This window comes from Escherichia sp. Marseille-Q3837, assembly GCF_916618735.1.
In the GTDB taxonomy this organism is placed as follows: Bacteria; Pseudomonadota; Gammaproteobacteria; order Enterobacterales; family Enterobacteriaceae; genus Escherichia; species Escherichia ruysiae.
The window spans coordinates 3,392,347-3,619,705 of the sequence record NZ_CAKAKC010000001.1 but is presented as its reverse complement, the minus strand read 5'-3'; the positions used below and the strand labels follow the sequence as shown (position 1 = coordinate 3,619,705).

Here is a 227,359-nt window from a genome sequence, read left to right as displayed (position 1 = left end):
AGAATTGCTGAAAGTACGTTGTTCGCAAAGCGGGCAGGTTCTCGACTGGACTGGTGATGTTACGCCAGAAGATAAATGTCATTGCTGCCAGTTTCCGGCTCCGCTGCGCCCGCACGTGGTGTGGTTTGGCGAAATGCCGCTTGGTATGGATGAAATTTATATGGCACTGGCGATGGCGGATATTTTCATTGCCATTGGCACATCCGGGCATGTTTATCCGGCGGCCGGTTTTGTTCATGAAGCAAAATTGCATGGCGCGCACACCGTGGAACTCAATCTTGAGCCGAGCCAGGTTGGTAACGAATTTGCCGAGAAATATTACGGCCCGGCAAGCCAGGTGGTGCCAGAGTTTGTTGAAAAGTTGCTGAAGGGATTATAAATCAGGAGTAATTGCCTGATGCGCTACGCTTATCAGGCCTACGATAGGGCGCAATTAATTGAATTTGCGGGTTTTGTAGGCCGGATAAGGCGTTAACGCCGCATCCGGCATAATACACGCGCACTTTATTGGCCTCTTTTAACTTTTACTCGTATGAATTTTTTCATGGGCGGGACTTCCTGTTCCTGCGTGATTTTTTAGAGGAGGGGACCATGATTATCAGACCGATACCACCGAAAATAATGCCTGCTATGCCAACAAAGCCCCATTCAAAAAAATTAACCCAGGGATTGTTTATTTCGGCTTCTTCTGGATGCCCTGGCGGATAATAGACATTGACTTTGTCACCTTCGCTATCTTCATAAAAATCACTACCAATATTTGAATTAAAAATTAGCGTGTAATCTGGTGTAGGGCGAAAGGCAACCACTGGATACCAGGAACCATTATCACCGACGTCGTTTGAATGATTGTTGTACCAGACGGCATCAACAATGACCCCTTCGGTATGCATCGCATTTTTGGTATAGGTGAACTGGTTGTAAAATATAACAACAGAAATAACGAGCAGTACCAAACCAATACCGACGAAAGAGCGGGATAAAACGTTACTGTCCTGACTCATATGTCACTTCCTTGCTAAATAAAAAACGGGCGGTAATACCACCGCCCGTTTGCTGAATTAACGTCCTGCTTTCAGCTTCTGATAATACTCTTCATAAATGCTGCTGGCTGCGCCAACGTCATTCTGCCATTCACCATTTTTAATGGTTTCAGCATCCGGGTAGAGCGTTTTATCGTTCGCTACTTCCGGGCTTAACAGCTTACGCGCCGCAAGGTTTGGCGTTGGATAACCGATAGTTTCGGCAACCTGTTTTGCCACATCCGGGCGCAGCAGGAAGTTGATCAATTTCAGCGCGCCTTCTTTGTTTTTGGCATTTGCCGGGATCGCCAGGCTGTCCATCCAGAAAATGCCGCCTTCTTTCGGCCACACCACGTCAATTGGCGTACCCGCCTGGCGCGCAACGAAAGCAGAACCGTTCCAGATCATGCCGAGGTTAACTTCGCCTTCCATGTACGGGTTAGCCGGGTTATCGGAGTTAAACGCTGCGACGTTTGGCATCAGTTTTTTCAGCTCGTTATATGCAGCTTCAATCTCTTTCGGATCGGTGGTGTTACCGGAATAGCCCAGCTTACGCAGCGCCATCTGGAACACTTCACGGGCATCGTCGGTCAGCAGCAGGCTGCCTTTGTACTCAGGCTTCCACAGATCGGCCCAGCTGGTAACGGATTTCGGATCCACCGCATCACCGTTAACGCCAATCGCCGTCGCACCCCAGATATACGGAATGGAGTAGTCGTTATTCGGGTCAAAAGGCTTGTTGAGCATGTCTGGATCGAGATTGCTGAAGTTCGTTAACTTCGACTTGTCGATCTTCTGGATCATCCCTTCTTTACGCATTTTATCGACGTAATAGGTTGAAGGAACCACCAGGTCATAGGCACCGTCTTTGTACGTTTTCAGCTTGGCATACATGGTTTCGTTCGACTCGTAAGTCGAATAGATAACCTTAATACCGGTTTCTTTGGTGAACTGTTCAAGCAGTCCTGGCGGCACGTACTCGGTCCAGTTGTAGAAATACAGCGTGTTGTTGTCATCGGCGTGAGCGGCGCTCATGCCCAGTGCCAGAGCACCCGCCGCGAGCAGGTGGCGTGACCATTTTTTCATTTAACGTCCCCTGTGTTACCTTTCGTTTTATCACGAGCAATAAGCTGGCTGGCAATTACCATTACCAGCGACAGCACCAGTAATATGGTTGCCAGCGCGTTAACTTCCGGCGATACGCCGACTTTGACCATCGAATAAATTTTTAACGGCAGAATTTCATAACTTGGTCCGGTGACGAACGAAGAAACTACCACATCGTCCATCGACAGGGTAAAGCTTAACACCCAGCCCGCCGCTACCGCTGGCATTGCCAGTGGCAGAATGATTTTTCGCAGAATGGTAAATTCGCTGGCACCGAGATCTTTCGCCGCTTCCAGCATTCGCACGTCAAAACCTTTCAGGCGCGAATACACTGTCACCACCACAAATGGCAGGCAGAAGGTGATATGCGAGAACAGCAGCGACCAGAAGCCAAGCTGAATACCCAGCAGCATAAACAGCACCAGCAGCGAAATCGCCATCACGATATCTGGTGACATCATCACCACAAACAGCATTCCGCTAACGAACGGCTTACCACGAAAGCGATAACGGTACAGCGCAACTGCCGTCAGTGAACCGATAAGCGTAGCAAACGTCGCCGAAAACACCGCCATTGTTAGTGAATGCTGCGCTGCCTGTAACAGGCTGTCGTTGTTCATCAGCAGGCTATACCATTTGGTAGTAAAACCCTGCCAGTTAATGCCAAAGCGCGAGCTGTTAAAGGAGTTCACAATCAAAATAATGATTGGGATATACAGGTACGCGTAGATAGCGGTCATAAAACCGCCGCGAAGCAGTCGACCGATCATTCGAGTTCCACCTTCTTGTTCAGCAGACGAGAAGCGCGCCAGTAAACCAGTAACATCAGGCCCATTACGATAGTCAGCGTAATGCTGGTGGCTGCACCAAATGGCCAGTCACGAATATTGAGGAACTGTACCTTGATGACGTTACCGATCAGCAGGTTTTTCGCACCTCCCATCAGGTCGGATACATAGAACAAGCCCATAGCTGGCAGCATCACCAGCAGACATCCGGCAATAATTCCCGGCATCGTCAGCGGAATAATAATACGGATAAAAGTCTGCAATTTGCTGGCACCGAGATCGCGCGCCGCTTCCAGTAAAGGTTTATCCAGTTTTTCAATACTGGAATAGAGTGGCATCACCATAAACGGCAGCAGAATGTAAACCAGACCGATAATCACCGCGCCGGGGGTGAACATGATGCGAATTGGGGTATCAATAACGCCCAGCCACAGCAGGAACTCGTTGAGATAGCCTTTGGTGCTGAGGAAAATTTTTAGCCCGTAGATACGAATCAGCGAGTTTGTCCAGAACGGAACAATCAGCAGAAACAGCAGCAGCGGTCGCACTTTATGCGGCAGTTTTGCCAGAAACCAGGCAAACGGGTAGCCCAGCACCAGGCAGGCGAGAGTGGCGATCAGCGCCATATTCAGTGAGTGCACGAGCACTTCAAAATAGAGCGGATCGAGCAGACGTGTGTAGTTATCCAGCGTAAAGACCATTTTGACGAAACTTGCGTCGTCGCGGGTCAAAAAGCTGGTGCCAATGATCATCAGGTTGGGCAGAAAGACAAACAACACAAGCCAACCGACGATAGTGACAATCACTACATTCTGGAACTTACTTGTGTTCTTCATCAGCCAGTACGACCTCCCAGCTTTCTACCCAATTAATGGCCATTTTCTGGTCGAGTGAGTGGTCAAAGTCAGGATCGTCTTCGTTGAAGAATTCGCTGACCATCACCATCTTGCCATTTTCCAGTTCGACAACCGACTCCAGCGTCATGCCTTTGTAGTTACGCTCGCGAACGTAACCAATCAGCCCTTCGACGTGGTTGTCGTCGTTAATCTCTTCAACACGTAAGTCTTCCGGGCGCAGCAGAACATGCAGTTTTTGCCCCGGTTCAACGGCGAAGTTAACGTAGATATTACACTCGCGGCCTTCAACGTTGGCGCGTACGCGTTGCTCGTCGAGACGTTCGATCACCGTGGCGTTAAACATATTGATTTCGCCAATGAATCCGGCAACAAACAGGTTTTTGGGTTCTTCGTAGATTTCACGTGGTGTGCCGTCTTGTTCAATGCGACCATCGCGCATCACCACAATCCGGTCAGACATAGTGAGTGCCTCTTCCTGGTCGTGGGTAACGAAGACGAAAGTAATGCCAAGTTTTCGCTGTAACGCTTTTAACTCGTTCTGCATCTGTTTGCGCAGTTTGTAATCCAGCGCGGAAAGCGATTCATCAAGCAACAACAGACGAGGCTTGTTAACCACTGCGCGGGCAATGGCCACGCGTTGCTGCTGACCGCCAGAGAGTTGATGCGGTTTGCGTTGAGCGAAGGTTTCCAGTTGTACCATCCGCAGGGCTTCCATCACGCGAGGCGTAATTTCAGCAGCGGGGGTTTTTTGCATACGCAAGCCAAAGGCCACATTTTCGAATACGGTCATGTGGGGGAATAACGCGTAGCTTTGGAAAACGGTGTTCACATAGCGGTTTTCCGCCGGAACGTGGGTGATGTCCTCGTTATCCAGCATGATGCGCCCGGAATCAACAGTTTCCAGACCCGCAATCAGGCGAAGAACGGTTGTTTTACCGCAGCCAGAAGGGCCAAGCAGCGTGAGGAACTCGCCATTGTTGATAGTCAGATCAAGCTGGGGAATGACTTCTTTACCATCAAAGCATTTGCGAATTCCCGCCAATTGCACCAGCGGTGAAAGCGAACTCGGTTGTTTATTCAATTTTTTACTCTGTCCCATGTAAACGCAACGGATGGCTTACCGATGCGGGGTTTGTGGTTAACCACCTTGGTGACTCTTAATGAGGGCGGTAATTCTACGGCAAACCATCGGAATCGCCAATCCTTGTTGTGAATTACTGGCTTAGCTTTATATTGATTAAGGTAATGTTGATAAATATTCCCGCTTGCAGGGGTAAAAGTGACCTGACGCAATATTTGTCTTTTCTTGCTTCTTAATAATGTTGTCACGAAAAGTGAGGGTGACTACATGGATAAACTACTTGAGCGTTTTTTGAACTACGTGTCTCTGGATACCCAATCAAAAGCGGGAGTGAGACAGGTTCCCAGCACGGAAGGTCAGTGGAAGTTATTGCATTTGTTGAAAGATCAGCTCGAAGAGATGGGGCTTATCAATGTGACCTTAAGCGAGAAAGGAACGCTAATGGCGACGTTACCGGCTAACGTTCTTGGCGATATCCCGGCGATTGGTTTTATTTCTCATGTGGATACCTCTCCGGATTGCAGCGGTAAAAATGTAAATCCGCAAATTGTTGAAAACTATCGTGGTGGCGACATCGCGCTGGGTATTGGCGACGAAGTCTTGTCACCAGTGATGTTCCCGGTTCTGCATCAATTGCTGGGGCAGACGCTGATCACCACCGATGGCAAAACGCTATTGGGCGCTGACGATAAAGCCGGTATTGCGGAAATTATGACCGCGCTGGCGGTATTGCAGCAGAAAAACATTCCGCATGGCGATATTCGCGTCGCCTTTACGCCAGATGAAGAAGTGGGGAAAGGGGCGAAACACTTTGATGTTGACGCCTTTGATGCTCGTTGGGCTTACACCGTCGATGGTGGTGGCGTAGGCGAACTGGAGTTTGAAAACTTCAACGCCGCATCGGTGAATATCAAAATTGTCGGTAACAACGTTCACCCAGGCTCGGCAAAAGGCGTGATGGTTAACGCGCTATCGCTGGCCGCACGCATTCATGCAGAAGTTCCGGCGGATGAAAGCCCAGAAACTACCGAAGGTTATGAAGGTTTTTATCACCTGACGAGCATGAAAGGCACCGTTGAGCGCGCCGATATGCACTACATCATTCGTGATTTCGATCGTAAACAGTTTGAAGCGCGTAAACGTAAGATGATGGAGATTGCCAAGAAAGTGGGCAAAGGGCTGCACCCTGATTGCTACATTGAACTGGTGATTGAAGACAGTTACTACAACATGCGCGAGAAAATTGTGGATCATCCGCATATTCTCGATATCGCCCAGCAGGCGATGCGCGATTGTGATATTGAACCGGATCTGAAGCCGATCCGTGGCGGCACCGACGGCGCGCAGTTGTCGTTTATGGGATTACCGTGCCCGAACCTGTTCACTGGCGGTTACAACTATCATGGTAAACATGAGTTTGTGACCCTGGAAGGAATGGAAAAAGCGGTGCAGGTGATCGTGCGTATTGCCGAGTTAACGGCGCAACGGAAGTAAGCGAAAAGGGATGCGGCATGTGATGCCGCATCCGGCTTACATCCAAACTTACCCTTCGAAGAACCAATACCCGCTATTGACCAGCGCCGCGAGCATCGCGAGGAATGATGGATCTTCCAGCGCATCGCCAAAATTCTCGGCAGTCAGCACAATATTACTGGCGAGCGCATCCAGTGCCGGACGGTGCGGAGAATCGATCTTTTCACCATTGGCGTATACATCATCACCAATGCGCAATACGCGCAGACCACCCAGGCGCACCAGCACATCACCTTGTTTCAGCGCATCGTAGATTTCATCCGGCTGATAAGGCGGCTCTGGCGGCGCGATATCCAGTTCATGACGTGACTGGGAAATAAACTCGCCAAACCATTGCTTAAAGTGCTCCGGCTGGTTGATCAGTTCAAGCATCATCTCACGCAATTTATCCATCTCTTGCGGCAGAACATCAGCCGGATGGGCGCGAGGAGGGATATCCGGATCGCTGTAATAATTACCGCCCAGCTCACGTTGCAGAACATAATCGGCAAAACCGCTGATCAGCTCCCGCGTATTGGGCGCACGAAAACCGACAGAGTAGTTCATCGCATTTTCCAGCGCGTAGCCTTCGTGCGGGAATCCCGGCGGAATATAAAGAATATCGCCAGGCTCCAGCTCTTCATCGATGATGGCTTCGAACGGATCGACCTGTAACAGATCCGGGTGCGGGCAGTGCTGTTTCATTTGCAGCTTTTCGCCCACTCGCCAGCGACGACGACCGGTTCCCTGGATAATAAACACATCGTATTGATCGAGATGCGGGCCGACGCCGCCGCCGGGTACGGAAAATGAGATCATCAGGTCGTCAATGCGCCAGTCCGGCAGTTCACGAAACGGACGCATCAGCGCGGCGGTTGGTTCATGCCAGTGATTTACTGCCTGCACCAGCAATGACCAGTTGGTCTCACCGAGATGATCGTAGCTTTCGAATGGACCGTGGCTGACCTGCCATTTACCATCCTGGTGACTGACCAGCCGACTGTCGACTTCGCTTTCCATCGCCAGACCCGCTAACTCGTCTGGAGAGATTGGGTCAATAAAATTATTAAAGCCGCGTTTTAACACTACCGGACGTTTCTGCCAGTGGCGTTCAAGAAAATCGGGCCAGTTAAGGGTAAGTTGGTATTCCATGTTAAGCATCCACAGGCTGGTATCTGCAACCGATTATAACGGATGCTTAACGTAATGCGTGAAGAAAGGGCATATTTATTCACTCTTTGGCGAAGAATGCTGGCGACCAAAAATCACTTCCATTCGTGCACCGCCGAGCATACTCTCTCCGGCGATGATTTTTCCGTCGTATTGCTCGGTAATTTCACGTGCGACTGCCAGACCGACACCTTGTCCTGGGCGCAAAGTGTCAACACGTTGACCACGGTCGAAAATGACCTCTCGCTTGCTTAATGGAATACCGGGGCCATCATCCTCGACAACAATATAGAGATGATCATCGGTTTGTCTGGCTGAAATTTCGACAAACTCAAGACAGTATTTACAGGCGTTATCCAGTACGTTGCCCATCACTTCGACAAAATCATTCTGCTCACCCACAAAGCTGATTTCTGGCGAGATATCGAGGGAAATATTAACCCCTTTACGCTGATAAACTTTGTTCAGCGCCGAGGTGAGATTGTCCAGCAGTGGGGCGACAGGATGCAATTCGCGGCTAAGTAATGTTCCACCGCGCATACTGGCGCGATGCAGGTAGTAGCCAATTTGTTGCGAGATGCGGCTGATTTGTTCCAGCATTACTGGCTCTGCTTCGCTGACGCTCATCTTCTCACTACGCATGGAACGTAGCGTACTTTGCAGCACCGCCAGCGGTGTTTTCAGACTGTGCGTCAGGTCGGTGAGCGTAGTGCGGTATTTGTCATAACGTTCACGCTCACTTTTTAACAGTCGGTTCAGGTTACGTACCAGGCTGGTAAGTTCCCTCGTGGTGGTAGGGTTGAGTAGTTCCCGGTTGTGCTCTTCCAGTTCGCGGACTTCTTTTGCCAGGGCTTCGATAGGGCGTAAACTCCACCAGGCGGCGACCCATAACAGAGGGATCACTAACAGCAGGTTGGCTGAGAGCACATAGACAAACCAGCTCCACACCATATAGGAACTTTTAAGCTCTACAGGGATGGTATCAACCACCACAATGGTTAACTTTGGCATCTGCGACGTTGCCGGATAGATGTTTACTGCCACCGAGTGAGTCATCTCAGCGTCGTCGTCATCCTCCCGTACTTCCTGCAACTGTTGCTGTATAGAATGATCTTCACTCAGCAAGATGCTGGTATCGTTAACATCCGCTTCTATTTCATGGAAGCCATTAGATTTCAGCCAGTCAGGCTGGATCATTTTCATCAACCAGGGAACGTCACGCTGCGCCCATAAAAGTTGCCCGTTCTCATCATAGATCAGTGTCATAGTAGGGCTTTGCTTGTCGATATTTTCTGGCAATTCGACATGCAATTTGTTGTTTTCCCACTTCGCGAGGGTATAGAACAGGTTGCTCTCGCCACGTAACAGCCGAAACGTGGTTTTATCGAAACTGACGCTATAACCGATCAGCGCGACCATCCCGTAGGCAAGCGAAAGCACCAGCACTACCGCTGCCGTTGCCAACAGAAAACGAACCCGTAGCGAGAGTGGGGAAAAAATACGCAGTAATTTTTTCATCAGCGCAATTCGAACAGATAGCCCTGGCCGCGAACGGTGGTAATCACTTCTTGCGGATATTGCGTCTGAATTTTCTTACGCAGTCGGCCCATTAATACATCAATGGTATGGCTTTCCCGCAGTTCGGCATCCGGATAGAGCTGTAACATCAGCGAATCTTTGCTGACCACTTTGCCGTTATTACGGATTAGCGTTTCCATAATGGTGTATTCAAACGCGGTCAGTTTGATCACTTCGTCGTTAATGGATAATTCACGGCGGGAGAGATCAACCTGAAACGGTGGCAGCGAAATAACCTGTGAAGCCAGACCGCTATTACGCCGCATCAACGCCTGCATACGCGCCATCACCTCTTCAATATGAAACGGTTTGGTCACGTAATCATCAGCACCGGCACTTAAGACTTCGACTTTGTCCTGCCAGCTTTCACGGGCGGTTAATACCAGAATCGGTAGTGAAACATCATTGCTACGCCAGCGGCGGATCAGCGACAGACCATCTTCATCAGGCAAGCCAAGATCGACAATGGCAATATCCGGTAAATGTTCATTGAGATAATAATCTGCTTCTTTGGCATCTTCTGCGTCATCGACCTGATGACCAGCGTCCTGAATCTGAACTTTAAGATGGTGACGTAACAACGCATTGTCTTCGACAACCAGTACGCGCATTTTTATTTCTCCCTGTCTTAATTATTAAAATAGTGTAACGCGATTATGTATTTATGGGAGTAAACATTAATTAAACCAGCGGGTAGGGGAGGTAACACAGGAAAAGATTCGCTTAAGAAGCAGGCCGGACAGCATCGCCATCCGGCCTTGACAGGGGATTATTTCAGCTCATCAACCATCGTGATGGCACGACCAATATAATTAGCCGGCGTCATCGCTTTCAGGCGCGCTTTCTCTTCTTCTGGCAGCGCCAGACCGTCGATAAATTGCTTCATGCCTTCGGCGTCAACGCGCTTACCGCGAGTCAGCTCTTTCAGCTTTTCATACGGTTTTTCAATGCCATAGCGACGCATGACTGTCTGGATCGGCTCAGCCAGCACTTCCCAGTTGTGATCCAGTTCATCCAGCAGATGGTCACGGTTCACTTCCAGTTTGCTCACGCCTTTCAGGGTAGACTGGTAAGCAATCAGTGCATAACCAATACCCACGCCGAGGTTACGCAGCACGGTGGAGTCGGTCAGGTCACGCTGCCAGCGGGAAACCGGCAGTTTGCTGGCCAGGTGCTGCAACACTGCGTTGGAAAGCCCCAGGTTCCCTTCGGAGTTTTCGAAGTCGATCGGGTTAACCTTATGCGGCATGGTGGAAGAACCAATCTCACCAGCAATGGTTTTCTGTTTGAAGTGGTTAAGAGCGATATAACCCCAGACGTCACGGTCAAAGTCGATCAGAATAGTGTTAAAGCGCGCAACGCAATCAAACAGCTCGGCAATGTAGTCGTGCGGTTCAATCTGCGTGGTGTACGGGTTCCACTGAATACCCAGCGAGGTGACGAACTCTTCGCTAAACTGATGCCAGTCAACTTCCGGGTAAGCGGCGATGTGGGCGTTATAGTTACCGACGGCGCCGTTGATTTTGCCGAGGATCTCCACCTGGTTAAGTTGGCGGTACTGGCGTTCCATACGGTAGGCAACGTTAGCCATCTCTTTCCCGATGGTTGACGGCGTGGCTGGCTGACCGTGGGTACGGGACAGCAGCGGAATATCGCGGTACTGAATAGCGAGATCTTTAATACCGTCAATCAGTTGACGCCAGTATGGCAGGATCACTTCATCACGCGCGGTTTTCAGCATCAACGCGTGGGAGAGGTTATTGATATCTTCCGAAGTACAGGCAAAGTGAATGAATTCAGATACCGCGTGCAGTTCCGGGATATCTGCCACTTTTTCTTTCAGGAAATACTCAACCGCTTTAACGTCGTGGTTAGTGGTACGCTCGATGGTTTTGATGCGTGCAGCATCTTCTTCGCTGAAATTAGCGACGATTGCATCAAGGTAACCGATTGCGTCGGCAGCAAAAGCAGGAACTTCCTTGATCGCTGCGTGCGCGGCTAGTTTTTGCAGCCAACGTACTTCAACTTGTACACGGAATTTCAGCAAACCATATTCGCTGAAAATCCCGCGCAGCGCGCTGACTTTATCGCCGTAGCGTCCATCGACAGGGGAAACGGCGGTCAGTGAGGATAATTCCATAGATCACAACTCCGGGGTTAAATGAGCAAGAATTTGTTTTGCCTGAGTGGTCAGGCGATTACGAGAAAACATCAGTTGCAGACGTCCACCGCCGACCTGGTGCCAGAGCACGGCGGCGCGAATGCCTGCCAGCAGGGTTGCGCGAACTTTCGCCTGCACCTGCGGGCTTTGCAGTACAGCAGGGGAACCGGTGACCTGAATGCGCGGGCCAAGCGGGCTGATAACATCAACATAGATAGCAGCCATCGCGCTCATCAGCGTTTCGGACTGTAAATCGAAGTGTTCGAGCTGGCGTTGCAGGCCGTTGATCCGGTTGCCCAGAGTGTCGAGCGCACCTTTGGCAGATGAAAGTTTACGCTCAAGCACCATCAGGCTAAGGGTGTAGCGGGTTAACTCAGCGTTCAAACCCTGACGGCTGCTGGCATTGAGCACGCCGAGCAGGGTTTCCAGCCCGACGCGTAGGTTGGCTTCGCTACCGCCAAAAACCGCCAGCGTGGAGCTGGGGTTCATATCAATAATACTGTTGAGTGAAACGTGTAGCGCATCGGCATCACAATGCCCCTGGTGAGCGAGTTGTTGCACCAGGCGAGCCGACTGACAAATACCGGCCAGGGCGAGGGTGATGTCATAGTAATTCTTTGCCACGTTCACTGCTTCCTTGTTTTAAGTAAAGATAATAATCAGACCGGCAGCGGCAGACGCTGCTCAATAATACCGCCACCGAGGCACACTTCACCGTTGTAGAAGACGGCAGACTGGCCCGGCGTCACGGCGGCAACCGGCTCATCGAAAATCACTTCAATGCGATCATCGCCCAGCGCCTTGACGGTGCATGGGATGTCGGTCTGGCGATAGCGGGTTTTCACCGTGCAACGCATAGTGCCGGTGAACGGTTCACGATCGACCCAGTGCAACTGCTGGGCAATCAACCCAACAGACATCAGACGTGGATGCTCATGACCCTGCGCGACAACCAGAATGTTATTCTCGACGTCTTTATCGACGACGTACCACGGTTCTTCGGTGCCATCTTTAGTGCCACCGATACCCAGACCTTTACGCTGACCGAGGGTGTGATACATCAGCCCCTGGTGTTCGCCAATTTCATCGCCATCAACGGTAATTATTTTGCCCGGTTGCGCCGGGAGATAACGCCCCAGGAACTCGCGGAATTTACGTTCGCCAATAAAGCAAATGCCGGTAGAGTCTTTTTTCTTCGCGGTAACCAGACCGAGATCTTCAGCAATCTTACGCACCTGCGGTTTTTCCAGTTCGCCGACCGGGAACAGGCTTTGCGCAATCTGCTCATGGCTAAGCGTGTAAAGGAAGTAGCTCTGGTCTTTATTGCTGTCCAGACCACGCAGCAGGCGGCTCTTGCCATCGACATCTGCCCGACGTACGTAATGACCGGTAGCGATATAATCGGCACCTAAATCTTCGGCGGCAAATTCGAGGAAAGCTTTAAATTTGATCTCTTTGTTGCACAGAATATCCGGATTCGGCGTGCGACCGGCTTTATATTCGGCAAGGAACAGTTCGAAGACGTTGTCCCAGTACTCGGCAGCAAAGTTAACGGTGTGCAGTTCAATGCCGAGCTTGTCGCAGACAGCCTGGGCATCAGCCAGATCCGCTGCCGCCGTGCAATATTCCTCACCGTCGTCTTCTTCCCAGTTCTTCATAAACAGGCCTTCGACCTGATATCCCTGTTGTTGCAACAGCCAGGCAGAAACGGAGGAATCGACACCGCCGGACATGCCGACGATTACTTTTTTTGCGGTTTCAGACATTGGATCACTCACGACATTGAACTTCAAGGCGGCGTATTCTATCACGCAGCCTTTTAGATGACACCCTTTGTAAAAGGCCAGTTAAAATCGCCAATCATCTCCAGCGGATAGCGTTGCCCGCTTTGATAACAACGAATACTTTCCGCCACCAGCGGCGAACGCAGATTTGACGCCTGTAAAATTTCTTCGGCGCTGACCCAACGGCAGCAGTCGATATCGCTGTCATGAGGCTGGGTCGGGCATATTTGCTCAAGCTCAATGGCAAACAGGAAGCGCAAAAACGGCGTCTTATCCGGCGCAATCCACTGATGCATACGAATAAAGTGTTGCGGTTGCGCGCTGATGCCCGTCTCTTCCCACAGCTCACGCGCGGCGGCTTCCACTAAGGTTTCATCTGCTTCCAGATGCCCGGCAGGTTGGTTCCATAACGCTTTACCATTAATCGTCTCTTCAACGACTAAAAATTTGCCTTCTGCGTGCACCACGCAGGCAACGGTAACGTGCGGTTTAAACATTGTGCTTCCTTATTCTGTGGTTTCTCGCCATTCGCCATTAGCAAGATTATCCAGCGTGTAACTCCCCATCGCATAGCGAATCAGTCGCAGTGTGGGGAAACCAACATGGGCGGTCATGCGGCGTACCTGGCGATTACGTCCTTCATATAAGGTGATCTTCAGCCAGCTGGTGGGAATACTTTTTCGTTCACGAATTGGCGGATTACGCGGCCATAACCACTCCGGTTCTTCAGCCAATTCCACGCCAGCGGGCAGGGTAGGGCCATCATTTAAGGTTACGCCATTGCGCAAGGCTTCAAGAGCGTCTTCCGTAGGAATGCCTTCCACCTGCACATAATAGATTTTCCCGGTGCGTTTGCCCGGCTGGGTTAAACGCGCCTGTAACGCGCCATTATTAGTCAGCACCAGTAACCCTTCGCTATCTCTGTCGAGACGACCAGCCGCATAAACGCCCTGAACCGGGATGAATTCTTTTAATGTTTTACGCCCTGCTTCATCGGTGAACTGCGGAAGAACATCGTAGGGTTTATTGAACAGGATCACGCGCGTGGGCTGGTTTTCAGGTTTTCGCCTGGTAGAACGTTGCGAGCTGAATCGCTTAACCTGGTGATTTCTAAAAGAAGTTTTTTGCATGGTATTTTCAGAGATTATGAATTGCCGCATTATAGCCTAATAACGCGCATCTTTCATGACGGCAAACAATAGGGTAGTATTGACAAGCCAATTACAAATCATTAACAAAAAATTGCTCTAAAGCATCCGTATCGCAGGACGCAAACGCATATGCAACGTGGTGGCAGACGAGCAAACCAGTAGCGCTCGAAGGAGAGGTGAATGGAAAGTAAAGTAGTTGTTCCGGCACAAGGCAAGAAGATCACCCTGCAAAACGGCAAACTCAACGTTCCTGAAAATCCGATTATCCCTTACATCGAAGGTGATGGAATCGGTGTAGATGTAACCCCAGCCATGCTGAAAGTGGTCGACGCTGCGGTCGAGAAAGCCTATAAAGGCGAGCGTAAAATCTCCTGGATGGAAATTTACACCGGTGAAAAATCCACACAGGTTTATGGTCAGGACGTCTGGCTGCCTGCTGAAACCCTTGATCTGATTCGTGAATATCGCGTTGCCATTAAAGGTCCGCTGACCACCCCGGTTGGTGGCGGTATTCGTTCTCTGAACGTAGCCCTGCGCCAGGAACTGGATCTCTACATCTGCCTGCGTCCGGTACGTTACTATCAGGGCACTCCAAGCCCGGTTAAACACCCTGAACTGACCGATATGGTTATCTTCCGTGAAAACTCGGAAGACATTTATGCGGGTATCGAATGGAAAGCTGACTCTGCCGACGCTGAGAAAGTGATTAAATTCCTGCGTGAAGAGATGGGCGTGAAGAAAATCCGCTTCCCGGAACATTGCGGTATCGGCATTAAGCCGTGTTCTGAAGAAGGCACCAAACGTCTGGTTCGTGCCGCGATCGAATACGCAATTGCTAACGATCGTGACTCTGTGACCCTGGTGCACAAAGGCAACATCATGAAGTTCACCGAAGGCGCGTTTAAAGACTGGGGCTACCAGCTGGCGCGTGAAGAGTTTGGCGGTGAACTGATCGACGGCGGCCCGTGGCTGAAAGTTAAAAACCCGAATACCGGCAAAGAGATCGTTATTAAAGATGTGATCGCTGATGCGTTCCTGCAACAGATCCTGTTGCGTCCGGCTGAATACGACGTTATCGCCTGTATGAACCTGAACGGTGACTATATATCTGACGCCCTGGCAGCGCAGGTTGGCGGTATTGGTATCGCCCCTGGCGCAAACATCGGTGACGAATGCGCGCTGTTTGAAGCCACCCACGGTACTGCACCGAAATATGCCGGTCAGGATAAAGTTAACCCAGGCTCTATCATCCTCTCCGCTGAGATGATGCTGCGCCATATGGGCTGGACTGAAGCCGCAGATCTGATTGTTAAAGGTATGGAAGGCGCGATTAACGCGAAGACCGTAACCTATGACTTCGAACGTCTGATGGAAGACGCTAAACTGCTGAAATGTTCAGAGTTTGGTGATGCGATCATCAAGAACATGTAATCTCTATATGTGTTAAATATTGAAACGGGCGTGTTATACGCCCGTTGTTTTATGATGATGTAAAATCTTCCCCAAAACTTTCCCCAAAACCCTTCCCCAAAACTGGCTATTTTCTATGCTGTTTTGATATCTACGATAATCCAGTCTTTACCACGATCATCATTGTATCGGTCGGTCATTTTTCTGGATTTATGGCCTAACAACTTTTGCGTATCCAGACCCTGTTCCCGATATAACCGTTCTGACAGAGATCGCTGCTCATGAAATGTGGGCGCAGTTCCTTGCTCCCATTTTATGCCACATTTTTCCCTGGCCTTTTTAAAAGCCGTTGTCAGAGTATTTGCAGAAACCTGGTCTCCTCTGTTTGCTTGAGAGGTAGTGTGACGGTAATGGACCAGATATTTACTAACAACAGCATCCCTGCACTGAGATATAACTTCACGAAGGGTAATATTCAGAGCATCGCATTTCAGGTTAAGTGGAATAGCAAGTTTTGAACCGGTTTTTTCCTGAGTAATGTGCAACATGTCGTCCCAGATATCAGAGAATTTCAAATTGCAGATATCGCCTAAACGTTGTCCAGTAACAAGAGCAAGTAGCATCCCGCATTTTAAATAGGGCTGCCGTTTGCTTACGCTGTCAAATATTGCCTGCCATTCTGGCAGTGACAATCTTTGGCGGTTTACTCGATTTCGCGGTTGTTTTGTTGCCTGCGCTGGGTTAAATCCTGGCGGAACATGTCCTGCGTGTTGTGCTTCTTTGAAGACGTCGATCAACACCATTCTAACGACTTGCGCCATCCTGTTATGGCCTTCAGCCTTTATAGCATCAATTATTTCGGCAATATCAAGTGCGGTAATATCCTTGAGGTGTTGCATTCCACAATGCTCACGGAAAAGACGAATGGGTTTGCCTTTTTGCCGATAGGAGTTGGGTCTTAGTTCATTATGTTGCAACCTGTCCTCCTGGATAGAAATATATTTATCAAGCCATTCTGTCACCGTAATGTCTGAGCGCCTGCCTTTCATTCTTTCCAGACGCTCATTGACGCTTAATATTTGTCGGGTACGTTGTTCAGCAATAATGGTATTTGCTTCAGTAGCAACTTGTTTTGCTTCATTCTCATCAGTTCCTAAGCTATGAAAACGACCGGATAGTGGATGTTTGTATTGCCAATATACCTTTCCGGTTCGCTTATCTAATTTGCAATATAAATTGGGTATAGAGATTTTGTGAGATCGGGGTCTAGCAGCCATCAGCGATTATCCGTTGGAGTTTTGGGTTTGCGTTTATTGGGAGTTGCGGTTCTGCAAGCGTTCCTACAAAACGGGAATTTCGGTCAATCATCCAGTAGCGACCAACTTTTATAGCGGGTGGGACCATCATTTTCCCTTGCGCGTATTTTTTCAGAACTCGCTCACTTGGTGCTAAGTCCCCAAATTCTTCTTTAGCCCAGTCCTGTAAAGTGATTAGTCGAGACATTTGTCCTCCTCTTAGCTGCTGAGGGAGTTTGTGACCGATATATCTGACATGATATTAAGCTCATGGCAGGTACATCTCTTGACTGATCATAGAGATAAATTTAATGCTGAGAAATGCAGTATTGAATTTATCAATTTTTCTATTTCCTGCGTATGGCACGTAACTTCTTAATGTGTTCTGCTGTATCGATCTCTTCGGCTATCCGCTCTGATTCCACTTTACTGACAGGTTCAAAGTCATGATTAAAGCGGAACATGCTGGCGATACATGTTCTGCCTTTTCGGATGTAGTGAACTTTGTTGTGGGTAGAACGCAGGATTTTGCAGGGAGTGCCGTGGTGGTCGACGTACCAGGTGTTAGGGTAAATCACTCTGAACATTCTTGACCTTGTGTTGTGCGGATTGATATTCAGTGCTGATATTCACCTTTATAGCGAACACCTTTACCGGTTTATCGCCAAAGTGCGGATGTGTGATTGTCTTCACTTCATATCCATCATACGGAACATCAATTCTGCGACTGAAATCGTCGCGCTTCGGATATCCCTTCGTGATGATCAGACAGCCATACTCGCGGTTAACGAGGCGCTTTTTCCAGTAGTCATTACACAGGCGATACTCTTCCGTTTTCTCTCCGCGAATCATGGCATCGAAGTATTCACTTTTAACAGCAAGTTGCAGGTTAGCCATCACTTAATCCCCCTTTGCTTGCGGATAAGCTCCAGATCTTGCTGGCAGCTGGCGCAAGTCCGACAACCCTGAATGGCCAGTCGTCTTCGTTCATCTATCGGATCGCCACACTCACAACAATGAGTGGCAGATATAGCCTGGTGGTTCAGACGACGCATTTTTATTGCTGTGTTGCGCTGTAATTCTTCAATTTCTGATGCTGAATCAATGATGTCTGCCATCTTCCATTAATCCCTGAATTGTTGGTTAATACGCTTGAGGGTGAATGCGAATAATAAAAAAGGAGCCTGTAGCTCCCTGATGATTTTGCTTTTCATGTTCATCGTTCCTTAAAGACGCCGTTTAACATGCCGATTGCCAGGCTTAAATGAGTCGGTGTGAATCCCATCAGCGTTACCGTTTCGCGGTGCTTCTTCAGTACGCTACGGCAAATGTCATCGACGTTTTTATCCGGAAACTGCTGTCTGGCTTTTTTGATTTCAGAATTAGCCTGACGGGCAATGCTGCGAAGGGCGTTTTCCTGCTGAGGTGTCATTGAACAAGTCCCATGTCGGCAAGCATAAGCACACAGAATATGAAGCCCGCTGCCAGAAAAATGCATTCAGTGGTTGTCATACCTGGTCTCTCTCATCTGCTTCTGCTTTCGCCACCATCATTTCCAGCTTTTGTGAAAGGGATGCGGCTAACGTGTGAAATTCTTCGTCTGTTTCTACTGGTATTGGCACAAACCTGACTCCAATTTGAGCGAGGCTATGTGCCATCTCGATACTCGTTCTTAACTCAACGGGAGATGCTTTGTGCATACAGCCCCCCCCGTTTATTATTTATCTCCTCAGCCAGCCGCTGTGCTTTCAGGGGATTTCGGATTACAGAAAGGCCGGGAAATACCCAGCCTCGCTTTGTAACGGAGTAGACGAAAGTGATTGCGCCTACCCGGATATTATCGTGAGGATGCGTCATCGCCATTGCTCCCCAAATACAAAACCAATTTCAGCCAGTGCCTCGTCCATTTTTTCGATGAACTCCGGCACCATCTCGTCAAAACTCGCCATGTACTTTTCATCCTGCTCAATCACGACATAATGCAGGCCTTCACGCTTCATGCGCGGGTCATAGTTGGCAAAGTACCAGGCATCTTTTCGCGTCACCCACATGCTGTACTGCACCTGGGCCATGTAAGCCGACTTTATGGCCTCGAAACCACCGAGCCGGAATTTCATGAAATCCCGGGAGGTAAACGGGCATTTCAGTTCAAGGCCGTTGCCGTCACTGCATAAACCATCGGGAGAGCAGGCGGTGCGCATACTTTCGTCGCGATAGATGATCGGGGATTCAGTAACATTCACGCCGGAAGTAAACTCAAACAGGGCTCTGGCGTCGTTCTCGTACTGTTTTCCCCAGGCCAGCGCCTTAGCATTAACTTCCGGAGCCACACCGGTGCAAACCTCAGCCAGCAGGGTGTGGAAGTAGGACATTTTCATGTCAGGCCACTTCTTTCCTGAGCGGGGCTTTGCTATCACGTTGTGAACTTCTGAAGCGGTGATGACGCCGAGCCGTAATTTGTGCCACGCATCATCCCCCTGTTCGACAGCTCTCACGTCGATCCCGGTACGCTGCAGGATAATGTCCGGTGTCATGCTGCCACCTTCTGCTCTGCGGCTTTCTGTTTCAGGAATCCAAGAGCTTTTACTGCTTCGGCCTGTGTCAGTTCTGACGATGCACGAATGTTGCGGCGAAATATCTGGGAACAGAGCGGCAATAAGTCGTCATCCCATGTTTTATCCAGGGTGATCAGCAGAGTGTTAATCTCCTGCATGGTTTCATCGTTAACCGGAGTGATGTCGCGTTCCGGCTGACGTTCTGCAGTGTATGCGGTATTTTCGACAATGCGCTCGGCTTCATCCTTGTCATAGATACCAGCAAATCCGAAGGCCAGACGGGCACACTGAATCATGGCTTTATGACGTAACATCCGTTTGGGATGCGACTGCCACGGCCCCGTGATTTCTCTGCCTTCGCGGGTTTTGAATGGTTCGCGGCGGCATTCATCCATCCACTCGGTAACGCAGATCGGATGATTACGGTCCTTGCGGTAAATCCGGCATGTGCAGGATTCATTGTCCTGCTCAAAGTCCATACCATCAAACTGCTGGTTTTCATTGATGATGCGGGACCAGCCATCAACGCCCACCACCGGAACGATGCCGTTCTGCTTATCAGGGAAGGCGTAAATTTCTTTCGTCCACGGATTAAGGCCGTACTGGTTGGCAACTATCAGCAATGCGATGAACTGCGCATCGCTGGCATCACCTTTAAATGCCGTCTGGCGAAGAGTGGTGATCAGTTCCTGTGGGTCGACAGAATCCATGCCAACACGTTCAGCCAGCTTCCCTGCCAGCGTTGCGAGTGCAGTACTCATTCGTTTTATACCTCTGAATCAATATCAACCTGGTGGTGAGCAATGGTTTCAACCATGTACCGGATGTGTTCTGCCATGCGCTCCTGAAACTCAACATCGTCATCAAACGCACGGGTAATGGCTTTTTTGCTGGCCCCGTGGCGTTGCAAATGATCGATGCAGAGTGATTCAAACAGGTGCTGGGACAGACCCTTTTCCATGTCGTCTGCCAGTTCTGCCTCTTTCTCTTCACGGGCGATCTGCTGGTAGTGACGTGCCCAGCTCTGAGCCTCAAGACGATCCTGAATGTAATAAGCGTTCATGGCTGAACTCCTGAAAATGGCTGTGAAAATATCGCCCGCGAAATGCCAGGCTGATTAGGAAAACAGGAAAGGGGATTAGTGATTCAGTCCGTTGCCTCGTCCGTCGAGAAAAACTTCCACGAGCAAATCACGGGTATAAGTGCGCTCGATGCCGCGATGCAGATATAGCCGTCCGCGTAAATTAGCTGATGCAGTCCAGGTACCATCTTTGTGTTTGACCAGCATTCCTGGCATGACCGCACCGCGATTAACGGTCTGCGTTCCGTAATGTTGATGAACCATAAAAACTCCTGCCCGTAAGCTGGGCTGCTGAACATATAGAGACTTCTGCGCGTATTCAGGCGGTGGATGGCCGCCGGTTGTCATAACTAAGTCGCCTCGTTGAAGCGACTGAGGTATGAAGTGTTGAGTTGATTTCAGCTGGTCACACCGACGTTCACGCGTCCGCTTCACCCCTCGCACTCCCCGGAGCCTGCTGAAATTCAAGCTGCGGATCTAAGCGGTCATCGCAACGGTGAATCAGGTGATTGCCGTATCGTTGTGTTGTTGCGATGAATTCATTTAAAACTATAGTTGTTTTATCGTCAACAACAAAAGTTGTTTTGTTGGTTGTTTTAGATATAACTGGTTGTATTTAAGATGGATTTATTTTGTGACTTGCATCGCATAGCGATAACTGAAGCGAGGTCGTGGTGGTTTTTTGAACGGTTTGTGTGATGAGGGGAGGCAAAAGAAAACCCGGCAAGGCCGGGTTACTTATGCTTTGACAGATTAAGTAATTGCATCAGGAGCATGCCAATATGGATTAGTGACGTACCTGATAAACCAATAGCGATTGATGGTAGCATTAGTATAGGATTTTTACTTGTTGCAAGTAAAAACAAGCCATTAAAGAAAAGTACTCCTAGCTCGCAAAAAGTTAATCCATACATGATTATGATTGATGTCATATAGCCATATGTTTTCAATTTGCGAATATTCCTGCCTCCCAGCCCCATCAGAAATGTTAAAGCGGCTATAAGTATCGCAATTGTAGTACCAGAATAAGCGGCAATAGCGCCCCCCAGCGCATCTCTGTGCTCGCTAAAAGCCATACCCGGAAACATGTGGCGGATTAGATAATACGCACTTATAATAATTGGGAATGGCAAAAGAAAAAGTATTATTGCTGGCGCTATCCTGTGCCGTGACTTCATATAGCCCCCCAATATTATAGTGGTAACTCATCTCCAAATGTTCTATTATAACTTTCCATTATAATCAATTTCATCCTGAGATAGCAAGTTGACATTTCGGATGCTATGTCTTCATTCGATGATTTATAGATATTTGCTCCAATGTGGCCTTTGTCAGAAAGATAATATTCTGTAAGAATATCTGCAGCTTGTTCTTTACCCTTCAGGTGAATGCTCTCATGTTGTTCATCCACATTGCTAATAATCCCTTTGGCAACAGATTTTATATTTCGTAAACGTTTAGGCTTCACGGTTATTTCCAGTCCTTCTAAGAGCTCTTCGTCAACTGCTTGTGCACCAAGCACTCTAAGTAGGGGGCTGAGAAGTTTTGACCCATTTTCAACCCTTACCGTTGTTCTTCCTATAAACTGCATGCTTAAAGCATCATCCTTTGTTATATCTCTCATCAAAGGTTCTATGAATAGTGAGTATCCATCAGGTATTGCTCCCTTTCCTTTTAGGTAAGCCGCAAGATCACGAGTTTTTGGGCCGAATAATGTATTTGCATATCCGATAATATTTTTTCTTATTAATAAAAATGATGGGAATCCTAATGACTCATCTGAACTAAGCGCATTTCTTATTTCATCAACCGAAAGTGTTTTTCTATTGATTTTTTTAACTAGTTCTGAATCAAATGTTTTTGTCAGGATAAAACTATCATTAATTATATGATGTGCAAAAACATAGTAGTCTTCAATCTGCTGAGCATGATTCTTAGCGTTTATTACCTGCTCTGTCAGAAATGACAATAAATCTATAGGTTGTTTTTTCAGAGAGCTAGTATTTTGAATGTATACGGCATAAAAGTTAAGCTTCATTGCTATTCCATCTATGTATCAAAGAAAAAATGTTGATATGTATAGTCTTTTTACGTAGTTATAGTATTCGATTCGGTAGTTACCCATGCTTCCTGTATGTCTGCGGCATGCTCCCAATAACCTTACCGAAGATGAATACCCGGTTCATCTCGTCTTTCTCAATTGGGTCCCACGGCGAGTAGCTCTTGTTATCAGAGATAACAAGTAGCTTATCCTTCATCATTTGCAGGCGCTTTACATGGGCTGTGTCGTCGTACAGAAACGCATAGATACCATCACCGTCGAAAGATTTAACCGTGATATCAACGAACAGAAGATCACCTGGTTCGATCGTTCCTGACATGCTGTCACCGCGTACGTTAATGATGCGGATATTTTCTGCCTTCCTACCATCGAACATGTGACGAGCATCGTCAAACGAGTACTCAACCGAGCGTAGAACTTCTACAAACTCACGGTTGATGACTCCCGGCCCGGCACTCACTTCTATATCAAGAACGTCAATCTTAAAGTATTTGGAATGGCTGACAGTTGATTGTATTGGTTGCACTGTACTGTCTGACATATTTCCAACGCCAGAAGATAACCATTCTGCGCGCACACCCAAAGCGTTCGCGATCTCCACGATTTTAGTTGTTTGGTTAGCTTTCCCTGTTTCGATTTTCTGAATAGCAGCTTGGCTAACCCCGACCAAATCCCCAAGCGCCTTTTGTGTAAGGCCTCGCGCTAATCTAGCTTCTTTAAGTCTTTCTGAGAGTGTTGTTTTCATAGTCCAAATGTACAACCAAGGTTTTATTCCATCAAACGAAAATGGTTGTTGACTAAAAACAACCATAGTTTTAATCTTGATTCAAATTAACCACGGAGGTTGTTATGAACCCAGCTATCAAAACAGCGATCAATATCGTTGGCTCACAAAAGAAACTGGGCGCTGCCTGCGAAGTTTCACAGCAGGCCGTCTATAAGTGGCTTCACAACAAAGCAAAGGTATCCCCTGAACATGTCGGCAGCATTGTTACGGCTACTGGTGGAGTAGTGAAGGCATACCAGATTCGCCCGGATCTTCCGAAGTTGTTTCCACACACCGAAAAGAACGCAGCTTAAATTTCCATTTCACGCTCTTTAACAATAAGCAATCAACTTAACAGTCAATTCAAACTAAAGGAGTCAATTATGCAACCACTTACATACCAACAGACTAGCGGATTTAGCCCGACTGCGGTGATAAATCGTTCTCAAACAAAACAGGTGCCAGGCCACGAAAAAATCCGTGATGCCGTCCGCGCCTGGTCGGCTGTAGATAATCAGGATGTCGTTGCCACACTCATTGTGAATGAGTATCGGGAGCAGGGCGGCGGCACCATCGATTTCCCTGATGATGTCAGCCGTGCACGCCAGAAGCTGTTCCGCTTCCTCGATAACAAATTCGATTCTGAAAAATACCGAAATAACGTGCGTGAACTGACCCCGGCAATTCTGGCGGTACTACCGCTGGAATATCGCGGTTACCTGGTTGAGCAGGATAGCTTCATGGCTAGGTTGGCTGAAATGGAAAAGGAACTCAGTGAGGCAAAACAGGCTGTCATTCTCAACGCACCACGCCACCAGAAACTGAAGGAAATTAGTGAAGGTATTGTATCGATGTTTCGTGTGGACCCAGATCTGGCTGGTCCATTGATGGCGATGGTTACTACCATGCTGGGGGCGATATGACAGGTTCAGAAATGGCGAAAGCCGGTCTGCTGGAACAGAACCGACTTTCAGGTGCAAATCGTAACACACTCATTGCGGGAGGAATTATGGCAAACACTGCTGAGATATTCAATTTTCCAGTGCCGGATGCGGCACAAAAGGAGCCGCGCGTGGCAGATCTCGATGATGGTTATACGCGCATTGCAAATGAGTTGCTGGAAGCTGTGATGCTGGCCGGATTAACACAGCACCAGCTTCTGGTCTTCCTGGCTGTCATGCGCAAAACATATGGCTTTAATAAAAAACTGGATTGGGTGAGCAACGAGCAACTGTCCGGATTGACCGGGATATTGCCGCACAAGTGTTCTGCTGCAAAAAGTGTTCTGGTAAAGCGTGGGATTTTGATTCAGAGCGGGCGGAATATCGGTATTAATAATGTGGTCAGTGAATGGTCAACATTACCCGAATCAGGTAAGAAAAATAAAGTTTACCTGAAAGAGGTAAATTTACCTGAATCAGGTAAGAAAAGTTTACCCAAATCAGGTAAAGGCGTTTACCCGAATCAGGTAAACACAAAAGACAAACTAACAAAAGACAATATAAAACCTTTTTCGTCCGAGAATTCTGGCGAATCCTCTGACCAACCAGAAAACGATCTTCCTGTGGTGAAACCAGATGCTGCAATTCAGAGCGGCAGCAAGTGGGGGACAGCAGAAGACCTGACCGCCGCAGAGTGGATGTTTGACATGGTGAAGACCATCGCACCATCAGCCAGAAAACCGAATTTTGCAGGGTGGGCTAACGATATCCGCCTGATGCGTGAACGTGACGGACGTAACCACCGCGACATGTGCGTGCTGTTCCGCTGGGCATGCCAGGACAACTTCTGGTCCGGTAACGTGCTAAGTCCGGCCAAACTCCGCGACAAGTGGACCCAACTCGAAATCAACCGTAACAAGCAACAGGCAGGCATGATAGCCAGCAAACCAAAACTCGACCTGACAAACACTGACTGGATTTACGGGGTGGATTTATGAAAAACATCGCCGCACAGATGGTTAACTTTGACCGTGAGCAGATGCGTCGGATCGCCAACAACATGCCGGAACAGTACGACGAAAAGCCGCAGGTACAGCAGGTAGCGCAAATCATCAACGGTGTGTTCAGCCAGTTACTGGCAACTTTCCCGGCGAGCCTGGCTAACCGTGACCAGAATGAACTGAACGAAATCCGCCGCCAGTGGGTGCTGGCTTTTCGGGAAAACGGGATCACCACAATGGAACAGGTTAACGCTGGAATGCGCGTAGCCCGTCGGCAGAATCGACCATTCCTGCCATCACCCGGGCAGTTTGTCGCCTGGTGCCGGGAAGAAGCATCCGTTACCGCCGGGCTGCCAAACGCCAGCGAGCTGGTTGATATGGTTTACGAGTATTGCCGGAAGCGTGGCCTGTATCCGGACGCAGAGTCTTATCCATGGAAATCAAACGCGCACTACTGGTTGGTTACCAACCTGTACCAGAACATGCGGGCCAATGCGCTGACTGACGCGGAATTACGGCGTAAAGCTGCCGATGAGCTGACCTGTATGACCGCGCGAATTAACCGTGGTGAGGCGATACCTGAACCAGTAAAACAACTTCCTGTCATGGGCGGTAGACCTCTAAACCGTGCACAGGCTTTGGCGAAGATCGCAGAAATCAAAGCTAAGTTCGGACTGAAAGGAGCAAGTGTATGACGGGCAAAGAGGCAATTATTCATTACCTGGGGATGTATAAGAGCTTCTGTGCGCCGGACGTTGCTGCGGTAACAGGCGCAACAGTAACCAGCATAAATCAGGCTGCGGCTAAAATGGCGCGGGCAGGAATCTTAGTCATTGATGGTAAGGTCTGGCGAACGGTGTATTACCGGTTCGCTACCAGGGAAGAACGGGAAGGGAAGGTGGGCACGAACCTGATTTTTAAGGAGTGTCGCCAGAGTGCCGCGATGAAGCGGGTGTTGGCGGTGTATGGAGATATGAACTTAAACTTGCTGTGACGGTTTTCATCGGTAACACACCATGTAATCAGCAGTCAGCTTAGAAATAGGAGCGGCAGTTAAAGATTTTTCAGTTAGTAGAAAATTACTGTTATTGCAGGGATCTAATCACCGGAGAGTCGTTCCATTTGTCTTATGATTACCTGAAGTCCGTTAGTTCGTTGGTAATCACCGTTTTTGTTAGAGAAGTAAGCATCGCTGACAAAATATTCTCAACGATGCCTGCTTTATTGCTACTACAAATTAATTAAATTGCATCTGCAAACTCTGGGGTTTTTCGCTCAGGTATAATTGATGAGTTGCTGTTGTCACTTTTTTTATTTTCATGATTACGAATAGCCAATGACTCATTAAAGTCTTTTGCGACTGCTGTCTCAATAAATTCAATTTCTGAATCAGAGTGTTTTTTAACAGCTTCTTTGATCTCATCCAGAGTAACATAGAAAAACTCTTTTCTACGATTTACAAGATTGACTCTCTTTTTATCGAAGACATCATGTAGTTTTTTTTCTAATGATGGAGCGTCCTCCGAATAAATCATGGCATGTACATCAAAAATAAAAGGAACAGATGCATCACCGAGCTCATTTACACGGTCTTGCGGATCAAGACGTCGTGTCATGCCTATTTTATAAACATTCTCCCCAAAAGAACCTATGTTCGAAATAATATAAACATGACCTTGTTTGGTTTGTTGTGCCATGGATAATGCTCTTTGATGCTTTGATTCAGCCTGCGACAAACTCTGTTCTAGTTCGGCAATGCGATTTTCGAGGCGCTGCTTCATGTCACCAGTAACTTTTTCCATTTCCTTTCTTGCAGCTTCAATTGCTTTTTTATAACGGCGCTCTTCTGCCTCTGCGTCTTGCATGGCCTTTTCTATTTCTCGTTGTGCACGCTCCTCCTCTCTCATTTGTGCCCTTATTTCTGCCTGTTCTTCTTTTTCTTTCTGTTTTTGCTCACGATATTCATGGGTAAGCCACAATTCCTCAAGTTTTTTATTGAGGTATTTAGTGTTTATATATATGTGATTTTGCTCGTTTAGTTTATTTATGGCCTCAAATGCCTTTGTGATGCGTTCTTCCATTTTAGTGATGTTTTTCCACGTGCAATTGCTAATTGCAGCATCACATTCATTATTAAATGCTCTAGTAGTTAGCCTGATATTTCTGTCTGTCATTTTTTTACCCTCTGCTCGAGAGCCTTCAACAGTCCATTGGGTTGTACAATATACTGCGCCAGAGTGGGTTTTATCCCGCAGCATTAATTTCTGTTCATCCCTGATGGATTTTATTTTGTTTTTAAATTGCTCTGAATCTTCAAAATTAAAATGAGGTTCGTAAAATCCTAGTTCGGCTAGCTCAACATCTTCTGAATAAATAGAAATTTGCCTTACTAGTTTATCATATATTTCTTTCTTCTCTTTATAAGTTCTTCTTAGCTCTTGGATTTGTTTATTGATACCATCCATTTTTTCAATGGTGTTTGTTAGTTCATTATTGGCATTTTCTTTTACTTTTAGGGATTCTTCTTTTATTATGGAGCATTCTTGCTCTGTTTTCTCAATAAGCTTCTTACATTCTTCTTCTACATTAAAATAATCTGCAAAGCGAGATTTGTATTCTTCATTTTTTTGATTGCTATCACTTAATTCTAATTGTATTTTTTTGATGCGTTTGATTGCAGCTATATAAAGAACAAGAACAACCAATAAAAATATGATTGCAAGTAATAGAGGAGTTTGAGTCATTCGTGCTATTCCTTACGGACAATTTAAGACGTTTTGTATTAAATCCTGTTCAATGTGTATGCGGGTGATTGCTACCGCTTACAATCTTCATAATTATCAGTTAGATAGACTCGCTAGTAAATAATTTCATTTTTTGCAATATTCTTATTGAATATTTCAATTTATGAAATGAACTCTTTATCCTTTCAAGGCGAAAGGTTTCTTCTTCGGAAATATTTGCTCTCGTGTGACGTATAAAGACCTTTGATTTTCAAAAATCAGTAGGGAATAATATAGTTACTGTCGGCCTGAACACCCGGTGGTGGGGTTGCGCTAAACGGGGACGTTTATGCGCACACACAATCCAAACTCTCATCTCCATTCACAGATGCAGAAATGCACCTACGATTTTTTACATTCGGTGTTTTACTTCGACAGCCAGAATTGGGAGTCTCTATTCGTCTGGCGGCTAAAGGTGATATGGAAATCGTTATGTTTTGGCCTGAGGTAGTTGTAACTGTTGTAGCAGCTATGGCTGTGATCATCATGGTGTCCATTTACTGGGGTTGACGACATGATTTATCCGGCGCTATATTCTGTGCGTTGCCGCAAAATCGGCACACGGGATTGGCGTCCCGGGATACTACTCAACGCATACCGCGTTAAGCGGTTTTTTTGTGCGCTAAGCACGGCTATGCCCAAATTATGGTGGGCTGTGTGAGGGCTTCTTCGGAAGCGCCGGGTTTGAGTAGCCGGTTACGCCAACCTTACACAGTTCACCACCAGTCGATTGGCGTCGTTGGTGGTGATGGTTAACCTGATGAGGTGATACTATGACTACTCAATTAGCATTCCACAAAACGACGTTTACCCCGATTTGCCACAATAACAGAATTTGGCTTACTGCCACTGAAGTTGGTTTAGCACTGGAATATGCGGACGATAAAGCAGTTCAGCGCATTTACTCTCGGCACTCAGATGAATTCACAGATATGATGACAAGGGTGGTCAAAGTGACCACCCCTCGTGGAATGCAGGAGTCTCGAGTATTTAGCCTTCGCGGAGCCCATTTGATCGCCATGTTTGCTCGTACTCCTGTGGCCAAAGAATTCCGCCGCTGGGTTCTGGATATTCTCGATCGAGAAGTTCAACAATCCCCAATCACAAAACAATTCACTGATAACGAACTTTGCACACTCGCCTGGTTATGGCGAGCAAGTGATACGATGTTAACCGCCTGCCAGAACGTTACGCCCCTTCTTCAGGTCGCAGAGCATCGCGAAGCAGGTAGATTCACTTCAATCGAACAAGAATATCCTCGGATACTCAACAGGGCGCGAGAAATCCTTGCCAGAGAAACGGCGCATGTAAAATTCCAACCGTGGCAGGATGATAAGTGGAGTCGTGTGTTACCATATTTCCGTCAGAATCTGTTGCAATAAAGTCACTAGTTAGAAATACTGCCAGCATTCTGCGATGACGGAAGTGCTGGCATTTTTTTTGGTAATGTGCGAGTCCATTTCATAAAATACGGGTACTGGAACTGGACGATATAATCTAAAAGATACCATTATCAGTAGCATTAAAATCGCTATGTGCCGATACGGATATAAATTATATTGATTGTTCACATACCTTATTGGATATTACTGAGGGGTGTTTATATAAGGTGTAACGATGATGTGGAACTTTGACAGTGCCGACTTAAGTGCAATAGCAGCAGGCATTTCTGCGTTTGGCACATTAGCCGCAGCGGGGTCGGCGCTTGCAAGTTGGTGCACGTCAAAAAAAGCGCTGCAGCTACAAAATAGAGTTTACCTTTATGAGTCTTTAAAGGCTTGCGCTGAGAGAGCCAATTCATCAGCTAAAGATAAGCGCGGATCTGAATGGAGCGTTAATGATGCAGCGGATATCATCAGGTGCCTAGTACGGGCGATGGAGCTCATCAAGCAGGATAGCCAGCAGAAAGAAGGTAATCAGGCATTAATGTTGAAACAGTACTTTGTTAATCTGCTAATAATGGAACTGTACGAGGAAGTTCATAACGGTGATGCGGCTGATTCTGTTTTTAAAAGTACGGAACCTACACAAGTACTTGATAACTTATGGAGCAAATGGCAGGAGGCTATAGCTTTTTTTGATATTTGGAATTACCCAGTTGCGACTGAGGAAGACTTGGCAGACTAATTTTCAGCACATTTGATTTCCAATAATCAACCAGCCATAATCATGCCATTGGAGCTTGAACAACTCCGGTGACTTCTGCGCTAAACGGGGACGTTTATGCGCACATACAATCCAAACTCTCTTCTCCCTTCACAGATGCAGAAATGCACCTGCGATATTTTGCATCCAGCGTTTGATCTCTGCGGAGGTGAAGCGTGAACCTCCCACAAGATGGTATCAAATTGCATCGCGGTAACTTCACCGCTATCGGTCGGCAGATCCAGCCTTATCTGGAGGACGGCAAATGCTTTCGCATGGTGCTTAAACCGTGGCGCGAGAGACGCAGTCTTTCCCAGAATGCACTCAGCCACATGTGGTACAGCGAAATCAGTGAATACCTCATCAGCAAGGGTAAAACGTTCGCCACTCCAGCTTGGGTAAAAGATGCTCTCAAACACACATATCTCGGTTATGAAACCAAAGACCTGGTTGATGTCGTAACCGGTGATATCACCACTATCCAGTCGTTACGCCATACCTCCGATCTTGATACCGGAGAGATGTATGTCTTCCTCTGTAAGGTTGAAGCCTGGGCGATGAATATTGGCTGCCACCTGACTATTCCGCAGAGCTGCGAGTTCCAGCAGCTCCGCGACAAGCAGGAGGCGTAATGGCTACACCGCTTATTCGTGTCATGAACGGACACATCTACAGAGTACCAAATCGTCGTAAGCGTAAGCCTGAGCTGAAGCCATCCGAAATACCAACACTGCTAGGGTATACCGCCAGCCTGGTTGATAAAAAATGGTTGCGACTGGCAGCAAGGAGGAATCATGGCTGATTTGAGAAAAGCAGCGCGTGGTCGGGAATGCCAGGTAAGAATCCCTGGCATATGTAATGGCAACCCTGAAACGTCTGTACTGGCACATATCCGGCTGGCTGGATTGTGTGGCACCGGTACCAAACCGCCAGACCTGATTGCCACCATTGCATGTTCTGCCTGTCACGATGAGATCGACCGTCGCACGCATTTTGTTGACGCTGGATATGCAAAAGAATGCGCGCTGGACGGTATGGCGAGAACACAGGTTATCTGGCTGAAAGAGGGGGTTATTAACGCGTGAATACCTACAGCATCACATTACCCTGGCCTCCGAGCAATAATCGCTATTACCGCCATAATCGCGGGCGCACGCACGTCAGCGCAGAGGGACAGGCATACCGCGATAACGTCGCTCAAATCATTAAAAACGCAATGCTGGATATCGGCCTGGCTATGCCAGTGAAAATCCGCATTGAGTGTCACATGCCGGATCGCCGTCGCCGTGACCTGGATAATCTGCAAAAAGCCGCTTTTGACGCACTCACTAAAGCAGGTTTCTGGCTGGATGATGAGCTGGTCGTTGATTACCGCGTTGTGAAGATGCCTGTTACCAAAGGTGGGAGGCTGGAACTGACCATCACCGAAATGGGGAATGAATGATGTTTGAGTTTAATATGGCAGAATTTCTTCGCCACCGCTGGGGGCGTCTGCGCTTATATCGTTTCCCCGGTTCTGTTTTGACCGATTACCGAATACTGAAGAATTACGCCAAAACCCTGACAGGAGCAGGAGTATGAAGTCAGAGATAACAATCAACTAATACTGTTTTGTTGATTTTTGCTTGTAATTGGCGTTCTGGTCTGATTTTTGTGGAGTAAGTTGATGCGTGATATTCAGATGGTTCTTGAGCGTTGGGGAGCGTGGGCGGCTAATAATCATGAAGATGTGACCTGGTCGTCCATTGCCGCCGGTTTTAAGGGATTAATTCCTTCAAAAGTAAAATCTCGCCCGCAATGTTGTGACGATGACGCGATGATCATTTGCGGGTGCATGGCCCGTCTGAAAAAGAACAACAGCGATTTGCATGATTTATTGGTGGACTATTATGTCGGCGGCATGACTTTTATGGCGCTTGCACGTAAGCATGGGCGATCTGATTGTTGGGTTGGCAGGATGCTCCAGAAAGCTGAGGGCGTAGTGGAGGGTATGCTGATGGTGTTGGATCTCCGATTGGAGATGGATGCTGATTGTTCGAAATAATTAAAGGAAAAGTTGCTGTCTGATTGTCATTAGTCTAACATTTTAAATGTTGGAATCGCAACGTAGTTATTATCATATAACAGCTTGTTTCCTGATTTAGCCAGCCTCCCCAAAGGCTGGTTTTTTTCTAATAAGTATCATTTCGGGTAGGGATTTTATTGTTTAACCCATAATAATTCATTGACATTGAATCCCAACTTTTGAGCGGTTCGCACATAGTCTGCTTTTACTTTATCTGGAATAGTTGAGGTCCTTGCCAGAATCCATAGGTATTCTCTGTTCGGACCACTGACAAGAGCATACTTATACTCATCATCCAGTTTGATTACATTATAGCCACCATAGAAGGGGCCAAAAAACGAAACCTTCAACGCTGCAGTTTTAGTATCTCCAGTAAAGTATGCTTTACCTTCGCTCTCGCTCCATTTATTTTTCGTTGGATCGTATCCACGGTTAAGTACACGAATCCCTCCGTCGTTCCGTTTTCCATAAGTAGCGCTGACCTGTTCCAGACCACGTTCGAACCGGTTCTCGAGGCGAGCTATTTCATACCATTTTCCGAGGTAGCGGTTGGCGTCAAAATTTGTAATCGGCTGCACACCTTTAGGTGGTGTCGGGGCCTTACATGCTATAAGAGTGAAAGAGAGCGCAATGCCAGTCAACACAGGCCATAACTTCATAATAAATCCTGTACTTTTGATAGTTGAGAGTAAGTATGAAAGATAGATGATTACGACCGATCACTTAAAGAACTTTCATACTATATTAGGAATAGTCCATAACAGAAAAATTGTCAGTGATGACGCCAGAAAGGCAATTTATTCCGTGCACTACACAGTTTATGTGTTAATGAATTAGTCAAGGGGGAGGATATGATAAAAAAACCTGTGATTGGAATCAGCGGTTGTTTGGCCGGTTCTGCTGTTCGTTTTGATGGTGGTCACAAAAGAGCTGACTTTTTAATGGACAAATTAGTGGAATGGGTAACATTCAGACCAGTATGTCCGGAAATGGCTATAGGGCTGCCAGTTCCGCGTCCTGCTCTACGTCTTGTGCGCTCGACGCAAGGAAATATACGGATGTGTTTCAGCCACGACCAGAATGAGGATGTGACAGAGAGAATGACAGAGTTTAGTCGTTCTTATATGGACAAATTAAAGGATGTATCGGGGTTTGTGGTTTGTGCTAAATCTCCCAGCTGTGGCATGGAGCGCGTGCGTGTCTATGATGAAAATGGTAATCGAGGTCGTAAAGATGGAGTGGGACTATTTACGAGCACTTTGATGGAAAAGTTTTCCTGGCTACCGGTTGAAGAGGATGGGCGATTACATGATCCAGTGCTTCGTGAGAATTTTGTTGAAAGAGTTTTTGCTTTGCATGTGGATTTGCCCCTATATTTCCAGACACCTGTTATCACTTAACCCATTACTGGCTTGCTGCCGTAGATATTCCCGTGGCGAGCGATAACCCAGTGCACTATGCGGATGCCATTCGTTATAATGCTCGAATGCCTCTGCAAGGTTCTTTGCTGCCGTTAACCCGTCTGGTTTGGGCATGACACTGATGTAGTCACGCTTTATCGTTTTCACGAAGCTCTCTGCTATGCCGTTACTCTCCGGACTCCGCACCGCCGTGTTCTTCGGTTCAAGCCCCAACATCCGGGCAAACTGCCGTGTTTCATTAGCCCGGTAGCATGAACCATTATCCGTCAGCCACTCTACTGGAGACGCCGGAAGCTCGTTGCCGAAACGGCGTTCCACCGCTCCCAGCATGACGTCCTGTACTGTTTCACTGTTGAAGCCGCCCGTAGTGACCGCCCAGTGCAGTGCCTCACGGTTACAGCAGTCCAGCGCGATCGTGACTCGCAGTTTTTCTCCGTTATCACAGCGCAACTCGAACCCGTCAGAGCACCATCGCTGATTACTTTCTTTCACAGCCACTCTGCCGGTATGTGCCCGTTTCGATGGCGTTACAGCGGGTTTTCGCTCAAGCAACAGAGCATTCTGGCGCATGATCCGGTAAATACGTTTGGCATTGATCGCAGGCATACCATCAAGTTCGGCCTGTCTGCGAAGCAGCGCCCATACCCGACGATAACCATATGTGGGCAGCTCTCCGATAACATGGTGTATACGGAGAAGCACATCCGTATCATCTGAGTGACGGCTGCGGCGACCATCTTTCCAGTCATCGGTTCGTCTGAGAATGACGTGCAACTGCGCACGCGACACCCGGAGACAACGGCTGACTAAGCTTACTCCCCATCCCCGGGCAATAAGGGCGCGTGCGCTATCCACTTTTTTGCACGCCCGTATTCAACGGCTTCTTTAAGGAGTTCATTTTCCATCGTTTTTTTGCCGAGCAGGCGCTGGAGTTCTTTAATCTGCTTCATGGCGGCAGCAAGTTCAGAGGCAGGAACGACCTGTTCTCCTGCGGCCACAGCAGTAAGACTTCCCTCCTGGTATTGCTTGCGCCAGAGAAATAACTGGCTGGCTGCCACACCGTGTTGCCGGGCAACAAGGGAGACTGTCATTCCCGGTTCAAAACTCTGCTGAACAATAGCGATCTTTTCCTGTGTAGTACGCCGTCTGCGTTTCTCCGGTCCTAAGACATCAATCATCTGCTCTCCAATGACTAGTCTAAAAACTAGTATTAAGACTATCACTTAAATAAGTGATATTGGTTGTCTGGAGATTCAGGGGGCCAGTCTAACATGAGCTCAATCACCTTTACAAGGAGAAATTATCAAGAAGAGAGTTATTAGCTTTTCATAGTCGTTATAAGCTTCAGTTGTTGGCGCATAGTCAGGCAGGCTATAAAGATATGGGACCATTTGTGGCTGCAATACACGAGTGGGCGGACCTTGAATCATACTTTGAGGTGTATCGTGATAAGCTGATGGCGATTCTCAGAAAACCTGCATCACGTAAAAATCACACGAATGTGCTGATGCATATACAGGGGTATTTTAGTAACTACTTAAGTACACGCCAGCGTAAAGAGTTGAGCGAGGTTATACTTAACTATCGTTCTGGCACATTACCTCTTCTTGCGCCGTTGACTCTGCTGAAGCATTATCTGGGTGAGTATCCTAATGATTACTTGCTTACACAGAATTACTTCGATCCCTATCCGGACGAACTGGCTCTAAGACTGATGGTAAATTAATTGTATGCGATATCATCCAAAAGGATGAGTTCCTGCATGCAGGATATTTACAATCGTAAAAACTACACTATGATACCCAGAGTGTCAGTTTGTATAAAAACTCTGTTTACGCTGAAGAAACCATTGAGATGCAACTTAAAGTTGGTAAACATGCCAGTCAAAATATATAATATTATGATTCCACGCAGCTATATATAATATAACAGATTGGTTTAATAATTTGTCTTTGTGAGTTAAATACATAATTTTATACTTGTGATGCAATGAGATTTTCCTTATTGTTGAACTGGCGAATATTGATTTTCCACCTATACTTACCTGGTGTAACCCCAATGATATCAGGTGGATAATATGCCATACATATGTTCTATCATTTTGGTGTTGAACTCGTTTGATGTCCGAATTGGTAAAGAAGATATTTTGTTTAAAAAAGGAAGTGCTGTTCTCATTGATTACAATTTAAAAGATTTTTTTTCATCAAATATAGATCATGTAATGATCGTAGATGTTGAAGAGAAAACAGTTAATGATTTCTTTAAAAGCAACACACTCTCACCTTTTTCTGTAAGAAGGTTTTATCCGGCATACTTGATGGTGGAATGTGAAGATTTTTCATTGTTAAAGAACTTGATTGCATGCTTGAATTGTGATGGCAGAACTGTGGATTTTGTTAGAAATCAAATATCACTTGCATGTCTTGCTATCTTATCTTCAGAGAAAATAGTGCAAAGTTTTTTATTTGGATGTCTTAATAGTTTAGGAAGTAAAGTTAAGGCTATTATTCACACGGATATATCTGCAGCATGGAGACTTTGTGATATATCTTCAAGACTGTATCTGAGTGAAAGTCTGTTAAAAAGAAAATTAAAGCACGAAGGCTTATCATTTAGTAAATTAATTCTTGAAGAGCGAATGGTGATGGCGGAAAGGTTATTAAGCTACAATTTATATTCTGTTGGAAAAGTTGCTGAGATATGCGGTTATGAAAATACGTCATATTTTGTAAGTGTTTTCAGAAGATATTTTGGTGTTCCTCCCCATCAATATTCATCAAGATTTTTTTTAGAAAAAGACATGATGTAACGTGATGCGTTTTAATGATTTTGTAATTTTCGTATTTGATAATTGTATGATGCTTTCAGCTACGCCAGAATAATCGCTGGCGTTTTTCTTTTTGAATAGATGTTCAAGCCTTACGCTAATGTAACTTCTATACCTTTCCTCTTCGTTCCGAACCGTGTACACCATCCGTTATTTGCGGAGGTGAGGCTATGAAATCCATGGATAAGTTAACAACGGGCATTGCCTACGGCACCTCCGCAGGCAGTGCTGGCTACTGGTTTTTACAGCTGCTCGATAAAGTCACGCCCTCACAGTGGGCAGCAATAGGTGTGCTGGGTAGCTTGGTATTTGGCTTGCTGACGTACCTGACAAACCTTTATTTCAAGATTAAAGAAGATAAGCGCAAGGCTGCGAGAGGTGAATAATGCCTCCATCATTACGAAAAGCCGTTGCTGCTGCTATTGGTGGCGGAGCAATTGCTATAGCATCAGTGTTAATCACTGGCTCAAGTGGTAACGATGGTCTGGAGGGTGTCAGCTACATACCATACAAAGATATTGTTGGTGTATGGACTGTATGTCACGGGCATACAGGAAAAGACATCATGCTCGGTAAAACGTATACCAAAGCAGAATGCAAAGCACTCTTGAATAAAGACCTTGCCACTGTCGCCAGACAAATTAACCCGTACATCAAAGTCGATATACCGGAAACAACGCGCGGCGCTCTTTACTCATTCGTTTACAACGTGGGTGCTGGCAATTTCAGAACATCGACGCTTCTTCGCAAAATAAACCAGGGCGATATCAAAGGCGCATGTGATCAGCTACGTCGCTGGACATATGCTGGCGGTAAGCAATGGAAAGGTCTCATGACTCGTCGTGAGATTGAGCGTGAAATCTGTTTGTGGGGTCAGCAATGAACAGAGTAACCGCGATTATCTCCGCTCTGGTTATCTGCATCATCGTCTGCCTGTCATGGGCTGTTAATCATTACCGTGATAACGCCATTACCTACAAAGCCCAGCGCGACAAAAATGCCAGAGAACTGAAGCTGGCGAACGCGGCAATTACTGACATGCAGATGCGTCAGCGTGATGTTGCTGCGCTCGATGCAAAATACACGAAGGAGTTAGCTGATGCGAAAGCTGAAAATGATGCTCTGCGTGATGATGTTGCCGCTGGTCGTCGTCGGTTGCACATCAAAGCAGTCTGTCAGTCAGTGCGTGAAGCCACCACCGCCTCCGGCGTGGATAATGCAGCCTCCCCCCGACTGGCAGACACCGCTGAACGGGATTATTTCACCCTCAGAGAGAGGCTGATCACTATGCAAAAACAACTGGAAGGAACCCAGAAGTATATTAATGAGCAGTGCAGATAGAGCTGCCCATATCGATGGGCAACTCATGCAATTATTGTGAGCAATACACACGCGCTTCCAGCGGAGTATAAATGCCTAAAGTAATAAAACCGAGAAATCCATTTACGAATGTTTGCTGGGTTTCTGTTTTAACAACATTTTCTGCGCCGCCACAAATTTTGGCTGCATCAACAGTTTTCTCCTGTCCAATTCCCGAAACGAAGAAATGATGGGTGATGGTTTCCTTTGGTGTTACTGCTGTCGGTTTGTTTCCAACAGTAAACGTCTGTTGAGCACATCCTGTAATAAGCATTGCCAGAGCGGCAGAAAACAACATTTTTTTCATCTTATTATCCTGCATTGTTAAAAACGGCAGAATCCTATGTGACAACAATTAAACGATAGTTAAATGGATTGATGAAAATTAAAACTATATAGGTGGATGCTCAGCCTATTGGAGGAGGGGGGGGCACTCAGAATCCTGTGGAATGAAATAAACCGCTCTATCTGTCCATTACCCTTTTAGCTGCGCTGTATCGTCGCCGTATTCCCGCATTAACCATGACCGTAGCCCGACGGGGAATTCCTTCTGCGTGAGTGTGCGGGAATAATCAAAAACGATGCACACCGGGTTTTTACCGCGTTTATGGTTCGCGGGGGTGTCCCTCATGCTCGCCAGTCCTGTGCGGGGGTGGAAGAAACAGGACGTGTATTCAGGTCTGTGTGACTGTGGTCGCAAGACTTTTGTCGTTCAGCTATTAAATCCCATTACGAAGTAGACCAGAACGGCCAACGGGTCCTTTCCGGCGATCCGACAGGTTACGGGGCGGCGACCTCGCGGGTTTTCGCTATTTATGAAAATTTTCCGGTTTAAGGCGTTTCCGTTCTTCTTCGTCATAACTTAATGTTTTTATTTAAAATACCCTCTGAAAAGAAAGGAAACGACAGGTGCTGAAAGCGAGCTTTTTGGCCTCTGTCGTTTCCTTTTTCTGTTTTTGTCCGTGGAATGAACAATGGAAGTCAACAAAAAGCAGCTGGCTGACATTTTCGGTGCGAGTATCCGTACCATTCAGAACTGGCAGGAACAGGGAATGCCCGTTCTGCGAGGCGGTGGCAAGGGTAATGAGGTGCTTTATGACTCTGCCGCCGTCATAAAATGGTATGCCGAAAGGGATGCTGAAATTGAGAACGAAAAGCTGCGCCGGGAAGTTGAAGAACTGCGGCAGGCCAGCGAGACAGATCTCCAGCCAGGGACTATTGAGTACGAACGCCATCGACTTACGCGTGCGCAGGCCGACGCACAGGAGCTGAAAAATGCCAGAGACTCCGCTGAAGTGGTGGAAACCGCATTCTGTACTTTCGTGCTGTCGCGGATCGCAGGTGAAATTGCCAGTATTCTCGACGGGATCCCCCTGTCGGTGCAGCGGCGTTTTCCGGAACTGGAAAACCGACATGTTGATTTCCTGAAACGGGATATCATCAAAGCCATGAACAAAGCAGCCGCGCTGGATGAACTGATACCGGGGTTGCTGAGTGAATATATCGAACAGTCAGGTTAACAGGCTGCGGCATTTTGTCCGCGCCGGGCTTCGCTCACTGTTCAGGCCGGAGCCACAGACCGCCGTTGAATGGGCGGATGCCAATTACTATCTCCCAAAAGAATCCGCATACCAGGAAGGGCGCTGGGAAACACTGCCCTTTCAGCGGGCCATCATGAATGCGATGGGCAGCGACTACATCCGTGAGGTGAATGTGGTGAAGTCTGCCCGTGTCGGTTATTCCAAAATGCTGCTGGGTGTTTATGCCTACTTTATAGAGCATAAGCAGCGCAACACCCTTATCTGGTTGCCGACGGATGGTGATGCCGAGAACTTTATGAAAACCCACGTTGAGCCGACCATCCGCGATATTCCGTCGCTGCTGGCGCTGGCTCCGTGGTATGGCAAAAAGCACCGGGATAACACGCTCACTATGAAGCGTTTTTCCAATGGTCGTGGCTTCTGGTGCCTGGGCGGTAAAGCGGCAAAAAACTACCGTGAAAAGTCGGTGGATGTGGCGGGTTATGATGAACTTGCTGCCTTTGATGAGGATATTGAACAGGAAGGCTCTCCGACGTTCCTTGGCGACAAACGTATTGAAGGCTCGGTCTGGCCAAAGTCCATCCGTGGCTCCACGCCCAAAGTGAGAGGCACCTGCCAGATTGAGCGTGCAGCCAGTGAATCCCCGCATTTTATGCGTTTTCATGTTGCCTGCCCGCACTGCGGGGAGGAGCAGTATCTTAAATTTGGCGACAAAGAGACGCCGTTTGGCCTCAAATGGACGCCGGATGACCCCTCCAGCGTGTTTTATCTCTGCGAGCATAATGCCTGCGTCATCCGCCAGCAGGAGCTGGACTTTACTGATGCCCGTTATATCTGCGAAAAGACCGGGATCTGGACCCGTGATGGCATTCTCTGGTTTTCGTCATCCGGTGAAGAGATTGAGCCGCCGGACAGTGTGACCTTTCACATCTGGACGGCGTACAGCCCGTTCACCACCTGGGTGCAGATTGTCAAAGACTGGATGAAGACGAAAGGGGATACGGGAAAACGTAAAACCTTCGTGAACACCACGCTCGGTGAGACATGGGAAGCGAAAATTGGCGAACGTCCGGATGCTGAGGTGATGGCGGAGCGGAAAGAGCATTATTCAGCGCCCGTTCCTGACCGTGTGGCTTACCTGACCGCCGGTATCGACTCCCAGCTGGACCGCTACGAAATGCGCGTATGGGGATGGGGGCCGGGTGAGGAAAGCTGGCTGATTGACCGGCAGATTATTATGGGCCGCCACGATGATGAACAGACGCTGCTGCGTGTGGATGAGGCCATCAATAAAACCTATACCCGCCGGAATGGTGCAGAAATGTCGGTATCCCGTATCTGCTGGGATATTGGCGGGATTGACCCGACCATTGTGTATGAACGCTCGAAAAAGCATGGGCTGTTCCGGGTGATCCCCATTAAAGGGGCATCCGTCTACGGAAAGCCAGTGGCCAGCATGCCACGTAAGCGAAACAAAAACGGGGTTTACCTTACCGAAATCGGTACGGATACCGCGAAAGAGCAGATTTATAACCGCTTCACACTGACGCCGGAAGGGGATGAACCGCTTCCCGGTGCCGTTCACTTCCCGAATAACCCGGATATTTTTGATCTGACCGAAGCGCAGCAGCTGACTGCTGAAGAGCAGGTCGAAAAATGGGTGGATGGCAGGAAAAAAATACTGTGGGACAGCAAAAAGCGACGCAATGAGGCGCTCGACTGCTTCGTTTATGCGCTGGCGGCGCTGCGCATCAGTATTTCCCGCTGGCAGCTGGATCTCAGTGCACTGCTGGCGAGCCTGCAGGAAGAGGATGGTGCAGCAACCAACAAGAAAACACTGGCAGATTACGCCCGTGCCTTATCCGGAGAGGATGAATGACGCGACAGGAAGAACTTGCCGCTGCCCGTGCGGCACTGCATGACCTGATGACAGGTAAACGGGTGGCAACAGTACAGAAAGACGGACGAAGGGTGGAGTTTACGGCCACTTCCGTGTCTGACCTGAAAAAATATATTGCAGAGCTGGAAGTGCAGGCCGGCATGACACAGCGACGCAGGGGACCTGCAGGATTTTATGTATGAAAACGCCCACCATTCCCACCCTTCTGGGGCCGGACGGCATGACATCGCTGCGCGAATATGCCGGTTATCACGGCGGTGGCAGCGGATTTGGAGGGCAGTTGCGGGCGTGGAACCCACCGAGTGAAAGTGTGGATGCAGCCCTGCTGCCCAACTTTACCCGTGGCAATGCCCGCGCAGACGATCTGGTACGCAATAACGGCTATGCTGCCAACGCCATCCAGCTGCATCAGGATCATATCGTCGGGTCCTTTTTCCGGCTCAGTCATCGCCCAAGCTGGCGTTATCTGGGCATCGGGGAGGAAGAAGCCCGTGCCTTTTCCCGCGAGGTTGAAGCGGCATGGAAAGAGTTTGCCGAGGATGACTGCTGCTGCATTGACGTTGAGCGAAAACGCACGTTTACCATGATGATTCGGGAAGGTGTGGCCATGCACGCCTTTAACGGTGAACTGTTCGTTCAGGCCACCTGGGATACCAGTTCGTCGCGGCTTTTCCGGACACAGTTCCGGATGGTCAGCCCGAAGCGCATCAGCAATCCGAACAATACCGGCGACAGCCGGAACTGCCGTGCCGGTGTGCAGATTAATGACAGCGGCGCGGCGCTGGGATATTACGTCAGCGAGGACGGGTATCCTGGCTGGATGCCGCAGAAATGGACATGGATACCCCGTGAGTTACCCGGCGGGCGCGCCTCGTTCATTCACGTTTTTGAACCCGTGGAGGACGGGCAGACTCGCGGTGCAAATGTGTTTTACAGCGTGATGGAGCAGATGAAGATGCTCGACACGCTGCAGAACACGCAGCTGCAGAGCGCCATTGTGAAGGCGATGTATGCCGCCACCATCGAGAGTGAGCTGGATACGCAGTCAGCGATGGATTTTATTCTGGGCGCGAACAGTCAGGAGCAGCGGGAAAGGCTGACCGGCTGGATTGGTGAAATTGCCGCGTATTACGCCGCAGCACCGGTCCGGCTTGGAGGCGCAAAAGTGCCGCACCTGATGCCGGGTGACTCACTGAACCTGCAGACGGCTCAGGACACGGATAACGGCTACTCCGTGTTTGAGCAGTCACTGCTGCGCTATATCGCAGCCGGGCTGGGTGTCTCGTATGAGCAGCTTTCCCGGAATTACGCCCAGATGAGCTACTCCACGGCACGGGCCAGCGCGAACGAGTCGTGGGCGCACTTTATGGGACGGCGAAAATTCGTCGCATCCCGTCAGGCGAGCCAGATGTTTCTGTGCTGGCTGGAAGAGGCCATCGTTCGCCGCGTGGTGACGTTACCTTCAAAAGCGCGCTTCAGCTTTCAGGAAGCCCGCAGTGCCTGGGGGAACTGCGACTGGATAGGCTCCGGTCGTATGGCCATCGATGGTCTGAAAGAAGTACAGGAAGCGGTGATGCTGATAGAAGCCGGACTGAGCACCTACGAGAAAGAGTGCGCAAAACGCGGCGACGACTATCAGGAAATTTTTGCCCAGCAGGTCCGTGAAACGATGGAGCGCCGCGCGGCTGGTCTTAAACCGCCCGCCTGGGCGGCTGCGGCATTTGAATCCGGGCTGCGACAATCAACAGAGGAGGAGAAGAGTGACAGCAGTGCTGCGTAATCTCCCGCATATTGCCAGCATGGCCTTTAATGAGCCGCTGATGCTTGAACCCGCCTATTCGCGGGTTTTCTTTTGTGCGCTTGCAGGCCAGCTTGGGATCAGCCGCCTGACGGATGCGGTGTCCGGCGACAGCCTGACTGCCGGAGAGGCACCCGCGACGCTGGCGTTAGCCGGTGATGGTGACGGACCACGACAGGCCCGCAGTTATCAGGTCATGAACGGCATCGCCGTGCTGCCGGTGTCCGGTACGCTGGTCAGCCGGACGCGGGCGCTGCAGCCTTATTCGGGGATGACCGGTTACAACGGCATTATCGCCCGTCTGCAACAGGCTGCCAGTGACCCGATGGTGGACGGCATTCTGCTCGATATGGACACGCCCGGCGGAATGGTGGCAGGGGCATTTGACTGCGCTGACATCATCGCCCGTGTGCGTGACATAAAACCTGTATGGGCGCTGGCCAACGACATGAACTGCAGTGCAGGTCAGCTGCTTGCCAGCGCCGCCTCCCGGCGTCTGGTCACGCAGACCGCCCGGACAGGCTCCATCGGCGTCATGATGGCTCACAGTAATTACGGTGCTGCGCTGGAGAAACAGGGCGTGGAAATCACGCTGATTTACAGCGGCAGCCATAAGGTGGATGGCAACCCCTACAGCCATCTTCCGGATGACGTCCGGGAGACACTGCAGTCCCGGATGGACGCAACCCGCCAGATGTTTGCGCAGAAGGTGTCGGCATATACCGGCCTGTCCGTGCAGGCTGTGCTGGATACAGAGGCTGCAGTGTACAGCGGTCAGGAGGCCATTGATGCCGGACTGGCTGATGAACTTGTTAACAGCACCGATGCGATCACCGTCATGCGTGATGCACTGGATGCACGTAAATCCCGTCTCTCAGGAGGGCGAATGACCAAAGAGACTCAATCAACAACTGTTTCAGCCACTGCTTCGCAGGCTGACGTTACTGACGTGGTGCCAGCGACGGAGGGCGAAAACGCCAGCGCGGCGCAACCGGACGTGAACGCGCAGATCACCGCAGCGGTTGCGGCAGAAAACAGCCGCATTATGGGGATCCTCAACTGTGAGGAGGCTCACGGACGCGAAGAACAGGCGCGCGTTCTGGCAGAAACCCCCGGAATGACCGTGGACACGGCCCGCCGCATTCTGGCCGCAGCACCACAGAGTGCACAGGCGCGCAGTGATACTGCGCTGGATCGTCTGATGCAGGGGGCACCGGCACCGCTGGCTGCAGGTAACCCGGCATCTGATGCCGTTAACGATTTGCTGAACACACCAGTGTAAGGGATGTTTATGACGAGCAAAGAAACCTTTACCCATTACCAGCCGCTGGGCAACAGTGACCCGGCTCATACCGCAACCGCGCCCGGCGGATTGAGTGCGACAGCGCCTGCAATGACCCCGCTGATGCTGGACACCTCCACCCGTAAGCTGGTTGCATGGGATGGCACCACCGACGGTGCTGCCGTTGGCATTCTGGCGGTTGCTGCTGACCAGACCAGCAACACGCTGACGTTCTACAAGTCCGGCACGTTCCGTTATGAGGATGTGCTCTGGCCGGAGGCTGCCAGCGACGAGACGAAAAAACGAACCGCGTTTGCCGGAACGGCAATCAGCATCGTTTAACTTTACCCTTCATCACTAAAGGCCGCCTGTGCGGCTTTTTTTACGGGATTTTTTTATGTCGATGTACACAACCGCCCAGCTGCTGGCGGCAAATGAGCAGAAATTTAAGTTTGATCCGCTGTTTCTGCGTCTCTTTTTCCGTGAGAGCTATCCCTTCACCACGGAGAAGGTCTATCTCTCACAAATTCCTGGACTGGTAAACATGGCGCTGTACGTTTCGCCGATTGTTTCCGGTGAGGTTATCCGCTCCCGTGGCGGCTCCACCTCTGAATTTACGCCGGGATATGTCAAACCCAAGCATGAAGTGAATCCGCAGATGACCCTGCGTCGCCTGCCGGATGAAGATCCGCAGAATCTGGCGGACCCGGCTTACCGTCGCCGTCGCATCATCATGCAGAACATGCGTGATGAAGAGCTGGCCATTGCCCAGGTCGAAGAGATGCAGGCAGTTTCTGCCGTGCTTAAAGGCAAATACACCATGACCGGTGAAGCCTTCGATCCGGTTGAGGTGGATATGGGCCGCAGTGCGGCGAATAACATCACGCAGTCCGGCGGCACGGAGTGGAGCAAGCGTGACAAGTCCACGTATGACCCGACCGACGATATCGAAGCCTACGCGCTGAACGCCAGCGGTGTGGTGAATATCATCGTGTTTGATCCGAAAGGCTGGGCGCTGTTCCGTTCCTTCAAAGCCGTCAAGGAGAAGCTGGATACCCGTCGTGGCTCTCATTCCGAGCTGGAGACAGCGGTGAAAGACCTGGGTAAAGCGGTGTCCTATAAGGGGATGTATGGCGATGTGGCCATCGTCGTGTATTCCGGACAGTACGTGGAAAACGGCGTCAAAAAGAACTTCCTGCCGGACAACACGATGGTGCTGGGGAACACTCAGGCACGCGGTCTGCGCACCTATGGCTGCATTCAGGATGCGGACGCACAGCGCGAAGGCATTAACGCCTCTGCCCGTTACCCGAAAAACTGGGTGACCACCGGCGATCCGGCGCGTGAGTTCACCATGATTCAGTCAGCACCGCTGATGCTGCTGGCTGACCCTGATGAGTTCGTGTCCGTACAACTGGCGTAATCATGGCCCTTCGGGGCCATTGTCTCTCTGTGGAGAAGTCCATGACGAAAGATGAACTGATTGCCCGTCTCCGCTCGCTGGGTGAACAACTGAACCGTGATGTCAGCCTGACGGGGACGAAAGAAGAACTGGTGCTCCGTGTGGCAGAGCTGGAAGAGGAGCTTGATGACACGGATGACACTGCCGGTCAGGACACCCCTCTCAGCCAGGAAAATGCGCTGACCGGGCATGAAAATGAGGTGGTATCAGCGCAGCCGGACACCATGATTCAGGATGCGGCTGAACTGGTCACGGTCATGGCAATGGTGACGCTGCATACTGATGCACTTCACGCCACGCGGGATGAACCTGTGGCATTTGTGCTGCCGGGAACGGCGTTTCGTGTCTCTGCCGGTGTGGCAGCCGAAATGACAGAACGTGGCCTGACCAGAATGCAATAACGGGAGGCGCTGTGGCTGATTTCGATAACCTGTTCGATGCTGCCATTGCCCGCGCCGATGAAACGATACGCGGGTACATGGGAACGTCAGCCACCATTACATCCGGTGAGCAGTCAGGTGCGGTGATACGTGGTGTTTTTGATGACCCTGAAAATATCAGCTATGCCGGACAGGGCGTGCGCGTTGAAGGCTCCAGCCCGTCCCTGTTTGTCCGGACTGATGAGGTGCGGCAGCTGCGGCGTGGAGACACGCTGACCATCGGTGAGGAAAATTTCTGGGTAGATCGGGTTTCGCCGGATGATGGCGGAAGCTGTCATCTCTGGCTTGGACGGGGCGTACCGCCTGCCGTTAACCGTCGCCGCTGAAAGGGGGATGTATGGCCATAAAAGGTCTTGAGCAGGCCGTTGAAAACCTCAGTTGTATCAGCAAAACGGCGGTGCCTGGTGCGTCAGCAATGGCCATTAACCGCGTTGCTTCATCCGCGATATCGCAGTCTGCGTCACAGGTTGCCCGTGAGACAAAGGTACGCCGGAAACTGGTAAAGGAAAGGGCCAGGCTGAAAAGGGCCACGGTTAAAAATCCGCAGGCCAGAATCAAGGTTAACCGGGGGGATTTGCCCGTAATCAAGCTGGGGAATGCGCGGGTTGTCCTGTCCCGCCGCAGGCGTCGTAAAAAGGGGCAGCGTTCATCCCTGAAAGGTGGCGGCAGCGTGCTTGTGGTGGGTAACCGTCGTATTCCCGGCGCGTTTATTCAGCAACTGAAAAATGGCCGGTGGCATGTTATGCAGCGTGTGGCCGGGAAAAACCGTTACCCCATTGATGTGGTGAAAATCCCGATGGCGGTGCCACTGACCACGGCGTTTAAACAGAATATTGAGCGGATACGGCGTGAGCGTCTTCCGAAAGAGCTGGGCTATGCGCTGCAGCATCAACTGAGAATGGTAATAAAGCGATGAAACATACTGAACTCCGTGCAGCCGTACTGGATGCACTGGAGAAGCATGATACAGGGGCGACGCTTTTTGATGGTCGCCCCGCTGTTTTTGATGAGGAAGATTTTCCGGCAATTGCCGTTTATCTCACCGGCGCTGAATACACGGGCGAAGAGCTGGACAGCGATACCTGGCAGGCGGAGCTGCATATTGAAGTTTTCCTGCCTGCTCAGGTGCCGGATTCAGAGCTGGATTCGTGGATGGAGTCCCGGATTTATCCGGTGATAAGCGATATCCCGGCACTGTCAGATTTGATCACCAGTATGGTGGCCAGTGGCTATGACTACCGGCGCGACGATGATGCGGGCCTGTGGAGTTCAGCCGATCTGACTTATGTCATTACCTATGAAATGTGAGGACGCTATGCCTGTACCAAATCCAACAATGCCGGTGAAAGGGGCCGGGACCACACTGTGGGTTTATAAGGGGAACGGTGACCCTTATGCGAACCCGCTTTCAGACGTTGACTGGTCGCGTCTGGCTAAAGTTAAAGACCTGACGCCCGGCGAACTGACCGCTGAGTCCTATGACGACAGCTATCTCGATGATGAAGATGCGGACTGGACTGCGACCGGGCAGGGGCAGAAATCAGCCGGAGATACCAGCTTCACGCTGGCGTGGATGCCCGGAGAGCAGGGGCAGCAGGCGCTGCTGGCGTGGTTTAATGAAGGGGATACCCGAGCCTATAAAATCCGCTTCCCGAACGGCACGGTCGATGTGTTCCGTGGCTGGGTCAGCAGTATCGGTAAGGCGGTGACGGCGAAGGAAGTGATTACCCGCACGGTGAAGGTCACCAATGTGGGACGCCCGTCGATGGCAGAAGATCGCAGCACGGTGACGGCGGCCACCGGCATGACGGTAACGCCAGCCAGTGCTTCCGTAGTGAAAGGGCAGAGCACCACGCTGACCGTGGCCTTCCAGCCGGAAGGGGCAACCGACAAGAGCTTCCGTGCGGTGTCTTCGGATAAAACAAAAGCCACCGTGTCGGTCAGTGGTATGACCATCACCGTGAACGGCGTTGCTGCAGGCAAGGTCAACATTCCGGTTGTATCCGGTAATGGTGAGTTTGCTGCGGTTGCAGAAATCACCGTCACCGCCAGTTAATCCGGAGAGTCAGCGATGTTCCTGAAAACAGAATCATTTGAACATAACGGCGTGACCGTCACGCTTTCTGAACTGTCAGCCCTGCAGCGTATTGAGCATCTTGCCTGGTTGAAAGAGCAGGAAAAAAAGGCTGAATCCAGTGGCAACCTGCAGGTGTCTGTAGAGGATCTTATCAGAGGCGGGGCGTTTCTGGTGGCGATGTCTCTGTGGCATAACCATCCGCAGAAGACAAAGCTGCCGTCCATGAATGAAGCCGTTAAACAGATTGAGCAGGAAGTGCTTACCACCTGGCCCACGGAGGCAATTGCTCAGGCTGAAAACGTGGTGTTACGTCTGTCCGGAATGTCTGAGTTTGTGGTGAATAATGCCCCTGAACAGGCAGATGACGCCGGGCCTGCAGAGCCTGTTTCTGCGGGAAAGTGTTCGACGGTGAGCTGAGTTTTGCCCTGAAACTGGCGCGTGAGATGGGGCGACCCGACTGGCGCGCCATGCTTGCCGGGATGTCATCCACGGAGTATGCCGACTGGCACCGCTTTTACAGTACCCATTATTTTCATGATGTTCTGCTGGATATGCACTTTTCCGGGCTGACGTACACCGTACTCAGCCTGTTTTTCAGCGATCCGGATATGCATCCGCTGGATTTCAGTTTGCTGAACCGGCGTGAGGCTGACGAAGAGCCTGAAGATGATGTGCTGATGCAGAAAGCGGCAGGGCTTGCCGGAGGTGTCCGCTTTGGCCCGGACGGGAATGAAGTTATCCCTACTTCCCCGGATGTGGCGGACATGACGGAGGATGACGTAATGCTGATAACAGTATCAGAAGGGATCGCAGGAGGAGTCCGGTATGGCTGAACCGGTAGGCGATCTGGTCGTTGATTTGAGTCTGGATGCGGCCAGATTTGACGAGCAGATGGCCAGAGTCAGGCGTCATTTTTCCGGTACGGAAAGTGATGCGAAAAAAACAGCGGCAGTCGTTGAACAGTCGATGAACCGGCAGGCGCTGGCTGCACAGAAAGCGGGAATTTCCGTCGGGCAGTATAAAGCCGCCATGCGTATGCTGCCTGCGCAGTTCACTGACGTGGCCACGCAGCTTGCAGGCGGGCAAAGTCCGTGGCTGATCCTGCTGCAACAGGGGGGTCAGGTGAAGGACTCCTTCGGCGGGATGATCCCCATGTTCCGGGGGCTTGCCGGTGCGATCACCCTGCCGATGGTGGGGGTCACCTCGCTGGCGGTGGCGACCGGTGCGCTGGCGTATGCCTGGTATCAGGGCAACTCAACCCTGTCCGATTTCAACAAAACGCTGGTCCTTTCCGGCAATCAGGCCGGGCTGACGGCAGATCGTATGCTGGTCCTGTCCAGAGCCGGGCAGGCGGCAGGGCTGACGTTTAACCAGACCAGCGAGTCACTCAGCGCACTGGTTAAGGCGGGGGTAAGCGGTGAGGCTCAGATTGCGTCCATCAGCCAGAGTGTGGCGCGTTTCTCCTCTGCATCCGGCGTGGAGGTGGACAAGGTCGCTGAAGCCTTCGGGAAGCTGACCACTGACCCGACGTCGGGGCTGACAGCGATGGCGCGCCAGTTCCATAACGTGACGGCGGAGCAGATTGCGTATGTTGCTCAGTTGCAGCGTTCCGGCGAAGAAGCCGGGGCATTGCAGGCGGCGAACGAGGCCGCGACGAAAGGGTTTGATGACCAGACCCGCCGCCTGAAAGAGAACATGGGCACGCTGGAAACCTGGGCAGACAGGACAGCACGGGCATTCAAATCCATGTGGGATGCGGTGCTGGATATTGGTCGTCCTGATACCGCGCAGGAGATGCTGATTAAGGCAGAGGCCGCGTTTAAGAAAGCGGACGATATCTGGAATCTGCGCAAGGATGATTATTTTGTTAACGATGAAGCGCGGGCGCGTTACTGGGATGATCGTGAAAAGGCCCGTCTTGCGCTTGAAGCCGCCCGAAAGAAGGCTGAGCAGCAGAGTCAACAGGACAAAAATGCGCAGCAGCAGAGCGATACCGAAGCGTCACGGCTGAAATATACCGAAGAGGCGCAGAAGGCTTACGAACGCCTGCAGACGCCGCTGGAGAAATATACCGCCCGTCAGGAAGAACTGAATAAGGCACTGAAAGACGGGAAAATCCTGCAGGCAGATTACAACACGCTGATGGCGGCGGCGAAAAAGGATTATGAAGCGACGCTGAAAAAGCCGAAGCAGTCCGGCGTGAAGGTGTCTGCGGGCGATCGTCAGGAAGACAGTGCTCATGCTGCCCTGCTGACGCTTCAGGCAGAACTCCGGACACTGGAGAAGCATGCCGGAGCGAATGAGAAAATCAGCCAGCAGCGCCGGGATTTATGGAAGGCAGAAAGTCAGTTCGCGGTACTGGAGGAGGCAGCGCAACGTCGCCAGCTGTCTGCACAGGAGAAATCCCTGCTGGCGCATAAAGACGAGACGCTGGAGTACAAACGCCAGCTGGCTGCACTTGGTGACAAGGTTACGTATCAGGAGCGCCTGAACGCGCTGGCGCAGCAGGCGGATAAATTCGCACAGCAGCAACGGGCAAAACGGGCAGCCATTGAGGCGAAAAACCGGGGGCTGACTGACCGGCAGGCAGCGCGGGAAGCCACAGAACAGCGCCTGAAGGAACAGTATGGCGATAATCCTCTGGCGCTGAATAATGTCATGTCAGAGCAGAAAAAGACCTGGGCAGCTGAAGACCAGCTTCGCGGGAGCTGGATGGCAGCCCTGAAGTCCGGCTGGAGTGAGTGGGAAGAGAGCGCCACGGACAGTATGTCGCAGGTAAAAAGTGCAGCCACGCAGACCTTTGATGGTATTGCGCAAAATATGGCGGCGATGCTGACCGGCAGTGAACAGAACTGGCGTAGCTTCACCCGATCCGTGCTGTCCATGATGACAGAAATTCTGCTTAAGCAGGCAATGGTGGGGATTGTCGGGAGTATCGGCAGCGCCATTGGCGGTGCTACCGGTGGCGGGGCATCAGCGTCAGGTGGTACAGCCATTCAGGCCGCTGCTGCGAAACTCCATTTTGCGACCGGGGGATTTACGGGAACCGGTGGCAAATATGAACCTGCCGGGATTGTTCACCGTGGTGAATTTGTCTTCACGAAGGAGGCAACCAGCCGGATTGGCGTGGGGAATCTCTACCGGCTGATGCGCGGCTATGCCACCGGCGGTTATGTCGGTACACCGGGCAGCATGGCGGACAGTCGGTCGCAGGCGTCCGGGAAGTTTGAGCAGAATAACCATGTGGTGATTAACAACGACGGCACGAACGGTCAGATAGGGCCACAGGCGCTGAAGGCGGTTTATGACGTAGCCCGTAAGGCGGCAATGGATGTTGTGACCGGGCAGATGCGTGATGGTGGTCTGTTCTCTGGAGGTGGACGATGAAAACCTTCCGCTGGAAAGTGAAACCGGGTATGGATGTGGCTTCGACTCCTTCCGTCAGGGAGGTGCGCTTTGGTGATGGTTACTCCCAGCGCGCGCCTGCCGGGCTGAATGCCAACCTGAAAACGTACAGCGTGACGATTTCTGTCCCCCGTTGGGAGGCCACGGCGCTGGAATCGTTTCTGGCAGAGCACGGAGGCTGGAAAGCCTTTCTGTGGACGCCGCCTTATGACTGGCGGCAGATAAAGGTGATCTGCGCAAAATGGACGTCGCGGGTCAGTATGCTGCGTGTTGAGTTCAGCGCAGAGTTTAAACAGGTGGTGAACTGATGCAGGATATCCGGCAGGAAACACTGAATGAATGCACCCGTGCGGAGCAGTCGGCCAGCGTGGTGCTCTGGGAAATCGATCTGACAGAGGTCGGTGGTGAACGTTATTTTTTCTGTAATGAGCAGAACGAAAAAGGTGAGCCGGTTACCTGGCAGGGGCGGCAGTATCTGGCGTATCCCATTCAGGGGAGTGGTTTTGAACTGAATGGCAAAGGCACCAGTACGCGCCCCACGCTGGCAGTCTCTAACCTGTACGGCATGGTCACCGGGATGGCGGAAGATCTGCAGAGTCTGGTCGGCGGAACGGTGGTCAGGCGTAAGGTTTACGCCCGTTTTCTGGATGCGGTGAACTTCGTCAACGGAAACAGTGATGCCGATCCGGAGCAGGAGGTGATCAGCCGCTGGCGCATCGAGCAGTGCAGCGAACTGAGCGCGGTCAGTGCCTCCTTTGTGTTGTCCACACCAACGGAAACGGATGGTGCTGTTTTTCCGGAGCGCATCATGCTGGCCAACACCTGCACCTGGACCTATCGCGGTGATGAGTGCGGTTATAACGGTCCGGCTGTCGCTGATGAATATGACCAGCCGACGTCCGATATCACGAAGGATAAATGCAGCAAATGCCTGAGTGGCTGTAAGTTTCGCAATAACGTCGGCAACTTTGGCGGCTTCCTTTCCATTAACAAACTTTCGCAGTAAATCCCATGACAGAGACAGAATCAGCGATTCTGGCGCACGCCCGGCGATGTGCGCCAGCGGAGTCGTGCGGCTTCGTGGTGAGAACGCCGGAGGGAGACAGATATCTTCCCTGCGTAAATATCTCTGGTGAGCCGGAGGAGTATTTCCGGATGTCGCCGGAGGACTGGTTGCGGGCAGAAATGCAGGGTGAGATTGTGGCGCTGGTGCACAGCCATCCCGGTGGTCTGCTCTGGCTGAGTGAGGCCGACCGGCGACTGCAGGTGCAGAGTGATTTGCCGTGGTGGCTGGTCTGCCGGGGGGCGATTCATAAGTTCCGCTGTGTGCCGCATCTCACCGGGCGGCGCTTTGAGCACGGGGTGACGGACTGTTACACGCTGTTCCGGGATGCTTATCATCTGGCGGGGATTGAGATGCCGGATTTTCATCGCGAGGATGACTGGTGGCGTAACGGTCAGAATCTCTATCTGGATAATCTGGAGGCCACAGGGCTGTATCAGGTGCCGTTGTCATCAGCACAACCGGGCGATGTGCTGCTGTGCTGTTTTGGTTCATCGGTGCCGAATCATGCCGCCATTTACTGTGGTGATGGCGAGCTGCTGCACCATATTCCTGAACAACTGAGCAAACGAGAGAGGTATACCGACAAATGGCAGCGACGCACACACTCCCTCTGGCGTCACCGGGCATGGCGCGCATCTGCCTTTACGGGGATTTACAACGATTTGGCCGCCGCATCGACCTTCGTGTGAAAACGGGGGCTGAAGCCATCCGGGCACTGGCCACACAGCTCCCGGCGTTTCGTCAGAAACTGAGCGACGGCTGGTATCAGGTACGGATTGCCGGGCGGGATGTCAGCACGTCCGGGTTAACGGCGCAGTTACATGAGACTCTGCCTGATGGCGCTGTGATTCATATTGTTCCCAGAGTCGCCGGGGCCAAGTCAGGTGGTGTATTCCAGATTGTCCTGGGAGCAGCCGCCATTGCCGGATCATTCTTTACCGCCGGAGCCACCCTTGCAGCATGGGGGGCTGCCATTGGTGCCGGTGGTATGACCGGCATTCTGTTTTCTCTCGGTGCCAGTATGGTGCTCGGCGGTGTGGCTCAGATGCTGGCACCGAAAGCCAGAACTCCCCGCACACAGACAACGGATAACGGTAAGCAGAACACCTATTTCTCCTCACTGGATAACATGGTTGCCCAGGGCAATGTCCTGCCTGTTCTGTACGGTGAAATGCGCGTGGGGTCACGTGTGGCATCTCAGGAGATCAGCACGGCAGATGAAGGGGACGGTGGTCAGGTTGTGGTGATTGGTCGATGATGCAAAATATTTTATGTGAAACCGCCTGCGGGCGGTTTTGTCGTTTATGGAGCATGACGAATGGGTAAAGGCAGCAGTAAGGGGCATACCCCGCGCGAAGCGAAGGACAACCTGAAATCCACGCAATTACTGAGTGTGATCGATGCCATCAGCGAAGGGCCGGTTGAAGGTCCGGTGGATGGATTAAAAAGCGTGCTGCTGAACAGTACACCGGTGCTGGACAGTGAGGGGAATACCAACATCTCCGGTGTTACGGTGGTGTTCCGGGCAGGTGAGCAGGAGCAGACACCGCCGGAGGGATTTGAATCCTCCGGTTCCGAGACGGTGCTGGGTACGGAAGTGAAATACGACACGCCGATCACCCGGACCATCACGTCTGCAAACATCGACCGTCTGCGCTTTACCTTCGGTGTGCAGGCACTGGTGGAAACCACCTCAAAGGGTGACAGGAATCCGTCGGAAGTCCGCCTGCTGGTTCAGATACAACGTAACGGTGGCTGGGTGACGGAAAAAGACATCACCATTAAGGGCAAAACCACCTCGCAGTATCTGGCCTCGGTGGTGGTGGGTAACCTGCCGCCGCGCCCGTTTAATATCCGGATGCGCAGGATGACGCCGGACAGCACCACAGACCAGCTGCAGAACAAAACGCTCTGGTCGTCATACACTGAAATCATCGATGTGAAACAGTGCTACCCGAACACGGCACTGGTCGGCGTGCAGGTGGACTCGGAACAGTTCGGCAGCCAGCAGGTGAGCCGTAATTATCATCTTCGCGGGCGCATTCTGCAGGTGCCGTCGAACTATAACCCGCAGACGCGGCAATACAGCGGTATCTGGGACGGGACGTTTAAACCGGCATACAGCAACAACATGGCCTGGTGTCTGTGGGATATGCTGACCCACCCGCGCTACGGCATGGGGAAACGTCTTGGTGCGGCGGATGTGGACAAATGGGCGCTGTATGTCATCGGCCAGTATTGCGATCAGTCAGTGCCGGATGGCTTTGGTGGTACGGAGCCGCGCATCACCTGTAACGCTTACCTGACCACACAGCGTAAGGCGTGGGATGTGCTCAGTGATTTCTGTTCGGCGATGCGCTGTATGCCGGTATGGAACGGGCAGACGCTGACGTTCGTGCAGGACCGACCGTCGGATAAGGTGTGGACCTATAACCACAGTAATGTGGTGATGCCGGATGATGGCGCGCCGTTCCGCTACAGCTTCAGCGCCCTGAAGGACCGCCATAATGCCGTTGAGGTGAACTGGATTGACCCGGATAACGGCTGGGAGACGGCGACAGAGCTTGTTGAAGATACGCAGGCCATTCTCCGTTACGGTCGTAACGTCACGAAGATGGATGCCTTTGGCTGTACCAGCCGGGGGCAGGCGCACCGCGCCGGGCTGTGGCTGATTAAAACGGAACTGCTGGAAACGCAGACCGTGGACTTCAGCGTGGGTGCCGAAGGGCTTCGCCATGTACCGGGCGATGTCATTGAAATCTGTGATGATGACTATGCCGGTATCAGCATCGGTGGTCGCGTGCTGGCGGTGAACAGCCAGACCCGGACGCTGACGCTCGACCGTGAAATCACGCTGCCATCCTCCGGTACCACGCTGATAAGCCTGGTTGACGGAAGTGGCAATCCGGTCAGCGTGGAGGTTCAGTCCGTCACCGACGGCGTGAAGGTAAAAGTGAGCCGTGTTCCTGACGGTGTTGCCGGATACAGCGTATGGGGGCTGAAGCTGCCGACGCTGCGCCAGCGCCTGTTCCGCTGTGTGAGTATCCGTGAGAACGATGACGGCACGTATGCCATCACTGCCGTGCAGCATGTGCCGGAAAAAGAAGCCATCGTGGATAACGGGGCGCACTTTGACGGCGACCAGAGCGGAACGGTGAACGGTGTCACGCCGCCAGCAGTGCAGCACCTGACCGCAGAAGTCACCGCAGACAGCGGGGAATACCAGGTGCTGGCGCGCTGGGATACGCCGAAGGTGGTGAAGGGGGTGAGCTTTATGCTTCGCCTGACCGTGGCAGCGGATGACGGCAGTGAGCGGCTGGTCAGCACGGCCCGGACGACGGAAACCACATACCGCTTCAGGCAACTGGCGCTGGGAAACTACAGACTGACGGTCCGGGCGGCAAATGCCCGGGGGCAGCAGGGCGATCCGGCGTCGGTATCGTTCCGGATTGCCGCACCGGCAGCACCGTCGCAGATTGAGCTGACGCCGGGCTATTTTCAGATAACCGCCACGCCGCATCTTGCCGTTTATGATCCGACGGTACAGTTTGAGTTCTGGTTCTCGGAAAAGCGGATTGCGGATATCAGGCAGGTTGAAACCACAGCCAGCTATCTTGGCACGGCGCTGTACTGGATAGCTGCCAGTATCAATATTAAGCCGGGTCATGATTATTATTTTTACGTTCGCAGTGTGAACACCGTTGGCAAATCGGCATTCGTGGAGGCTGTCGGCCGGGCGAGCGATGATGCGGAAGGTTACCTGGATTTTTTCAAAGGCCAGATAACCGAATCCCATCTCGGCAAGGAGCTGCTGGAAAAAGTCGAGCTGACGGAGGATAACGCCAGCAAACTGGAGGAGTTTTCGAAAGAGTGGAAAGACGCCAACGATAAATGGAATGCCATGTGGGGCGTCAAAATTGAGCAGACCGAAGACGGCAGGCATTATGTCGCGGGGCTTGGCCTCAGCATGGAGGATACAGAGGAAGGCAAACTGAGCCAGTTCCTGGTTGCCGCTAACCGTATCGCGTTTATTGACCCGGCAAACGGGAATGAAACGCCGATGTTTGTGGCGCAGGGCAACCAGATATTCATGAACGACGTGTTCCTGAAGTATCTGACGGCTCCCACCATTACCAGCGGCGGCAATCCTCCGGTATTTTCCCTGACACCGGACGGGCGGCTGACGGCGAAAAATGCCGATATCAGCGGTAACGTGAATGCAAATTCAGGGACGCTCAACAACGTCACGGTAAATGAAAACTGTACGATTAAGGGCATGCTGGAGGCGAACCAGGTCAGAGGTGACTTCGTTAAAACTGTATCCAAACCATTTCCGAAAAAGGCTGGTACGTGGGGTAACACGGAAACACCAAACGGGACGGTTACAGTCACCATTTACGATGATCATAACTTTGACCGCCAGATTATTATTCCGCCCATTATTTTTAACGGTGTGGCGTATGACGATCCGGGGAGCGGTAATAACCCGGGAGGTACGCGATACACGGGTTATGGTTTTGAAGTTCGCAAAAATGGCGTATTAATCGCATCCAGAGAAACTAAAGGAGCCATTCCCGGTAGTTACAGTGCGGTTATTGATATGCCGAGTGGTGGTGGTAGCGTCACTCTGGAGTTTAAGATTTTCCAGAAAGGCAATCAGGGCGCAGGTAACATCACAGACTGTACGGTGATTGTGACCAAAAAAGCTGCTTCCGGTATCAGTATCCGTTGAAATATTTATAACCCCAATACGGGCGCCAGAAATGGCGCCTTTTTTATTGCAGAAAAGCGAGAGGTAATTATGCGTAAATTATGTGCTGTTATTCTGTCTGCAGTAGTCTGGCTGGCCGCCGCTGGTACGCCAGCGAGTGCAGCAGAGCATCAGTCCACACTAAGCGGCGGCTATCTTCAGTCCCATACTGATATGCCCGGCAACGATGACCTGAAGGGCATTAACGTAAAATACCGTTATGAATTTACGGACACGCTGGGGCTGGTGACGTCATTCAGCTATGCAGGAGACAAGTATCGCCAGATTACCCGTTACAGCGATACCCGCTGGCATGAAGATTCAGTGCGTAACCGCTGGTTCAGCGTGATGGCGGGGCCGTCTGTACGCGTGAATGAATGGTTCAGTGCTTATGCGATGGCGGGTGTGGCTTACAGCCGTGTTTCGACGTTCTCCGGGGATTATCTCCGCGTAACTGACAACAAGGGGAAAACGCACGATGTGCTGACCGGAAGTGATGATGGTCGCCACAGCGACACGTCTCTGGCGTGGGGAGCTGGCGTGCAGTTTAACCCGACCGAATCCGTGGCCATTGATATTGCTTATGAAGGTTCCGGCAGTGGCGACTGGCGTACTGACGGTTTCATCGTGGGTGTCGGTTATAAATTCTGATTAGCCAGGTAACACAGTGTTATTACAGCCCGCCGGTTCAGGCGGGCTTTTTTGTGGAGTGGATATGGCAGCAGTAAAAATCTCAGGTGTGCTGAAAGATGGTGCGGGAAAACCAATACAGAACTGCACTATTCAACTGAAGGCAAAGCGTAACAGCACCACGGTACTGGTGAACACGGTGGCCTCTGAAAATCCGGATGAAGCCGGGCGTTACAGCATGGATGTTGAGTATGGCCAGTACAGCGTCACCCTGCTGGTTGAAGGTTTTCCGCCTTCACATGTCGGGATCATTACCGTCTATGAAGGTTCCAGACCCGGTACGCTGAATGATTTTCTCGGTGCCATGACGGAAGATGACGTCATGCCGGAGGCATTGCGTCGTTTTGAGGCAATGGTGGAAGAAGCGGCACGCAACGCCGAAGCCGCCTCTCAGAGCGCAGCGGCGGCAAAGAAATCCGAAACGGCTGCGGCATCATCGAAGAACGCGGCGAAAACCTCAGAAACGAATGCAGCTAACAGCGCACAGGCGGCAGCGGCCTCGCAGACTGCATCGGCAAACTCCGCGACAGCAGCCAAAAAATCAGAAACCAACGCGAAAAATAGCGAGACAGCCGCAAAGACGAGCGAAACCAACGCAAAGTCCAGCCAGACGGCAGCGAAAACCAGCGAAACGAATGCCAAAGCCAGTGAAACTGCGGCGAAAAATAGCCAGAATGCAGCAGCCGAAAGCGAGAGTGCGGCAGCTGGTTCTGCGACTTCAGCAGCTGGATCAGCAACTGCTGCGGCTAACAGCCAGACGGCAGCGAAGACCAGCGAAACGAATGCCAAAGCCAGCGAAACTGCGGCGAAAAGCAGTCAGGATGCAGCAGCTGAAAGCGAGAGTGCCGCAGCTGGTTCTGCAAGTGCGGCGGCTGCTTCTGCCACTGCATCAGCAAACAGTCAAAAAGCTGCAAAAACCAGTGAAACCAATGCAAAGACAAGCGAGACTGCAGCGGCGAACTCGGCGCAAGCATCGGCAGCAAGCCAGACAGCAGCTAAAGCAAGTGAGGATGCAGCCAGAGAGTATGCAAGCCAGGCTGCGGAGCCGTATAAACAAGTATTGCAGCCGCTTCCTGATGTGTGGATACCATTTAACGATTCGCTGGATATGATTACGGGTTTTTCGCCATCATATAAAAAGATTGTTATTGGTGATGATGAAATAACGATGCCTGGCGACAAGGTTGTTAAGTTTAAACGCGCATCGAAAGCAACCTATATTAATAAATCTGGTGTGCTGACAGAGGCTGCCATTGACGAGCCACGGTTTGAACGTGATGGCCTGCTTATTGAGGGGCAAAGAACGAACTACATGCTCAATTCGGAAAGCCCTGCCAGTTGGGGGCGATCGTCAAATATGGATGTTCCCGAAACCGGGACGGATAGTTTTGGTTTTACCTATGGAAAGTTTGTCTGTAACGATTCTCTGATTGGGCAAACCTCAGCCATTAATATTGCATCAATTGCTGCAACAAAGTCAGTTGATGTCTCAGGCGATAATAAATACGTGACAACCTCATGTCGTTTTAAAACAGAACTGCAGGTAAGGTTGCGTATCCGATTTGATAAATATGACGGTAGCGCAACAACTTTTCTTGGTGATGCGTATATTGATACACAAACGCTTGAAATTAATATGACAGGTGGTGCTTCCGGTAGAATTACGGCACGAGTCAGGAAGGAGGAAACTACAGGATGGATTTTTGCTGAGGCAACAATTCAGGCAATTGATGGTGAGTTAAAAATAGGCTCTCAGATACAGTATTCACCTAAGCAGGGAGGGGCAACCGTATCAGGTGACTATATTTATCTGGCTACCCCACAAGTAGAGAATGGGGCTTGTGTATCATCTTTTATTATATCAGGAACGACGGCGGCGACTCGTGCGAGTGATATGGTTACGATCCCGACCGAAAACAACATTTATAACAGACCGCTTACTTGTTTGGTCGAGGTTAACAGGAATTGGGGCGATATTCCTCCTAATGTAGCACCGCGTATTTTTGATTTTTCTGGTGTGCCGCCTATTGAGTCAATCACATACGCTTTTAACACAACCGAGAAATATTACGGTCAGCTTTATATGCAAACTTATAAAGCGTCGACAAGTAGTTACGTTTCTAGTTTGTTTACTGGTCGAACGGATGTTCGAAAATTCATTGGTGGTTTTAATATTTATTCTGATGGTACTAAACGAGTAGTTTCTAACGGTGAGGCTACTAAAACCATGAAAACGGAATGGACGGGAGTAAAAACGCGGACCTTTATTCGAATAGGAGGTCAAGCCACATCAGGGACACGTCATCTATTCGGCCATTTGAGAAATCTTCGTCTCTGGCATAAAGAATTAACTGATGCGCAAATGGGGGAGAGTATTAAATGAAAGATTTAACACTTAAATTTGCCGACAGGGCCGATTTTTCGGCCTTTATGGATAGCACTGGCTATTATGATGATGAGTCGATGCAGGATGATATTCTTATTGACGTGATAGGTAACGTGTACAAAGAAACCGGAGAACTGACTGAAGATGGCGAACCGGTATGTGTTAAGGAAGACGAATATTTTGTAAACGTGCGCATCATTAATGATGTGAAAACACCGTCAATATTCGATGAATACGTGGTTGCTGTTGAGCATCAACTTCGTGGCTGGATGTGAGGAAGAAAAATGGCTACATCGACAGTAATTCCTGATGACATCAAAACGCTAAAATCCGACGTTAGCAAATTAAAAAACGATCAAGGAAGCTACGCAACAAAATCATATGTAGACAGCAAAGATGAAACCGTTGGTGACTGGTCTGCTTCATGGTATCAGCAAGTATTGCCAACTAGCGGAGCTATATTTGGGAGAAAACTCCGCTCAACTCACAGGACGGCAGGTGTTGAGGATGCGTATTGCGAACTATACCTCAAAAAATGGATAGACAGTCCAGGTAACGCAATGGCGCGCCTTAACCTGAACGATAACGGGACAAACATTTGCTGGGACTTTACCAACCTTTATGGCGGTACGATGATTTTTCCCGGTGACAGCGGATACCTCAAAATGGGTAACTGCCTTATGTCATACAGCAAGCGTGGAAGTAACGCGCTTATTAAATTTGATTACACCGACACATTACAGATCAAATATGCTAATCATGGGTCAACCATGACATTAAACACACAGGGAACCGCTCACGCTGGCGTAACAACTAGACTATGGGGTAATTCTAGCCGTCCGGTTGTTTATGAAGTTGGCGTAGATGAGGCTCTGTATATGTTCTACGCACAGAAAACTACCAGCAATACCTACGAATTAACGGTTAACGGCGCGTGCAATGCAAGTGCATTTAATCAAGGCTCTGACCGGGATCTGAAAGACAATATTCAGGTGATCGATAATGCAACCGACCGCATTCGTAAAATGAACGGCTATACATACACGCTTAAAGAAAACGGTATGCCTTACGCTGGTGTTATTGCACAAGAAACCCTGGAAGCCATCCCCGAAGCCGTAGGGGCTATGATGAAATATCCAGACGGCGGGAGTGGATTAGATGGAGAAGAAGGTGAACGGTATTACACTGTAGATTATTCTGGTGTTACTGGCTTGCTTGTTCAGGTAGCCAGAGAGTCAGACGACAGGATAACAGCACTGGAAGAAGAAAACGCAGAATTAAGACAAAGATTATCTGCAATTGAGGCGGCGCTTGCGTCTAAATAATATTAAGGGGCCGAGCGCCCCATTTTATTGGGTAGGATGAAAATGGATATAACACCTTTCCTTCATGCACTTTGTGCTGTGGCTGCGCAGCTACTGATTGGTCTTTTTACCGGGAACTGGGCTTACGGAGCGATAGCCGGTTGTACGTTCTTCATTGCGCGTGAACACACCCAGGCAGAATATCGCTGGATCGAAATGTTCGGGCATGGCAAGCGAATGAATATGCCGTGGTGGGGCGGTTTTGATACACGTGCATGGGATGTGGCAAGCCTGATGGATTTTGCTGTGCCGGTGGTGGCGTGTCTGCTGGTCTGGCTGTTGGTTAATCGTGGGTGAAAAAAGGTGAGCTGTATATGCAACGGAGGAAGAAACCCCGTTGCTGGAAGCCTGGAAAAAGTATCGGATGCTGCTAAACCGTGTGGACACTTCCGTAGCACCAGATATCGAGTGGCTTATTCAACCATAATAAACAGTATGTATATCATAGGTTATTAATTGTGAGTTTTTTCGGTGTGTTATTTGTTTGTTTGATGTTATGCTTTTGCGCCCCAAAAGGTTGTTTAGATGTATTTTATCAATTGATTTTCAATATCGTTTAATAAAGAAAAATTAAGCAAGCTGGATGTTGGTTTTTTGTTAATTGAATGGTTCTAATAATGTTTTTTTACTGTTGTTGAATGTGACTTGATAAGAAATGCAAGTAAAAATGATACTCTTTTTATTTTAAATTCAAACGGTTGACATATATATAGCAAGAGGTTTCAGGTGCGTTGTAGTGAGTTTATGTTAATAAAAAGCATAGTAATCGTTGAAAAAAATGTAACTTTGAAATACGTTAGAATAAAAAACAATATACATATAATAATTTAATCTTAAATGAAATTTATTAAAATTTGCAAACTATAATTTTGTGTATAAAAATATAAATGCACATCATCCTGATTATGATTGTGTATTTAATTGGTTGTTATTTGACTACTATCAACTTGTTTTAATTTTATGATAGGTGCAAGATGGATTATGTTTGCTCCGTAGTTTTCATCTGTCAATCATTTGATTTAATTATAAACAGGAGAGTTATCTCGTTCAAAAAAAATTCATTGTTTATTGTAAGCGACAAAATTAGAAGAGAGTTACCAGTATGCCCCTCTAAACTAAGAATTGTTGATATAGATAAGAAAACATGTTTATCCTTTTTTATCGACGTGAATAATGAGTTGCCTGGCAAATTTACTCTTGATAAGAATGGCTATATTGCTGAAGAGGAACCTCCATTATCGCTTGTTTTTTCTCTGTTTGAAGGGATTAAAATAGCAGACTCACACTCCCTTTGGTTAAAAGAAAGACTATGTATATCCTTACTTGCCATGTTCAAAAAACGCGAAAGTGTAAATTCATTTATACTAACAAATATAAATGCATTTACCTGTAAAATTACTGGAATAATCAGTTTTAATATTGAGCGGCAATGGCATTTAAAAGATATTGCGGAATTGATTTATACGAGTGAAAGTTTAATAAAAAAAAGATTAAGGGATGAAGGAACGTCATTTACTGAAATATTGAGAGATACTAGGATGAGGTATGCAAAAAAACTCATAACTTCAAACTCTTATTCTATCAATGTCGTAGCCCAGAAATGTGGCTATAACAGTACTTCATATTTCATATGTGCATTTAAAGATTATTATGGTGTCACGCCATCTCATTATTTTGAGAAAATAATCGGCGTCACAGATGGAATAAACAAAACAATTGACTGATAATATTTATTACAAGTTGTCTACATGTTAATTATAATATTATACAGCGTGTTTTTTGATGTGATATTCTGGAACCATTAATTTGTAATTGGGTTGCTGTCGCCTATTTTATACACACTATAATTGATGGTTTTCTATGTGATTTAGTTAATAACCTTCTGGGTTTATTTTAAGGGTTAATTGTTACATTGAAATGGCTAGTTATTCCCCGGGGCGATTTTCACCTCGGGGAAATTTTAGTTGGCGTTCTTAAAATGTGTACTTAAGACCAGCAGTAGTGATGAAGTTATAGTTTTCTATGCCTGCTCCATTTTTGCTGTAGTCTGAAGTGTTATTATTGTGATCATAAAGTGAAGTATTACCTTTTTTATTCGTAACCCGATTCCATGCGCCTTCAACATAAACTTTTGCGTTAGGTGTGACGTAATAACCTGCATTGACTGCAACAGAATAGTAATTTTGGTCTTTGACCTTACTGCGATAAGTGATTCTTTTTCCCGGGTCATAGTGTTCATCGTTATCAGATGATTCCACCCAGCCGCTGTATTTAAATGTGCCACCTAGCTCAAAATCTTCATAACGATAACTTCCAGTCAAGCCAATGTAGGGCATTTTAAAACGTTGTTTGTAGCCGATTGCTCTTTCTCCATTCGGGAAGGAGCCGATATCATCTCTGAATCCCTCCTCAGAACTGTAGATATAGGAACCACCTCTGGCTGTAAAGCTATAACGGCTTTCCTGATATCCGGCCATGAGTCCCAGGCGGTAATTGGGTTCGTTGAGGAGCCAGCCTTTGATATTCAGATCAAATTCGTTGGCATAATTGAGTTGTGTATCAGGATGTCTACTTTCATCCGTCCAGGTTCCGGGGTTACTGGAATCCATCCAGTCCTGATCGACCATATTGCCACCTCGGCTGCCGAGTGTTGTCCAGCCAGCAGCCCCGATAGATATCTGAGGCATCAAATCCCAATTAATTGCACCTTTAATAATTGCAGCGTTATTGAATTTCCAGTCAAGTTGACTGACTTTTCGGCTTCCTTCTTCGGCTAGATAAACACGCTCTTTTGTTTTTCCGCTCAGAGTTCCAAGACTAATGTCCGCATTTATGTTGTCAGGAGTAAACGATAAAGTCTCGGTAGAAGCAAAAGAGTTGATCGCAATAGGGGTTGTCAGGACTATTCCCAGAAGTTTTGCCCGCATAAAAGTTCTCCATTCAATCGTTTTAATGATTGAATATGTATTTTTTATATCTAACTTAATGAGTCAATTACATATTGCTCCACTGTTTATATTTTGTTTAGTATTGAATGATTATCACAATGCGCTATCTGTTTTTGGTTTAATTATCTGTTATTGTTTCATATTGCGGTTTTACTGTGTGGTTTTTTTATGATTTTGTGGTGCTTTTATCTATTTAAGTGCCATGCCTTTAGAGGCATATAAGCGAAAATAGCATGAGGTTTATCCTCAATTACTATGTTTTTTAGTACAAAAAAGAGGGACAAAACTGAGACACATAAGGCCTCACAAAGGTCTGCAAGGCCTCACATGTATTGAGATGTTAATAAAATGTAGGCTTGTAATTTTGATATAAATGGTAGATAAAACCTTTCCCCAAAATAAAAACGAACGTCAATGAAATCAAACGGTTGAATAAAGTTGATTTTGGCTAATAAAAAGACAATAAAATAATTTTTATCATTAAATATCAATGAATTGAACTTAATGTTTTTATATACTGCTGCGCCATATGGGTTGGACTGAAGCCGCAGACCTGATTGTTAAAGGTATGGAAGGCGCAATCAACGCGAAGACCGTAACCTATGACTTCGAACGTCTGATGGAAGGCGCTAAACTGCTGAAATGTTCAGAGTTTGGTGATGCGATCATCAAGAACATGTAATTTCTGCATGTGTTAAAAACTGTAACGGGCGTATAACACGCCCGTTGTTTTTTGTTAGCTTGCTAAGGGTTATCAAAACCCCCTGATAGTTTGGTGGGGCAGATAGCAGTTCTACTCATTGTAGCGATGCTTTTTTCTCCGGCTGAACCGTGGCTGATGCCATGTAGCTCCAGTACCTGACTGCGTAATACAGCACATCTGCCGTCTGGTTTTCCTCCAGTATTTGTAGCTACTGCGATGAACCCCGAACACGTGGCAGAGAGCGCCCTGAGTTTCCCGATTATCGAGAACTGTTCAAGGGAGCCGCATCAAGAGCACTGTAGCCTTTTTAAATATTTCGTTTTCCATTTCAATTCGTTGTCGCTTTTTCTTTAGCTCACTTTTTCCCGTATCTGTGATAAGTTAAGCGCAATGATAGACTTTTTATGTCTGTGTTAGGATTTTAATACAAACCCGCAGATATACAGTTTTTTGCATCGTTAATTCACAGATAAACCCGAAAAAGATCTTTGCCAGCGGACTGTCGGAGATGAAATGTTCAGCCTTGATTTATGTTCAACAATTTCGGAAAACTGATTTGTTGATAAATATATATGTGGTCTGTAAATACATTGATTGTGAACGTCAATATCTTGTCAGGGTCTCACTACATAGTCGCAATGCATCATTCAGAACCTTATAACTCTCCTGTGTTGCATCTTTTATACCAGCCTCCCTTATTGGTCTTCCTTCTGTTGAATATTCGATCCAGAATGAACCGGAGAAGTTTGACATTTTATATGTTGCGAATTCTTTTGCATTAATAGGCAGCCTGGTGCCGTTTAGATCCATTATATAACCACTTTCCTGGATGGAGCGGGAAAGACAATTGATTATTTCGTTTGTTGGTATCCTACTGTCTAAGTGAGGATGATCCACAACGGCTCCTGTACAGAGAATACTTAAAAATATTATAAAAACATTTTTTTTCATAGTTAAGATTTTTTGTAATATTTTTGATACGTGGTCTATCCTAGTGATAGATATACTTGTTGAATCCTTTTGTTGCAAGATGTGATGAAGTCTTTGTTTTGATAATGGCTAAAGCTTTATTTTTTTACAGGGTGATATAAATCATCAAAATATACAATGCGATCAATATCTGTAATAGATAAGAAAATATCAATTTTTTGTTTTTTATTAATAATGCGATAATGTAGACTGTATATATGTACTTTTAACGAAGCAAATTTGTTTTTCTGACTCTTTAGCTCAGTGGTGAGTGTGAGCGGCCCATAATCGCCAGGTCGCTGGTTCAAATCCAGCAAGCGCCACCAACCATACAGCCATTAGCTCATTGGGGGAGAGAGCGCCAACCTTCGAACTTGGCTGCGCGGGGATATCAACAGGTCACTATTACTCCTTTTGCTTTATTTGAGCAAATTTTGATATTGTGCCGAAATAGTATAAACCTGCCGTTGAGTGGATTTTGTTGTTTCGGATGCAGGAAAATCCGTAATTAACATATTCCGATAACAAATTAATTGTATTTGATAAAATTATGTGTTTTCGAGATTATGGTATTGATGCCATTTTTCTTATTTGTTAAAAAATCACCTGCATGGTGAATCCCCCTGTGCGGAGGGGCATATCAGCAAGGTTGCAAATATCCTTCGGCTTTAGCGGCAATATTGCGGGTTCGGATGCTGATGCCGGACTCACCGGGAGGCACCCGGCACCATGCAAATGATGGAACATTGCGCATACAAAAACCTGCCCTTCATCTCCGGAAGGGCTTTTTTATGGGCAAGTATCATGATTTATATATCGGATATTTTTATTGCCTTTCGATATTAATTACATGGTACAGGACTGTGCAATACCTGAACCCATATGTAATGTGTTGAATTCATAAGATTGCCAGTAGGCGCCCTTTTTATTTTCTGACGTTAGCCTGATTGCTCACTACAATCTGATTTATTGAACAGTCCCTCTTCGGGGGTAATATCGATAATCAGACGGTACAAGAAGCTGAGGACGTTTCCTTTACTGATATGCAGTTGCGCCAGTGCGATGTTGCTGCACTCGATGCGAAATACACGAAGGAGTTAGCCGATGCGAAAGCAGAATGCTGTGTGAATATATCCACATACTTGTGGAGATCCCATCGAAAATGAGCGTATCGAGGTTTATGGGCTATCTGAAGGGTAAATGCAGTCTGAGGCCCTATGAGCAATTTAGAGAACTAAAATTCAAATACAGGAACAGGGAATTTTGGTGTAGAAGTTATTATGTAGATACGCTGGGTAAGAACACAGCAAAGATACAAGAATATATAAAGCACCCGCTCGAAGAAGATAAAATTGGCGAACAATTATTGAACCCATATCCAGGCAGCTCGTTTACGGGGCGTAAGTAACGAAGTTGAATGCAAATGTTAGATCATATGCACCAGTTAGGGCGCAGTTGGAAACAGTGCCTTATAGGTGCATCTGAAAAACCTCCGGCATAGCCGGAGGATATTTATAATTAGAGATTAGCAACGTTATGATATACTTTTTGGACATCATCGTCATCTTCAAGGGCATCAACAAGCCCTTCAAAGATTTCTAAATCTTCTGGTGAAAGTTCTACTTCTGATTGAGCAATCAATTCTAATTCTGTTGTTGAAAAATCAGTAATTCCAGCGGCTTTTAGAGCTGCAATTCCTTTGTGAAGATCTGTAGGTTCAGTATAAATAACGATGCTTCCTTCTTCTTCAGTCACATCACGAACATCTACTTCAGCATCAAGCAAAATTTCAAAAATATGGTCAGGATTTGTTCCTTTAAATACAATCACACCAGTATTGTCAAACATATAGCTGACAGAACCTGCTGCTCCAATATTCCCGCCTTTTTTATTGAAAATTGTGCGAATATTAGCAATTGTACGATTAACATTTGAAGTCAACGTTTCAGCGATAATCATTGAACCATTTGGTCCAAAGCCTTCATAACGCCCTTGTACGAACGTTTCATCTCCGCCACCTTTGGCTTTATCAATGGCTTTATCAATAACGTGTTTTGGAACTTGTGCCTGCTTCGCACGTTCAATAACGAATTTTAAAGATGTGTTTAATTCTGGGTCTGGTTCACCTTGTTTAGCGGCAGCATAGATTTCCACACCGAATTTTGCATATACTTTAGACGTTGCACCGTCTTTAGCCGTTTTTTTAGCAACAATATTGGCCCATTTACGTCCCACTGGAATGATCTCCTCGAAATTTATTTACATTACTGACAAGTTGATAACCTGTGTTTATTCGCCATATTATAACATAACACGAAAAAACTCGTCTATGAAAAATAAAATATGATAATGCTACAGACGTGCTTTAATTTTATCAATGGTCTTAATTATTGATGGGGTGTTATATGATTTATTTTGGTTTTTTCTGTATTTATTATTAATGGATTAACCGCGACAGTAATGTCGCGGCATAGTTAGTTTCGCTACCTGGATATATTGTTGAGGATGGCGATCGTAAGGAGCTAATTAAACTCGAAAAAGTTTTTAAATTGGAGGTAGTCCATATTTAGCTCGAGCGCGATTACATGCCTCATTAATTTCTCCATGCTCGCCTGACATGGCGAACTCTCTACATGTGGAAGAGCGGTTTTTATATATTGTGCAGCAGGCGTTTTTTCCAGGCGTTCCTGCCAGGGCAATACAGCGTGGGTTCTTCTGGTTAGTTCCGCACATACATCGGTGGTAAGGGGATATCTGCTCAGTAAGATGAGCCGGTATGGTTCCGCCTGCATCATCAGCTTCGGCCCAGTAAAAAGAGACGCGGAAAAATGCACAACAGGCACCACACGCCATGCATGGATTCAGATTGCTCATAATTCACCAGTACTTCTATATAAATATCACAACAAAACCGCAGACACGTCGTATAAAGGCGCGTGCCTGCGGCAGGCTGGCGAACTTTCTATAGTGCGAGTATTGAATGATTACCAGCCATTATCAATTTTACATATCTATTTAGATATGACCAGACAAGTTGAATACAAATAGGAAGAGTTAATCTTTACAATTTGTAACATGGGGTTTTGTGAAAAGAAAATGTCTTACGCACCAGAGTTCGCATTATATGGTTTCTATAGCCTGACTTGCTAAATAAGAATATATCGCTCTCTTTCTTATTCTAACTGGTTTCTGATGTTATCAGAAAAAGTTATTTCTCTGGTTTTTAAGAGTATAAAAAATCCACGTTTGACTTGTGCAACTTATATTACTGCTATCGATTCTTCACATTCCTTCCAGTGATATTGCTGTATATAATGGAGCTGATTTTGGATGCCGCTATTGATGGATACCGTTTGTTATGAGCAGGTGTCGTGTGCTGTTGAAGAAAAAGCTGGGTCGCGTAGAGTAACAATTTGCACTGCCTTACCTCGGTATAACCTTTACTGTCCCCATCGACGTTGTACCAGTTCAGCATATCCTTACTCATTGATACAGTTAAGTATTAAAGGATGAGTACACAGAGAACGTTGCCTACCCAATATTCTTGTTCTGGTTTGTTGCTCAATCGTCTTCTCTGTCCTGGGGGCAGTCAATTAACGCTCACTTGAGATTTTTATCCAACATTGAAGGTATTACGGCATAGCGGGGTGAAATTTCATCAAGAACGTGGATATTTCTGATTCTCTCTACCATGCTCTCTGTAGACGCCAGATTGAGCGAATGAACAGAGAAAAATGGTCCTGGGACACGCGAATGCGCAATACACTTATCCCCATCCTCGTTGCGGTGTGCCTGTTTATTACTGGCGTCTCTATTTTGAATGTTCAGCTCTGGTATTCCGCAAAAGCAGAGAGCCTGGCGGGGGCGAAGTACGCCGCCAACAACATTAATCATATTCTTGAGGAAGCGTCACAGGCGACTCAAACGGCGATGGAAATTGCAGGGAAAAGGTGCGATCTGGATGAACAATATCAGCTAGGTACAGAGGCCGCGCTGAAACCCCATCTGCGGACGATCATCATTCTCAAACAAGGTGCTGTCTGGTGTACATCGCTGCCGGGTAATCGGGTACTGCTATCCCGTATTCCTGAGATACCAGACAGTAATTTGCTGTTGGCTCCGGCGCTCGACACTGTAAATAGATTACCCATTCTGCTCTATCAGATTCAGTTCGCTGATACGCGTATCCTGGTGACTATTAGCGACCAGCATATCCGTGGGGCGCTCCATGTGCCGTTGAAGGGGGTGAAATATAGTTTGCGCGTGGGGGATAATATTATTGGGCCGTCGGGAGATGTGACAACTCTCAATGGCAGACATCAACTTTCTGGACGGGTTAACTCCACTGAATATCATTTCAGTATTATCTATAACCAGCCGCCGCTATTTAGCTTTACCAGAATGATCGACAAAGGCTTGGGTATTTTGATATTCAGCCTTTTAATATCCTGTTCCGCTGCCTTTTTACTTGATAAATATTTCAATAAGACAGACACACCTGAAGAGATTCTGCGTAGGGCGATAAGTAATGGTGAGATTGTGCCTTTTTACCAACCGGTAGTTAATGGTCGGGAAGGGACGTTACGCGGCGTAGAAGTTCTTGCCCGATGGAAACATCCTCGTGGAGGATATATTTCACCTGTAGCGTTTATTCCACTTGCTGAAAAATCAGGGTTGATAGTTCCGCTCACCCAAAGTTTGATGAGTCAGGTCGCCACACAAATGAACGCGATCGCCAGTAAACTGCCGGAAGGATTTCATGTTGGGATCAATTTTAGCGCCTCGCATATTATTTCGCCGACATTTGTTGAAGAATGTCTGAAATACCGCGACAGCTTCACTCGCCATGATTTGAATCTCGTTCTTGAAGTTACTGAGCGTGAAGCGTTACATGTTGATGAAAATTTGGTTCAGCGATTGAACATTCTGCATGAAAATGGTTTTGTTATCGCGCTGGATGATTTTGGTACGGGCTACTCAGGGCTTTCTTATCTCCATGATCTGCACATCGATTATATTAAGATTGATCACAGTTTCGTCGGTCGGGTCAATGCAGATCCTGATTCCACCCGAATTCTGGACTGTGTGCTGGATCTGGCGCGCAAACTTTCTATCAGTATTGTCGCCGAAGGCGTCGAGACGAAGGAGCAGCTCGACTATTTGAACCAGAATAATATTACGTTCCAGCAAGGGTACTATTTCTATAAACCGGTGACGTATATTGAACTCGTCAAAATTATTCTCTCAAAACCGAAGGTGAAAGTGGTTGTTGAGTGAATATTGCACTAATTGATATAGCATGATGATATTTGGCTGAAAATTGATCAGCAAGGCGATGAAATGGTGCAATTGTAGACAGGTAATTAGCTCGTTGCTTCTTGTTACTATTGTTCATTATTTTGTTTGCTATAATTGTCTGAAGATTTTGTCAGGATCACCGTAAGTAGCATGAACAAAAGTAATAGCCTGGATTATTTCACTTTGTATATCATCTTTTCCATTGCGTTTATGCTGATCTCCATCCTGATTATCCTGATCGCCAAACCCAGCATCTGGCTAGGAGAAGTGCTTGTTACCATAAATTTAATCAATGCACTGGTTTGGCTGGTAATCAATTTGCTTAACCGGTTAAGAGAGAAGCTGGTAAGCCAAAGGGATCAGCATTAACCCTTCTTTTAAATACGTTTTGACAATTTGGGCTGACAGGATATTTGATCAGAAATGCTTATAAATCCAATCAGTAGATGATTAATCTTTGAAACTGGAAAAACTGGTCAGGTTTAGTTTTGGGAAAATTACTCTGCGGTGAGGCGGGGGTATACGGATATGATTGCAGTAAAATAGTTTTTGATACAGTGAAAACTGACGGAATAAACCAAAGCCAAATACTAACACTTCATTTTTGTTTATAAGCACATCCATCCGCTAAAAATATACCGCGTCGAATAAATCGACGCGGTACTACATTAACTATTATTTTTTGCCGATGGCACGCATGGTGTCATCAATTGCGGTAATTAACAGCATTTGCGGATCTTTAGCACAAACCTGATTCAGTTTTTCTACCACTTTGGCACTCAGTTCTGGAGATTGCTCAATTTTTAAATCACGGCTAGTAACGCTGGCATTACCCATTACAGCGACGATATCTGCAACCTGTGCGCTGTCAGTTTTTGCCATTTCGTTGGCTTCTGCGCAAGTAATGTAGGTTTCTGCCGGCAGGCCGTTCTTAATATTATAATCCTGCGCCCAGGTCATTGGTGCGAAAACAAACAGTCCAGCCAGTAAAGCAAATTTTTTCATCATCATACCTTATTTCATTTTACCCAGAATGGCACCACCTGTACCACCAATCACAGCACCTTTAATCGCGCCTTCCAGACCATTGCCGGTCAGGACGCCAGTGACTGCGCCAACGGCCGCACCTACTTTTGCGCCTTTACGGGCATTTTTACCATCGCGACCTTTTTCAGTGACTGCGCCAACACCTGCACCTACAGCAGCACCTTTCAGTACGCCATTTACGCCATTGCCAGTCAGTAAGCCTACGCCTGCGCCTAACAATGCGCCTTTAGTGGTGCGATTCATATCCGCCATGGCTGGCGTGGAGCAGAGTAATATTGAGATGAGCCCGAAGGCGAGTGTTTTTTTCTTCAACTTAGATGTCCGGTATTAAGTAAGTTGCACACACAATAATTTCGTCTTCAATTAAGAGCAGCTTAACTAAAGAACGCTCGATATTATTCAGATCATTCAAAATGAGCGCGGTTTGTATAATAAGAGTTATGTTTTTCGCTTGAATGGGAATAATCTTAAATAATAATTAACTCATTGATTTTGAATATTTTATTCAAGAAATGTCATCAAGTGTTAACATTGCATTGCAAAGGTAAGGCAATCTGAAATATCAATGTTATTGTGTAATTTATATGTGAACAATATTTATCAGAAAACGTAATGTCAGTGATTTTATTCTGGTGGCGATAATGTGAATTAGTTGCGACTTAATTTGACGCTGGAGCTTGAATGGGGAGTGTTACCGTTTATACAAAACATGAGGTAATTCCCATTTCCTGTACTAACAACGCAGCAACCAAATGAGCGAACTCAACGGAGGGAAGGGGGTTGTGCCTGGACGCCGATGACAACATTACTTAATAGCGAACCGGGGAAGAGAAAAATTTAACCAGAGTGTAATCTGACAGATACCTGTATAAATAACCGGTAACTGTCAGATCGGACCTGAGCTAATACAGCTTATTTCAGCTCTTCTGCTTCCGGCAGGGTCACGTTCAACTCAAGAATGGAAATATCACCATCTTTTTGCTCAAGCTGTACGGTCACCATCTCGGGATCGATTTGTACGTATTTACAAATGACCTCAAGAATATCTTTACGCAACTGGGGCAGATAGTGTGGTTCTGCATCGCTGCGACGGCGTTCAGCAACAATAATTTGCAACCGCTCTTTTGCAATGTTGGCCGTGTTTTTCTTCCGTGAGAGAAAGAAATCGAGTAATGCCATAACTTATCCTCCGAACAAGCGTTTGAGGAAGCCTTTCTTCTCTTCTTCAATGAAGCGGAAAGGACGTTCTTCTCCCAACAGACGTTCTACGGTATCAGCGTAGGCTTTACCCGCATCGGCGTTGATATCGAGAATAACCGGTTCCCCCTGGTTAGAGGCGCGCAATACTGATTGATCCTCTGGGATCACGCCGACGAGCTTGATGCGCAGGATCTCCAGCACGTCTTCCATGCTCAACATGTCTCCTTTGTGCACGCGACCAGGGTTATAGCGCGTTAACAGCAGGTGCTCTTTTATGGGTTCTTCGCCGTTTTCTGCGCGACGTGATTTCGACGCCAGAATACCTAAAATACGGTCAGAGTCACGCACTGAGGAGACTTCCGGGTTGGTGGTAATAATGGCCTCATCAGCGAAATAAAGAGCCATTAATGCACCGGTTTCAATACCCGCCGGTGAGTCACAAACGATAAACTCAAAGTCCATCGCTTTCAGGTCATCAAGAACTTTGGCCACCCCTTCGCGGGTGAGGGCATCTTTATCGCGAGTTTGCGAAGCTGGGAGAATATAGAGGTTATCAGTACGCTTATCCTTAATTAACGCCTGATTTAGCGTTGCATCGCCCTGAATGACGTTGACGAAATCGTAAACGACCCGGCGCTCGCAACCCATAATCAGGTCGAGATTACGCAAGCCGATATCAAAATCGATCACGACAGTTTTCTTTCCCTTCTGGGCCAAACCAGTGGCGATGGCCGCGCTGGAGGTTGTCTTTCCAACGCCCCCTTTCCCCGAAGTAACAACAATAATGCGTGCCATAAAAATTCCTTGTTAAAAAGGGATCAATTTAACGATTGAACGGTCAAAGCGTTTTCGACTAATTGCAGTCGTGCTGCTTTGCCATAAAATTCTGCTGGGATTTTATCACTCAGCCAGTATTCACCGGCGATAGAGACCAGTTCTGCCATCAGACTCGTACAAAATATTTGTGCTTCCCGGTCACCACTTGCCCCGGCTAGCGCACGACCGCGCATCATGCCATAGACATGAATGTTACCATCTGCGATCAATTCAGCCCCTGCACTAACATGGCTTGTAACAATCAGATCACATTGTGGCGCATAAATGCGCTGACCGGAACGTACAGGGGTATCTATTAAGCGCGTTTTTGTGTCCGGTGTTGTATTTTTCGCAGGAACCTGGGGAGTCGGTGCTGGACGTGGCGCTTTTTCCTTTCCTTCAGTCAGGATCGGCAACCCCATCTTTTCGATTTCAGCTTTCAGCTTCGCATTTTTGCAGCCACTGACACCAATGATCCGCAAGCCTGTTGCTGAGATAGCTTTGTGCATTGCTGGCCAGTTGACCTGTTCTTCGAGGCCACTGACATTGAGTACGATGGGAGCATGATTTAAAAATGCCGGAGCCTGAGCGATTTTGTCTTCCAGCGCCTGATGAATAACCTTAGGTTCTGCCTCATGCAGATGAACCACAGATAAGGTGAAGCTGCTACCTTTAAGCTCGATTGGCGTGTTTGACATCCTGGCCTTACTCAATTAGCTAATTACCATCATCATCAGCGTGCGATGATATTACGAAGACTATAAGGCATGTTATAGTCTGGATTATATTGAGGCAAGTCACCCCCCCATTTATTCAGAGTAAAATTATGTTTTGTGTGATCTATCGAAGTAGTAAACGTGACCAGACCTATTTATATGTTGAAAAAAAAGACGACTTTTCACGTGTTCCAGAGGAGCTGATGAAAGGTTTTGGTCAACCGCAACTTGCGATGATTCTTCCATTGGACGGGAGAAAAAAACTGGTAAATGCCGATATTGAGAAAGTTAAACAGGCCTTAGCTGAGCATGGCTATTATCTTCAATTGCCACCTCCTCCTGAGGATTTGCTGAAGCAACATCTTTCTGTGATGGCGAAAAATACAGACAGCACTAAAAAATAACCAATATCCGGCGGTGGCATCATATTTGTCGGAGCGGGTTTTAAGATCCACGATGAAGTGAGAGGAACGTTATGTATCAACATCACAACTGGCAAGGTGCACTGCTGGATTATCCGGTGAGTAAAGTAGTTTGTGTTGGCAGTAATTATGCCAGACATATTAAAGAGATGGGGAGTGAAGTACCTGAAGAGCCCGTGTTGTTCATTAAACCTGAAACGGCACTGTGCGATCTGCGCCAGCCATTGGCTATTCCCTCAGATTTCGGCGCGGTTCATCATGAAGTAGAACTGGCTGTGTTGATTGGCGCGACGCTACGTCAGGCTACGGAAGAGCATGTGCGCAAAGCCATTGCAGGTTACGGCGTGGCGCTCGATCTGACATTACGTGATATTCAGGCAAAAATGAAGAAAGCCGGGCAGCCGTGGGAAAAGGCCAAAGCGTTTGATAACTCTTGTCCTCTTTCCGGGTTTATTCCTGCCGCAGAGTTCACTGGCGATCCGCAAAATACATCGCTGGGTCTGAGCGTTAACGGCGAACAACGCCAACAAGGTACGACTGCGGACATGATCCATAAAATCGTTCCGCTGATTGCTTATATGAGCAAGTTTTTTACCCTCAAGGCCGGTGACGTTGTGTTAACAGGCACGCCTGATGGTGTCGGCCCGCTATACAGTGGCGATGAATTGACTGTTACTTTCGATGGTCATTCTTTGACAACTCGCGTTTTGTAATACTTTTTTGCCGCCTGAATGAGGCGGCAAAACTTGCATCGCTATGCCAGACTGGTTATAAGGTGCGTTTTAACGTAATGGCGGAACACCTGATGAGCGATATACCTTTCTGGCAAAGTAAAACCCTTGATGAAATGAGCGATGCAGAATGGGAGTCGTTGTGTGATGGTTGTGGTCAGTGCTGCCTGCATAAACTGATGGATGAAGACACCGACGAAATCTACTTCACTAACGTCGCTTGCCGTCAGCTTAATATTAAAACCTGTCAATGTCGGAACTACGAACGCCGCTTCGAGTTTGAACCTGACTGCATCAAATTAACCCGCGAAAACCTGCCAACATTCGAATGGCTACCGATAACCTGTGCATATCGATTGCTGGCGGAAGGGAAGGCATTGCCAGAGTGGCATCCGCTGATGACTGGTTCGAAAGCGGCAATGCACGGTGAGCGAATCTCTGTACGTCATATTGCGGTGAAAGAATCAGAAGTGATCGACTGGCAGGATCATATACTCAATAAACCGGACTGGGCGCAGTGAGCATTTGAAACAGAAGGGATTACTTTCTCGTTTTGAACGGGGCACTGTTGGTGCATCAGAACTGAAATTTACATTCAGAATTGCCAGGGGATTGTCATTATTATCTGCCTCCAATGCGAACAGAAAAATGCCCCTCTGTGCAGTAATGAAGATTGGATTTACTCCTGCACTTAATGCCCTGCGAGCAAATGTGCTGCGATTCATACGCTGTACGAACTTATACTGATACTCCTATTTCTCGGTGCTACATTCCTGTATTTATTGCCAGTTTCCAGAGACTGCTTATCTGCTCACTCACGTTTTTTCGAGAGAACGATAATATTTTTCGTGGGGAAATAACTGCAAAGGAGAATTCTTAATATCGTCGTTTAATTTGTCGAATGCGGACATGGATTTTATGCAGACCATATAAACATTCTCTGGTCGCTTGTTCTTAACAGAATGTTTTTTGCTGATACTCGCAATGTGGTGACCTGGTCGATGAAACTGGCACTGTATAGTGCCAGTCGCAACTTAGTTGGCTTGCTTTTTCATCATACTGATAATAAACAACAGCGCCGCACACAGCACCACCGACGGGCCTGCTGGCGTATCGTAAAACGCGGAAAAGGTTAAACCACCAGTTACGGCAATCATCCCCACCAAAACAGCGACACCAGCCATCTGCTCCGGCGTGCGGGCAAAACGACGTGCAGTAGCCGCAGGAATAATCAGCAGCGAGGTAATAATCAACGCGCCGACAAATTTCATTGCCACGCCAATCGTCAATGCCGTCACCAGCATCAACAATAATTTTACGCGCTGTAATTTCACGCCATCGACAAACGCCAGATCCGGGCTAATCGTCATCGACAGCAAATTGCGCCATTGCCAGAACAGAATTGCCACCACGATGACCACGCCAATCGCAATGGAGATAAGATCTTCCGGCGTCACTGCCAGCAAATCACCAAACAGGTATGCCATCAAGTCAACGCGAATGTTAGACATCAGGCTGACGACGACCAGACCCAGCGACAAAGCACTGTGCGCCATAATTCCCAATAATGTATCGATCGCCAGTTGTGGGCGCTTTTCCAGCCATACCAGACCGCCCGCCAGCAGCAGCGTAACCGCAATCACTGCATAGAAAGGATTCACATCCAGTAGCAGGCCAAACGCGACGCCAAGTAAAGATGCATGTGCCAGCGTGTCGCCGAAATAAGACATACGGCGCCAGACAACAAACGAACCCAGCGGACCTGCGGCACAGGCCAGCATGATCCCGGCTAACCAACCAGGAAATAATAATTCAATCATGAGCGATCATTTCCCCGACGCAGAATAATCCGCCCCTGTAAATCATGGCGGTGATTATGATGATGGCGATAGATACCCAGTTGCTCAGCACCGCGAGGTCCAAACATCGAAATAAATTCTGGATGCAGGGAAACGACTTCCGGTGTGCCGGAACAACAGATGTGGTGATTGAGGCAAAGTACTTCATCGGTTTTTGCCATCACCAGATGCAGATCGTGAGAAACCATTAATACGCCACAATCCAGTTCGCGGCGCAGTTGATCAATCAGGTCGTACAACGCAACCTGACCATTTACATCCACGCCTTGAGTGGGTTCATCCAGCACTAATAATTGCGGTTGATTTAACAACGCGCGCGCCAGCAGTACACGCTGCGTTTCGCCGCCAGAGAGCTTTTGCATTGGCGCGTCAATCAGATGCCCGGCCTGAACGCGTTTCAGTGCGGGCAGAATGTCTTCTTTATATGTACCGGGGCGTAAGCGTAAAAAACGGTTTACGGTCAGTGGCAACGTGGTGTCGAGATAGAGCTTTTGCGGCACGTAGCCGATACGCAGTTTTCCGTGGCGCTTGATAACACCTTCATCTGGTGTTACCAGCCCGAGCACAACCCGCACCAGCGTCGACTTACCTGCGCCGTTCGGCCCAAGTAAGGTCAAAATTTTTCCAGGTTTAAGTTCCAGCGACACATCAGAGAGGACGCGGCGTTGGCCAAAAGAAACCGAGACATTTTCCAGGGAAACCAGACTTGTCATGTTAATTTTAGTCTTGCAGTAGTCATGAAATGTTATAATATCACACTTCTTGTATTCATTACGATGATTGGTCGCATTATGTTACATAAAAAAACGCTTCTTTTCGCAGCATTATCCGCCGCTCTCTGGGGTGGTGCAACACAGGCGGCAGATGCCGCCGTTGTTGCTTCGCTTAAACCTGTTGGATTCATCGCTTCCGCCATTGCTGATGGGGTAACAGAGACTGAAGTATTACTGCCTGATGGTGCTTCAGAACACGATTATTCACTGCGTCCATCGGATGTAAAACGCTTACAGAACGCGGACTTAGTCGTCTGGGTTGGCCCGGAGATGGAAGCGTTTATGCAAAAGCCGGTGAGCAAATTACCTGAGGCGAAACAGGTAACGATTGCGCAGCTTGAGAATGTAAAACCGATGCTGATGAAAAGTATTCACGGCGATGATGATGATCATAACCACGCGGAAAAAAGTGACGAAGATCACCATCACGGCGATTTCAACATGCATCTTTGGCTCTCCCCAGAGATAGCGCGGGCTACAGCGGTTGCAATCCATGGAAAATTAGTGGAACTTATGCCGCAAAGTCGAGCCAAACTTGACGCCAACCTGAAGGATTTTGAGGCACAATTAGTTGCAACCGATAAACAGGTTGGTAATGAGCTCGCGCCGCTCAAGGGAAAAGGTTATTTCGTTTTTCATGATGCTTACGGCTACTTCGAAAAACAATTCGGACTGACACCGCTTGGTCATTTTACCGTTAACCCAGAGATTCAACCGGGCGCGCAGCGTTTACATGAAATAAGAACACAGTTGGTTGAGCAAAAAGCAACCTGCGTTTTTGCTGAACCACAGTTCAGGCCAGCGGTCGTTGAAAGCGTCGCACGAGGGACATCCGTTCGTATGGGAACGTTGGATCCCCTTGGGACGAATATCAAACTGGGTAAAACAAGCTATTCAGAATTTCTGAATCAATTAGCCAACCAGTACGCGAGCTGCCTGAAAGGAGATTAATGAGGAAGTGATTACGTGCAACAGATAGCCCGCTCTGTCGCCCTGGCGTTTAATAATTTACCGCGACCACACCGCGTTATGTTGGGGTCGCTCACCGTTCTTACTCTGGCCGTCGCTGTCTGGCGGCCCTATGTTTACCACCGCGACGCCACGCCAATTGTTAAAACCATTGAGCTGGAACAAAACGAAATCCGTTCACTCTTACCTGAAGCCAGTGAACCGATTGATCAAGCCGCACAAGAAGATGAAGCCATTCCGCAAGATGAACTGGACGACAAGATCGCCGGAGAAGCGGGTGTGCATGAATATGTTGTTTCTACAGGCGATACGCTAAGTAGCATCCTCAATCAATATGGTATTGATATGGGTGATATCACCCAACTGGCTGCTGCGGATAAAGATCTGCGTAACCTGAAAATTGGTCAACAACTCACCTGGACATTAACCGCAGAGGGCGATTTACAACGTCTGACCTGGGAGGTTTCTCGTCGGGAAACGCGTACCTATGACCGCACTGCAGCAAACGGTTTTAAAATGACCAGCGAAATGCAGCAAGGGGAGTGGGTTAATAATCTACTGAAAGGCACTGTAGGGTCGAGCTTTGTTGCCAGCGCCAGAAGTGCTGGTTTAACCAGTGCTGAAGTGAGCGCAGTGATTAAAGCGTTACAGTGGCAGATGGACTTTCGGAAGGTTAAAAAAGGCGATGAATTTGCGGTATTAATGTCACGTGAAATGCTTGATGGCAAACGTGAGCAAAGCCAGTTACTGGGCGTACGTTTGCGTTCTGAAGGTAAAGATTACTACGCTATCCGTGCCGAAGATGGCAAGTTCTATGATCGTAACGGTACTGGTCTGGCGAAAGGATTCTTGCGATTCCCGACGGCGAAGCAGTTCCGTATCTCGTCTAACTTTAACCCGCGTCGTCTGAACCCGGTAACAGGCCGCGTTGCGCCGCACAGGGGCGTTGATTTCGCGATGCCACAGGGTACGCCGGTACTTTCGGTGGGTGACGGTGAAGTGGTTGTAGCCAAACGCAGTGGCGCCGCAGGTTATTATGTTGCGATCCGTCATGGCCGCACCTATACCACGCGTTATATGCACCTGCGCAAGATTCTGGTGAAACCGGGGCAGAAGGTAAAACGAGGCGATCGTATCGCGCTTTCCGGTAACACCGGGCGTTCAACCGGGCCGCATTTGCACTATGAAGTATGGATCAACCAGCAGGCCGTAAACCCGCTGACGGCGAAACTGCCGCGTACCGAAGGGCTGACTGGCTCCGATCGCAGTGAGTTCCTGGCGCAGGCCAAAGAGATTGTGCCGCAGCTACAGTTTGATTAATTAACACCCATTCGCAGCCGGTACGCAGTCAGTACCGGCTTTTTTATTTGGTGCGGGGCAAGTTGCGCCGCTACACTATCAGCAGATTGATATTTGCCTTATCCGAAACTGGAAAAGCATGGAAACGAAAAAAAATAATAGTGAATACATTCCTGAGTTTGATAAATCCTTTCGCCATCCGCGTTACTGGGGAGCCTGGTTGGGTGTGGCGGCGATGGCCGGCATTGCCTTAACGCCTCCGAAATTCCGCGATCCCATTCTGGCGCGGCTGGGACGTTTTGCCGGACGATTGGGTAAAAGCTCACGTCGTCGTGCGTTAATCAATCTGTCTCTTTGCTTTCCAGAACGTAGCGAAGCTGAACGCGAAGCGATTGTGGATGAGATGTTTGCCACAGCGCCGCAGGCGATGGCGATGATGGCAGAACTGGCGATACGCGGGCCGGAAAAAATTCAGCCGCGCGTAGACTGGCAGGGACTGGAAATCATCGAAGAGATGCGGCGTAACGACGAGAAAGTGATCTTTCTGGTGCCGCACGGCTGGGCGGTAGATATCCCCGCTATGCTGATGGCCTCGCAAGGGCAGAAAATGGCGGCGATGTTCCATAATCAGGGCAACCCGGTTTTTGATTATGTCTGGAACACCGTGCGTCGTCGTTTTGGTGGTCGTCTACATGCGAGGAATGACGGCATAAAACCGTTCATCCAGTCGGTTCGTCAGGGGTACTGGGGCTATTATTTGCCCGATCAGGATCATGGCCCGGAGCACAGTGAATTTGTTGATTTCTTTGCAACTTATAAAGCGACGCTGCCCGCGATTGGTCGTCTGATGAAAGTGTGTCGTGCGCGTGTCGTACCGTTGTTTCCGATTTATGATGGTAAGACGCACCGCCTGACAATTCAGGTTCGTCCGCCGATGGATGACTTGTCAGAGGCAGATGACCATACCATTGCGCGGCGGATGAATGAAGAAGTCGAGATTTTTGTTGGTCCGCGACCAGAGCAATACACCTGGATTTTAAAATTGCTCAAGACTCGCAAACCGGGCGAAATTCAGCCTTATAAACGCAAAGATCTTTATCCCATCAAATAGAAAAAGCCTCTCACAAAGAGAGGCTTTCGTCTGATGATAAATTCAAGTTTGCTTCAGAAGATTTGAAATCTGTCGAATTATCATTGAATTGCAGGCCGGATAAGGCGTTTTCACCGCATCCGGCAACGTACTTACTCTACGGTTAAAATACGCGTGGTGTTGGTAGAACCCACGGTACTCATCACATCGCCCTGGGTGACAATTACCAGGTCACCAGACATCAGGTAACCTTTATCGCGCAGCAGATTTACCGCTTCGTTGGCTGCAACCACGCCATCATTCGCGCTGTCAAAATAGACCGGCGTTACACCACGATAAAGCGCAGTCAGGTTCAGGGTACGCTCATGGCGAGACATTGCGAAAATCGGCAGTCCGGAGCTGATACGGGAAGTCATCAGTGCGGTACGACCTGACTCGGTCATGGTGATGATAGCGGTAACACCTTTCAGGTGGTTAGCCGCATACATCGCGGACATGGCGATGGCTTCTTCCACATTGTCGAACTGAACGTCCAGACGATGTTTAGACACGTTGATGCTTGGGATTTTTTCCGCACCCAGGCAAACACGCGCCATGGCTGCAACGGTTTCTGACGGATACTGACCCGCAGCGGTTTCTGCAGACAACATTACTGCGTCAGTACCATCCAGCACGGCGTTTGCCACGTCCATAACTTCTGCACGAGTCGGCATTGGGTTGGTAATCATTGACTCCATCATCTGGGTCGCAGTGATTACCGCACGGTTCAGCTGACGCGCGCGACGAATCAATGCTTTCTGAATGCCGACCAGTTCAGGATCGCCAATTTCTACGCCGAGGTCACCACGTGCAACCATCACCACGTCAGAGGCGAGAATAATGTCGTCCATCGCATCCTGGCTGCAAACGGCTTCTGCGCGTTCAACCTTGGCGACAATTTTCGCATCACAACCAGCGTCGCGCGCCAGACGGCGTGCATAGTTCAGGTCTTCGCCGCAGCGTGGGAAGGAGACCGCCAGGTAATCCACGCCAATCAGCGCCGCAGTCTGGATATCTGCTTTATCTTTCTCGGTCAGGGCTTCAGCCGACAGGCCGCCGCCGAGTTTGTTGATCCCTTTATTGTTGGAGAGCGGGCCGCCGACGGTCACTTCGGTGAACACTTTCATGCCCTGAACTTCCAGCACTTTTAACTGAACGCGACCGTCGTCCAGCAGCAAGATGTCGCCAGGCACGACGTCAGCAGGCAATCCTTTATAGTCGATGCCGACTTTTTCTTTATCGCCTTCACCTTTCCCCAGGTTGGCGTCCAGCAGGAATTTATCCCCAATATTGAGGAATACCTTACCTTCTTTAAAGGTAGATACACGAATCTTTGGCCCCTGAAGGTCACCCAGAATAGCCACATGACGCCCCAGTTTTGCGGCAATTTCACGAACTTTATCCGCGCGCATTTTGTGATCTTCAGGCGAGCCATGAGAAAAGTTCATACGTACAACGTTCGCGCCGGCAGCGATAACTTTTTCAAGGTTATTATCGCGATCAGTAGCAGGGCCTAACGTGGTAACGATTTTGGTTCTGCGAAGCCTTCTGGACATGTAATACTCCGTTGACTGAAACAACAAGGTGTTGCTTGAACATGAAATCCGAATGAAATAAAGCCATTGTGGCGATAAATTAATCTCATTCGGATGTCGTATAAGATTAGAACAATGGCAATCGTTTTAACGATCGTCACTTAAATTAAGTAACTGCTTATCAAAACGCGATTCCTTAAGAGCTTCCTTGACCCGCTTCAAGTTATCTCTGAATTTTGCGCCGCGTCGCAAAGTAAATCCTGTTGCCAGCACATCTATCACGGTCAACTGGGCAAGTCGAGAGACCATGGGCATATAAATGTCAGTATCTTCCGGTACGTCGAGGGTAATTGCCAGCGTCGCTTCTTGGGCGAGTGGTGTACCAGCAGAGGTGAGGGCGATCACCATTGCGTCGTTTTCCCGCGCCAGTTGCGCCAGTTCAACCAGATTTTTGGTTCTGCCGGTATGGGAAATCAACACAACGACGTCTCCATCGCTACAGTTCATACAACTCATTCGCTGCAGTACGATATCGTCCGAGTAGATCACCGGAACATTGAAGCGAAAAAACTTATTCATTGCATCGTGGGCAACAGCGGCAGAAGAACCTAACCCGAAAAAGGCAATTTTTTTCGCCTGGGTGAGGAGATCAACAGCGCGATTGACGGCGGACTTATCCAGCGAGTGGCGGACGTGATCGAGAGTAGCCATTGCCGACTCAAATATTTTCCCTGTGTATGATTCAACGCTGTCATCTTCACTGACGTTGCGATTAACATAGGGTGTGCCATTAGCCAGACTTTGCGCCAGATGCAGTTTAAAATCAGGAAAACCGCGTGTGTCCATGCTGCGACAGAAACGATTGACCGTCGGTTCGCTAACATTGGCTTCCAGTGCCAGAGCAGCAATACTCGAATGGATCGCGTTGTCGGGCGAGACAAGAATGACCTCGGCAACTTTGCGTTCTGATTTGCTCAGATGTTCCAGTTTAGACTGGATTTTTTCCAGCATATTCATGATGTAAAGAGACTCACGGGTAATGACGATTTCCGCACGGAAAGAAATCGAAATGCAGTTTTGTCAGATATTACGCCTGTGCGCTGTGTTAATGACAAAAGCAGATAAAAAAGTTGTTATTTTTTTTCATAACATGATCAGTGTCAGATTTTTACCCAAAGGAAAACGATGGTTTTTTTATCAGTTTTGCCGCACTTTACGCGCTTTTGCCGTAATCGCACGGGTGGATAAGCGTTTACAGTTTTCGCAAGCTCGTAAAAGCAGTACAGTGCACCGTAAGAAAATTACAAGTATACCCAGGCTTAAGTACCGGGTTAGTTAACTTAAGGAGAATGACATGGCGGTAACGCAAACAGCCCAGGCCTGTGACCTGGTCATTTTCGGCGCGAAAGGCGACCTTGCGCGTCGTAAATTGCTGCCTTCCCTGTATCAACTGGAAAAAGCCGGTCAGCTCAACCCGGACACCCGGATTATCGGCGTAGGGCGTGCTGACTGGGATAAAGCGGCATATACCAAAGTTGTCCGCGAGGCGCTCGAAACTTTCATGAAAGAAACCATTGATGAAGGTTTATGGGACACCCTGAGTGCACGTCTGGATTTTTGTAATCTCGATGTCAATGACACTGCTGCATTCAGCCGTCTCGGCGCGATGCTGGATCAAAAAAATCGTATCACCATTAACTACTTTGCCATGCCGCCCAGCACTTTTGGCGCAATTTGCAAAGGGCTTGGCGAGGCAAAACTGAATGCTAAACCGGCACGCGTAGTCATGGAGAAACCGCTGGGGACGTCGCTGGCGACCTCGCAGGAAATCAACGATCAGGTTGGCGAATATTTCGAGGAGTGCCAGGTTTACCGTATCGACCACTATCTTGGTAAAGAAACGGTGCTGAACCTGTTGGCGCTGCGTTTTGCTAACTCCCTGTTTGTAAACAACTGGGACAATCGCACCATTGATCATGTTGAGATTACGGTGGCAGAAGAAGTGGGGATCGAAGGGCGCTGGGGCTATTTTGATAAAGCCGGTCAGATGCGCGACATGATCCAGAACCACCTGCTACAAATTCTCTGCATGATTGCGATGTCTCCGCCGTCTGACCTGAGCGCAGACAGCATCCGTGATGAAAAAGTCAAAGTACTGAAGTCTCTGCGCCGCATTGATCGCTCTAACGTGCGTGAAAAGACGGTGCGTGGGCAGTACACCGCAGGTTTTGCACAGGGCAAAAAAGTGCCGGGTTATCTGGAAGAAGAGGGCGCGAACAAAAGCAGTAACACGGAAACCTTCGTGGCGATCCGCGTCGACATCGATAACTGGCGCTGGGCTGGCGTACCGTTCTACCTGCGTACCGGTAAACGTCTGCCGACTAAATGCTCTGAAGTGGTGGTCTATTTCAAAACGCCAGAACTGAATCTGTTTAAAGAGTCGTGGCAGGATCTGCCGCAGAATAAACTGACTATCCGTCTGCAACCTGATGAAGGCGTGGATATCCAGGTACTGAATAAAGTTCCTGGCCTTGACCATAAACATAACCTGCAAATCACCAAGCTGGATCTGAGCTATTCAGAAACCTTTAATCAGACGCATCTGGCAGATGCCTATGAACGTCTGCTGCTGGAAACCATGCGTGGTATTCAGGCATTGTTTGTACGTCGCGATGAAGTGGAAGAAGCCTGGAAATGGGTAGACTCCATTACTGAGGCGTGGGCGATGGACAATGATGCGCCGAAACCGTATCAGGCCGGAACCTGGGGACCTGTTGCCTCGGTGGCGATGATTACTCGTGACGGTCGTTCCTGGAATGAGTTTGAGTAATATCTCGACTTATCCTTACGGGTTATTTTACCGGTAACATGATCTTGCACAGATTGTAGAGTAATTTTTACACTTTTGAGCCTCGTGTGGATTCACCCACGAGGCTTTTTTTATTACACTGACTGAAACGTTTCTGCCCTATGAGCTCCGGTTACAGGCGTTTCAGTCATAATTTTCCTGAATGAAACGCGTTGTGAATCATCCTGCTCTGACAACTCAATTTCAGGAGCCTTTATGAATCCACAATTGTTACGCGTAACAAATCGAATCATTGAACGTTCGCGCGAGACTCGCTCTGCATACCTCGCCCGGATCGAACAAGCGAAAACTTCGACCGTTCATCGTTCGCAGTTGGCATGTGGTAACCTGGCACACGGTTTCGCTGCCTGCCAGCCAGAAGACAAAGCCTCTCTGAAAAGCATGTTGCGTAACAATATCGCTATCATCACCTCCTACAACGACATGCTCTCTGCCCACCAGCCTTATGAACACTACCCGGAGATTATTCGTAAAGCACTGCATGAAGCCAACGCGGTCGGTCAGGTTGCTGGTGGTGTTCCGGCTATGTGCGATGGTGTAACCCAGGGGCAGGACGGCATGGAACTGTCGCTGCTAAGCCGCGAAGTGATTGCAATGTCTGCGGCGGTGGGGCTGTCCCATAATATGTTTGATGGCGCGCTGTTCCTCGGCGTGTGCGACAAGATTGTCCCTGGGCTTACGATGGCTGCTTTGTCGTTCGGTCATCTGCCTGCGGTATTTGTGCCATCAGGTCCAATGGCAAGCGGGTTGCCAAATAAAGAAAAAGTGCGTATTCGCCAGCTTTATGCCGAAGGCAAAGTGGATCGTATGGCACTGCTGGAGTCAGAAGCTGCATCTTATCATGCGCCGGGTACATGTACTTTCTACGGTACTGCCAACACCAACCAGATGGTGGTGGAGTTTATGGGGATGCAGTTGCCGGGCTCTTCTTTTGTTCATCCGGACTCCCCGTTACGTGATGCATTAACCGCAGCCGCAGCGCGCCAGGTCACACGCATGACTGGCAACGGTAATGAATGGATGCCGATCGGTAAGATGATCGACGAAAAAGTGGTGGTGAACGGCATCGTGGCACTGCTGGCGACCGGCGGCTCCACTAACCACACAATGCACCTGGTGGCGATGGCGCGTGCGGCGGGTATTCAGATTAACTGGGATGATTTCTCTGATCTTTCTGATGTCGTACCGCTGATGGCGCGTCTCTACCCGAACGGTCCGGCCGATATTAACCATTTCCAGGCAGCGGGTGGCGTACCAGTGCTGGTGCGTGAACTGCTCAAGGCGGGCCTGCTGCATGAAGATGTCAACACGGTAGCGGGTTTTGGCCTTTCGCGTTATACCCTCGAACCGTGGCTGAATAACGGTGAGCTGGACTGGCGCGAGGGCGCAGAAAAATCGCTCGACAGCAATGTGATTGCTTCCTTCGAGCAGCCTTTCTCTCATCATGGCGGGACAAAAGTGTTAAGCGGTAACCTGGGCCGTGCGGTTATGAAGACCTCTGCCGTACCGGTAGAAAACCAGGTGATTGAAGCGCCTGCGGTTGTTTTTGAAAGCCAACATGACGTTATGCCTGCCTTTGAAGCGGGTTTGCTGGATCGCGATTGTGTGGTTGTTGTCCGTCATCAGGGGCCAAAAGCGAACGGAATGCCAGAATTACATAAACTCATGCCGCCACTTGGTGTATTATTGGACCGGTGTTTCAAAATTGCGTTAGTTACTGATGGACGACTCTCCGGTGCTTCAGGTAAAGTGCCGTCAGCTATCCACGTAACACCAGAAGCCTACGATGGCGGGCTGCTGGCAAAAGTGCGCGACGGGGACATCATTCGTGTGAATGGACAGACAGGCGAACTGACGCTGCTGGTAGACGAAGCGGAACTGGCTGCTCGCGAACCGCACATTCCTGACCTGAGCGCGTCACGCGTGGGAACAGGACGTGAATTATTCAGCGCCTTGCGTGAAAAACTGTCCGGTGCCGAACAGGGCGCAACCTGTATCACTTTTTAAGATGACAAATTTGTAATCAGGCGAGAGAAAACTCTGATGAAAAACTGGAAAACAAGTGCAGAATCAATCCTGACCACCGGCCCGGTTGTACCGGTTATCGTGGTAAAAAAACTGGAACACGCGGTGCCGATGGCAAAAGCGTTGGTTGCTGGTGGGGTGCGCGTTCTGGAAGTGACTCTGCGTACCGAGTGTGCAGTTGATGCTATCCGTGCTATCGCCAAAGAAGTGCCTGAAGCGATTGTGGGTGCCGGTACAGTGCTGAATCCACAGCAACTGGCAGAAGTGACCGAAGCGGGTGCACAGTTCGCAATCAGCCCGGGTCTGACTGAGCCACTGCTGAAAGCGGCGACTGAAGGTACAATCCCTCTGATTCCAGGGATCAGCACTGTTTCCGAACTGATGCTGGGTATGGACTACGGCCTGAAAGAGTTCAAATTCTTCCCGGCTGAAGCTAACGGCGGCGTGAAAGCCCTGCAAGCGATCGCAGGTCCGTTCTCCCAGGTGCGTTTCTGCCCGACTGGTGGCATTTCTCCGGCTAACTACCGTGATTACCTGGCGCTGAAAAGCGTACTGTGCATCGGTGGTTCCTGGCTGGTTCCGGCGGATGCGCTGGAAGCGGGCGATTACGACCGTATTACTAAGCTGGCGCGTGAAGCAGTAGAAGGCGCTAAGCTGTAAGAGTCAAAATGCCCGATCGAGAATCGGGCATTTTTGAGGATGATGACAAACGCAACATTGCCTGATGCGCTATGCTTATCAGGCCTACAAGTGAATTGTAATATATTGAATTCATAAGATTTGTAGGTCAGATAAGGCGTTTACGCCGCATCTGACATAAACAAAGCGCACTTTGTCAGCAATCTGAAATGCCCGATTGTGAATCGGGCATTTTTGTAGCTTGTTTTTAACAGATTTAACCTTGCACTTTCACCTGACCGGCGGCGTGCTTCGCGCGTTTAATGGCCTCATCAATACTCTCTGCAGTAGCCAGTGCCACACCCAGACGACGGCTGCCATCAATTTCCGGCTTACCAAATAATCGAATCTGTAGACCTGCGCCTACGGCATTCTGCACATTATCAAACGTGACATTCTGACTGGTCAGTTGCGGCAGGATAACCGCAGAAGCGGCTGGACCATACTGGCGGATCCCACCAACAGGCAGTCCAAGGAACGCGCGTACATGTAGGGCAAATTCTGAGAGATCCTGAGAAATTAACGTCACCATCCCGGTGTCATGCGGGCGAGGGGAGACTTCACTGAAAATCACCTCATCACCACAGACAAACAACTCGACACCAAACAGCCCATAACCTCCCAGCGCCAGCACCACTTTACGGGCAATCTCCTGCGCACGTTCAAGGGCAAGGGGGCTCATTTGCTGCGGTTGCCAGGATTCACGGTAATCTCCATCTTCCTGACGATGGCCGACTGGCGCACAGAAATGGACACCATCCACGGCGCTGACGGTCAGTAGTGTAATTTCGAAGTCAAACTTAACCACGCCTTCAACAATCACACGACCTGCTCCAGCGCGACCACCTTGCTGGGCGTACTCCCACGCCTGAGCAAGCTGTTCGGCAGAGCGAATAAATGTCTGCCCCTTGCCGGAAGAACTCATCACCGGTTTAACAATACAGGGATAGCCAATGGCGGCAACCGCCTCGCGGAAAAGGTTTTCGCTGTCGGCAAAACGATACGTTGAAGTGGGAATTTGAAGCTCTTCTGCCGCCAGACGGCGGATGCCCTCGCGATTCATGGTTAATTTTGTCGCGCGCGCGCAGGGGACAACATTCAGTCCTTCCTCTTCAAGCTGGATCAGCATATCGGTGGCAATAGCTTCAATCTCCGGTACGATATAGTGCGGCTTTTCCAGTTCAACCACGCGGCGCAATGCATCACCATCCAGCATATTAATGACATGGGAGCGGTGTGCGACATGCATGGCTGGCGCGTCGGCATAGCGATCAACCGCAATTACCTCTACGCCGAGGCGCTGGCACTCGATTGCCACTTCTTTACCCAGTTCACCGGAACCTAATAACATCACGCGAGTTGCTGCCGGACGCAGCGCAGTGCCTAATAACGTCATAACGAATATCCCCTGATTAATTTCGCGTGAAGTATAAACGAAAACGTTTGCGTGTGTCTTTATTGCTTGATTGCTTGCGTTGATTACTCGATTGAAAAGAAATATACTGTATAAAATTACAGTTATGATGAGAGGCTGCAAATGGCGGTTGAAATTAAATACGTAGTCATTCGTGAGGGCGAAGAGAAGATGTCGTTTACCAGCAAAAAGGAAGCCGATGCTTATGACAAAATGCTTGATACGGCGGATCTGCTCGACACCTGGCTGGCAAATTCCCCGGTCAAAATGGAAGACGAGCAACGTGAAGCCCTTTCACTGTGGCTGGCAGAACAGAAAGATGTCCTGAGTACCATCCTGAAAACAGGCAAATTACCGTCTCCGCAGGTGGTCGATAATAACAACGATGCGGAAGATGAGACCCACGCCGCCTGAAGCAACTTGCGCTCCTGACAATTTGTACCATGCTTTCTCCTGAATCATTGTGCTATGGAGAAAAACATGAAAAAAAGAGGAGCGTTGTTGGGGCTGTTACTGCTTTCTGCCTGCGCATCAGTTTTTGCTGCAAATAACGAAACCAGCAAGTCAGTAACTTTCCCAAAGTGTGAAGGTCTGGATGCAGCCGGAATTGCCGCGAGTGTAAAACGCGATTATCAACAAAACCGCGTAGCGCGCTGGGCAGACGATCAAAAAATCGTTGGTCAGGCAGATCCGGTTGCGTGGGTTAGTTTGCAGGATATTCAGGGTAAAGATGATAAATGGTCAGTTCCGCTGACCGTGCGCGGTAAAAGTGCCGATATTCATTATCAGGTAAGCGTGGACTGTAAAGCGGGAATGGCGGAGTATCAGCGTCGTTAATGGCTATTAGTCATTGCGCATAATTCCTGGCGGATGTGGTGTAAGCACCTGTCCGCCTTACAATGCATCAGACCCCGTAGGCATGATAAGGCGCGACAGCATCGCAGTAGGCAATCAGCAGCAGATAATCCCAATCAATCCTTCCTCCACATTCCCACCATAGCCGAGTTCCTTATCTGACGCGAATTTCCGTCGCTGACTTCCTTTCGGTCCGTTTATTTGCGCATCTTTTGCCGCGATATACACTTTCTGACATCCTCATCCGCTATGCTACAGGCACTAAAAATGGTTATTGAGGAGCAAATATGGCTAACTGGTTAAATCAGCTGCAATCCCTGCTTGGGCAAAGCAGTTCTTCTACCTCCTCGTCTATGGAGCAGGGATTGGGCAAACTTTTAGTGCCGGGCGCATTAGGCGGGCTGGCAGGGTTGCTGGTCGCAAATAAATCAGCACGTAAACTTCTCACGAAATATGGCACCAATGCGTTGCTGGTTGGCGGCGGAGCGGTAGCGGGTACGGTGCTGTGGAACAAATACAAAGATAAAATTCGTGCGGCGCATCAGGATGAACCGCAATTCGGCACTCAAAGCACGCCGCTGGATGAGCGTACGGAACGTTTGATCCTTGCACTGGTCTTTGCCGCTAAAAGTGATGGTCATATTGATGCCAAAGAACGTGCAGCTATCGACCAGCAATTGCGTGAAGCCGGCGTGGAAGAGCAGGGGCGTGTACTCATTGAGCAGGCAATTGAACAACCGCTGGATCCGCAGCGCCTGGCGAACGGGGTTCGTAATGAAGAAGAGGCGCTGGAAATCTATTTCTTGAGCTGTGCAGCTATTGATATTGATCATTTCATGGAGCGTAGCTACCTGAATGCATTGGGCGACGCGCTGAAAATTCCCCAGGATGTTCGTGAAGGGATCGAACGCGATCTCGAACAGCAAAAGCGCACTTTGGCGGAATAATTCCGCTCTCTGGATAGCCTGACAGTGGACTATTTCGGGCTATCCAGAACCGCACAGCCATTTGAACGGACTGATTTTCTCTGTCAGCATATCATTCGATATCCACGCCATTACCTGTCATCATCTGAGCAATGACTACCCTGTTTCGCTTGCATACCGGGTGAGTTTTGCCACCCTTATAAGATGTTTCAACCAGAAAGAACAATAACATGCTACCAAAAGCCGCCCGCATTCCCCACGCCATGACGCTTCATGGCGATACGCGTATCGATAATTACTACTGGCTGCGGGACGACACGCGCTCACAGCCGGAAGTGCTGGACTATTTGCAACAAGAAAATAGCTACGGTCATCGGGTGATGGCTTCGCAACAAGCCTTGCAGGATCGCATATTAAAGGAAATCATCGACCGCATTCCGCAAAGAGAAGTCTCTGCGCCCTACATCAAAAATGGCTACCGCTACCGGCATATTTATGAACCTGGCTGTGAATATGCCATCTACCAGCGTCAATCGGCGTTCAGTGAAGAGTGGGATGAGTGGGAAACATTGCTCGATGCCAACAAGCGCGCGGCGCACAGTGAGTTTTATTCGATGGGCGGAATGGCAATTACCCCCGATAACACCATTATGGCGCTGGCGGAAGATTTCCTTTCCCGACGCCAGTACGGCATCCGTTTTCGCAATCTTGAAACGGGCAACTGGTATCCCGAATTGCTGGATAATGTCGATCCCAGCTTTGTCTGGGCGAATGACTCGTGGACTTTCTATTATGTGCGCAAGCATCCGGTGACGCTGCTGCCTTATCAGGTCTGGCGACACGCCATCGGGACTCCGGCATCGCACGATAAACTGATCTACGAAGAAAAAGACGATACCTATTACGTCAGTTTGCATAAAACGACATCGAAGCACTATGTAGTCATTCACCTGGCCAGCGCCACCACCAGTGAAGTTCGCTTGCTGGACGCGGAAATGGCCGATGCCGAGCCGTTTGTTTTTCTGCCGCGCCGCAAAGATCACGAATACAGTCTTGATCACTACCAGCATCGGTTTTATCTGCGTTCCAACCGCAACGGCAAAAACTTTGGTTTATACCGTACCCGTATGCGTGATGAACAACAATGGGAGGAGTTAATTCCGCCACGCGATAACATCATGCTGGAAGGGTTTACGCTGTTTACCGACTGGCTGGTGGTTGAAGAGCGTCAGCGCGGGTTAACCAGTTTGCGCCAAATTAACCGCAAGACACGGGAAGTCATCGGCATTGCCTTTGATGATCCGGCCTACGTGACCTGGATTGCCTACAATCCAGAACCTGAAACCGCGCGATTGCGTTACGGTTATTCCTCCATGACCACGCCAGATACTTTGTTTGAACTGGATATGGATACCGGTGAGCGTCGTGTATTAAAACAAACGGAAGTTCCCGGTTTTGATGCGGCGAATTACCGCAGTGAACACCTGTGGATAGTCGCCCGTGATGGCGTCGAAGTTCCGGTTTCGCTGGTCTATCATCGCAAACATTTTCGCAAAGGACACAACCCGCTACTGGTGTATGGCTACGGTTCTTACGGCGCAAGTATTGATGCCGATTTCAGTTTTAGCCGCTTGAGTTTGTTGGATCGTGGATTTGTCTACGCCATTGTCCATGTTCGCGGTGGTGGCGAGCTGGGGCATCAATGGTACGAAGACGGTAAATTCCTGAAGAAGAAAAATACGTTTAATGATTATCTTGATGCCTGCGATGCATTGTTAAAACTGGGCTATGGCTCTCCTTCGCTCTGTTATGCAATGGGAGGCAGTGCGGGGGGAATGCTGATGGGGGTCGCTATCAACGAACGCCCCGAGCTGTTCCACGGCGTTATCGCCCAGGTGCCGTTTGTTGATGTCGTAACAACGATGCTTGATGAATCAATTCCTCTGACCACTGGCGAATTTGAAGAGTGGGGGAATCCGCAAGATCCGCAATATTACGAGTACATGAAAAGCTACAGCCCGTATGACAACGTCACCGCACAGGCTTATCCGCATTTGCTGGTAACGACCGGTTTACACGATTCACAGGTGCAATACTGGGAACCGGCAAAATGGGTGGCTAAATTGCGTGAGTTGAAAACCGATGACCATCTGTTATTGCTGTGTACCGACATGGACTCAGGGCATGGCGGTAAATCGGGGCGCTTCAAATCTTACGAAGGTGTGGCGATGGAATATGCTTTTCTGGTCGCGCTGGCGCAGGGGACATTACCCGGTCAGCCAGCGGCTTAAGCATTCTCCAGGTAATGCTTCAACGTTAAACGCAATTCCGGGCTCATACTGTCGAGGTTATTAAACAACCAGCGCAGGTAGCCCGGATCGCGCTCTGCAACTTCTGATACTGCTTTACCGCGATACTTGCCAAACGTGAACGTCGTTAACAATGATGGACGTCCAGTGATATCCGCCATTTGTTCCACCGTCCAGCCGGATGTGTTCATAATATCGATAAGCAAGGCAGCGGTGATGTAACAGTCATACAGCGCACGGTGGTGATGCAAGCCTGGCGGCGTTTGTACACTGAGTTTACGCGTTTTATACAACGCCATATTGCTGTACTTGATTCCTGGCCACAAACGACGAGCCAGTTTCATCGTGCAGATCCACTCGCCAGGCATTTCAGGCAATACGCGGCGGTCAAAGCTGGCATTGTGGGCGACATACCATTCACTACCGTAGTAGTGCGGGATCACCTCTTCAATCCACGGCTTGTCGGCGACCATGGCTTCGGTGATGCGATGAATCGCCATAGCTTGCGGAGTAATGGGACGGTCGGGGCGCACCAGGTGGCTCATGGGGTTGACGATTTTCCCATCAACAACATCAACTGAGGCGATCTCGACGACCCCTCCCTGTAAACCGCAGGTTTCTGTATCGATAATACGCAGCATGGCAAAACTCCGGGCCGAAAACGCCTAGCGTAATGGAATGATATCGCCTTGCCAACCCTGCGCTGTGCGTTGACCAACTAACAATAACGAACCGCGATCGGCGCGAACAATAAGGCTGCCATGTTCATCCCACAGTGCGCTGTTGCCCCGGGCATTAGCCATCAGTACGGCGATGGAGAACTGATGTGAGAAAAATTGTAAGTGGCGAGTAGAAGCCAATAGTTCTGGCTCACTGATGCACTGACCGGTGGTAAACAGTGAACAGGTTGGGGGCATATCAATGCCTTCAGGTTGTCCATCCACCACAGTGATGGTTTTAGAATGTCGATCCAGACATGCTCCGTGGCTTTGATGATAAATTCCGGGCGCGTTCATCCCTGGCGCGAATACGGCAATACCACGAATAAAACGTTCATTATGTTCAACGGGGAGGCCGGTAATAATGGTCATTCTCCATGTTGTCGCGGCATAACAAAGCGGGGCTAACAGCGAAAGGTCGGGCGGGGCAGGAAGAGAGCGTCGCTTATAATCACATCCCAGTAGAGAAAGCGAGGGGAAAACTAAAAGTTCGCACTGCTGTCTGGCGGCAGCCCTCACGAACTCCAGATGATGGGCCACCTGCTCAGTGAGTGAGGCATTACGAGGCTCATATTGTGCTGCTGCGACTTTCCTGTATGTCATAATGACTTCCTTTTCACAGTGTCCGCAAATATTGATGCGTATAAGAAAATACTCACAATTTAGCAGGCGCTATGTAAGAAAGTGTAACTTAATATAAGGTTTATTTAAGTTTAGGCTCGTAAGGTAAGCGTGACAGATTTACAGAGGCAAGGCGGTGGGTAATAAGGCGCTCACGAAACCAGCTTCGCAGGTGTTCCGGTTGTTCACGTTCAACCGCCTCAGCAATTACCGGCATATTGTAACGTTCTTTAAATGCCACCCCGGCAGCCGCCAGATCGACATTAACTTTATCCATTTCAGTTTGATCCAGTTTAGCCAGATTCTTCAGCATATTGTGTCTCCTCGTTAATTGCGGGCAAAAGTTACTAAGAGTCAGCCAGGATGGCAAGCCGGAATTGATGATCCTCGACTCTATCATTAGACAAGGTTATGCTCTGTAAAAAAGTTATTACAAAAAGGAATAGATAATATGGTTTCAACTGCACGTTCTCTTCGTTACGCACTCGTATTATTTGCCGCTTCGCTGGCGCCTTCTGTCTGGGCACATGCGCATCTGACGCATCAGTATCCTGCGGCGAATGCGGAGGTTACTACTGCCCCACAGGCCATTACGTTAAACTTCTCTGAAAGTATTGAACCCGGATTCAGCGGCGCCAAAATCATCGGTTCAAAGAATGAAGATGTTAAAACATTACCCGCGAAGCGTAATGAACAAGACAAAAACCAATTGATTGTTCCGCTTGCCGACGCCCTGAAGCCCGGAAGTTATACCGTCAACTGGCATGTTGTCTCGGTGGACGGGCATAAAACCAAAGGGCATTACACCTTTACAGTGAAATAAAACATGCTGGCGTTTACCTGGGTCGCATTGCGATTTATCCATTTTACCTCCCTGATGCTGGTCTTTGGCTTCGCGATGTATGGCGCATGGCTGGCACCAATAGCAATTCGTCGCTTGCTGACGAAACGTTTTCTGCGTTTACAACAACATGCTGCCGTCTGGAGTTTGAGCAGCGCCGCTGCGATGTTCGCCGTACAGGGCGGGTTGATGGGCGCGGGATGGTCGGATGTGGTTTCGTTGAACATTTGTCAATCAGTGTTACAAACGCAGTTTGGTGGTGTCTGGATTTGGCAAATCGTTCTCGCCCTCGTTACGCTAACCGTCGCTCTGATGCAACCAGGGAACATGCCACGTCTGTTGTTTGTGCTAACTACCGCGCAATTTATCCTGATGGCGGGAGTAGGACATGCGACGTTAAACGAAGGATTAACGGCGAAAATCCATCAGACTAATCACGCTGTACATCTGATTTGCGCGGCGGCATGGTTTGGTGGCTTGCTGCCGGTCGTCTGGTGTATGCGGTTGGTAAAAGGGCGCTGGCGACGTCAGGCCATTCATGCACTGATGCGATTCTCCTGGTGTGGACATTTTGCGGTAATTGGCGTGCTGGCAAGCGGTGTGCTTAATGCATTATTCATCACCGGATTTCCCCCAACACTTGCGACTTACTGGGGGCAGCTTTTATTTCTAAAGGTCATATTGGTGATGATTATGGTAGCCATTGCACTGGCAAATCGTTATGTTCTGGTGCCACGGATGGGGCAAGATGAAGACCGTGCGGCTCCGTGGTTTGTTTGGATGACAAAACTCGAATGGGCGATAGGTGCGGTAGTGCTGGTGATTATCAGCCTGCTTGCAACTCTCGAACCTTTTTGATGGATTACGAAAATGATGAAAAAAAGTATTCTGGCATTTGTATTGCTTACCAGTTCGGCAGCGGCGCTGGCAGCGCCACAAGTGATCACCGTTAGTCGCTTTGAAATTGGCAAAGACAAATGGGCATTTAATCGTGAAGAAGTGATGCTGACATGCCGACCGGGCAACGCGCTGTATGTCATTAACCCCAGCACCCTGGTGCAGTACCCTTTGAACGATGTCGCGCAAAAAGAAGTTACCAGCGGAAAGACCAACGCCCAGCCTATTTCAGTGATCCAGATTGATAATCCTAACAAACCAGGTGAAAAAATGAGTCTGGCACCGTTTATTGAAAGAGCTGAGAAACTCTGTTAATCATCTACAGTAAATGTTTAATTTCAAATAAAAAACCGCCTCAGTTCTTTCACCAGAACGGGCGGTTTTTAACATTTAAGACGATGACAAGCACGCTTTTTATTGACCATTTTGCACGCAAACTGGCAAACCTGGTGTCGTCATCTATTCTTAAAGGGCAAGGCAACTAAGCCTGCATTAATGCCAACTTTTAGCGCACGGCTCTCTCCCAAGAGCCATTTCCCTGGACCGAATACAGGAATCGTATTCGGTCTCTTTTTATCTATAAAGCCAGTTTGATGATTACATCACAGCTTTTACTGCACTGACTTTACCATCAACCATAACACACACTCTACTGCTTCAGTCCAGGCTTTTTTAACATTTTTGTTAAGGTAATGTGATCTTTCGCGCGGGAGTAAGGAATTGATGAAACAGGCAAGACACATCTATCAGAAGATTGATGGTAGTCAGTGGCGACATATCTGGCTGGTGGGGGATATTCATGGCTGCCTGGCGCAACTGCGTAAGAAATTATGGCACTGCCGGTTTGACCCGTGGCAAGACTTGCTGATCTCGGTTGGTGACGTTATCGATCGTGGCCCGGAGAGTTTGCGCTGCCTGCAATTACTGGAACAACGCTGGATCAGAGCGGTAAGAGGCAATCATGAGCAGATGGCGATGGATGCGCTGGATTCGCAGCAGATGTCTTTGTGGTTTATGAATGGCGGCGACTGGTTCGCAGCACTGACAGAGCGCCAATGCGAGCAGGCGAGAATAGTGCTGGAAAAGTGCTGGTCTTTGCCGTGGATAATTGAATTAAGCTGTAGTAGCGGACTGCATGTCATCGCCCATGCGGATTACCCCAATGATATTTATGAGTGGCATAAGGAAGTCGATCTGCATCAGGTGTTGTGGAGTCGATCGCGATTGCGTGGGGGTCAAAAAGGGCAGGGAATTACAGGTGCCGATCATTTCTGGTTTGGGCATACGCCATTACGTCATCGCGTGGATATCGGTAACTTGCATTATATTGATACCGGCGCCGTCTTCGGAGGTGAGTTGACTCTTGTGCAACTGCAATAATTAAAAGTCACTGTAATCCTGTGCAGGTCGCCAGAAACCATCAATAAAATCCTCAATCGGAAAACAGCCGCCGTGGCGGATCCGTTGATCGTCCATTGAATAGAGGCACTGCTGTTCCGTATTGTAGATATCAACCACAATATCGTCACAGCCAGCGTCCAGATAGCAAACAAAAAGTACCAGCGCGAACATTTCATCCTCGAAGTGCGGTGCCGTACCGTTAAGTTTAGGGGAGATTTTACAACGGGGGAAATAACCAGGATAAATAACCCGTCATGCCGACGGGTTCTTTTTGGATCAGGCAAGACGCATAATCCAGGCATCAGACTTTTGATCGTAGCGGGTACGGTAAAGGACAGAGTGTTCGCCGTTTAGCAGGGCTGGGATGCTGGTTTCGGCGTCCCAGGCATCAAGTTGCATACATAAATCCGGGTCAGATTTACAGGGGATGGTTAACGTTCGGTCACCAGGCGATTCGCCGGTTAACTCGCCGTCGTCGATTTCAAAAGCGCCTATGCGTACACTGGTTTTCATCTTCGTGCTCTCCATTTAAGTGCCGATTGTGGTACGACCAGTTCGATCGTACCATTTTTCAGCCTAGTCAAGGCAGTCAGATTCGCCAGTCAAAAAGTGCGCTTTTTTGTGTGCGGTCAGGCTTTACCGGTAAAAAGTTTCCCGTCGCGCACCAGCTCCCGTGGGTAACTGTTTTTCAGCCGTGAACCAATACGTTTGGCTAAACCGACTGGCTGATGCTGGAAGGTGACCAGCACATCATCCGTAGTTGGCGCGGTTTGTGGGTAGACGTCGCGCCCGCGATACCACTCTTCCGCTTCCTGTGGTGTCAGTTCAAACGCGTTAGCATGGGCGACTGAAGCAAGGGCAATGACAGCTTCATGCTGCCAGCGATAACCTTTGTTATGCGTTTCAGCAAGTTTAATCCCCAGACGGGAAAATCGGACTTTACCTATCAACGCTTCAATGCCCACCGGGAATAACCAGATTTCTTTATCGCGCTGCCAGAGGCGCAGGTTTTCATCCCAGTTTAAGCCGACACTCGCAGCCGCCTGATGAATTTGTCCGGCTTCGCGATCTTTCACTATGGTAAACGGGAAATTGCCCACTTTATATTTCGGCGCAGGCAACGCGGGAATCGCCTGAGTTTTACGCAGACGAGCAACGAAAAAACCTTCGCAATCATAAATTTGTGGGAAGACGTGCAAAAAGCCTTCCTCGGTCAGCGCCTTGTACGCGCCAGGGAATAGATCGCCCAGCGGTAAAAACTCTACTGCATCAGGGTAAGTCTCTTTCAGCCACAGGCAAACGGCTTCGTTTTCTTCCCGGTTTAAGGTGCAGGTTGAGTAGACCAGGGTGCCGCCAGGACGTAAGGCATGAAAGGCACTGTCGATCAGTTCCCGCTGCGTGGCGGCGATTTCCTGATTGCTTTCCGGTGACCAGTTTTTCAGCGCATCGGGATCTTTACGCACCACGCCTTCGCCGGAGCAGGGGGCATCCAGCAAAATAGCATCGAACATTTCTGGCAATGCCGCACCAAACACGCGGCCATCAAAATGCGTGAGCGCAACATTACTGATGCCACAGCGGCTGATATTGGCATGTAACACTTTAACCCGGCTGGCGGAAAACTCGTTGGCAAGGATCGCCCCTTCGTTATTCATCCGTGCGGCAATTTGCGTAGTTTTTGAACCCGGTGCAGCAGCGACATCCATCACCCGTTTTGGGGCGTTACCATCGGCAAACAATGCAGCAACCGGTAACATTGAACTGGCTTCCTGAATATAAAACAGGCCACTCAAATGTTCAGCGGTACTGCCCAGCGGCAATGCGTCTTCATCGTCACGTTCGATCCAGAAACCGTCTTCACACCACGGGATTGGCGTTAGCGTCCAGCCATAAGGAGCGGTTAATTGCCGGAAATCTGCAACGGAGATTTTCAGCGTATTAACGCGAATGCTGCGGCGCAATGGGCGCTGACAGGCGGCGAGAAAATCATCAAAAGAGAGCGTCGAAGGCATTGCTTCACGCATTTGCGTCAGAAAGGCGTCCGGGAAATAAACGGTGTGTTGGGCCACGAGCATGTACCACTGGCAAAAAAACAGGCGCGCAGTTTAGCATAAACGCTCCGGCGCAGGTACGCCGGAGCAGTGCGCATTATTTGGGTAGCGCGGTTCCCCACTCACGCCACTCTTTCGGTTCGCTTTCCAGCAACAAGAAGTGTTTGCCTTCCTGGGCTTTCGGTGCCAGCGGAGTACCAGGCGGAGTGGCAAAGGCGATCCCGCCACGGATAAACTGGTTAAATGTACCGGTTTTCACTACGCCGCCCGTAAGACCAAAGTCCAGACTGTAGCCCGATGCCAACCAGAAGACGGAATTGTTCCGCACCAGGTGCTGGTAGCGTTTACTGATGCGCATCGCAATCATCACCCGATCCGATAGTGTACCCAGCGTCATTCCAGTGACCGTACCCACTTCCAGACCACGGAACAGTACCGGTGTACCGATGCCTAACGATCCGGCTTCTGGCGCTTCAACAATAATGCTTAAGCCATCCAGGTAACGAGAGTCGGTAATGGTAGCCTCCTGTAATTCAAAGTCGCGGCGAGGATTTCCACGACCGGGTTCGACATTGATATACGGCTGGAGGATGGTATCAAGGTGCTCAACGCCGGCTGCCGAAATCTGCGGTGTGACCACCGAAAAGCGTGTACCACCGCGAGCGAAAGTCTGGACATATTCCGGATAGAGCACCGCTTTTGCCTGTACTTCATTACGTGCGGTTATCAGATCCAGCGTCTGGATTTGCCCGATATCAATACCGAGGTAGCGAATTGGCATACCGACCGCCAGTTTTCCGGCATCAAAAGCGTGGAGCGTAATCTGTCCGCCGACCGCACGAGCCGCCGTTTCTGACGCATAAAGAATACGCTTATCGCCTTTACGCTGGCTGGCGCTGGCGCCGCTGAGGTTATCGAAGCTGATAGCACCCTTTAACGCCCGTGAAAGCGGCGAAGCCTGTACGGTCAGGCCGCTACCATTAAGCTGAACTTTCGCCCCGCCTTCTGCCCAGAACACGCTGTTGTTGGTCAGAAGGTTGCGATATTCCGGCTTAATATGCAGATCGATATCAAAGGCGTTAGCTCGTGGGCGCACGGTGATGACTTCGCCAACCTCAAACTTACGGTACAGCACTACCGATCCCGCCTGCACGTCTGGTAATGTTTCTGCACTTAAACTCACGGTCGTGGTGGGCAAATCGCTAAGGCTGTTTTCCAGGGCTTTTTCCAGATTGGCATACAGCGGATAGCTGGCTTTCATCTCGCCTTTATCGCCCGGCAGAATACGTATCCCTCCGTTGATCCATTCAGAGGCGCTGGCACCGAGAAACTCGACGCCGTCCAGTCCCACTTTCACGTCCACACGGCTGTTGACGACGAATTTGCTGTCGCCTTTTACCAGCTCGCGATGCTGTGGTTCAATGGCGATGGTAAAGGTGACGCCTTTGCTGGTGAGTTTACGTTCAATTACCTGACCGACCTGTACACCATGCAGAATGAGTGGCTGACCGGCATCAATACCGTAACTTTCTGGCGCGGTCAGGGTCAGCGTCAGAACATCAGGTTCATGCAGCAGGGCTTTCTCGCCAGGCACAACGACAAACTCCTTGCGTGGCTCACCATCGCCCGGCACCAGTTCGAAGGTTTTGCCCGTGAGCAGGGCGCTGAGATTCGCATCGCTGAGGGATAATTTCGGGTTACGTAATTCGATGCGGGTATTTTCCCGTAACAGCGTTACGACGCTGGGATCAACGGTCATTTCTCCGGTGACTTTGCCGCCTGGGTTTAAATCCAGTTTCGTCAGTTGTCCGACTTCCAGACCCTGATACATTAACGGTGTTGAGTCGGCGGTTAATCCGGCACCGCTCGGCAGTTCCAGTTTTATGATTACCCCACGCTGGCTGTGGGCGAGATCTTCATACAAACCAAAGGTATCTTCCGCTTCGGCGGGTTTCGACTCTTCCGGCGAATCGAAGGCAATCGCACCGTTAACCAGCGCAGCCAGACTTTCCAGTTTCACCTTCGCGCCACTGATACTGACATTGGCATCAACGCCAGAAACGTTCCAGAAGCGACTCCCTTTTTTCACCAGATCGGTAAAACGCCGCTCAATCAGGACATCAATCACCACGCCCTGGTTATTGGGATTGATCGCATAGTCGTAGACACGTCCCACCGGGATCTTGCGAAAATAGACCAGCGAACCACTATTCAGCGAACCAAGATCGGGAGCCTGTAGGTGGATCATTAGATCACCATTATCCAGCCGATATTTCGGTTGGGTATCGAGGGCGACAAAGTGATCCTGCTCTTTGCCTTTGCCTGGCATCATGCCAATATAGTTACCCCCAACCAGCGCATCCAGTCCGGAGACACCTGCCAGCGAGGCCTTTGGCGTCACCAGCCAGAACTGCGTCTCTTCGCGCAGCGCATCTTTCATATCGGACTTGATGCTGACCCTGACTTCAATCTTACGAAGATCATCGCTAAGGCTGACATCCTGAACGGTTCCGACTTCAACACCCTGATAACGAACAGGTGTGCGACCAGGGACAATGCCATCCGCCGACATAAAGTCGATGGTGACGGTGTTCCCCCGATCCTGATAACTGTCCCAAATCAGCCAGCCGGCAATCATTAGCGCGATGAACGGCAGCAGCCAGAAAGGTGAGATACGGCGTTTAGTTTTAATCTGCGCTTCAGTCGTCGAAGCGGGCGTTTCCTGACTCATGTGCATCCCAAAGTAAGCGGCTGTCCAGCCATTCCACTGCAAGAATAGTTAAAATAACCGCTGCGCCGAAATAAAACGCAGCCGGTCCCATAGTAAAAGCGAGGATCTGATCGCGATTGATCAGCGACATAGTTAAAGAAATGACAAACAGATCGAGCATCGACCAGCGACCAATCCAGGTCACCATTCGCAGTAACAGTATTCGCGTGCGTAATCCTTGTTGGCATTTAAAATGAATGCTCAATAATAAAGTGAACATCACAATCACTTTGGTAAACGGCACCAGAATACTGGCGATAAACACAATTCCGGCGACCGCAATGTTGCTGTTTGCCAGCGACATGATGCCGGAAAGAATCGTATCTTCTTGTCGTCCACCGTTCAGATAAATGATCGAGATAGGCAACAGGTTAGCTGGTAACAACAAGACGACTGAAGCCAACAACGCCGCCCAACATTTTTGAAGACTATGATGACGACGCAGGCGAAGCGGGATATGGCAGCGGGGGCAGCGACCGCGCGGATCAGGATAGCCGGTAAAGTGACACCCCAGGCAAACACGTAGTTTCGCGTCCCTGCGCGTGGCAGGGCGTTCAGGATAAAATCGCTCCCACAGCTGTTCAACATTAAGATGTGACAACGTCACCGTCGTTAAAATCACCAACGCTACAAAAGAGAATAAGCCGACACCCGCCTGGATATGGGCATAATCCTGTACCTTTATAGAAGCAACACCAATGCCGACCAGGTAGATATCCAGCATCACCCACTCTTTCAGTCGCTCAAGCATCAGCAGTACCGGGCGTAAGTTCATCCCCAGTCGGTTGCCAAACCACAAATAAGCAATAGATGTGACGAGGATAAGTGGGGCGCCGATAACGCAGAAAAAGACCATCGCCCCCGTTATCGCATCGCCCTGTTTGGTCATTTGCCAGATGCCTTGCATGACGTTGGCGTCAATACGAATACCTAACAGCCAGATATGCAACAGTGGTTCGCCCCAGGCAAATGGCATCAGCAATAGCATGGTGAACGCCATTGCCGCCAGGCGCGTTAGCGACCAGTCACGCCCGTCACGAATTTTGGCCTGACAGCGCGGACAATAGGCACTTTGATGAGAATTTATCTCGGGCAGGCTAAACAGCATGTCACATTGCGGGCAACGTTGATAATCACCACGCGGCAGTTCCTTGCTGATTGAGCTCACTGTTATCTTTTTTGTTGGCGTAATTTGCGGGGTGTTAAGTGCCATGACGTGCCAAATGTAATAAGAATTAACATTAATCTTAACCCATGATGGGAATGATCTTGAGCATTAACGCATTTAATGCTTATTTTAATAGGCTGGCAGTTCCAGGTAAGACAACCAAGTGATTATATAATGAACAAAACAGAATTTTACGCGGATTTAAATCGCGACTTTAACGCGCTGATGGCGGGAGAGACCAGTTTTCTGGCAACGCTGGCAAACACCAGCGCGTTGTTATACGAACGTCTGGCAGACGTAAACTGGGCCGGTTTTTATTTGCTTGAGGACGATACGCTGGTGCTCGGACCATTTCAGGGCAAAATTGCCTGTGTACGGATCCCCGTCGGGCGCGGCGTGTGCGGCACTGCGGTTGCCCGCAATCAAGTACAACGAATCGAGGATGTTCACGCTTTTGATGGGCATATTGCCTGTGATGCGGCGAGTAATTCTGAAATTGTCCTGCCGCTGGTGGTGAAAAATCAGATTATTGGTGTTCTCGACATCGACAGTACCGTCTTCGGTCGCTTTACAGACGAGGACGAGCAAGGCTTACGTCAGCTTGTGGCACAGCTTGAAAAGGTGCTTGCAACGACGGATTACAAAAAATTCTTTGCGAGCGTCGCAGGATAATCAACGGATAACGTAGCATTTACTGATGGCGTCATTATAATGACGCCTGTTCATGCCTGCGCTTGTTGGCTACGTCCGTTGTAATCAGGAAATTTCATGGAAAATCAACCTAAGTTGAATAGCAGTAAAGAAGTAATCGCGTTTCTGGCCGAACGTTTTCCCCACTGTTTCAGTGCGGAAGGTGAAGCGCGTCCGCTGAAAATCGGTATTTTTCAGGATTTGGTCGATCGTGTTGCCGGGGAAATGAACCTGAGCAAAACGCAACTGCGATCCGCTTTACGTCTCTACACTTCGAGCTGGCGTTACCTTTACGGTGTTAAACCCGGCGCAACGCGTGTCGATCTTGACGGCAACCCATGCGGTGAGCTGGACGAGCAGCATGTAGAACATGCTCGCAAACAGCTTGAAGAAGCGAAAGCACGCGTTCAGGCTCAGCGCGCTGAACAGCAAGCGAAAAAACGCGAAGCTGCCGCAGCTGCTGGTGAGAAAGAAGATGCACCACGCCGCGAACGTAAACCACGTCCTGCCGCGCAACGCCGTAAAGAAGGCGCCGAGCGCAAACCTCGCGCGCAAAAACCGGCTGAGAAAGCGCCAAAAACAGTAAAAGCACCTCGCGAAGAACAGCATACCCCGGTTTCTGACATTTCAGCTCTGACTGTCGGACAAGCCCTGAAGGTGAAAGCTGGTCAAAACGCGATGGATGCCACCGTATTAGAAATCACCAAAGACGGCGTCCGCGTCCAACTGAATTCGGGTATGTCTTTGATTGTGCGCGCAGAACACCTGGTGTTCTGAAACGGAGGCCGGGCCAGGCATGAACATGTTTTTTAGGCTTACCGCGTTAGCTGGCCTGCTTGCAATAGCAGGCCAGACCTTCGCAGTAGAAGATATTACGCGTGCTGATCAAATTCCGGTATTAAAGGAAGAGACGCAGCATGCGACTGTGAGTGAGCGCGTAACGTCGCGCTTCACCCGTTCCCATTATCGTCAGTTCGATCTCGATCAGGCGTTCTCGGCCAAAATCTTTGACCGCTACCTGAACTTGCTTGATTACAGCCACAATGTGCTGCTGGCAAGCGATGTCGAACAATTTGCGAAAAAGAAAACCGAGTTGGGCGATGAACTTCGCACCGGCAAACTTGACGTTTTCTACGATCTCTACAATCTGGCGCAAAAACGCCGCTTCGAACGTTACCAGTATGCGTTGTCTGTACTGGAAAAGCCGATGGATTTTACCGGCAACGATTCCTATAACCTGGATCGCAGCAAAGCGCCCTGGCCGAAAAACGAGGCCGAGTTAAACGCGCTGTGGGACAGTAAAGTTAAATTCGACGAGTTAAGCCTGAAGCTGGCAGGTAAAACGGATAAAGAAATTCGTGAAACCCTGGCTCGCCGCTACAAATTTGCTATTCGTCGTCTGGCGCAAACCAACAGCGAAGATGTTTTCTCGCTGGCAATGACGGCGTTTGCACGCGAAATCGACCCACATACCAACTACCTTTCTCCGCGCAATACCGAACAGTTCAATACTGAAATGAGTTTGTCGCTGGAAGGTATTGGCGCAGTACTGCAAATGGATGATGACTACACCGTTATCAATTCAATGGTGGCGGGTGGGCCAGCAGCGAAGAGTAAAGCTATCAGCGTTGGTGACAAAATTGTCGGTGTCGGACAAACCGGTAAACCGATGGTTGACGTGATCGGCTGGCGTCTTGATGATGTCGTTGCCTTAATCAAAGGGCCGAAAGGCAGTAAGGTTCGTCTGGAAATTCTGCCTGCGGGTAAAGGGACCAAGACCCGGACAGTAACGCTGACGCGTGAACGTATTCGTCTGGAAGACCGTGCAGTTAAAATGTCTGTGAAGACTGTCGGTAAAGAAAAAGTCGGTGTGCTGGATATTCCGGGCTTCTATGTTGGTTTGACGGACGATGTCAAAGTTCAACTGCAGAAACTGGAAAAACAAAATGTCAGCAGTGTCATTATCGACCTACGTAGCAACGGCGGGGGGGCGCTGACTGAAGCGGTATCGCTCTCTGGGCTGTTTATTCCATCAGGTCCGATTGTGCAGGTTCGTGATAACAACGGCAAGGTTCGCGAAGATAGCGATAACGACGGTCAGGTTTTCTATAAAGGCCCGTTAGTGGTGCTGGTTGACCGTTTCAGTGCTTCGGCTTCGGAAATCTTTGCGGCTGCCATGCAGGATTACGGTCGTGCGCTGGTTGTGGGTGAACCGACATTTGGTAAAGGCACAGTCCAGCAGTATCGTTCTCTGAACCGTATCTACGATCAGATGTTACGTCCTGAATGGCCGGCGTTGGGTTCAGTACAGTACACAATCCAGAAATTCTATCGCGTTAACGGCGGCAGTACGCAACGTAAAGGCGTAACGCCAGATATCATCATGCCTACGGGCAATGAAGAGACGGAAACCGGTGAGAAATTTGAAGATAACGCGCTACCGTGGGATAGCATTGACGCTGCAACCTATGTGAAATCTGGAGACTTAACGGCGTTTGAACCGGAGTTGCTGAAGGAACATAATGCGCGTATCGCGAAGGATCCTGAGTTCCAGAACATCATGAAGGATATCGCTCGCTTCAACGCCATGAAGGACAAACGCAACATCGTTTCTCTGAATTACGCTGTGCGTGAAAAAGAGAATAACGAAGATGATGCGACGCGTCTGGCGCGGTTGAACGATCGCTTTAAACGCGAAGGAAAACCGGAGTTGAAGAAACTGGACGATCTGCCAAAAGATTACAAGGAGCCAGATCCGTATCTGGATGAAACAGTGAACATCGCGCTTGATTTGGCGCGTCTGGAAAAAGCCAGACCTGCGGAACAGCCCGCCCCCGTCAAGTAACATCAATCAGGCACAAGAAATTGTGCCTGATTTTTTAACAGTGGCAAGATGCCGTAAATCAGATGCTACAAAATGTAAAGTTGTGTCTTTCTGGTGACTTACGCGCTATCCGGACTTGAAAATAGTCACGTAGCCCATACGATGTGGGTATCGCATATTGCGTTTTGTTAAACTGAGGTAAAAAGAAAATTATGATGCGAATCGCGCTCTTCCTGCTAACGAACCTGGCCGTGATGGTCGTTTTCGGGCTGGTACTGAGCCTGACAGGGATACAGTCGAGCAGCGTTCAGGGGCTGATGATTATGGCCTTGCTGTTCGGTTTTGGTGGTTCCTTCGTTTCGCTTCTGATGTCCAAATGGATGGCATTACGATCTGTTGGCGGGGAAGTGATCGAGCAACCGCGTAACGAAAGGGAACGTTGGCTGATCAATACTGTTGCAACCCAGGCGCGTCAGGCTGGAATTGCTATGCCGCAAGTGGCTATCTACCATGCGCCGGATATCAACGCCTTTGCAACCGGTGCGCGCCGTGATGCCTCTCTGGTTGCTGTCAGCACCGGTTTGTTGCAAAACATGAGCCCGGATGAAGCCGAGGCAGTAATCGCTCACGAAATTAGCCACATTGCCAATGGTGATATGGTTACGATGACGCTGATTCAGGGTGTGGTGAACACCTTCGTTATCTTTATTTCTCGTATTCTCGCGCAACTGGCCGCTGGCTTCATGGGCGGTAACCGTGACGAAGGTGAAGAGAGCAACGGTAACCCGCTGATCTACTTTGCAGTCGCGACGGTGCTGGAACTGGTATTTGGTATTCTGGCGAGCATTATTACCATGTGGTTCTCGCGTCATCGTGAATTCCACGCCGATGCGGGTTCAGCGAAACTGGTTGGCCGTGAAAAAATGATTGCCGCGCTGCAGCGTCTTAAAACCAGCTATGAGCCGCAAGAAGCAACGAGCATGATGGCTTTCTGCATTAACGGTAAGTCAAAATCGCTCAGTGAGCTGTTCATGACTCACCCGCCGCTGGATAAACGTATTGAAGCTCTGCGCACCGGTGAATACCTGAAGTAATATGAAGTAAATGCTAAAAAGCGCGTCCTGGTCGACGCGCTTTTTTTATGCCTGGGATCGTGGCTGGGTAATCCGTAACCCACTGACGCAGGCAGCAATCACAGCCAGAATAGCCGCAGTCATCAGCGAGACGTGCGTACCATTATCGCCAAACTGATTTAACATCAGAGCCACCAGAGCCGCGCCGCTACTCTGACCAAGCAGACGAGCTGTACCTAACATGCCACTGGCACCACCGCTACGTTCGCGAGGGGCGGAGGTAATAATGGTGTGGTTATTGGGGGACTGAAATAAGCCAAATCCAGCGCCGCATAAGATCATTGGCCAGATAATGTTGATATCCGCAGGAGAAGCGGGCAGCAGAACCAGTGAAAACAGACCCGCTGCCATAATGAACAAACCTAAAGCACCAAGTAATCCTGCATGTACGCGCTCTATCAGATAGCCTGCAAGCGGTGCCATCACCATGGTAGCTAACGGCCACGGCGTCAGGAGTAAACCCGTTTCTACTTCACTGCGCCCAAGCACGGTTTGCAGGTAAAAGGGCAGAGAAACCATTGCCAGCATCTGTGCGCAGAAAGAGCAAATAGACGTGCAAATAGAAAGTGAAAACAGCGGAATGCGCAGTAAATCCACCGGTAGCAGCGGTACGGGAAGAGAAAGCTGGCGGCGAATAAAGAATATACCCACGACAACCATTACCGCCAGTTCTGCTGCAATCAACGTCAGCGATTGCCCCTGAGCGAAACCACTCAACGCAGTAATAAGCAGGCCGAAGGTTAACGCATTCATTACTGCACTGGGCAGGTCAAAACGAGGTTTACTGGAACGCGAGCCATTAGGTGGCAGAAAACGTATCGCCAGAAGCAGAGCGATAATACCCAACGGCACGTTGATTAAAAATAACCATTTCCAGGAAGCAAAGGAAAGAATTGCCGCTGCAATTGTCGGACCGGCAGCCGAGGAGACGGCAACAATAAACGAGTTAATTCCCATCCCCCTACCCAGAAAACGCTGCGGGTAGATCAGGCGGATAAGTGCAGTATTGACGCTCATCAGTGCTGCGCCGCCGAAACCTTGTATTACACGCGCCAGGGTGAGCATTTGCAGCGAATCAGAAAGGGCGCAGAACAGCGAAGACAACAGAAAAACGACCAGTCCGCATTTATAAATACGTCGATAGCCAAACATATCTCCCAGAAACGAGAATGAGAGCAGAGAGACGACAATGGCAATTTGATAGGCGTTCACTACCCAGATGGAGCTGGCTGGCGTGGCATGAAGGTCTGTGGCGATTGTTGGCAAGGCGACGTTAGCGATAGCGCCGTCGAGGACCGCCATCGAAATACCAATAATAATGGTTAAAATCGCGCCGTATCGCTGAGGCAACGGCAGACCATCGGCCTGAACTTTTGGCATAGGAATTTTATATCTTTTGGTAATAATCAACAGGGGTATGATTCTAGCACTGATATTCACGGCGAATGTCGCAGAATTGTAACTAACCGGCAAAAGATGGATTGCGACCACCCTGGCACGAAATTATAATAAAAAACAGTTCTGATTTTTATAAAACACTCGCAATGAGGTGATAAATGGCTAACGCAGATCTGGATAAACAGCCTGATTCTGTATCTTCTGTACTGAAAGTTTTTGGCATTTTGCAGGCGCTGGGCGAAGAGCGTGAAATAGGGATAACCGAGCTGTCACAGCGCGTCATGATGTCAAAAAGCACCGTTTATCGCTTTTTACAGACCATGAAAACCCTGGGCTACGTGGCGCAGGAAGGGGAGTCAGAGAAATATTCGCTGACCCTGAAATTGTTTGAACTGGGCGCCCGCGCGTTACAAAATGTTGATCTTATTCGTAGCGCAGATATCCAGATGCGTGAGCTTTCCCGCCTGACCAAAGAGACCATCCACCTTGGCGCGCTGGATGAAGACAGCATTGTTTACATCCACAAAATTGACTCTATGTACAATTTGCGCATGTATTCTCGGGTTGGTCGTCGTAATCCGCTTTACAGTACTGCGATTGGTAAAGTATTGCTGGCCTGGCGCGATCGTGATGAAGTGAAGCAAATCCTTGAGGGCGTTGAGTATAAACGCAGTACCGATCGTACCATTACCAGCACAGAAGCGTTATTACCGGTGTTGGATCTGGTGCGTGAGCAAGGTTATGGCGAAGATAACGAAGAGCAGGAGGAGGGGCTGCGCTGTATCGCAGTTCCGGTATTTGACCGCTTTGGCGTGGTTATTGCTGGTTTGAGTATTTCCTTCCCGACCCTGCGTTTTTCTGAGGAACGTTTGCAGGAGTACGTGACTATGCTGCATACGGCGGCGCGTAAAATTTCCTCTCAAATGGGGTATCACGACTATCCGTTCTGATTAGAGGAAGAACCTGTCTGTATAATATTCAGACAGGTTCTGTATTTCGCGCGGGTTAAATAAAGTTACAAATGGCGTAACATAGTACGCTATGGCGATGAATGTACTTTTTATCTTCGGTTTAAGTAGTTATTTATGCCTTTAGCCATTATCTACAACGTTATTGCTTTTACGTAACAGCGGGCAATCTGTTATTCCGAAAAGCCCACTTTTAGTGTGTAGGTATTGTACCGTGCTGGTGCCTCTGGCGGTCAGATAGGAACATTGCAAACCTAACCCAGCGGCATTTTCCTTGCTTCCAATCAGAACGCCATATCCGCTTAGTAATAATCCTGTCCATACCAGTGCTATCAACATAATTGTGCGAATAATGAATCGCATTATGACCTCATCTCTTTTTTGTTCGCCTAATCGTAGCGGTAATATGGGCTGAAGCAAGCGTATAGTTCCGAAAAAGCACGAATATCGACATAGTTAGGCGCTGTTTAACTAACGCATGATAGTTTAATGACATAAGGTAGTTTAAACGGAGACTGGAGTGAAAAAGTTTCGATGGGGCGTTCTGGTTGTCGCTGTGCTGGCTTGCTTGCTGCTATGGGCGCAGGTGTTCAATATGATGTGCGATCAGGACGTACAATTTTTCAACGGAATTTGTACCATCAATCAATTTATCCCGTGGTGATATCATTTTTTCAACGGTAGATTTCCTTCCTGTGTGGCAGTGGTAGAATGGCGCCTCTACTTAGAGGTGGTGAAATGAACGAAGTTGTAAATTCAGGCGTGATGAACATTGCGTCTTTGGTTGTATCGGTGGTAGTTCTCGCTATTGGGCTCATCTTGTGGTTTTTCATCAACCGTGCCAGTTCACGGACTAACGAACAGATTGAACTTCTTGAGGCATTGCTGGATCAGCAAAAACGGCAAAATGCGCTGTTACGTCGTTTGTGCGAAGCAAGCGAACCTGAAAAAACAGATACCAGTGCTGCAGAGAACCAAAAAGCGGCTGAAGATGACGATATCATCCGCCTGGTAGCTGAACGGTAATCCGTCCTCAAATTTGAGTAACCCTGGTGTTAACGGGTTACTCATCTTATCATTCATATATGCACTATAGTGGTGCAATTGATTTAAATTAATACTCTGGTCTGACTTCAATTATTTATCGTGTTATTTATTTAATAACATCGATATCGGAAAAAGATATTTACCCCGCTAAGTTATTGGGATGTTTACATCGGAATTGTGATCAATCACGGTATTGTTTATTAGCGAAACGTTTCTCTTCTCACTTTTTAGTATTTCATCAATTTTTCTTATTTTAAAATAATAATATGCCTTAAGTATAGTTTCTTTATTGTACTCGAGTTTGTTGTTAACTGACTGTTTTATGGAGTGAATTTATATAATATTTTATTCGTTATATATCATAAAAAGTGATATCGCTCGCATTGCGTAATAAGTTGTAGTGCTGCTCTGGAAGAACTGAACTTATTGAACTATGTTAGAAACTACATCAGATCAAGTATCTGTTTGTAATGGTATGGTTAAGTGCATCGATATATCGACATGTATTCCGTTGCATAAATGTGCAAAAAAGTGGAAGGCGTATCGAGATTTGTGCGGCTGATCGAGACATGTTTAAAAATGGCTTGCCATAATTAACGTTGTATGTGATAACAGTTTCGGGTTAAACGAGGTACAGTTCTGTTTATGTGTGGCATTTTCAGTAAAGAAGTCCTGAGTAAACACGTTGTCGTTGAATACCGCTTCTCTGCCGAGCCTTATATTAGTGCCTCATGCAGTAATGTGTCAGTTTTATCTCTGTAATGCCTGCGGGCGAAGAAAACAATCTAAGGAATTTTTCAAATGGCAAAGATTAAAGGTCAGGTTAAGTGGTTCAACGAGTCTAAAGGTTTTGGCTTCATTACTCCGGCTGATGGCAGCAAAGATGTATTCGTACACTTTTCCGCTATCCAGGGTAATGGCTTCAAAACTCTGGCCGAAGGCCAGAACGTTGAGTTCGAAATTCAGGACGGCCAGAAAGGTCCGGCAGCTGTTAACGTAACAGCAATCTGATCGAAACCACTGATCTGAAGTGTAAACGCGCTTCAATCTCGCTATCAAGCCTCGTCCAAATGCGAGGCTTTTTACTTTGTTTTATTCGCGCTCTTGCCTGCGGATATTTGCCCGTCGCGCAATTCGCGTTACACTTGCGGCCTTTAGTATCCTGCCGGAGTTGTCATGTCGTTTTCCTGTCCACTTTGTCATCAGCCGCTATCGCTTGAAAAAAACAGCTATATCTGTCCCAAACGGCATCAATTTGATATGGCGAAAGAGGGATATGTTAATTTGCTGCCCGTTCAGCATAAACGATCCCGCGATCCGGGTGATAGTGCGGAAATGATGCAAGCGCGGCGTACATTTTTAGATGCCGGTCATTACCAGCCGCTTCGTGATGCGATAGTTGCTCAGTTGTGTGATTGTCTTGATGAGCACGCAACGGCAATACTGGATATTGGCTGTGGGGAAGGGTACTACACTCATGCTTTTGCCGAGGCATTGCCGGGTGTGACTACTTTTGGTCTGGATGTCTCTAAGGTTGCGATTAAAGCTGCGGCGAAACGCTATCATCAGGTTACCTTTTGTGTCGCTTCCAGCCACCGTCTGCCGTTTTCTGATACCAGTATGGATGCCGTTGTCCGTATCTACGCGCCGTGCAAAGCAGAAGAATTAGCGCGCGTGGTCAAACCGGGAGGATGGGTCATTACCGCTACCCCGGGACCACGACATTTAATGGAGCTGAAGGGGCTGATTTACGACGAAGTACATCTACATGCGCTCCATACGGAACAACTGGAAGGTTTTACATTACAGCAGAGCGATGAATTGTGTTATCCGATGCGCCTGCGCGGAGATGAGGCCGTTGCGTTGTTACAGATGACACCGTTTGCCTGGCGCGCCAAGCCAGAAGTCTGGCAAACGCTGGCGGCAAAAGAAGAATTTGATTGCCAGACGGACTTTAATATTCACGTCTGGCAACGAACAAATTAGCCGTGGTAGTGCGTCCAGAGGATCTGGACGCCAATGCCAATAAGCACCAGCCCGCCAAGAATTTCTGCTTTTTTGCCAATAATTGAACCGATAAAGCGACCCACCATCATACCTAATGTTGACATGATCAAGGTGGCGCAGCCAATCGCCAGTGCAGTAGCAATAATATTAACTTGCAGGAAGGCCAGACCAACACCAACCGCCATGGCATCCAGACTGGTGGCAATTGCGGTAGTTACCAGCAACCAGAAACCGTGACGACGACGCGGTTCTTCATCCTCATCGTCTCCACCACGAAAACCCTCAATAATCATTCGCCCGCCGAGAAATATCAGCAGTACAAACGCAATCCAGTGGTTCCACTCGAGAACAAAACGGCTGGCTAACATGCCCATACCCCAGCCAATCAGCGGCGTCAGCGTTTCAACGGCACCAAAAATAAGGCCAGTGCGCAGGGCTTCAGAAAATTTCGGTTTATGGAGGGTGGCACCTTTACCGATTGATGCAGCAAAGGCATCCATCGACATACCAAAAGCAAGAAGAACAGTAGCAGTGATATTCATGACAACGTCCTGACCGGGGTATCCATAAAACACATCACCGCCCCCAGCAAACATGCACACATGAACGACAAGAAGCGCCCATGCAGGCATAGCGATTGATGTGCATATGGTCTCGCCTGACTGAAGGTGTTCAGTCCGTACGTGCCACGTTTTGCAACGAGTATGTTGACACGTACATTTCCGGAATCTGGAAATCGGCTACTCCCCAAATGAGGGCGCAACCTTAACATATTTTGAGAATATAAAACAACTGTTGGGATATATTATTGCATTGTATTATTGATAACGATTTTCATTTAGATTTATATATCAATAAAACGTTAAAATAAATAACAAATAAGAGAAGGAATAATATAGCCTAAGCTATGTCTGGTTATTAAAAATACACTAAACATAGCTTCGGCTAAATCTATAACTTATTGAGTTGACACGAGAAGTTTATAAATTTTTTCCAGATCGTCGATATTTCGAACGCGGATTAATAAACGGCGCTGTTCTAATTGCATCACCAGTACGCCATCTTCCGATAAGTTCATCGCTTTAATTCGGCGATATTCAATCCAGACATTGGCGAAGAAAAAACCTTGCTGTTTAAAAATGATTTTCGGAACCCGGATCCAGAAAATATAAAAGCCCATTAGCGCCAGTGCACTTAATAACCAGGTGGTTATTTGTGCGCCATGGTTGGTCACATTGTTATAAATAAGAATGACAATCAGCCCGACGAAGATAACGCTATCGATGCGACCGCGCCGGAGCAAAGGAATTGCCAGCAGGGTGGGGCCGTTGCGTCGGGGCATGATGAACTGATCGTATATCGCAAAGGCCAGGAGTGCGGCGATGAACAGAATCAGTACCAGATCCGTGATTGTCATTAATCCTCCAGATAAAAAAACGGGGCCAATAGGCCCCGGTAGTGTACAACAGTATTACAGTCCCAGCAGGCCGCAAGCGTAACCAGCGATACCGATGACGAAGAAGCCAACGATGATCCACAGAGGGTTAACTTTTTTGCGCAGCAGCCACATACAGGCGAAAGTCAGCAACAGCGGCACCAGGCCTGGCATTAACTGGTCAAGAATGGTCTGGACAGTGGTAACGTGCTCTTTACCCGTCTGGTCGGTGATGCGAGAGACTACCAGCGGGATGTTGACATGTGTCCACTTGTTAACCAATGCCCCCATGACAAACAGGCCGAGAATAGACGCCCCTTCCGTCAGTTTTTGCAGGAAGCCGCCACCCATATCTTTAACGATATCGATACCTTTGGAGTAACCATACGCTACGCCGTAGTAACGGGTTGCCAGGCGTACCAGGTTAAACAGAATAAAGAACAGCAGCGGACCTAACAGGCTGCCGCTCATTGCGATCCCGGCACCCAGCGCCGCGAATACCGGACGTACCGTACCCCAGAAGATCGGGTCGCCCACGCCTGCCAGCGGCCCCATCAGACCTACTTTGATACCGTTGATAGCACCGTCGTCGATCTCTGCGCCGTTAGCGCGCTGTTCTTCCAGCGCCAGGGTTACGCCGAGGATTGGCGCCGCCACAAACGGTTGGGTGTTAAAGAATTCGAGGTGACGTTTAATCGCCTGTTTACGGGCATCGTTGTTCTCAGGATAGAGGCGACGAATCGCCGGAACCATAGAGAAGCAGAAACCCAGTGCCTGCATACGTTCGAAGTTCCATGAACCCTGGAAGAGGTTAGAACGCAGGAAGACGCCACGAATATCACTCGGAGTGAGTTTTTTCTCGGTGGTAGTTTGAGTTGTATCAACCATTTCGCTCACCTGTTAGTCCAGTTCGTTATCGAGATCGTTGTTACCAGCAGCCTGAACAGGCGCACCGGCTACGCGGTTATATTTCGGGCTAAGTTGGATGTAGAGCACTGCCATAACAGTACCAATCACACCCAGAGCAACCAGGTTAAAGTTGGTGAATGCTGCGGTTACGAAGCCGAGGTAGAAGAACGGCATCAGGTATCCAGCACGCATCATGTTGATAACCATCGCATAACCAACCACCACGATCATGCCACCGGCGATATTCAGACCATTAGTCACCACTTCCGGAATGGCGTTCAGCATGTTCTGAACTTCACTGGTGCCTACAGACAGCGCAACAATCACGGCCGGGATAGCCACACGCATCGCTTGCAGGAACAGAGAAGAAACGTGGATCCAGGAAATTGCCGTCAGGTTGCCATTATCAGCCGCCTTATCCGCAGCGTGCTGGAAAGCAACGGTGATGGTACGAACGATGATGGTCAGCACCTGACCCGCAGCGGCCAGCGGGATTGCCAGCGCGATACCGGCACCGATGCTCTGATGACCAGCGATAACCAGAATGGTAGAAATGATGGAAGCCAGAGCGGCATCAGGCGCAACTGCGGCACCGATGTTCATCCAGCCAAGTGCGATCATTTCCAGAGTCCCACCGATAATAATACCGGTTTTCATATCGCCAAGAACGATACCCACCAGGGTACAGGCGATTAGCGGACGGTGAAACTGAAATTCATCGAGGATTGATCCCATACCTGCGATACAGGCTACGATAAATACCAGCACAATTTGAAGAGTGGTAATCTCCATTGTACTTCTCCTGTTTACGTAAGACTTAAGTGTGAAAACTGAGTGATAATCAACACAATACGTTACTTATCGATTTTGCTGATCAGATCCATCATTTTCAGTTTCGGATCGGTGGAAACCTTACGGACTTCCAGTTCGATACCACGCGCATTCAGTTTTTTGAACGCTTCGATATCTTTTTCATCAACCGAAACCGCGTTATTCACCTGGGTTTTACCCTGACGGAATGCCATACCGCCAACGTTAACAGAGGTAATTTTCACGCCGCCTTCAACGAGGCGCTCAACATCTGTCGGGTTGGTGAATAACAGCATTACACGTTCGCCAGCATATTTCGGGTTGTTGTAGACACGGATCATCTTGGCAACATCAACCACGTGTGCTGTTACGCCCGGAGGTGCAACCTGGGTGAGCAGTGTCTTACGAACGGTATCCGCAGCCACTTCATCACTAACAACGATAATACGGGAGACATTGGTTTCTTTGGTCCAGCGGGTAGCGACCTGACCGTGAATCAGACGATCGTCGATACGCGCAAGGCCAATAACCATGTAGTCATTTGGTCCCATTGGTTTTGCCGGAGTTGGAGCCGCTTTTGGTGCGGCGGCGGCGGGTGCTGGCGCTGCTTTTTCAACCGGTTTGGCTTTCAGTGCTTTCACGCCTTCACGGCCTGTTTCTACTGCCAGCGCCACCAGTTCATCAAAGCCAGGGTCATCATCACGAGCCATTAACGTTTCCACCAGCATTGGAATGTTAACGCCTGCGATCACTTCATAATGCTCTTTGTCGACGACAATACGGCTGGCAGCATTGAACGGGCTGCCGCCCCATGTATCAACGAGAAACAGCACGCCTTTAGTGGTGTCGAGTTTTGCCAACTGAGCGTTGTACTTTTCAATCAGCGTTTCGGCATTTTCACCTGGAACGAAATCGATCCAGCCGACGTTTTCCTGCTCGCCTAACAGCATCTCTGCCGTTTTAAGCAACTGCTCTGCAGCCCAACCATGTGTGCCTATAACAATAGCAATGGTCACTTGCTACCTCCTTTATTATTGTTAACACCTCAACGTGCCAGATGTATTTTTTGAATCGTCGTCCACAATCGAATCGATTCAGATAAGGGTTACAACCAAAAACCCCCTGCGTTTCGCGATTTATTTTAGATAGCGAAAAAAATATTTTATGTGATGAGGATCCGTAATTTAACTTTGGATTAGCAAAATTCCGAAAGGTAAAATACCCTCGTTACATTCGTTTGCAAAGGAAGGTAAATCTTTGCCAAATCAGAGTTCTCTCTGATATGTTTAACTCCCGTTTAACAATCAAGGAGTATGGGGCAGCAGCCCGCAGTATGGATCGTCACCGACGTCATTTCAGCATCAGGCCTTTCAGCGCCTGCCTTTCTGGCATTTTTTGCCGCACCTTTTGTTTGCATTTTGTCGTTACGGCTGCATTATTTCTGGCGCCGAATAGCTATTCCTTAAGCAGGAGCTTGTCATGGAATTCTTAATGGACCCCTCGATTTGGGCGGGGCTACTCACGCTTGTCGTTCTTGAAATCGTGCTGGGTATCGATAACCTGGTTTTTATCGCCATTCTTGCCGATAAACTGCCGCCAAAACAACGTGATAAAGCACGTTTGTTGGGGCTGTCGCTGGCGCTGATCATGCGTCTGGGACTGTTATCGCTGATTTCATGGATGGTCACCCTGACCAAACCGCTATTTACCGTGATGGATTTTTCCTTCTCCGGCCGCGATCTGATTATGTTGCTTGGGGGGATATTCTTGCTGTTTAAAGCGACAACGGAGCTACATGAACGGCTGGAAAACCGCGATCATGATTCTGGTCATGGCAAAGGCTATGCCAGTTTCTGGGTGGTCGTAACACAGATTGTCATCCTTGATGCCGTCTTCTCGCTGGATGCGGTGATTACTGCAGTAGGGATGGTCAACCATCTGCCGGTGATGATGGCAGCGGTGGTGATTGCGATGGCAGTCATGTTGCTGGCATCGAAACCGCTGACGCGATTCGTTAACCAGCATCCAACGGTAGTGGTGCTCTGTCTGAGCTTCCTGTTAATGATTGGTCTGAGTCTGGTAGCAGAAGGCTTTGGTTTCCACATTCCGAAAGGTTACCTGTATGCCGCGATTGGCTTCTCGATCATTATCGAAGTATTTAACCAAATTGCGCGCCGTAACTTTATTCGTCACCAGTCGACTTTACCGCTGCGTGCACGTACTGCTGATGCCATCCTGCGTTTGATGGGCGGTAAACGTCAGGCGAATGTGCAGCATGATGCGGATAACCCGATGCCGATCCCGGTGCCGGAAGGTGCGTTTGCCGAAGAAGAGCGATACATGATTAACGGTGTACTGACTCTGGCGTCGCGCTCTCTGCGCGGGATTATGACGCCGCGCGGCGAAATCAGCTGGGTTGACGCTAACCTTAGTGTCGATGAAATCCGTGAGCAGTTGCTTTCTTCTCCACATAGCCTGTTCCCGGTATGTCGCGGAGAGCTGGATGAAATCATCGGTATCGTGCGTGCGAAAGAACTGCTGGTGGCACTGGAAGAGGGCGTTGATGTAGCGGCGATTGCTTCGGCGTCTCCGGCGATTATCGTTCCGGAAACCCTCGATCCGATCAATCTGCTGGGCGTGCTGCGTCGCGCTCGCGGTAGTTTTGTGATCGTGACCAACGAGTTTGGTGTGGTGCAAGGTCTGGTTACGCCTCTGGATGTGCTGGAAGCCATTGCCGGTGAGTTCCCGGATGCTGATGAAACGCCGGAAATCATTACCGACGGCGACGGCTGGCTGGTAAAAGGTGGTACAGACCTCCACGCCTTACAGCAGGCGCTTGATGTTGAGCACCTTGCTGATGACGATGATATCGCGACGGTCGCAGGTCTGGTGATTTCTGCAAATGGTCACATCCCGCGTGCGGGCGATGTGATTAACGTAGGGCCGTTGCATATTACCATTGTTGAAGCTAACGATTATCGTGTTGACCTGGTTCGTATTGTTAAAGAGCAACTGGCGCACGACGAAGACGAATAATCATTAACGAAATGGCATAACGGGCGTGATATGCCCATTATGCCGGGCGGGCGGCGGTTGGCTGCCCGCCAGCCATTTTGGGAAATCACGCAGCGGCATTGGTTGCGCGTACAAATATCCTTGTAAAATATGCACCCCATGACGGCGTAAATATTTTGCCTGTTCTTGCGTTTCTACGCCCTCCGCCACCAGTTCAATATTCAGTCTTTGCCCCAACGCAATGATGATATCGGTTATCGTCGAGTTAACCGCGTCTGAACCAATTGCAGCGGTGAATGACTTATCAATTTTCAGGACGTCAGGGCGTAACGTTTCCAGCCAGGAAAACGAACTGTTGCCGGTGCCGAAATCATCAATCGCCAGTTTGACGTTTTTACGATGCAGTTCGCGGGCAATCCGATAATCAACATCCAGTAAGGCATCGCGCTCGGTTATTTCAAGGATGAGTTGCTGAATCGGGTGAGCACTGAACCAGTACTGATTAAGATCTTTCAACAGCACGCCACGGCGAAAATGGCTGGGGGCGACGTTAATCCCAATGTGAAACTGGTTGCTTATTGGAAAAACGTGGATTTGACGGATGGTTTCCATCATCACATAACGGGTAAGCGGCACTATCAGGTGATGTTCTTCCGCAATAGGGATAAACACATCCGGCGAGATCCAACCCTGACGTGGGTTATTCCAGCGCAGCAATATCTCTACGCCAATACATTGCTGACTACGTGCGTTTAGTAAAGGTTGACAGAATAGCTCGAACTCATGTTGCGCAAGGCCAAGATTAATTTCGCGCGAAAAACTCATTCTGTGTGCGGTTGCAAGCCATGCAACATAACCCACCAGTAAACTCAACAGTACAGCCAGCGGGAGCTGGCTGGGAAGATGATGCAACGCCAGTTGCGTCGCACCAGGTCCGCTGACGCTAATGGTAAAAGGAAAATTTTGCGATGAAACCTGGTAACGTTCATTGCCATTAAGCGGAGGTAAAGAATCAACCAGACCGTCATCATAGAGTAAATGGCGATCGGCCACCGTCAGGCTGGCGTTTCTAATTTGCGGCAACTGCGGCTCCAGTAACATCGTCGTCAATAACCCAATGTTGATCATCTCCAGAACGCCATCACCGCTATGTGATGACAAGGGATACCACTGGATCAGCACTGGGCTACCTTTAATCAACACGCGATCGGTGGAAAGACGCAGAAGAGGCCGTGGGGCAGGCAAATCGGCTTGAATATCATAAACAGGGACATTTCGATAGCCAAAAATACTGGAGCAATAGAGCGTACCGTTTTGAACCAGACCAATAGAACGCACGGTTTGCAGTTTTGCGGCCTGCTTGCGTAGAGGTAAATGAGCGACTGAGCAGGGAAGGCCAATCAACGGAAGTAAAAGCTCGCGTCCTTCCTGAAGGGGCTGCAAGACTTTATCCAGCTCTTCAACAGCGTGATTGGCGAAGAGGATCACCCGCTGTTGATTTAAGTTACGCTGTGAAATAAACCGCACGCTTAGTGTCGCTACAAGCGTAAAAAGTGCGCAAATTGTACAAACAATCATTCGATTACGGCGATAGGTTTTAATGATCCGTTGTGCTTTTTGCATGCGGGCCGCCCTGTAAGCGCATGGCAACAAACGCCTGACGCAACAGTGGAAGTGTAGTGGGGAAATTTACAGCAGACGAGAAAGCGGGAGAAATTCGCCCATCCGTTGCAGATGGGCGAAAGAAAAGTATTAGTCACACTGGACTTTAATTGCCAGACCGCCGCGAGAGGTTTCACGGTATTTGGCGTTCATGTCCTTACCTGTTTCGTACATTGTCTCGATGACCTTATCCAGCGAGACGCGCGGTGCACTGGTGCGGCGTAAGGCCATGCGTGCAGCATTGATCGCTTTCACAGAGGCAATGGCGTTACGTTCAATGCACGGCACCTGAACCTGACCTGCAACCGGGTCACAAGTCAGACCAAGGTTGTGTTCCATGCCAATTTCCGCCGCCACACAAACCTGTTCCGGGCTACCGCCCAACAGTTCTGCAAGACCCGCAGCAGCCATTGAACAGGCAACACCCACTTCGCCCTGACAACCCACTTCAGCACCGGAAATAGAGGCATTCATTTTATATAATGCGCCAATTGCCCCGGCCGCCATAAAGTAACGGGTATAGATGTCCGGGCTGACCGATTCAATAAAGTGGTCATAGTAAGCCAGCACTGCCGGAACGATGCCGCAGGCTCCGTTGGTTGGTGCAGTTACCACGCGACCACCGGCGGCGTTTTCTTCGTTTACCGCCAGCGCAAACATATTTACCCAGTCGATGACATTCATCGGATCGTTAGACAGTTTATCGCTGGAAACCAGCATCCGGCGCAGGGCAGACGCACGGCGTGGAACACGCAGCGGGCCAGGCAATACGCCTTCGGTATTCATTCCGCGATCGATACATGCCTGCATGGTTTGCCAGACATGAGCAAAATATTCATCGATCTCTTTTTTGCTGTGCAGCGCCAGTTCGTTTTGCATTGCCAGACCGGAAAGGGAATAGCCAGTTTCATTACAGTACGCCAGCAGCTCAGTGGCGGATTTGAACGGATACGGCACGCTCACGTCGTTTGCGGCATCCTGACCAAAATGTTCTTCATCGACGATAAAGCCGCCGCCGATGGAATAATAAGTTTTGCTGTAGACGACTTCATCACCGTTATAAGCATGGATTTGCATACCGTTTTCATGCAACGGCAGGTTGCCGTTATGAAAACGCATACCGTTGTCACGCGGAAAATCCACTTCATGCCGTCCCTGCGCCAGCAGCAGGCGTTCGCGCTCTTCTACGTCGCGAATAAAACCGGGAATACTGTCGATATCCACGGTGGCAGGTTCGTTACCTGCAAGACCCATAATAATGGCGATATCGGTATGGTGGCCTTTACCCGTCAGCGACAGTGAACCATAAACGTCCACGGCAACGCGGGTAACGCTATCCAGTAAGCCTTTTTCGACCAGATCATCGACGAACTGTTTACCTGCCTTCATAGGCCCTACGGTATGGGAAGATGAGGGACCAATCCCCACCTTAAACATGTCGAATAGACTAATCACGATAATACTCCTGACAAGGTGACTGGACATCCAGTAACGAACTAATAACAACGCATAGTGTAAGAGGGAACGCGGCGACAGGCTTAACTATTCACATGAATTAAACTAATCAAAAACCGCGATTTAACTAATATTGCGATGATTGTCTCAAGTAGTGTTTTGTAGATGTAAAGATAAGTATAGTCAGGATTTCACACCAATTTGCAGCGCCAGCTCACGAATTATGCCTGCGGTCATTCCCCATACAAAATACTGTTCGTACCAGGAAAGCCATACCCGATGTGAATCACCACGGCGGTAGATATCTAACGGGTGATAACGACCCAGATGTAATGCCTGGGCGAGCGGCATTTCAAACACTGCGGAAACTTCATCTTCACTGGCACGATAAGGTAAATCAGGTGGGATAATGCCAACCACTGGCGTTACCTGGTAGCCCGTTACGCTATCGACGGGCGGCAGCACGCCGATAACTTCGACGGCGGAAGGGGGGATAGCAACCTCTTCTTCGGCTTCGCGCAACGCAGCGGCAATAACTGACGAATCAGTGTCATCTACTGCACCACCAGGAAACGCCACCTGTCCGGCGTGTTTGCGCAGATGAATAGAACGTTGAGTGAGCAATAACCCCGGCTGCGATCGGCGAACGATAGGGATTAATACGGCAGCCTGACGATGATTTAAGGTTTCCCGGTTTATTTGCGGGCGTAAAAGTTGAAAGCGCGATAAAAAATCATCAAGCGTCAGGCTACGGTAGTCCACGTCTTACTTCTCCAGTTGGCGTAATATCCTATTAACTTTATCAAAAGTTTCCTGATATTCCGCTTCTTCCTGACTATCGGCGACAATACCGCCGCCCGCAGAACAGTAAATTTGACCGTTAATGGCAGTCAGCGTGCGGATAGTGATGCTGGTATCCATATTGCCACAGAAGCTCAAATAGCCAATGCTTCCGCACCAGGCGTTGCGTCGCTGCGGTTCCAGTTCATCGATAATTTCCATTGCCCGAACTTTCGGTGCCCCGGTGATTGAGCCACCAGGAAAAGCCGCGCGCAGCAGATCGCTGGCATGAAGTTGTTCGGGTAGTTGAGCTGTAATGGTGCTCACCAGGTGGTGCACAGCGGGAAAAGGTTCCACCACAAACAGTTCCGGCACTTTTACTGAACCAGGCACCGCAACGCGACCAATATCATTACGCATTAAATCAACAATCATCAGGTTTTCAGCGCGATCTTTTGGCGAGTTCGCCAGTTTTTCTGCCTGTTTGCTATCTTCCAGAGGAGCGGGCAGACGTGGCAGTGTGCCTTTAATCGGACGGGTCTGGATCTCACCGTCATCACAAAGAATAAAACGCTCTGGCGAGAGGCTTAAAATTGTGCCTTGTTCCAGACGCAGAAATGCACTAAACGGCGCGTGATTGGCCTGATTAAGCTGAACGAATGCCTGCCATTCATCACCGCAATAGGTAGCCTGAAAACGCTGGGCGAGATTCACCTGGTAACAGTCGCCACTGTGCAAATATTCCTGCACCTGACGAAATTTTTCGCCATACTGTTCGCGGCTCATATTAGATTGCCAGGCTGAGGTTAGCGCAAAATCACCCTGCGGTGTGATTTGCTGGTTTTCCAGCCAGGCCTGACGGGCATTGACATCATCATGACTCAGCAAAGAAACAGCCTGGCGCTGGTGGTCGACAATCAGTGCCCAGTCGTAAATACCTACCGCCATATCAGGCAGGTCGATATCTCTCTGCGCCACTTCTGGCAGTGACTCAAAACGGCGACCCAGATCGTAACCAAATAAACCCAGCGCGCCACCCTGAAATGGCAAATCATCGTTATGCGGCGGGTGAATGTTTGCACGCTCCAGCGCCTGCTGGAGTACTGTTAACGGATCGTCAGCGGTTGTTGTGCGGGTTTCGCCTTTACACAAAACAGTTTCACCGCCGTAAGTTGTTAAGGTGCAAATCGGGTCTGCCACCACAATATCAAAGCGGCTATACGGATGCTCGGCATAGCCAGAGTGCAAAAGCATCGCCCATGGCAGGTGGCTTAAGCGGGAAAAATAAAATTCAGCGGCGTCCTGACGCCAGGGTAAAGTAATCACAGCGGGAGATAACGTCTTCATCAGTCCTGACTCTACTGGCTATGTGCCGGGTAGCATGAAATAATTAGCGCCAACAATTTAGCAGGAGTTAACAATGTTTGCAGGTTTACCTTCACTCACCCATGAACAGCAGCAAAAAGCCGTTGAGCGTATTCAGGAACTGATGGCACAGGGGATGAGCAGCGGTCAGGCAATCGCACTGGTAGCTGAAGAGTTACGCGCCAACCATTCCGGCGAGCGGATTGTGGCGCGTTTTGAGGATGAAGACGAGTAATACAATGTTAGTTTCAACAGGGCGCATTATGACAAGCGAACCCTTTGGCCCGTAGCGTTTGAACCAGAAAATTGAGGGGCTGTACTGGTTGAATGAATTAAGTAGTGTTTTTGATGGTTAGAAAAAAAGGACGCTTTTATGTGATAAAAAAGCGTCCTGGCTCATTTGGGCTGGTAGAGATTTAACTTATACCAGTGCTTTAAGCTCTTCCTGCATATAGGACGAGAAGTATTCTGGATTTTTAATCACCACGCGTTCGCCAGATTCCATTTTTTTTGCCCATCCCACCATTTTTTCCGTGAATCCAGGATTCCAGCCTTCCTGTTCGGCTCGCGCAGTAATATCGGCGGTACTCGCGGGTACTCCCAGTTCTTTCAAATATTTAAATATTCCCTTCGCCGTACTTTCATTCATAGAGCTGGGGGTTGGTGTTGATATATCCATGGCACCAATAAAATCCAGGGCTTTATCTATTACAGCAGGCATATTCTTGTCCTTAAATTAACCACGTGATCGATAAGGCTATATATGACATTAAATTGCGCCTAATATCAAAAGGATTATAACGATATCTCATTAGTTAACCTGTTGACATTCAGGTATTTTAAAGGTAGCAGGTCATGGCGGGTTATCTAGTGATGTGCCGAAAATTAACAGCAAATCGTAGTACCGCAGCCAAGTTGTTCAGGCAAGGAAGGGCAAGAAAGAAAAGCAGCGTAAGTTAATCAAGTGATTAACATAATGGTTTGATTTTTGCGATTAATATCATTTTTGTATAAATGCAGCAGGAATCATAAAAATAAATTATCATCCAGGGTACTACCCATTTAAAGTAAGACCTTAAGCACTGGCCGATTTGTTCACGATCGACCAGTTTTTCGATAAATTATCGTGTGATTTTTGCCTTGATATAATTATCTTCCGGAATTAAACCGCCGCAATAATTTTAATTTCAACTTTATACTTCGGGTTCATCAAACCCGCTTGTACCGTGCAGCGCACCGGCGCATGACCCGCGACAACCCAGGCGTCCCAGGCTTTATTCATTGCAGCGAAGTCGTTTTTATCAGCCAGGAAAATGGTGGCATCCAGAATGCTCGATTTATTGCTGCCCTGTTTTTCCAGCACGGCGTCAATCTGCGCCAGCGTGTTGGCGGTTTGCTCAAAAGCATCGGCGTCGAGGTTTTCCGGTACACCAGTGTAGTAGAGCGTGTTGTTGTGGATCACCACATCAGACCAGCGGGCTTCAGCATCGATACGAACGATAGTCATCATTTTGTCCTCATTATACTTCCATTTTCGTGCTGCAAAGACTGCCACAATGTGAGGTCGCCGTCATCACTTCAACTGGCGAAAGCGCCCTCATCCTGACATAATCCCTGTTCAAATCAACAGGGGGTAGTGTGACGGACGATTTTGCACCAGACGGTCAGCTGGCGAAAGCGATACCAGGCTTTAAGCCGCGAGAACCACAGCGACAGATGGCGGTAGCCGTCACCCAGGCGATAGAAAAAGGCCAGCCGCTGGTGGTGGAAGCCGGAACCGGTACGGGCAAAACCTACGCTTACCTGGCTCCTGCGCTGCGGGCGAAAAAGAAAGTCATTATCTCGACCGGCTCAAAAGCGTTGCAGGATCAGCTCTACAGCCGCGATTTGCCAACGGTCTCAAAGGCATTGAAATACACGGGCAATGTGGCGTTGCTGAAAGGGCGCTCAAACTACCTCTGCCTCGAACGTCTCGAACAGCAGGCGCTGGCGGGGGGCGATCTGCCGGTACAAATCTTAAGCGATGTGATCCTGCTGCGCTCCTGGTCTAATCAAACAGTCGATGGTGATATCAGCACCTGCGTCAGCGTGGCGGAAGATTCACAGGCGTGGCCGCTGGTCACCAGCACCAACGATAACTGCCTTGGCAGCGACTGCCCGATGTATAAAGATTGCTTTGTAGTCAAAGCACGCAAAAAAGCGATGGACGCCGATGTGGTGGTGGTAAACCATCATCTCTTTCTGGCGGATATGGTGGTGAAAGAGAGTGGATTTGGCGAACTGATCCCGGAAGCTGACGTGATGATCTTCGACGAAGCCCACCAACTGCCCGACATTGCCAGCCAGTATTTTGGTCAGTCACTCTCCAGTCGACAACTGCTCGACCTGGCAAAAGACATCACCATCGCCTATCGCACCGAATTAAAAGACACTCAGCAGTTACAAAAATGCGCCGACCGTCTTGCCCAGAGTGCGCAGGATTTTCGTCTGCAATTAGGCGAGCCAGGTTATCGCGGAAACCTGCGCGAACTGTTAGCTAATCCGCAAATTCAACGGGCGTTTTTACTGCTCGATGACACCCTGGAACTTTGTTATGACGTGGCGAAACTGTCGCTGGGGCGTTCCGCCTTGCTGGATGCGGCATTTGAGCGCGCCACGTTGTATCGCACGCGGCTGAAACGGCTAAAAGAGATCAATCAGCCGGGCTACAGCTACTGGTACGAATGCACTTCGCGCCATTTTACTCTGGCACTCACGCCGCTCAGCGTGGCGGATAAATTCAAAGAGTTAATGGCGCAAAAACCAGGTAGCTGGATCTTTACCTCAGCAACGCTGTCGGTGAATGACGATCTGCATCATTTTACCTCGCGGCTTGGCATTGAACAGGCAGAGTCGTTGCTGTTACCCAGCCCGTTTGATTACAGCCGCCAGGCGTTACTCTGTGTGCCGCGCAACCTGCCGCAAACCAATCAACCGGGTTCCGCAAGGCAACTGGCGGCAATGCTGCGACCGATCATCGAGGCTAACAATGGTCGTTGTTTTATGCTTTGTACCTCGCACGCCATGATGCGCGATCTGGCCGAGCAGTTCCGCGCTACCATGACGCTTCCCGTTTTGTTGCAGGGGGAAACCAGCAAAGGGCAACTGTTGCAGCAATTTGTCAGCGCCGGTAACGCGCTTCTTGTGGCAACCAGCAGCTTCTGGGAAGGGGTGGACGTGCGCGGCGATACGCTGTCGCTGGTGATTATCGACAAGTTGCCGTTTACCTCGCCAGATGACCCGCTGTTAAAAGCGCGCATGGAAGATTGCCGTTTGCGTGGCGGAGACCCGTTCGATGAAGTGCAGCTACCGGATGCGGTGATTACTCTTAAACAGGGCGTAGGGCGACTGATTCGCGACGCCGACGATCGCGGTGTGCTGGTGATTTGTGACAATCGGCTGGTGATGCGCCCTTACGGTGCGACGTTCCTCGCCAGCCTCCCGCCCGCACCGCGTACCCGTGACATTGCCCGTGCGGTTCGTTTCCTTGCGATACCATCCTCCAGGTAATTTGTTATTGAGTATGGTATGATGCGCGCCTTTTTATTGATCTAAGCACGAAGACCCATGCGAATTCTGGCTATCGATACCGCGACAGAGGCCTGCTCTGTCGCCCTGTGGAACGACGGTACTGTCAACGCTCATTTTGAGCTTTGCCCTCGTGAACATACTCAACGAATCTTACCGATGGTGCAGGATATCCTGACCACCAGCGGAACTTCCCTGACTGACATAAACGCTCTGGCTTACGGACGTGGCCCTGGTAGCTTTACCGGCGTGCGCATCGGTATTGGCATTGCGCAAGGGCTGGCGCTTGGCGCGGAGCTGCCGATGATTGGCGTCTCCACGCTAATGACGATGGCGCAAGGGGCGTGGCGCAAAAACGGCGCAACCCGCGTGCTGGCAGCCATTGACGCGCGAATGGGCGAAGTTTACTGGGCCGAATATCAGCGTGATGAAAACGGTGTCTGGCACGGTGAAGAAACCGAAGCCGTACTCAAACCCGAACTCGTTCATGAGCGGATGCAGCAGCTTTCCGGAGAATGGGTGACGGTGGGAACGGGCTGGCAAGCCTGGCCGGATCTCGGTAAAGATAGCGGGCTGGTTTTGCGCGATGGCGAAGTGTTACTGCCCGCCGCAGAAGATATGCTGCCGATTGCCTGCCAGATGTTTACCGAGGGTAAAACGGTAGCGGTGGAACATGCCGAGCCGGTTTATTTACGTAACAACGTCGCCTGGAAGAAACTTCCGGGCAAAGAATGAATCTTAAGAGTATGCCCTGAGAAAAAAAGGAGTCGCATCATGGCGGTTCAAAAGAATGTTATCAAAGGCATACTGGCAGGTACGTTTGCGCTAATGCTGAGCGGTTGTGTCACTGTGCCGGACGCCATTAAAGGCAGCAGTCCCACGCCGCAACAAGATTTAGTTCGGGTGATGAGTGCGCCGCAGCTGTACGTTGGTCAGGAAGCGCGCTTTGGCGGCAAAGTGGTTGCGGTACAAAACCAGCAGGGGAACACCCGTCTGGAAATTGCCACCGTACCGCTCGATAGCGGAGCCAGGCCGACGCTGGGAGAACCTTCTCGCGGTCGCATTTATGCCGATGTGAACGGTTTTCTGGACCCGGTGGATTTCCGTGGACAACTGGTCACAGTTGTTGGGCCAATCACCGGTACGGTTGACGGCAAAATCGGCAACACGCCCTATAAATTTATGGTGATGCAGGTAACGGGTTATAAACGTTGGCATTTAACCCAGCAGGTGATTATGCCGCCTCAGCCGATTGATCCGTGGTTTTATGGCGGTCGTGGCTGGCCCTATGGCTACGGCGGATGGGGCTGGTATAATCCTGGTTCCGCGAGAGTACAAACAGTTGTAACTGAATAATTGCTTGTTTTTAAAGAAAAAGAAACAGCGGCTGGTCCGCTGTTTCTGCATTCTTACGGTAACGATAAAAATAAATAGTGACGCGCTTCGCAACCTTTTCGTTGGGGAATTATCAAGCTGGTATGATGAGTTAATATTATGTTAACGGCATGTATATTACTTGGGGTTGCGATGACGACGAACACGCATTTTAGAGGTGAAGAATTGAAGAAGGTTTGGCTTAACCGTTATCCCGCCGATGTTCCGACGGAGATCAACCCTGACCGTTATCAATCTCTGGTGGATATGTTTGAGCAGTCGGTCGCGCGCTACGCCGACAAGCCAGCGTTTGTGAATATGGGGGAGGTGATGACCTTCCGCAAACTGGAAGAACGCAGTCGCGCGTTTGCCGCTTATTTGCAACAAGGGCTGGGGCTGAAGAAGGGCGATCGCGTTGCGCTGATGATGCCTAACTTATTGCAATATCCGGTGGCGCTGTTTGGTATTTTGCGTGCCGGGATGATCGTCGTAAACGTTAACCCGTTGTATACCCCACGCGAACTTGAGCATCAGCTTAACGATAGCGGCGCATCGGCGATTGTCATTGTGTCTAACTTTGCCCATACCCTGGAAAAAGTGGTCGATAAAACCGCCGTCCAGCACGTTATTCTGACTCGTATGGGCGATCAGCTTTCCACGGCAAAAGGCACGGTAGTTAACTTCGTTGTTAAATACATCAAACGTCTGGTGCCGAAATACCATCTGCCAGATGCCATTTCATTTCGTAGCGCCCTGCATAACGGCTACCGGATGCAGTACGTCAAACCTGAACTGGTGCCGGAAGATTTAGCTTTCCTGCAATACACCGGCGGCACCACAGGTGTGGCGAAAGGCGCGATGCTGACTCACCGCAATATGCTGGCGAACCTGGAACAGGTCAACGCCACCTATGGGCCGTTGCTGCATCCAGGTAAAGAACTGGTAGTAACGGCACTGCCGCTCTATCACATTTTTGCACTGACCATTAACTGCCTGCTGTTTATCGAACTCGGCGGGCAGAACCTGCTTATCACTAACCCACGTGATATTCCGGGGCTGGTGAAAGAGCTGGCGAAATATCCGTTTACCGCTATCACCGGCGTAAACACCTTGTTCAATGCGTTGCTGAACAATAAAGAGTTCCAGCAACTGGATTTCTCCAGTTTGCATTTGTCCGCAGGCGGCGGGATGCCCGTTCAGCAAGTGGTGGCAGAACGCTGGGTAAAACTGACCGGACAATATCTGCTGGAAGGTTATGGCTTAACCGAGTGTGCGCCACTGGTGAGCGTTAACCCGTATGATATTGATTATCACAGCGGTAGCATTGGATTACCGGTGCCCTCGACGGAGGCCAAACTGGTGGATGATGACGATAACGAAGTACCACCGGGGCAACCGGGCGAACTTTGTGTCAGAGGTCCTCAGGTGATGTTGGGCTACTGGCAGCGTCCGGATGCCACCGATGAAATCATCAAAAACGGTTGGTTACACACTGGCGATATTGCGGTAATGGATGAAGAAGGATTCCTGCGCATTGTCGATCGTAAAAAAGACATGATTCTGGTTTCCGGTTTTAACGTCTATCCCAACGAGATTGAAGATGTGGTCATGCAGCACCCTGGCGTACAGGAAGTGGCGGCTGTTGGCGTACCTTCTGGCTCCAGTGGTGAAGCGGTGAAAATCTTTGTGGTGAAAAAAGACGCGTCGCTCACTGAAGAGTCACTGGTGACCTTTTGCCGCCGTCAGCTTACGGGCTACAAAGTACCGAAGCTGGTGGAATTTCGTGATGAGTTACCGAAATCTAATGTCGGAAAAATTTTGCGACGAGAATTACGTGACGAAGCGCGCGGCAAAGTGGACAATAAAGCCTGAGCGTTAAGTCAGTCGTCAGACGCCGGTTAATCCGGCGTTTTTTTTGACGCCCACTAAAGAGAATACAATTTGAATTACCAAATGATTACCACGGACGATGCGCTGGCTTCTTTGTGTGAAGCCGTCCGTGCCTTTCCGGCGATAGCCCTGGATACTGAATTTGTACGTACGCGCACGTATTACCCGCAACTGGGGTTGATTCAACTTTTTGATGGCGAGCATCTGGCGCTAATCGATCCTCTTGGGATCAGCGACTGGTCACCGCTAAAGGCAATCTTGCGCGATCCTTCCATCACCAAATTTCTCCATGCGGGCAGTGAAGATCTGGAAGTATTCCTCAATGTCTTTGGCGAATTACCTCAACCCCTGATTGACACGCAAATCCTCGCCGCATTCTGCGGACGCCCGATGTCATGGGGTTTTGCCTCCATGGTGGAAGAGTATTCCGGTGTTACGCTGGACAAGAGCGAATCGCGCACCGACTGGCTCGCCAGACCGTTAACCGAACGTCAGTGCGAATACGCGGCGGCGGATGTCTGGTATCTGTTACCGATCACCGCAAAGCTGATGGTTGAAACCGAAGCCTCTGGCTGGCTACCTGCGGCGCTGGATGAATGTCGCCTGATGCAAACACGTCGTCAGGAAGTCGTTGCGCCGGAAGATGCCTGGCGTGATATCACCAATGCCTGGCAGTTACGCACACGCCAACTGGCCTGTCTGCAACTGTTAGCCGATTGGCGACTGCGTAAGGCTCGTGAGCGCGATCTGGCAGTGAACTTTGTCGTGCGTGAAGAACACTTGTGGTCGGTAGCGCGTTATATGCCAGGGAGTCTGGGTGAGCTGGACAGTCTGGGTTTATCCGGTAGCGAAATTCGCTTCCACGGCAAAACGCTGCTGGCGCTGGTAGAGAAAGCGCAGGCATTGCCGGAAGAGGCCTTACCGCAGCCAATGCTTAACCTGATGGATATGCCCGGTTATCGCAAAGCGTTTAAAGCGATTAAGTCGCTGATTACTGACGTGAGCGAAACGCACAAGATCAGCGTCGAATTGCTGGCATCGCGTCGGCAAATCAACCAACTGCTGAACTGGCACTGGAAATTAAAACCGCAGAACAATTTGCCTGAGCTGATTTCCGGCTGGCGTGGTGAGTTGATGGCGGAAGCATTACATAATTTATTGCAGGAATATCCGCAGTAAAACGTTCGTAAGCCGGACAAGGCGCAACCAGCGCCGCATCCGGCTTCGGATAAACTACAAATCCAACACCAGTCGTTTACCCTTCGCGCGCGAACAACAGATCAACATACTCTGCTGGCTGGCGCGCTCTTCATCGCTAAAATACTGGTCCCGATGATCGGCTTCACCTTCCAGAATTGCTGTTTCACAGGTTCCGCATACCCCTTCACGACATAAACATTCCACTTTTGCCGCTTTGTTATTTTCAATGACCTGCAAAATGGTCATCTCTTCTGGTACTACAAACTCTTTTCCAGAACGGGCGAGTACCAGCGTAAAGGCATCGCCGGTTTTGTCTTCAATAGCAAACTGCTCAAAGTGCAGCGTATCGGCGGAGATGCCCAGACGCGCTGCTTCACTTCTCACCGCGTCATTCAGAGCTTCGGGGCCACAGGTATAAATGTGTGTGCCAGGGGCGACATCCGCCAATAATCGCACTAATTCGAGTCGCGTTCCGATCGATGAGTGATGAAAATGAATCTTATCAGTCTGCGGATGTTGGTTTAATTCATCACGAAATGCGCAACTTACTGGACTCCGCGAACAATAATGTAACTGCCAGTCGACGTCCGTGTGTTGCAACTCTGCCAGATGCGACAGGAAAGGGGTGATACCAATGCCGCCTGCGATAAACAGATGCTTTCGAGCCGTGGGAACCAGAGCAAACAGGTTATTGGGTGTCGAGATGGTCAATCGATCGCCCGCTTTTACCTGCTGATGCAAAAAGCGCGAACCGCCGCGCGAGTTCTCTTCCAGCCGAACGGCAATCTGATAACAAGAGGTGTCGAGTGGCGAACTTAGTAGTGAATAAGCATTGCTGTACTGGTTATCACCATCACTCATCTGCACAATGACGTGACTTCCGCCGGTGAACGCAGGCAGCGGTTTGCCATCGGTTGACACCAGCGTGAAGCGTTTCACCTGTTCGGTAAGCGGTTCAATCTGGCTCACCTGTACTTCAAACATTTGATAGTCTGACATTGCTGTACTCCATCAAAAATCAGCCCGGCGGCGGAAAATACCGCCGCCGATGTCATTAGTCCTTAAACACCTGCGCCAGCAGATTATGGAAATGGGCGATACCGTGTTCGGAAATTCCGCTACCGCTACTGTCGGCCATGATGCGCCCCTGACCACGATAGTCACGCGATTTCAGCCCTTTCTGTACGCTTTCAACCAGACGTAAATCTTCCGGACGGAACACATCGCGATACCACTCAATCAGCGATTTTTGCTCATCGGTTAGCTCTTCATTGGTGAAGTAGATATCGTAGTTTTGCAGGGTAGTTTCAGAATCCACCGGGAATTCATAAATGACCGTCATCATCCCTTTGATTGGCGTCACGTTCAGCATCGTGCACGGCCACAACCAGAAACCGTGGAATGCCGCATCCGTGCCCTCTTCGAATTTGAAAGACTGTTCTGACGGTTTGGCGAAACCGTATTGCAGCGTCCAGTTACCGTGCATGGTGTGCCAGTAACGATCAACCTGAACGGAGTCGGAGAAACCTGGATGCGCCGGACCACAGTGGTAGCACTCAAGATAGTTATCGACAATGTTCTTCCAGTTGGCAGGCGTGCGGGTGGTAAAGCGGGCCGCCAGTTTCAGGTCGTGGACTTCCGGGCAGGCTTCCAGCACTTTTGCCGCCAGGCCTGGTAACTGATCTTCTACGCTGGTGGCGTTGGGATCCATATTGATGAAGACGAATCCGGCATATTCTTCCAGACGCACCAGAACCAGTTGCGCTTTGTCACTATCGAAATTGGCGACGTTTTCACAGTTACGCGCATGAGCCAGGTTGCCATCGAGTTTGAATGCCCATGCGTGATATGGGCAGGTAATCACATTTTTTGCTTTTCCTTCACCGCTCAACAACTGATGACCACGGTGCGGACACACGTTATAGAACGCGCGCAAAACCTTATCACGACCGCGTACCAGCACGATGCTTTCACCAATGATCTCACGCGTCACATAATCATTGGCATTCGCCAGTTCGCTGCTGTGAGCGACGCAAATCCAGCTTTTGGCGAAGACGTTCTCTTTTTCGTGTTCAAAGGCGTTCTGATCGGTATAAAAACGGGCAGGAATGGTCCACGCCTCTTGCGGGTTAGCGCAAAAATTTTCGGGTAGTACAAAGTCAGGGCTCAGATTGCTCATAGGGATACCTTTATCGTTAGGATGATGGCGCTCAGTTGTCGCCTTTGAATACGGTTCCCGCAGGGAGCACTGGCGTTTTTTCCGGGGCTTCAACCGGTGTCTGCGGGAGATAATGTTCAATTTGATGAGCCGGAATATCGGCGTAATCCTGTTTCAGCCAGCGAATAAATCCGCCCACTTTCACCAGTAAAATGACGAGAAAGGGAAGGGCTGTAAGTACGACGGTAGTTTTCATGGTTTCCAGCGACGCGCCGGTGAACAGAATTGAAAGCGGGATCAGGGTGATTACCACGCACCAGAAAAGACGCAGCCCACGGTCTGGATCATCACCTTCCTGAAGATTTCGCGTGCTGGTCGCCGCCATGGTGTAGGCCACCGCATCCATATGCGAGGCGAGGAAAATAATCATCACGCCCAGATAAGCGGCAAGGAACAATTTACCGGCTGGCAACGACATCAGAACTTGTTGAACAGCCGTTTCACCGCCCAACGTTTCCAGCACCTGCGGAACGTTGATTATCCCTTTGATAAACTGATGAATGGCGAAGCTTTCCATCACGCCGAAGAAGAACCAGCAGCCGACGGTGCTACCGAGGATCAGCCCCCAGATAACTTCTTTGATCTTACGACCACGTGATACGCGGGTGACAAACATTGCCACGCCGGGGGTGTAAGAGATCCACCACAGCCAATAGAAAACGGTCCAGTTGCGGGTAAATGAACCATCGCCAAGCGGATCGGTAAATAAGCTCATCTGTAAGAAGTTTTGTGTGGTCAGGCCGATGGCATTGATGATGCTGTTGGTAATAAACTCGGTTGGACCGACAATCAAAACCAGCAATGGCAGCAGGAACGCGCCCCAGCCGACCATTTTGCTCAGACGTTGTAAACCGTTGTTGATACCTATCCACGAGCTTAGGCAAAAAATGCCGCCGGAAAGCAGGATCACAAATGCCTGCACGGTGAAGTTATCGGGTAAACCGGTCAGCGCGGAAAGCCCACGGGTAAAGGTTGCTGCGGTGACAACAAGGGAAATGGTCAGTGCGCCGACAGTGGCGATCAGGAACATTAAGTCCACCAGTTTTCCCCATGGGCCTTGCGGGCGAACGCCGGTAATAGCAGCAATAATGCCGGAAAGACTCAGCCCTTTATTTTTCCGCACATGAAAGTGGTAAGCCATGATTAATGAGGCCAGCGTATAAGTTGCCCAGGCGCTGATGCCCCAATGGAAAAAGGAGTAGGGAACGCTAAATTCCAGTGCCTGCTGTGAACGCGGCACGATATTTAAACCCGGCGTTTGATAATAATAGGCCCACTCCGCTACGCCCCAATAAAGCGTGGAGGAACCTAATCCGGCGCAAATAAACATAAACAGCCAGGAGAGCGTACTGTATTCCGGTTTACCTTCGCCAAGACGAATATTGCCGTATTTGCTGGTGGCTAAATAAATTACCAGCCCCATTGCCAGCAAAACTAATACCTGTACGGCGGAACCCAGCGTGCGGGTAACTAAACTGTATATTGTGTTGGCCGCGTCGGCCGACTGTTGCGGAAAAAGGCTTAATGTGGCTGCGATGAAAAGAATGGCCACCAGGCTGATGCTAATCAGCGGCAAATCTTTTTTCTTAACATTGCTCATCATGAGTCATCTCCTGGGCATAAAAGCCCGTCGCTGGCTTTTGCCAGTTGTAATTATTTGCAGGGTAATGAACTTTTGTTGTGTTTAACAAATTGATTATTTGCATGTTACATAAACTAAACAATTAAGAATACGGAAAGCCATAAAACACGAAACGGAAACAATAAAAGGTGAAATGACGCAGGTTATTTACTGTAAAGAACGAATAAAAAAACCGCGTCAGTGACGCGGTTCAAATAAACTGGTTTGACCTTAACGCAAAATAATTTTGCAAATCGCGTCGGCAACCTGTGGCGTGGTGGCATTACCTTTCATATCGGGTGTTTTCGGCCCGTGAGCAATCACTTCTTCAATCGCTGCCAGAATGTCGTTGTGCGCTTGCTGGAAACGCTCATCGCCATTGCCAAGGAAATCCAGCATCATTGCCCCGGCCCAAATCGTCGCGATAGGGTTGGCAATATTTTTACCGTAGATATCTGGCGCGGAACCGTGGACTGGCTCGAAGAGCGACGGGAAAGTGCGCTCCGGATTCAGGTTGGCTGAAGGCGCAATACCAATCGTGCCGGTGCAGGCCGGGCCAAGATCGGAAAGAATATCGCCAAATAAATTAGACGCTACCACCACATCAAAGCGTTCCGGCTGCATCACAAAGCGCGCGCAGAGTATATCAATATGCTGCTTGTCCCAGTGGATTTCCGGGTAATTTTCTGCCATTGCTTCTACTCGCTCATCCCAGTACGGCATACTAATGGCTAAACCGTTAGATTTCGTGGCAGAAGTCAGGGTTTTGCGCGGGCGGCTTTGTGCCAGCTCAAAAGCATATTGCAAAATGCGATCGACGCCACGGCGGGTAAATACCGATTCCTGGATGACAACCTCATGTTCCGTTCCTTCATTCAGTCGACCGCCCAGAGACGAGTATTCGCCTTCCGTTTTTTCGCGCACCACGTAAAAATCGATGTCGCCAGGCTGTTTCCCCGCCAGTGGGCAGGGAACGCCGGGAAAGAGGCGTACCGGGCGCAGGTTAACGTACTGATCAAACTCGCGGCGAAATTTCAGCAGCGACCCCCATAACGAAATATGATCCGGAACGGTGTCCGGCCAGCCGACGGCACCAAAGTAGATAGCGTCGAAACCGCTGAGTTGTTCATGCCAGTCGTCCGGCATCATTTTGCCGTGATGGATGTAATACTCGCAACTTGCCCACTCCATCTGCTCAAAACTTAAGGCAAAGCCCCAGCGTTCAGCAGCAGCCTGTAACACACGAATCCCTTCAGGAAGGACTTCTTTGCCAATCCCGTCTCCAGGGATCGCAGCAATACGCATCGTTTTCATCATTAGGTTCTCACTTCCTGATCAGCAAAATTGACAACTCCACCATCCTATAATTGACTGATCAGGAATTAATCCCCGCAACTGGTGAAACATAAAACACGAATCATGAATAATTTACCGCTGCTGAACGATTTGCGCGTCTTTATGCTGGTGGCTCGCCGGGCCGGTTTTGCTGCCGTGGCGGAAGAACTGGGCGTTTCACCGGCTTTCGTCAGCAAGCGCATCGCCTTGCTGGAGCAAACCTTGAACGTGGTGCTATTACACCGCACCACCCGTCGCGTCACCATTACCGAGGAAGGCGAGCGGATTTATGAATGGGCGCAGCGGATTTTGCAGGATGTCGGGCAGATGATGGATGAGCTTTCCGACGTGCGCCAGGTGCCGCAGGGAATGCTGCGTATTATCAGCAGTTTTGGGTTTGGACGGCAGGTGGTAGCTCCGGCACTGTCAGCACTTGCGAAAGCGTATCCGCAACTGGAGTTACGTTTTGATGTGGAAGACCGGTTGGTCGATTTGGTCAATGAAGGGGTCGATCTGGATATTCGTATTGGCGACGACATTGCACCTAACTTAATTGCCCGCAAACTGGCGACCAATTACCGTATTCTCTGCGCATCGCCGGGGTTTATTGCGCGATATGGTGCACCGAAACATTTAACGGATCTTTCTGCGTTACCCTGCCTGGTCATAAAAGAGCGCGATCATCCGTTTGGTGTCTGGCAATTGCGCAATAAAGAAGGTCACCATGCCATTAAAGTCACCGGATCGATGTCGTCTAATCATGGTGAAATTGTCCATCAGTGGTGTCTCGATGGGCAGGGAATTGCGTTGCGCTCCTGGTGGGACGTTAGTGAAAATATTGCCAGTGGGCATCTGGTACAGGTTTTACCTGAATATTATCAGCCAGCAAATGTCTGGGCTGTTTATGTCTCAAGGCTGGCGACATCCGCAAAAGTACGGATTACGGTAGAGTTTTTGCGCCAGTATTTTGCAAATCATTACCCGAATTTTTCACTGGAATGAGTGCAATTTTTTACTCTGTTCTCAGGTTACAACCTGATTTTCTCCTTTCTAAGCCGTTGCGGATTGGTTAGCATATTCACCTTTAATCGCGCATGATCCAAAGAGAATTAAAGAGGTTAATGTGTTCGCAGAATATGGGGTTCTGAATTACTGGACCTATCTGGTTGGGGCCATTTTTATCGTGCTGGTGCCAGGGCCGAATACCCTGTTTGTGCTTAAAAATAGCGTTAGTAGTGGAGTGAAAGGCGGTTATCTTGCAGCCTGTGGTGTATTTATTGGCGATGCAGTATTGATGTTTCTGGCGTGGGCCGGTGTAGCAACCTTAATTAAGACCACACCGATATTATTCAATATTGTACGTTATCTTGGCGCGTTTTATTTGCTCTATCTGGGGAGTAAAATTCTTTACGCAACTCTGAAGGGTAAAAATAGCGAGGCCAAATCAGATGAACCTCAATATGGCGCTATTTTCAAGCGTGCGTTAATTTTGAGTCTGACCAATCCAAAAGCCATTTTGTTCTATGTGTCGTTTTTCGTACAGTTTATCGATGTTAATGCCCCACATACGGGAATTTCATTCTTTATTCTGGCGACGACGCTGGAACTGGTGAGTTTCTGCTATTTGAGCTTCCTGATTATTTCTGGTGCTTTTGTCACGCAGTACATACGTACCAAAAAGAAACTGGCTAAAGTGGGCAACTCACTGATTGGTTTGATGTTCGTGGGTTTCGCTGCCCGACTGGCGACGCTGCAATCCTGATGCTTTCAGCCCGCGATGCTGCGGGCTTCCCTCCTGAAATACATCTATATTCACCGCCTGGATGACGCTAAAAAGTAACCAATAAATGGTATTTAAAATGCAAATTATCAGGCGTACCCTGAAACGGCTGGAATAAATGGTTTTCAGCACATTTACCGAAGGAGGGAAAAGGATGCTGCAAATCCCACAAAATTACATTCATACGCGCTCAACACCTTTCTGGAATAAACAAACTGCGCCTGCCGGAATATTCGAACGTCATCTTGATAAAGGAACGCGTCCGGGTGTTTATCCACGCCTGTCCGTTATGCATGGGGCGGTCAAATATCTCGGCTACGCCGATGAACACAGCGCAGAACCTGATCAGGTGATCCTCATCGAAGCAGGTCAATTCGCAGTGTTCCCGCCGGAAAAGTGGCACAATATTGAAGCCATGACTGACGATACTTATTTTAACATCGACTTCTTCGTTGCTCCTGAAGTCCTGATGGAAGGTGCAAAACAGCGGAAAGTCATTCATAGCGGGAAATGAATTATGGGCAAAGCAACGTATACCGTAACCGTCACCAATAACAGTAATGGCGTTTCTGTCGATTACGAAACAGAGACGCCGATGACATTACTGGTGCCAGAAGTGGCGGCCGAAGTGATCAAAGATCTCGTCAATACCGTGCGCTCTTATGACACGGAAAATGAGCATGATGTTTGTGGTTGGTAATTATTGCTAATGTAGATGGCGCTAATTCTGCGGCATTGTAAAAAAAAATGCTCTGTGACACATATCACAATTCTTGCCTCTCTTATGTTGTGCTATGCTTTTTATCAGCGACTAACCCGCTAATGCAAAACAGATAAGTGAGGAAACAATGGGCATTCTGTCATGGATTATTTTTGGACTTATTGCCGGTATTCTGGCGAAGTGGATCATGCCTGGTAAAGATGGTGGTGGATTCTTTATGACCATCCTGCTGGGAATTATCGGTGCCGTAGTTGGTGGATGGATCAGTACACTGTTTGGTTTTGGCAAAGTCGATGGCTTCAACTTTGGTAGTTTTGTGGTTGCCGTGATTGGTGCGCTTGTCGTGCTGTTTATCTACAGAAAAGTCAAAAGTTAATACTGAAAAGTACAAAGGCTGCCTACAGGCAGCCTTTGCTATTTTATCGACGCGGTATTACCACCATCCCAGCTCGGTGCCAAGAACGACAATAATCGCCACGCCCATCATAATAATCGTTGTTTTTTTCATCTTTATGCCCCTGGGGCCGCATAGCCACCAATAAAAAACCACGCTAAAAATACGACTGCCGTAATAAAGATCACGACGGGAAAAACAATACCGATTCGCATGTTACCACCAAAGAAAAGGATGTGAATACGCCTCAGGAGTGCCTGTCTGAATGCGCGACAAAAGGGGTTTTCAGTTTGTGTTTTTTCTCCTGATACATCGCGATATCGGCAGCATGTAGGGCACTGTCGGCATCGGTGGTTTCAGGATCCACTTCTACTACGCCAAGACTGGCGCCAGGATAAAACAGATCAATATCACCCAAGTGATATTCTCCACGTATTTGCTGTTGGATACGCTCACGCAGTGACTGGATATCGGCGTTTTCATTAGCCAGGGAAACGACCAAAAATTCATCACCGCCAAGACGACCAATAATCTCGCCATTCTGATGTAGCCTGGTGAGGCGCTCGCCAACCTGAATAAGAAACAGATCGCCACTATTGTGGCCAAATCGGTCGTTGATTAATTTGAAGTTATCCAGGTCGATAAAAGCAATAATTGCCTTACGTTTCAGATGTCGTGCGAGGGAAAACAACGTCGTCAGATTATCAAAAATAGCCCGTCGATTTGGTAGGCCGGTCAACGAGTCGGTGTAAGATTGCGCAATCAGAGCGGCATTGGCTTCACGTAATTGCTCAACCAGCGCCTCTTTTTGAATATATTGTGCAATCAGTCCGGCGAATAGCTGCAAAACCTGCTCTGCGCGTTCACTCCACGGGCGCTTTTCACTGCTGGCGGCGCAAAGCGTGCCATAGAATGATCCATCCGGTAAGTGAATTGGTGTGCTCAGGAATGTGGTAATACCGAGATTGCGTGCCGCAATGCAGTCACCCCAACGGTCGGGAACTTCATCGCTGAAAAAACAGTTTTCATCAATGGCGCGTTTGCACAACGAGTAATCCCACGAGACGGTAAAATTCTCCGGGATGTGCATTTTCTGGCTGTTACGGGCAAACAGGATATGTTGCAGACGCGCGTCAATATCCACCTTTGTCAAATAGGTCGATTCCATGTCGGTGACCATTTCCAGCATCTCCAGAAGTTGTCGAACCAGACTTTCCAGAGAATGTTCTGAGGCGAGTGACTGCGAGACGCGGGCAATAATCTGATCTGACACGAAAGAACTCCAGGATACGGCGGGTAAAATGCTGATTATTTAATCTTTGCAGGCATGATAAAACATCATCAAAGAAGATGAAACTAGCCGTAATATATTTTAAGTGAATGTAAAATAAATAGTGCTGCAAAACAAAACGATACCGCGATACTCTAAGGCGTAGATAAACGTGTGAGATCAACGAATGAAAATTATCAGTTTTACTCTGCCTTGCCTGTTAATTCTTGCGGGATGTTCAACCACTTCTCAACCCGATGCACCAAAACCGCCGCATGTTGGGATGGCGAATCCGGCGTCGGTCTACTGCCAACAGAAAGGCGGTACGCTCATTCCCGTGCAGACATCGCAAGGGGTCAGCAACAATTGCAAATTAGCGGGCGGTGAAACGATTGATGAATGGGCATTATGGCGACGGGATCATCCGGCGGGTGAAAAATAACCGCCGGATGCCAGGCTAAAATCACAAGCTTCGCAGCCAGTCGGCCAGCACCAGCGCATGGTTTTGCGTGGTATTTTTTGCTGAGTAGAGCAGGGTCAGCGGCTGTTTTTGGGCGATTTCCGCCAGCCGCTTCCCTTCTGGCTCGTGTTGCGCCAGTTCTGCAATATATTGTTCGCGAAAGGTTTTAAAATCGATCGCTTCGCCGTGAAAGGCTTTGCGCAGTTCCGTTGACGGCGTGATCTCTTTGTCCCACTCATCAAGTGCTAAGTCTGTTTTCTTGATACCACGCGGCCAGAGACGGTCGACCAGTACGCGATAACCATCGCTCTGTTCAGCCGGATCATAAACGCGTTTACACTGAATATTCATCGTGTTTGTTCTCCCTTTCACGCATGATTTATCACGTCACTATAGCACCGGACATCAACGAATTTCTTTGTCTCTTCCGGCGCAAAGTCCAAAAATCGCCATCAGCAGCGAAAGAATTGCGACAACAACCAGTGGCGTGGACCAGTCACCGTTAGCATCGTGTATTTTGCCCATTAGCGGCGGCCCACAAGCTGCCAGCAGATACCCGACGGATTGTGCCATACCCGAAAGAGCAGCAGCCTGATGCGCAGAGCTTGCTCGCAGTCCGATAAACGTTAGTCCAAGTATCATTGTTGCCCCGGAACCAAAACCGAAAAGCAGAGTCCAGGTGACAGCGTGTGCTGGCATAAAGCAGAGCCCAACCGCACCCACTGCGCACATTAAGGCGACCAGAGCGGCAATAACGCGCTGATCTTTCACATGATGTAAGAAAAGTGGGATCAGCAAACCGGGAGCAGCAGTGGCTAATTGCAACAAACCATGCAGCGAACCAGCCTGTGCCTCGCTGTAGCCGTGGCTGATGAGGATCGCCGGAAGCCAGCCGATAATCACGTAATAGACCAGTGAGTTGATACCGAGAAACAACGTCACTTGCCAGGCAAGCGGCGAACGCCAGATACGCCGGGTATGTAAGGCGCGTGAGGTACTCAAATTCACATGTTGTTGATTACGCCATTGCGGCAGCCATATAAATAGAGCCAGCAGAGGAAAACACATCAGCATGAGCAACGCGCCCTGCCAGCCAAAACCGTTCAAAGCCAGCGGCACCACCAGAGCTGACCCCAGCGCCGCTGCAGCGCCCATCGTCAGGGAATATGCGCCGGTAAGTCTGGCGACGGAATGGGGAAAATCGCGTTTAATGAGACCAGGTAGCAAGACATTCCCTAATGCAATCCCACAGCCAATGATAATCGTACCGCCAAATAATAAGTAAGCCGAAGGAAGAGAGCGAATTGCTATGCCAGCACAAATCAAAAGTAATGCAGCCACCAGACTGCGCTCTATACCAAAACGACGAGCCACCGACGCGGCAAGAGGGGATATCAGGGCAAAGGCTAATAAAGGTAAGGTCGTCAGTAACCCTGTTTGCGCCGTCGTCAGTGAGTAAGCGGAACGAATGGTATCCAGTAACGGTGCTACGCCGGTGAAGGTAACACGGAGTGTGGTGGCAATCATTAGAACGCCGGCTATCAGGACAATCCTGTTTTTGCCGCTTAATGAAGTTGAACGGATCATAGATATCTCATTGTTACAAGCGAGGCTGTACCTTAGCGTTTTTATTGCTATGTTGAATCAAGCTAAAATGACAAATTATCGCTAAATTCGGACAAAATGATGCACAGGTTAAATCTCAATGGTTATGAACCCGATCTTCACCATGAAACGGCGGTCGCATTTTGTATTCATGCCGGAAAGGATGAATTGACCAGTCCTGTACATCAGCACCGCAAAGGACAACTGATACTGGCGCTGCGTGGAGCCATTACCTGTACGGTGGAAAATGCGCTGTGGATGGTGCCGCCACAATATGCAGTATGGATTCCCGGTGGTGTGGAGCATAGTAATCAGGTAACAGCGAATGCCGAGCTTTGTTTTTTATTTATTGAATCCAGTGCGGTGATAATGCCGGGCAAATGTTGCTCGCTGAAAATTGCGCCTTTATGTCGTGAATTAATTTTAACGCTGGCAAAAAGAACAGCAGCTCAACGTGCTGAACCAATGACGCGCAGATTAATTCAGGTGCTGTTTGATGAACTTCCTCAGCAACCGCAACAACAGTTGCAGTTACCCGTTTCTTCACACCCCAAAATCCGCGTGATGGTGGATACGATGGCAAAAGAGCCCGTTGAATGGGGGACATTAGGGCAATGGGCAAATTTTTTTGCGATGAGTGAACGCAATCTCGCCAGATTGATAGTTAAAGAGACGGGGTTGAGCTTTCGTCAGTGGCGTCATCAGTTGCAGCTCATTCTGGCACTTCAGAGGTTAGTGAAAGGCGATAGTGTTCAGAAAGTGGCGCATATGCTGGGGTATGATTCAACAACGGCTTTTATTACCATGTTTAAGAAAGGCCTGGGGCAAACCCCAGGCCGATATATTGCGGGATTAACTACTGTTTCCCGATGATCAGGGAGACCAGACCTGCGGCAATAAGCGGACCGACCGGCACACCGCGAAACAGCGCCACGCCTAAAATCGTGCCCACCAGCAGCCCGGCAACCAGTTGCGGCTGACTGCCCATCAAGGTCACGCCGCGTCCGCCAAGCCAGGAGACAATAACGCCTACTGCAATTGCCACCAGCGATTTCCAGTTCAGAAACGAGTGAATAAGTGTCGAGGGTGGCAGTGTCCCGCTGGCTACAGGAGCCATTACGCCGATAGTCAGAATGATTATCCCGATACTCAGTCCTTGTTTTTCGATCCACGGGAAAAAGGTGCTTAACGGTGTGACGCGGACAATGATCAACACCAGAATTGAAACAGCGACAGTGGTGTTGTGGCTGATAAAGCCCAGCGCAGCTAACCCGAGCAGGATCAGCAAAGTGACATCAAACATCGTGGTTTCCTTGCCAAAAAATAATAAACCTGCCTACTTTACGCCTGCTGATGAGAGGAAGCAGAGAACAATTACGTGCTATGCATAAAAAATCAGGCAAATTGTCATCAAATTGCCATTTGTGCGCGCTAACAATAACGTGAAAACAGGTATCTCCTGGGGTAAGACCATGAACGATCAAATGCTCGTTGAGACACTGATTATCACGTCATCGTTTTTTGCCATTGCAGTTGTGCTGGTGCTGTCTGTTCTGCTTATTGAACGGAGCAGCTAGTTACGTAGTACGACGGAATTTGACCAGCTCTGGTTGTGCAATGCGTAAATAATCTGCGGTGTTCAGGATAACGGATTTATCCAGCATACCCGCATTGAAGGCGATCTCATCGAATCGCTCAAAAAGTAGCGGGTCGGCGACCAGTTTGAGTTTTGGATGGAAGCTGAATGGAGGGATAGCACCGAAGACACAGCCTGTCAGTTCATCGACTTCAGCCGGGCTGGCCAGCGAAGCACGCAACCCACCGATATGGCTGGCGAGTTGGCTAAGGTCGGCCTGTTGATCGGCAGCGAGGATCGCCAGAACATGCTGATTTACGCCATTACCTTTGACTTTACACACCAGTGCCTTAGCACCCTGACCCAAAGCGGTGCCACGAATTTCTGACACCGCTTCGCATTTACCCACCGCGTCGTGGGTAACGATGCGGAAGTTAGCGCCTTCTTGTGATAATAAAGCGATTAACCGCTGATGCGTCACGCTTCCTTTAGCCATTTCAGTCATTTCACGCTCCTGGGATTACAAGCAAACAACCACAGAAGATTATCATGAACGGCTGTTTTTGTTCTGCTTATTGACATATAAACGCTCATCGGAAGCTTTATATGCATCATGCAGCGTATCGTGTTCTTTCATCGCGTAAATACCGGAAGAGAAGCCGATCTCTTTCTGCGGCGCGATATGTTGCAGACGTTTTTCGATACGTTCAGGCAGTTGTGCTGCAATTTGCGGCGTCGAATCGACAAGAATGATACAGAATTCATCGCCACCGAGACGGATAGCATAATCGCTTTTACGAATCGACTGTTTAATCGCCTGAGCTAATAACGTAATGGCTAAATCCCCCTCCTGATGACCGAGGGTGTCATTTATTTGCTTTAACTTGTCCATGTCAATTGCAATAAACATCACCGAAGAACCGGATTGCACCAGTTTCTGCAAACGCTGCTCAAGTTCAGGCGTTAATATTTTGCGATTATACAGTCCGGTCATCGCATCACTGATATTTTCACGAGTCACGTTTTGGTACAGGCGGAAGTGCATCCGTACCATGTTGAGTAATATCAATGCTGTCAGCAGCCAGAATACAACGCTTTTCCATGATGATGTAATAAAGTAAAGAATATCAATGGATAACGAAACACGAATGCCGCCAGGCAAGTCATGGACGTAACTGACATACTGAAACAGATTATCTTCGCTCTGATTGATAATAATGTCGCGTCCCGAATCTGTATCGGTTAGCGTAACATTGAGAAAACGCCAGAGGAGAGGGCGGTCATGAGTATAAAAAATATTGCGCAGATTGTTTTTACTAATATCCAGCAACACAATACCTTTTAATTGCCCGGCAACATAGACGGGCGTCAGCAAACTCATCACGTTCTGTTTAGTACGCTGATCCTGGTAAATGCTCGATAATACGGTGCGACCGGTAAACACTTTTTCAATATCTTTACGATCAATACCAATGCTTCCTGACTGCAAGAAGGACCAGTTATTCATCGCGAAGTATTCAACATTTACCGGCTCATAAAAATAGACATAGCGATCATTGAGATCGAGATAATAGTGAAATTTCTCTTCGGCCATCCCAAGGCCGGAACCGTAATCATCCTGGTGGCGGTTACCTTCCACCGCCTGATCAAATGCCGGTAATAGCGCCGCTGCTTCGACAATTGTGTCGCAGTCAGTGGATGCAGTCTGCAATGTTCCGTGTAAATCTGCATAAGTATGGGCAGTCAGGTTTAAGCCATGGGTATTGTTGGCAGACTCAAAAGCCTCACAGATGGCCCGTCGCTGTTCTGGCGACACCTCAGACTGTTTAGCAGCAAGTGCGCGCATCACATGTGCGGCAATACTCTGATTTTGATACTTGTCGTAGAGAAAGGAGGAGTCTGCTTTCTGGACGATATAGCGCAAATAAGCACTCATTGCCCTGTCGCTGGCGACAAGTTCAAAAATAAGGAAGGAAGATGTCAGCACAATGACACTTGCGGCGATAAAATGCCGGAGCATTCTATGGTGCAATTTCATGATAAATGGCACTCCTTCGGTTAGTGAAACGAGAAAACCAGATAAAGTTCGATTGCGGCCTGGTACAGGGGCGCTAATTATACTCATCTCTGCGCCGCTGGGGAGGGGAAATTTAGGGGTATTGGTAATAAATTGTATGCCAAAGCCACGCAAAATGCATGACTGTGAATAATTTTGCACTCAAATATAATGAATAATCACTTTGTTACCGCCATCGGTTTTCGCTTCACGTAACGCTTTATCTGCTTCTGTCATGACAAGCGAGATATTACGCGTATCACCCGTGGAAAAAACACAGCCAATGCTGATGGTCATTTGTTCAGGGACATTATATCTATTACTAAAACCGGTCAGGAGCTCGACATTTTTACGCACCCGATCGGCGATAATTTTTGCCTGGGCGGTATTCAATTCGGTAAATATCAAGCCAAACACTTCACCATCCAGACGTGCGAAGATGTCATCGGGGCGGATACTTTGCTGGATAATATCGACAATTGAAACCAGAACTTTATCGCCCACATGATGACCCCATTGAGCATTTATGCGTTTGAACTGGTTAATATCTACCAGCATAATACAAAAATCCTTCACAACAGGGCGAGAGAGTAATGACTCTACACTGTTGAAAAAGTGACGACGGTTATAAATATTGGTTAGTACATCATGAACCGCCAGTTTGCTGGAAAGTTGTAGTTCCTGAAATATGTTATATATCAAGAAGGTGACAACAAACAGTTTACTCGAAACCTCAATGCCACGACTGATATACCAGATGGTATAATTATATTCATCCAGAGTCAGTAGTAACAAGTTACAGCAGAGCGATGCCAGACATAATAATGCAATTGACGGCCACATCTCGCTTGCTAATTGTGTACGCATGATAATAAAAAACAGTAAACACGCCCACAGACAAACCAAAATCTTGGTGTAGTTAATTCCCCAGCTCGCCGTATGACTATCCGGACAGTAATCTACGACATATAAAGAGTAGTCAGGATTATAGCTGCTCAGGTTATGTGCCAGAAAAGGGAAAAATATAAAAGGTATCAGCGCCAGCAACAAGATACAGGTTTTTTTCTTGTTGTTCGTCAGGATGCTATTTCGTCCATAACAGTAGAGAGCCAGTGCGGTTAAGAAAATAAAACTTAGCTGGCGAAATAGATATAATATGGAAACATCATTCGCCTTCGTCTGAATAAGGATGTTATCATTGATAGGTTTATGAATAATGAAAATAGTTTCAGTTAAATAGAAAAGGCCACTTAAAAAAGCAAGGCTTAAAATGAGTGTTGGAAAAATATCACGATTAGTGAAATATTTCATTAGCATGAAAAGAAAGATGATGGAGTTGAGGAAAAATAAAGCCACAACAACCATCAGGTAATTCATCTGTGGGATGAGTTTTACATTGGTGTTTTCATTATATAAGGTGGTGATGCAAAATAAAATTAATGTCAGTAACAAGCTGAAAATAAAAAAGCTTTGTGCTTTTAATTTTTGTGTACCCATAGGAACCATAAAAAGGAGAGCAATGTGAGTGCTGGATTTTATTGATGGCAGAGATATATGGTTTTGACCAGGATCAAATTTCTTTGCCGATAAAAAAATAATTAAAGAATACCCCTGAAAAAAAGCGTGTTAACAGAATCATTTTTTCCGAATGATTTTTTTATGGAACTAAATTCTGTAAAGCTGATGCTGACATATTTAAAACAATTGTAAGGTAATGTATGTAATAAATGAATTAATTTACAGTGAGCTAAAAATCAGCCAGGTAACAATGACCCGGCTGACTATTTTAGTCTTTAGTCGTTGCATTTTGTTTATGGAATAGCTCGCGGAACACGGGATAAATATCATCCTGATCGCGTATATGCTGCATCGCAAAGTTTTCGAAAGTAGATTGCAGATGCTCATATTCCCGCCACAATGTTTGATGAGCGCGGCGGGTAATTTCGATATAGCTGTAATAACGAACAACGGGTAACAATTTTTTCGCCAGAATCTCATGGCAAAGCGGAGAGTCATCAGCCCAGTTATCGCCGTCTGACGCTTGTGCAGCATAGATATTCCACTGCGCCGGGTTATAACGCTCTTTCACCACCTCATCCATCAGTTTCAGGGCACTGGAAACAATGGTGCCGCCAGTTTCCTGTGAGTAGAAAAACTCATGTTCATCAACTTCTTTCGCCTGGGTATGGTGGCGGATGTAAACGACTTCGACGTTCTTGTATGTTCTGCTGAGAAACAGATACAGCAATATATAAAAACGTTTGGCCATATCTTTGGTGGATTGATCCATCGAACCGGAAACGTCCATCAGGCAAAACATTACGGCCTGACTGGAGGGATCGGGGCGTTTCTCATAATTCTTGTAACGTAAATCGAAGGTGTCGATGAATGGAACGCGTTCAATTTTGGCGCGTAATTCGGCAATCTCTTTGCGCAGCCGTTCCTCCTCCAGTAATTGCGCAGGTTCACTGTTGCTGATGATGGCCAGATTTTCTTCCAGAGCATGAAGTTCCCGTCGCTTGCCTGCGGTCATCGCGGTACGCCGCGCCAGTGAGTTCTGCAATGAACGCACCACGCTGATATTGGCAGGAACGCCGTTAGCGGTGTAGCCTGCCCGATGCGTTTTATATTCGGTCAACTGGCGTTGCTGGTTTTGTTTCAGATTTGGTAAGGCTAAATCTTCAAACAGCAGGTCGAGATATTCGTCTTTCGAAATCTGGAAGACAAATTCATCCTGACCTTCACCGTCCTGGCTGGCTTGACCCTGACCACTGCCGGAGCCACCTCCGCCGCCCTGGGGACGTTCAATTCTGTCATTCTGTACAAAATGGTCATTGCCCGGATGAACGCGATGGCGCAGGCCGCCACGCCCCTGATGAAACATCGGTTCGCTAATATCTTCCGTTGGGATAGAAACGGACTCGCCGCTGTCGACGTCGGTCACCGAACGCTTATTGATGGCCTCGGAGATCGACTGTTTAATTTGCGCTTTATAACGGCGTAAAAAACGCTGGCGATTCACCATGCTTTTGTTTTTGCCGTTCAGACGCCGGTCAATAAACCAGGTCATATGCCCCCCGTACTGCATTTGCCAACAGTATGTTGCACCTGTATTGCCGGATGCGCTTTGCTTTTCCGGCCTACGGTTCGCTGTCATTGTCGGCCCGGTAACATGTGCACCGGGCCATTGTGTTAAGACGATTTACGTACGCGCAAATACCATTCGCACAGTAAACGCACCTGTTTACGGGTGTAGCCTTTTTCCATCATACGGTCGACAAAATCGTCGTGTTTCTTCTGCTCGTCGGTTGAGGTTTTGGCGTTAAACGAAATGACCGGCAACAACTCTTCGGTATTGGAGAACATTTTTTTCTCGATAACCGTGCGCAGTTTTTCGTAGCTGGTCCAGTTCGGATTGCGTCCGCTGTTATTCGCTCTGGCGCGCAGCACAAAGTTGACAATCTCGTTGCGGAAATCTTTCGGATTGCTGATCCCCGCCGGTTTTTCGATTTTCTCCAGCTCGGCGTTAAGAGATTCGCGGTCAAACAACTGACCGGTATCCGGGTCGCGATACTCCTGATCCTGGATCCAGAAATCCGCATAGGTGACATAACGGTCGAAAATGTTTTGCCCATATTCGGAATAGGATTCGAGATAAGCTGTCTGGATCTCTTTACCGATAAACTCGGCATATTTCGGGATCAGATAACCTTTCAGGAACTCCAGATAGCGTTCTGCCTGCTCTTGCGGGAACTGCTCGCGTTCAATCTGCTGTTCCAGGACGTAGAACAGATGAACCGGGTTAGCCGCCACTTCCACGTGATCGAAGTTAAACACGCGCGAGAGGATCTTAAACGCGAAACGCGTGGACAGACCATTCATCCCTTCATCGACGCCTGCGTAATCACGATATTCCTGATACGACTTGGCTTTCGGGTCGGTATCTTTCAGGCTTTCGCCATCGTAAACGCGCATCTTTGAATAAATGCTGGAGTTTTCTGGCTCTTTCAGGCGCGAAAGAATGGAAAAACGAGACAGCGTTTCCAGCGTGCCAGGCGCGCATGGGGCGTGAGTCAGTTCACTGTGATTAAGCAGTTTCTCGTAGATTTTGATCTCTTCGGAAATGCGTAAGCAATACGGAACCTTCACGATATAGACACGGTCGAGGAAGGCTTCGTTGTTCTTGTTATTACGGAAAGTGACCCATTCGGATTCGTTCGAGTGAGCGAGAATAATCCCGTTAAATGGCAGGGCGGAGATACCTTCCGTCCCGTTGTAGTTACCTTCCTGGGTGGCGGTCAACAGGGGATGCAGCACTTTGATCGGTGCTTTAAACATCTCGACAAATTCCATGATCCCCTGGTTTGCACGGCACAGCGCACCGGAATAACCATAGGCGTCCGGATCGTTTTGCGCGTAGTGTTCGAGCTTCCGAATATCGACTTTCCCTACCAGCGCGGAGATGTCCTGGTTATTCTCATCGCCCGGTTCCGTTTTGGCGATGGCAATTTGTTGCAGAATAGACGGCCAGACCTTCACAACCCGGAATTTTGTGATGTCACCACCAAACTCATGCAGACGCTTCGCAGCCCACGGCGACATGATGGTGCCGAGATAACGGCGAGGAATGCCATACTCTTTTTCCAGAATCTGCGCATCTTCCTGTGGATTGAACAGACAGAATGGATGATCGTTGACCGGGCTACGCTCACCATTGGCGCTCAATACATAAATAGGCACGAGCTGCATTAATGATTTCAGTCGCTCAGCAAGCGATGATTTACCCCCACCTACAGGCCCCAGCAGATACAGGATTTGTTTCTTCTCTTCCAGCCCCTGAGCCGCGTGTTTCAGATAAGAGACAATCTGTTCAATCGCGTCTTCCATGCCGTAAAACTCTTCAAACGCCGGATAACGTGCAATGACCCGGTTGGAAAAGAGTCGAGAAAGTCTGGGTTCCTGGGCCGTATCGACCATGATCGGCTCACCAATAGCCATCAATAGCCGCTCAGCCGCGTTGGCATAAGCACTGCGATCTTGCCGACAAGTGGTAAGAAACTCCTGCAGTGTGAACTCTTCGTCCTTGGCAGCTTCATATCGCTGGCGATAGTGATCGAATATATTCATGGTATGCCGTCCTTTCGTTTTTTAGCACAGGTTAAGAGCCGTTCATATGAATAGTAGAGGCTCCCGGAAGAGGTAAACTGAACGACGTCGCTTGCTAAAACACAGCAACTCTCATGCCATCTTACCGATTGTGAGAACAACGTGCCCGGTGATACACCTTCAAAATTAAGCGTAGATGGCAATTGGAAAACTTGCCTGCATGGCTTTCTGGATTTCAATGGCATATCAACAACTCATCCATAAAAATTGCATAATTAATGTAAAGAATATTGCCGCCAGTAACGCAAAATTCATTCAGGTGTAAGCCCGATGTCATCAGCGTCAGGAAAATTAAACAGTTACCTTTAGAAATGAAAATGTAAAAAGGTTGGGTTTCGATGTATTGACGGGTAAACTTTGTCGCCCGCTAAACATTTGTTTAAGGAATGATTAATTGTGACCAAACTCAAACTTCTGGCACTTGGAGTGCTTATCGCAACGTCTGCAGGCGTAGCGCACGCTGAAGGTAATTTTTCCCTGGGCGCAGGCGTAGGTGTCGTTGAACACCCCTATAAAGATTACGATACCGATGTTTACCCAGTACCAGTAATCAACTATGAAGGCGATAACTTCTGGTTCCGTGGCTTAGGTGGTGGTTACTACCTGTGGAATGACGCAACGGATAAACTTTCAATTACCGCTTACTGGTCGCCGCTCTACTTCAAAGCCAAAGACAGTGGTGATCACCAAATGCGCCACCTGGATGACCGTAAGAGCACTATGATGGCTGGTCTGTCCTACGCACACTTTACCCAGTACGGTTATCTGCGTACCACCCTGGCAGGAGACACACTGGATAACAGCAACGGTATCGTGTGGGATATGGCCTGGTTGTACCGTTACACCAACGGCGGCCTGACCGTGACTCCGGGTATCGGTGTGCAGTGGAACAGCGAAAACCAGAACGAATACTATTATGGCGTATCGCGCAAAGAGTCCGCTCGCAGCGGTCTGCGTGGCTATAACCCGAATGACAGCTGGAGTCCTTACCTGGAGCTGAGTGCCAGCTACAACTTCCTCGGCGACTGGAGTGTTTACGGCACCGCACGCTACACCCGCCTGTCTGATGAAGTTACTGACAGCCCGATGGTGGATAAATCCTGGACTGGTCTGATTTCTACCGGGATCACCTACAAATTCTGATAATGCATCTTTCCAGGGCATTTTGTGCATAAAAACAGGGCGTCACGCCCTGTTTTGCATTACGGTGGTGCAAAAACCGGGAGGAAACAATGCAACAAAAAATGATTCAGTTCAGTGGCGATGTCTCACTGCCAGCCGTAGGGCAGGGAACATGGTATATGGGCGAAGACGCCAGTCAGCGCAAAACAGAAGTTGCTGCACTACGCGCGGGCATTGACCTCGGTTTAACCCTCATTGATACCGCCGAAATGTATGCCGATGGCGGTGCCGAGAAGGTGGTCGGTGAAGCATTAACCGGTCTGCGTGATAGAGTCTTTCTCGTCTCTAAAGTCTATCCGTGGAATGCTGGCGGACAAAAAGCGATTAACGCATGTGAAGCCAGTTTACGCCGCCTCAATACTGATTATCTCGATCTTTACTTATTACACTGGTCTGGCAGTTTCGCTTTTGAAGAGACTGTCGCAGCAATGGAAAAATTGATCGCCCAGGGAAAAATCCGCCGCTGGGGCGTTTCTAACCTTGATTATTCTGACATGCAGGAGCTCTGGCAGGTGCCGGGTGGAAATCAGTGTGCCACTAATCAAGTGCTTTATCATCTCGGCTCGCGAGGGATTGAGTATGATCTACTCCCCTGGTGCCAACAACAGCAAATGCCAGTGATGGCTTACAGTCCGTTGGCGCAGGCCGGGCGCTTACGTAATGGTTTGCTAAAAAACGCAGTGGTCAACGAAATAGCTCATGCTCACAATGCCACTGCCGCGCAAGTGTTGCTGGCGTGGGTAATCAGCCATCAGGGCGTGATGGCGATTCCAAAAGCGGCAACTATCGCCCATGTTCAACAAAATGCAGCTGTGCTTGAGATTGTGCTTTCGTCAGAGGAATTAGCCATGCTGGACAACGCGTATCCGGCACCAAAAGGCAAAACTTCGCTGGATATGGTGTGATGTTGGGAAATGCCGGATGCATCGCACCCGGCACATAAACTAGCACAAATTAACGTTTGGCAACGCGAATGGATTGTGCCAGATGGGAAGGTTTCTCTTTAGTCACTTTTTGAGTTTCTGAAGCGTAAGCTGTTTCTACACAAACAAAAGTCTTGTAGCCATCATCCGGCATATCGCCCATGCTGACTGAAAGTGCCGGGCCAGGGTTCCAGCCGACGACGTTCAGATGATGCTGGTGACCAACGGTAATAGTACGATTCAACGCTTCGTCATTAATCACACTGCAATCTTGCGGATTCAGATACACGCGATCGGTACGATCAGGGAAGGTCTGAATACCGTCGATCAGTACATCTTCTTTCGCGTCGTTCACTTTATCAATGAAGCGATCGCCCAGACCACTGACGCTTACCTTAGCAATATCACCCACGTTAAAGTAAGTATGCAGAGCAGAGGTGGTTTCAAATTCGCCGTGCGCTTCAAGATCGATTTCACAGGTTTCACCCACGCGGAAATGCGCTAACAGCGTAAAGTCGTGCGGCCAGTATTTTTTTGTCTCGTCGCTTTGCGTCAGTTCGAAAGTCAGTGTCACGCTATCGGCATCTTCACTATGCGATTTCAGCGTCCACGGCAGAATACGGGCAAAACCGTGCGCAGGCAGACCTTGTTGTGCTGCCGGACCAAACCACGGCCAGCAAACCGGCACGCCACCGCGAATGGCGACGCCATTTTTGAATGGAGTGTTATTGCTCAACCACAGGACGTCTTCTTCACCCGCAGGTTTCCACGAGAGAAGGTGTGCGCCCTGTAATGTAAAAGAGGCTTTTACCTGGGGATGTTCGACCACAATAAGGTCCAGTTCATCCAGTTTACGACGGGAGAGGACAGGGGAAATTTGTTCGATGACCGGAAGGGCAAAAATTTTCTTAATCATGACGCAGTCCTTTAACTTCATTTCATCAGGTAAAAAAAAGAGCGACCGAAGTCGCTCTTTTTAGATCACAAAGTCATCTCAACTTATTTGGAGATGTGAGCGATCAGATCCAGAACTTTGTTGGAGTAACCGGTTTCGTTGTCGTACCAGGATACCAGTTTCACGAAGTTGTCGTTCAGAGCGATACCCGCTTTAGCATCGAACACGGAAGTGCAAACTTCGCCGTTGAAATCGGTAGATACTACGTCATCTTCGGTGTAGCCCAGAACGCCTTTCATTTCGCCTTCAGCAGCAGCTTTAACGGCAGCTTTGATCTGCTCGTAAGTTGCAGCTTTTTCCAGACGAACGGTCAGGTCAACTACGGATACGTTCGGGGTTGGAACGCGGAACGCCATACCAGTCAGTTTGCCATTCAGTTCTGGCAGTACTTTACCTACAGCTTTAGCAGCACCGGTAGAGGACGGGATGATGTTCTGAGAAGCGCCACGGCCGCCGCGCCAGTCTTTGTGAGACGGACCATCAACGGTTTTCTGAGTAGCGGTAGTAGCGTGAACGGTGGTCATCAGACCTTCGATGATGCCGAAGTTATCGTTGATAACTTTAGCCAGCGGAGCCAGGCAGTTGGTGGTGCAGGAAGCGTTGGAAACGATGTCCTGGCCAGCATATTTGTCGAAGTTAGCGCCTTTAACGAACATCGGAGTGTTGTCTTTAGACGGACCAGTCATAACCACTTTTTTCGCACCAGCGGTGATGTGTTTACGAGCAGTTTCGTCAGTCAGGAACAGACCAGTTGCTTCAGCGACAACGTCAACACCAACTTCGTCCCATTTCAGGTTAGCCGGATCACGTTCAGCGGTAACACGGATTTTTTTACCGTTAACGATCAGATGACCGTCTTTCACTTCAACGGTGCCGTCGAAACGACCGTGAGTGGAGTCATATTTCAGCATGTATGCCATGTAATCAGCGTCTAACAGGTCGTTGATTGCAACGATCTCGATGTCAGAACGTTTCTGAGCAGCACGGAAAACAATGCGACCGATACGGCCAAAACCGTTGATACCTACTTTGATAGTCATATATTCCACCAGCTATTTGTTAGTGAATAAAAGGTTGCCTGTAAAATTACAAAAACCTTACGCAGCGTCAAGCGGAATCGTGTCAATCATTGCGACAAATCAATCCTGTGCCTAAGCATTACGCGACTGACTCGCCTCACTCTTCCTTTGGGCTTGAGACCACATGGGGTCGGCGCCCCGAATTTTAAAGGGCAATTACGATAAAAATGTGATTTTTATCACGTTTTAAGTGCTGCCATTTCGTTGAGATCAAGTTTAGAACAAAATTTTGCGAGTTGGTGTTAATGTTTTGTTAGAATAAGTCACGTAATGTGAGCGTGATTGAAGTGAGATGTGAGCAAATGGCTAACAAACCTTCGGCAGAAGAACTGAAAAAAAATTTGTCCGAGATGCAGTTTTACGTGACACAGAATCACGGGACGGAGCCGCCATTTACTGGACGTTTATTGCATAATAAGCGCGACGGCATTTACCACTGTTTGATCTGCGACGCCCCTCTGTTTCATTCTCAAACCAAGTATGATTCAGGCTGTGGCTGGCCCAGTTTTTATGAGCCGGTGAGTGAAGATTCAATCCGTTATATCAAAGACTTGTCACATGGAATGCAGCGGATAGAAATTCGTTGTGGAAACTGTGATGCTCATCTGGGGCATGTTTTTCCCGACGGCCCACAACCCACAGGCGAACGCTATTGTGTTAACTCGGCATCATTGCGTTTTACTGATGGCGAAAATGGCGAAGAAATCAACGGTTGAAAAAACGATTCAGCAACTTATTCCACAGGAGCGGGAAAATTATGAATCTTGATGAAATAATCAACAGCATGACGCCTGAGGTTTACCAGCGTTTATCGACAGCCGTTGAACTGGGTAAATGGCCAGACGGTGTTGCCTTGACGGAAGAACAAAAAGAGAACTGTCTGCAACTGGTGATGCTGTGGCAAGCCCGTAACAATACCGATGCGCAGCATATGACTATTGATACGAACGGCCAGATGGTCATGAAGAGCAAACAACAGTTGAAAGAAGATTTTGGTATCACGGCAAAACCAATTGCCATGTTTAAGTGAATGAATTGTCCCCTTTGTAGCGCGTTTACGAAGGGAGGGGATAATCTTTACTGTCACGTGTTGGTTGTTTGATTTAACAACCAACATGCCAGAGGCACCGCTGCCGCACTTTATTTGGCCTACAACGACAGTACAGAATTGTAGGCCTGCGTAAAATTATCCCTGCGTCTCTTCCCAGTCCGCCAGTGTATATAGCGTTGCCCCAGCCGCTGACATCTCCATAAACGCGTGCGCGCTGTCCTGTGGCTGGATATTCACGCCGCGACAGCCATCGGTAATCACGTTCACGCTATAACCTGACTGCAACGCGTCCAGCACGGTAAACTTCACGCAATAGTCGGTCGCCAGACCCATAACGATCAATTCATTGATTTCATGATCGCGCAACCAGTCATCAAGCGCGGTTTTCTGCCGACGGCCGTTATCAAAAAAAGCACTGTAACTGTCAACTAAAGGGTTTTCGCCTTTATGGAACACGGCTGCGATCGCTTTTTGATTCAGTAACGGATGTAATTGTGCGCCTTCACTGTTCTGCACACAGTGTTCAGGCCAGAATGTTTGCGCCAGGCCGTCGAGTTGTCCCTGCGTATAAGGCTCTACACCGTGCTGGCGGGCAAAGCTGCCATGATCAGCCGGGTGCCAGTCCTGACTGGCAATAACCGCTTCTCCGCGCGACTGGCACCAGTCAATCAGGCGGTTAGCAACATCCACTGTGCTGTCACCTTCCGGTACGGCGAGCGCGCCACCAGCACAGAAATCATTTTGTAAATCGACCAGTAACAGGGCGCGATGGGGCATTGCAGTCTCCTTAATCATCCGGCGTCAGTTCGCCGCGCAGGTTTTGGCTCATGGCCTTGCGAATGGTTTCGGTATCCAGTCCCTGGCTAAGCAGGTAGTGCAGTTTGGTTAATGTGGCTTCTACAGTCATATCCGCGCCGCCAATAACGCCGGCATGGGCGAGGGCATTACCGGTAGCATAACCGCCCATGTTCACTTTACCGGACATACATTGTGTCAGGTTGACCACCACAATACCGCGATCGCTGGCCTCTTGTAATTCTTGCAGGAAGGCTTTGTTTTGGGGCGCATTGCCCACGCCATATGAGCGCAAAATCAACGCTTTCACCGGTTGACGGAGGAAATTGCGCACAACGCCAGCAGAAATCCCCGGATAAATTGTTACCACGCCGATCGGTTGTGGCGTGATTGGATGAACGATCAGTTCACCTTCGCCGTGCGGTGCTGGTGGCGTATTTAAACGACGGATGTGAATACCCGCTTCCAGCAATGGAGGAAAATTTGGTGACGCGAAGGCATCAAAACCATCGGCATGGGCTTTGGTGGTGCGGTTACCGCGATACAGACGGTTATTAAAAAAGAGTGTTACTTCGTTGATCGGGTAATTCGCCGCAACGTATAACGCATTCAACAGATTGATTTGTCCGTCAGAGCGTAACTCGGCTAATGGAATTTGTGACCCTGTCACAATGACCGGTTTGCCGAGATTCTCGAGCATGAACGACAGCGCAGAAGCGGTATAGGCCATCGTATCGGTGCCGTGCAGAATGACAAAACCATCATAGTCGTCATAGTGCGCTTTAATATCTTCAGCAATATGCTGCCAGTCTTCCGGCGTCATATCAGAAGAATCCATCAGCGGCGTATATTCATGAATAGTGAAATCTGGCATCTCCGGGCGATGGAACTCCGGCATCAGCGCCAGTTGGCGTTGTAGATGACCTGACACCGGAATATAACCCTGCTCGGAACGCTGCATCCCGATGGTTCCGCCCGTGTAGGCGACATAGATAGATTTCTTTTGCATGATATTGATATGAATGATGTAGAAAGAGCAAAAGTATATACGTGAGGCAGGGGGAGCGCACCTGATACTATGCGGATAAGGAAATATGGGGCGAAACAGCGGGAAGGGGGATTCGTAGACGTAAAAAATAAGTGGCCGACGATCTGTCGACCACTCAGTACAAGACTTAACGCACGTTGGCGCAGGTCAGGCAAAACGCATAACGGTTTTGCGGATCGTTAAACGCTGCCAGCTTGTCGCTTTCGCTTTTTACGGTAGAGGCTACCGAGGCCAGCGGGGCAGGTAACATGGCCTGAAGCGCATCTGGCAACATCGCCCGGACAGAACCTGACATGTTGTCCATCACTTTGTCGAAGAAGGTCGGTTCATCGACGTAATATTCCAGATGCCACTGCTTCAGTTTTGCCAGTTCTGCCGCTTTTGCGACCGCATCATCGAAATCACCGAGGCTATCGACCAGGCCGTTAGCTTTCGCATCCTGACCCGTCCAGACGTGCCCCTGAGCGATTTTATCAATCTGTTCCGGCGTCGATTTGCGCGCATCGGCAACCAGCGTGATAAAGCGTTTGTAGCCATTCTCAATGCTTAGCTGCATCATCTGCTGCGCTTCCGGCGGCAGTGCTTTAGTGATGGAAACATCCGCCAGCGGTGAAGTTGAGACGCCATCGGTATGAACACCAATCGAATCCAGACTGTTTTCTACGGTGGTGATCACGCCGAAAATACCAATAGAGCCGGTCAGGGTGCTGGGGTTAGCCACAATGTAATTAGCCGGAGTGGAGATCCAGTAGCCACCGGATGCCGCCATGCCGCCCATTGACACAACCACAGGTTTGCCCGCTGCTCTGGCTGCTGCCAGTTCAGAGCGGATCACCTCAGAAGCCGTAACGCTGCCACCAGGGCTATTAACGCGCAGAACAATTGCTTTCACTTTTGGATCAAGACGAGCATCGCGGATTTGTGCCGCAGTGGTATCACCGCCTACATTCCCCTGAGTTTCCTCGCCATCCATAATTGCACCATTGGCAAACACTACACCAATGCCGTCACCGTTATCTGCCGGCGTTTTCAATGCGTAATCGTAATAGCTAATGGCGCGATAATTTTTATCAGCCTTACTCCAGCCAAACTCTTTGGTCAGGGCTTTTTCGATTTCGGCACTTGACGCCAGCGCATCCACCAGTTTGTTATCCAGCGCATATTTCGCGGTATCGCCGCCAGTTTTGGTTAAACCATCAAGCAAACCTTGCGCCCCAGGGAATACCTGCTGGGCAGGGATCTGGCGGTTAGCGGCAACGGTATTAAGATAGTTTTGCCACAGCTCACCAATCCAGCGGCTGTCAGCTTCGCGGGCTGCCGGTGACATATCATCACGAATAAACGGTTCAACGGCAGATTTATACGTGCCTACGCGAAACACATGAGTGGAAACTTTTAACTTATCCAACAACGATTTGTAGTACAGACCGTTGGTGGCAAGGCCATGCAGATCGACCACACCCTGCGGGGAAAGCCAGATTTTATTGGCGAAACTGGCAAGATAATACTGCCCCTGACTGTAGTTCTCGCCAATGGCATAAACCGGTTTACCGCTGTCACGAAACTCTTTCAGAGCTTTGCCGATGTACTGCATGGAAGGCTGATCGCCGCCCGCGAAGTTTTTCAGATCCATCACGATACCGGTGATATTGCGGTCGTCCTTCGCCTGGCGAATGGTGTTGACGATATCAAACAGCGAGTTTTCCTGCAGACGATCGGAACTGGCACCAAGCAACTGACGACTTAACTTACTAAACCGCTGCGAACTGTCGGGCTTATCGACGATCACACCAGAAATATCAAGCAGCAGCGCGCCACGGCTGGCGGTTTCTTTCGAATCACCACCGCTGACTTGCATCCAGATCCCCACGCCAACCAGCACGAGAAAAATAAAGAACAGGTTAAGTACCATTTCACGGACGAAATTCAGCAGACGCCACGTCCATTTAAAAAATCCGGCAATAAATCGCCAAAGGGTTCGCATGTATTCTCCCAGACTAAAAGTTACACCTGTTACAGGTGCAAGTGATGTGGTTATCGTAATGACCCAACCGGCACTTGTCAGCAGGAATCATGGACTGTGCTGTAACAAAATCCACTCTCGTGTTAATTTTGTGAATAAACATCATGACAGGAGTTAATCAAATGGATGCACTCGAACTATTGATCAACCGCCGTAGCGCCTCCCGTCTGGCTGAGCCAGCGCCAACGGGTGAGCAACTGCAAAATATCCTGCGCGCGGGTATGCGTGCGCCAGACCATAAATCCATGCAACCGTGGCATTTCTTTGTGATTGAAGGGGAAGGGCGTGAGCGTTTCAGTGCCGTTCTGGAGCAGGGGGCGATTGCTGCCGGTAACGATGAAAAAGCAATCGACAAAGCGCGTAATGCGCCGTTCCGGGCGCCGCTCATCATAACGGTGGTGGCGAAATGCGAAGAAAATCATAAAGTCCCGCGCTGGGAGCAGGAAATGTCGGCGGGTTGCGCGGTTATGGCAATGCAAATGGCGGCGGTTGCCCAGGGCTTTGGCGGCATCTGGCGCAGTGGCGCATTAACTGAAAGCCCGGTGGTGCGTGACGCATTCGGCTGTCGCGAGCAGGATAAAATTGTCGGATTTCTCTATCTCGGTACGCCACAACTGAAAGCGTCAACATCGATAAACATTCCGGACCCGACACCGTTTGTGACTTATTTTTGATAAAAACGGCAAAACTGTGTGGATTGTGAGCAAAGGCGCAGTAATTCAGACACTCTCACTTATCACTTCACGGAATGAGGGTTACCATACCCGGATTGCATTGACAGGAGATGTCCATGAGCGAGAACTCGATTCGTTTGACCCAATACAGCCACGGAGCCGGTTGCGGCTGTAAAATTTCCCCAAAAGTGCTGGAAACCATCCTGCACAGCGAACAGGCGAAGTTTGTTGATCCGAATTTGCTTGTGGGTAACGAAACCCGCGACGATGCGGCGGTATACGATCTGGGCAATGGCACCAGCGTTATCAGCACCACCGACTTCTTTATGCCGATCGTTGATAATCCTTTCGATTTTGGCCGCATTGCCGCGACTAACGCCATCAGCGATATCTTCGCGATGGGCGGAAAACCGATTATGGCAATTGCGATCCTCGGCTGGCCGATTAACAAACTGTCCCCGGAAATTGCCCGCGAAGTCACCGAAGGTGGTCGCTACGCATGTCGTCAGGCGGGTATTGCGCTGGCTGGCGGTCACTCCATCGACGCGCCGGAACCGATTTTCGGTCTGGCGGTCACGGGGATCGTTCCAACTGAGCGGGTGAAGAAAAACAGTACCGCACAAGCCGGATGTAAACTGTTCCTGACGAAACCGTTGGGGATTGGCGTTCTTACCACTGCGGAGAAAAAATCACTGCTGAAACCGGAACATCAGGGGCTGGCGACGGAAGTGATGTGCCGGATGAACATCGCAGGCGCGTCCTTTGCCAACATCGAAGGCGTAAAAGCGATGACTGACGTGACTGGTTTTGGTCTGCTGGGGCATTTGAGTGAAATGTGTCAGGGCGCAGGCGTACAGGCACGTGTCGACTATGACGCGATCCCGAAACTGCCGGGCGTGGAAGAGTACATTAAGCTGGGTGCAGTACCTGGCGGCACCGAACGCAACTTTGCCAGCTATGGTCATCTGATGGGTGAAATGCCGCGTGAAGTGCGCGATCTGCTGTGCGATCCGCAAACCTCCGGCGGTCTGCTGCTGGCGGTGATGCCAGAGGCTGAAAACGAAGTAAAAGCTACCGCTGCCGAATTTGGTATCGAACTGACGGCGATTGGCGAACTGGTGCCTGCGCGCGCTGGTCGTGCCATGGTTGAGATCCGTTAATTCAATGCGGTTATTTATTGCCGAAAAACCGAGTCTGGCGCGCGCTATTGCTGATGTCCTGCCCAAACCGCACCGTAAAGGCGATGGCTTTATCGAGTGCGGTAACGGTCAGGTGGTGACCTGGTGTATTGGTCACCTGCTTGAGCAGGCGCAGCCAGACGCCTACGACAGTCGCTATGCGCGCTGGAACCTGGCCGATCTCCCCATTGTCCCGGAAAAGTGGCAATTACAGCCACGACCCTCCGTGACCAAACAACTTAACGTCATCAAACGCTTTCTGCATGAAGCCAGCGAAATTATTCATGCCGGAGACCCGGATCGCGAAGGGCAATTGCTGGTGGATGAAGTGCTGGACTACCTGCAACTGGCACCGGAAAAGCGCCAGCAGGTGCAGCGTTGCTTGATAAACGACCTGAACCCGCAGGCGGTTGAACGGGCGATCGATCGTCTTCGTTCCAATAGCGAGTTTGTACCGCTATGCGTTTCTGCGCTGGCGCGAGCGCGTGCCGACTGGCTGTATGGCATCAATATGACCCGCGCGTACACCATTCTCGGTCGCAATGCGGGTTATCAGGGCGTACTTTCCGTTGGACGCGTGCAGACGCCAGTGCTCGGGCTGGTGGTGCGCCGCGACGAAGAAATTGAAAACTTCGTGGCGAAAGATTTCTTTGAGGTCAAAGCGCATATTGTGACGCCTGCCGATGAGCGATTTACCGCTATCTGGCAACCGAGCGAAGCGTGTGAGCCGTACCAGGACGAAGAAGGGCGCTTGCTGCATCGTCCACTGGCGGAGCATGTGGTTAACCGCATCAGCGGTCAACCGGCGATTGTCACCAGTTATAACGATAAACGGGAATCAGAATCCGCGCCGTTGCCGTTTTCACTTTCGGCGTTGCAGATTGAAGCAGCAAAACGCTTTGGTCTGAGTGCGCAGAACGTACTTGATATCTGCCAGAAGCTGTACGAAACGCACAAACTGATCACTTATCCGCGTTCCGATTGTCGTTATTTGCCGGAAGAACATTTTGCCGGATGTCAGGCGGTAATGAATGCCATCAGCGTTCATGCGCCGGGCTTGTTACCGCAGCCGGTGGTTGATCCAGATTTACGCAATCGCTGCTGGGATGACAAAAAGGTCGATGCGCACCACGCCATCATCCCGACCGCGCGGAGTTCTGCCATCAACCTGACGGAGAACGAAGCGAAGGTCTATAACCTGATTGCCCGTCAGTATTTGATGCAGTTCTGTCCGGATGCGGTGTTCCGCAAATGTGTTATCGAACTGGACATTGCCAAAGGCAAATTTGTCGCTAAAGCCCGTTTTCTTGCTGAAGCAGGCTGGCGCACGCTGTTAGGCAGCAAAGAGCGTGATGAAGAAAACGATGGTACACCGCTGCCGGTGGTAGCGAAAGGCGATGAGTTATTGTGTGAAAAAGGTGAAGTGGTAGAGCGGCAAACTCAGCCACCACGTCATTTCACCGATGCAACGCTGCTTTCAGCGATGACCGGGATCGCGCGCTTTGTGCAGGACAAAGATCTGAAAAAAATCCTTCGTGCGACCGATGGACTGGGGACGGAAGCAACTCGTGCCGGGATTATTGAACTGCTGTTCAAGCGTGGTTTCCTGACCAAAAAAGGGCGCTATATCCACTCCACCGACGCCGGTAAAGCGTTATTCCATTCGCTGCCAGAGATGGCAACGCGACCGGACATGACGGCACACTGGGAATCGGTGCTGACGCAAATCAGCGAAAAGCAGTGTCGCTACCAGGACTTTATGCAGCCGCTGGTGGGGACGCTTTACCAATTGATTGATCAGGCAAAACGTACGCCGGTGCGGCAGTTTCGCGGCATAGTGGCACCGGGTAGTGGAGAAGAGAAGAAAAAGGCTTCACCACGCAAGCGAGCGGTGAAAAAAAGCCCGCCATCAGAAGACGCGGGCAGTGGAGCGATAACATAAAGGTCTGATGCAGTAGATTTTTGTAGGCCGGATGAGGCGTCCACGCCGCATCCGGCGCAAACGCCTGATGACTTAAATTACGCCCTGCGCCAGCATCGCATCGGCAACCTTCACAAAGCCTGCAATATTCGCGCCCTGCACGTAGTTGGTTTGCTCACCTTCACCACCATGTTCAACACAGGCATGGTGGATATCCAGCATAATATGGTGCAAACGCGCATCAACTTTCTCGGCTTTCCAGCCCAGACGTGCAGCGTTTTGCGCCATTTCCAGCCCCGATGTCGCGACGCCGCCAGCATTAGCCGCTTTGCCCGGTGCAAACAGTACGCCTGCCTGCTGGAACAGTTCAGTCGCTTCGATGGTAGTTGGCATATTTGCCCCTTCCGCCACCGCTTTAACACCATTAGCGATAAGCTGGTGCGCGGCATCTACATCCAGTTCGTTCTGGGTCGCGCATGGCAGGGCGATATCCACCGGCACAGACCACGGCTGTTGGCCTTCGAGATAGACCAGGCCAAATTCTTTGGCGTAATCTGCCACGCGACCATCGCGGCTGGCTTTGATTTCGATAAGACGCGCCAGTTTCTCTTTCGTGAATCCGCTTTCATCAACCACGGTGCCGCTGGAATCTGATGCGGTAACCACGCGAGCGCCAAATTCCATCGCTTTTTCGATAGCGTACTGGGCGACGTTGCCGGAGCCAGAAACGGAAACGCGCATTCCTTCAAAACCCATACCGTGGCGTTTCAGCATCGCTTCAGTGAAATAAACCAGACCGTAACCGGTCGCTTCCGGGCGAATCAGACTGCCGCCAAAAGATAGCCCCTTGCCGGTGAAGACGCAGGCGGTATTGTTGGAGAGCTTTTTCATCATCCCCGCCATAAAGCCGACTTCACGACCACCAACGCCGATATCGCCCGCCGGAACGTCGGTATCTGCACCCAGATGACGGTACAGTTCGGTCATCAGCGCCTGGCAAAAACGCATCACTTCGCCTTCACTTTTCCCTTTTGGATCAAAATCACTGCCGCCTTTACCACCGCCCATCGGCAGGGTAGTCAGGGCATTTTTAAAGGTTTGTTCGAAGCCGAGGAATTTAAGAATGGAGAGATTTACGGACGGATGGAAACGCATACCGCCTTTATACGGGCCAATGGCGGAGCTGAACTGGACACGCCAGGCACGGTTAACTTGTACCTGATTGCGATCATCAACCCACACCACGCGAAACTGGATCACGCGCTCCGGTTCAACCAGGCGCTCCAGTAACGACATCTGGCGATATTTTGGATTTTGTTCAAGAAAAGGCCAGAGAGTGGTCATTACTTCACGAACGGCTTGCGCGAACTCGGTTTGATTCGGGTCGCGCTTTTGGACATGGTTGAGGAATGACTCCAGAGAATATGTCTGATCCATAGATATAAAACCCTTATATATTAATACGATTGTGCTTATGTTGTTTATGTCATGTGCTTTTGCAGTTTTTGACTATACCATCAAGAATGTGACGGTAAGCAAGAAAAAAATGACACCGGAAAGCAAATTAATAATGTGTGGTAGTTATAAAAGTCACCTAATGTCAGGTGCGTTTTATCAGACCTGAAAAAACGGGCGCATTTTCAAGAGTGGAGCGTAGGCGGATAAGGCGTTCACGCCGCATCCGGCTACCAGATGCTAAAGTTTTTCCGCCTGGTAACCGTTATCAGTACCAGAGGCAACGAAAAATAAGGAGTTTCCTGTGAGTCGAACATTACTCGCCGTAGCGTTGGTATTTCCATTATTTGCGCTGGCTAACCCGCAATACCGTCCGGATGTGGAAGTGAATGTGCCGTCGGAGGTGTTTAGTTCTGGCGGGAAATCGGCGCAGCCCTGTAACCAGTGCTGCGTTTATCAGGATAAAAATTATTCGGAGGGCGCAGTGATTAAAGCGGAGGGGATACTGCTGCAATGCCAGCGGGATGACAAAACCATTAGCACCAATCCGCTGGTCTGGCGGCGCGTAAAGCCATAAACGCATGTAGTAGTGGAATATCAGCAGGAGCCAGCGGATATTGCAATGCTTCCTCTGGCAGACACCAGACCAGCGCCTGATGTTCGTGTGCCTGTAACGTCCCGTGGAAGTCCGGTACGTGCCAGGCATGAAGATGGATAATCCGGCCAGACACTTCCCGCTGATGGCTGGCAACATATTCACCAACCGTTGCGTCAATGCCCAGTTCTTCGCGCAATTCCCGTACCAGCGCCTGTGGCTGACTTTCATCCGCCTCGACTTTGCCACCGGCAAACTCCCATAACCCCGCCTGATCGCTATGGGCGGGGCGTTGTGCGAGTAAAATTTTGCCATCCCTTTCGATAATGGCGGCAACAACTTCAATCATTTTCATAAATTACCCACGGTCGAATACAGGAAAAATGTCATAATATCCGCAGTGTTGCCCGATCAGAAGGGCTTTATATGTAAGGAGTACCTGTGTTAGACCGCCATCTTCATCCGCGAATTAAACCGTTGTTGCATCAGTGTGTGCGGGTTCTTGATAGACCCGGTATAACGCCAGATGGTTTAACGTTAGTGGGGTTTGCCATCGGCGTGCTGGCCTTGCCGTTTCTGGCACTGGGATGGTATCTGGCGGCGCTGATTGCCATTTTGCTCAACAGGTTGCTTGATGGACTGGACGGCGCGCTGGCGAGGCGCAGAGGGTTAACTGACGCAGGCGGTTTTCTTGATATTTCTCTCGATTTTCTCTTTTACGCGCTGGTGCCGTTCGGGTTTATTCTCGCCGCACCGGAACAAAATGCGCTGGCGGGCGGTTGGCTGCTGTTTGCGTTTATTGGCACGGGCAGCAGTTTTCTCGCATTTGCTGCGCTGGCGGCGAAACATCAGATTGATAACCCCGGTTATGCGCACAAATCGTTTTACTATCTGGGCGGGTTGACTGAAGGCAGCGAGACGATTTTGCTGTTTGTTTTAAGTTGTCTCTTTCCGGCGTATTTCCCGTGGTTGGCGTGGGTATTTGGCGCGCTGTGCTGGATGACAACATTTACGCGAGTGTGGAGTGGGTATCTGACGCTGAAGTCGCTTCAGCGTCAGTAATTGCCGTGTTATTTGCTACTGTCCGGGGCGCGTTCACCGGTTGCTACCGGATTTTTCGGATCGCTGCTCCATTCATACCAGCCGCCATCGTAAACGGAGACATTCTTCCAGCCCATCGCGCGCGCATACATAAAGGTTTCTGAGGCGCGCCAGCCGGTGCCGCAATAGAACGAGACTTGTTGATCTGGCCGGATATTCCATTCTTTCCACATTGCCGCGACGTCATCCGCAGTACGCATGGTGCCGTCCGGATTATGGAAATCTTCCATATGCGTTGAGTCGCTGCCTGCATGACCCCAACGAGCACCTGGGATATCTCCTTTTGGCTTGATGTAGTCATAGCCGCTGGTGGTGCCAATAAATTCAGCCCATGAACGAACGCTTACCAGTGAAGCATCCTGACGATGCAGCAGTCCACGTGCCTGCTCCATATCGAGCATCAGTTGCGGTTGCGCCGGGATCTTCACGCCGAAGTCAGGTTCCGGCTTCACTTTCGGTGGCGTACCGCGCTCAACGGGCAGCCCCGCATCGGACCAGGTTTGCCAGCCGCCGTCCAGAAGGCGTACATCTTTCACGCCTGCGTACAGCATAATCTGCGCCACACGTGCTGCTGCGTAAACGTCTCGCCCGTACAGAATGACCGTGGTGTCATGGCGAATGCCGTGTTTTGCCAGCATCGCTTTCAGTTGCTCATCGGAGACTTTGTTCCACAGCGGTTCGCTTTCAACTTCGTTGGTATCGATGTAGTCAGCGCCGGGAATATGGCTGATAAGGTAAAACTTTGGTGCGCCCCAGGCTGCTTCAATGACTTTCCAGTCACCGGTAGGTTTTGCCGTAACCTCTTTACCTTGTTGCAGGTCATGCAGCCATTGCGGGTAAACCAGTTGCTCAAAGTGCGGCAATTTTTGCAGGCGGGAAGGTTCGCTTAGCGCGTCACTCAGGATGGAGATATGCGTAAAGCCTGCTTTTTGCAGTCGCGTTTTGACGGCTTCGACGTCTTTAGTATTACCGTATAACGCCACTGGCGTATCGGTTTTCAGGTTATGCTGCTTGATCCACTCGTTGAGCTGTTCGGCGCTCATTTTGTCGAGCCAGCTAGCAGAAAGGTTTAAGGCGGCAGGTTCATGACCGGAAGGGCCATTTAAAGTTTGTGGCCAGCCGTTATAAAACGCGCTGGGGCGAGTATCTATCGCTTTGCCATTTTGTTGTTGAAGCTGGTCAAGAGTAAGAGGCTTCGCCAGTTCAGCGGCCCACGAAGAAGCGCAAGCCAGCCCTAAAGCCATTGCCAGCGCGGTCATTTGAGAAACACGTTTCATCGAAAATCCCGACATTGTAGTTTTGAGTGCGCCATTCTGAACTGACGCATTGAGAAAAACTTTGCGTTATCGCAGTTTGTTGTAATTTTCTGACCACTGCGCCATATCCAGAACAGAACTATCAGGAGGAACATCCTGGAGATCGTGAGTTACCTGAACGACGGGGATCGCCAGGGCGCGAACTTCGCTGAACACCCACTGGCGAAAATTATCACGCAGAGCCACATCAAGACGGCTGAACGGTTCATCGAGTAATAATGCTTTGGGTTGGGCGAGAAGGGCGCGTAGCAGGGCCACGCGCGCCCGCTGACCACCAGACAGAGTTGCCGGGTCCTGATGGAAAGTATCACCAAGTCCCGCACGCTCAAGCGCATCATTCACGGCATTGCGCCTTGCAACACCTTTTAGTGTCGCCGGTAGCGCCAGCAGCAAATTTTGCCCGACGCTGAACTGGTCAAATAGCAGCGCATCCTGGAAAAGGATACCAATCTGGCGCTGTGCAGTCGGCAGGCTATCGAGGCGTTGCTCATTGAGCCAAAGCTCACCTGTACAAGAAAACTGCCCGGACAGCGCGCCAATCATCCAGGAAAACAGCGTAGATTTCCCACAGCCAGACGGTCCCATTAACGTGACAATGTCACCTTTAGCGACCGTAAAGTTGACGTCCTTTAGCAAGCAGGTTTCTGGCAAACGTAGCGAAACATCTTTCACGCAGAGCATTAGCGGAGTCCTTGTCTGACATAACCTAACCATTTTGCAAGCAGGGCGGTCAGGGCAAAAATAATAAGCGGCAACAGCAGTTGCCATAAAGCCTGGGCGGCGAGAATACCGTTGCTGCCGCCGCTGCTTAACGCCACCGCTTCGGTCGTCAGCGTCGGGAAACGTCCCGCACCGAGCCACTGCGTCGGCATATATTGCGCAATACTCACTGAAAATCCGACAGCGAATGCAATTAGCGCAGGGCGTAGCATAAGAGGACATTTCACGTAAAAGAAGATTTTGGCACGCGACCAGCCTAGCGTCTGCGCAATTAAAATTAACCGTGAGTCAATACGCCGCCAGGCAGGTTGCAGGATAAACAGCATCCACGGCATTACCCACAGCAGATGCCCCCAGACCACCGCAATCCAGCTACCATCCAGATTCAACCATAATGCCAGCGTGTACTGGCCTGCCACTAATGGCAGTGCCGGTAATAAAATGGGCATCCATAGCCATAACTGGCGATGCGTTACCCCCCATTCCAGCCACAGCAGTAACAGGATCAAAGAGATGAATGTCGCGACCAGAGCCATAGTCAGGCTATTGATGAGCGCCTCGTGATTGATCGTCGACTGATCCGCGAGGATCGCCAGCAGAACCACACAGAGCACACCGGTTAATGGTAAAAACCTCGCCAGCGTATAGCCGGGCAGTAAAGGCGCAGCCGGCTTGCGAACGCCATCTTCACGGGGAATGGTGTGCCGCCAGGCGCTCCATAACAGATAGCCCAGCAAAACACAGGCGACGAGTAACGCCATCAGTAGCAGGCTGGCAAGTGCGCCTTTCATTTGTTGATCGGTGTCGCCCTGGGTTAACCACTGCCAGCTTATTACCGCCAGCGTCGGTGGATTACCTGGCCCGAGGATAATTGCCACATCCACGACCGACAGCGTCCATGCGACAATCGCCAGCATCGCCATTGCCAGAGCAGGAGCGACGGAGGGCAACAGCAGCCAGTTCAGGCATTGCCAGCGGCTGTAGCCCAGTGAATCCATCACTATAACCTGCTGTAGCAGCCGTTTTTCACTTAGCGCGGCTGACAAGATCCATAGCAGAAATGCGCTTTCTTTCACCGCCAGAGTGAAACCCAGCCCAATACTCAATTTGTCCATTGGTGGAGTGAAATACGGGAAATAGTCGTAAAGCAGGCCGCCGTCAGCAAAGAGCAGAAGGGCGCTGGTGGCAAAAGCCACGTGGGGAATGGCGAGCAGCCACGGCAGACGGGCGCACATACGCAGCCATTTTGCGCCAGGCCACAGCGCCACAATCACCAGCAGGGCAATCAACAGCGCCCCGACCGCCGCGATAGTCGTCGAAACCAGCGTCGCCAGTAATGCCTGCGGTAACTGCGGGTCGGCAAATAACGCCTGCCAGTGCGTCAGCGACAAGGCTGGCGCTATCAGCGTGAAAGCAGCCGGGATCAGCGGTGCATAAATCACCGCCACCATCGCCCACAGCAGAAAGATTAATGCGTACCGTAACGGCGTAGCCATTCTTGTTCCAGCGCATTTACCCAACCCGCGTGCGGTTCAGCCAGTACCGGTGGCAGCTCCTGCGGCATTCTTGATTGCAATGTTTCACGCTGCGTGTCAGGCAGTTTTTGTGGATCGAGAACCGAAGGATCGCCCCAGACAGCAGGATCTGCTTTACGCAGTTGCGCATCGGGTGAGAGCAGGAAGTTGGCGACAACTTTCGCCGCAGCACTGGCATTCGCGTTGGCAGGAATGGTGACGAAATGCACGTTGCCAATCATCCCCTCGCTAAAGCCGAAGCTGTAACTGCTTGCTGGCAAATCGTCGCTGGCTATTTTTTGTTTGGCATGAGCGGGGTTAAAGGTTAGCGACAGGCGCAATGTACCGGCTTTTAGCAGTGCATCCATCCGCGCGGGCGAAGGCGGGAAATCCTTTCCTTCGCGCCACAAATACGGATGCAGCGCATCAAGATATTGCCACAAGGGAGCAGTGACACGGGCGAAAGTCGCATCGTCCGGCGCTTCTTTTAATGCGGCGGGATCGGGCGTCAGCATAATCAGCAACTGTTCCAGAAACGCCGTGCCTGTGAAGTCTGGTGGGCGCGGATAAGTAACCGTGCCGGGATTGGCTTTGGCAAACTCCAGCAATGCTTGCGGCGTTTGTGGTGGCTGTGGCGTAACATCGCGGCGGGCGATAAACGTCAGTTGTGCGCCACCCCACGGAGATTCTGCACCTTCGACAGGTACAGAAAAATCTTCCCGTACCGGCAGTTGCGTATCGACGTAATGCCAGTTGGGTAGAGTCTCCGCCCAGCCCGTTTGTAATAAATTGGCCTCTTTTAAGGTGCGGAAGTTTTCGCCGTTCACCCAGAGCAGATCCACCGAACCGCCTGTTTTGCGCCCGGCTGCGGCTTCGGTCTGAATGCGTTTTACTGCATCTGCGGCATCCGCCAGACGGACAATCTTCAGGTTTATAGCGTAATGGGTTTTCATCTCGCCGCTAACCCAGTCGAGATAGCGGTTAATTGCGGTATCGCCGCCCCAGGCGTTAAACCAGACGGTTTGCCCTTTGGCGTCGTTTTTGATTTCCTGCCAGTCACTGGCATGTGTTGCCAAAGAAAACAGCGATAACAATCCCAGCAACCACACACAATGGCGCATCATCTCTCCTTAAGAACGTTTTTCAGGAATACGGCACAGCCCCTGAGCGGGAATGTCCATGGCAGAGTTAAAACGGGCTGACATATTTTGCAGGCCGATCAATGCTGTCAGCTCGGTGAGCGCCTGAGCGTCAAAATGGGCAGCCAGTCGGGTACGCAGGGCATCATCGACCGTTGGCGGTGTAACGCTCGCGGCTTCGGCGTATTCCAGCGCCAGCCGCTCCTCATCGCTGAACAGCGGGCTTTGCCGCCAGTCAGCCACCGCCAGCAGTTTGTCAGTGCTGCCGGTACGCTCCGCGACTTTCATACTGGTGATATCTACGCAAAATTCACACAGACACATTTGTGCAATGCGTGCGCTGACAAGCGATCGCACCACCGGATCGAGCGGTGAGCGTTTGCGCTCCAGCCAGCCGACAAACATCGACACCAGATAAAAGATAAACGGAATTCGCCCCCACCAGCGAATAGGACTTAGCACCTCGCCATAATGGCGACGATGCAGCCACGCCTGCGGACGTAAAATCAAAGGAATTTTGCTAAGCGGCGGTAACCCCATCAGGCATTCCTCTTCTGGCGTTCAAGCCATATTTTTTTCGCCATAAATATCACCACGGTCAGGGCAAACAGAATAAACAGCCCGGTGACAAACCAGAATGTGCCTCCCGTTAACATGCTGCCCGCCCAGGAATAGACGATGGTTGCGGGTAGCTGACCAAGCCCGGTGGCGATAAAAAACGAGCGAAAACGTATTGAAGTCAATCCGGCAGCATAGCTGATAGGATCGAAAGGGACAAAAGGCAATAACCGACATACCAGGATGGTGTGTTTGCCGTAGCGAGTAAAAAAGCCGTCCATGCTGTTAAGCACGGTTTTGCCGGTTAACTTTTCCACCACTTCGCGGCCCATCACTCTGGCGATAAAAAAGCACAGCGCCGCGCCCGCCATCGAACTGGTCCAAGACAGCAAGCCGCCCCAGAATGCGCCAAACAGCGACGCATTGGCAAAGGTTATCAAAAACGCAGGCAGCGGCGCGGCAATGGCCTGTAAGATCATCAAGAAGAACGAGACCACAGCCGCTTGTGTGCCGTAAGACTGAATAAAGCGTTCTATACCCTGTTGATCGACGGCGGCAAACGCCGCAACGCTGCGATTGATAAACTCATGGACGCCAGGAAGCAGCGCCCATGCCAGCAGCGAAGCGATCAACAGGATGACGATGGTGGCACGGTAGTACCAGATTTTACGCGATTGCATTTTCATCATCCTTTATCCTGGTTTTATTCGGCGATTTTAAAGGTAACCGTTGCCAGCGTGTTATCTGCCGGGAGAACCGACGCATTACCTTTGAATTGCACTTCACCGCGTTTTTCCACTGCCCCATAAGTGTATGTCGCATTGCTGACGATACCGACCGGACAGCTATCGAGACACACAAGGCAGCCAGTTTTCTTCTCTTCTGCCGCTGCTAAATTACCGCCAAAGCGCATGTCCAGTTTCTTGCCATTGCTATCGACAATCACCTCATCGAAGGAATACGCTTTTGCCGCCCCTTGCCAGTTGACCGAAATATCCAGTTTGCTGCCCGCCACATGGGTCGTTTCTTTATTATCCATCGTCATGTTTTCGCCCGGCGTGCCACCGGCCTGTTTCAGGGCTTCATAAAATGCTTTCGGGGTCGCATAACCCATAAACAGCGATTTATGTCCGTTGGAGCCATCTTTAAACACAATGCCGTGGCGGGTATCGTCTGTCAGAAAACGGCCATTAATTTGCACTCACATGGTGACCGTATGGTTATTGGCATCGACACGCAGTGGCTGGCTGGCGGAAAGCCCGTCGTATTCCACTTTTGCTCCGGTGTTCTCTTTTTGATCGCAGCCACTAAGCCCTGCGGCTGCCAGTAAACACAGTGCAGCCAGTCCTTTTTTCCATGACGCTGAATAATGTTGCAACATCGTTCTATCCTTCATTTTTGGGGTGAGTTAGTGGGCTGCGGAGCGAAGCAGACAGATCCACGTGTTTGTGTCGGGCGTAGAGTCTGGCGAGCTGGACGAGAATAAACAGCGCCAGTCCTGCCAGACAGAGTTTTAAAATAAAGCGCAGCGTAATGCCTTCACTGGCGAGATCGCTTGCCATTACGGTATAAATTACTATTCCGGGCAGAGTAGTTAATGCCGAAATAAGGGTATAAGGCCAGAAGGAGATGGCGGTTAATCCATAAGCATAATTTTGAATATTGTAAGGAAATAGCGGGATTAAGCGGGTCAAAATAAGAAAATCGATACCGTTACGCGTAATACCTTTTTCTATGGCCTGGAAAGTGTGGCTATGACCAACGTATTTCAGCAGTAAATCACGCCCCAGCCAGCGCGCCAACAGGAAGGAGCATGATGAGGCCAGCGTGGCGGCAATTAGTGAAAGAAACGTCCCTAAGAGCGGGCCAAAGACTATTCCACCGGCGATCACCAGTATGCTACCCGGCAACAGAAAGAGGGTGGCGATGATGAATAACAGAATATAGAGGCTATAACCGAAAAACCCGCTCTGGCGAATGAGTGTCTGCAAGTGGGGTAAATCGGTGAGCAGATCGAATAAACCGAAAGTGTGGATAGCGTAAATGACCAGCGCAAAAATAAGGCAGGCAAAAAGAAATTTACGCTCAGCGTTCATCGTGGAGTTTCCTATATCAAACTTGATAATAGAGAAGTGGTCAGACAACTAAAAACGCAGTGACGGTATAACAAAGGACGGCAGGCAACAAATCATTACTGACAGTTTGTTGATTTTTCTCAAGGTTAATTCTCCTGACCCAGAGCGAGTCAGGAGAACAGAGAAATTAGCGGCGGAAGGTCGCCCACACCGGGGCGTGATCTGACGGTTTTTCCATGCTGCGGATTTCATAGTCGATGCCGGTTTCTACGCAGCATTCCGCCAACGGCTGGCTGGCGAGCAGCAGGTCAATGCGCAGACCACGGTTATCATCAAAACCTTTTGAGCGGTAATCAAACCATGAGAAGCGATCTGCCGTTTCCGGGTTCGCATGGCGGAAAGTATCCACCAGACCCCAGTTAATCAGTCTCTCCATCCATTCGCGTTCTTCCGGCAGGAAAGAGCATTTACCGGTACGCAGCCAGCGTTTGCGGTTCTCTTCACCAATGCCGATATCGAGGTCGGTGGGGCTGATATTCATATCGCCCATAATCAGCACCGGATTGTCACGCTTGAGTTCGGTTTCCAGGTAGTTTTGCAGGTTCTGATAGAACTGCGCTTTCGCCGGGAATTTAATCGGATGGTCACGGCTTTCGCCCTGCGGGAAGTAACCGTTGATTACGGTGACATTACCCAGCGGCGAGGGAATTTCCGCCATAATAATTCGTCGTTGAGCCTCTTCGCCGTCGCCGGGGAAGCCGCGACGCACAGTAATCGGCGTCTCTTTGGTCAGCAGCGCCACGCCATAATGGCCTTTCTGCCCGTGGTAAAAGACGTTGTAGCCAAGCTTTGCCACTTGTTCGAGCGGAAACATATCATCATGAACTTTTGTCTCCTGCAGACCAATAACATCCGGTTGGTGCTTTTCGACGATGGCTTCAAGCTGGTGTGGTCTGGCGCGCAGACCGTTGATATTAAAAGAGACAAATTTCATAGTCGCTGCCATTTATTCAGATAAAGAGTGCGTGGATGTTAGCAGAAATTCGCCGCGCTTACTGCCTGTTGTTAAGTGATTTGATCGATGGTTGTTAATGATGCCAACGATGGCGCAAAAAATGCCCGTTTTTGGTGCGGCTGCGTCAGAATGGCGCAGTAATTTCCAGTAAATTTCGTCAACGATCACAATTCCAGAATTATATTTTACTTCTGCATAACATTTCGTTTTTTATTCTTTTTATTAATCAGTATCGCAAACGTATTCACTTTATATGCACTTCAGGTGCATATCGCTGGGTTGTAACGCCTTGATTTCCAGTTAACTGCCGCCGTTTATGCACTTTTACCACTGGCTGGCACGAACCCTGCAATCTACATTTACAGCGTAATCGTCACTTATTATTAACATATAAATAACTATTTATTTACTGTAGGGGTCGCTATGTCTCAGCCAATTACGCGTGAAAATTTTGATGAATGGATGATACCTGTTTACGCTCCGGCACCGTTTATTCCGGTACGTGGCGAAGGTTCGCGCTTGTGGGATCAGCAGGGGAAAGAGTATATCGACTTCGCGGGTGGCATTGCAGTGAACGCACTGGGTCATGCGCATCCGGAACTGCGGGAGACGCTGAACGAGCAGGCGAGTAAGTTCTGGCATACCGGTAATGGTTACACCAACGAGCCGGTATTACGGCTGGCGAAAAAGCTCATTGACGCGACGTTTGCCGATCGCGTGTTCTTTTGTAACTCCGGCGCGGAGGCTAACGAAGCGGCGCTGAAGCTGGCGCGCAAATACGCTCACGACCGCTACGGTAGCCATAAGAGCGGCATCGTGGCGTTTAAAAATGCTTTCCACGGGCGCACGCTGTTTACCGTTAGTGCGGGCGGGCAGCCAGCCTATTCACAGGATTTCGCGCCACTGCCGCCGGATATCCGCCACGCCGCGTATAACGATATTAATTCTGCCAGTGCGCTGATTGACGACTCCACCTGCGCGGTGATCGTCGAGCCAGTACAGGGCGAAGGCGGCGTGGTGCCAGCCAGCAAGGCATTTTTGCAGGGATTGCGTGAGTTATGCGATCGCCACAATGCATTGCTGATTTTCGATGAGGTACAAACCGGCGTCGGGCGCACCGGTGAACTGTATGCCTATATGCACTACGGGGTGACGCCCGATCTGCTGACCACCGCTAAAGCCCTGGGCGGCGGTTTCCCGATTGGTGCGCTGCTGGCAACCGAAGAGTGCGGCCGGGTGATGACCGTTGGCACTCACGGCACCACTTATGGTGGTAATCCGCTGGCCTCGGCGGTGGCGGGTAAAGTGCTTGATCTCATCAACACGCCAGAGATGCTTACTGGTGTCAAACGGCGTCACGACTGGTTTGTTGAGCGTCTTAATACCATTAATCATCGCTGCGGTTTGTTCAGTGAAATTCGCGGATTAGGTCTGTTGATTGGCTGTGTGCTGAATGCGGATTACGCCGGACAAGCGAAACTGATCTCTCAGGAGGCGGCGAAAGCAGGCGTGATGGTGCTGATTGCGGGTGGCAACGTGGTGCGTTTTGCACCGGCGCTCAACGTCAGCGAAGAAGAAGTGACAACCGGCCTGGATCGCTTTGCCGCTACTTGCGAACACTTTGTTAGCCGGGGTTCATCATGATGGTCATCCGTCCCGTTGAGCGTACCGATGTCGCAGCCTTAATGCAGCTTGCAGGTAAAACGGGCGGTGGCCTGACGTCGCTCCCTGCCAATGAAGCCACGCTTTCGGCGCGTATCGACAGATCCATTAAAACCTGGCAGGGCGAATTACCCGAAAGCGAGCAAGGTTATGTGTTCGTGCTGGAAGAGAGCGAGACAGGCACCGTGGCGGGTATTTGTGCCATTGAGGTGGCTGTCGGGCTGAACGATCCCTGGTACAACTATCGCGTCGGTACGCTGGTTCACGCTTCGAAAGAGTTGAATGTCTATAACGCGCTACCGACGCTGTTTCTCAGTAATGATCACACCGGAAGCAGTGAGTTATGCACGCTGTTTCTCGACCCGGAGTGGCGCAAAGAGGGCAATGGCTATTTGCTGTCGAAATCGCGCTTTATGTTTATGGCGGCTTTTCGTGACAAGTTTAACGACAAAGTGGTCGCCGAAATGCGCGGCGTGATTGACGAACACGGCTATTCGCCGTTCTGGCAAAGCCTCGGTAAACGCTTCTTTTCGATGGATTTTAGCCGCGCTGATTTTCTCTGCGGTACTGGTCAAAAGGCGTTTATCGCTGAACTGATGCCAAAACATCCGATCTATACGGACTTTTTATCCCAGGAAGCGCAGGACGTTATCGGCCAGGTGCATCCGCAAACAGCTCCCGCGCGTGCGGTGCTGGAAAAAGAAGGTTTTCGCTACCGTAACTATATCGACATCTTCGACGGTGGACCGACGCTGGAGTGTGACATCGACCGCGTTCGCGCCATCCGCAAAAGTCGGCTGGTGGAAGTAGCGGAAGGGCAGCCAGCGCAGGGGGATTTCCCGGCCTGTCTGGTCGCCAATGAAAATTATCACCATTTCCGCGTGGTACTGGTGCGTGCCGATCCGGCAACCCAGCGTTTGATTTTAACCGCCGCACAACTGGACGTTCTCAAGTGCCACGCCGGGGATCGCGTTCGTCTGGTGCGCCTGTGCGCAGAGGAGAAAACAACATGACTTTATGGATCAACGGCGACTGGGTGACGGGGCAGGGCGAACTTCGCGTGAAGCGTAATCCAGTATCGGGCGACGTATTATGGCAAGGCAATGATGCCGATGCCGCTCAGGTGGAGCTGGCTTGTCGTGCTGCACGCGCCGCGTTTCCGCGTTGGGCGCGGCTCTCCTTTGGCGATCGTCAGGTAAGAGTTGAACGCTTTGCCGGACTGCTGGAAAGCAATAAAGCCGAATTAACGGCGATTATTGCCAGAGAAACGGGTAAGCCGCGCTGGGAAGCGGCAACCGAAGTGACGGCGATGATCAATAAAATCGCGATATCAATCAAGGCATATCATGTGCGCACGGGCGAGCAGCGCAGCGAAATGCCAGACGGTGCGGCGAGTTTGCGCCATCGCCCGCACGGCGTACTGGCCGTGTTTGGACCGTACAATTTCCCAGGGCATTTGCCGAACGGGCATATCGTTCCGGCGCTGCTGGCAGGCAACACAATTATCTTTAAACCCAGCGAACTGACACCGTGGAGCGGCGAGGTGGTAATGCGCTTATGGCAGCAGGCAGGCTTGCCGTCGGGGGTGTTGAATCTGGTGCAGGGTGGGCGCGAAACGGGTCAGGCGCTGAGTGCGCTGGAAGACCTCGACGGTTTGCTGTTCACCGGCAGCGCCAACACGGGCTACCAGTTGCATCGCCAGCTTTCTGGTCAGCCGGAAAAAATCCTCGCCCTTGAAATGGGCGGCAATAACCCGCTGATTATTGATGACGTGGCGGATATCGACGCCGCAGTGCATCTGACTATTCAGTCAGCATTTGTCACTGCGGGGCAACGCTGTACCTGCGCCCGCCGTTTAATGCTGAAAAGCGGGGCTCAGGGCGATGCGCTCCTTGCTCGCCTGGTTGCCGTCAGCCAGCGGTTAACGCCGGGTAACTGGGATGACGAACCACAGCCATTTATTGGCGGGCTGATTTCTGAACAGGCCGCGCAGCAGGTTGTTACTGCCTGGCAGGAACTGGAAGCGATGGGGGGCCGAACGCTGCTTGCGCCACGCTTACTGCGCGCAGGAACATCGTTACTGACGCCAGGGATCATCGAAATGACGGGCGTTGCCGGCGTGCCGGATGAAGAAGTGTTCGGGCCGCTATTGCGCGTCTGGCGTTATGACACCTTTGATGAGGCGATTAAGATGGCGAATAACACTCGCTTTGGCCTCTCTTGCGGGCTGGTGTCATCGGAGCGGGAAAAGTTCGATAGACTGTTACTGGAAGCGCGGGCGGGGATTGTCAACTGGAACAAACCGCTTACCGGTGCAGCCAGTACTGCACCCTTCGGCGGTGTTGGCGCTTCCGGCAACCACCGACCAAGTGCCTGGTACGCCGCTGATTATTGTGCCTGGCCGATGGCAAGTCTTGAATCATCTTCATTAACGCTGCCCACTACGCTTAATCCCGGGCTTGATTTTTCCGATGAGGTAGCGCCATGAACGCCCGGGAAGTGAATTTCGACGGGCTGGTGGGGCTGACGCATCATTACGCTGGCCTGTCGTTTGGTAATGAAGCCTCTACCAGTCACCGTTTTCAGGTGTCTAACCCGCGACTGGCGGCGAAACAGGGCTTACTGAAAATGAAAACCCTTGCTGATGCGGGATTCCCCCAGGCGGTGATCCCTCCGCACGAGCGACCGTTTATCCCGGTTTTGCGTCAACTGGGATTTAGCGGCAGCGATGAACACGTTCTGGAAAAGGTTGCCCGTCAGGCTCCGCACTGGCTTTCCAGCGTCAGTTCCGCTTCGCCAATGTGGGTAGCGAATGCGGCAACGATCGCGCCATCTGCCGATACGCTGGATGGCAAAGTGCATCTCACCGTTGCCAACCTGAACAATAAATTTCACCGTTCGCTGGAAGCGCCCGTCACCGAGTCGCTGTTAAAAGCGATTTTTAACGATGAAGAGAAGTTCACTGTTCATTCTGCTCTGCCGCAGGTGGCGATGCTGGGGGATGAGGGGGCGGCAAACCACAATCGGCTCGGTGGTAACTATGGTGATCCGGGTATACAGGTTTTCGTCTATGGCCGAGAAGAGGGCAATGGCACGCGACCTTCCCGTTATCCGGCGCGGCAAACCCGCGAAGCCAGTGAGGCGGTCGCCAGGTTGAATCAGGTGAATCCACAGCAGGTGGTTTTCGCCCAGCAAAACCCGGACGTTATCGACCAGGGCGTTTTTCATAATGATGTGATTGCGGTGAGCAACCGCCAGGTGCTGTTTTGCCATCAGCAGGCGTTCGCCCGCCAGGCGCAATTACTGGCAAACCTGCGCGCGCGGGTGAACGGTTTTATGGCGATAGAAGTTCCGGCGGCACAGGTTTCCGTAGCGGATGCTGTCTCGACTTATCTGTTTAACAGCCAGTTACTGAGCCGTGATGATGGTTCGATGGTGTTGGTGCTGCCACAGGAGTGTCGGGAACATGCTGGAGTATGGCGTTATCTCAATGAATTGCTTGCTGCCGATAACCCGATAAGCGAGCTGAAAGTTTTTGATTTACGCGAAAGCATGGCAAACGGCGGAGGCCCGGCGTGCCTACGGTTACGTGTGGTGCTGACGGCAGAAGAATATCAGACGGTAAACCCGGCTGTGATGATGAACGATACCTTGTTTAATACGCTCAATGACTGGGTGGATCGCTACTATCGCGATCGTCTTACTGCCGCCGATCTTTCCGACCCGCAATTGCTGCGTGAAGGAAGGGAAGCCCTGGATTCGCTGACCCGTTTACTGAATCTCGGTTCGGTTTATCCGTTTCAGCGTGAGGGAGGGAGCAATGGATAATTTTCTTGCCCTGACCTTAACGGGCAAAAAACCAGCCATGAGTGAGAGGGAAAGCAACGGTATTCGCTGGCGCTGGCTGGGTGATGGTGTGCTGGAACTGACGCCGTTAACGCCACCGCAAGGTGCGCTGGTGATTTCTGCGGGAATACACGGTAATGAAACCGCGCCGGTAGAAATGCTTGATGCTTTGCTTGGCGCGATTCTCCACGGCGAGATCCCTCTACGCTGGCGGTTACTGGCGATCCTTGGAAATCCCCCGGCGCTGAAGCAAGGAACACGTTATTGCCATAGTGATATGAATCGCATGTTTGGCGGACGCTGGCAGCGATTTGCCGAAAGCGGCGAAACGTGCCGTGCGCGCGAGCTGGAACAGTGTCTGGAAGATTTTTATGAACAGGGTAAAGAGTCTGTCCGCTGGCATCTTGATCTGCATACCGCGATTCGTGGTTCGTATCACCCACGGTTTGGTGTTTTACCGCAACGTAATATTCCCTGGGACGAAAACTTTCTGACATGGCTGGGTGCGGCAGGGCTGGAGGCATTGGTGTTTCACCAGGCGCCGGGGGGCACGTTTACCCATTTTAGTGCCGAACATTTCGGTGCACTGGCGTGTACGCTGGAACTTGGTAAAGCATTGCCATTTGGCAAAAACGATCTTCGCCAGTTTTCACCCACCGCCAGCGCGATTGCTGCGCTGTTATCTGGCGTGAGTGTCGGTACTGAGAGAAAGTCGCCGCTACGCTATCGGGTCGTTTCGAAAATTCCCCGCCACTCATCATCCTTCGAACTGCATATGGCAAGCGAGACGCTGAACTTCACTCCGTTTAAGAAAGGAACGTTGTTGGCGCAGGATGGTGAGGAACACTTTACTGTGACTCATGATGTTGAGTATGTGTTATTCCCTAATCCATTGGTGGCGACGGGATTACGTGCGGGATTAATGCTGGAAAAAATAACCTAATACTTGCCCGCAGAAATCATTCTGCGGGTATTTACTGGCTTTTTAATGAAATAATGCGGATTAATCCTGGTTATTTGCTTTATTTATCACCAGTCATCAGGTATAGTTCTTCATAATTTCTGCAAAATCAGTGTGTTGTAATATTTCATCATCACTCTCCATCAAATTTTCTTTTTTTCTCCATAATTGGCGCAAAAGTGTTTTTTACACTTTCATTGTTTTACCGTTGCTCTGATTAATTGACGCTAAAGTCAGTAAAGTTAATCTCGTCAACACGGCACGCTACTTAAGAAAGCCGTAATAAATAACTGAAAGGAAGGATATAGAATATGCGTAAATTAACTGCACTGTTTGTTGCCTCTACCCTGGCTTTTGGCGCGGCTAACCTGGCCCATGCCGCCGATACCACTACTGCAGCACCGGCTGACGCGAAGCCGATGATGCACCATAAAGGTAAATTCGGTCCGCATCACGACATGATGTTTAAAGATCTGAACCTGACCGACGCGCAGAAACAGCAGATTCGCGAAATCATGAAAGGTCAGCGTGACCAGATGAAACGCCCGCCGCTGGAAGAACGCCGCGCAATGCATGACATTATTGCCAGCGATACCTTCGACAAAGCGAAAGCTGAAGCGCAGATCGCAAAAATGGAAGAACAGCGCAAAGCTAACATGCTGGCGCACCTGGAAACCCAGAACAAGATTTACAACATCCTGACGCCGGAGCAGAAAAAGCAATTTAATGCTAATTTTGAGAAGCGTCTGACAGAACGCCCTGCGGCAAAAGGTAAAATGCCTGCAACTGCTGAATAATCTTTCAGCCTGACAACTTAAGACCGCCGGTCTTGTCCACTACCTTGCAGCAATGCGGTGGACAGGATCGGCGGTTTTCTTTTCTGTTCTTCAACTTTTGCAAAAAAAGTCTAATCACCACTAAGGTAAATCACCCGAGTTGCCGATAACAATCCACGGTTGCCTGAACGATAACAATGAAAAGAGCATGCCGGGAGCGAGTATGGAATACTTTGATATGCGTAAAATGTCGGTGAACCTGTGGCGAAACGCTGCCGGTGAAACTCGTGAAATCTGTAGCTTTCCTCCGGCAAAACGTGATTTTTACTGGCGTGCCAGCATTGCTTCCATTGCGGCAAATGGTGAGTTTTCTTTGTTTCCGGGAATGGAAAGGAGCGTGACGCTGCTGGAAGGCGGTGAGATGCTCCTTGAAAGTACTAACCGTTTTAGCCATACCTTAAAACCGCTACAGCCTTTTGCTTTCGCTGCGGATCAGGTGGTAAAAGCGAAACTGACTGAAGGTCAGATGTCGATGGATTTCAACATTATGACGCGCCTTGATGCCTGTAAGGCGAAAGTCAGAATTGCCGATCGCACGTTCACCACTTTTGGCTCACGCGGTGGGGTGGTGTTTGTAATTAGTGGCGCGTGGCAACTGGGCGACAAGCTGTTGACTACCGACCAGGGCGCGTGCTGGTTCGATGGCAGGCACACCCTGCGGCTTTTGCAACCGCAAGGCAAACTGCTGTTCAGTGAAATTAACTGGCTGGCAGGCTATTCACCGGATCAAGTTCAGTAATTTCATAGTTACCGGAAAGCAGAGGTTTACAGAGGATTTTATAACCGTCGTGATCAAACCCAGCGGGTGTGCGAATTAACGTTGCTGCCTCTTCCGGCGAATTAACGGCACCCAGCCACAGCCAGTTATGAATAATATGATATTGCGTCATTTCCGGATGCTGTTCTTTCAGCGCCACCGCACCTCGCCATGGCCAACAAACAACCCGCAAACGCTCCAGAGACTGACGCAAACGTAGCGCATGAGCGTCATGGCTCTCTTTACCGCAGCACGCCCCGGCGCAACGTTTTAGCGCCGAACGAAAACAAGCGCGCCCGCGACTTAACGGTTCCAGCCCGAGCAAGCCATAACAAAGTTTTTGTTCATCGGCGATGGTCTGTAATGCTTGTAAAGCCGCACGACGGTTGGCAAACAGGCCGAATAAGTTTGCTGCGGCAGAAAAATCCACGTCTTTGGCATACACCACATCGACACGCTTTTCATTCAGTTGCAGGGCACAGAGCTGGCGATTACGGCGCAAGCGTTTATTAAACAGTGGCTGTTGTTCTTTAATTAATCGCGCTTCAAGGAGTAGCGCACCGATTTCGCCTGCGGTGCAGATCCAGCTAATTCGCCGGGATTGCCGCAGCATGGCGGCTTCATCCGGAGTGCGTAAATGAGAAAGCACCCGGCTGCGGATATTAACGCTTTTGCCGATATAGAGCGGCATGGTGTCACTTTCGCCATGAAACAGATACACCCCTGGTCGGGTGGGTAAGTCATTAAGGAATGAACGTAAATGTTCGGGATATTCGTAGATTGCCGCCGCTTCAAATTCTGGCCGCAGGGAAGTTAAACGCCGTACCACTGTTGACTCCAGGTGCTGGTTATCTATCCAGTGTAACAGGCGGGAAACGATTAAAAAAGAGGCGGGTCGATGACAAAAGTAACGCCGCCTGCAATGAATTGAATTTGCGAAGTTTTGTAGGTCGAATAAGGCGTTCACGCCGCATCCGGCATGAACAAAGTATGTTTTTGCGTACAAGCCATTATGTGCAAATTATTACTTTTTCCAGAAATCATCGAAAACGGTAATTGGCGGACGGCGTTTATGTTCGGTTTTCAGATACCAGTTTTCTATTGTTCTGGCGACCTGTTCGGGCACGGCTTTCCCTTCCAGATAGTCATCAATGTTGTCATAAGTGACGCCAAGCGCCACTTCATCCGGCAGAGAAGGGCGGTCATCTTCCAGATCGGCGGTGGGTGCTTTCTTATAGAGATGTTCCGGGCAACCTAATGCCGCCAGTAACTGTTTACCCTGACGCTTGTTCAGACGGTATAGCGGGTTAATGTCAGTACCACCGTCACCGTATTTAGTAAAGAATCCGGTAATGGCTTCTGCCGCATGATCGGTGCCAACCACGACACCGTTGGTCATGCCTGCAATGCTGTATTGCGCTTTCATCCGCTCACGCGCTTTTTCATTGCCGCGAACGAAATCGCTTAATTCAATACCTGCTTCGCGCAGCGCCTGTTCGCTGGCCAATACCGCGCCCTTGATATTCACGGTTAATACGCGATCCGGTTGAATAAAGGCAATGGCGTCCTGACAATCCTGTTCATCAGCCTGAACACCGTAGGGCAGGCGCACGGCAATGAATTGCAGTGCCTCGTTGCCCGTTTCCTGACGAAGCTCGTTAATTGCCATTTGACACAGTTTCCCGGCAAGAGTGGAGTCCTGACCACCACTAATACCAAGTACGAGTGATTTAATGAACGGATAGGTTTGCAGATAGCTTTTCAGAAAATCGATGCTGCGGCGAATTTCTTCTTCGGCATTAATCTGCGGTTTTGCGCCCAGCGCCTTTATTATTTGTTGTTGCAATGTCATTGAACCCCTCCAGACAGAAAAATAAAACTTCCTTAAAGCTAACCCGTTGCTACTGAAACGACAAGTGACAGCAGGTTGAATGGCGGTTAAAACGTCATACAGGAATCCTCTGAAAGCGGAGCCGTTTCGTTCACAGGCTTGAAAAAGCCCTCGATGTGTTCCAGGCTTATCTAACACGCTGATAAACAAGAGGACGGAATATGAACAAGAATATGGCAGGAATTCTGGGTGCAGCGGCGGTATTAACCATGCTGGCAGGTTGTACGGCGTATGATCGTACCAAAGACCAGTTTGTACAGCCTGTGGTGAAAGACGTCAAAAAAGGCATGAGCCGGGCGCAGGTTGCACAAATTGCGGGTAAACCTTCGTCTGAAGTGAGCATGATCCATGCTCGTGGTACTTGCCAGACCTATATCCTGGGTCAACGTGATGGTAAAGCAGAAACCTATTTTGTCGCCTTAGATGATACCGGACATGTTATCAACTCTGGCTATCAGACCTGTGCCGAATACGACACCGATCCACAAGCAGCGAAGTAATTTCTTCGCCTGAAAGCTTGAGTTACACCGGAAACCGGCCATTGCGCCGGTTTTTTTTTGCCCCGTGTTCTTATTTATTGTCGCGAATTATTTAACCGAAATGTGAAGGAGGTCATAACAACAGGTCAAGGAGAGACAATTTGTATGGTCAAAGAAATACTATCGTTCAGGTCAATACCGTATACTCTTTTCAGCCACCAAAAAAAGTCATGTTGGTTTCGCAAGTTACCCAGAGCATGGAAGCAGGTGAAGGCTTGCGGAGTGTCTGGCTGACAGATAATCGTTGATGAGGGCAGTTTTATGGAAAAGAAACACATTTATCTGTTTTGTTCTGCGGGCATGTCTACCTCTTTACTGGTATCAAAAATGCGCGCACAGGCAGAAAAATATGAAGTTCCGGTCATTATTGAAGCATTTCCGGAAACACTGGCGGGTGAAAAAGGTCAGAATGCCGATGTCGTGTTATTAGGGCCGCAGATTGCTTATATGTTGCCCGAAATCCAGCGTTTGTTACCCAACAAACCCGTTGAAGTCATTGATTCACTGTTATATGGCAAAGTCGATGGTTTAGGCGTGCTTAAGGCTGCAGTTGCAGCAATTAAAAAAGCCGCAGCAAATTAATTTTTAAATTTTTCCGTCAAAGAGTTATTTCATAAATCTATACCGCAATACTTTAATTGCGGTTTTTAAGGGTATTTTTCTATGAGTAATGTTATTGCATCGCTTGAAAAGGTACTCCTCCCTTTTGCAGTCAAAATAGGAAAACAGCCACACGTTAATGCAATCAAAAACGGTTTTATTCGCTTAATGCCGTTAACCCTTGCGGGGGCCATGTTTGTATTAATCAATAACGTTTTTCTGAGCTTTGGGGAGGGGTCGTTTTTTTACTCCTTAGGTATTCGCCTCGACGCTTCAACCATTGAAACACTTAATGGCCTGAAAGGTATTGGCGGAAACGTATACAACGGAACATTAGGGATTATGTCTTTAATGGCGCCGTTTTTTATCGGTATGGCGCTGGCAGAAGAGCGTAAAGTCGATGCGCTCGCGGCAGGGTTGTTATCCGTTGCGGCATTTATGACCGTCACGCCTTATAGTGTCGGTGAAGCTTACGCGGTCGGCGCTAATTGGTTAGGTGGCGCGAATATCATCTCCGGGATTATTATCGGCCTGGTGGTGGCAGAAATGTTTACCTTTATTGTCCACCGCAACTGGGTGATTAAATTACCCGACAGTGTACCGACATCGGTCTCACGTTCTTTCTCAGCATTAATTCCCGGCTTTATTATTCTTTCTGTGATGGGGATTATTGCCTGGGCGCTGAATACCTGGGGCACTAACTTCCATCAGATTATTATGGATACCATCTCGACGCCGCTGGCATCGTTGGGTAGCGTGGTCGGCTGGGCGTATGTGATCTTTGTTCCGCTGCTGTGGTTCTTCGGTATTCACGGCGCACTGGCGCTGACCGCGCTGGACAACGGCATTATGACGCCGTGGGCGCTGGAAAACATCGCCACCTATCAACAATATGGCTCCGTCGAAGCGGCGCTGGCAGCCGGTAAGACCTTCCATATCTGGGCCAAGCCGATGCTGGATTCCTTTATTTTCCTTGGTGGCAGTGGTGCGACTTTAGGCCTGATCCTGGCTATCTTTATCGCTTCTCGCCGTGCTGATTATCGTCAGGTGGCAAAGCTGGCGCTGCCGTCGGGCATCTTCCAGATTAACGAACCGATTCTGTTTGGCTTGCCGATTATCATGAACCCGGTGATGTTTATTCCGTTTGTTCTGGTGCAACCGATTCTGGCGGCAATTACCCTAGCGGCGTACTACATGGGCATCATCCCACCGGTGACAAACATTGCACCGTGGACCATGCCAACTGGTCTGGGAGCCTTCTTTAATACTAACGGTAGCGTCGCCGCATTGCTGGTCGCACTCTTCAACCTTGGCATCGCAACGCTGATATATCTGCCATTTGTCGTGGTGGCAAACAAAGCGCAGAACGTGATTGATAAAGAAGAGAGCGAAGAAGATATTGCTAACGCCCTGAAATTTTAATCGATGCCGGTACGGGCAATCGTGCCGGTAAGAATAGAGAGGAACGATGTATGATGGATCTCGATAATATTCCTGATACGCAAACGGAAGCTGAGGAACTGGAAGAAGTGGTGATGGGGCTTATCATCAACTCCGGACAAGCGCGCAGCCTGGCGTATGCGGCGCTGAAGCAGGCGAAGCAGGGTGATTTTGCAGCGGCAAAAGCCATGATGGATCAGTCGCGGATGGCCTTGAATGAAGCGCATCTGGTACAGACGAAACTGATTGAAGGCGACGCGGGTGAAGGCAAGATGAAAGTGAGTCTGGTGCTGGTTCACGCCCAGGACCATTTAATGACTTCCATGCTTGCACGTGAACTGATTACCGAATTAATTGAGCTTCATGAAAAACTGAAGGCATAAGGAGTCGATGATGCAGCCAGTGATTAATGCGCCGGAAATTGCCACTGCCCGTGAACAGCAGTTGTTTAATGGCAAAAATTTCCATGTGTTTATCTACAATAAAACGGAAAGTATTACTGGATTGCATCAGCATGACTATTATGAATTTACCCTGGTTTTAACTGGTCGTTATTTCCAGGAGATTAACGGTAAGCGCGTGTTGCTGGAACGGGGCGATTTTGTTTTTATTCCGTTAGGATCACACCATCAAAGTTTTTATGAGTTTGGTGCCACGCGCATATTGAACGTTGGGATCAGTAAACGTTTTTTTGAACAGCATTATTTGCCGTTGTTGCCTTATTGCTTTGTTGCTTCACAGGTTTACCGAACTAATAATACTTTTCTTACCTATGTGGAAACTGTGATTTCTTCATTGAATTTCAGCGAAACCGGTCTGGAAGAATTTGTTGAGATAGTCACTTTTTATGTCATTAACCGTTTACGTCATTACCGCGAAGAACAGGTGATTGATGATGTGCCACAGTGGTTAAAAAGTACGGTTGAAAAGATGCATGATAAAGCGCAGTTCAGTGAAAATGCGCTGGAAAATATGGTGATGTTATCGGCTAAATCGCAGGAGTATTTGACGCGTGCGACTCAGCGATATTATGGCAAAACGCCGATGCAGATTATTAATGAAATCCGCATTAACTTTGCCAAAAAACAACTGGAAATGACCAACTATTCTGTGACTGATATTGCATTTGAAGCCGGTTATAGTAGCCCAAGCCTGTTTATTAAAACGTTTAAGAAACTAACATCTTTTACACCAAATAGTTATCGTAAGAAATTGACTGAATTTAATCAGTAGCTATTGTCACTGATCATTAAATTTACATGCGTGCCTTATTTATCCTGGGGAGACCGGGATATTCCTGACGTAGAGGCAGGTATGAAGAATATCAGTATTTCCTGATGAAGGGAGAAATTATGAGCCAGAAATTAAAAGTCGTCACTATTGGTGGCGGGAGTAGTTATACCCCGGAACTGCTGGAAGGGTTTATTAAGCGTTATCACGAATTGCCAGTGACTGAATTATGGCTGGTGGATGTCGAAGGTGGTAAGGCAAAACTGGATATTATCTTTGATCTCTGCCAGCGAATGATCGATAACGCTGGTGTACCGATTAAACTTTATAAAACGCTTGATCGTCGTGAGGCGCTGAAAGGGGCTGATTTTGTCACTACCCAACTGCGCGTAGGTCAATTACCAGCACGCGAACTGGATGAACGTATTCCGTTAAGTCATGGTTATCTTGGCCAGGAAACTAATGGTGCGGGTGGCCTGTTTAAAGGTCTGCGCACCATTCCTGTGATTTTTGACATCGTAAAAGATGTCGAAGAACTTTGTCCGAATGCGTGGGTGATCAACTTCACTAACCCGGCGGGAATGGTCACTGAAGCCGTTTATCGTCATACCGGATTTAAACGCTTTATCGGCGTGTGTAATATTCCGATCGGCATGAAGATGTTTATTCGCGATGTTCTGATGCTGAAAGACAGCGATGATTTATCTATCGATCTGTTCGGCCTCAACCATATGGTGTTCATTAAGGATGTGCTGGTAAATGGCAAATCACGCTTTGCCGAATTGCTTGATGGTGTGGCATCCGGGCAGTTAAAAGCATCTGGCGTTAAAAATATTTTCGATCTGCCATTTAGCGAAGGCTTAATTCGTTCTCTGAATCTGTTGCCGTGTTCGTATTTGCTTTATTACTTCAAGCAAAAAGAGATGCTGGCTATTGAAATGGGCGAATACTATAAAGGCGGCGCACGAGCGCAGGTAGTACAGAAAGTCGAGAAACAACTTTTTGAGCTCTATAAAAACCCGGAGTTGAAAGTTAAGCCGAAAGAACTGGAACAGCGCGGTGGAGCTTATTACTCTGATGCAGCGTGCGAAGTCATTAACGCTATCTACAACGACAAGCAAACGGAACATTACGTTAATATCCCGCATCATGGGCATATTGATAATATTCCGGCAGACTGGGCGGTAGAAATGACCTGCACGCTGGGGCGCGATGGCGCGACGCCACATCCGCGCATTACGCATTTCGATGACAAAGTGATGGGGCTGATTCACACCATCAAAGGCTTCGAGATTGCGGCCAGCAACGCAGCACTTAGCGGGGAATTTAACGATGTGTTACTGGCGCTAAACCTTAGCCCGTTGGTGCATTCCGATCGCGATGCTGAGTTGCTGGCGCGTGAGATGATTCTGGCGCATGAGAAATGGCTGCCAAATTTTGCCGACTGCATAGCAGAACTCAAAAAAGCACATTAACCGGGGCTGATTATGGAACGCTTACTGATTGTTAATGCCGATGATTTTGGCTTAAGCAAAGGTCAGAACTACGGCATTATCGAGGCCTGTCGAAACGGTATTGTCACGTCAACGACGGCGCTGGTGAATGGTGAAGCTATCAACCATGCGGTGCAGTTGAGTCGTGATGAACCGAGCCTGGCAGTTGGGATGCATTTTGTTCTCACCATGGGCAAGCCGCTGACTGCAATGCCGGGTTTAACCCGCGAAGGCGTGCTGGGGAAGTGGATCTGGCAACTGGCGGAAGAAGATGCTTTACCGCTAAAGGAAATTGCTCAGGAACTTGCCTGTCAGTATCTGCGTTTCATTGAGCTATTTGGGCGCAAACCTACACATCTTGATAGCCATCATCATGTGCATATGTTCCCGCAGATTTTCCCGATTGTGGCAAAGTTTGCGGCTGAAGAGGGGATTGCGTTGCGCATCGACCGTCAGCCGTTATTTAGCGATGGTGATTTACCCGCTAAATTGCGCAGTTCGCAGGGCTTCAGTAGCGCGTTCTATGGTGAAGAGATTAGCGAGTCACTGTTTCTGCAAGTGCTGGATGATTCCAGCCATCGCGGTGAACGTTCGTTGGAAGTGATGTGCCATCCGGCGTTTGTCGATAATACAATTCGCCAGAGTGCTTATTGCTTTCCACGGTTAACGGAGCTGGAAGTGTTGACATTAGCATCGTTGAAGTATGCCATTGCCGAGCGAGGTTATCGGTTGGGTAGTTATCTTGATGTGTAAGATAGTTTGTAAAGTCACTCCCCTGGGGGAGTGACTTTATTCATATTTACGCCGGAATTTTATCAATCTTAGGAATACGTGACCATACGCGGTGCGCTGCCATTAGCGTTAATAGTTCATCCATAAAACTACCGTCGGCGCTGTCGGCTTCCACGATCCCTTCTTCACCCTGGTCATCAACCTTGATTGTCGCCTTAAACTTGCGAGCGTCTCCTGCCAGCGCAATCGGTTTAAGGTGTTTGTAGGCTTCCATCAGGTAATAGTTTGCATCGCCGTTGTCGGCAATATCGGCGATATTGCCGCAAGGGACAATCACCGCATCGACCGTCAGCGATGGTGCCCCGGCAAAGGTAGCGGCTATTGGCAGCACCGTACCGTCATCGGCAGTCACTTCCCCCATCCGCGAATAAAGCAGTTTGGCATGAACGCCTTTAGCTTTCAGCGCCTTGAGGATTGACAGAAGGTCTGCCGATCTCACTTCATCATTAAGCAAAATCGCTACCACACGACCTTTCACATCACCATCAGGAATGGCATACAGACTCAACGCAGGATCTTTTATCAGCCCGTTTACGTCAGGTGGCGGCGTAATATTCAGCTGATCGTCAGTCAGTTCGATACCGAGATTTTTTGCTACCGCCTGCGCCAGAGTCAGATCAATATGCGCCAACTGGTCAACGACGCGTTCACGAATATAAGGTCGTACAACTTTGCTTAACTCAAAGCTGAAACCATCGACAATATGGCGTTGCTCGAACGGTGTCTGACTTAACCAGAACAGGCGCGGATGCGAATAGTATTCGCCAAATGATGGGCTGCGCTCCCGCACTTTATTGCCTTCCACGCGCTCCTGGTATGATTCAAATCCACCGCGTTTTGGCCCCGGCGGCGTTTCGCGCGGCCAGTTATCGTTGATCGAGTTCGGTTCGTAATTCGCCGGGTTAGTGTCGATTCCCATCCGATGCATACCGTCACGCTGGAAATTGTGGTACGGGCAGGTAGGGCGATTAATCGGAATTTCATGAAAATTCGGCCCGCCAAGACGGCTGATTTGTGTATCGGTATAGGAGAACAAACGCCCCTGCAACAGCGGATCGTTGGTGAAATCCAGACCGGGGACAATATGACCAGGATGGAAAGCTGCCTGTTCGTTTTCGGCAAAGAAGTTATCCGGGTTACGGTTAAGCACCATTTTGCCGACGCGCTGAACGGGGACTAACTCTTCCGGGATGAGTTTCGTTGGGTCAAGCAGGTCGAAGTCGAATTTGAATTCATCTTCTTCGGGGATCAACTGGAAGCCCAGTTCATACTCCGGGAAGTCGCCTGCTTCAATGGCTTCCCACAGTTCGCGGCGGTGGAAGTCTGGATCACGTCCGGTAAGTTTCTGCGCTTCATCCCAAACCAGCGAGGCTTTACCTGCCAGTGGTTTCCAGTGGAAACGCACAAAGGTTGCTTTACCTTCGGCGTTAATCAGGCGGAAGGTGTGAATGCCGAAGCCTTCCATGGTGCGGTAACTGCGTGGTATTCCGCGATCTGACATCGCCCACATCACGTTGTGGAGCGTTTCTGGTTGCAGGGAAACATAATCCCAGAAGGTGTCGTGGGCGCTTTGCCCTTGCGGAATTGCCCAGTGCGGTTCTGGTTTTACCGCATGAACAAAGTCCGGAAATTTGTGTGCATCCTGAATAAAGAAGACAGGCGTGTTGTTACCCACAAGATCAAAAATGCCTTCTTCGGTATAGAACTTGGTGGCGAAACCACGGATATCACGCACCGTATCTGCCGAACCTGCGCCACCCTGAACGGTAGAGAAACGCACGAACACCGGGGTAATTTTGTTCGGATCTGACAGGAAGTCGGCTTTGGTGATATCGCTTAAGTTTTTATATGGCTGGAAATAACCGTGAGCGGCTGACCCACGCGCGTGAACGATACGTTCCGGGATACGTTCATGGTCGAAGTGGGTGATTTTCTCGCGCAGAATAAAATCTTCCAGCAGCGTTGGACCACGGCTACCGGCTCGCAGTGAGTTTTGATCGTCGGCGATGCGCACGCCCTGATTAGTGGTCAGCGCATAATTTTCACTGCCTTTGCGTACGTCTTCCAGAGAGTTTAGTTTTTCGTTACGCGTATCAGGAGCTTTCAGACTCCCAGGGGCGGTAGGTTGTGCGCCTGGCGGGGTCGGTTCAGCCGCTGGACGATGAGATCCGTCTTCAGGTGCCAGTGAGTCCATTCCCGGTTTCGCTTCGCTGGAGTCGTGTAGTGGTGACTGGTGCTGATGTGGGTTCTTTTCGTTATGTTGCGACATTGAACTCGTCTCCTTAATTCATTACTGAAAGGGCCGCTGTTTTGGTCAAAAAACCCTCTAACTATAGACCATCAGGGTGATCTCGCTCTGGAAGCGGTGCCAGAGAAGGTATTCGGGAATATACGCAAAGCAGGACGGACGGGGGGTAAATCAGCTAAACTACAATTTTTCTGATTTTTAATATGCGTTTAGTGAAGCCAGTAATGAAGAAACCGCTACGTCAGCAAAACCGCCCGATTATTAGCTATGTTCCTCGCACGGAACCTGCGCCGCCAGAACATGCGATTAAGATGGATTCGTTTCGCGATGTCTGGATGCTGCGTGGCAAATATGTTGCGTTTGTGCTGGTTGGGGAATCATTCTTGCGCTCACCTGTGTTTAATGTGCCGGAGTCGGCTCAGCGTTGGGCTAATCAGGTGCGCCAGGAAAATGAGATCGAAGAATAAATAAACGCCTGTCGAAGGACAGGCGTTTTGCGTTATAAACCAGGATTAACGGTGTGCCAGTTCGGCGTCGTCTTCGCTGTCCAGAATGGACTTATCGGTTTGCTTAAGCCACTGGCTGGTCAGCGTACCTGCGGTCATTGAGCCGCTCACGTTCAATGCAGTTCGACCCATATCGATAAGCGGTTCAACGGAGATTAACAAAGCCACCAGCGTTACCGGCAAGCCCATTGCTGGCAGAACAATCAACGCGGCGAATGTCGCACCACCACCAACACCTGCAACACCGGCAGAACTGACGGTAACAATACCGACCAAAGTTGCAATCCACATCGGATCCAGCGGGTTAATACCCACCGTTGGCGCTACCATTACGGCCAGCATTGCCGGATACAACCCGGCACAGCCGTTTTGACCAATGGTCGCCCCGAAAGAGGCGGCAAAACTGGCGATAGATTCAGGAACACCCAGACGACGCGTTTGTGCTTCAACGTTCAGTGGAATAGACGCAGCACTGGAACGGCTGGTGAAAGCAAATGTCAGCACCGGCCACACTTTGCGGAAGTATTTCAGCGGGCTGACGCCATTAATACCCAGCAGAATGCCATGCACCGCAAACATAATGATAAGACCCAGGTAGGACGCGACAACGAAGCTACCCAGCTTAATGATGTCTTGCAGGTTGGAACCGGCAACCACTTTGGTCATCAGCGCAAGCACGCCGTAAGGGGTGAGTTGCATGACCAGGCGAACCAGTTTCATCACCCAGCTTTGCAGTGTGTCGATAGCTGTTAAGACGCGTTCACCTTTCGGCGCATCATCTTTCAGCAGTTTCAGCGCAGCTACACCCAGGAATGCCGCAAAAATTACCACGCTGATAATTGATGTCGGATTCGCACCGGTCAGATCGGCAAACGGATTTTTCGGGATAAAAGACAGAATGAGTTGCGGAACACTTAAATCTGCGACTTTACCGACATAGTTGCTTTCAATAGCGTTCAGGCGAGCAGTCTCAGCGCCACCCTGAACCAGACCTTCAGCAGTCAGACCAAACAGGTTAGTCACCAGCACACCAACCAGCGCCGCAATCAGCGTGGTAAACAGCAGCGTACCGATGGTCAGAAAACTGATTTTTCCTAACTGAGATGCGTTATGCAGGCGAGCAACCGCGCTCAGAATAGAGGCGAATACTAACGGCATAACGATCATTTGCAGTAGCTGGACATAGCCGTTACCGACAATGTTAAACCACTGTACAGAATCTTTAAGTACCTGGCTGTCAGAACCATAAATGGTATGCAGAGCAAGGCCAAAGACCACGCCCATCACCAGACCCACCAGCACTTTTTTTGCCAGACTCCACTGTTTGTGGCGGGCCTGAGCCAGCACAAACAGTAGAACAACGAACACTACGATGTTCGCAATTAATGGAAAGTTCATCCCCGTTCTCCTGATCTTATTATTTCTATCACTGTGTAACAGTCATAGTGTTGGCGCAAGATTAACAGAACTGTGAGCTGGCTCTTATATTCAAATGGAATTGCTTATTCCAGAAAGGTGATTTTTGCCTTTTTAGTATTCAACCTGGTGCTTAATAAGGCGATGAAACTGGATCTGCAAGGTATTGATCATTTGCGATGACCAACGAACCGCGCTGTTTTCAGGCAGGGAATGGGGCATCCACACCGACCAGACAAATAATGCCATGCAGAGAAAACGTTCCAGCTGATTGCCCTTTTGTGGCACCAGAATTGGCAGGCGAAAGCGCCAGCGACACGGCCAGAGCAGGGGAACACCAGCCGGTGTCAGCATATCGGCAAGAATATGACTCAAATAACCCAGCACCATACCTTGCAGTGCATCAGCCGGAATAAACCAGCTTTCCGGCACCTTGAGATAAAAGGTTGCCAGCAGGGCAAATACAGCCAGCAAACTGTGGGTAAATCCACGGTGTCCAAATGCGCGGGCAATGGGTTTTGATATCCACCTTAATCGCTGCCCAAGAAACGATTTTGGGTGGTCGATGTCCGGTAACAGACACGTTAAGATCGCGGAAGGGACAATATGCCACCAGTCACCCTGTGCCAGCACGGGCGTCAGCTCGGCATTTTTGGCAAATACCGCACAAGCAATAGAAAAGAGAAGGTGACCTTCCGCCGTCATGATAAAACTCACTAAACTGTCGATACGTACAGTATAGGATTTTTATACAGTGCGCGGAAGTGGTGACGGTGTAACTCTTTATCACAAAATGATGATAAATCCGCCAGTTGAATAAGAATTCAGATAAAAAGCCAGGGGCAGTTATGGCACTGCCCGATTTTATTAGCCGAGGAGGTCGGTCGCGGTCAATTCGGTGAGAGAGGAAAGTTTTACGTTCGCCAACACAAAACGGGGATCATTTTGCGCTTCGGGCGCGGGGACGACGATAGAACGCATACGTGCCGCTTTAGAGGCGATCATGCCGTTTACAGAGTCTTCCAGCGCCACGCAGGCGAGAGGATCAACGCCCAGTTTTGCTGCACAGTCGAGATACACTTGTGGATGCGGCTTGCTGTAAGGCAGCTTTTCGGCGGAGGTGAGGGCATCGAAACTATCACGTAAGTCAAACATGGTCAGTACTTTCTCCAGCATATGTAACGGTGACGCGGAGGCCAGACCTACCAATAATCCTTGTTCTTTGCATAGCGCAACGGCCTCACGCACACCAGGCAGTAATGGTCGTGTCTCTTCAACCAGTGAAATGGCACGGGCAATAACCCGTTCAACTACCTCCTGACGACTCGGCCCATTCCACGGTTGCCGGGCATACCACAGATCGACCACCATATCGATGCGTAAACCTAAGGTGTCCGGTAGCTCGTTACGACGGGAGATATCTACCCCCAGGCTTGCCATCACATCCAGTTCGGCTCGATCCCATAAAGGTTCTGAGTCGATAAGTAATCCATCCATATCGAAAATTGCAGCAAGAATCTGACGCGGGGTTGACATTACAACCTCTCCTTTAGAGCATTATGTGTAAGGTATTAAGCAGTGCTTATGATTAAGTGCCTATCATATCGCCTTTAAAGAATGGGCGAAAACAGATATCTACAGGTAAACTAATTGAAACGACGCGTCTTAATCAAGGAGAACTCATGACGTATCAACAAGCTGGACGCATTGCTGTTTTGAAAAGGATTTTGGGTTGGGTGATTTTTATACCGACACTTGTTTCCACGTTAATTTCCTTGCTGAAGTTTATGAATGTCCGGCAAGAATCCCAGGAAGGTATCAATGCTGTAATGCTCGACTTTGCGCATGTCATGATCGATATGATGCAGGCGAATACGCCTTTTCTGAATCTGTTCTGGTACAACTCACCGACGCCCAATTTTAATGGTGGCGTGAACGTTATGTTTTGGGTGATTTTCATCCTGATATTTGTGGGGCTTGCGCTGCAAGACTCTGGTGCCCGTATGAGCCGCCAGGCGCGCTTTTTGCGCGAAGGTGTTGAGGATCAACTCATTCTGGAGAAGGCTAAAGGGGAAGAGGGGTTAACGCGTGAACAGATTGAGTCACGCATTGTTGTGCCACACCATACTATTTTCTTACAGATTTTCTCACTCTATATCCTGCCGGTAATTTGTATTGCTGCGGGGTATGTGTTCTTTTCTTTGCTTGGATTTATTTAAGCAAAAGGCCGCATGGGGCGGCCATTATCATCAATCCACATCACGCTGCTAACAATCTATCCAGTGACTGCTGGGCAATAACCAAATGCTGCCCGCCAAACAACCTTGCACGGTTAAGCAACGTGTAGAGTTGGTAAATTGGTTGACGTTCGAGGAAATCTGCCGGTAGCGGTGAAACGGACTGATAGCCGTCATAGATTTGTGGCGGCTGTTCGGTATGCAGTGGCAACATCGCCAGATCGCACTCTCTGTCGCCCCAGTAACAAGCAGGGTCGAATATATACGACCCCTCCGGGCCCAGAGCGCAGTTTCCAGACCATAAATCGCCGTGTAACAGTGATGGCTGTGGCTGATGAGAGCTCAGGCGTTGCTTAATATGCTCGACGATGGAGTCGATATTGCCGAAGGCGATCCCTTTTTCTGCTGCCAGTTCCAGTTGCCAGCCAATACGTTGTTCAGCAAAGAACGTTGACCAGCGACGTTGCCAGGTATTGGGTTGTGGAGTAGTGGAAAGTGCGTTATCGAAATCGAGGCCAAATTGCGGCTGGTCACTCCATTGATGCAGGTGCGCAATTTGCTGTCCTAAAATAAATGCGTTATGTGCATCCAACGGGCGGGGCGGGAGATAGTCCATCACCAAAAAACTGTAGTCGCGGTCAGCGCCAACAGCCCAGACTTTAGGCACGCTGACGGTTTTACTGCGCGACAGTAATTCCAGCTGGTCGGCTTCGGCGGTAAAACCGGAAAGCAGTTCCCTTTCATCACATTTGACGAAAAAGTCACGTCCTGCGTAGCGTAAATGCCATGCGGCATGGACTTCTCCGCCAGGCAGTTCATTACGCAGTTCGATTTCGCCTTCACCTAACTGCTCGCTCAAAAGACGACTGATTGCCTGCCACATGATGTCTCTCCCATGTTGTCTGCCAGATCATAAGGTTAGCGCAGGAATGCGGTGCAAAAACACGAGCTAACGCACACCACAGACTGATTATTGCCCAAAAACCATTTATTTTCTGTTGCTATGCCAGTCCTCCCAGGTGGTGATTATGATCTCTGGGTCTTTGCCTGTGGCGCTTTGGGTGAGTGCGGCAACCAGCTCTCTTATTTCATCTTCACTTTGAGTACTGATAAGCCCAAAGGTGTTCGTTCCCAGCTCATGGATATTTCCGTCATCATCCGTCATGGTCAGTAAAAAACCGTCGCGTGTCAGAAAGTTATTTAACTCATTAATTTCAGTTAATGTGTCTTCATGCAACATGACAGTAATGACATAACGGACAAGATCGCCACCAGCCATAATTCACCTCTTTGTTATCACGTGATTTTTTAGCATAGTCGGAGAAACGCGTTGTCGACAGGTTTATGGTGATTCCTCCAATGATTGGGGGAATATCTCTATAAGTGGGAAAGGTAAGCGTAAATTTTTTGCGTATCGTCATGGGAGCACAGACGAGTTCCTTGATTGAGCGTGGCGGCGCTGCCCGCAGCGACCCCAAAACGAACCATCTCTGCAAGAGAGGCATTTTCTGCCAGCTTCAGCGTCATCGCGCCGACCATGCTGTCACCTGCACCGACGGTACTCTGGCTTTTCACCGGTGGTGGCACAACCTGAATGCAGTTTTCGCTGTCCACCCCCAGCGCGCCCTGCGGGCCAAGGGAAACGACAACCCGTTTGGCCTTGCCGCTATTAACGATTTCCTGCGCGGCTTTGCGTACATCATCAGGCTGGGTGAGTTCGCGGTTAACCAGTGCGCTTAGCTCTTTCTGGTTAGGTTTAACCAGTTCAATGTTGCCAATGGCCAGGGCTGCACTTAAAGCCTCGCCAGAACTGTCGACGATGCAGCGAATCCCTTGTCTTTGCGCAGCTGAAATAAGCTGAGTTAATTTTTCCAGCTTCACACCTGGGGGCAGGCTTCCGCTTATGACCAGAATGGCTCCAGATTCAATTTCCAGAACTTGCTCTTCAAGTTGACGAAATTCATCGTCACTTAATGTCGCGCCAGGCATGACAAATCGGTACTGTTCACCTGTAGACTCCACATGTACGTGCAGATTCTGGCGGGTCCAGTCTTTTGCTTCGACAGTCGCAACCGGGACATTTTCATCAGACAGCAGTGAAACCAGATGTTCGCCAGTCGCTCCGCCAGCCGGGAAGATTGCCGTGGCGCTCCCACCAAGGTGGGCAATGGCGCGGGCGACGTTAATACCGCCGCCACCAGGCTCGAACACCGGTGCGGTACAACGCAGTTTTCCTTCGGGATAAATTTGCGGGGTAATTGTTGCGCTATCGAGAGAGGGCGCAAGTGTCAACGTATAGATACGTACCATCATTTCCTCCTATAGGCTGATTTCAGTCTGGCACTGAATCAGTGGAAAGTGAAGAAATTAACAATATGATTTATTGGATATTTATATGAAATTAATAAGATGAAGATATATAAATAAATATTTGTTTTCATAATGTGCTTATTCAAAAAATGAAATAAGAAGTCGTTGCTAAGTTTTTCACTCCTTTTTATAATTTGTCACCTTTCCAGGGACGCTACTCTTTGATCCTTAAGAAAGTTTCCGGGACCGCGATGGTCTCTTTTTTTGTTGTACGGACTTTTAATAAATGAAGCTTTTGAAGACAGTTCCTGCCATCGTTATGCTGGCGGGGGGTATGTTTGCGTCTCTGAATGCAGCTGCCGATGATTCCGTTTTTACTGTCATGGACGATCCTGCCAGCGCCAAAAAACCTTTTGAAGGTAATCTGAATGCAGGCTACCTTGCACAATCAGGTAACACGAAAAGTTCTTCACTAACGGCTGATACCACTATGACCTGGTATGGGCATTCTACTGCCTGGTCGCTGTGGGGGAATGCCAGTAATACTTCTTCTAACGATGAGCGTTCTTCGGAAAAATATGCGGCGGGCGGGCGTAGCCGTTTTAATTTAACTGACTATGACTATTTATTTGGTCAGGCAAGCTGGCTGACAGACCGCTATAACGGTTATCGCGAACGCGATGTGTTGACTGCGGGTTATGGTCGCCAGTTTTTGAATGGCCCGGTACACAGCTTCCGCTTTGAATTCGGTCCTGGCGTGCGTTACGACAAATATACCGACAATGCCAGTAAAACCCAGCCGCTGGGTTATGCTTCCGGGGCTTACGCGTGGCAGTTGACCGACAACGCGAAAATTACCCAGGGTGTTTCCGTCTTTGGCGCAGAAGATACGACACTGAACTCGGAAAGCGCGTTAAATGTGGCTATTAATGAACATTTCGGTCTGAAGGTGGCGTACAACGTTACATGGAACTCTGAACCGCCTGAATCGGCTCCAGAACATACCGATCGCCGAACAACGTTATCGCTGGGATATAAAATGTAATTACTGCCGGGCCGCGACGAGCGGTCTGGCTTTTTCGTTAGCTAATAGCGTTCTACCATTCAACCCCAAATCATTGCCGCCCAACGCAGTAACAGCATAGCGCCACAAATAGCCAGTAGCACCACCACCATCTTCCAGTGTTTTTTGTCAAAACGTTTTGTCGGCATGTGTTTTCCTGCGTATTTCGAGTGGTCAATATCCGAGTGTAACAAAATGGGCAGGCGTTGCCTGTATTGATTTATATCATTTCGATCATGATGATTGCCGCTTTGCCCGATAACAAATACCGTGTAAACTGCCAGACGGTATTATCAGAAAGTGGGTGTAGGTCTGGCATCGCTAATCAGCATGTTGTGACATATTTCGCAGAGTGAAGCGGGAATCAGCCCAAACCTTTTTGGTAAATTTCATATGAATCTTTGTATGTGATCTTGCGTATGGGTCACCACTGCAAATAAGGATATAACATGCCTGTTATTACTCTTCCTGATGGCAGCCAACGCCATTACGACCACGCTGTCAGTCCCATGGATGTTGCGCTGGACATTGGTCCAGGTCTGGCGAAAGCCTGTATCGCAGGGCGCGTAAATGGTGAGCTGGTTGATGCTTGCGATCTGATTGAAAACGACGCACAACTGTCGATCATTACCGCAAAAGACGAAGAAGGTCTGGAGATCATTCGTCACTCCTGCGCGCACCTGTTAGGGCACGCGATTAAACAACTTTGGCCGCATACCAAAATGGCAATCGGCCCGGTTATTGACAACGGTTTCTATTACGACGTTGATCTTGACCGCACGTTAACCCAGGAAGATGTCGAAGCACTCGAGAAGCGGATGCATGAGCTTGCTGAGAAAAACTACGACGTCATTAAGAAGAAAGTCAGCTGGCACGAAGCGCGTGAAACGTTTGTTAAACGCGGCGAGAGCTATAAAGTCTCCATCCTGGACGAAAATATTGCCCATGATGACCAGCCAGGCCTCTATTTCCATGAAGAATATGTCGATATGTGCCGTGGTCCGCACGTACCGAATATGCGTTTCTGCCATCATTTCAAACTGATGAAAACGGCAGGCGCTTACTGGCGCGGCGACAGCAACAACAAAATGTTGCAGCGTATTTACGGTACTGCGTGGGCAGATAAAAAAGCCCTCAACGCTTACCTGCAGCGCCTGGAAGAAGCCGCTAAACGCGATCACCGTAAAATCGGTAAGCAGCTTGACCTGTATCATATGCAGGAAGAAGCACCGGGTATGGTATTCTGGCACAACGACGGCTGGACAATCTTCCGCGAACTGGAAGTATTCGTTCGTTCTAAACTGAAAGAGTACCAGTATCAGGAAGTAAAAGGTCCGTTCATGATGGACCGCGTCCTGTGGGAAAAAACCGGTCACTGGGACAACTACAAAGATGCGATGTTCACCACGTCTTCAGAGAACCGTGAATACTGCATTAAGCCGATGAACTGCCCGGGTCACGTACAAATTTTCAACCAGGGGCTGAAGTCGTATCGCGATCTGCCGCTGCGTATGGCCGAGTTCGGTAGCTGCCATCGTAACGAGCCGTCAGGTTCTCTGCATGGCCTGATGCGTGTACGTGGTTTTACCCAGGATGACGCGCATATCTTCTGTACTGAAGAACAAATTCGCGATGAAGTTAACGGATGTATCCGTTTAGTCTATGATATGTACAGCACTTTTGGCTTCGAAAAAATCGTGGTCAAACTTTCCACTCGTCCTGAAAAACGTATTGGCAGCGACGAAATGTGGGATCGTGCTGAGGCGGATCTGGCGGTTGCGCTGGAAGAAAACAACATCCCGTTTGAATATCAACTGGGTGAAGGCGCTTTCTACGGTCCGAAAATTGAATTTACCCTGTATGACTGCCTCGATCGTGCATGGCAGTGCGGTACAGTACAGCTGGACTTCTCCTTGCCGTCTCGTCTGAGCGCCTCCTATGTAGGCGAAGACAACGAGCGTAAGGTTCCGGTAATGATTCACCGCGCAATTCTGGGGTCAATGGAACGTTTCATTGGTATCCTGACCGAAGAGTTCGCTGGTTTCTTCCCGACCTGGCTTGCGCCAGTGCAGGTTGTTATCATGAATATTACCGATTCTCAGTCTGAATACGTTAACGAATTGACGCAAAAACTATCAAATGCGGGCATTCGTGTTAAAGCAGACTTGAGAAATGAGAAGATTGGCTTTAAAATCCGCGAGCACACTTTGCGTCGCGTCCCATATATGCTGGTCTGTGGTGATAAAGAGGTGGAATCTGGCAAAGTTGCCGTTCGCACCCGCCGTGGTAAAGACCTGGGAAGCATGGACGTAAATGAAGTGATCGAGAAGCTGCAACAAGAGATTCGCAGCCGCAGTCTTAAACAATTGGAGGAATAAGGTATTAAAGGCGGAAAACGAGTTCAAACGGCGCGCCCTAACCGTATCAATGGCGAAATTCGCGCCCAGGAAGTTCGCTTAACAGGTCTGGAAGGCGAGCAGCTTGGTATTGTGAGTCTGAGAGAAGCTCTGGAGAAAGCAGAAGAAGCCGGAGTAGACTTAGTCGAGATCAGCCCTAACGCCGAGCCGCCGGTTTGTCGTATCATGGATTACGGCAAATTCCTCTATGAAAAGAGCAAGTCTTCTAAGGAACAGAAGAAAAAGCAAAAAGTTATCCAGGTTAAGGAAATCAAATTCCGTCCTGGTACAGATGAAGGCGACTATCAGGTAAAACTCCGCAGCCTGATTCGCTTTCTGGAAGAGGGTGACAAAGCCAAAATCACACTGCGTTTCCGTGGTCGTGAGATGGCGCACCAGCAAATCGGTATGGAAGTGCTTAATCGCGTGAAAGACGATTTGCAAGAACTGGCAGTGGTCGAATCCTTCCCAACGAAGATCGAAGGCCGCCAGATGATCATGGTGCTCGCTCCTAAGAAGAAACAGTAAGGCCATCAAGTAATCATTCCTGTGGGCTTCGGCTCACAGGGTGATTCGCCTTTGTTTCTGTTTATCAACAATGCGAAGTGGAAGTTATTAAAATGCCAAAAATTAAGACCGTACGCGGTGCTGCTAAGCGCTTCAAAAAAACCGGTAAAGGTGGTTTTAAGCACAAGCACGCTAACCTGCGTCACATTCTGACCAAAAAAGCGACCAAACGTAAACGTCACCTGCGTCCGAAAGCCATGGTTTCCAAAGGCGATCTGGGTCTGGTAATCGCGTGCCTGCCGTACGCATAAGCCGTTAACGTTTTTAACTTTTTAATTAGAATATAGATACAGGAGAGCACATATGGCTCGCGTAAAACGTGGTGTTATTGCACGCGCACGTCACAAGAAAATTTTGAAACAAGCTAAAGGTTACTACGGTGCGCGTTCTCGCGTATACCGCGTTGCCTTCCAGGCTGTTATCAAAGCTGGTCAGTATGCTTACCGTGACCGTCGTCAACGTAAGCGTCAGTTCCGTCAACTGTGGATTGCGCGTATCAACGCAGCAGCACGTCAGAACGGTATTTCTTACAGCAAATTCATCAATGGCCTGAAAAAAGCCTCTGTTGAAATCGACCGTAAGATCCTGGCTGATATCGCTGTATTCGACAAAGTAGCGTTCACCGCTCTGGTTGAAAAAGCGAAAGCAGCTCTGGCATAAGCCAGTTGGAAGAGGGAGCTAGTCTCCCTCTTTTCGTTTCAACACCATCAGAACATTGACTTTTATCGTCGCAACCTTTTCAATAAAGGTCTTTTGAAGAGTACCAAAAGGTAACGCAAGCAATGAATGCTGCTATTTTCCGCTTCTTTTTTTACTTTAGCACCTGACACCAGGAGGCTAGCGCGTGAGAAGAGAAACGGAAAACAGCGCCTGAAAGCCTCCCAGTGGAGGCTTTTTTTGTATGCGCGTTTTGAAGAATAAAAAGCTTGTCTCATCAGGCGTAATTATCGCCGCCATTCTGGACACGGACAGTGCGGAGAAACCGGAGCGTACTTTTCAGTACGTGAGGCTTTCGAGCACTGCCCAGGACAAAATGGCAAGTAAAATAGCCTGATGGGATAGGCTCTAAGTCCAACGAACCAGTGTCACCACTGACACAATGAGGAAAACCATGTCACATCTCGCAGAACTGGTTGCCAGTGCGAAGGCGGCCATTAGCCAGGCGTCAGATGTTGCCGCGTTAGACAATGTGCGCGTCGAATATTTGGGTAAAAAAGGGCACTTAACCCTTCAGATGACGACCCTGCGTGAACTGCCGCCAGAAGAACGCCCGGCAGCCGGTGCGGTTATCAACGAAGCGAAAGAGCAGGTGCAGCAGGCGTTGAATGCGCGTAAAGCCGAACTGGAAAGCGCGGCGCTGAATGCGCGCCTGGCGGCGGAAACTATTGATGTCTCCCTGCCTGGTCGCCGTATTGAAAACGGCGGTCTGCATCCGGTGACTCGGACCATTGACCGTATCGAAAGTTTCTTCGGTGAGCTTGGCTTTACCGTGGCGACCGGACCGGAAATCGAAGACGATTATCATAACTTCGATGCTCTGAATATTCCTGGTCACCACCCGGCGCGCGCTGACCACGACACTTTCTGGTTTGATGCAACCCGCCTGCTGCGTACTCAGACGTCTGGCGTACAGATCCGTACCATGAAAGCTCAGCAGCCGCCGATTCGTATCATCGCGCCTGGACGTGTTTATCGTAACGACTACGACCAGACCCACACGCCGATGTTCCATCAGATGGAAGGCCTGATTGTTGATACCAACATCAGCTTTACCAACCTGAAAGGCACGTTGCACGATTTCCTGCGTAACTTCTTTGAAGAAGATTTGCAGATTCGTTTCCGTCCTTCTTATTTCCCGTTCACCGAACCGTCTGCAGAAGTTGACGTCATGGGTAAAAACGGCAAATGGCTGGAAGTGCTGGGTTGTGGGATGGTGCATCCGAACGTGCTGCGTAACGTTGGTATCGACCCGGAAGTTTACTCTGGTTTCGCCTTCGGGATGGGGATGGAGCGTCTGACCATGTTGCGTTATGGCGTCACCGACCTGCGTTCATTCTTCGAAAACGATCTGCGTTTCCTCAAACAGTTTAAATAAGGCAGGAATAGATTATGAAATTCAGTGAACTGTGGTTACGCGAATGGGTGAACCCGGCGATTGATAGCGACGCGCTGGCGAATCAAATCACCATGGCGGGTCTGGAAGTTGACGGTGTAGAACCGGTTGCCGGTAGCTTCCACGGCGTGGTTGTTGGTGAAGTGGTTGAGTGTGCCCAGCATCCGAATGCGGACAAACTGCGTGTGACCAAAGTTAATGTCGGCGGCGATCGTCTGCTTGATATCGTCTGCGGTGCGCCAAACTGCCGCCAGGGCCTGCGTGTGGCGGTAGCGACCATTGGTGCTGTACTGCCGGGCGATTTCAAAATTAAAGCGGCGAAACTGCGTGGTGAACCGTCTGAAGGGATGCTGTGTTCCTTCTCTGAGCTGGGGATTTCTGACGATCACAACGGCATTATCGAACTGCCAGCGGATGCGCCAATTGGCACCGACATCCGCGAATACCTGAAACTTGATGATAACACCATCGAAATCAGCGTTACGCCAAACCGTGCCGACTGCTTAGGCATCATTGGTGTTGCGCGTGACGTAGCTGTGCTGAATCAACTACAGCTGATTGAACCGGAAATCGTTCCGGTTGGTGCGACCATCGACGACACGCTGCCGATTGCAGTAGAAGCGCCGGAAGCCTGCCCGCGTTATCTTGGCCGCGTTGTAAAAGGTATTAACGTTAAAGCGCCAACCCCGCTGTGGATGAAAGAAAAACTGCGTCGCTGCGGTATTCGTTCCATTGATGCGGTAGTTGACGTGACCAACTATGTGCTGCTCGAACTGGGTCAACCGATGCACGCTTTCGATAAAGATCGCATTGAAGGCGGCATTGTGGTGCGGATGGCAAAAGAGGGCGAAACGCTGGTGCTGCTTGATGGCACTGAAGCGAAGCTGAATGCTGACACCCTGGTCATTGCCGATCACAACAAGGCGCTGGCGATGGGCGGCATCTTCGGTGGCGAACACTCTGGCGTAAATGAAGAAACGCAAAACGTCCTGCTGGAATGTGCTTTCTTCAGCCCGCTGTCTATCACCGGTCGTGCTCGTCGTCATGGTCTGCATACCGATGCGTCTCATCGTTACGAGCGTGGTGTTGATCCGGCACTGCAGCACAAAGCGATGGAACGTGCGACCCGTCTGCTGATTGACATCTGTGGCGGTGAAGCTGGTCCGGTAATCGATATCACTAACGAAGCAACGCTGCCGAAGCGTGCGACCATCACTTTACGTCGCAGCAAACTGGATCGTCTGATTGGCCATCATATTGCAGATGAGCAGGTGACCGACATTCTGCGCCGTCTCGGCTGTGAAGTGACCGAAGGTAAGGACGAGTGGCAGGCAGTTGCGCCGAGCTGGCGTTTCGACATGGAGATTGAAGAAGATCTGGTCGAAGAAGTGGCGCGTGTTTACGGCTACAACAACATCCCGGATGAACCGGTACAGGCAAGCCTGATTATGGGCACTCACCGTGAAGCTGACTTGTCACTCAAGCGCGTGAAAACGCTGCTCAACGACAAAGGCTATCAGGAAGTGATCACCTATAGCTTCGTTGATCCGAAAGTTCAGCAGCTGATCCATCCAGGCGTTGAAGCCTTGCTGCTGCCTAGCCCGATTTCCGTTGAAATGTCGGCAATGCGTCTTTCTCTGTGGACTGGCCTGCTGGCAACCGTGGTGTACAACCAGAACCGTCAGCAAAACCGCGTGCGCATTTTTGAAAGCGGTCTGCGTTTCGTACCAGATACTCAGGCACCGTTGGGCATTCGTCAGGATCTGATGTTAGCTGGTGTTATTTGCGGTAACCGTTACGAAGAGCACTGGAACCTGGCAAAAGAGACCGTTGATTTCTATGATTTGAAAGGCGATCTTGAATCCGTACTCGACCTGACCGGTAAACTGGCTGACGTTGAGTTCCGTGCAGAAGCGAATCCGGCACTGCATCCGGGACAATCCGCAGCGATTTATCTGAAAGGTGAACGTATTGGTTTTGTTGGGGTTGTTCATCCTGAACTGGAACGTAAACTGGATCTTAACGGTCGCACTCTGGTGTTCGAACTGGAGTGGAACAAGCTCGCAGACCGCGTGGTGCCTCAGGCGCGCGAGATTTCTCGCTTCCCGGCGAACCGTCGTGACATCGCCGTTGTGGTCGCAGAAAACGTTCCTGCTGCGGATATTTTATCCGAATGTAAGAAAGTTGGCGTAAATCAGGTAGTTGGCGTAAACTTATTTGACGTGTACCGTGGTAAGGGTGTTGCGGAGGGGTATAAGAGCCTCGCCATTAGCCTGATCCTACAAGATACCAGCCGTACACTTGAAGAAGAGGAGATTGCCGCTACCGTCGCCAAATGTGTAGAGGCATTAAAAGAGCGATTCCAGGCATCATTGAGGGATTGAACCTATGGCGCTTACAAAAGCTGAAATGTCAGAATATCTGTTTGATAAGCTTGGGCTTAGCAAGCGGGATGCCAAAGAACTGGTTGAACTGTTTTTCGAAGAGATCCGTCGCGCTCTGGAGAACGGCGAACAGGTGAAACTCTCTGGTTTTGGTAACTTCGATCTGCGTGATAAGAATCAACGCCCGGGACGTAACCCGAAAACGGGCGAAGATATTCCCATTACAGCACGGCGCGTGGTGACCTTCAGACCCGGACAGAAGTTAAAAAGCCGTGTCGAAAACGCTTCGCCCAAAGACGAGTAATCTGATCTAACTAAAAAGGCCGCTCTGCGGCCTTTTTTCTTTTCACTACTGGCGAGTCACCGTAAAATCAACGAAATGACTCTTCAGCAGAACGGATACCATGCTGACACTTGCCCGCCAACAACAGCGACAAAATGTACGCTGGTTATTTAGCCTGTCAATATTAATGCTGCTGGCGCTTCTTTTAAGCCTTTGTGCTGGTGAACAATGGATCTCGCCAACTGACTGGTTTACTCCACGAGGCGAGCTTTTTGTCTGGCAAATACGTCTTCCACGCACGCTGGCTGTATTGCTGGTTGGTGCTGCGCTGGCGTTATCCGGCGCAGTAATGCAGGCGCTATTTGAAAACCCGCTTGCAGAACCAGGGTTACTCGGCGTCTCTAATGGTGCAGGTGTAGGGCTTATCGCCGCTGTATTGCTGGGGCACGGGCAATTACCTGAGTGGGCGCTGGGGCTTTGTGCCATTGCTGGTGCACTCATTATCACTTTAATTCTGTTGCGTTTTGCCCGCCGTCATCTTTCGACCAGCCGATTATTGCTGGCGGGAGTTGCATTAGGGATTATCTGTAGCGCATTAATGACGTGGGCCATTTACTTTTCCACCTCGGTTGATTTACGTCAGTTAATGTACTGGATGATGGGCGGCTTTGGCGGCGTTGACTGGCGGCAAAGCTGGCTGATGGTGGCGTTGATCCCGGTATTGTTGTGGATTTGCTGTCAGTCCAGACCGATGAATATGTTAGCTCTTGGCGAGGTCTCGGCGCGACAGCTGGGGTTGCCTCTTTGGTTCTGGCGCAATGTGCTGGTAGCAGCGACCGGCTGGATGGTCGGCGTCAGTGTGGCGCTTGCTGGTGCTATTGGATTTATTGGTCTGGTGATCCCGCATATTCTGCGGCTGTGTGGGTTAACCGATCACCGTGTTTTACTTCCTGGCTGTGCTCTGGCAGGCGCTACGGCATTGCTACTCGCCGATATTGTCGCTCGTCTGGCACTGATTTCCGCCGAGCTGCCAATTGGTGTAGTCACCGCTACGTTGGGCGCACCGGTGTTTATCTGGCTATTGTTAAAAGCAGGACGTTAGCCGCAAAAAGACGGTCTATGATTAAAAGCTAAGATTTTTACTGACCACATCCAGGAGACACGATGCAAGATTCCATTCTGACCACTGTAGTGAAGGATATCGACGGTGAAGTGACCACGCTGGAGAAATATGCCGGTAATGTACTGTTGATTGTCAATGTCGCCTCAAAGTGTGGCTTAACGCCGCAATATGAGCAGCTGGAGAATATTCAGAAAGCCTGGGCCGATCGTGGTTTTGTCGTGCTGGGATTCCCGTGTAACCAGTTTCTGGAGCAAGAACCGGGCAGCGATGAAGAGATTAAAACTTACTGCACCACCACCTGGGGGGTGACGTTCCCGATGTTCAGTAAGATTGAGGTCAATGGCGAAGGTCGCCATCCGCTGTATCAAAAACTGATTGCCGCAGCGCCGACCGCAGTCGCGCCGGAAGAGAGCGGATTCTATGCCCGTATGGTCAGCAAAGGTCGTGCACCGCTGTACCCTGATGATATTTTATGGAATTTTGAGAAATTTTTAGTTGGCAGGGACGGATTGGTCATCCAGCGTTTTTCCCCGGATATGACGCCGGAAGATCCCATTGTGATGGAAAGCATTAAACTGGCGTTGGCAAAATAATGTCTATTGTGATGCAGTTACAGGATGTTGCGGAATCTACCCGCCTGGGGCCGCTTTCTGGCGAGGTTCGGGCAGGGGAGATCCTGCATCTGGTGGGGCCGAACGGCGCGGGTAAGAGTACCTTGCTGGCGCGAATGGCCGGAATGACCGGCGGTAAGGGAAGCATTCAGTTCGCGGGGCAACCACTGGAAGCATGGTCCGCAACAAAACTCGCGCTGCATCGCGCCTATCTTTCACAGCAACAAACACCGCCATTTGCTATGCCGGTCTGGCATTACCTGACCCTGCATCAGCATGATAAAACGCGTAGCGACCTGTTAAACGATGTCGCCGGGGCGCTGGCTCTTGATGACAAACTCGGACGCAGCACCAATCAACTTTCTGGCGGTGAATGGCAACGTGTACGTCTTGCTGCGGTAGTGCTGCAAATCACACCACAAGCCAATTCCGCAGGCCAATTACTGCTTCTTGATGAGCCGATGAACAGCCTTGACGTTGCGCAACAAAGTGCGTTAGACAAAATTCTGAGCGCGCTGTGCCAGCAAGGGCTAGCGATTGTGATGAGCAGTCACGATCTCAATCACACATTGCGTCACGCGCATCGGGCATGGCTGCTAAAAGGTGGAAAATTATTGGCCAGTGGACGCAGGGAGGACGTTCTGACACCGCCGAACCTGGCGCAGGCCTATGGGATGAATTTCCGCCGTCTGGACATTGAAGGTCACAGAATGCTGATTTCGACAGCCTGATAACAATAGCATCTTGAAAATCGGGTAATTTCGACGCTAAATTAATGCAAGAATAAAAAACAGAGGATTCGTACGGAATGCGTTTCTGCCTTATTTTAATCACAACACTGTTTCTGGTCGGGTGTAGCCACCATAAAGCGCCGCCACCAAACGCCAGACTTTCTGACTCTATTACCGTGATTGCTGGTTTGAACGATCAACTACAAAGCTGGCATGGTACACCTTATCGTTATGGTGGTATGAGTCGTCGCGGGGTTGACTGCTCAGGCTTTGTGGTCGTAACGATGCGCGATCGTTTCGATTTGCAGTTGCCGCGTGAAACAAAGCAACAGGCCTCTATCGGTACTCAAATTGATAAAGACGAGTTGCTGCCAGGCGATCTGGTTTTCTTCAAAACCGGCTCTGGGCAAAATGGTTTACATGTGGGTATTTATGATACCAACAACCAATTTATTCACGCCTCTACCAGTAAAGGGGTGATGCGCTCTTCCCTTGATAATGTCTACTGGCAGAAAAATTTCTGGCAAGCGAGACGAATCTAGTATGTCGAAAAGGACGGTGATGATACATCACCGTCCTTTTACTTCTGAATGCCGTAGTATTTTTCAGACAAAAATTCCGTAAATGGAATATTCGTTTATAATTAGAATAATCTAAAAAAGGACCCATGAAAAAGTGGTTAACAAGGAACAAATGAAAGTTATCCCTTCTGTTTTTTTTATACTTTATGGCCTCATCCTTTTTAGCCGGATTTGTAAAAATATTTCTGGAGAAGGGCGATTACCATGAAGATTTTACTAGATAATGTTTATCATTCTGATTGCTATTTCCTGCCGATAAGAGATAGCCGGCAAAATCTTGTTGGGGTTGAAATAATAACCCATTTCTCCAGTGAAGACGGTATGGTTCGCATCCCGACGACGCGGGTTATGGCGCAGCTTTCTGAGGAACAGCATTGGCAGCTATTTGCCGAGCAGTTAGAATTACTTAAATCATGCCAACATTTTTTTATTCAACACAAAATTTTTGCATGGATTAATTTAACGCCACAAGTAGCAAAATTATTATTAGGTGCTAATAATTACGCAGACCAACTATTAAAATTTCCTTTTATTGAATTGCGGATTAATGAAAATTATCCACAACTTAATGAGGGGAAAGATAATTGTAATCTCTTGCGCTTATCTCAAATTTGTCCATTGGTGTTGGGGGATTTAGGTGCGGGTAACAGCACCATGAAAGCAATATTTGATGGTCTTTTCACTCGAGTTATGTTGGATAAAGGCTTTGTTCAGCAACAAATAGCTAATACATCCTTCGCACCATTTATTCGTGCTATTCATACGCAAATTTCGCCTTGTTGCAGCTATATCATTGCGGCAGGTATCGATACCCCAGGAATGTTGGCGCGAATCACACCGTATGGTTTTCATGCCCTACAAGGATGCTTATGGCCAGCAGTTCCCGTAAGTCAGGTAACAACGCTGGTTCAGCGATAACCCTTTTGTTTGCTGGTGTTTAAGATGAGGGTAACCGTCTACACTATCAGACAGGAGGATCTATGACCCTGTCTTTTATTACCCGCTGGCGCGATGAATTGCCAGCAACCTATACAGCACTTTCCCCCACGCCTTTAAATAACGCCCGGCTGATTTGGCATAATGCAGAACTGGCTAACACGCTGGGTATTCCCTCGTCGCTGTTTGAAAGTGGCGCCGGCGTGTGGGGGGGAGAAACATTACTACCTGGCATGTCGCCACTGGCGCAGGTCTACAGCGGTCATCAGTTTGGCGTCTGGGCGGGCCAGTTGGGTGACGGGCGTGGCATTCTTCTCGGTGAGCAACAACTCGCCGATGGCACAACAATGGACTGGCATCTGAAAGGGGCGGGGCTGACGCCTTATTCGCGAATGGGCGATGGACGGGCGGTATTGCGCTCTACGATTCGTGAAAGTCTCGCCAGTGAGGCGATGCATTATCTGGGTATTCCTACGACGCGCGCTTTAAGCATTGTTACCAGCGATACGCCAGTTTATCGGGAAACGGTAGAATCAGGCGCGATGTTAATGCGCGTGGCACAAAGCCATCTGCGATTTGGTCACTTCGAACACTTTTACTATCGCCGCGAGCCGGAAAAGGTTCGCCAGTTGGCTGACTTTGCCATCCGACATTACTGGTCACATCTTGAGGATGATGAGGATAAATACCGTCTCTGGTTTACCGATGTTGTCGCACGTACCGCGTCGTTAATGGCTAACTGGCAGACAGTCGGTTTTGCTCATGGTGTTATGAACACTGACAACATGTCGATTCTTGGCCTGACCCTCGATTACGGGCCGTTCGGCTTCCTCGATGATTACGAGCCTGGCTTTATCTGTAACCACTCGGATCATCAGGGGCGTTATAGTTTTGATAATCAGCCTGCCGTCGCGTTGTGGAATTTACAGCGTCTGGCACAGACATTGTCGCCATTTATTTCTGTAGATGCGCTCAATACGGCGCTGGACAGCTATCAACAGGTTCTGTTGACGCATTACGGACAACGTATGCGGCAGAAGCTGGGCTTTATGACGGAGCAGAAAGAGGATAACGCGCTGCTGAATGAATTATTCAGTCTGATGGCGCGTGAGCGCAGCGACTATACCCGTACATTCCGCATCCTTAGCCTGGTTGAACAGCGCAGTCCGGCATCGCCACTGCGTGATGAGTTTATTGATCGTGCGGCATTTGATGACTGGTTTGCCCGTTATCGGGCGCGTTTGCAGCAAGATAACGTCACCGACAGCGAACGTCAGCAACTGATGCAAAGCGTCAATCCGGCGCTGGTGTTGCGCAACTGGCTGGCACAACGAGCCATTGAGGCGGCGGAACAGGGCGATATGACGGAATTACACCGCCTGCATGAGGCGTTGCGAAATCCTTTCAGCGACAGAGATGATGATTATGTCAGCCGCCCACCGGACTGGGGCAAACGACTGGAAGTCAGCTGTTCGAGTTAAACGCTACTTTGTCAGCAGCAGCTTGCCAGCCTGTGTTTTACGGAGCAGATATTCTTGTCCGTCATGATCAATGATCAGTTTGCCATCCGGACCTAACAGTGTCTGGCTGGTAATCCGTCGAACAGGCTGTGGGGAAGAGATCTTCTGATTTGCATCCGTTTTAGGCGTGAGTCTGCTGCTGTCCGTATAGCTCATAAAAACTAATAATAATTGGTATAACAATGATTCTTATTATCAATACAATCTTGCGCCAGGGCAAGTAATAATTCATTGATAAGACAAGATATTGAGTAGAAATGCCCATTCCCGACGGAATGGGCACGCATTCAGAAGCGGGTATCTACCGCAGAGGCGAGTTTTTCGATCAGGTGTTCAGTATCTTCCCAGCCTAAACATGGATCGGTAATTGACTGACCGTAGGTGAGTGGCTGACTGCTAACAATTTTTTGTGTACCTTCACGCAGGAAACTTTCCGCCATAATTCCGGCAATCGCCGTAGAGCCATTGCGGATTTGCTGGCAAATATCCTCACAAACTTCTAACTGACGGCGGTGCTGCTTCTGACAGTTGCCGTGGCTGAAATCCACCACCAGATGTTCTGGTAAATCAAATTCGTGCAACGTATCGCAGGCGGCGGCGATATCATCGGCATGATAATTTGGTTTTTTGCCACCACGCATAATAATGTGCCCATACGGGTTGCCACTGGTCTGGTAGATGGTCATCTGGCCGTTCTTATCTGGCGAGAGGAACATATGGCTGGCGCGCGCCGCGCGAATCGCGTCCACGGCAATACGCGTGTTGCCATCAGTACCATTTTTAAAGCCTACAGGGCATGAGAGCGCGGACGCCATTTCGCGGTGGATCTGGCTTTCGGTAGTGCGTGCGCCAATCGCGCCCCAGCTAATTAAGTCGGCAATAAACTGACCGGTCACCATATCGAGAAATTCGGTCGCGGTGGGGACGCCCAGCTCATTTACCTGTAACAGTAACTTACGCGCCAGTTCGAGGCCGTGATTTACGCGATAGCTGCCGTTTAAATCCGGGTCGGAAATTAATCCTTTCCAGCCGACAACGGTTCGTGGTTTTTCAAAATAGGTGCGCATTACGATTTCCAGCCGTGACTGGTACTGGTTGCGCAGTGCCTGCAGACGGGTGGCGTACTCCATTGCAGCGGTAAGATCGTGGATCGAGCAGGGGCCAATAATGACCAACAGTCGCTTGTCTTCACCATTCAGTATTTTTTCAATTCTACGGCGGGAATCGGTGACATGGCTGGCGACGCCAGGCGTTACGGGATACCGTAGCGCGAGTTCGGCGGGCGTTACCAGACTCTCGATACGCGCAGTACGGAGTTCGTCAGTTCTGTTCATTACAAGTCTCAGAAATTTGTTGCTTCAACGGCAGGGATGCCAAGAAGTGATGCGCATCACGATAAACCAATCCCTGCTGATTTCAAGTGCGAGGCAGGCAACACTTCGCTCAATTGACGGCATAATAACAAAAAAACGAACCTTTATACTAGTTCCCTAGTACATTCGGCGACTAAGACCCATGATATCGAGGATCTTGGTGGCAATCTCTTCTACCGAATAATTGGTACTGTTGATCCACGGGATCTGATTTTTACGGTACAACGCTTCTACTTCCGCGACTTCCATCCGGCACTGACGAAGCGAGGCATAGCGGCTGTTTTCCCGACGTTCTTCACGAATAGCCGCCAGACGCTCTGGGTCGATGGTCAGCCCGAACAGTTTATGCTGTAGCGGTTTAAGTGACGCGGGCAGCACCAGATTATCCATGTCATCAGCAATGAAGGGGTAGTTTGCCGCGCGAATACCAAACTGCATCGCCAGATACAGACTGGTGGGAGTTTTACCGCAGCGAGAAACGCCGAGCAGGATCACTTGTGCCTGATCCAGATTGCGCAACGAAATACCGTCATCGTGGGCGAGGGTGTAATCAATCGCCGCAATACGTGCATCATATTTATTCAGATTATTGGGATTCAGGCCGTGAGTACGGTGAGCAATCGGCGTTGGGTCCAGTTTCATCTCTTGTTGTAGCGGGGCAACCAGCGCCTGAACGATATCCTGGCAAAAGCCTTCACTTTGCAAAATGATGGCGCGAATTTCCGGCAACACGATGGAGTAGAAGACCAGCGGGCGCACACCTGTCTGCTGATAAATCGCGTCTATTTGGTCTTTCACCGCCCGTGCACGGCTCTCATTTTCGACAAACGGCAGCGTAATGCTGCTGATAGTAACAGGAAATTGCGACATCACTGCGTGTCCTAATACCTCCGCAGTTATTGCCGTACCATCAGAAATATAAAAAACGTGGCGATCAACAGCATTATCCATTTTGTTCTTCCTGTGATGCAGACATAATTCTATGAAAGCATAAATTAAAAATGCACAGAAGCGTAGAACGTTATGCCGGGTTTATAAAATGAACCTTCAATTTTATTTTTTATGAAAACAGCATTTCATTTTTCGGTTTCGTTTATACCGATGGTTTATGTGGGAATTATCGAAGATAACAGATTTGCGCAACGCTGGGATCAGTCTTAAAAAGTAAAAAAATATATTTGCTTGAACGATTCACCGTTTTTTTCATCCGGTTAAATATGCAAAGATAAATGCGCAGAAATGTGTTTCTCAAACCGTTCATTTATCACAAAAGGATTGTTCGATGTCCAACAATGGCTCGTCACCGCTGGTGCTTTGGTATAACCAACTCGGCATGAATGATGTAGACAGGGTTGGGGGCAAAAATGCCTCCCTGGGTGAAATGATTACTAACCTTTCCGGAATGGGCGTTTCCGTTCCGAATGGTTTCGCCACCACCGCCGATGCGTTTAACCAGTTTCTGGATCAAAGCGGCGTAAACCAGCGCATTTATGAACTGCTGGATAAAACGGATATTGACGATGTTACTCAGCTTGCGAAAGCAGGCGCGCAAATCCGCCAGTGGATTATCGACACTCCCTTCCAGCCTGAGCTGGAAAACGCCATCCGCGAAGCCTATGCACAGCTTTCCGCCGATGACGAAAACGCCTCTTTTGCGGTGCGCTCCTCCGCCACCGCAGAAGACATGCCGGACGCCTCCTTTGCCGGTCAGCAGGAAACCTTCCTCAACGTTCAGGGTTTTGACGCCGTCCTCGTGGCAGTGAAGCATGTCTTTGCTTCTCTGTTTAACGATCGCGCCATCTCTTATCGCGTTCACCAGGGTTACGATCACCGTGGCGTCGCGCTCTCCGCCGGTGTTCAGCGGATGGTGCGTTCCGACCTCGCGTCCTCTGGCGTGATGTTCTCCATTGATACCGAATCCGGTTTCGACCAGGTGGTGTTTATCACTTCCGCATGGGGTCTCGGTGAGATGGTTGTGCAGGGCGCGGTTAACCCGGATGAGTTTTACGTGCATAAACCGACGCTGGCGGCGAATCGCCCGGCTATCGTGCGCCGTACCATGGGGTCGAAAAAAATCCGCATGGTCTACGCGCCGACCCAGGAGCACGGCAAGCAGGTCAAAATTGAAGATGTGCCAAAGGAACAACGTGACATCTTCTCGCTGACCAACGAAGAAGTGCAGGAGCTGGCAAAACAGGCCGTACAAATTGAGAAACACTACGGTCGCCCGATGGATATTGAGTGGGCGAAAGACGGCCACACCGGCAAACTGTTTATTGTGCAGGCGCGTCCGGAAACCGTGCGTTCACGCGGCCAGGTCATGGAACGTTATACGCTGCATTCACAGGGCAAGATTATCGCCGAAGGCCGTGCTATCGGTCATCGCATTGGCGCGGGGCCGGTGAAAGTCATTCATGACATCAGCGAAATGAACCGCATCGAACCCGGTGACGTTCTGGTCACTGACATGACCGACCCGGACTGGGAACCGATCATGAAGAAAGCATCAGCCATCGTCACCAACCGTGGCGGTCGTACCTGTCACGCGGCGATCATCGCACGCGAACTGGGTATTCCGGCGGTGGTTGGCTGCGGCGATGCGACCGAACGGATGAAAGACGGTGAGAATGTCACTGTTTCTTGTGCTGAAGGCGATACCGGTTACGTTTATGCCGAGTTGCTGGAATTTAGCGTGAAAAGCTCCAGCGTGGAAACCATGCCGGATCTGCCGCTGAAAGTGATGATGAACGTCGGTAACCCGGATCGTGCGTTTGACTTCGCCTGCTTGCCAAATGAAGGCGTAGGTCTGGCGCGCCTGGAATTTATCATCAACCGCATGATTGGCGTTCACCCGCGTGCACTGCTTGAGTTTGACGACCAGGAACCGCAGCTGCAAAACGAAATCCGCGAGATGATGAAAGGCTTTGATTCTCCGCGTGAATTTTACGTTGGTCGTCTGACTGAAGGGATCGCGACGCTGGGCGCAGCGTTTTATCCGAAGCGCGTCATTGTCCGTCTCTCTGATTTTAAATCCAACGAATATGCTAACCTGGTCGGTGGCGAACGTTACGAGCCGCATGAAGAGAATCCGATGCTGGGCTTCCGTGGCGCCGGTCGCTACGTTTCTGATAGCTTCCGCGACTGCTTCGCGCTGGAGTGTGAAGCGGTGAAACGTGTGCGCAACGACATGGGGTTAACCAACGTTGAGATCATGATCCCGTTCGTGCGTACCGTTGACCAGGCGAAAGCGGTGGTTGAAGAACTGGCGCGTCAGGGACTGAAACGTGGTGAGAACGGTCTGAAGATCATCATGATGTGTGAAATTCCGTCCAACGCCTTGCTGGCAGAACAGTTCCTCGAATATTTCGACGGCTTCTCTATCGGCTCAAACGACATGACGCAGCTGACGCTTGGCCTGGATCGTGACTCCGGCGTGGTGTCTGAACTGTTCGATGAGCGCAACGATGCCGTGAAAGCACTGTTGTCGATGGCAATCCGTGCCGCGAAGAAACAGGGCAAATACGTCGGGATTTGCGGTCAGGGGCCATCTGACCACGAAGACTTTGCAGCATGGTTGATGGAAGAGGGAATCGACAGCCTGTCTCTGAACCCAGACACTGTAGTGCAAACCTGGTTAAGTCTGGCTGAACTGAAGAAATAAAATATAGCCCCGGCGGCATATTGTCGCCGGGGCTAGCTATTCGCGGATACGAATCTTATTCAGTAATTCCGCAATGACCCTCGGTTAATCGCTGAATAATATCTTTCCTGAGTAAAAATTTTTGTATTTTACCGGATGCAGTGCGGGGTAACTTTTCAGTTATCACGATATGTTCAGGGTATTTATATTTCGCGACCCGTTTACGGCTAAAAAATGCTACCACATCTTCCAGAGATAATGAATGATGTGGCGATTTTAATACAATATAAGCACACGAGCGTTCGCCTAAGCGTTCATCGGGCATCGCAACCACGCAGGCATCATGAATTTTGGGATGCTGCAACAATATATCTTCCACTTCACGGCTGCTAATATTCTCGCCGCCACGGACAATAATATCTTTCTTACGTCCGGTTATTTTTATATAGCCAGCCTCATCCATGCGGCAGAGATCACCGCTGTAATACCAGCCTTCTTCATCCAGCGCGCGGGCGGTTAATTCAGGTTCATCAAAATAACCCATAAACACATTGGGGCCACGCGAGGCCTCTTCACCTTCACAACCGGCCGGTAAGGTCTTGCGTGCGTCATCGACGACTTTGATTTCCACGCCAGCGGCAGCGTAACCATCGGTATGCATAAAGCGTGACAACGGATCGTCGAGATTCACCACCGCGTGCGGCGAGCTTTCTGTGGAGCCATAAACACTTAACAATTTAATGCCGCGCTGTTGGCATTCACGCGCCACTTTTTTTGGGATCGTGGTGCCACCGCAAAGGAAGAAACGCAGCGCAGAAAGATCTGCGGGCTGTTTCTCCAGTAAATTCAAAAGGTCATAGACAAACGGCGTTGCGCCGAGCATACAGGTGCAACGTTGTTGCTCAAGTAGCGAGAGACAGGCTTCAGGGGTGAAAATATCTAACAATACGCTCCGTGCGCCTACCAAAAACGGCGCCGTTACGCCATGCAGAAAACCTGTCGCATGACCCAGCGGCGCAGGCATCATAAAAACATCCTGCCATGTCAGATTCAGCCGCGCACAATATGCCCGCTCGCTGGCGAGAATATTATTATGTGTCAGCATCACGCCCTTTGGCATACCTTCAGTTCCGGAGGTAAACAGCACTGCCGCTAATTCATCGCCGTGAACCGATATCGACGTCGTCAGCGGGGTATTATCGGTAATAATCTGGCGTAACGAGAGAGACGATGTGGCGGGAGCCAGTTTGTCCACGCCGACAATTTGTTGCAGATGTGGAAGCTGATTTTGCAGCGGCAGGATTAACTCTACCGGACGCGTTTGTTTAAACAACGTCGGGGCAAAAAACATTTTGGCCTGGCACTTATTGAGCACCCACACCAGTTCCGCTTCCCGCCAGGAGGGTAACAGCGGCACGGATACCGCACCGGTTTTCAGGCAGGCAAGATAGATAACGGTAAATTCACACCAGCCCGGCAGTTGAAACGCGACGCGATCGCCGGCTTCAATACCGTTCGCCAGCATCCAGCTTGCCAGACAGCTCGCGGCCTGATCGAGCGCGCTATAGGTGTACGATGCACCATGATTATCGACCACAGCTATTTTGTCAGGCATCGCTCGCACAGTTTGCTGCCAGTAGTCAGCCAGCGAAGCATCACCCCATAACCCTTGCTGCCGATAGGCAGCACGACGCTGCGCGTTAAACGTTAATGTTACTTTCATTTTGGACTCTCGAAACAAAACGTCAGGCCCGACGTACAGGCCTGTGGGATGCGTGATTAACCGTAGCGGAAATCAATACCGAAAGTGCCAGCAGGGTATTGCCATTGTTCGAGGATAGTGTTGCCGCAAAGCACCCGACAGGTTCCGCATTCGAGACAACCGGCAGAATCAAAATGAATATTTCCTGCGTCATCCTGCTTATAAAGTCCGGCCGGGCAGGCTTTCATTAATTTACGAAATTCATTGATATCGGGATTTGCCGCCAGAATGATGTGCGGATGTCCCTCATCAACATGGAATTTATTGACGCCTAATTTGACGTCAACATTAACCGTAGAATTCTGGCTCATAGTGCGGTTGCTCCCTTAATGCCATCTTTCAGCAAGTTGATCAGCCCAATTTTCTTCGCGTGTCCCATGATCATTTTGCGTACCGGCTGGTTAGGTTTACCGTCGATGGTGAACATATCGTTCATGATGTCAGCGGCCATTCGTGGGTATTGGCTAAACAGGCGCGGGTTTTCCATCAGCGCCGGGATTTTGCGAAAATGCTGCATATCGCGCATGACGCAACTCTGTTCCAGCTCACGTTTGTATTGCGCCAGGCTGCTGGTGGAAAAATCCGCGCGTTCTTTGGCGGCAATCACCGTTGTGGCAGCAGCCTGTGCCGACGCGATGGCTAAATCCATTCCGCGAACCGTAAAGCCAAGATTGAGGCAGAAACCGGCGGCGTCACCGACGATCATCACACCATCGTTAACCAGTTGCGGCACCATCGCCAGGCCACCTTCCGGCACCATATGCGCGGAATATTCAAGCAGTTTGCCACCGCTAATCAGCGGACGTATGGCGGGGTGCTGTTTAAAATCTTCCAGCATTTGCGGCACGCTTTTTTGCGCATGGGCGATATCACCCAATCCGCAGACCAGACCCAACGATACGGAATCGTTGTTGGTATAGAGGAATCCACCGCCCATAAGGCCGTCAGAAGGGGAACCGGCAAACAGCCAGGCGGCACCTTCATCGCCGGTGACGTTAAAGCGATCGTTGATTTGTTCTGGCGTGAGGCCAATGACCTCTTTAACACCAACAGCGTAATGATGCGGATCGGAGGCGGGAACCATGCCCAGCGAACGACCAAGTATTGAGTTAACGCCATCGGCCAATATGACCACATTCGCTTCGAGAATATCATCCCCGGCCTGAACGCCAGTGACCTTGTTTCCCTCACGAACCAGGGCATCGACGCGAACGCCCGGGATAAACTGCGCACCCGCCTGTTCTGCTTGTTCCATCAGCCACGGATCGAGGCGGTTGCGCAATACGGTATAAGACGCTTGCTGCGGGGCATCCGGTTGCTCACGGTGAAAATCGAGGGTAACGGCGCTTTCTTCGGTTAAGAAAGAGATTTTCTCGCGTGTGACCTTGCGTTCAACCGGTGCAGATGCAGCAAAGCCGGGAAT

General features: G+C 49.5%; 245 protein-coding genes, 1 tRNA gene, 8 pseudogenes and 1 other annotated feature (2 of these 255 running past the window's edge). Of the genes and pseudogenes, 139 read left to right on the top strand and 115 right to left on the bottom strand.

Annotated elements, in window-relative coordinates; genetic code table 11:
• On the top strand, positions 1-379 hold the 3' end of the coding sequence (cobB, locus tag LG381_RS17565; protein ID WP_032225396.1) for a Sir2 family NAD+-dependent deacetylase. 443 nt of this gene lie to the left of the window's left edge; 379 of the gene's 822 nt are visible here — the last part of the coding sequence; the start codon falls outside the window, past its left edge; it ends in the stop codon at positions 377-379.
• Positions 380-542: 163 nt separating this feature from the next.
• Here the strand turns inward: cobB and LG381_RS17560 are convergent, their stop codons facing one another.
• The 5 genes from LG381_RS17560 to potA are packed head-to-tail and all read right to left on the bottom strand — an operon-like array spanning position 543 to position 4,873.
• Complete coding sequence (locus LG381_RS17560) at positions 543-1,004, bottom strand: DUF3592 domain-containing protein (RefSeq protein ID WP_105289695.1); 462 nt, start codon at positions 1,002-1,004, stop codon at positions 543-545.
• Between the two features lie 57 nt (positions 1,005-1,061).
• The gene (gene potD / locus LG381_RS17555) at positions 1,062-2,108 is read right to left on the bottom strand and encodes a spermidine/putrescine ABC transporter substrate-binding protein PotD (protein ID WP_000759317.1); all 1,047 of its coding nucleotides are present in this window, start codon (positions 2,106-2,108) and stop codon (positions 1,062-1,064) included.
• Positions 2,105-2,899 carry a spermidine/putrescine ABC transporter permease PotC gene (potC, locus tag LG381_RS17550; RefSeq protein WP_000580316.1) on the bottom strand — a complete coding sequence of 265 codons (795 nt, stop codon included), beginning with the start codon at positions 2,897-2,899 and terminating at the stop codon, positions 2,105-2,107. The genes potD and potC overlap by 4 nt, the downstream gene beginning before the upstream one ends.
• Entirely contained in the window at positions 2,896-3,753 is an 858-nt protein-coding gene (potB, locus tag LG381_RS17545; protein ID WP_225762702.1) for a spermidine/putrescine ABC transporter permease PotB, read from the bottom strand. The genes potC and potB overlap by 4 nt, the downstream gene beginning before the upstream one ends.
• Positions 3,737-4,873 (bottom strand): spermidine/putrescine ABC transporter ATP-binding protein PotA, encoded by a 1,137-nt coding sequence (gene potA / locus LG381_RS17540; protein ID WP_105281021.1) that lies wholly within the window; start codon positions 4,871-4,873, stop codon positions 3,737-3,739. Before potA ends, potB begins: the two co-directional genes overlap by 17 nt.
• A 249-nt stretch (positions 4,874-5,122) precedes the next feature.
• Between potA and pepT the strand changes: the two genes are divergently transcribed.
• Positions 5,123-6,349, top strand: a complete 1,227-nt coding sequence (gene pepT / locus LG381_RS17535) for a peptidase T (RefSeq protein ID WP_225762701.1) — start codon at positions 5,123-5,125, stop codon at positions 6,347-6,349.
• Between the two features lie 48 nt (positions 6,350-6,397).
• Here the strand turns inward: pepT and roxA are convergent, their stop codons facing one another.
• From roxA to rluE, 8 genes are all read right to left on the bottom strand, one after another.
• Positions 6,398-7,519 (bottom strand): [50S ribosomal protein L16]-arginine 3-hydroxylase, encoded by a 1,122-nt coding sequence (roxA, locus tag LG381_RS17530; RefSeq protein WP_000456504.1) that lies wholly within the window; start codon positions 7,517-7,519, stop codon positions 6,398-6,400.
• A 75-nt stretch (positions 7,520-7,594) separates the two neighbouring features.
• Positions 7,595-9,055, bottom strand: coding sequence for a two-component system sensor histidine kinase PhoQ (gene phoQ / locus LG381_RS17525; protein WP_222679717.1), 1,461 nt, complete (start codon positions 9,053-9,055; stop codon positions 7,595-7,597).
• Positions 9,055-9,726: a two-component system response regulator PhoP gene (gene phoP / locus LG381_RS17520; protein WP_001265482.1), complete on the bottom strand. Its 672-nt coding sequence runs from the start codon at positions 9,724-9,726 to the stop codon at positions 9,055-9,057. Before phoP ends, phoQ begins: the two co-directional genes overlap by 1 nt.
• Positions 9,727-9,884: 158 nt before the next feature.
• Positions 9,885-11,255, bottom strand: a complete 1,371-nt coding sequence (gene purB, locus LG381_RS17515; protein WP_000423715.1) for an adenylosuccinate lyase — start codon at positions 11,253-11,255, stop codon at positions 9,885-9,887.
• Between the two features lie 3 nt (positions 11,256-11,258).
• A complete protein-coding gene (gene hflD, locus LG381_RS17510) occupies positions 11,259-11,900 on the bottom strand; it encodes a high frequency lysogenization protein HflD (RefSeq protein ID WP_001297479.1) in 642 nt (213 codons plus the stop codon).
• A gap of 35 nt (positions 11,901-11,935) precedes the next feature.
• Positions 11,936-13,042: a tRNA 2-thiouridine(34) synthase MnmA gene (mnmA, locus tag LG381_RS17505; RefSeq protein ID WP_225762700.1), complete on the bottom strand. Its 1,107-nt coding sequence runs from the start codon at positions 13,040-13,042 to the stop codon at positions 11,936-11,938.
• Positions 13,043-13,095: 53 nt separating this feature from the next.
• Positions 13,096-13,557, bottom strand: coding sequence for a phosphatase NudJ (gene nudJ, locus LG381_RS17500; protein WP_000476093.1), 462 nt, complete (start codon positions 13,555-13,557; stop codon positions 13,096-13,098).
• 9 nt (positions 13,558-13,566) lie between these two features.
• On the bottom strand, positions 13,567-14,220 hold the full coding sequence (gene rluE, locus LG381_RS17495; RefSeq protein WP_001248687.1) for a 23S rRNA pseudouridine(2457) synthase RluE: 654 nt from the start codon (positions 14,218-14,220) through the stop codon (positions 13,567-13,569).
• Positions 14,221-14,391: 171 nt separating this feature from the next.
• Here rluE and icd point away from each other — a divergent pair, with 171 nt between their 5' ends.
• Positions 14,392-15,642 carry an NADP-dependent isocitrate dehydrogenase gene (icd, locus tag LG381_RS17490; RefSeq protein WP_225762699.1) on the top strand — a complete coding sequence of 417 codons (1,251 nt, stop codon included), beginning with the start codon at positions 14,392-14,394 and terminating at the stop codon, positions 15,640-15,642.
• 113 nt (positions 15,643-15,755) lie between these two features.
• On the opposite strand, the gene LG381_RS17485 is transcribed toward icd, so the two are convergent.
• From LG381_RS17485 to LG381_RS17415, 15 genes and pseudogenes are all read right to left on the bottom strand, one after another.
• Positions 15,756-16,898, bottom strand: a complete 1,143-nt coding sequence (locus tag LG381_RS17485) for a site-specific integrase (protein WP_225762698.1) — start codon at positions 16,896-16,898, stop codon at positions 15,756-15,758.
• Positions 16,888-17,124, bottom strand: a complete 237-nt coding sequence (locus LG381_RS17480) for an excisionase (protein WP_059268247.1) — start codon at positions 17,122-17,124, stop codon at positions 16,888-16,890. Before LG381_RS17480 ends, LG381_RS17485 begins: the two co-directional genes overlap by 11 nt.
• Positions 17,125-17,263: 139 nt before the next feature.
• Entirely contained in the window at positions 17,264-17,503 is a 240-nt protein-coding gene (locus LG381_RS17475) for a DUF4222 domain-containing protein (protein ID WP_000490217.1), read from the bottom strand.
• On the bottom strand, positions 17,481-17,813 hold the full coding sequence (locus LG381_RS17470) for an ASCH domain-containing protein (protein WP_225762697.1): 333 nt from the start codon (positions 17,811-17,813) through the stop codon (positions 17,481-17,483). The genes LG381_RS17475 and LG381_RS17470 overlap by 23 nt, the downstream gene beginning before the upstream one ends.
• Entirely contained in the window at positions 17,813-18,034 is a 222-nt protein-coding gene (locus LG381_RS17465; RefSeq protein ID WP_225762696.1) for a TraR/DksA family transcriptional regulator, read from the bottom strand. Before LG381_RS17465 ends, LG381_RS17470 begins: the two co-directional genes overlap by 1 nt.
• 98 nt (positions 18,035-18,132) lie before the next feature.
• Positions 18,133-18,348, bottom strand: a complete 216-nt coding sequence (locus LG381_RS17460; RefSeq protein ID WP_000188870.1) for a hypothetical protein — start codon at positions 18,346-18,348, stop codon at positions 18,133-18,135.
• Between the two features lie 76 nt (positions 18,349-18,424).
• Positions 18,425-18,616, bottom strand: a complete 192-nt coding sequence (locus LG381_RS17455; RefSeq protein ID WP_000548531.1) for a DUF1382 family protein — start codon at positions 18,614-18,616, stop codon at positions 18,425-18,427.
• A pseudogene (locus tag LG381_RS17450) lies at positions 18,589-18,773 on the bottom strand (DUF1317 domain-containing protein). Before LG381_RS17450 ends, LG381_RS17455 begins: the two are co-directional and overlap by 28 nt.
• Positions 18,770-19,450 (bottom strand): lambda exonuclease family protein, encoded by a 681-nt coding sequence (locus LG381_RS17445; protein WP_000186778.1) that lies wholly within the window; start codon positions 19,448-19,450, stop codon positions 18,770-18,772. Before LG381_RS17445 ends, LG381_RS17450 begins: the two are co-directional and overlap by 4 nt.
• On the bottom strand, positions 19,447-20,232 hold the full coding sequence (bet, locus tag LG381_RS17440) for a phage recombination protein Bet (protein WP_225762695.1): 786 nt from the start codon (positions 20,230-20,232) through the stop codon (positions 19,447-19,449). Before bet ends, LG381_RS17445 begins: the two co-directional genes overlap by 4 nt.
• 5 nt (positions 20,233-20,237) lie before the next feature.
• Positions 20,238-20,534 (bottom strand): host-nuclease inhibitor Gam family protein, encoded by a 297-nt coding sequence (locus tag LG381_RS17435; RefSeq protein ID WP_021515706.1) that lies wholly within the window; start codon positions 20,532-20,534, stop codon positions 20,238-20,240.
• A gap of 75 nt (positions 20,535-20,609) precedes the next feature.
• On the bottom strand, positions 20,610-20,816 hold the full coding sequence (locus LG381_RS17430) for a phage encoded cell division inhibitor protein (RefSeq protein WP_000233576.1): 207 nt from the start codon (positions 20,814-20,816) through the stop codon (positions 20,610-20,612).
• A gap of 470 nt (positions 20,817-21,286) precedes the next feature.
• Positions 21,287-21,730 (bottom strand): hypothetical protein, encoded by a 444-nt coding sequence (locus LG381_RS17425; protein WP_047402964.1) that lies wholly within the window; start codon positions 21,728-21,730, stop codon positions 21,287-21,289.
• A gap of 14 nt (positions 21,731-21,744) precedes the next feature.
• Positions 21,745-22,590 (bottom strand): hypothetical protein, encoded by an 846-nt coding sequence (locus LG381_RS17420; RefSeq protein ID WP_032236361.1) that lies wholly within the window; start codon positions 22,588-22,590, stop codon positions 21,745-21,747.
• 79 nt (positions 22,591-22,669) lie between these two features.
• The gene (locus tag LG381_RS17415; protein WP_000858975.1) at positions 22,670-23,359 is read right to left on the bottom strand and encodes a helix-turn-helix transcriptional regulator; all 690 of its coding nucleotides are present in this window, start codon (positions 23,357-23,359) and stop codon (positions 22,670-22,672) included.
• 104 nt (positions 23,360-23,463) lie between these two features.
• Here LG381_RS17415 and LG381_RS17410 point away from each other — a divergent pair, with 104 nt between their 5' ends.
• The 5 genes from LG381_RS17410 (at position 23,464) to LG381_RS17390 (ending at position 26,316) form a co-directional block, all read left to right on the top strand.
• Positions 23,464-23,694, top strand: coding sequence for a helix-turn-helix domain-containing protein (locus LG381_RS17410; RefSeq protein ID WP_001067458.1), 231 nt, complete (start codon positions 23,464-23,466; stop codon positions 23,692-23,694).
• Between the two features lie 69 nt (positions 23,695-23,763).
• Positions 23,764-24,303 carry a toxin YdaT domain-containing protein gene (locus LG381_RS17405; protein ID WP_001182903.1) on the top strand — a complete coding sequence of 180 codons (540 nt, stop codon included), beginning with the start codon at positions 23,764-23,766 and terminating at the stop codon, positions 24,301-24,303.
• Positions 24,300-25,319, top strand: a complete 1,020-nt coding sequence (locus LG381_RS17400) for a replication protein (protein WP_000147901.1) — start codon at positions 24,300-24,302, stop codon at positions 25,317-25,319. Before LG381_RS17405 ends, LG381_RS17400 begins: the two co-directional genes overlap by 4 nt.
• Positions 25,316-26,017: a replication protein P gene (locus tag LG381_RS17395; protein WP_000788891.1), complete on the top strand. Its 702-nt coding sequence runs from the start codon at positions 25,316-25,318 to the stop codon at positions 26,015-26,017. Before LG381_RS17400 ends, LG381_RS17395 begins: the two co-directional genes overlap by 4 nt.
• On the top strand, positions 26,014-26,316 hold the full coding sequence (locus LG381_RS17390) for a hypothetical protein (protein WP_001473963.1): 303 nt from the start codon (positions 26,014-26,016) through the stop codon (positions 26,314-26,316). The genes LG381_RS17395 and LG381_RS17390 overlap by 4 nt, the downstream gene beginning before the upstream one ends.
• A 247-nt stretch (positions 26,317-26,563) precedes the next feature.
• Here the strand turns inward: LG381_RS17390 and LG381_RS17385 are convergent, their stop codons facing one another.
• Positions 26,564-28,066 carry a DUF4041 domain-containing protein gene (locus LG381_RS17385; RefSeq protein WP_000195116.1) on the bottom strand — a complete coding sequence of 501 codons (1,503 nt, stop codon included), beginning with the start codon at positions 28,064-28,066 and terminating at the stop codon, positions 26,564-26,566.
• A gap of 812 nt (positions 28,067-28,878) precedes the next feature.
• On the opposite strand from LG381_RS17385, the gene LG381_RS17380 reads away from it, so the two are divergent.
• From LG381_RS17380 to LG381_RS17340, 9 genes are all read left to right on the top strand, one after another.
• The gene (locus tag LG381_RS17380; RefSeq protein WP_000211451.1) at positions 28,879-29,487 is read left to right on the top strand and encodes a P22AR C-terminal domain-containing protein; all 609 of its coding nucleotides are present in this window, start codon (positions 28,879-28,881) and stop codon (positions 29,485-29,487) included.
• A gap of 235 nt (positions 29,488-29,722) precedes the next feature.
• Positions 29,723-30,232, top strand: a complete 510-nt coding sequence (locus tag LG381_RS17375) for a hypothetical protein (RefSeq protein ID WP_000990010.1) — start codon at positions 29,723-29,725, stop codon at positions 30,230-30,232.
• Between the two features lie 96 nt (positions 30,233-30,328).
• The gene (locus LG381_RS17370; protein WP_072841938.1) at positions 30,329-30,430 is read left to right on the top strand and encodes a hypothetical protein; all 102 of its coding nucleotides are present in this window, start codon (positions 30,329-30,331) and stop codon (positions 30,428-30,430) included.
• On the top strand, positions 30,427-30,882 hold the full coding sequence (ybcN, locus tag LG381_RS17365) for a DNA base-flipping protein YbcN (RefSeq protein WP_001053027.1): 456 nt from the start codon (positions 30,427-30,429) through the stop codon (positions 30,880-30,882). Before LG381_RS17370 ends, ybcN begins: the two co-directional genes overlap by 4 nt.
• Positions 30,882-31,052 carry a NinE family protein gene (locus tag LG381_RS17360; protein ID WP_000224914.1) on the top strand — a complete coding sequence of 57 codons (171 nt, stop codon included), beginning with the start codon at positions 30,882-30,884 and terminating at the stop codon, positions 31,050-31,052. Before ybcN ends, LG381_RS17360 begins: the two co-directional genes overlap by 1 nt.
• The gene (locus LG381_RS17355; RefSeq protein ID WP_113409899.1) at positions 31,045-31,335 is read left to right on the top strand and encodes a DUF1364 domain-containing protein; all 291 of its coding nucleotides are present in this window, start codon (positions 31,045-31,047) and stop codon (positions 31,333-31,335) included. Before LG381_RS17360 ends, LG381_RS17355 begins: the two co-directional genes overlap by 8 nt.
• On the top strand, positions 31,332-31,694 hold the full coding sequence (rusA, locus tag LG381_RS17350) for a crossover junction endodeoxyribonuclease RusA (protein ID WP_225762694.1): 363 nt from the start codon (positions 31,332-31,334) through the stop codon (positions 31,692-31,694). Before LG381_RS17355 ends, rusA begins: the two co-directional genes overlap by 4 nt.
• Entirely contained in the window at positions 31,691-31,831 is a 141-nt protein-coding gene (locus tag LG381_RS17345) for a YlcG family protein (RefSeq protein ID WP_032139865.1), read from the top strand. Before rusA ends, LG381_RS17345 begins: the two co-directional genes overlap by 4 nt.
• Before the next feature lie 85 nt (positions 31,832-31,916).
• Entirely contained in the window at positions 31,917-32,294 is a 378-nt protein-coding gene (locus tag LG381_RS17340) for an antiterminator Q family protein (RefSeq protein WP_001204777.1), read from the top strand.
• A 155-nt stretch (positions 32,295-32,449) separates the two neighbouring features.
• Here LG381_RS17340 and LG381_RS17335 read toward each other — a convergent pair whose 3' ends face one another.
• Positions 32,450-32,974, bottom strand: a complete 525-nt coding sequence (locus LG381_RS17335) for a lipocalin family protein (protein WP_000780582.1) — start codon at positions 32,972-32,974, stop codon at positions 32,450-32,452.
• Between the two features lie 192 nt (positions 32,975-33,166).
• Between LG381_RS17335 and LG381_RS17330 the strand changes: the two are divergent.
• Positions 33,167-33,673: pseudogene (locus LG381_RS17330) on the top strand (DUF523 domain-containing protein); the annotation flags it as partial.
• A gap of 12 nt (positions 33,674-33,685) precedes the next feature.
• On the opposite strand, the gene LG381_RS17325 reads toward LG381_RS17330, so the two are convergent.
• Positions 33,686-34,914 (bottom strand): IS3 family transposase gene (locus LG381_RS17325; RefSeq protein WP_225762693.1). Its coding sequence is split into 2 segments (ribosomal slippage): positions 33,686-34,599 and positions 34,599-34,914, totalling 1,230 coding nucleotides; the frame shifts between segments, so codons are not numbered across the junction.
• A 92-nt stretch (positions 34,915-35,006) separates the two neighbouring features.
• Between LG381_RS17325 and LG381_RS17320 the strand changes: the two are divergent.
• The 5 genes and pseudogenes from LG381_RS17320 to rzoD form a co-directional block, all read left to right on the top strand.
• Positions 35,007-35,462 (top strand): annotated as a pseudogene (locus LG381_RS17320) (YbgA family protein); the annotation flags it as partial.
• 351 nt (positions 35,463-35,813) lie between these two features.
• Entirely contained in the window at positions 35,814-36,545 is a 732-nt protein-coding gene (locus tag LG381_RS17315; RefSeq protein WP_001146308.1) for a helix-turn-helix domain-containing protein, read from the top strand.
• A gap of 188 nt (positions 36,546-36,733) precedes the next feature.
• A complete protein-coding gene (gene essD / locus LG381_RS17310) occupies positions 36,734-36,949 on the top strand; it encodes a phage lysis protein EssD (protein ID WP_000839582.1) in 216 nt (71 codons plus the stop codon).
• Positions 36,949-37,446 (top strand): lysozyme RrrD, encoded by a 498-nt coding sequence (gene rrrD / locus LG381_RS17305; protein ID WP_001135296.1) that lies wholly within the window; start codon positions 36,949-36,951, stop codon positions 37,444-37,446. Before essD ends, rrrD begins: the two co-directional genes overlap by 1 nt.
• A 216-nt stretch (positions 37,447-37,662) precedes the next feature.
• On the top strand, positions 37,663-37,845 hold the full coding sequence (gene rzoD / locus LG381_RS17295; protein WP_001228695.1) for a prophage lysis lipoprotein RzoD: 183 nt from the start codon (positions 37,663-37,665) through the stop codon (positions 37,843-37,845).
• A gap of 90 nt (positions 37,846-37,935) precedes the next feature.
• Here rzoD and iss read toward each other — a convergent pair whose 3' ends face one another.
• A complete protein-coding gene (gene iss / locus LG381_RS17285) occupies positions 37,936-38,229 on the bottom strand; it encodes an increased serum survival lipoprotein Iss (RefSeq protein ID WP_000738421.1) in 294 nt (97 codons plus the stop codon).
• Between the two features lie 667 nt (positions 38,230-38,896).
• On the opposite strand from iss, the gene LG381_RS17280 reads away from it, so the two are divergent.
• The 27 genes and pseudogenes from LG381_RS17280 to appY all read left to right on the top strand — a co-directional run bounded on the left by LG381_RS17280 (position 38,897) and on the right by appY (position 63,807).
• Positions 38,897-39,442, top strand: a complete 546-nt coding sequence (locus LG381_RS17280) for a DNA-packaging protein (protein ID WP_000453587.1) — start codon at positions 38,897-38,899, stop codon at positions 39,440-39,442.
• Complete coding sequence (locus LG381_RS17275; protein ID WP_001519677.1) at positions 39,417-41,342, top strand: phage terminase large subunit family protein; 1,926 nt, start codon at positions 39,417-39,419, stop codon at positions 41,340-41,342. Before LG381_RS17280 ends, LG381_RS17275 begins: the two co-directional genes overlap by 26 nt.
• Complete coding sequence (locus LG381_RS17270) at positions 41,339-41,545, top strand: phage head-tail joining protein (protein WP_069916482.1); 207 nt, start codon at positions 41,339-41,341, stop codon at positions 41,543-41,545. The genes LG381_RS17275 and LG381_RS17270 overlap by 4 nt, the downstream gene beginning before the upstream one ends.
• A complete protein-coding gene (locus LG381_RS17265; RefSeq protein ID WP_225762692.1) occupies positions 41,542-43,143 on the top strand; it encodes a phage portal protein in 1,602 nt (533 codons plus the stop codon). The genes LG381_RS17270 and LG381_RS17265 overlap by 4 nt, the downstream gene beginning before the upstream one ends.
• The gene (locus LG381_RS17260; protein WP_167824378.1) at positions 43,124-44,443 is read left to right on the top strand and encodes a S49 family peptidase; all 1,320 of its coding nucleotides are present in this window, start codon (positions 43,124-43,126) and stop codon (positions 44,441-44,443) included. Before LG381_RS17265 ends, LG381_RS17260 begins: the two co-directional genes overlap by 20 nt.
• 9 nt (positions 44,444-44,452) lie before the next feature.
• Positions 44,453-44,785, top strand: coding sequence for a head decoration protein (locus LG381_RS17255; RefSeq protein ID WP_021544893.1), 333 nt, complete (start codon positions 44,453-44,455; stop codon positions 44,783-44,785).
• 55 nt (positions 44,786-44,840) lie between these two features.
• Complete coding sequence (locus tag LG381_RS17250) at positions 44,841-45,866, top strand: major capsid protein (RefSeq protein WP_000063252.1); 1,026 nt, start codon at positions 44,841-44,843, stop codon at positions 45,864-45,866.
• A gap of 41 nt (positions 45,867-45,907) precedes the next feature.
• Positions 45,908-46,306, top strand: coding sequence for a DNA-packaging protein FI (locus LG381_RS17245; protein WP_225762691.1), 399 nt, complete (start codon positions 45,908-45,910; stop codon positions 46,304-46,306).
• A gap of 11 nt (positions 46,307-46,317) precedes the next feature.
• Entirely contained in the window at positions 46,318-46,671 is a 354-nt protein-coding gene (locus tag LG381_RS17240; protein WP_000752979.1) for a head-tail joining protein, read from the top strand.
• Positions 46,672-46,682: 11 nt separating this feature from the next.
• Positions 46,683-47,261 (top strand): phage tail protein, encoded by a 579-nt coding sequence (locus tag LG381_RS17235; protein ID WP_105286048.1) that lies wholly within the window; start codon positions 46,683-46,685, stop codon positions 47,259-47,261.
• Positions 47,258-47,653 carry a phage minor tail U family protein gene (locus tag LG381_RS17230; RefSeq protein ID WP_225762690.1) on the top strand — a complete coding sequence of 132 codons (396 nt, stop codon included), beginning with the start codon at positions 47,258-47,260 and terminating at the stop codon, positions 47,651-47,653. The genes LG381_RS17235 and LG381_RS17230 overlap by 4 nt, the downstream gene beginning before the upstream one ends.
• A gap of 7 nt (positions 47,654-47,660) precedes the next feature.
• Positions 47,661-48,401 (top strand): phage tail protein, encoded by a 741-nt coding sequence (locus tag LG381_RS17225; RefSeq protein WP_097762128.1) that lies wholly within the window; start codon positions 47,661-47,663, stop codon positions 48,399-48,401.
• Between the two features lie 15 nt (positions 48,402-48,416).
• On the top strand, positions 48,417-48,839 hold the full coding sequence (locus LG381_RS17220; RefSeq protein ID WP_129754295.1) for a phage minor tail protein G: 423 nt from the start codon (positions 48,417-48,419) through the stop codon (positions 48,837-48,839).
• Positions 48,821-49,255, top strand: a complete 435-nt coding sequence (locus LG381_RS17215; RefSeq protein WP_105286049.1) for a phage tail assembly protein T — start codon at positions 48,821-48,823, stop codon at positions 49,253-49,255. Before LG381_RS17220 ends, LG381_RS17215 begins: the two co-directional genes overlap by 19 nt.
• Entirely contained in the window at positions 49,248-51,809 is a 2,562-nt protein-coding gene (locus LG381_RS17210; protein ID WP_225762689.1) for a phage tail tape measure protein, read from the top strand. Before LG381_RS17215 ends, LG381_RS17210 begins: the two co-directional genes overlap by 8 nt.
• The gene (locus LG381_RS17205; RefSeq protein ID WP_019842037.1) at positions 51,806-52,135 is read left to right on the top strand and encodes a phage tail protein; all 330 of its coding nucleotides are present in this window, start codon (positions 51,806-51,808) and stop codon (positions 52,133-52,135) included. Before LG381_RS17210 ends, LG381_RS17205 begins: the two co-directional genes overlap by 4 nt.
• Positions 52,135-52,833, top strand: a complete 699-nt coding sequence (locus LG381_RS17200) for a phage minor tail protein L (RefSeq protein WP_167824373.1) — start codon at positions 52,135-52,137, stop codon at positions 52,831-52,833. The genes LG381_RS17205 and LG381_RS17200 overlap by 1 nt, the downstream gene beginning before the upstream one ends.
• Before the next feature lie 5 nt (positions 52,834-52,838).
• Positions 52,839-53,582: a C40 family peptidase gene (locus LG381_RS17195; RefSeq protein ID WP_105286051.1), complete on the top strand. Its 744-nt coding sequence runs from the start codon at positions 52,839-52,841 to the stop codon at positions 53,580-53,582.
• A complete protein-coding gene (locus tag LG381_RS17190; RefSeq protein WP_000847665.1) occupies positions 53,579-54,151 on the top strand; it encodes a tail assembly protein in 573 nt (190 codons plus the stop codon). The genes LG381_RS17195 and LG381_RS17190 overlap by 4 nt, the downstream gene beginning before the upstream one ends.
• 60 nt (positions 54,152-54,211) lie before the next feature.
• Positions 54,212-57,625 (top strand): host specificity protein J, encoded by a 3,414-nt coding sequence (locus LG381_RS17185; protein ID WP_225762688.1) that lies wholly within the window; start codon positions 54,212-54,214, stop codon positions 57,623-57,625.
• Positions 57,626-57,694: 69 nt separating this feature from the next.
• Positions 57,695-58,294 carry an Ail/Lom family outer membrane beta-barrel protein gene (locus LG381_RS17180; protein WP_225762687.1) on the top strand — a complete coding sequence of 200 codons (600 nt, stop codon included), beginning with the start codon at positions 57,695-57,697 and terminating at the stop codon, positions 58,292-58,294.
• Between the two features lie 64 nt (positions 58,295-58,358).
• Complete coding sequence (locus LG381_RS17175; RefSeq protein ID WP_225762686.1) at positions 58,359-60,716, top strand: prophage tail fiber N-terminal domain-containing protein; 2,358 nt, start codon at positions 58,359-58,361, stop codon at positions 60,714-60,716.
• The gene (locus LG381_RS17170; protein WP_222672862.1) at positions 60,713-60,994 is read left to right on the top strand and encodes a hypothetical protein; all 282 of its coding nucleotides are present in this window, start codon (positions 60,713-60,715) and stop codon (positions 60,992-60,994) included. Before LG381_RS17175 ends, LG381_RS17170 begins: the two co-directional genes overlap by 4 nt.
• Before the next feature lie 9 nt (positions 60,995-61,003).
• Positions 61,004-62,044 carry a tail fiber domain-containing protein gene (locus LG381_RS17165; protein ID WP_137326474.1) on the top strand — a complete coding sequence of 347 codons (1,041 nt, stop codon included), beginning with the start codon at positions 61,004-61,006 and terminating at the stop codon, positions 62,042-62,044.
• A gap of 42 nt (positions 62,045-62,086) precedes the next feature.
• Entirely contained in the window at positions 62,087-62,380 is a 294-nt protein-coding gene (locus LG381_RS17160) for a hypothetical protein (protein WP_000355602.1), read from the top strand.
• Between the two features lie 19 nt (positions 62,381-62,399).
• Positions 62,400-62,510: pseudogene (locus LG381_RS17155) on the top strand (tail fiber assembly protein); the annotation flags it as partial.
• Between the two features lie 547 nt (positions 62,511-63,057).
• Positions 63,058-63,807, top strand: coding sequence for a DNA-binding transcriptional activator AppY (appY, locus tag LG381_RS17150; protein WP_225762685.1), 750 nt, complete (start codon positions 63,058-63,060; stop codon positions 63,805-63,807).
• Between the two features lie 249 nt (positions 63,808-64,056).
• Here appY and ompT read toward each other — a convergent pair whose 3' ends face one another.
• The gene (gene ompT / locus LG381_RS17145; protein ID WP_001201818.1) at positions 64,057-65,010 is read right to left on the bottom strand and encodes an omptin family outer membrane protease OmpT; all 954 of its coding nucleotides are present in this window, start codon (positions 65,008-65,010) and stop codon (positions 64,057-64,059) included.
• Between the two features lie 535 nt (positions 65,011-65,545).
• On the opposite strand from ompT, the pseudogene LG381_RS17140 reads away from it, so the two are divergent.
• Positions 65,546-65,713: pseudogene (locus LG381_RS17140) on the top strand (isocitrate/isopropylmalate family dehydrogenase); the annotation flags it as partial.
• Positions 65,714-65,826: 113 nt separating this feature from the next.
• Here the strand turns inward: LG381_RS17140 and LG381_RS17135 are convergent.
• Both LG381_RS17135 and LG381_RS17130 read right to left on the bottom strand, forming a co-directional pair.
• Positions 65,827-66,091, bottom strand: a pseudogene (locus LG381_RS17135) (IS3 family transposase); the annotation flags it as partial.
• Between the two features lie 246 nt (positions 66,092-66,337).
• Positions 66,338-66,631, bottom strand: a complete 294-nt coding sequence (locus LG381_RS17130) for a hypothetical protein (protein WP_024165126.1) — start codon at positions 66,629-66,631, stop codon at positions 66,338-66,340.
• Between the two features lie 322 nt (positions 66,632-66,953).
• On the opposite strand from LG381_RS17130, the gene LG381_RS17125 reads away from it, so the two are divergent.
• Both LG381_RS17125 and tnpA read left to right on the top strand, forming a co-directional pair.
• Positions 66,954-67,029, top strand: a tRNA-Met gene (locus LG381_RS17125).
• Positions 67,030-67,734: 705 nt separating this feature from the next.
• Positions 67,735-68,111 (top strand): annotated as a pseudogene (gene tnpA, locus LG381_RS17120) (IS200/IS605 family transposase); the annotation flags it as partial.
• A gap of 110 nt (positions 68,112-68,221) precedes the next feature.
• On the opposite strand, the gene LG381_RS17115 reads toward tnpA, so the two are convergent.
• On the bottom strand, positions 68,222-68,938 hold the full coding sequence (locus LG381_RS17115) for a YebC/PmpR family DNA-binding transcriptional regulator (protein ID WP_085460636.1): 717 nt from the start codon (positions 68,936-68,938) through the stop codon (positions 68,222-68,224).
• A 309-nt stretch (positions 68,939-69,247) separates the two neighbouring features.
• Positions 69,248-69,577 carry a YkgJ family cysteine cluster protein gene (locus LG381_RS17110; protein ID WP_225762684.1) on the bottom strand — a complete coding sequence of 110 codons (330 nt, stop codon included), beginning with the start codon at positions 69,575-69,577 and terminating at the stop codon, positions 69,248-69,250.
• Between the two features lie 879 nt (positions 69,578-70,456).
• On the opposite strand from LG381_RS17110, the gene LG381_RS17105 reads away from it, so the two are divergent.
• Both LG381_RS17105 and ymgF read left to right on the top strand, forming a co-directional pair.
• Positions 70,457-71,980 carry a cyclic diguanylate phosphodiesterase gene (locus LG381_RS17105; protein ID WP_225762683.1) on the top strand — a complete coding sequence of 508 codons (1,524 nt, stop codon included), beginning with the start codon at positions 70,457-70,459 and terminating at the stop codon, positions 71,978-71,980.
• Positions 71,981-72,151: 171 nt separating this feature from the next.
• A complete protein-coding gene (gene ymgF / locus LG381_RS17100; RefSeq protein ID WP_001043535.1) occupies positions 72,152-72,370 on the top strand; it encodes a cell division-associated protein YmgF in 219 nt (72 codons plus the stop codon).
• 306 nt (positions 72,371-72,676) lie between these two features.
• Here ymgF and LG381_RS17095 read toward each other — a convergent pair whose 3' ends face one another.
• From LG381_RS17095 to minC, 5 genes are all read right to left on the bottom strand, one after another.
• Positions 72,677-73,012 carry a YmgD family protein gene (locus tag LG381_RS17095; RefSeq protein ID WP_000979974.1) on the bottom strand — a complete coding sequence of 112 codons (336 nt, stop codon included), beginning with the start codon at positions 73,010-73,012 and terminating at the stop codon, positions 72,677-72,679.
• A 3-nt stretch (positions 73,013-73,015) separates the two neighbouring features.
• Positions 73,016-73,360: a YMGG-like glycine zipper-containing protein gene (locus LG381_RS17090; protein WP_000730702.1), complete on the bottom strand. Its 345-nt coding sequence runs from the start codon at positions 73,358-73,360 to the stop codon at positions 73,016-73,018.
• Positions 73,361-73,960: 600 nt separating this feature from the next.
• Positions 73,961-74,227, bottom strand: coding sequence for a cell division topological specificity factor MinE (gene minE / locus LG381_RS17085; protein WP_001185665.1), 267 nt, complete (start codon positions 74,225-74,227; stop codon positions 73,961-73,963).
• A gap of 3 nt (positions 74,228-74,230) precedes the next feature.
• Positions 74,231-75,043 carry a septum site-determining protein MinD gene (minD, locus tag LG381_RS17080; protein ID WP_000101043.1) on the bottom strand — a complete coding sequence of 271 codons (813 nt, stop codon included), beginning with the start codon at positions 75,041-75,043 and terminating at the stop codon, positions 74,231-74,233.
• Positions 75,044-75,066: 23 nt separating this feature from the next.
• Positions 75,067-75,762: a septum site-determining protein MinC gene (gene minC / locus LG381_RS17075; protein ID WP_010357020.1), complete on the bottom strand. Its 696-nt coding sequence runs from the start codon at positions 75,760-75,762 to the stop codon at positions 75,067-75,069.
• 128 nt (positions 75,763-75,890) lie between these two features.
• Here minC and LG381_RS17070 point away from each other — a divergent pair, with 128 nt between their 5' ends.
• The 3 genes from LG381_RS17070 (at position 75,891) to LG381_RS17060 (ending at position 77,454) form a co-directional block, all read left to right on the top strand.
• Positions 75,891-76,184 carry a YcgL domain-containing protein gene (locus LG381_RS17070; RefSeq protein ID WP_001516252.1) on the top strand — a complete coding sequence of 98 codons (294 nt, stop codon included), beginning with the start codon at positions 75,891-75,893 and terminating at the stop codon, positions 76,182-76,184.
• A gap of 71 nt (positions 76,185-76,255) precedes the next feature.
• Positions 76,256-76,915, top strand: a complete 660-nt coding sequence (locus tag LG381_RS17065; RefSeq protein WP_000284293.1) for a fumarylacetoacetate hydrolase family protein — start codon at positions 76,256-76,258, stop codon at positions 76,913-76,915.
• 92 nt (positions 76,916-77,007) lie between these two features.
• Positions 77,008-77,454, top strand: coding sequence for a YcgN family cysteine cluster protein (locus LG381_RS17060; protein ID WP_225762682.1), 447 nt, complete (start codon positions 77,008-77,010; stop codon positions 77,452-77,454).
• Between the two features lie 513 nt (positions 77,455-77,967).
• Here the strand turns inward: LG381_RS17060 and znuB are convergent.
• Positions 77,968-78,753: a zinc ABC transporter permease subunit ZnuB gene (gene znuB, locus LG381_RS17055; protein ID WP_000571472.1), complete on the bottom strand. Its 786-nt coding sequence runs from the start codon at positions 78,751-78,753 to the stop codon at positions 77,968-77,970.
• Positions 78,750-79,505 (bottom strand): zinc ABC transporter ATP-binding protein ZnuC, encoded by a 756-nt coding sequence (gene znuC / locus LG381_RS17050; protein ID WP_000202981.1) that lies wholly within the window; start codon positions 79,503-79,505, stop codon positions 78,750-78,752. Before znuC ends, znuB begins: the two co-directional genes overlap by 4 nt.
• 78 nt (positions 79,506-79,583) lie before the next feature.
• Here znuC and znuA point away from each other — a divergent pair, with 78 nt between their 5' ends.
• The 3 genes from znuA to lpxM all read left to right on the top strand — a co-directional run bounded on the left by znuA (position 79,584) and on the right by lpxM (position 82,944).
• Positions 79,584-80,516: a zinc ABC transporter substrate-binding protein ZnuA gene (znuA, locus tag LG381_RS17045; RefSeq protein ID WP_085460762.1), complete on the top strand. Its 933-nt coding sequence runs from the start codon at positions 79,584-79,586 to the stop codon at positions 80,514-80,516.
• A gap of 15 nt (positions 80,517-80,531) precedes the next feature.
• The gene (mepM, locus tag LG381_RS17040) at positions 80,532-81,854 is read left to right on the top strand and encodes a murein DD-endopeptidase MepM (protein ID WP_001184035.1); all 1,323 of its coding nucleotides are present in this window, start codon (positions 80,532-80,534) and stop codon (positions 81,852-81,854) included.
• Between the two features lie 118 nt (positions 81,855-81,972).
• Entirely contained in the window at positions 81,973-82,944 is a 972-nt protein-coding gene (gene lpxM / locus LG381_RS17035) for a lauroyl-Kdo(2)-lipid IV(A) myristoyltransferase (RefSeq protein ID WP_010357026.1), read from the top strand.
• A gap of 131 nt (positions 82,945-83,075) precedes the next feature.
• Here lpxM and pyk read toward each other — a convergent pair whose 3' ends face one another.
• Both pyk and hexR read right to left on the bottom strand, forming a co-directional pair.
• Entirely contained in the window at positions 83,076-84,518 is a 1,443-nt protein-coding gene (gene pyk / locus LG381_RS17030; protein WP_000091159.1) for a pyruvate kinase, read from the bottom strand.
• A 126-nt stretch (positions 84,519-84,644) separates the two neighbouring features.
• On the bottom strand, positions 84,645-85,514 hold the full coding sequence (hexR, locus tag LG381_RS17025; protein ID WP_001056684.1) for a DNA-binding transcriptional regulator HexR: 870 nt from the start codon (positions 85,512-85,514) through the stop codon (positions 84,645-84,647).
• A 337-nt stretch (positions 85,515-85,851) separates the two neighbouring features.
• On the opposite strand from hexR, the gene zwf reads away from it, so the two are divergent.
• The 3 genes from zwf (at position 85,852) to kdgA (ending at position 90,051) form a co-directional block, all read left to right on the top strand.
• Positions 85,852-87,327, top strand: a complete 1,476-nt coding sequence (zwf, locus tag LG381_RS17020) for a glucose-6-phosphate dehydrogenase (RefSeq protein WP_000301727.1) — start codon at positions 85,852-85,854, stop codon at positions 87,325-87,327.
• A gap of 234 nt (positions 87,328-87,561) precedes the next feature.
• A complete protein-coding gene (gene edd / locus LG381_RS17015; protein WP_001069467.1) occupies positions 87,562-89,373 on the top strand; it encodes a phosphogluconate dehydratase in 1,812 nt (603 codons plus the stop codon).
• Between the two features lie 36 nt (positions 89,374-89,409).
• On the top strand, positions 89,410-90,051 hold the full coding sequence (gene kdgA / locus LG381_RS17010; protein WP_000800512.1) for a bifunctional 4-hydroxy-2-oxoglutarate aldolase/2-dehydro-3-deoxy-phosphogluconate aldolase: 642 nt from the start codon (positions 89,410-89,412) through the stop codon (positions 90,049-90,051).
• 235 nt (positions 90,052-90,286) lie between these two features.
• Here kdgA and purT read toward each other — a convergent pair whose 3' ends face one another.
• On the bottom strand, positions 90,287-91,465 hold the full coding sequence (gene purT, locus LG381_RS17005; protein WP_000173457.1) for a formate-dependent phosphoribosylglycinamide formyltransferase: 1,179 nt from the start codon (positions 91,463-91,465) through the stop codon (positions 90,287-90,289).
• Between the two features lie 141 nt (positions 91,466-91,606).
• On the opposite strand from purT, the gene yebG reads away from it, so the two are divergent.
• The 4 genes from yebG to ptrB all read left to right on the top strand — a co-directional run bounded on the left by yebG (position 91,607) and on the right by ptrB (position 95,555).
• Complete coding sequence (gene yebG / locus LG381_RS17000; protein WP_225762681.1) at positions 91,607-91,897, top strand: DNA damage-inducible protein YebG; 291 nt, start codon at positions 91,607-91,609, stop codon at positions 91,895-91,897.
• 66 nt (positions 91,898-91,963) lie between these two features.
• Positions 91,964-92,320 (top strand): protein YebF, encoded by a 357-nt coding sequence (yebF, locus tag LG381_RS16995; protein ID WP_010345796.1) that lies wholly within the window; start codon positions 91,964-91,966, stop codon positions 92,318-92,320.
• 305 nt (positions 92,321-92,625) lie between these two features.
• Positions 92,626-93,285, top strand: a complete 660-nt coding sequence (locus tag LG381_RS16990) for a tellurite resistance TerB family protein (RefSeq protein WP_000024758.1) — start codon at positions 92,626-92,628, stop codon at positions 93,283-93,285.
• Between the two features lie 209 nt (positions 93,286-93,494).
• Positions 93,495-95,555 carry an oligopeptidase B gene (gene ptrB, locus LG381_RS16985; RefSeq protein ID WP_225762680.1) on the top strand — a complete coding sequence of 687 codons (2,061 nt, stop codon included), beginning with the start codon at positions 93,495-93,497 and terminating at the stop codon, positions 95,553-95,555.
• Here ptrB and exoX read toward each other — a convergent pair.
• The 3 genes from exoX to holE form a co-directional block, all read right to left on the bottom strand.
• Positions 95,552-96,214 carry an exodeoxyribonuclease X gene (gene exoX, locus LG381_RS16980; RefSeq protein WP_000944297.1) on the bottom strand — a complete coding sequence of 221 codons (663 nt, stop codon included), beginning with the start codon at positions 96,212-96,214 and terminating at the stop codon, positions 95,552-95,554. The two genes, ptrB and exoX, sit on opposite strands and share 4 nt — an antisense overlap.
• Positions 96,215-96,238: 24 nt before the next feature.
• Positions 96,239-96,895: a carbon-nitrogen hydrolase family protein YobB gene (gene yobB / locus LG381_RS16975; protein ID WP_105289701.1), complete on the bottom strand. Its 657-nt coding sequence runs from the start codon at positions 96,893-96,895 to the stop codon at positions 96,239-96,241.
• Positions 96,896-96,995: 100 nt separating this feature from the next.
• A complete protein-coding gene (gene holE, locus LG381_RS16970; protein ID WP_000916765.1) occupies positions 96,996-97,226 on the bottom strand; it encodes a DNA polymerase III subunit theta in 231 nt (76 codons plus the stop codon).
• A gap of 138 nt (positions 97,227-97,364) precedes the next feature.
• Here holE and yobA point away from each other — a divergent pair, with 138 nt between their 5' ends.
• From yobA to pphA, 4 genes are all read left to right on the top strand, one after another.
• Complete coding sequence (gene yobA, locus LG381_RS16965) at positions 97,365-97,736, top strand: CopC domain-containing protein YobA (protein WP_225762679.1); 372 nt, start codon at positions 97,365-97,367, stop codon at positions 97,734-97,736.
• Positions 97,737-97,739: 3 nt separating this feature from the next.
• On the top strand, positions 97,740-98,612 hold the full coding sequence (gene copD, locus LG381_RS16960; protein WP_225762678.1) for a copper homeostasis membrane protein CopD: 873 nt from the start codon (positions 97,740-97,742) through the stop codon (positions 98,610-98,612).
• Positions 98,613-98,624: 12 nt separating this feature from the next.
• Positions 98,625-98,966, top strand: coding sequence for a YebY family protein (locus tag LG381_RS16955; RefSeq protein WP_225762677.1), 342 nt, complete (start codon positions 98,625-98,627; stop codon positions 98,964-98,966).
• A gap of 408 nt (positions 98,967-99,374) precedes the next feature.
• Positions 99,375-100,031, top strand: coding sequence for a protein-serine/threonine phosphatase (gene pphA / locus LG381_RS16950; RefSeq protein ID WP_105289702.1), 657 nt, complete (start codon positions 99,375-99,377; stop codon positions 100,029-100,031).
• On the opposite strand, the gene LG381_RS16945 is transcribed toward pphA, so the two are convergent.
• From LG381_RS16945 to yebS, 5 genes are all read right to left on the bottom strand, one after another.
• Positions 100,032-100,223, bottom strand: coding sequence for a YebW family protein (locus tag LG381_RS16945; protein WP_032225372.1), 192 nt, complete (start codon positions 100,221-100,223; stop codon positions 100,032-100,034).
• Positions 100,224-100,328: 105 nt separating this feature from the next.
• On the bottom strand, positions 100,329-100,565 hold the full coding sequence (locus tag LG381_RS16940) for a DUF1480 family protein (protein WP_010345804.1): 237 nt from the start codon (positions 100,563-100,565) through the stop codon (positions 100,329-100,331).
• A gap of 116 nt (positions 100,566-100,681) precedes the next feature.
• Positions 100,682-102,121, bottom strand: coding sequence for a 16S rRNA (cytosine(1407)-C(5))-methyltransferase RsmF (gene rsmF / locus LG381_RS16935; RefSeq protein WP_225762676.1), 1,440 nt, complete (start codon positions 102,119-102,121; stop codon positions 100,682-100,684).
• A 79-nt stretch (positions 102,122-102,200) separates the two neighbouring features.
• A complete protein-coding gene (gene yebT, locus LG381_RS16930; protein WP_000076945.1) occupies positions 102,201-104,834 on the bottom strand; it encodes a lipid-binding membrane homeostasis protein YebT in 2,634 nt (877 codons plus the stop codon).
• Positions 104,803-106,086: a membrane integrity lipid transport subunit YebS gene (gene yebS / locus LG381_RS16925; protein ID WP_225762675.1), complete on the bottom strand. Its 1,284-nt coding sequence runs from the start codon at positions 106,084-106,086 to the stop codon at positions 104,803-104,805. Before yebS ends, yebT begins: the two co-directional genes overlap by 32 nt.
• 129 nt (positions 106,087-106,215) lie before the next feature.
• On the opposite strand from yebS, the gene msrC reads away from it, so the two are divergent.
• The 4 genes from msrC (at position 106,216) to htpX (ending at position 110,649) form a co-directional block, all read left to right on the top strand.
• A complete protein-coding gene (msrC, locus tag LG381_RS16920; RefSeq protein WP_032225366.1) occupies positions 106,216-106,713 on the top strand; it encodes an L-methionine (R)-S-oxide reductase in 498 nt (165 codons plus the stop codon).
• A gap of 96 nt (positions 106,714-106,809) precedes the next feature.
• Positions 106,810-107,508 (top strand): RNA chaperone ProQ, encoded by a 699-nt coding sequence (gene proQ / locus LG381_RS16915; RefSeq protein WP_000431365.1) that lies wholly within the window; start codon positions 106,810-106,812, stop codon positions 107,506-107,508.
• Between the two features lie 19 nt (positions 107,509-107,527).
• On the top strand, positions 107,528-109,576 hold the full coding sequence (gene prc, locus LG381_RS16910; protein WP_001055804.1) for a carboxy terminal-processing peptidase: 2,049 nt from the start codon (positions 107,528-107,530) through the stop codon (positions 109,574-109,576).
• Positions 109,577-109,767: 191 nt separating this feature from the next.
• Entirely contained in the window at positions 109,768-110,649 is an 882-nt protein-coding gene (gene htpX, locus LG381_RS16905; protein WP_000984500.1) for a protease HtpX, read from the top strand.
• A gap of 45 nt (positions 110,650-110,694) precedes the next feature.
• On the opposite strand, the gene LG381_RS16900 is transcribed toward htpX, so the two are convergent.
• The gene (locus tag LG381_RS16900) at positions 110,695-112,068 is read right to left on the bottom strand and encodes an MFS transporter (protein ID WP_024212376.1); all 1,374 of its coding nucleotides are present in this window, start codon (positions 112,066-112,068) and stop codon (positions 110,695-110,697) included.
• A 176-nt stretch (positions 112,069-112,244) separates the two neighbouring features.
• Between LG381_RS16900 and kdgR the strand changes: the two genes are divergently transcribed.
• Entirely contained in the window at positions 112,245-113,036 is a 792-nt protein-coding gene (gene kdgR / locus LG381_RS16895) for a DNA-binding transcriptional regulator KdgR (protein WP_001262205.1), read from the top strand.
• Positions 113,037-113,177: 141 nt separating this feature from the next.
• Here kdgR and LG381_RS16890 read toward each other — a convergent pair whose 3' ends face one another.
• Entirely contained in the window at positions 113,178-113,417 is a 240-nt protein-coding gene (locus LG381_RS16890) for a YobH family protein (RefSeq protein WP_001211004.1), read from the bottom strand.
• 157 nt (positions 113,418-113,574) lie between these two features.
• Here LG381_RS16890 and mgrB point away from each other — a divergent pair, with 157 nt between their 5' ends.
• The 5 genes from mgrB to rlmA all read left to right on the top strand — a co-directional run bounded on the left by mgrB (position 113,575) and on the right by rlmA (position 116,087).
• Entirely contained in the window at positions 113,575-113,718 is a 144-nt protein-coding gene (mgrB, locus tag LG381_RS16885; protein ID WP_000714530.1) for a PhoP/PhoQ regulator MgrB, read from the top strand.
• A 74-nt stretch (positions 113,719-113,792) separates the two neighbouring features.
• A complete protein-coding gene (locus LG381_RS16880) occupies positions 113,793-114,080 on the top strand; it encodes a YebO family protein (protein ID WP_001006853.1) in 288 nt (95 codons plus the stop codon).
• 666 nt (positions 114,081-114,746) lie between these two features.
• Positions 114,747-114,863 (top strand): DUF2627 domain-containing protein, encoded by a 117-nt coding sequence (locus LG381_RS16875; RefSeq protein WP_032141266.1) that lies wholly within the window; start codon positions 114,747-114,749, stop codon positions 114,861-114,863.
• A 39-nt stretch (positions 114,864-114,902) separates the two neighbouring features.
• Positions 114,903-115,112, top strand: coding sequence for a transcription antiterminator/RNA stability regulator CspE (cspE, locus tag LG381_RS16870; protein ID WP_001062678.1), 210 nt, complete (start codon positions 114,903-114,905; stop codon positions 115,110-115,112).
• 165 nt (positions 115,113-115,277) lie between these two features.
• Positions 115,278-116,087, top strand: coding sequence for a 23S rRNA (guanine(745)-N(1))-methyltransferase (rlmA, locus tag LG381_RS16865; protein WP_225762674.1), 810 nt, complete (start codon positions 115,278-115,280; stop codon positions 116,085-116,087).
• Here the strand turns inward: rlmA and mntP are convergent.
• From mntP to manX, 5 genes are all read right to left on the bottom strand, one after another.
• On the bottom strand, positions 116,084-116,650 hold the full coding sequence (gene mntP, locus LG381_RS16860; protein ID WP_024165129.1) for a manganese efflux pump MntP: 567 nt from the start codon (positions 116,648-116,650) through the stop codon (positions 116,084-116,086). The two genes, rlmA and mntP, sit on opposite strands and share 4 nt — an antisense overlap.
• Positions 116,651-117,066: 416 nt before the next feature.
• Positions 117,067-117,525, bottom strand: a complete 459-nt coding sequence (locus LG381_RS16855; RefSeq protein ID WP_000156263.1) for a DUF986 family protein — start codon at positions 117,523-117,525, stop codon at positions 117,067-117,069.
• A 54-nt stretch (positions 117,526-117,579) separates the two neighbouring features.
• Positions 117,580-118,431: a PTS mannose transporter subunit IID gene (manZ, locus tag LG381_RS16850; RefSeq protein ID WP_024165130.1), complete on the bottom strand. Its 852-nt coding sequence runs from the start codon at positions 118,429-118,431 to the stop codon at positions 117,580-117,582.
• A 12-nt stretch (positions 118,432-118,443) separates the two neighbouring features.
• Positions 118,444-119,244, bottom strand: a complete 801-nt coding sequence (gene manY / locus LG381_RS16845) for a PTS mannose transporter subunit IIC (protein ID WP_000406930.1) — start codon at positions 119,242-119,244, stop codon at positions 118,444-118,446.
• 62 nt (positions 119,245-119,306) lie between these two features.
• Positions 119,307-120,278, bottom strand: a complete 972-nt coding sequence (manX, locus tag LG381_RS16840) for a PTS mannose transporter subunit IIAB (RefSeq protein WP_000150530.1) — start codon at positions 120,276-120,278, stop codon at positions 119,307-119,309.
• Positions 120,279-120,595: 317 nt separating this feature from the next.
• Between manX and LG381_RS22395 the strand changes: the two genes are divergently transcribed.
• Both LG381_RS22395 and yoaE read left to right on the top strand, forming a co-directional pair.
• A complete protein-coding gene (locus LG381_RS22395; protein ID WP_300980032.1) occupies positions 120,596-120,754 on the top strand; it encodes a hypothetical protein in 159 nt (52 codons plus the stop codon).
• Entirely contained in the window at positions 120,742-122,298 is a 1,557-nt protein-coding gene (gene yoaE / locus LG381_RS16835; protein WP_000394999.1) for a CNNM family cation transport protein YoaE, read from the top strand. Before LG381_RS22395 ends, yoaE begins: the two co-directional genes overlap by 13 nt.
• Before the next feature lie 3 nt (positions 122,299-122,301).
• On the opposite strand, the gene LG381_RS16830 is transcribed toward yoaE, so the two are convergent.
• The 4 genes from LG381_RS16830 to pabB form a co-directional block, all read right to left on the bottom strand.
• Positions 122,302-123,900 carry an EAL domain-containing protein gene (locus LG381_RS16830; RefSeq protein ID WP_010345817.1) on the bottom strand — a complete coding sequence of 533 codons (1,599 nt, stop codon included), beginning with the start codon at positions 123,898-123,900 and terminating at the stop codon, positions 122,302-122,304.
• A 129-nt stretch (positions 123,901-124,029) separates the two neighbouring features.
• Positions 124,030-125,394: an L-serine ammonia-lyase gene (gene sdaA / locus LG381_RS16825; protein WP_000624293.1), complete on the bottom strand. Its 1,365-nt coding sequence runs from the start codon at positions 125,392-125,394 to the stop codon at positions 124,030-124,032.
• Positions 125,395-125,577: 183 nt separating this feature from the next.
• Positions 125,578-126,156 (bottom strand): CoA pyrophosphatase, encoded by a 579-nt coding sequence (locus LG381_RS16820; RefSeq protein WP_032225358.1) that lies wholly within the window; start codon positions 126,154-126,156, stop codon positions 125,578-125,580.
• Positions 126,157-126,159: 3 nt separating this feature from the next.
• On the bottom strand, positions 126,160-127,521 hold the full coding sequence (pabB, locus tag LG381_RS16815) for an aminodeoxychorismate synthase component 1 (RefSeq protein ID WP_222680504.1): 1,362 nt from the start codon (positions 127,519-127,521) through the stop codon (positions 126,160-126,162).
• A 73-nt stretch (positions 127,522-127,594) separates the two neighbouring features.
• On the opposite strand from pabB, the gene LG381_RS16810 reads away from it, so the two are divergent.
• On the top strand, positions 127,595-127,774 hold the full coding sequence (locus tag LG381_RS16810; protein WP_000457334.1) for a YoaH family protein: 180 nt from the start codon (positions 127,595-127,597) through the stop codon (positions 127,772-127,774).
• 186 nt (positions 127,775-127,960) lie between these two features.
• On the opposite strand, the gene LG381_RS16805 is transcribed toward LG381_RS16810, so the two are convergent.
• Both LG381_RS16805 and LG381_RS16800 read right to left on the bottom strand, forming a co-directional pair.
• A complete protein-coding gene (locus tag LG381_RS16805) occupies positions 127,961-128,260 on the bottom strand; it encodes a DUF1889 family protein (protein ID WP_001111983.1) in 300 nt (99 codons plus the stop codon).
• A gap of 441 nt (positions 128,261-128,701) precedes the next feature.
• A complete protein-coding gene (locus LG381_RS16800; RefSeq protein WP_024165131.1) occupies positions 128,702-129,046 on the bottom strand; it encodes a RidA family protein in 345 nt (114 codons plus the stop codon).
• Positions 129,047-129,177: 131 nt separating this feature from the next.
• On the opposite strand from LG381_RS16800, the gene LG381_RS16795 reads away from it, so the two are divergent.
• The 5 genes from LG381_RS16795 (at position 129,178) to rnd (ending at position 135,549) form a co-directional block, all read left to right on the top strand.
• Positions 129,178-131,088, top strand: coding sequence for an ATP-dependent DNA helicase (locus tag LG381_RS16795; RefSeq protein ID WP_000128847.1), 1,911 nt, complete (start codon positions 129,178-129,180; stop codon positions 131,086-131,088).
• A gap of 57 nt (positions 131,089-131,145) precedes the next feature.
• Positions 131,146-131,841 carry a tRNA (adenosine(37)-N6)-threonylcarbamoyltransferase complex dimerization subunit type 1 TsaB gene (gene tsaB, locus LG381_RS16790; protein ID WP_001220989.1) on the top strand — a complete coding sequence of 232 codons (696 nt, stop codon included), beginning with the start codon at positions 131,146-131,148 and terminating at the stop codon, positions 131,839-131,841.
• A gap of 39 nt (positions 131,842-131,880) precedes the next feature.
• Positions 131,881-132,462 carry a Slp family lipoprotein YeaY gene (gene yeaY, locus LG381_RS16785; protein ID WP_225762673.1) on the top strand — a complete coding sequence of 194 codons (582 nt, stop codon included), beginning with the start codon at positions 131,881-131,883 and terminating at the stop codon, positions 132,460-132,462.
• A 204-nt stretch (positions 132,463-132,666) separates the two neighbouring features.
• Positions 132,667-134,352: a long-chain-fatty-acid--CoA ligase FadD gene (gene fadD, locus LG381_RS16780; RefSeq protein WP_010345823.1), complete on the top strand. Its 1,686-nt coding sequence runs from the start codon at positions 132,667-132,669 to the stop codon at positions 134,350-134,352.
• A gap of 81 nt (positions 134,353-134,433) precedes the next feature.
• Entirely contained in the window at positions 134,434-135,549 is a 1,116-nt protein-coding gene (gene rnd, locus LG381_RS16775; RefSeq protein WP_024165132.1) for a ribonuclease D, read from the top strand.
• Positions 135,550-135,603: 54 nt separating this feature from the next.
• Here rnd and yeaX read toward each other — a convergent pair whose 3' ends face one another.
• The 4 genes from yeaX to dmlA form a co-directional block, all read right to left on the bottom strand.
• Positions 135,604-136,569: a carnitine monooxygenase reductase subunit YeaX gene (gene yeaX / locus LG381_RS16770; RefSeq protein WP_001286990.1), complete on the bottom strand. Its 966-nt coding sequence runs from the start codon at positions 136,567-136,569 to the stop codon at positions 135,604-135,606.
• A 55-nt stretch (positions 136,570-136,624) separates the two neighbouring features.
• The gene (gene yeaW / locus LG381_RS16765) at positions 136,625-137,749 is read right to left on the bottom strand and encodes a carnitine monooxygenase, oxygenase subunit YeaW (protein ID WP_225762672.1); all 1,125 of its coding nucleotides are present in this window, start codon (positions 137,747-137,749) and stop codon (positions 136,625-136,627) included.
• Between the two features lie 31 nt (positions 137,750-137,780).
• Positions 137,781-139,391, bottom strand: coding sequence for a BCCT family transporter YeaV (gene yeaV / locus LG381_RS16760; protein WP_225762671.1), 1,611 nt, complete (start codon positions 139,389-139,391; stop codon positions 137,781-137,783).
• A gap of 249 nt (positions 139,392-139,640) precedes the next feature.
• Complete coding sequence (gene dmlA / locus LG381_RS16755; RefSeq protein WP_225762670.1) at positions 139,641-140,726, bottom strand: multifunctional D-malate/3-isopropylmalate/tartarate dehydrogenase; 1,086 nt, start codon at positions 140,724-140,726, stop codon at positions 139,641-139,643.
• A 102-nt stretch (positions 140,727-140,828) separates the two neighbouring features.
• Here dmlA and dmlR point away from each other — a divergent pair, with 102 nt between their 5' ends.
• The 5 genes from dmlR (at position 140,829) to LG381_RS16730 (ending at position 143,621) form a co-directional block, all read left to right on the top strand.
• Positions 140,829-141,746 (top strand): DNA-binding transcriptional regulator DmlR, encoded by a 918-nt coding sequence (dmlR, locus tag LG381_RS16750; protein WP_024165134.1) that lies wholly within the window; start codon positions 140,829-140,831, stop codon positions 141,744-141,746.
• 121 nt (positions 141,747-141,867) lie between these two features.
• On the top strand, positions 141,868-142,506 hold the full coding sequence (leuE, locus tag LG381_RS16745; RefSeq protein ID WP_000457214.1) for a leucine efflux protein LeuE: 639 nt from the start codon (positions 141,868-141,870) through the stop codon (positions 142,504-142,506).
• Between the two features lie 172 nt (positions 142,507-142,678).
• Positions 142,679-143,038 carry a DUF1971 domain-containing protein YeaR gene (yeaR, locus tag LG381_RS16740; RefSeq protein WP_000939314.1) on the top strand — a complete coding sequence of 120 codons (360 nt, stop codon included), beginning with the start codon at positions 142,679-142,681 and terminating at the stop codon, positions 143,036-143,038.
• A 3-nt stretch (positions 143,039-143,041) separates the two neighbouring features.
• Positions 143,042-143,224: a DUF1869 domain-containing protein gene (locus LG381_RS16735; RefSeq protein WP_000513737.1), complete on the top strand. Its 183-nt coding sequence runs from the start codon at positions 143,042-143,044 to the stop codon at positions 143,222-143,224.
• 148 nt (positions 143,225-143,372) lie between these two features.
• On the top strand, positions 143,373-143,621 hold the full coding sequence (locus tag LG381_RS16730) for a GlsB/YeaQ/YmgE family stress response membrane protein (RefSeq protein WP_000512152.1): 249 nt from the start codon (positions 143,373-143,375) through the stop codon (positions 143,619-143,621).
• 57 nt (positions 143,622-143,678) lie between these two features.
• Here the strand turns inward: LG381_RS16730 and yoaJ are convergent, their stop codons facing one another.
• The 3 genes from yoaJ to LG381_RS16715 are packed head-to-tail and all read right to left on the bottom strand — an operon-like array spanning position 143,679 to position 144,912.
• Positions 143,679-143,753, bottom strand: a complete 75-nt coding sequence (gene yoaJ, locus LG381_RS16725; protein ID WP_001386836.1) for a protein YoaJ — start codon at positions 143,751-143,753, stop codon at positions 143,679-143,681.
• 2 nt (positions 143,754-143,755) lie between these two features.
• The gene (locus LG381_RS16720) at positions 143,756-143,854 is read right to left on the bottom strand and encodes a YoaK family small membrane protein (protein WP_032225340.1); all 99 of its coding nucleotides are present in this window, start codon (positions 143,852-143,854) and stop codon (positions 143,756-143,758) included.
• A 32-nt stretch (positions 143,855-143,886) separates the two neighbouring features.
• Positions 143,887-144,912, bottom strand: coding sequence for a sensor domain-containing diguanylate cyclase (locus LG381_RS16715; protein WP_225762669.1), 1,026 nt, complete (start codon positions 144,910-144,912; stop codon positions 143,887-143,889).
• Between the two features lie 184 nt (positions 144,913-145,096).
• Here LG381_RS16715 and LG381_RS16710 point away from each other — a divergent pair, with 184 nt between their 5' ends.
• Positions 145,097-145,351 carry a DUF333 domain-containing protein gene (locus tag LG381_RS16710; protein ID WP_032225338.1) on the top strand — a complete coding sequence of 85 codons (255 nt, stop codon included), beginning with the start codon at positions 145,097-145,099 and terminating at the stop codon, positions 145,349-145,351.
• A 21-nt stretch (positions 145,352-145,372) separates the two neighbouring features.
• Here LG381_RS16710 and LG381_RS16705 read toward each other — a convergent pair whose 3' ends face one another.
• Both LG381_RS16705 and nimT read right to left on the bottom strand, forming a co-directional pair.
• Positions 145,373-145,720 carry a DUF488 domain-containing protein gene (locus LG381_RS16705; RefSeq protein WP_010345838.1) on the bottom strand — a complete coding sequence of 116 codons (348 nt, stop codon included), beginning with the start codon at positions 145,718-145,720 and terminating at the stop codon, positions 145,373-145,375.
• Positions 145,721-145,774: 54 nt separating this feature from the next.
• On the bottom strand, positions 145,775-146,956 hold the full coding sequence (gene nimT / locus LG381_RS16700; RefSeq protein WP_222680510.1) for a 2-nitroimidazole transporter: 1,182 nt from the start codon (positions 146,954-146,956) through the stop codon (positions 145,775-145,777).
• Between the two features lie 96 nt (positions 146,957-147,052).
• Here nimT and LG381_RS16695 point away from each other — a divergent pair, with 96 nt between their 5' ends.
• Positions 147,053-147,847, top strand: a complete 795-nt coding sequence (locus LG381_RS16695; RefSeq protein ID WP_222680511.1) for a helix-turn-helix transcriptional regulator — start codon at positions 147,053-147,055, stop codon at positions 147,845-147,847.
• Here LG381_RS16695 and LG381_RS16690 read toward each other — a convergent pair.
• Entirely contained in the window at positions 147,831-148,277 is a 447-nt protein-coding gene (locus tag LG381_RS16690; RefSeq protein ID WP_000460713.1) for a DUF441 domain-containing protein, read from the bottom strand. The genes LG381_RS16695 and LG381_RS16690 overlap by 17 nt on opposite strands.
• Before the next feature lie 169 nt (positions 148,278-148,446).
• On the opposite strand from LG381_RS16690, the gene yoaI reads away from it, so the two are divergent.
• On the top strand, positions 148,447-148,551 hold the full coding sequence (yoaI, locus tag LG381_RS16685) for a small membrane protein YoaI (protein WP_077629632.1): 105 nt from the start codon (positions 148,447-148,449) through the stop codon (positions 148,549-148,551).
• On the opposite strand, the gene yeaK is transcribed toward yoaI, so the two are convergent.
• From yeaK to yeaG, 5 genes are all read right to left on the bottom strand, one after another.
• Positions 148,552-149,055 carry a mischarged aminoacyl-tRNA deacylase gene (yeaK, locus tag LG381_RS16680; protein WP_000138047.1) on the bottom strand — a complete coding sequence of 168 codons (504 nt, stop codon included), beginning with the start codon at positions 149,053-149,055 and terminating at the stop codon, positions 148,552-148,554.
• Between the two features lie 42 nt (positions 149,056-149,097).
• Positions 149,098-150,588 carry a diguanylate cyclase DgcJ gene (gene dgcJ, locus LG381_RS16675; protein WP_024212380.1) on the bottom strand — a complete coding sequence of 497 codons (1,491 nt, stop codon included), beginning with the start codon at positions 150,586-150,588 and terminating at the stop codon, positions 149,098-149,100.
• 180 nt (positions 150,589-150,768) lie between these two features.
• Positions 150,769-152,112, bottom strand: coding sequence for a GGDEF domain-containing protein (locus LG381_RS16670; protein ID WP_077629633.1), 1,344 nt, complete (start codon positions 152,110-152,112; stop codon positions 150,769-150,771).
• Between the two features lie 280 nt (positions 152,113-152,392).
• On the bottom strand, positions 152,393-153,676 hold the full coding sequence (locus LG381_RS16665; protein ID WP_000219690.1) for a YeaH/YhbH family protein: 1,284 nt from the start codon (positions 153,674-153,676) through the stop codon (positions 152,393-152,395).
• 122 nt (positions 153,677-153,798) lie between these two features.
• A complete protein-coding gene (yeaG, locus tag LG381_RS16660) occupies positions 153,799-155,733 on the bottom strand; it encodes a protein kinase YeaG (protein ID WP_001019859.1) in 1,935 nt (644 codons plus the stop codon).
• 435 nt (positions 155,734-156,168) lie between these two features.
• On the opposite strand from yeaG, the gene mipA reads away from it, so the two are divergent.
• Together mipA and yeaE are read left to right on the top strand one after the other, a co-directional pair.
• Complete coding sequence (gene mipA / locus LG381_RS16655) at positions 156,169-156,915, top strand: scaffolding protein MipA (protein ID WP_000163784.1); 747 nt, start codon at positions 156,169-156,171, stop codon at positions 156,913-156,915.
• Between the two features lie 89 nt (positions 156,916-157,004).
• Positions 157,005-157,859 (top strand): methylglyoxal reductase YeaE, encoded by an 855-nt coding sequence (yeaE, locus tag LG381_RS16650; RefSeq protein ID WP_001186367.1) that lies wholly within the window; start codon positions 157,005-157,007, stop codon positions 157,857-157,859.
• 49 nt (positions 157,860-157,908) lie between these two features.
• Here yeaE and LG381_RS16645 read toward each other — a convergent pair whose 3' ends face one another.
• Both LG381_RS16645 and gapA read right to left on the bottom strand, forming a co-directional pair.
• Complete coding sequence (locus tag LG381_RS16645) at positions 157,909-158,793, bottom strand: D-hexose-6-phosphate mutarotase (RefSeq protein ID WP_225762668.1); 885 nt, start codon at positions 158,791-158,793, stop codon at positions 157,909-157,911.
• 83 nt (positions 158,794-158,876) lie between these two features.
• Positions 158,877-159,872: a glyceraldehyde-3-phosphate dehydrogenase gene (gapA, locus tag LG381_RS16640; protein ID WP_000153502.1), complete on the bottom strand. Its 996-nt coding sequence runs from the start codon at positions 159,870-159,872 to the stop codon at positions 158,877-158,879.
• Between the two features lie 341 nt (positions 159,873-160,213).
• Between gapA and msrB the strand changes: the two genes are divergently transcribed.
• Both msrB and LG381_RS16630 read left to right on the top strand, forming a co-directional pair.
• A complete protein-coding gene (gene msrB, locus LG381_RS16635; RefSeq protein WP_001284610.1) occupies positions 160,214-160,627 on the top strand; it encodes a peptide-methionine (R)-S-oxide reductase MsrB in 414 nt (137 codons plus the stop codon).
• A 41-nt stretch (positions 160,628-160,668) separates the two neighbouring features.
• Positions 160,669-160,941, top strand: coding sequence for a YeaC family protein (locus LG381_RS16630; protein WP_010345857.1), 273 nt, complete (start codon positions 160,669-160,671; stop codon positions 160,939-160,941).
• Between the two features lie 156 nt (positions 160,942-161,097).
• On the opposite strand, the gene pncA is transcribed toward LG381_RS16630, so the two are convergent.
• The 3 genes from pncA to sppA all read right to left on the bottom strand — a co-directional run bounded on the left by pncA (position 161,098) and on the right by sppA (position 164,789).
• A complete protein-coding gene (gene pncA / locus LG381_RS16625; RefSeq protein ID WP_032225329.1) occupies positions 161,098-161,739 on the bottom strand; it encodes a bifunctional nicotinamidase/pyrazinamidase in 642 nt (213 codons plus the stop codon).
• Positions 161,740-161,749: 10 nt separating this feature from the next.
• Positions 161,750-162,766 carry an asparaginase gene (gene ansA, locus LG381_RS16620; RefSeq protein WP_225762667.1) on the bottom strand — a complete coding sequence of 339 codons (1,017 nt, stop codon included), beginning with the start codon at positions 162,764-162,766 and terminating at the stop codon, positions 161,750-161,752.
• A 166-nt stretch (positions 162,767-162,932) separates the two neighbouring features.
• On the bottom strand, positions 162,933-164,789 hold the full coding sequence (gene sppA, locus LG381_RS16615; protein WP_001259798.1) for a signal peptide peptidase SppA: 1,857 nt from the start codon (positions 164,787-164,789) through the stop codon (positions 162,933-162,935).
• A 161-nt stretch (positions 164,790-164,950) separates the two neighbouring features.
• Between sppA and LG381_RS16610 the strand changes: the two genes are divergently transcribed.
• The 3 genes from LG381_RS16610 to topB all read left to right on the top strand — a co-directional run bounded on the left by LG381_RS16610 (position 164,951) and on the right by topB (position 168,622).
• On the top strand, positions 164,951-165,502 hold the full coding sequence (locus LG381_RS16610) for an NAD(P)H nitroreductase (RefSeq protein WP_000339273.1): 552 nt from the start codon (positions 164,951-164,953) through the stop codon (positions 165,500-165,502).
• A 116-nt stretch (positions 165,503-165,618) separates the two neighbouring features.
• Complete coding sequence (selD, locus tag LG381_RS16605) at positions 165,619-166,662, top strand: selenide, water dikinase SelD (RefSeq protein WP_010345861.1); 1,044 nt, start codon at positions 165,619-165,621, stop codon at positions 166,660-166,662.
• Positions 166,663-166,666: 4 nt separating this feature from the next.
• Entirely contained in the window at positions 166,667-168,622 is a 1,956-nt protein-coding gene (gene topB, locus LG381_RS16600) for a DNA topoisomerase III (protein WP_225762666.1), read from the top strand.
• Positions 168,623-168,694: 72 nt separating this feature from the next.
• Here the strand turns inward: topB and gdhA are convergent, their stop codons facing one another.
• A complete protein-coding gene (gene gdhA, locus LG381_RS16595) occupies positions 168,695-170,038 on the bottom strand; it encodes an NADP-specific glutamate dehydrogenase (protein ID WP_000373051.1) in 1,344 nt (447 codons plus the stop codon).
• A 322-nt stretch (positions 170,039-170,360) separates the two neighbouring features.
• Here gdhA and LG381_RS16590 point away from each other — a divergent pair, with 322 nt between their 5' ends.
• Positions 170,361-170,633: a YnjH family protein gene (locus tag LG381_RS16590; RefSeq protein WP_222680514.1), complete on the top strand. Its 273-nt coding sequence runs from the start codon at positions 170,361-170,363 to the stop codon at positions 170,631-170,633.
• Here LG381_RS16590 and nudG read toward each other — a convergent pair.
• On the bottom strand, positions 170,593-171,006 hold the full coding sequence (nudG, locus tag LG381_RS16585) for a CTP pyrophosphohydrolase (RefSeq protein ID WP_000781860.1): 414 nt from the start codon (positions 171,004-171,006) through the stop codon (positions 170,593-170,595). The genes LG381_RS16590 and nudG overlap by 41 nt on opposite strands.
• 86 nt (positions 171,007-171,092) lie before the next feature.
• On the opposite strand from nudG, the gene LG381_RS16580 reads away from it, so the two are divergent.
• The gene (locus LG381_RS16580; RefSeq protein ID WP_000886996.1) at positions 171,093-171,713 is read left to right on the top strand and encodes a CDP-alcohol phosphatidyltransferase family protein; all 621 of its coding nucleotides are present in this window, start codon (positions 171,093-171,095) and stop codon (positions 171,711-171,713) included.
• 8 nt (positions 171,714-171,721) lie between these two features.
• Here the strand turns inward: LG381_RS16580 and ynjE are convergent, their stop codons facing one another.
• The 9 genes and pseudogenes from ynjE to xthA form a co-directional block, all read right to left on the bottom strand.
• Entirely contained in the window at positions 171,722-173,029 is a 1,308-nt protein-coding gene (ynjE, locus tag LG381_RS16575) for a thiosulfate sulfurtransferase YnjE (RefSeq protein ID WP_225762665.1), read from the bottom strand.
• Between the two features lie 66 nt (positions 173,030-173,095).
• Positions 173,096-173,749: an ATP-binding cassette domain-containing protein gene (locus LG381_RS16570; RefSeq protein WP_222680516.1), complete on the bottom strand. Its 654-nt coding sequence runs from the start codon at positions 173,747-173,749 to the stop codon at positions 173,096-173,098.
• Positions 173,749-175,284 (bottom strand): thiamine ABC transporter permease, encoded by a 1,536-nt coding sequence (locus LG381_RS16565; protein WP_225762664.1) that lies wholly within the window; start codon positions 175,282-175,284, stop codon positions 173,749-173,751. The genes LG381_RS16570 and LG381_RS16565 overlap by 1 nt, the downstream gene beginning before the upstream one ends.
• A complete protein-coding gene (locus LG381_RS16560) occupies positions 175,257-176,423 on the bottom strand; it encodes an ABC transporter substrate-binding protein (protein ID WP_225762992.1) in 1,167 nt (388 codons plus the stop codon). The genes LG381_RS16565 and LG381_RS16560 overlap by 28 nt, the downstream gene beginning before the upstream one ends.
• 9 nt (positions 176,424-176,432) lie before the next feature.
• Positions 176,433-176,981 (bottom strand): carboxymuconolactone decarboxylase family protein, encoded by a 549-nt coding sequence (locus LG381_RS16555; RefSeq protein WP_000524101.1) that lies wholly within the window; start codon positions 176,979-176,981, stop codon positions 176,433-176,435.
• Positions 176,981-177,688, bottom strand: coding sequence for a TVP38/TMEM64 family protein (locus LG381_RS16550; RefSeq protein ID WP_225762663.1), 708 nt, complete (start codon positions 177,686-177,688; stop codon positions 176,981-176,983). Before LG381_RS16550 ends, LG381_RS16555 begins: the two co-directional genes overlap by 1 nt.
• A gap of 14 nt (positions 177,689-177,702) precedes the next feature.
• Positions 177,703-178,380 (bottom strand): annotated as a pseudogene (gene ydjY, locus LG381_RS16545) (lipoprotein YdjY).
• 4 nt (positions 178,381-178,384) lie between these two features.
• Positions 178,385-179,095: a TVP38/TMEM64 family protein gene (locus LG381_RS16540; protein ID WP_225762662.1), complete on the bottom strand. Its 711-nt coding sequence runs from the start codon at positions 179,093-179,095 to the stop codon at positions 178,385-178,387.
• Between the two features lie 166 nt (positions 179,096-179,261).
• Positions 179,262-180,068: an exodeoxyribonuclease III gene (xthA, locus tag LG381_RS16535; RefSeq protein WP_000673949.1), complete on the bottom strand. Its 807-nt coding sequence runs from the start codon at positions 180,066-180,068 to the stop codon at positions 179,262-179,264.
• Between the two features lie 444 nt (positions 180,069-180,512).
• Here xthA and astC point away from each other — a divergent pair, with 444 nt between their 5' ends.
• The 7 genes from astC to ves all read left to right on the top strand — a co-directional run bounded on the left by astC (position 180,513) and on the right by ves (position 188,133).
• On the top strand, positions 180,513-181,733 hold the full coding sequence (astC, locus tag LG381_RS16530) for a succinylornithine/acetylornithine transaminase (RefSeq protein WP_000082024.1): 1,221 nt from the start codon (positions 180,513-180,515) through the stop codon (positions 181,731-181,733).
• A complete protein-coding gene (gene astA, locus LG381_RS16525) occupies positions 181,730-182,764 on the top strand; it encodes an arginine N-succinyltransferase (protein ID WP_222680522.1) in 1,035 nt (344 codons plus the stop codon). Before astC ends, astA begins: the two co-directional genes overlap by 4 nt.
• Complete coding sequence (astD, locus tag LG381_RS16520) at positions 182,761-184,239, top strand: succinylglutamate-semialdehyde dehydrogenase (protein ID WP_225762661.1); 1,479 nt, start codon at positions 182,761-182,763, stop codon at positions 184,237-184,239. Before astA ends, astD begins: the two co-directional genes overlap by 4 nt.
• Positions 184,236-185,579 carry an N-succinylarginine dihydrolase gene (gene astB / locus LG381_RS16515; protein WP_225762660.1) on the top strand — a complete coding sequence of 448 codons (1,344 nt, stop codon included), beginning with the start codon at positions 184,236-184,238 and terminating at the stop codon, positions 185,577-185,579. Before astD ends, astB begins: the two co-directional genes overlap by 4 nt.
• Positions 185,572-186,540 carry a succinylglutamate desuccinylase gene (gene astE, locus LG381_RS16510; protein ID WP_225762659.1) on the top strand — a complete coding sequence of 323 codons (969 nt, stop codon included), beginning with the start codon at positions 185,572-185,574 and terminating at the stop codon, positions 186,538-186,540. The genes astB and astE overlap by 8 nt, the downstream gene beginning before the upstream one ends.
• A 329-nt stretch (positions 186,541-186,869) precedes the next feature.
• Complete coding sequence (gene spy / locus LG381_RS16505; protein WP_001228965.1) at positions 186,870-187,355, top strand: ATP-independent periplasmic protein-refolding chaperone Spy; 486 nt, start codon at positions 186,870-186,872, stop codon at positions 187,353-187,355.
• 202 nt (positions 187,356-187,557) lie between these two features.
• Positions 187,558-188,133: an environmental stress-induced protein Ves gene (gene ves / locus LG381_RS16500; RefSeq protein WP_225762658.1), complete on the top strand. Its 576-nt coding sequence runs from the start codon at positions 187,558-187,560 to the stop codon at positions 188,131-188,133.
• Here ves and cho read toward each other — a convergent pair.
• Both cho and nadE read right to left on the bottom strand, forming a co-directional pair.
• Entirely contained in the window at positions 188,093-188,980 is an 888-nt protein-coding gene (gene cho, locus LG381_RS16495) for an excinuclease Cho (RefSeq protein WP_085460658.1), read from the bottom strand. The two genes, ves and cho, sit on opposite strands and share 41 nt — an antisense overlap.
• Positions 188,981-189,175: 195 nt before the next feature.
• Positions 189,176-190,003, bottom strand: a complete 828-nt coding sequence (gene nadE / locus LG381_RS16490) for an ammonia-dependent NAD(+) synthetase (protein WP_000175015.1) — start codon at positions 190,001-190,003, stop codon at positions 189,176-189,178.
• Between the two features lie 200 nt (positions 190,004-190,203).
• On the opposite strand from nadE, the gene osmE reads away from it, so the two are divergent.
• From osmE to chbG, 7 genes are all read left to right on the top strand, one after another.
• Positions 190,204-190,542 carry an osmotically-inducible lipoprotein OsmE gene (osmE, locus tag LG381_RS16485; RefSeq protein ID WP_001039038.1) on the top strand — a complete coding sequence of 113 codons (339 nt, stop codon included), beginning with the start codon at positions 190,204-190,206 and terminating at the stop codon, positions 190,540-190,542.
• Positions 190,543-190,842: 300 nt separating this feature from the next.
• Positions 190,843-191,163, top strand: a complete 321-nt coding sequence (chbB, locus tag LG381_RS16480; protein ID WP_000412169.1) for a PTS N,N'-diacetylchitobiose transporter subunit IIB — start codon at positions 190,843-190,845, stop codon at positions 191,161-191,163.
• Positions 191,164-191,244: 81 nt separating this feature from the next.
• Positions 191,245-192,603, top strand: coding sequence for a PTS N,N'-diacetylchitobiose transporter subunit IIC (gene chbC, locus LG381_RS16475; protein ID WP_000073031.1), 1,359 nt, complete (start codon positions 191,245-191,247; stop codon positions 192,601-192,603).
• A 50-nt stretch (positions 192,604-192,653) separates the two neighbouring features.
• Positions 192,654-193,004, top strand: coding sequence for a PTS N,N'-diacetylchitobiose transporter subunit IIA (chbA, locus tag LG381_RS16470; RefSeq protein WP_000968919.1), 351 nt, complete (start codon positions 192,654-192,656; stop codon positions 193,002-193,004).
• Positions 193,005-193,011: 7 nt separating this feature from the next.
• The gene (gene chbR, locus LG381_RS16465; protein ID WP_000983663.1) at positions 193,012-193,854 is read left to right on the top strand and encodes a transcriptional regulator ChbR; all 843 of its coding nucleotides are present in this window, start codon (positions 193,012-193,014) and stop codon (positions 193,852-193,854) included.
• A gap of 119 nt (positions 193,855-193,973) precedes the next feature.
• Positions 193,974-195,326 carry a 6-phospho-beta-glucosidase gene (gene celF, locus LG381_RS16460; protein ID WP_225762657.1) on the top strand — a complete coding sequence of 451 codons (1,353 nt, stop codon included), beginning with the start codon at positions 193,974-193,976 and terminating at the stop codon, positions 195,324-195,326.
• Positions 195,327-195,338: 12 nt separating this feature from the next.
• Positions 195,339-196,097, top strand: a complete 759-nt coding sequence (chbG, locus tag LG381_RS16455; protein ID WP_225762656.1) for a chitin disaccharide deacetylase — start codon at positions 195,339-195,341, stop codon at positions 196,095-196,097.
• 46 nt (positions 196,098-196,143) lie between these two features.
• Here chbG and katE read toward each other — a convergent pair whose 3' ends face one another.
• The gene (gene katE, locus LG381_RS16450; RefSeq protein ID WP_085460660.1) at positions 196,144-198,405 is read right to left on the bottom strand and encodes a catalase HPII; all 2,262 of its coding nucleotides are present in this window, start codon (positions 198,403-198,405) and stop codon (positions 196,144-196,146) included.
• A gap of 182 nt (positions 198,406-198,587) precedes the next feature.
• Between katE and cedA the strand changes: the two genes are divergently transcribed.
• Positions 198,588-198,851: a cell division activator CedA gene (gene cedA, locus LG381_RS16445; RefSeq protein ID WP_225762655.1), complete on the top strand. Its 264-nt coding sequence runs from the start codon at positions 198,588-198,590 to the stop codon at positions 198,849-198,851.
• Between the two features lie 45 nt (positions 198,852-198,896).
• Here the strand turns inward: cedA and tcyP are convergent, their stop codons facing one another.
• The 3 genes from tcyP to hxpB form a co-directional block, all read right to left on the bottom strand.
• Positions 198,897-200,288, bottom strand: a complete 1,392-nt coding sequence (gene tcyP, locus LG381_RS16440) for a cystine/sulfocysteine:cation symporter (protein WP_001010734.1) — start codon at positions 200,286-200,288, stop codon at positions 198,897-198,899.
• A 132-nt stretch (positions 200,289-200,420) separates the two neighbouring features.
• Entirely contained in the window at positions 200,421-201,011 is a 591-nt protein-coding gene (locus tag LG381_RS16435) for a metal-dependent hydrolase (protein WP_010345892.1), read from the bottom strand.
• Between the two features lie 162 nt (positions 201,012-201,173).
• Positions 201,174-201,842, bottom strand: coding sequence for a hexitol phosphatase HxpB (hxpB, locus tag LG381_RS16430; protein WP_225762654.1), 669 nt, complete (start codon positions 201,840-201,842; stop codon positions 201,174-201,176).
• A 146-nt stretch (positions 201,843-201,988) separates the two neighbouring features.
• Here hxpB and LG381_RS16425 point away from each other — a divergent pair, with 146 nt between their 5' ends.
• A complete protein-coding gene (locus tag LG381_RS16425; RefSeq protein ID WP_000222184.1) occupies positions 201,989-202,525 on the top strand; it encodes a YniB family protein in 537 nt (178 codons plus the stop codon).
• Positions 202,526-202,565: 40 nt separating this feature from the next.
• Here LG381_RS16425 and LG381_RS16420 read toward each other — a convergent pair whose 3' ends face one another.
• From LG381_RS16420 to pfkB, 3 genes are all read right to left on the bottom strand, one after another.
• Entirely contained in the window at positions 202,566-203,426 is an 861-nt protein-coding gene (locus tag LG381_RS16420) for a fructosamine kinase family protein (protein ID WP_225762653.1), read from the bottom strand.
• 105 nt (positions 203,427-203,531) lie between these two features.
• On the bottom strand, positions 203,532-203,822 hold the full coding sequence (ghoS, locus tag LG381_RS16415) for a type V toxin-antitoxin system endoribonuclease antitoxin GhoS (protein WP_000896962.1): 291 nt from the start codon (positions 203,820-203,822) through the stop codon (positions 203,532-203,534).
• A 98-nt stretch (positions 203,823-203,920) separates the two neighbouring features.
• Positions 203,921-204,853 (bottom strand): 6-phosphofructokinase II, encoded by a 933-nt coding sequence (gene pfkB / locus LG381_RS16410; RefSeq protein WP_000251748.1) that lies wholly within the window; start codon positions 204,851-204,853, stop codon positions 203,921-203,923.
• A gap of 286 nt (positions 204,854-205,139) precedes the next feature.
• On the opposite strand from pfkB, the gene LG381_RS16405 reads away from it, so the two are divergent.
• Complete coding sequence (locus LG381_RS16405; protein WP_000771389.1) at positions 205,140-205,898, top strand: YdiY family protein; 759 nt, start codon at positions 205,140-205,142, stop codon at positions 205,896-205,898.
• A 59-nt stretch (positions 205,899-205,957) separates the two neighbouring features.
• On the opposite strand, the gene yniD is transcribed toward LG381_RS16405, so the two are convergent.
• Positions 205,958-206,065, bottom strand: a complete 108-nt coding sequence (yniD, locus tag LG381_RS16400; protein WP_001142445.1) for a small membrane protein YniD — start codon at positions 206,063-206,065, stop codon at positions 205,958-205,960.
• 300 nt (positions 206,066-206,365) lie between these two features.
• Here yniD and thrS point away from each other — a divergent pair, with 300 nt between their 5' ends.
• From thrS to selO, 14 genes are all read left to right on the top strand, one after another.
• The gene (gene thrS, locus LG381_RS16395) at positions 206,366-208,294 is read left to right on the top strand and encodes a threonine--tRNA ligase (protein WP_001144207.1); all 1,929 of its coding nucleotides are present in this window, start codon (positions 206,366-206,368) and stop codon (positions 208,292-208,294) included.
• Between the two features lie 3 nt (positions 208,295-208,297).
• Positions 208,298-208,840 carry a translation initiation factor IF-3 gene (gene infC, locus LG381_RS16390; protein WP_001700733.1) on the top strand — a complete coding sequence of 181 codons (543 nt, stop codon included), beginning with the start codon at positions 208,298-208,300 and terminating at the stop codon, positions 208,838-208,840.
• A gap of 92 nt (positions 208,841-208,932) precedes the next feature.
• Entirely contained in the window at positions 208,933-209,130 is a 198-nt protein-coding gene (gene rpmI / locus LG381_RS16385) for a 50S ribosomal protein L35 (RefSeq protein ID WP_001124225.1), read from the top strand.
• 52 nt (positions 209,131-209,182) lie between these two features.
• Positions 209,183-209,539 (top strand): 50S ribosomal protein L20, encoded by a 357-nt coding sequence (gene rplT / locus LG381_RS16380; RefSeq protein WP_000124850.1) that lies wholly within the window; start codon positions 209,183-209,185, stop codon positions 209,537-209,539.
• A gap of 116 nt (positions 209,540-209,655) precedes the next feature.
• Positions 209,656-209,780, top strand: a sequence feature (Phe leader region).
• The gene (pheM, locus tag LG381_RS16375) at positions 209,662-209,706 is read left to right on the top strand and encodes a pheST operon leader peptide PheM (RefSeq protein WP_001386830.1); all 45 of its coding nucleotides are present in this window, start codon (positions 209,662-209,664) and stop codon (positions 209,704-209,706) included. It overlaps the preceding feature by 45 nt.
• Positions 209,781-209,990: 210 nt before the next feature.
• On the top strand, positions 209,991-210,974 hold the full coding sequence (pheS, locus tag LG381_RS16370) for a phenylalanine--tRNA ligase subunit alpha (RefSeq protein WP_000018588.1): 984 nt from the start codon (positions 209,991-209,993) through the stop codon (positions 210,972-210,974).
• A gap of 14 nt (positions 210,975-210,988) precedes the next feature.
• Positions 210,989-213,376, top strand: coding sequence for a phenylalanine--tRNA ligase subunit beta (gene pheT, locus LG381_RS16365; RefSeq protein WP_225762652.1), 2,388 nt, complete (start codon positions 210,989-210,991; stop codon positions 213,374-213,376).
• Between the two features lie 4 nt (positions 213,377-213,380).
• The gene (gene ihfA / locus LG381_RS16360; RefSeq protein WP_001229265.1) at positions 213,381-213,680 is read left to right on the top strand and encodes an integration host factor subunit alpha; all 300 of its coding nucleotides are present in this window, start codon (positions 213,381-213,383) and stop codon (positions 213,678-213,680) included.
• 100 nt (positions 213,681-213,780) lie between these two features.
• On the top strand, positions 213,781-214,761 hold the full coding sequence (gene btuC, locus LG381_RS16355) for a vitamin B12 ABC transporter permease BtuC (RefSeq protein WP_225762651.1): 981 nt from the start codon (positions 213,781-213,783) through the stop codon (positions 214,759-214,761).
• Positions 214,762-214,823: 62 nt separating this feature from the next.
• On the top strand, positions 214,824-215,375 hold the full coding sequence (gene btuE / locus LG381_RS16350; RefSeq protein ID WP_001154187.1) for a bifunctional thioredoxin/glutathione peroxidase: 552 nt from the start codon (positions 214,824-214,826) through the stop codon (positions 215,373-215,375).
• Positions 215,375-216,124 carry a vitamin B12 ABC transporter ATP-binding protein BtuD gene (gene btuD / locus LG381_RS16345; RefSeq protein WP_225762650.1) on the top strand — a complete coding sequence of 250 codons (750 nt, stop codon included), beginning with the start codon at positions 215,375-215,377 and terminating at the stop codon, positions 216,122-216,124. Before btuE ends, btuD begins: the two co-directional genes overlap by 1 nt.
• Before the next feature lie 77 nt (positions 216,125-216,201).
• The gene (locus LG381_RS16340; protein ID WP_225762649.1) at positions 216,202-216,666 is read left to right on the top strand and encodes an NlpC/P60 family protein; all 465 of its coding nucleotides are present in this window, start codon (positions 216,202-216,204) and stop codon (positions 216,664-216,666) included.
• 243 nt (positions 216,667-216,909) lie between these two features.
• On the top strand, positions 216,910-217,623 hold the full coding sequence (locus tag LG381_RS16335; protein WP_024165138.1) for an EAL domain-containing protein: 714 nt from the start codon (positions 216,910-216,912) through the stop codon (positions 217,621-217,623).
• A gap of 62 nt (positions 217,624-217,685) precedes the next feature.
• Positions 217,686-219,122 carry a protein adenylyltransferase SelO gene (gene selO, locus LG381_RS16330; protein WP_222680530.1) on the top strand — a complete coding sequence of 479 codons (1,437 nt, stop codon included), beginning with the start codon at positions 217,686-217,688 and terminating at the stop codon, positions 219,120-219,122.
• Positions 219,123-219,125: 3 nt separating this feature from the next.
• Here selO and hemP read toward each other — a convergent pair whose 3' ends face one another.
• The 3 genes from hemP to ppsR all read right to left on the bottom strand — a co-directional run bounded on the left by hemP (position 219,126) and on the right by ppsR (position 221,485).
• On the bottom strand, positions 219,126-219,317 hold the full coding sequence (gene hemP / locus LG381_RS16325; protein WP_085460664.1) for a hemin uptake protein HemP: 192 nt from the start codon (positions 219,315-219,317) through the stop codon (positions 219,126-219,128).
• A 131-nt stretch (positions 219,318-219,448) separates the two neighbouring features.
• A complete protein-coding gene (gene aroH, locus LG381_RS16320; RefSeq protein ID WP_085460665.1) occupies positions 219,449-220,495 on the bottom strand; it encodes a 3-deoxy-7-phosphoheptulonate synthase AroH in 1,047 nt (348 codons plus the stop codon).
• Between the two features lie 156 nt (positions 220,496-220,651).
• Positions 220,652-221,485 (bottom strand): posphoenolpyruvate synthetase regulatory kinase/phosphorylase PpsR, encoded by an 834-nt coding sequence (gene ppsR / locus LG381_RS16315; RefSeq protein ID WP_000368056.1) that lies wholly within the window; start codon positions 221,483-221,485, stop codon positions 220,652-220,654.
• A 331-nt stretch (positions 221,486-221,816) separates the two neighbouring features.
• Here ppsR and ppsA point away from each other — a divergent pair, with 331 nt between their 5' ends.
• On the top strand, positions 221,817-224,195 hold the full coding sequence (gene ppsA / locus LG381_RS16310) for a phosphoenolpyruvate synthase (RefSeq protein WP_225762648.1): 2,379 nt from the start codon (positions 221,817-221,819) through the stop codon (positions 224,193-224,195).
• 55 nt (positions 224,196-224,250) lie between these two features.
• Here the strand turns inward: ppsA and fadK are convergent, their stop codons facing one another.
• The 3 genes in view from fadK to LG381_RS16295 are tightly spaced (at most 56 nt apart) and all read right to left on the bottom strand, a layout consistent with a single transcriptional unit that may run on beyond the window.
• Positions 224,251-225,897: a medium-chain fatty-acid--CoA ligase gene (gene fadK, locus LG381_RS16305; protein WP_225762647.1), complete on the bottom strand. Its 1,647-nt coding sequence runs from the start codon at positions 225,895-225,897 to the stop codon at positions 224,251-224,253.
• Between the two features lie 56 nt (positions 225,898-225,953).
• A complete protein-coding gene (locus tag LG381_RS16300) occupies positions 225,954-226,247 on the bottom strand; it encodes a ferredoxin family protein (RefSeq protein WP_000081469.1) in 294 nt (97 codons plus the stop codon).
• On the bottom strand, positions 226,244-227,359 hold the 3' portion of the coding sequence (locus LG381_RS16295) for an FAD-dependent oxidoreductase (protein WP_225762646.1). Its footprint extends 174 nt past the window's final position; the window shows 1,116 of its 1,290 coding nt (coding positions 175-1,290); the start codon falls outside the window, past its right edge — the gene reads right to left on this strand; it ends in the stop codon at positions 226,244-226,246. The genes LG381_RS16300 and LG381_RS16295 overlap by 4 nt, the downstream gene beginning before the upstream one ends.

Excerpts from the sequence above, each read along its gene's own strand:
- LG381_RS17560 (WP_105289695.1), bottom strand. The coding sequence starts at position 1,004 with ATGAGTCAGGACAGTAACGTTTTATCCCGCTCTTTCGTCGGTATTGGT.
- potD (WP_000759317.1), bottom strand. The coding sequence starts at position 2,108 with ATGAAAAAATGGTCACGCCACCTGCTCGCGGCGGGTGCTCTGGCACTG.
- potC (WP_000580316.1), bottom strand. The coding sequence starts at position 2,899 with ATGATCGGTCGACTGCTTCGCGGCGGTTTTATGACCGCTATCTACGCG.
- potB (WP_225762702.1), bottom strand. The coding sequence starts at position 3,753 with ATGAAGAACACAAGTAAGTTCCAGAATGTAGTGATTGTCACTATCGTC.
- potA (WP_105281021.1), bottom strand. The coding sequence starts at position 4,873 with ATGGGACAGAGTAAAAAATTGAATAAACAACCGAGTTCGCTTTCACCG.
- pepT (WP_225762701.1), top strand. The coding sequence starts at position 5,123 with ATGGATAAACTACTTGAGCGTTTTTTGAACTACGTGTCTCTGGATACC.
- roxA (WP_000456504.1), bottom strand. The coding sequence starts at position 7,519 with ATGGAATACCAACTTACCCTTAACTGGCCCGATTTTCTTGAACGCCAC.
- phoQ (WP_222679717.1), bottom strand. The coding sequence starts at position 9,055 with ATGAAAAAATTACTGCGTATTTTTTCCCCACTCTCGCTACGGGTTCGT.
- phoP (WP_001265482.1), bottom strand. The coding sequence starts at position 9,726 with ATGCGCGTACTGGTTGTCGAAGACAATGCGTTGTTACGTCACCATCTT.
- purB (WP_000423715.1), bottom strand. The coding sequence starts at position 11,255 with ATGGAATTATCCTCACTGACCGCCGTTTCCCCTGTCGATGGACGCTAC.
- mnmA (WP_225762700.1), bottom strand. The coding sequence starts at position 13,042 with ATGTCTGAAACCGCAAAAAAAGTAATCGTCGGCATGTCCGGCGGTGTC.
- nudJ (WP_000476093.1), bottom strand. The coding sequence starts at position 13,557 with ATGTTTAAACCGCACGTTACCGTTGCCTGCGTGGTGCACGCAGAAGGC.
- rluE (WP_001248687.1), bottom strand. The coding sequence starts at position 14,220 with ATGCGGCAATTCATAATCTCTGAAAATACCATGCAAAAAACTTCTTTT.
- icd (WP_225762699.1), top strand. The coding sequence starts at position 14,392 with ATGGAAAGTAAAGTAGTTGTTCCGGCACAAGGCAAGAAGATCACCCTG.
- LG381_RS17485 (WP_225762698.1), bottom strand. The coding sequence starts at position 16,898 with ATGGCTGCTAGACCCCGATCTCACAAAATCTCTATACCCAATTTATAT.
- LG381_RS17480 (WP_059268247.1), bottom strand. The coding sequence starts at position 17,124 with ATGTCTCGACTAATCACTTTACAGGACTGGGCTAAAGAAGAATTTGGG.
- LG381_RS17475 (WP_000490217.1), bottom strand. The coding sequence starts at position 17,503 with ATGTTCAGAGTGATTTACCCTAACACCTGGTACGTCGACCACCACGGC.
- LG381_RS17470 (WP_225762697.1), bottom strand. The coding sequence starts at position 17,813 with ATGGCTAACCTGCAACTTGCTGTTAAAAGTGAATACTTCGATGCCATG.
- LG381_RS17465 (WP_225762696.1), bottom strand. The coding sequence starts at position 18,034 with ATGGCAGACATCATTGATTCAGCATCAGAAATTGAAGAATTACAGCGC.
- LG381_RS17460 (WP_000188870.1), bottom strand. The coding sequence starts at position 18,348 with ATGACACCTCAGCAGGAAAACGCCCTTCGCAGCATTGCCCGTCAGGCT.
- LG381_RS17455 (WP_000548531.1), bottom strand. The coding sequence starts at position 18,616 with ATGCACAAAGCATCTCCCGTTGAGTTAAGAACGAGTATCGAGATGGCA.
- LG381_RS17445 (WP_000186778.1), bottom strand. The coding sequence starts at position 19,450 with ATGACACCGGACATTATCCTGCAGCGTACCGGGATCGACGTGAGAGCT.
- bet (WP_225762695.1), bottom strand. The coding sequence starts at position 20,232 with ATGAGTACTGCACTCGCAACGCTGGCAGGGAAGCTGGCTGAACGTGTT.
- LG381_RS17435 (WP_021515706.1), bottom strand. The coding sequence starts at position 20,534 with ATGAACGCTTATTACATTCAGGATCGTCTTGAGGCTCAGAGCTGGGCA.
- LG381_RS17430 (WP_000233576.1), bottom strand. The coding sequence starts at position 20,816 with ATGGTTCATCAACATTACGGAACGCAGACCGTTAATCGCGGTGCGGTC.
- LG381_RS17425 (WP_047402964.1), bottom strand. The coding sequence starts at position 21,730 with ATGAAGTCACGGCACAGGATAGCGCCAGCAATAATACTTTTTCTTTTG.
- LG381_RS17420 (WP_032236361.1), bottom strand. The coding sequence starts at position 22,590 with ATGAAGCTTAACTTTTATGCCGTATACATTCAAAATACTAGCTCTCTG.
- LG381_RS17415 (WP_000858975.1), bottom strand. The coding sequence starts at position 23,359 with ATGAAAACAACACTCTCAGAAAGACTTAAAGAAGCTAGATTAGCGCGA.
- LG381_RS17410 (WP_001067458.1), top strand. The coding sequence starts at position 23,464 with ATGAACCCAGCTATCAAAACAGCGATCAATATCGTTGGCTCACAAAAG.
- LG381_RS17405 (WP_001182903.1), top strand. The coding sequence starts at position 23,764 with ATGCAACCACTTACATACCAACAGACTAGCGGATTTAGCCCGACTGCG.
- LG381_RS17400 (WP_000147901.1), top strand. The coding sequence starts at position 24,300 with ATGACAGGTTCAGAAATGGCGAAAGCCGGTCTGCTGGAACAGAACCGA.
- LG381_RS17395 (WP_000788891.1), top strand. The coding sequence starts at position 25,316 with ATGAAAAACATCGCCGCACAGATGGTTAACTTTGACCGTGAGCAGATG.
- LG381_RS17390 (WP_001473963.1), top strand. The coding sequence starts at position 26,014 with ATGACGGGCAAAGAGGCAATTATTCATTACCTGGGGATGTATAAGAGC.
- LG381_RS17385 (WP_000195116.1), bottom strand. The coding sequence starts at position 28,066 with ATGACTCAAACTCCTCTATTACTTGCAATCATATTTTTATTGGTTGTT.
- LG381_RS17380 (WP_000211451.1), top strand. The coding sequence starts at position 28,879 with ATGACTACTCAATTAGCATTCCACAAAACGACGTTTACCCCGATTTGC.
- LG381_RS17375 (WP_000990010.1), top strand. The coding sequence starts at position 29,723 with ATGATGTGGAACTTTGACAGTGCCGACTTAAGTGCAATAGCAGCAGGC.
- LG381_RS17370 (WP_072841938.1), top strand. The coding sequence starts at position 30,329 with ATGCGCACATACAATCCAAACTCTCTTCTCCCTTCACAGATGCAGAAA.
- LG381_RS17360 (WP_000224914.1), top strand. The coding sequence starts at position 30,882 with ATGGCTACACCGCTTATTCGTGTCATGAACGGACACATCTACAGAGTA.
- LG381_RS17355 (WP_113409899.1), top strand. The coding sequence starts at position 31,045 with ATGGCTGATTTGAGAAAAGCAGCGCGTGGTCGGGAATGCCAGGTAAGA.
- LG381_RS17345 (WP_032139865.1), top strand. The coding sequence starts at position 31,691 with ATGATGTTTGAGTTTAATATGGCAGAATTTCTTCGCCACCGCTGGGGG.
- LG381_RS17340 (WP_001204777.1), top strand. The coding sequence starts at position 31,917 with ATGCGTGATATTCAGATGGTTCTTGAGCGTTGGGGAGCGTGGGCGGCT.
- LG381_RS17335 (WP_000780582.1), bottom strand. The coding sequence starts at position 32,974 with ATGAAGTTATGGCCTGTGTTGACTGGCATTGCGCTCTCTTTCACTCTT.
- LG381_RS17315 (WP_001146308.1), top strand. The coding sequence starts at position 35,814 with ATGCCATACATATGTTCTATCATTTTGGTGTTGAACTCGTTTGATGTC.
- essD (WP_000839582.1), top strand. The coding sequence starts at position 36,734 with ATGAAATCCATGGATAAGTTAACAACGGGCATTGCCTACGGCACCTCC.
- rrrD (WP_001135296.1), top strand. The coding sequence starts at position 36,949 with ATGCCTCCATCATTACGAAAAGCCGTTGCTGCTGCTATTGGTGGCGGA.
- rzoD (WP_001228695.1), top strand. The coding sequence starts at position 37,663 with ATGCGAAAGCTGAAAATGATGCTCTGCGTGATGATGTTGCCGCTGGTC.
- iss (WP_000738421.1), bottom strand. The coding sequence starts at position 38,229 with ATGAAAAAAATGTTGTTTTCTGCCGCTCTGGCAATGCTTATTACAGGA.
- LG381_RS17280 (WP_000453587.1), top strand. The coding sequence starts at position 38,897 with ATGGAAGTCAACAAAAAGCAGCTGGCTGACATTTTCGGTGCGAGTATC.
- LG381_RS17270 (WP_069916482.1), top strand. The coding sequence starts at position 41,339 with ATGACGCGACAGGAAGAACTTGCCGCTGCCCGTGCGGCACTGCATGAC.
- LG381_RS17265 (WP_225762692.1), top strand. The coding sequence starts at position 41,542 with ATGAAAACGCCCACCATTCCCACCCTTCTGGGGCCGGACGGCATGACA.
- LG381_RS17255 (WP_021544893.1), top strand. The coding sequence starts at position 44,453 with ATGACGAGCAAAGAAACCTTTACCCATTACCAGCCGCTGGGCAACAGT.
- LG381_RS17250 (WP_000063252.1), top strand. The coding sequence starts at position 44,841 with ATGTCGATGTACACAACCGCCCAGCTGCTGGCGGCAAATGAGCAGAAA.
- LG381_RS17245 (WP_225762691.1), top strand. The coding sequence starts at position 45,908 with ATGACGAAAGATGAACTGATTGCCCGTCTCCGCTCGCTGGGTGAACAA.
- LG381_RS17235 (WP_105286048.1), top strand. The coding sequence starts at position 46,683 with ATGGCCATAAAAGGTCTTGAGCAGGCCGTTGAAAACCTCAGTTGTATC.
- LG381_RS17230 (WP_225762690.1), top strand. The coding sequence starts at position 47,258 with ATGAAACATACTGAACTCCGTGCAGCCGTACTGGATGCACTGGAGAAG.
- LG381_RS17225 (WP_097762128.1), top strand. The coding sequence starts at position 47,661 with ATGCCTGTACCAAATCCAACAATGCCGGTGAAAGGGGCCGGGACCACA.
- LG381_RS17220 (WP_129754295.1), top strand. The coding sequence starts at position 48,417 with ATGTTCCTGAAAACAGAATCATTTGAACATAACGGCGTGACCGTCACG.
- LG381_RS17210 (WP_225762689.1), top strand. The coding sequence starts at position 49,248 with ATGGCTGAACCGGTAGGCGATCTGGTCGTTGATTTGAGTCTGGATGCG.
- LG381_RS17205 (WP_019842037.1), top strand. The coding sequence starts at position 51,806 with ATGAAAACCTTCCGCTGGAAAGTGAAACCGGGTATGGATGTGGCTTCG.
- LG381_RS17200 (WP_167824373.1), top strand. The coding sequence starts at position 52,135 with ATGCAGGATATCCGGCAGGAAACACTGAATGAATGCACCCGTGCGGAG.
- LG381_RS17195 (WP_105286051.1), top strand. The coding sequence starts at position 52,839 with ATGACAGAGACAGAATCAGCGATTCTGGCGCACGCCCGGCGATGTGCG.
- LG381_RS17185 (WP_225762688.1), top strand. The coding sequence starts at position 54,212 with ATGGGTAAAGGCAGCAGTAAGGGGCATACCCCGCGCGAAGCGAAGGAC.
- LG381_RS17180 (WP_225762687.1), top strand. The coding sequence starts at position 57,695 with ATGCGTAAATTATGTGCTGTTATTCTGTCTGCAGTAGTCTGGCTGGCC.
- LG381_RS17175 (WP_225762686.1), top strand. The coding sequence starts at position 58,359 with ATGGCAGCAGTAAAAATCTCAGGTGTGCTGAAAGATGGTGCGGGAAAA.
- LG381_RS17170 (WP_222672862.1), top strand. The coding sequence starts at position 60,713 with ATGAAAGATTTAACACTTAAATTTGCCGACAGGGCCGATTTTTCGGCC.
- LG381_RS17165 (WP_137326474.1), top strand. The coding sequence starts at position 61,004 with ATGGCTACATCGACAGTAATTCCTGATGACATCAAAACGCTAAAATCC.
- LG381_RS17160 (WP_000355602.1), top strand. The coding sequence starts at position 62,087 with ATGGATATAACACCTTTCCTTCATGCACTTTGTGCTGTGGCTGCGCAG.
- appY (WP_225762685.1), top strand. The coding sequence starts at position 63,058 with ATGGATTATGTTTGCTCCGTAGTTTTCATCTGTCAATCATTTGATTTA.
- ompT (WP_001201818.1), bottom strand. The coding sequence starts at position 65,010 with ATGCGGGCAAAACTTCTGGGAATAGTCCTGACAACCCCTATTGCGATC.
- LG381_RS17110 (WP_225762684.1), bottom strand. The coding sequence starts at position 69,577 with ATGAGCAATCTGAATCCATGCATGGCGTGTGGTGCCTGTTGTGCATTT.
- LG381_RS17105 (WP_225762683.1), top strand. The coding sequence starts at position 70,457 with ATGCGCAATACACTTATCCCCATCCTCGTTGCGGTGTGCCTGTTTATT.
- ymgF (WP_001043535.1), top strand. The coding sequence starts at position 72,152 with ATGAACAAAAGTAATAGCCTGGATTATTTCACTTTGTATATCATCTTT.
- LG381_RS17095 (WP_000979974.1), bottom strand. The coding sequence starts at position 73,012 with ATGATGATGAAAAAATTTGCTTTACTGGCTGGACTGTTTGTTTTCGCA.
- minE (WP_001185665.1), bottom strand. The coding sequence starts at position 74,227 with ATGGCATTACTCGATTTCTTTCTCTCACGGAAGAAAAACACGGCCAAC.
- minD (WP_000101043.1), bottom strand. The coding sequence starts at position 75,043 with ATGGCACGCATTATTGTTGTTACTTCGGGGAAAGGGGGCGTTGGAAAG.
- minC (WP_010357020.1), bottom strand. The coding sequence starts at position 75,762 with ATGTCAAACACGCCAATCGAGCTTAAAGGTAGCAGCTTCACCTTATCT.
- LG381_RS17070 (WP_001516252.1), top strand. The coding sequence starts at position 75,891 with ATGTTTTGTGTGATCTATCGAAGTAGTAAACGTGACCAGACCTATTTA.
- LG381_RS17065 (WP_000284293.1), top strand. The coding sequence starts at position 76,256 with ATGTATCAACATCACAACTGGCAAGGTGCACTGCTGGATTATCCGGTG.
- LG381_RS17060 (WP_225762682.1), top strand. The coding sequence starts at position 77,008 with ATGAGCGATATACCTTTCTGGCAAAGTAAAACCCTTGATGAAATGAGC.
- znuB (WP_000571472.1), bottom strand. The coding sequence starts at position 78,753 with ATGATTGAATTATTATTTCCTGGTTGGTTAGCCGGGATCATGCTGGCC.
- znuC (WP_000202981.1), bottom strand. The coding sequence starts at position 79,505 with ATGACAAGTCTGGTTTCCCTGGAAAATGTCTCGGTTTCTTTTGGCCAA.
- znuA (WP_085460762.1), top strand. The coding sequence starts at position 79,584 with ATGTTACATAAAAAAACGCTTCTTTTCGCAGCATTATCCGCCGCTCTC.
- lpxM (WP_010357026.1), top strand. The coding sequence starts at position 81,973 with ATGGAAACGAAAAAAAATAATAGTGAATACATTCCTGAGTTTGATAAA.
- pyk (WP_000091159.1), bottom strand. The coding sequence starts at position 84,518 with ATGTCCAGAAGGCTTCGCAGAACCAAAATCGTTACCACGTTAGGCCCT.
- hexR (WP_001056684.1), bottom strand. The coding sequence starts at position 85,514 with ATGAATATGCTGGAAAAAATCCAGTCTAAACTGGAACATCTGAGCAAA.
- zwf (WP_000301727.1), top strand. The coding sequence starts at position 85,852 with ATGGCGGTAACGCAAACAGCCCAGGCCTGTGACCTGGTCATTTTCGGC.
- edd (WP_001069467.1), top strand. The coding sequence starts at position 87,562 with ATGAATCCACAATTGTTACGCGTAACAAATCGAATCATTGAACGTTCG.
- kdgA (WP_000800512.1), top strand. The coding sequence starts at position 89,410 with ATGAAAAACTGGAAAACAAGTGCAGAATCAATCCTGACCACCGGCCCG.
- purT (WP_000173457.1), bottom strand. The coding sequence starts at position 91,465 with ATGACGTTATTAGGCACTGCGCTGCGTCCGGCAGCAACTCGCGTGATG.
- yebG (WP_225762681.1), top strand. The coding sequence starts at position 91,607 with ATGGCGGTTGAAATTAAATACGTAGTCATTCGTGAGGGCGAAGAGAAG.
- yebF (WP_010345796.1), top strand. The coding sequence starts at position 91,964 with ATGAAAAAAAGAGGAGCGTTGTTGGGGCTGTTACTGCTTTCTGCCTGC.
- LG381_RS16990 (WP_000024758.1), top strand. The coding sequence starts at position 92,626 with ATGGCTAACTGGTTAAATCAGCTGCAATCCCTGCTTGGGCAAAGCAGT.
- ptrB (WP_225762680.1), top strand. The coding sequence starts at position 93,495 with ATGCTACCAAAAGCCGCCCGCATTCCCCACGCCATGACGCTTCATGGC.
- exoX (WP_000944297.1), bottom strand. The coding sequence starts at position 96,214 with ATGCTGCGTATTATCGATACAGAAACCTGCGGTTTACAGGGAGGGGTC.
- yobB (WP_105289701.1), bottom strand. The coding sequence starts at position 96,895 with ATGACATACAGGAAAGTCGCAGCAGCACAATATGAGCCTCGTAATGCC.
- holE (WP_000916765.1), bottom strand. The coding sequence starts at position 97,226 with ATGCTGAAGAATCTGGCTAAACTGGATCAAACTGAAATGGATAAAGTT.
- yobA (WP_225762679.1), top strand. The coding sequence starts at position 97,365 with ATGGTTTCAACTGCACGTTCTCTTCGTTACGCACTCGTATTATTTGCC.
- copD (WP_225762678.1), top strand. The coding sequence starts at position 97,740 with ATGCTGGCGTTTACCTGGGTCGCATTGCGATTTATCCATTTTACCTCC.
- LG381_RS16955 (WP_225762677.1), top strand. The coding sequence starts at position 98,625 with ATGATGAAAAAAAGTATTCTGGCATTTGTATTGCTTACCAGTTCGGCA.
- pphA (WP_105289702.1), top strand. The coding sequence starts at position 99,375 with ATGAAACAGGCAAGACACATCTATCAGAAGATTGATGGTAGTCAGTGG.
- LG381_RS16945 (WP_032225372.1), bottom strand. The coding sequence starts at position 100,223 with ATGTTCGCGCTGGTACTTTTTGTTTGCTATCTGGACGCTGGCTGTGAC.
- LG381_RS16940 (WP_010345804.1), bottom strand. The coding sequence starts at position 100,565 with ATGAAAACCAGTGTACGCATAGGCGCTTTTGAAATCGACGACGGCGAG.
- yebT (WP_000076945.1), bottom strand. The coding sequence starts at position 104,834 with ATGAGTCAGGAAACGCCCGCTTCGACGACTGAAGCGCAGATTAAAACT.
- yebS (WP_225762675.1), bottom strand. The coding sequence starts at position 106,086 with ATGGCACTTAACACCCCGCAAATTACGCCAACAAAAAAGATAACAGTG.
- msrC (WP_032225366.1), top strand. The coding sequence starts at position 106,216 with ATGAACAAAACAGAATTTTACGCGGATTTAAATCGCGACTTTAACGCG.
- proQ (WP_000431365.1), top strand. The coding sequence starts at position 106,810 with ATGGAAAATCAACCTAAGTTGAATAGCAGTAAAGAAGTAATCGCGTTT.
- prc (WP_001055804.1), top strand. The coding sequence starts at position 107,528 with ATGAACATGTTTTTTAGGCTTACCGCGTTAGCTGGCCTGCTTGCAATA.
- htpX (WP_000984500.1), top strand. The coding sequence starts at position 109,768 with ATGATGCGAATCGCGCTCTTCCTGCTAACGAACCTGGCCGTGATGGTC.
- LG381_RS16900 (WP_024212376.1), bottom strand. The coding sequence starts at position 112,068 with ATGCCAAAAGTTCAGGCCGATGGTCTGCCGTTGCCTCAGCGATACGGC.
- kdgR (WP_001262205.1), top strand. The coding sequence starts at position 112,245 with ATGGCTAACGCAGATCTGGATAAACAGCCTGATTCTGTATCTTCTGTA.
- LG381_RS16890 (WP_001211004.1), bottom strand. The coding sequence starts at position 113,417 with ATGCGATTCATTATTCGCACAATTATGTTGATAGCACTGGTATGGACA.
- LG381_RS16880 (WP_001006853.1), top strand. The coding sequence starts at position 113,793 with ATGAACGAAGTTGTAAATTCAGGCGTGATGAACATTGCGTCTTTGGTT.
- LG381_RS16875 (WP_032141266.1), top strand. The coding sequence starts at position 114,747 with ATGTGTGGCATTTTCAGTAAAGAAGTCCTGAGTAAACACGTTGTCGTT.
- cspE (WP_001062678.1), top strand. The coding sequence starts at position 114,903 with ATGGCAAAGATTAAAGGTCAGGTTAAGTGGTTCAACGAGTCTAAAGGT.
- rlmA (WP_225762674.1), top strand. The coding sequence starts at position 115,278 with ATGTCGTTTTCCTGTCCACTTTGTCATCAGCCGCTATCGCTTGAAAAA.
- mntP (WP_024165129.1), bottom strand. The coding sequence starts at position 116,650 with ATGAATATCACTGCTACTGTTCTTCTTGCTTTTGGTATGTCGATGGAT.
- LG381_RS16855 (WP_000156263.1), bottom strand. The coding sequence starts at position 117,525 with ATGACAATCACGGATCTGGTACTGATTCTGTTCATCGCCGCACTCCTG.
- manZ (WP_024165130.1), bottom strand. The coding sequence starts at position 118,431 with ATGGTTGATACAACTCAAACTACCACCGAGAAAAAACTCACTCCGAGT.
- manY (WP_000406930.1), bottom strand. The coding sequence starts at position 119,244 with ATGGAGATTACCACTCTTCAAATTGTGCTGGTATTTATCGTAGCCTGT.
- LG381_RS22395 (WP_300980032.1), top strand. The coding sequence starts at position 120,596 with ATGGATCGTCACCGACGTCATTTCAGCATCAGGCCTTTCAGCGCCTGC.
- yoaE (WP_000394999.1), top strand. The coding sequence starts at position 120,742 with ATGGAATTCTTAATGGACCCCTCGATTTGGGCGGGGCTACTCACGCTT.
- LG381_RS16830 (WP_010345817.1), bottom strand. The coding sequence starts at position 123,900 with ATGCAAAAAGCACAACGGATCATTAAAACCTATCGCCGTAATCGAATG.
- pabB (WP_222680504.1), bottom strand. The coding sequence starts at position 127,521 with ATGAAGACGTTATCTCCCGCTGTGATTACTTTACCCTGGCGTCAGGAC.
- LG381_RS16810 (WP_000457334.1), top strand. The coding sequence starts at position 127,595 with ATGTTTGCAGGTTTACCTTCACTCACCCATGAACAGCAGCAAAAAGCC.
- LG381_RS16805 (WP_001111983.1), bottom strand. The coding sequence starts at position 128,260 with ATGCCTGCTGTAATAGATAAAGCCCTGGATTTTATTGGTGCCATGGAT.
- LG381_RS16800 (WP_024165131.1), bottom strand. The coding sequence starts at position 129,046 with ATGACTATCGTTCGTATCGATGCTGAAGCCCGCTGGTCTGATGTGGTG.
- tsaB (WP_001220989.1), top strand. The coding sequence starts at position 131,146 with ATGCGAATTCTGGCTATCGATACCGCGACAGAGGCCTGCTCTGTCGCC.
- yeaY (WP_225762673.1), top strand. The coding sequence starts at position 131,881 with ATGGCGGTTCAAAAGAATGTTATCAAAGGCATACTGGCAGGTACGTTT.
- rnd (WP_024165132.1), top strand. The coding sequence starts at position 134,434 with ATGATTACCACGGACGATGCGCTGGCTTCTTTGTGTGAAGCCGTCCGT.
- yeaX (WP_001286990.1), bottom strand. The coding sequence starts at position 136,569 with ATGTCAGACTATCAAATGTTTGAAGTACAGGTGAGCCAGATTGAACCG.
- yeaW (WP_225762672.1), bottom strand. The coding sequence starts at position 137,749 with ATGAGCAATCTGAGCCCTGACTTTGTACTACCCGAAAATTTTTGCGCT.
- yeaV (WP_225762671.1), bottom strand. The coding sequence starts at position 139,391 with ATGATGAGCAATGTTAAGAAAAAAGATTTGCCGCTGATTAGCATCAGC.
- dmlA (WP_225762670.1), bottom strand. The coding sequence starts at position 140,726 with ATGATGAAAACGATGCGTATTGCTGCGATCCCTGGAGACGGGATTGGC.
- dmlR (WP_024165134.1), top strand. The coding sequence starts at position 140,829 with ATGAATAATTTACCGCTGCTGAACGATTTGCGCGTCTTTATGCTGGTG.
- yeaR (WP_000939314.1), top strand. The coding sequence starts at position 142,679 with ATGCTGCAAATCCCACAAAATTACATTCATACGCGCTCAACACCTTTC.
- LG381_RS16735 (WP_000513737.1), top strand. The coding sequence starts at position 143,042 with ATGGGCAAAGCAACGTATACCGTAACCGTCACCAATAACAGTAATGGC.
- LG381_RS16730 (WP_000512152.1), top strand. The coding sequence starts at position 143,373 with ATGGGCATTCTGTCATGGATTATTTTTGGACTTATTGCCGGTATTCTG.
- LG381_RS16720 (WP_032225340.1), bottom strand. The coding sequence starts at position 143,854 with ATGCGAATCGGTATTGTTTTTCCCGTCGTGATCTTTATTACGGCAGTC.
- LG381_RS16710 (WP_032225338.1), top strand. The coding sequence starts at position 145,097 with ATGAAAATTATCAGTTTTACTCTGCCTTGCCTGTTAATTCTTGCGGGA.
- LG381_RS16705 (WP_010345838.1), bottom strand. The coding sequence starts at position 145,720 with ATGAATATTCAGTGTAAACGCGTTTATGATCCGGCTGAACAGAGCGAT.
- nimT (WP_222680510.1), bottom strand. The coding sequence starts at position 146,956 with ATGATCCGTTCAACTTCATTAAGCGGCAAAAACAGGATTGTCCTGATA.
- LG381_RS16695 (WP_222680511.1), top strand. The coding sequence starts at position 147,053 with ATGATGCACAGGTTAAATCTCAATGGTTATGAACCCGATCTTCACCAT.
- LG381_RS16690 (WP_000460713.1), bottom strand. The coding sequence starts at position 148,277 with ATGTTTGATGTCACTTTGCTGATCCTGCTCGGGTTAGCTGCGCTGGGC.
- yoaI (WP_077629632.1), top strand. The coding sequence starts at position 148,447 with ATGAACGATCAAATGCTCGTTGAGACACTGATTATCACGTCATCGTTT.
- yeaK (WP_000138047.1), bottom strand. The coding sequence starts at position 149,055 with ATGACTGAAATGGCTAAAGGAAGCGTGACGCATCAGCGGTTAATCGCT.
- dgcJ (WP_024212380.1), bottom strand. The coding sequence starts at position 150,588 with ATGAAATTGCACCATAGAATGCTCCGGCATTTTATCGCCGCAAGTGTC.
- LG381_RS16670 (WP_077629633.1), bottom strand. The coding sequence starts at position 152,112 with ATGGTTCCTATGGGTACACAAAAATTAAAAGCACAAAGCTTTTTTATT.
- LG381_RS16665 (WP_000219690.1), bottom strand. The coding sequence starts at position 153,676 with ATGACCTGGTTTATTGACCGGCGTCTGAACGGCAAAAACAAAAGCATG.
- yeaG (WP_001019859.1), bottom strand. The coding sequence starts at position 155,733 with ATGAATATATTCGATCACTATCGCCAGCGATATGAAGCTGCCAAGGAC.
- yeaE (WP_001186367.1), top strand. The coding sequence starts at position 157,005 with ATGCAACAAAAAATGATTCAGTTCAGTGGCGATGTCTCACTGCCAGCC.
- LG381_RS16645 (WP_225762668.1), bottom strand. The coding sequence starts at position 158,793 with ATGATTAAGAAAATTTTTGCCCTTCCGGTCATCGAACAAATTTCCCCT.
- gapA (WP_000153502.1), bottom strand. The coding sequence starts at position 159,872 with ATGACTATCAAAGTAGGTATCAACGGTTTTGGCCGTATCGGTCGCATT.
- msrB (WP_001284610.1), top strand. The coding sequence starts at position 160,214 with ATGGCTAACAAACCTTCGGCAGAAGAACTGAAAAAAAATTTGTCCGAG.
- LG381_RS16630 (WP_010345857.1), top strand. The coding sequence starts at position 160,669 with ATGAATCTTGATGAAATAATCAACAGCATGACGCCTGAGGTTTACCAG.
- pncA (WP_032225329.1), bottom strand. The coding sequence starts at position 161,739 with ATGCCCCATCGCGCCCTGTTACTGGTCGATTTACAAAATGATTTCTGT.
- ansA (WP_225762667.1), bottom strand. The coding sequence starts at position 162,766 with ATGCAAAAGAAATCTATCTATGTCGCCTACACGGGCGGAACCATCGGG.
- sppA (WP_001259798.1), bottom strand. The coding sequence starts at position 164,789 with ATGCGAACCCTTTGGCGATTTATTGCCGGATTTTTTAAATGGACGTGG.
- LG381_RS16610 (WP_000339273.1), top strand. The coding sequence starts at position 164,951 with ATGGATGCACTCGAACTATTGATCAACCGCCGTAGCGCCTCCCGTCTG.
- selD (WP_010345861.1), top strand. The coding sequence starts at position 165,619 with ATGAGCGAGAACTCGATTCGTTTGACCCAATACAGCCACGGAGCCGGT.
- topB (WP_225762666.1), top strand. The coding sequence starts at position 166,667 with ATGCGGTTATTTATTGCCGAAAAACCGAGTCTGGCGCGCGCTATTGCT.
- gdhA (WP_000373051.1), bottom strand. The coding sequence starts at position 170,038 with ATGGATCAGACATATTCTCTGGAGTCATTCCTCAACCATGTCCAAAAG.
- nudG (WP_000781860.1), bottom strand. The coding sequence starts at position 171,006 with ATGAAAATGATTGAAGTTGTTGCCGCCATTATCGAAAGGGATGGCAAA.
- ynjE (WP_225762665.1), bottom strand. The coding sequence starts at position 173,029 with ATGAAACGTGTTTCTCAAATGACCGCGCTGGCAATGGCTTTAGGGCTG.
- LG381_RS16570 (WP_222680516.1), bottom strand. The coding sequence starts at position 173,749 with ATGCTCTGCGTGAAAGATGTTTCGCTACGTTTGCCAGAAACCTGCTTG.
- LG381_RS16565 (WP_225762664.1), bottom strand. The coding sequence starts at position 175,284 with ATGGCTACGCCGTTACGGTACGCATTAATCTTTCTGCTGTGGGCGATG.
- LG381_RS16560 (WP_225762992.1), bottom strand. The coding sequence starts at position 176,423 with ATGCGCCATTGTGTGTGGTTGCTGGGATTGTTATCGCTGTTTTCTTTG.
- LG381_RS16555 (WP_000524101.1), bottom strand. The coding sequence starts at position 176,981 with ATGGGGTTACCGCCGCTTAGCAAAATTCCTTTGATTTTACGTCCGCAG.
- LG381_RS16550 (WP_225762663.1), bottom strand. The coding sequence starts at position 177,688 with ATGATGAAAATGCAATCGCGTAAAATCTGGTACTACCGTGCCACCATC.
- LG381_RS16540 (WP_225762662.1), bottom strand. The coding sequence starts at position 179,095 with ATGAACGCTGAGCGTAAATTTCTTTTTGCCTGCCTTATTTTTGCGCTG.
- xthA (WP_000673949.1), bottom strand. The coding sequence starts at position 180,068 with ATGAAATTTGTCTCTTTTAATATCAACGGTCTGCGCGCCAGACCACAC.
- astC (WP_000082024.1), top strand. The coding sequence starts at position 180,513 with ATGTCTCAGCCAATTACGCGTGAAAATTTTGATGAATGGATGATACCT.
- astA (WP_222680522.1), top strand. The coding sequence starts at position 181,730 with ATGATGGTCATCCGTCCCGTTGAGCGTACCGATGTCGCAGCCTTAATG.
- astD (WP_225762661.1), top strand. The coding sequence starts at position 182,761 with ATGACTTTATGGATCAACGGCGACTGGGTGACGGGGCAGGGCGAACTT.
- astB (WP_225762660.1), top strand. The coding sequence starts at position 184,236 with ATGAACGCCCGGGAAGTGAATTTCGACGGGCTGGTGGGGCTGACGCAT.
- astE (WP_225762659.1), top strand. The coding sequence starts at position 185,572 with ATGGATAATTTTCTTGCCCTGACCTTAACGGGCAAAAAACCAGCCATG.
- spy (WP_001228965.1), top strand. The coding sequence starts at position 186,870 with ATGCGTAAATTAACTGCACTGTTTGTTGCCTCTACCCTGGCTTTTGGC.
- ves (WP_225762658.1), top strand. The coding sequence starts at position 187,558 with ATGGAATACTTTGATATGCGTAAAATGTCGGTGAACCTGTGGCGAAAC.
- nadE (WP_000175015.1), bottom strand. The coding sequence starts at position 190,003 with ATGACATTGCAACAACAAATAATAAAGGCGCTGGGCGCAAAACCGCAG.
- osmE (WP_001039038.1), top strand. The coding sequence starts at position 190,204 with ATGAACAAGAATATGGCAGGAATTCTGGGTGCAGCGGCGGTATTAACC.
- chbB (WP_000412169.1), top strand. The coding sequence starts at position 190,843 with ATGGAAAAGAAACACATTTATCTGTTTTGTTCTGCGGGCATGTCTACC.
- chbC (WP_000073031.1), top strand. The coding sequence starts at position 191,245 with ATGAGTAATGTTATTGCATCGCTTGAAAAGGTACTCCTCCCTTTTGCA.
- chbA (WP_000968919.1), top strand. The coding sequence starts at position 192,654 with ATGATGGATCTCGATAATATTCCTGATACGCAAACGGAAGCTGAGGAA.
- chbR (WP_000983663.1), top strand. The coding sequence starts at position 193,012 with ATGATGCAGCCAGTGATTAATGCGCCGGAAATTGCCACTGCCCGTGAA.
- celF (WP_225762657.1), top strand. The coding sequence starts at position 193,974 with ATGAGCCAGAAATTAAAAGTCGTCACTATTGGTGGCGGGAGTAGTTAT.
- chbG (WP_225762656.1), top strand. The coding sequence starts at position 195,339 with ATGGAACGCTTACTGATTGTTAATGCCGATGATTTTGGCTTAAGCAAA.
- katE (WP_085460660.1), bottom strand. The coding sequence starts at position 198,405 with ATGTCGCAACATAACGAAAAGAACCCACATCAGCACCAGTCACCACTA.
- cedA (WP_225762655.1), top strand. The coding sequence starts at position 198,588 with ATGCGTTTAGTGAAGCCAGTAATGAAGAAACCGCTACGTCAGCAAAAC.
- tcyP (WP_001010734.1), bottom strand. The coding sequence starts at position 200,288 with ATGAACTTTCCATTAATTGCGAACATCGTAGTGTTCGTTGTTCTACTG.
- LG381_RS16435 (WP_010345892.1), bottom strand. The coding sequence starts at position 201,011 with ATGACGGCGGAAGGTCACCTTCTCTTTTCTATTGCTTGTGCGGTATTT.
- hxpB (WP_225762654.1), bottom strand. The coding sequence starts at position 201,842 with ATGTCAACCCCGCGTCAGATTCTTGCTGCAATTTTCGATATGGATGGA.
- LG381_RS16425 (WP_000222184.1), top strand. The coding sequence starts at position 201,989 with ATGACGTATCAACAAGCTGGACGCATTGCTGTTTTGAAAAGGATTTTG.
- LG381_RS16420 (WP_225762653.1), bottom strand. The coding sequence starts at position 203,426 with ATGTGGCAGGCAATCAGTCGTCTTTTGAGCGAGCAGTTAGGTGAAGGC.
- ghoS (WP_000896962.1), bottom strand. The coding sequence starts at position 203,822 with ATGGCTGGTGGCGATCTTGTCCGTTATGTCATTACTGTCATGTTGCAT.
- pfkB (WP_000251748.1), bottom strand. The coding sequence starts at position 204,853 with ATGGTACGTATCTATACGTTGACACTTGCGCCCTCTCTCGATAGCGCA.
- LG381_RS16405 (WP_000771389.1), top strand. The coding sequence starts at position 205,140 with ATGAAGCTTTTGAAGACAGTTCCTGCCATCGTTATGCTGGCGGGGGGT.
- yniD (WP_001142445.1), bottom strand. The coding sequence starts at position 206,065 with ATGCCGACAAAACGTTTTGACAAAAAACACTGGAAGATGGTGGTGGTG.
- thrS (WP_001144207.1), top strand. The coding sequence starts at position 206,366 with ATGCCTGTTATTACTCTTCCTGATGGCAGCCAACGCCATTACGACCAC.
- rpmI (WP_001124225.1), top strand. The coding sequence starts at position 208,933 with ATGCCAAAAATTAAGACCGTACGCGGTGCTGCTAAGCGCTTCAAAAAA.
- rplT (WP_000124850.1), top strand. The coding sequence starts at position 209,183 with ATGGCTCGCGTAAAACGTGGTGTTATTGCACGCGCACGTCACAAGAAA.
- pheS (WP_000018588.1), top strand. The coding sequence starts at position 209,991 with ATGTCACATCTCGCAGAACTGGTTGCCAGTGCGAAGGCGGCCATTAGC.
- pheT (WP_225762652.1), top strand. The coding sequence starts at position 210,989 with ATGAAATTCAGTGAACTGTGGTTACGCGAATGGGTGAACCCGGCGATT.
- ihfA (WP_001229265.1), top strand. The coding sequence starts at position 213,381 with ATGGCGCTTACAAAAGCTGAAATGTCAGAATATCTGTTTGATAAGCTT.
- btuC (WP_225762651.1), top strand. The coding sequence starts at position 213,781 with ATGCTGACACTTGCCCGCCAACAACAGCGACAAAATGTACGCTGGTTA.
- btuE (WP_001154187.1), top strand. The coding sequence starts at position 214,824 with ATGCAAGATTCCATTCTGACCACTGTAGTGAAGGATATCGACGGTGAA.
- btuD (WP_225762650.1), top strand. The coding sequence starts at position 215,375 with ATGTCTATTGTGATGCAGTTACAGGATGTTGCGGAATCTACCCGCCTG.
- LG381_RS16340 (WP_225762649.1), top strand. The coding sequence starts at position 216,202 with ATGCGTTTCTGCCTTATTTTAATCACAACACTGTTTCTGGTCGGGTGT.
- LG381_RS16335 (WP_024165138.1), top strand. The coding sequence starts at position 216,910 with ATGAAGATTTTACTAGATAATGTTTATCATTCTGATTGCTATTTCCTG.
- selO (WP_222680530.1), top strand. The coding sequence starts at position 217,686 with ATGACCCTGTCTTTTATTACCCGCTGGCGCGATGAATTGCCAGCAACC.
- hemP (WP_085460664.1), bottom strand. The coding sequence starts at position 219,317 with ATGAGCTATACGGACAGCAGCAGACTCACGCCTAAAACGGATGCAAAT.
- aroH (WP_085460665.1), bottom strand. The coding sequence starts at position 220,495 with ATGAACAGAACTGACGAACTCCGTACTGCGCGTATCGAGAGTCTGGTA.
- ppsR (WP_000368056.1), bottom strand. The coding sequence starts at position 221,485 with ATGGATAATGCTGTTGATCGCCACGTTTTTTATATTTCTGATGGTACG.
- ppsA (WP_225762648.1), top strand. The coding sequence starts at position 221,817 with ATGTCCAACAATGGCTCGTCACCGCTGGTGCTTTGGTATAACCAACTC.
- fadK (WP_225762647.1), bottom strand. The coding sequence starts at position 225,897 with ATGAAAGTAACATTAACGTTTAACGCGCAGCGTCGTGCTGCCTATCGG.
- LG381_RS16300 (WP_000081469.1), bottom strand. The coding sequence starts at position 226,247 with ATGAGCCAGAATTCTACGGTTAATGTTGACGTCAAATTAGGCGTCAAT.